General features: G+C 57.8%; 181 protein-coding genes, 5 tRNA genes and 3 pseudogenes (2 of these 189 running past the window's edge). 113 read left to right on the top strand and 76 right to left on the bottom strand.

Going from position 1 to position 230686, the window contains the following annotated elements; genetic code table 11:
• Positions 1 to 1324 carry the beginning of a calcium-translocating P-type ATPase, PMCA-type gene (locus tag CXU21_RS05835; RefSeq protein WP_102725376.1) on the bottom strand. Its footprint begins 1433 nt before the window's first position, so the window shows 1324 of its 2757 coding nt (coding positions 1–1324); it begins with the start codon at positions 1322 to 1324; its stop codon lies off the left edge, out of view.
• Between the two features lie 172 nt (positions 1325 to 1496).
• Between CXU21_RS05835 and CXU21_RS05830 the strand changes: the two genes are divergently transcribed.
• Positions 1497 to 2150 (top strand): hypothetical protein, encoded by a 654-nt coding sequence (locus tag CXU21_RS05830; protein ID WP_102725375.1) that lies wholly within the window; start codon positions 1497 to 1499, stop codon positions 2148 to 2150.
• A 70-nt stretch (positions 2151 to 2220) separates the two neighbouring features.
• Here CXU21_RS05830 and CXU21_RS05825 read toward each other — a convergent pair whose 3' ends face one another.
• Positions 2221 to 4758, bottom strand: coding sequence for a hypothetical protein (locus CXU21_RS05825; RefSeq protein WP_102725374.1), 2538 nt, complete (start codon positions 4756 to 4758; stop codon positions 2221 to 2223).
• A gap of 189 nt (positions 4759 to 4947) precedes the next feature.
• On the opposite strand from CXU21_RS05825, the gene CXU21_RS05820 reads away from it, so the two are divergent.
• Entirely contained in the window at positions 4948 to 6678 is a 1731-nt protein-coding gene (locus CXU21_RS05820; RefSeq protein ID WP_102725373.1) for a thiamine pyrophosphate-dependent enzyme, read from the top strand.
• An 86-nt stretch (positions 6679 to 6764) separates the two neighbouring features.
• Here CXU21_RS05820 and gatB read toward each other — a convergent pair whose 3' ends face one another.
• The 3 genes from gatB to CXU21_RS05805 all read right to left on the bottom strand — a co-directional run bounded on the left by gatB (position 6765) and on the right by CXU21_RS05805 (position 9526).
• Complete coding sequence (gene gatB / locus CXU21_RS05815) at positions 6765 to 8231, bottom strand: Asp-tRNA(Asn)/Glu-tRNA(Gln) amidotransferase subunit GatB (RefSeq protein ID WP_102725372.1); 1467 nt, start codon at positions 8229 to 8231, stop codon at positions 6765 to 6767.
• A 168-nt stretch (positions 8232 to 8399) separates the two neighbouring features.
• Positions 8400 to 8762 (bottom strand): four helix bundle protein, encoded by a 363-nt coding sequence (locus CXU21_RS05810; protein WP_102713835.1) that lies wholly within the window; start codon positions 8760 to 8762, stop codon positions 8400 to 8402.
• 32 nt (positions 8763 to 8794) lie between these two features.
• Complete coding sequence (locus tag CXU21_RS05805) at positions 8795 to 9526, bottom strand: uracil-DNA glycosylase family protein (protein WP_102725371.1); 732 nt, start codon at positions 9524 to 9526, stop codon at positions 8795 to 8797.
• A 128-nt stretch (positions 9527 to 9654) separates the two neighbouring features.
• On the opposite strand from CXU21_RS05805, the gene CXU21_RS05800 reads away from it, so the two are divergent.
• The 3 genes from CXU21_RS05800 to rfbA all read left to right on the top strand — a co-directional run bounded on the left by CXU21_RS05800 (position 9655) and on the right by rfbA (position 12657).
• A complete protein-coding gene (locus tag CXU21_RS05800) occupies positions 9655 to 10599 on the top strand; it encodes a 6-phosphofructokinase (protein ID WP_257996547.1) in 945 nt (314 codons plus the stop codon).
• A 132-nt stretch (positions 10600 to 10731) separates the two neighbouring features.
• Positions 10732 to 11784 carry a dTDP-glucose 4,6-dehydratase gene (gene rfbB / locus CXU21_RS05795; RefSeq protein WP_102725370.1) on the top strand — a complete coding sequence of 351 codons (1053 nt, stop codon included), beginning with the start codon at positions 10732 to 10734 and terminating at the stop codon, positions 11782 to 11784.
• A 9-nt stretch (positions 11785 to 11793) separates the two neighbouring features.
• Positions 11794 to 12657 carry a glucose-1-phosphate thymidylyltransferase RfbA gene (gene rfbA / locus CXU21_RS05790; protein ID WP_102725369.1) on the top strand — a complete coding sequence of 288 codons (864 nt, stop codon included), beginning with the start codon at positions 11794 to 11796 and terminating at the stop codon, positions 12655 to 12657.
• Between the two features lie 38 nt (positions 12658 to 12695).
• Here the strand turns inward: rfbA and CXU21_RS05785 are convergent, their stop codons facing one another.
• From CXU21_RS05785 to mce, 8 genes are all read right to left on the bottom strand, one after another.
• On the bottom strand, positions 12696 to 13397 hold the full coding sequence (locus CXU21_RS05785) for a hypothetical protein (protein WP_146016978.1): 702 nt from the start codon (positions 13395 to 13397) through the stop codon (positions 12696 to 12698).
• 122 nt (positions 13398 to 13519) lie between these two features.
• The gene (locus tag CXU21_RS05780; protein ID WP_102725367.1) at positions 13520 to 15016 is read right to left on the bottom strand and encodes an acetyl-CoA hydrolase/transferase family protein; all 1497 of its coding nucleotides are present in this window, start codon (positions 15014 to 15016) and stop codon (positions 13520 to 13522) included.
• Between the two features lie 53 nt (positions 15017 to 15069).
• Positions 15070 to 15843 (bottom strand): biotin--[acetyl-CoA-carboxylase] ligase, encoded by a 774-nt coding sequence (locus CXU21_RS05775; protein WP_102725366.1) that lies wholly within the window; start codon positions 15841 to 15843, stop codon positions 15070 to 15072.
• A 36-nt stretch (positions 15844 to 15879) separates the two neighbouring features.
• Positions 15880 to 17544 carry a sodium ion-translocating decarboxylase subunit beta gene (locus CXU21_RS05770; protein ID WP_102725365.1) on the bottom strand — a complete coding sequence of 555 codons (1665 nt, stop codon included), beginning with the start codon at positions 17542 to 17544 and terminating at the stop codon, positions 15880 to 15882.
• 83 nt (positions 17545 to 17627) lie between these two features.
• Positions 17628 to 18029: a biotin/lipoyl-containing protein gene (locus CXU21_RS05765; RefSeq protein WP_180972677.1), complete on the bottom strand. Its 402-nt coding sequence runs from the start codon at positions 18027 to 18029 to the stop codon at positions 17628 to 17630.
• 76 nt (positions 18030 to 18105) lie between these two features.
• Positions 18106 to 18564: an OadG family transporter subunit gene (locus CXU21_RS05760; protein WP_102713855.1), complete on the bottom strand. Its 459-nt coding sequence runs from the start codon at positions 18562 to 18564 to the stop codon at positions 18106 to 18108.
• A gap of 21 nt (positions 18565 to 18585) precedes the next feature.
• Positions 18586 to 20151, bottom strand: a complete 1566-nt coding sequence (locus CXU21_RS05755; RefSeq protein WP_102713857.1) for an acyl-CoA carboxylase subunit beta — start codon at positions 20149 to 20151, stop codon at positions 18586 to 18588.
• A gap of 33 nt (positions 20152 to 20184) precedes the next feature.
• Positions 20185 to 20607, bottom strand: coding sequence for a methylmalonyl-CoA epimerase (gene mce / locus CXU21_RS05750; protein ID WP_102725447.1), 423 nt, complete (start codon positions 20605 to 20607; stop codon positions 20185 to 20187).
• A gap of 167 nt (positions 20608 to 20774) precedes the next feature.
• Here mce and CXU21_RS05745 point away from each other — a divergent pair, with 167 nt between their 5' ends.
• Positions 20775 to 22313, top strand: a complete 1539-nt coding sequence (locus tag CXU21_RS05745) for a TIGR03790 family protein (protein ID WP_102725363.1) — start codon at positions 20775 to 20777, stop codon at positions 22311 to 22313.
• A gap of 110 nt (positions 22314 to 22423) precedes the next feature.
• A complete protein-coding gene (gene rplS, locus CXU21_RS05740; protein WP_102713861.1) occupies positions 22424 to 22771 on the top strand; it encodes a 50S ribosomal protein L19 in 348 nt (115 codons plus the stop codon).
• Between the two features lie 248 nt (positions 22772 to 23019).
• Here rplS and CXU21_RS05735 read toward each other — a convergent pair whose 3' ends face one another.
• The 12 genes from CXU21_RS05735 to CXU21_RS05680 all read right to left on the bottom strand — a co-directional run bounded on the left by CXU21_RS05735 (position 23020) and on the right by CXU21_RS05680 (position 38563).
• Positions 23020 to 23781, bottom strand: coding sequence for a DUF4328 domain-containing protein (locus CXU21_RS05735; RefSeq protein ID WP_102725362.1), 762 nt, complete (start codon positions 23779 to 23781; stop codon positions 23020 to 23022).
• Positions 23781 to 25454: a protein kinase domain-containing protein gene (locus tag CXU21_RS05730; RefSeq protein ID WP_102725361.1), complete on the bottom strand. Its 1674-nt coding sequence runs from the start codon at positions 25452 to 25454 to the stop codon at positions 23781 to 23783. Before CXU21_RS05730 ends, CXU21_RS05735 begins: the two co-directional genes overlap by 1 nt.
• Before the next feature lie 259 nt (positions 25455 to 25713).
• A complete protein-coding gene (locus CXU21_RS05725) occupies positions 25714 to 27447 on the bottom strand; it encodes an esterase/lipase family protein (protein WP_102725360.1) in 1734 nt (577 codons plus the stop codon).
• Positions 27448 to 27486: 39 nt separating this feature from the next.
• A complete protein-coding gene (locus CXU21_RS05720; protein ID WP_102725359.1) occupies positions 27487 to 28713 on the bottom strand; it encodes an aminotransferase class V-fold PLP-dependent enzyme in 1227 nt (408 codons plus the stop codon).
• 3 nt (positions 28714 to 28716) lie between these two features.
• Positions 28717 to 29199 carry a rhodanese-like domain-containing protein gene (locus CXU21_RS05715; protein WP_102725358.1) on the bottom strand — a complete coding sequence of 161 codons (483 nt, stop codon included), beginning with the start codon at positions 29197 to 29199 and terminating at the stop codon, positions 28717 to 28719.
• Between the two features lie 19 nt (positions 29200 to 29218).
• Positions 29219 to 29881, bottom strand: coding sequence for a DUF1573 domain-containing protein (locus tag CXU21_RS05710; protein WP_102725357.1), 663 nt, complete (start codon positions 29879 to 29881; stop codon positions 29219 to 29221).
• A gap of 7 nt (positions 29882 to 29888) precedes the next feature.
• On the bottom strand, positions 29889 to 30662 hold the full coding sequence (locus tag CXU21_RS05705) for a signal peptidase II (RefSeq protein WP_102725356.1): 774 nt from the start codon (positions 30660 to 30662) through the stop codon (positions 29889 to 29891).
• A gap of 30 nt (positions 30663 to 30692) precedes the next feature.
• Positions 30693 to 33422 carry an isoleucine--tRNA ligase gene (gene ileS, locus CXU21_RS05700; RefSeq protein WP_102725355.1) on the bottom strand — a complete coding sequence of 910 codons (2730 nt, stop codon included), beginning with the start codon at positions 33420 to 33422 and terminating at the stop codon, positions 30693 to 30695.
• 71 nt (positions 33423 to 33493) lie between these two features.
• Complete coding sequence (locus CXU21_RS05695; RefSeq protein WP_102725354.1) at positions 33494 to 34537, bottom strand: alpha/beta hydrolase; 1044 nt, start codon at positions 34535 to 34537, stop codon at positions 33494 to 33496.
• Positions 34534 to 35604: a M20/M25/M40 family metallo-hydrolase gene (locus CXU21_RS05690; RefSeq protein WP_102725353.1), complete on the bottom strand. Its 1071-nt coding sequence runs from the start codon at positions 35602 to 35604 to the stop codon at positions 34534 to 34536. Before CXU21_RS05690 ends, CXU21_RS05695 begins: the two co-directional genes overlap by 4 nt.
• A gap of 24 nt (positions 35605 to 35628) precedes the next feature.
• Positions 35629 to 37986, bottom strand: a complete 2358-nt coding sequence (locus CXU21_RS05685) for a glycosyl hydrolase family 95 catalytic domain-containing protein (protein WP_102725352.1) — start codon at positions 37984 to 37986, stop codon at positions 35629 to 35631.
• A gap of 73 nt (positions 37987 to 38059) precedes the next feature.
• Positions 38060 to 38563 (bottom strand): DUF456 domain-containing protein, encoded by a 504-nt coding sequence (locus CXU21_RS05680; protein WP_102725351.1) that lies wholly within the window; start codon positions 38561 to 38563, stop codon positions 38060 to 38062.
• Between the two features lie 128 nt (positions 38564 to 38691).
• On the opposite strand from CXU21_RS05680, the gene bla reads away from it, so the two are divergent.
• The 5 genes from bla to CXU21_RS05655 all read left to right on the top strand — a co-directional run bounded on the left by bla (position 38692) and on the right by CXU21_RS05655 (position 43748).
• Positions 38692 to 39612, top strand: a complete 921-nt coding sequence (bla, locus tag CXU21_RS05675) for a class A beta-lactamase (protein ID WP_180972676.1) — start codon at positions 38692 to 38694, stop codon at positions 39610 to 39612.
• A gap of 74 nt (positions 39613 to 39686) precedes the next feature.
• Complete coding sequence (locus CXU21_RS05670; RefSeq protein ID WP_102725349.1) at positions 39687 to 41312, top strand: FtsX-like permease family protein; 1626 nt, start codon at positions 39687 to 39689, stop codon at positions 41310 to 41312.
• Between the two features lie 13 nt (positions 41313 to 41325).
• The gene (locus CXU21_RS05665) at positions 41326 to 42195 is read left to right on the top strand and encodes an RDD family protein (RefSeq protein ID WP_102725348.1); all 870 of its coding nucleotides are present in this window, start codon (positions 41326 to 41328) and stop codon (positions 42193 to 42195) included.
• A 67-nt stretch (positions 42196 to 42262) separates the two neighbouring features.
• Positions 42263 to 43042 carry an acyl-ACP--UDP-N-acetylglucosamine O-acyltransferase gene (lpxA, locus tag CXU21_RS05660; RefSeq protein ID WP_102725347.1) on the top strand — a complete coding sequence of 260 codons (780 nt, stop codon included), beginning with the start codon at positions 42263 to 42265 and terminating at the stop codon, positions 43040 to 43042.
• A gap of 4 nt (positions 43043 to 43046) precedes the next feature.
• A complete protein-coding gene (locus CXU21_RS05655) occupies positions 43047 to 43748 on the top strand; it encodes an HAD family hydrolase (RefSeq protein WP_146016691.1) in 702 nt (233 codons plus the stop codon).
• A gap of 56 nt (positions 43749 to 43804) precedes the next feature.
• On the opposite strand, the gene CXU21_RS05650 is transcribed toward CXU21_RS05655, so the two are convergent.
• Positions 43805 to 45058, bottom strand: a complete 1254-nt coding sequence (locus CXU21_RS05650; RefSeq protein ID WP_102725346.1) for a DNA recombination protein RmuC — start codon at positions 45056 to 45058, stop codon at positions 43805 to 43807.
• A 16-nt stretch (positions 45059 to 45074) separates the two neighbouring features.
• The gene (locus CXU21_RS05645; protein WP_180972675.1) at positions 45075 to 47582 is read right to left on the bottom strand and encodes a transglycosylase domain-containing protein; all 2508 of its coding nucleotides are present in this window, start codon (positions 47580 to 47582) and stop codon (positions 45075 to 45077) included.
• 402 nt (positions 47583 to 47984) lie between these two features.
• On the opposite strand from CXU21_RS05645, the gene CXU21_RS05640 reads away from it, so the two are divergent.
• Complete coding sequence (locus CXU21_RS05640; RefSeq protein WP_180972396.1) at positions 47985 to 48905, top strand: S1C family serine protease; 921 nt, start codon at positions 47985 to 47987, stop codon at positions 48903 to 48905.
• A complete protein-coding gene (locus CXU21_RS05635) occupies positions 48902 to 50074 on the top strand; it encodes a PDZ domain-containing protein (protein ID WP_102713904.1) in 1173 nt (390 codons plus the stop codon). Before CXU21_RS05640 ends, CXU21_RS05635 begins: the two co-directional genes overlap by 4 nt.
• A gap of 370 nt (positions 50075 to 50444) precedes the next feature.
• Here CXU21_RS05635 and CXU21_RS05625 read toward each other — a convergent pair whose 3' ends face one another.
• Positions 50445 to 51257 (bottom strand): hypothetical protein, encoded by an 813-nt coding sequence (locus tag CXU21_RS05625; protein ID WP_102725343.1) that lies wholly within the window; start codon positions 51255 to 51257, stop codon positions 50445 to 50447.
• A gap of 173 nt (positions 51258 to 51430) precedes the next feature.
• On the opposite strand from CXU21_RS05625, the gene CXU21_RS05620 reads away from it, so the two are divergent.
• From CXU21_RS05620 to CXU21_RS05610, 3 genes are all read left to right on the top strand, one after another.
• Positions 51431 to 51964 (top strand): cytidylyltransferase domain-containing protein, encoded by a 534-nt coding sequence (locus CXU21_RS05620; RefSeq protein WP_343125737.1) that lies wholly within the window; start codon positions 51431 to 51433, stop codon positions 51962 to 51964.
• Between the two features lie 11 nt (positions 51965 to 51975).
• Positions 51976 to 53583, top strand: a complete 1608-nt coding sequence (locus CXU21_RS05615; RefSeq protein ID WP_102725342.1) for a CTP synthase — start codon at positions 51976 to 51978, stop codon at positions 53581 to 53583.
• Between the two features lie 65 nt (positions 53584 to 53648).
• A complete protein-coding gene (locus CXU21_RS05610) occupies positions 53649 to 55211 on the top strand; it encodes a sodium:solute symporter (RefSeq protein WP_102725341.1) in 1563 nt (520 codons plus the stop codon).
• Positions 55212 to 55982: 771 nt separating this feature from the next.
• Here the strand turns inward: CXU21_RS05610 and CXU21_RS05600 are convergent.
• A complete protein-coding gene (locus tag CXU21_RS05600; RefSeq protein ID WP_180972673.1) occupies positions 55983 to 56276 on the bottom strand; it encodes a hypothetical protein in 294 nt (97 codons plus the stop codon).
• A gap of 3434 nt (positions 56277 to 59710) precedes the next feature.
• Here CXU21_RS05600 and CXU21_RS05590 point away from each other — a divergent pair.
• The 3 genes from CXU21_RS05590 to CXU21_RS05580 all read left to right on the top strand — a co-directional run bounded on the left by CXU21_RS05590 (position 59711) and on the right by CXU21_RS05580 (position 62372).
• Positions 59711 to 60640, top strand: coding sequence for a hypothetical protein (locus tag CXU21_RS05590; RefSeq protein ID WP_180972670.1), 930 nt, complete (start codon positions 59711 to 59713; stop codon positions 60638 to 60640).
• A 115-nt stretch (positions 60641 to 60755) separates the two neighbouring features.
• The gene (gene pstB / locus CXU21_RS05585) at positions 60756 to 61538 is read left to right on the top strand and encodes a phosphate ABC transporter ATP-binding protein PstB (RefSeq protein ID WP_102713077.1); all 783 of its coding nucleotides are present in this window, start codon (positions 60756 to 60758) and stop codon (positions 61536 to 61538) included.
• Between the two features lie 186 nt (positions 61539 to 61724).
• On the top strand, positions 61725 to 62372 hold the full coding sequence (locus CXU21_RS05580) for a phosphate signaling complex PhoU family protein (RefSeq protein WP_180972669.1): 648 nt from the start codon (positions 61725 to 61727) through the stop codon (positions 62370 to 62372).
• 35 nt (positions 62373 to 62407) lie between these two features.
• Here CXU21_RS05580 and CXU21_RS05575 read toward each other — a convergent pair whose 3' ends face one another.
• The 3 genes from CXU21_RS05575 to CXU21_RS05565 form a co-directional block, all read right to left on the bottom strand.
• The gene (locus CXU21_RS05575; protein WP_102725338.1) at positions 62408 to 63367 is read right to left on the bottom strand and encodes an aldose epimerase family protein; all 960 of its coding nucleotides are present in this window, start codon (positions 63365 to 63367) and stop codon (positions 62408 to 62410) included.
• A gap of 34 nt (positions 63368 to 63401) precedes the next feature.
• Positions 63402 to 63881 carry a glycine zipper 2TM domain-containing protein gene (locus CXU21_RS05570; protein ID WP_102713083.1) on the bottom strand — a complete coding sequence of 160 codons (480 nt, stop codon included), beginning with the start codon at positions 63879 to 63881 and terminating at the stop codon, positions 63402 to 63404.
• A gap of 147 nt (positions 63882 to 64028) precedes the next feature.
• Complete coding sequence (locus CXU21_RS05565; protein WP_022396302.1) at positions 64029 to 64271, bottom strand: hypothetical protein; 243 nt, start codon at positions 64269 to 64271, stop codon at positions 64029 to 64031.
• Positions 64272 to 64508: 237 nt separating this feature from the next.
• Here CXU21_RS05565 and CXU21_RS05560 point away from each other — a divergent pair, with 237 nt between their 5' ends.
• Complete coding sequence (locus CXU21_RS05560) at positions 64509 to 67028, top strand: M16 family metallopeptidase (protein WP_102725337.1); 2520 nt, start codon at positions 64509 to 64511, stop codon at positions 67026 to 67028.
• A gap of 305 nt (positions 67029 to 67333) precedes the next feature.
• On the opposite strand, the gene CXU21_RS05555 is transcribed toward CXU21_RS05560, so the two are convergent.
• The 6 genes from CXU21_RS05555 to CXU21_RS05530 all read right to left on the bottom strand — a co-directional run bounded on the left by CXU21_RS05555 (position 67334) and on the right by CXU21_RS05530 (position 72021).
• The gene (locus tag CXU21_RS05555; protein WP_012420356.1) at positions 67334 to 67654 is read right to left on the bottom strand and encodes a bactofilin family protein; all 321 of its coding nucleotides are present in this window, start codon (positions 67652 to 67654) and stop codon (positions 67334 to 67336) included.
• A 34-nt stretch (positions 67655 to 67688) separates the two neighbouring features.
• Entirely contained in the window at positions 67689 to 68255 is a 567-nt protein-coding gene (gene frr, locus CXU21_RS05550; protein ID WP_102713087.1) for a ribosome recycling factor, read from the bottom strand.
• A 54-nt stretch (positions 68256 to 68309) separates the two neighbouring features.
• A complete protein-coding gene (gene pyrH, locus CXU21_RS05545) occupies positions 68310 to 69035 on the bottom strand; it encodes a UMP kinase (protein ID WP_102713089.1) in 726 nt (241 codons plus the stop codon).
• A 65-nt stretch (positions 69036 to 69100) separates the two neighbouring features.
• A complete protein-coding gene (locus tag CXU21_RS05540) occupies positions 69101 to 70009 on the bottom strand; it encodes a mechanosensitive ion channel family protein (RefSeq protein WP_102713091.1) in 909 nt (302 codons plus the stop codon).
• A gap of 228 nt (positions 70010 to 70237) precedes the next feature.
• A complete protein-coding gene (locus tag CXU21_RS12355; RefSeq protein ID WP_180972668.1) occupies positions 70238 to 71281 on the bottom strand; it encodes a hypothetical protein in 1044 nt (347 codons plus the stop codon).
• A gap of 116 nt (positions 71282 to 71397) precedes the next feature.
• Positions 71398 to 72021 (bottom strand): peroxiredoxin, encoded by a 624-nt coding sequence (locus CXU21_RS05530; RefSeq protein ID WP_102725335.1) that lies wholly within the window; start codon positions 72019 to 72021, stop codon positions 71398 to 71400.
• A gap of 135 nt (positions 72022 to 72156) precedes the next feature.
• Between CXU21_RS05530 and CXU21_RS05525 the strand changes: the two genes are divergently transcribed.
• From CXU21_RS05525 to CXU21_RS05515, 3 genes are all read left to right on the top strand, one after another.
• Complete coding sequence (locus CXU21_RS05525; RefSeq protein WP_180972353.1) at positions 72157 to 73866, top strand: sodium:calcium symporter; 1710 nt, start codon at positions 72157 to 72159, stop codon at positions 73864 to 73866.
• A gap of 100 nt (positions 73867 to 73966) precedes the next feature.
• Positions 73967 to 75526, top strand: coding sequence for a hypothetical protein (locus CXU21_RS05520; protein ID WP_102725334.1), 1560 nt, complete (start codon positions 73967 to 73969; stop codon positions 75524 to 75526).
• A gap of 13 nt (positions 75527 to 75539) precedes the next feature.
• Positions 75540 to 75764: a hypothetical protein gene (locus CXU21_RS05515; RefSeq protein WP_102725333.1), complete on the top strand. Its 225-nt coding sequence runs from the start codon at positions 75540 to 75542 to the stop codon at positions 75762 to 75764.
• Positions 75765 to 76048: 284 nt separating this feature from the next.
• Here CXU21_RS05515 and recR read toward each other — a convergent pair whose 3' ends face one another.
• From recR to CXU21_RS05480, 7 genes are all read right to left on the bottom strand, one after another.
• Positions 76049 to 76657, bottom strand: a complete 609-nt coding sequence (gene recR / locus CXU21_RS05510) for a recombination mediator RecR (RefSeq protein ID WP_102725332.1) — start codon at positions 76655 to 76657, stop codon at positions 76049 to 76051.
• Positions 76650 to 77090 (bottom strand): hypothetical protein, encoded by a 441-nt coding sequence (locus tag CXU21_RS05505; protein WP_146016976.1) that lies wholly within the window; start codon positions 77088 to 77090, stop codon positions 76650 to 76652. The genes recR and CXU21_RS05505 overlap by 8 nt, the downstream gene beginning before the upstream one ends.
• Positions 77091 to 77176: 86 nt before the next feature.
• Positions 77177 to 78424: a beta-ketoacyl-ACP synthase II gene (fabF, locus tag CXU21_RS05500; RefSeq protein WP_102713107.1), complete on the bottom strand. Its 1248-nt coding sequence runs from the start codon at positions 78422 to 78424 to the stop codon at positions 77177 to 77179.
• Positions 78425 to 78558: 134 nt separating this feature from the next.
• Positions 78559 to 80196, bottom strand: a complete 1638-nt coding sequence (locus CXU21_RS05495; protein WP_102725330.1) for an alpha/beta fold hydrolase — start codon at positions 80194 to 80196, stop codon at positions 78559 to 78561.
• A gap of 118 nt (positions 80197 to 80314) precedes the next feature.
• A complete protein-coding gene (locus tag CXU21_RS05490; protein ID WP_257997360.1) occupies positions 80315 to 80830 on the bottom strand; it encodes a peptide-methionine (R)-S-oxide reductase in 516 nt (171 codons plus the stop codon).
• 111 nt (positions 80831 to 80941) lie between these two features.
• A complete protein-coding gene (gene dinB / locus CXU21_RS05485; RefSeq protein WP_102725328.1) occupies positions 80942 to 82021 on the bottom strand; it encodes a DNA polymerase IV in 1080 nt (359 codons plus the stop codon).
• Between the two features lie 378 nt (positions 82022 to 82399).
• On the bottom strand, positions 82400 to 83353 hold the full coding sequence (locus tag CXU21_RS05480) for a bifunctional helix-turn-helix transcriptional regulator/GNAT family N-acetyltransferase (protein ID WP_102713117.1): 954 nt from the start codon (positions 83351 to 83353) through the stop codon (positions 82400 to 82402).
• A gap of 164 nt (positions 83354 to 83517) precedes the next feature.
• Between CXU21_RS05480 and CXU21_RS05475 the strand changes: the two genes are divergently transcribed.
• Both CXU21_RS05475 and CXU21_RS05470 read left to right on the top strand, forming a co-directional pair.
• Positions 83518 to 84987, top strand: a complete 1470-nt coding sequence (locus CXU21_RS05475; protein WP_102725446.1) for a DNA-3-methyladenine glycosylase 2 family protein — start codon at positions 83518 to 83520, stop codon at positions 84985 to 84987.
• Between the two features lie 7 nt (positions 84988 to 84994).
• Positions 84995 to 85534, top strand: coding sequence for a methylated-DNA--[protein]-cysteine S-methyltransferase (locus CXU21_RS05470; RefSeq protein WP_102725445.1), 540 nt, complete (start codon positions 84995 to 84997; stop codon positions 85532 to 85534).
• Between the two features lie 127 nt (positions 85535 to 85661).
• Here the strand turns inward: CXU21_RS05470 and CXU21_RS05465 are convergent.
• The 5 genes from CXU21_RS05465 to CXU21_RS05445 form a co-directional block, all read right to left on the bottom strand.
• A tRNA-Arg gene (locus CXU21_RS05465) sits at positions 85662 to 85736 on the bottom strand.
• A gap of 174 nt (positions 85737 to 85910) precedes the next feature.
• Positions 85911 to 87023: an ABC transporter permease gene (locus CXU21_RS05460; RefSeq protein WP_102725327.1), complete on the bottom strand. Its 1113-nt coding sequence runs from the start codon at positions 87021 to 87023 to the stop codon at positions 85911 to 85913.
• Positions 87024 to 87027: 4 nt separating this feature from the next.
• Positions 87028 to 88134: an ABC transporter permease gene (locus CXU21_RS05455; protein WP_102725326.1), complete on the bottom strand. Its 1107-nt coding sequence runs from the start codon at positions 88132 to 88134 to the stop codon at positions 87028 to 87030.
• Positions 88131 to 89894: an ATP-binding cassette domain-containing protein gene (locus CXU21_RS05450; protein WP_102725325.1), complete on the bottom strand. Its 1764-nt coding sequence runs from the start codon at positions 89892 to 89894 to the stop codon at positions 88131 to 88133. Before CXU21_RS05450 ends, CXU21_RS05455 begins: the two co-directional genes overlap by 4 nt.
• A complete protein-coding gene (locus CXU21_RS05445) occupies positions 89891 to 90913 on the bottom strand; it encodes an efflux RND transporter periplasmic adaptor subunit (protein ID WP_102725324.1) in 1023 nt (340 codons plus the stop codon). Before CXU21_RS05445 ends, CXU21_RS05450 begins: the two co-directional genes overlap by 4 nt.
• Before the next feature lie 132 nt (positions 90914 to 91045).
• Between CXU21_RS05445 and alaS the strand changes: the two genes are divergently transcribed.
• A complete protein-coding gene (alaS, locus tag CXU21_RS05440) occupies positions 91046 to 93874 on the top strand; it encodes an alanine--tRNA ligase (protein WP_102725323.1) in 2829 nt (942 codons plus the stop codon).
• A 33-nt stretch (positions 93875 to 93907) separates the two neighbouring features.
• A complete protein-coding gene (gene pssA / locus CXU21_RS05435; protein ID WP_102713129.1) occupies positions 93908 to 94732 on the top strand; it encodes a CDP-diacylglycerol--serine O-phosphatidyltransferase in 825 nt (274 codons plus the stop codon).
• 254 nt (positions 94733 to 94986) lie between these two features.
• Here pssA and CXU21_RS05430 read toward each other — a convergent pair whose 3' ends face one another.
• Entirely contained in the window at positions 94987 to 95502 is a 516-nt protein-coding gene (locus CXU21_RS05430) for a hypothetical protein (protein ID WP_146016647.1), read from the bottom strand.
• A gap of 64 nt (positions 95503 to 95566) precedes the next feature.
• Between CXU21_RS05430 and folP the strand changes: the two genes are divergently transcribed.
• The 5 genes from folP to CXU21_RS05400 all read left to right on the top strand — a co-directional run bounded on the left by folP (position 95567) and on the right by CXU21_RS05400 (position 103237).
• On the top strand, positions 95567 to 96406 hold the full coding sequence (gene folP / locus CXU21_RS05425) for a dihydropteroate synthase (RefSeq protein ID WP_102725322.1): 840 nt from the start codon (positions 95567 to 95569) through the stop codon (positions 96404 to 96406).
• A gap of 8 nt (positions 96407 to 96414) precedes the next feature.
• Positions 96415 to 99009 (top strand): YfhO family protein, encoded by a 2595-nt coding sequence (locus CXU21_RS05420; protein ID WP_102725321.1) that lies wholly within the window; start codon positions 96415 to 96417, stop codon positions 99007 to 99009.
• Positions 99010 to 99160: 151 nt separating this feature from the next.
• On the top strand, positions 99161 to 100921 hold the full coding sequence (ispG, locus tag CXU21_RS05415) for a (E)-4-hydroxy-3-methylbut-2-enyl-diphosphate synthase (protein WP_102725320.1): 1761 nt from the start codon (positions 99161 to 99163) through the stop codon (positions 100919 to 100921).
• A gap of 29 nt (positions 100922 to 100950) precedes the next feature.
• A complete protein-coding gene (locus CXU21_RS05410) occupies positions 100951 to 101601 on the top strand; it encodes an SDR family NAD(P)-dependent oxidoreductase (protein WP_102725319.1) in 651 nt (216 codons plus the stop codon).
• 451 nt (positions 101602 to 102052) lie between these two features.
• Complete coding sequence (locus CXU21_RS05400; RefSeq protein ID WP_102725317.1) at positions 102053 to 103237, top strand: acyltransferase; 1185 nt, start codon at positions 102053 to 102055, stop codon at positions 103235 to 103237.
• A gap of 75 nt (positions 103238 to 103312) precedes the next feature.
• Here the strand turns inward: CXU21_RS05400 and CXU21_RS05395 are convergent, their stop codons facing one another.
• Positions 103313 to 104590, bottom strand: a complete 1278-nt coding sequence (locus CXU21_RS05395; protein ID WP_102725316.1) for an alpha/beta hydrolase family protein — start codon at positions 104588 to 104590, stop codon at positions 103313 to 103315.
• A gap of 123 nt (positions 104591 to 104713) precedes the next feature.
• On the opposite strand from CXU21_RS05395, the gene CXU21_RS05390 reads away from it, so the two are divergent.
• The 6 genes from CXU21_RS05390 (at position 104714) to CXU21_RS05360 (ending at position 109471) form a co-directional block, all read left to right on the top strand.
• Positions 104714 to 105910, top strand: a complete 1197-nt coding sequence (locus tag CXU21_RS05390; RefSeq protein ID WP_102725315.1) for a beta-ketoacyl synthase N-terminal-like domain-containing protein — start codon at positions 104714 to 104716, stop codon at positions 105908 to 105910.
• Positions 105897 to 107060 carry an aminotransferase class I/II-fold pyridoxal phosphate-dependent enzyme gene (locus CXU21_RS05385; protein ID WP_102725314.1) on the top strand — a complete coding sequence of 388 codons (1164 nt, stop codon included), beginning with the start codon at positions 105897 to 105899 and terminating at the stop codon, positions 107058 to 107060. The genes CXU21_RS05390 and CXU21_RS05385 overlap by 14 nt, the downstream gene beginning before the upstream one ends.
• A 13-nt stretch (positions 107061 to 107073) precedes the next feature.
• Positions 107074 to 107610, top strand: coding sequence for a hypothetical protein (locus tag CXU21_RS05380; protein ID WP_180972665.1), 537 nt, complete (start codon positions 107074 to 107076; stop codon positions 107608 to 107610).
• A 128-nt stretch (positions 107611 to 107738) separates the two neighbouring features.
• Positions 107739 to 108197 (top strand): hypothetical protein, encoded by a 459-nt coding sequence (locus CXU21_RS05375; protein ID WP_102713153.1) that lies wholly within the window; start codon positions 107739 to 107741, stop codon positions 108195 to 108197.
• Between the two features lie 29 nt (positions 108198 to 108226).
• Positions 108227 to 108634, top strand: a complete 408-nt coding sequence (locus tag CXU21_RS05370; RefSeq protein WP_102725312.1) for a DUF2752 domain-containing protein — start codon at positions 108227 to 108229, stop codon at positions 108632 to 108634.
• Positions 108635 to 108919: 285 nt separating this feature from the next.
• Positions 108920 to 109471, top strand: coding sequence for a DUF4190 domain-containing protein (locus CXU21_RS05360; protein WP_102713169.1), 552 nt, complete (start codon positions 108920 to 108922; stop codon positions 109469 to 109471).
• A 101-nt stretch (positions 109472 to 109572) separates the two neighbouring features.
• On the opposite strand, the gene CXU21_RS12155 is transcribed toward CXU21_RS05360, so the two are convergent.
• The gene (locus CXU21_RS12155; protein WP_146016975.1) at positions 109573 to 109767 is read right to left on the bottom strand and encodes a hypothetical protein; all 195 of its coding nucleotides are present in this window, start codon (positions 109765 to 109767) and stop codon (positions 109573 to 109575) included.
• Between the two features lie 160 nt (positions 109768 to 109927).
• Between CXU21_RS12155 and CXU21_RS05355 the strand changes: the two genes are divergently transcribed.
• From CXU21_RS05355 to CXU21_RS05320, 12 genes are all read left to right on the top strand, one after another.
• Entirely contained in the window at positions 109928 to 110713 is a 786-nt protein-coding gene (locus tag CXU21_RS05355; protein WP_102725311.1) for a hypothetical protein, read from the top strand.
• 302 nt (positions 110714 to 111015) lie between these two features.
• Positions 111016 to 116538: an RHS repeat domain-containing protein gene (locus CXU21_RS05350; RefSeq protein ID WP_180972664.1), complete on the top strand. Its 5523-nt coding sequence runs from the start codon at positions 111016 to 111018 to the stop codon at positions 116536 to 116538.
• Complete coding sequence (locus CXU21_RS12150; protein ID WP_146016974.1) at positions 116535 to 117239, top strand: hypothetical protein; 705 nt, start codon at positions 116535 to 116537, stop codon at positions 117237 to 117239. The genes CXU21_RS05350 and CXU21_RS12150 overlap by 4 nt, the downstream gene beginning before the upstream one ends.
• 257 nt (positions 117240 to 117496) lie before the next feature.
• Positions 117497 to 117964 (top strand): hypothetical protein, encoded by a 468-nt coding sequence (locus CXU21_RS12145; protein ID WP_146016973.1) that lies wholly within the window; start codon positions 117497 to 117499, stop codon positions 117962 to 117964.
• Between the two features lie 530 nt (positions 117965 to 118494).
• Positions 118495 to 119178 carry a hypothetical protein gene (locus tag CXU21_RS12140; protein WP_146016972.1) on the top strand — a complete coding sequence of 228 codons (684 nt, stop codon included), beginning with the start codon at positions 118495 to 118497 and terminating at the stop codon, positions 119176 to 119178.
• Positions 119179 to 119537: 359 nt separating this feature from the next.
• The gene (locus CXU21_RS05345) at positions 119538 to 120386 is read left to right on the top strand and encodes a hypothetical protein (protein ID WP_146016971.1); all 849 of its coding nucleotides are present in this window, start codon (positions 119538 to 119540) and stop codon (positions 120384 to 120386) included.
• Between the two features lie 259 nt (positions 120387 to 120645).
• Entirely contained in the window at positions 120646 to 121392 is a 747-nt protein-coding gene (locus CXU21_RS05340; protein WP_102725308.1) for a hypothetical protein, read from the top strand.
• A 113-nt stretch (positions 121393 to 121505) separates the two neighbouring features.
• The gene (locus tag CXU21_RS12135; protein ID WP_146016970.1) at positions 121506 to 121988 is read left to right on the top strand and encodes a hypothetical protein; all 483 of its coding nucleotides are present in this window, start codon (positions 121506 to 121508) and stop codon (positions 121986 to 121988) included.
• Between the two features lie 262 nt (positions 121989 to 122250).
• Positions 122251 to 122787, top strand: coding sequence for a hypothetical protein (locus CXU21_RS05335; protein ID WP_180972663.1), 537 nt, complete (start codon positions 122251 to 122253; stop codon positions 122785 to 122787).
• Positions 122788 to 123172: 385 nt separating this feature from the next.
• Positions 123173 to 123724, top strand: coding sequence for a hypothetical protein (locus tag CXU21_RS05330; RefSeq protein WP_180972662.1), 552 nt, complete (start codon positions 123173 to 123175; stop codon positions 123722 to 123724).
• A 92-nt stretch (positions 123725 to 123816) separates the two neighbouring features.
• On the top strand, positions 123817 to 124389 hold the full coding sequence (locus CXU21_RS05325) for a SufE family protein (RefSeq protein WP_102725305.1): 573 nt from the start codon (positions 123817 to 123819) through the stop codon (positions 124387 to 124389).
• A 3-nt stretch (positions 124390 to 124392) separates the two neighbouring features.
• Positions 124393 to 125160, top strand: coding sequence for a hypothetical protein (locus tag CXU21_RS05320; RefSeq protein ID WP_102725304.1), 768 nt, complete (start codon positions 124393 to 124395; stop codon positions 125158 to 125160).
• 105 nt (positions 125161 to 125265) lie between these two features.
• On the opposite strand, the gene aspS is transcribed toward CXU21_RS05320, so the two are convergent.
• The 3 genes from aspS to CXU21_RS05305 form a co-directional block, all read right to left on the bottom strand.
• Positions 125266 to 127059 (bottom strand): aspartate--tRNA ligase, encoded by a 1794-nt coding sequence (aspS, locus tag CXU21_RS05315; RefSeq protein ID WP_102714722.1) that lies wholly within the window; start codon positions 127057 to 127059, stop codon positions 125266 to 125268.
• Positions 127060 to 127092: 33 nt separating this feature from the next.
• On the bottom strand, positions 127093 to 128367 hold the full coding sequence (gene hisS / locus CXU21_RS05310; protein ID WP_102714720.1) for a histidine--tRNA ligase: 1275 nt from the start codon (positions 128365 to 128367) through the stop codon (positions 127093 to 127095).
• A gap of 245 nt (positions 128368 to 128612) precedes the next feature.
• A complete protein-coding gene (locus tag CXU21_RS05305) occupies positions 128613 to 129032 on the bottom strand; it encodes a pyridoxamine 5'-phosphate oxidase family protein (RefSeq protein WP_102725303.1) in 420 nt (139 codons plus the stop codon).
• A 235-nt stretch (positions 129033 to 129267) separates the two neighbouring features.
• Between CXU21_RS05305 and hypB the strand changes: the two genes are divergently transcribed.
• The 5 genes from hypB to hypE are packed head-to-tail and all read left to right on the top strand — an operon-like array spanning position 129268 to position 134708.
• Positions 129268 to 130008, top strand: a complete 741-nt coding sequence (gene hypB, locus CXU21_RS05300) for a hydrogenase nickel incorporation protein HypB (RefSeq protein WP_102714716.1) — start codon at positions 129268 to 129270, stop codon at positions 130006 to 130008.
• The gene (gene hypF / locus CXU21_RS05295; protein ID WP_102725302.1) at positions 129989 to 132316 is read left to right on the top strand and encodes a carbamoyltransferase HypF; all 2328 of its coding nucleotides are present in this window, start codon (positions 129989 to 129991) and stop codon (positions 132314 to 132316) included. Before hypB ends, hypF begins: the two co-directional genes overlap by 20 nt.
• Positions 132317 to 132319: 3 nt before the next feature.
• Positions 132320 to 132562, top strand: a complete 243-nt coding sequence (locus tag CXU21_RS05290; protein ID WP_102725301.1) for a HypC/HybG/HupF family hydrogenase formation chaperone — start codon at positions 132320 to 132322, stop codon at positions 132560 to 132562.
• A gap of 39 nt (positions 132563 to 132601) precedes the next feature.
• Positions 132602 to 133669: a hydrogenase formation protein HypD gene (gene hypD / locus CXU21_RS05285; RefSeq protein WP_102725300.1), complete on the top strand. Its 1068-nt coding sequence runs from the start codon at positions 132602 to 132604 to the stop codon at positions 133667 to 133669.
• A 4-nt stretch (positions 133670 to 133673) separates the two neighbouring features.
• Positions 133674 to 134708, top strand: a complete 1035-nt coding sequence (gene hypE, locus CXU21_RS05280; RefSeq protein ID WP_102725299.1) for a hydrogenase expression/formation protein HypE — start codon at positions 133674 to 133676, stop codon at positions 134706 to 134708.
• A gap of 176 nt (positions 134709 to 134884) precedes the next feature.
• Here hypE and CXU21_RS05275 read toward each other — a convergent pair whose 3' ends face one another.
• Positions 134885 to 136000 (bottom strand): tetratricopeptide repeat protein, encoded by a 1116-nt coding sequence (locus tag CXU21_RS05275; RefSeq protein WP_102725298.1) that lies wholly within the window; start codon positions 135998 to 136000, stop codon positions 134885 to 134887.
• 850 nt (positions 136001 to 136850) lie between these two features.
• On the opposite strand from CXU21_RS05275, the gene CXU21_RS05270 reads away from it, so the two are divergent.
• From CXU21_RS05270 to CXU21_RS05250, 5 genes are all read left to right on the top strand, one after another.
• Positions 136851 to 138818, top strand: coding sequence for a glycosyltransferase (locus CXU21_RS05270; RefSeq protein WP_102725297.1), 1968 nt, complete (start codon positions 136851 to 136853; stop codon positions 138816 to 138818).
• 305 nt (positions 138819 to 139123) lie between these two features.
• Positions 139124 to 141055: a molecular chaperone DnaK gene (gene dnaK, locus CXU21_RS05265; protein ID WP_102714702.1), complete on the top strand. Its 1932-nt coding sequence runs from the start codon at positions 139124 to 139126 to the stop codon at positions 141053 to 141055.
• 87 nt (positions 141056 to 141142) lie between these two features.
• Positions 141143 to 141433: a co-chaperone GroES gene (gene groES, locus CXU21_RS05260; RefSeq protein WP_067571201.1), complete on the top strand. Its 291-nt coding sequence runs from the start codon at positions 141143 to 141145 to the stop codon at positions 141431 to 141433.
• A gap of 43 nt (positions 141434 to 141476) precedes the next feature.
• Entirely contained in the window at positions 141477 to 143132 is a 1656-nt protein-coding gene (groL, locus tag CXU21_RS05255) for a chaperonin GroEL (RefSeq protein WP_102714698.1), read from the top strand.
• A 291-nt stretch (positions 143133 to 143423) separates the two neighbouring features.
• Positions 143424 to 145655, top strand: a complete 2232-nt coding sequence (locus CXU21_RS05250) for an inorganic phosphate transporter (RefSeq protein WP_102725296.1) — start codon at positions 143424 to 143426, stop codon at positions 145653 to 145655.
• Between the two features lie 217 nt (positions 145656 to 145872).
• Here CXU21_RS05250 and CXU21_RS05245 read toward each other — a convergent pair.
• A tRNA-Gly gene (locus tag CXU21_RS05245) sits at positions 145873 to 145946 on the bottom strand.
• Between the two features lie 143 nt (positions 145947 to 146089).
• Between CXU21_RS05245 and CXU21_RS05240 the strand changes: the two genes are divergently transcribed.
• The 10 genes from CXU21_RS05240 (at position 146090) to CXU21_RS05195 (ending at position 156499) form a co-directional block, all read left to right on the top strand.
• Positions 146090 to 146163, top strand: a tRNA-Gly gene (locus CXU21_RS05240).
• Between the two features lie 35 nt (positions 146164 to 146198).
• Complete coding sequence (locus CXU21_RS05235) at positions 146199 to 146873, top strand: hypothetical protein (protein WP_146016967.1); 675 nt, start codon at positions 146199 to 146201, stop codon at positions 146871 to 146873.
• 20 nt (positions 146874 to 146893) lie between these two features.
• A complete protein-coding gene (locus CXU21_RS05230) occupies positions 146894 to 148108 on the top strand; it encodes an outer membrane beta-barrel protein (RefSeq protein ID WP_102714692.1) in 1215 nt (404 codons plus the stop codon).
• Positions 148109 to 148199: 91 nt separating this feature from the next.
• A complete protein-coding gene (locus CXU21_RS05225; RefSeq protein ID WP_102714690.1) occupies positions 148200 to 150407 on the top strand; it encodes a polysaccharide biosynthesis tyrosine autokinase in 2208 nt (735 codons plus the stop codon).
• Between the two features lie 12 nt (positions 150408 to 150419).
• Complete coding sequence (locus CXU21_RS05220) at positions 150420 to 151025, top strand: polysaccharide biosynthesis/export family protein (protein ID WP_102714688.1); 606 nt, start codon at positions 150420 to 150422, stop codon at positions 151023 to 151025.
• A gap of 493 nt (positions 151026 to 151518) precedes the next feature.
• Positions 151519 to 152052: a hypothetical protein gene (locus CXU21_RS05215; RefSeq protein ID WP_102714686.1), complete on the top strand. Its 534-nt coding sequence runs from the start codon at positions 151519 to 151521 to the stop codon at positions 152050 to 152052.
• Between the two features lie 67 nt (positions 152053 to 152119).
• A complete protein-coding gene (gene ruvA, locus CXU21_RS05210; protein ID WP_102714792.1) occupies positions 152120 to 152713 on the top strand; it encodes a Holliday junction branch migration protein RuvA in 594 nt (197 codons plus the stop codon).
• A gap of 220 nt (positions 152714 to 152933) precedes the next feature.
• Positions 152934 to 153959, top strand: coding sequence for a type I glyceraldehyde-3-phosphate dehydrogenase (gene gap / locus CXU21_RS05205; protein ID WP_102714684.1), 1026 nt, complete (start codon positions 152934 to 152936; stop codon positions 153957 to 153959).
• A 169-nt stretch (positions 153960 to 154128) separates the two neighbouring features.
• Positions 154129 to 155346: a phosphoglycerate kinase gene (locus tag CXU21_RS05200; protein WP_102725295.1), complete on the top strand. Its 1218-nt coding sequence runs from the start codon at positions 154129 to 154131 to the stop codon at positions 155344 to 155346.
• Positions 155347 to 155632: 286 nt separating this feature from the next.
• Positions 155633 to 156499, top strand: a complete 867-nt coding sequence (locus CXU21_RS05195; protein WP_102725294.1) for a hypothetical protein — start codon at positions 155633 to 155635, stop codon at positions 156497 to 156499.
• Positions 156500 to 156560: 61 nt separating this feature from the next.
• Here the strand turns inward: CXU21_RS05195 and CXU21_RS05190 are convergent, their stop codons facing one another.
• The 5 genes from CXU21_RS05190 to CXU21_RS05170 all read right to left on the bottom strand — a co-directional run bounded on the left by CXU21_RS05190 (position 156561) and on the right by CXU21_RS05170 (position 166558).
• Positions 156561 to 158492 (bottom strand): glycoside hydrolase family 97 protein, encoded by a 1932-nt coding sequence (locus CXU21_RS05190; protein WP_180972661.1) that lies wholly within the window; start codon positions 158490 to 158492, stop codon positions 156561 to 156563.
• A gap of 79 nt (positions 158493 to 158571) precedes the next feature.
• The gene (mfd, locus tag CXU21_RS05185) at positions 158572 to 161748 is read right to left on the bottom strand and encodes a transcription-repair coupling factor (protein ID WP_180972660.1); all 3177 of its coding nucleotides are present in this window, start codon (positions 161746 to 161748) and stop codon (positions 158572 to 158574) included.
• Between the two features lie 114 nt (positions 161749 to 161862).
• Positions 161863 to 163044: a hypothetical protein gene (locus CXU21_RS05180; RefSeq protein WP_102725291.1), complete on the bottom strand. Its 1182-nt coding sequence runs from the start codon at positions 163042 to 163044 to the stop codon at positions 161863 to 161865.
• 34 nt (positions 163045 to 163078) lie between these two features.
• Entirely contained in the window at positions 163079 to 165631 is a 2553-nt protein-coding gene (locus CXU21_RS05175) for an MFS transporter (RefSeq protein WP_102725290.1), read from the bottom strand.
• A gap of 36 nt (positions 165632 to 165667) precedes the next feature.
• A complete protein-coding gene (locus tag CXU21_RS05170; RefSeq protein WP_146016966.1) occupies positions 165668 to 166558 on the bottom strand; it encodes a hypothetical protein in 891 nt (296 codons plus the stop codon).
• A gap of 222 nt (positions 166559 to 166780) precedes the next feature.
• Between CXU21_RS05170 and CXU21_RS05165 the strand changes: the two genes are divergently transcribed.
• Positions 166781 to 167623: a hypothetical protein gene (locus CXU21_RS05165; RefSeq protein ID WP_180972659.1), complete on the top strand. Its 843-nt coding sequence runs from the start codon at positions 166781 to 166783 to the stop codon at positions 167621 to 167623.
• A 138-nt stretch (positions 167624 to 167761) separates the two neighbouring features.
• Here the strand turns inward: CXU21_RS05165 and CXU21_RS05160 are convergent, their stop codons facing one another.
• Positions 167762 to 168571: a histidinol-phosphatase gene (locus CXU21_RS05160; protein WP_102725287.1), complete on the bottom strand. Its 810-nt coding sequence runs from the start codon at positions 168569 to 168571 to the stop codon at positions 167762 to 167764.
• Positions 168572 to 168712: 141 nt separating this feature from the next.
• On the opposite strand from CXU21_RS05160, the gene CXU21_RS05155 reads away from it, so the two are divergent.
• On the top strand, positions 168713 to 169804 hold the full coding sequence (locus CXU21_RS05155; RefSeq protein WP_102714664.1) for a phosphate acyltransferase: 1092 nt from the start codon (positions 168713 to 168715) through the stop codon (positions 169802 to 169804).
• Here CXU21_RS05155 and tilS read toward each other — a convergent pair.
• Both tilS and CXU21_RS05145 read right to left on the bottom strand, forming a co-directional pair.
• Positions 169758 to 170762, bottom strand: coding sequence for a tRNA lysidine(34) synthetase TilS (tilS, locus tag CXU21_RS05150; RefSeq protein WP_102725286.1), 1005 nt, complete (start codon positions 170760 to 170762; stop codon positions 169758 to 169760). The two genes, CXU21_RS05155 and tilS, sit on opposite strands and share 47 nt — an antisense overlap.
• A gap of 103 nt (positions 170763 to 170865) precedes the next feature.
• Entirely contained in the window at positions 170866 to 171141 is a 276-nt protein-coding gene (locus CXU21_RS05145; protein WP_102714660.1) for a type B 50S ribosomal protein L31, read from the bottom strand.
• 135 nt (positions 171142 to 171276) lie between these two features.
• Between CXU21_RS05145 and CXU21_RS05140 the strand changes: the two genes are divergently transcribed.
• The 5 genes from CXU21_RS05140 (at position 171277) to CXU21_RS05115 (ending at position 175216) form a co-directional block, all read left to right on the top strand.
• A complete protein-coding gene (locus CXU21_RS05140) occupies positions 171277 to 172167 on the top strand; it encodes a hypothetical protein (RefSeq protein ID WP_146016738.1) in 891 nt (296 codons plus the stop codon).
• Positions 172168 to 172301: 134 nt separating this feature from the next.
• Positions 172302 to 172377, top strand: a tRNA-Phe gene (locus CXU21_RS05135).
• A gap of 37 nt (positions 172378 to 172414) precedes the next feature.
• A tRNA-Pro gene (locus tag CXU21_RS05130) sits at positions 172415 to 172491 on the top strand.
• A gap of 251 nt (positions 172492 to 172742) precedes the next feature.
• A complete protein-coding gene (locus CXU21_RS05125) occupies positions 172743 to 173729 on the top strand; it encodes an MrcB family domain-containing protein (protein WP_102725285.1) in 987 nt (328 codons plus the stop codon).
• A gap of 506 nt (positions 173730 to 174235) precedes the next feature.
• Complete coding sequence (locus CXU21_RS05115) at positions 174236 to 175216, top strand: Amuc_1434 family mucin 2-degrading aspartic protease (RefSeq protein ID WP_146016964.1); 981 nt, start codon at positions 174236 to 174238, stop codon at positions 175214 to 175216.
• Positions 175217 to 175314: 98 nt separating this feature from the next.
• Here CXU21_RS05115 and CXU21_RS05110 read toward each other — a convergent pair whose 3' ends face one another.
• Entirely contained in the window at positions 175315 to 176637 is a 1323-nt protein-coding gene (locus tag CXU21_RS05110; protein ID WP_102725283.1) for a UDP-glucose dehydrogenase family protein, read from the bottom strand.
• A 190-nt stretch (positions 176638 to 176827) separates the two neighbouring features.
• On the opposite strand from CXU21_RS05110, the gene CXU21_RS05105 reads away from it, so the two are divergent.
• The 5 genes from CXU21_RS05105 (at position 176828) to CXU21_RS05085 (ending at position 185403) form a co-directional block, all read left to right on the top strand.
• Complete coding sequence (locus tag CXU21_RS05105) at positions 176828 to 177817, top strand: malate dehydrogenase (RefSeq protein ID WP_102725282.1); 990 nt, start codon at positions 176828 to 176830, stop codon at positions 177815 to 177817.
• 144 nt (positions 177818 to 177961) lie between these two features.
• A complete protein-coding gene (locus CXU21_RS05100) occupies positions 177962 to 180112 on the top strand; it encodes a hypothetical protein (RefSeq protein WP_146016963.1) in 2151 nt (716 codons plus the stop codon).
• Positions 180113 to 180130: 18 nt separating this feature from the next.
• The gene (locus tag CXU21_RS05095; RefSeq protein WP_180972658.1) at positions 180131 to 182035 is read left to right on the top strand and encodes an NPCBM/NEW2 domain-containing protein; all 1905 of its coding nucleotides are present in this window, start codon (positions 180131 to 180133) and stop codon (positions 182033 to 182035) included.
• A gap of 86 nt (positions 182036 to 182121) precedes the next feature.
• Positions 182122 to 184503: an LPS-assembly protein LptD gene (locus tag CXU21_RS05090; RefSeq protein ID WP_102714640.1), complete on the top strand. Its 2382-nt coding sequence runs from the start codon at positions 182122 to 182124 to the stop codon at positions 184501 to 184503.
• Positions 184504 to 184761: 258 nt separating this feature from the next.
• Positions 184762 to 185403 (top strand): NAD(P)H-dependent oxidoreductase, encoded by a 642-nt coding sequence (locus tag CXU21_RS05085; protein ID WP_102714636.1) that lies wholly within the window; start codon positions 184762 to 184764, stop codon positions 185401 to 185403.
• Here CXU21_RS05085 and CXU21_RS05080 read toward each other — a convergent pair.
• On the bottom strand, positions 185396 to 186190 hold the full coding sequence (locus CXU21_RS05080; protein ID WP_102725279.1) for an RluA family pseudouridine synthase: 795 nt from the start codon (positions 186188 to 186190) through the stop codon (positions 185396 to 185398). The two genes, CXU21_RS05085 and CXU21_RS05080, sit on opposite strands and share 8 nt — an antisense overlap.
• A 15-nt stretch (positions 186191 to 186205) precedes the next feature.
• Entirely contained in the window at positions 186206 to 186898 is a 693-nt protein-coding gene (locus CXU21_RS05075) for a pseudouridine synthase (RefSeq protein WP_102725278.1), read from the bottom strand.
• Positions 186899 to 187035: 137 nt separating this feature from the next.
• Here CXU21_RS05075 and CXU21_RS05070 point away from each other — a divergent pair, with 137 nt between their 5' ends.
• The 9 genes and pseudogenes from CXU21_RS05070 (at position 187036) to CXU21_RS05030 (ending at position 195406) form a co-directional block, all read left to right on the top strand.
• Complete coding sequence (locus CXU21_RS05070) at positions 187036 to 188418, top strand: tetratricopeptide repeat protein (protein ID WP_146016734.1); 1383 nt, start codon at positions 187036 to 187038, stop codon at positions 188416 to 188418.
• Between the two features lie 309 nt (positions 188419 to 188727).
• Complete coding sequence (locus CXU21_RS05065) at positions 188728 to 189267, top strand: cysteine hydrolase family protein (protein ID WP_102725277.1); 540 nt, start codon at positions 188728 to 188730, stop codon at positions 189265 to 189267.
• Between the two features lie 33 nt (positions 189268 to 189300).
• Positions 189301 to 189815 (top strand): annotated as a pseudogene (locus tag CXU21_RS05060) (adenylate kinase).
• A gap of 128 nt (positions 189816 to 189943) precedes the next feature.
• Positions 189944 to 190786, top strand: a complete 843-nt coding sequence (locus CXU21_RS05055; protein WP_102725276.1) for a hypothetical protein — start codon at positions 189944 to 189946, stop codon at positions 190784 to 190786.
• Between the two features lie 2 nt (positions 190787 to 190788).
• Positions 190789 to 191697: a hypothetical protein gene (locus tag CXU21_RS05050; RefSeq protein WP_102725275.1), complete on the top strand. Its 909-nt coding sequence runs from the start codon at positions 190789 to 190791 to the stop codon at positions 191695 to 191697.
• Between the two features lie 100 nt (positions 191698 to 191797).
• Positions 191798 to 192664, top strand: coding sequence for a hypothetical protein (locus CXU21_RS05045; RefSeq protein WP_102725274.1), 867 nt, complete (start codon positions 191798 to 191800; stop codon positions 192662 to 192664).
• Between the two features lies 1 nt (position 192665).
• Positions 192666 to 193571 (top strand): hypothetical protein, encoded by a 906-nt coding sequence (locus CXU21_RS05040; RefSeq protein ID WP_102725273.1) that lies wholly within the window; start codon positions 192666 to 192668, stop codon positions 193569 to 193571.
• Between the two features lie 129 nt (positions 193572 to 193700).
• Positions 193701 to 194537 (top strand): hypothetical protein, encoded by an 837-nt coding sequence (locus CXU21_RS05035; protein ID WP_180972657.1) that lies wholly within the window; start codon positions 193701 to 193703, stop codon positions 194535 to 194537.
• A 107-nt stretch (positions 194538 to 194644) separates the two neighbouring features.
• Positions 194645 to 195406, top strand: coding sequence for a hypothetical protein (locus CXU21_RS05030; protein ID WP_102725271.1), 762 nt, complete (start codon positions 194645 to 194647; stop codon positions 195404 to 195406).
• A gap of 8 nt (positions 195407 to 195414) precedes the next feature.
• Here the strand turns inward: CXU21_RS05030 and CXU21_RS05025 are convergent, their stop codons facing one another.
• The 4 genes and pseudogenes from CXU21_RS05025 to CXU21_RS05015 form a co-directional block, all read right to left on the bottom strand.
• Positions 195415 to 196164 carry an amino acid ABC transporter ATP-binding protein gene (locus CXU21_RS05025; protein ID WP_102725270.1) on the bottom strand — a complete coding sequence of 250 codons (750 nt, stop codon included), beginning with the start codon at positions 196162 to 196164 and terminating at the stop codon, positions 195415 to 195417.
• A complete protein-coding gene (locus CXU21_RS12635) occupies positions 196157 to 196834 on the bottom strand; it encodes an amino acid ABC transporter permease (protein WP_343125740.1) in 678 nt (225 codons plus the stop codon). Before CXU21_RS12635 ends, CXU21_RS05025 begins: the two co-directional genes overlap by 8 nt.
• A gap of 90 nt (positions 196835 to 196924) precedes the next feature.
• A pseudogene (locus tag CXU21_RS12630) lies at positions 196925 to 197542 on the bottom strand (transporter substrate-binding domain-containing protein); the annotation flags it as partial.
• A gap of 253 nt (positions 197543 to 197795) precedes the next feature.
• Positions 197796 to 198866 (bottom strand): glycosyltransferase, encoded by a 1071-nt coding sequence (locus CXU21_RS05015; protein ID WP_180972656.1) that lies wholly within the window; start codon positions 198864 to 198866, stop codon positions 197796 to 197798.
• Positions 198867 to 199454: 588 nt separating this feature from the next.
• Here CXU21_RS05015 and CXU21_RS05010 point away from each other — a divergent pair.
• From CXU21_RS05010 to CXU21_RS04915, 21 genes and pseudogenes are all read left to right on the top strand, one after another.
• Complete coding sequence (locus tag CXU21_RS05010) at positions 199455 to 200432, top strand: EpsG family protein (RefSeq protein ID WP_180972655.1); 978 nt, start codon at positions 199455 to 199457, stop codon at positions 200430 to 200432.
• Positions 200429 to 201547 (top strand): glycosyltransferase family 4 protein, encoded by a 1119-nt coding sequence (locus tag CXU21_RS05005; RefSeq protein WP_102725266.1) that lies wholly within the window; start codon positions 200429 to 200431, stop codon positions 201545 to 201547. Before CXU21_RS05010 ends, CXU21_RS05005 begins: the two co-directional genes overlap by 4 nt.
• The gene (locus CXU21_RS05000; RefSeq protein WP_275539845.1) at positions 201544 to 202155 is read left to right on the top strand and encodes a sugar transferase; all 612 of its coding nucleotides are present in this window, start codon (positions 201544 to 201546) and stop codon (positions 202153 to 202155) included. The genes CXU21_RS05005 and CXU21_RS05000 overlap by 4 nt, the downstream gene beginning before the upstream one ends.
• A pseudogene (locus tag CXU21_RS12625) lies at positions 202152 to 202382 on the top strand (serine acetyltransferase); the annotation flags it as partial. The gene CXU21_RS05000 and the pseudogene CXU21_RS12625, both read left to right, overlap by 4 nt.
• A gap of 441 nt (positions 202383 to 202823) precedes the next feature.
• Positions 202824 to 203939, top strand: a complete 1116-nt coding sequence (locus CXU21_RS12620; RefSeq protein WP_343125739.1) for a DegT/DnrJ/EryC1/StrS family aminotransferase — start codon at positions 202824 to 202826, stop codon at positions 203937 to 203939.
• An 11-nt stretch (positions 203940 to 203950) separates the two neighbouring features.
• On the top strand, positions 203951 to 205933 hold the full coding sequence (locus CXU21_RS04990; protein WP_180972653.1) for a polysaccharide biosynthesis protein: 1983 nt from the start codon (positions 203951 to 203953) through the stop codon (positions 205931 to 205933).
• 19 nt (positions 205934 to 205952) lie between these two features.
• On the top strand, positions 205953 to 206738 hold the full coding sequence (locus CXU21_RS04985) for a polysaccharide biosynthesis/export family protein (protein ID WP_102714601.1): 786 nt from the start codon (positions 205953 to 205955) through the stop codon (positions 206736 to 206738).
• A 4-nt stretch (positions 206739 to 206742) separates the two neighbouring features.
• Positions 206743 to 209136: a GumC family protein gene (locus CXU21_RS04980; protein WP_102725264.1), complete on the top strand. Its 2394-nt coding sequence runs from the start codon at positions 206743 to 206745 to the stop codon at positions 209134 to 209136.
• Between the two features lie 10 nt (positions 209137 to 209146).
• The gene (locus CXU21_RS04975; RefSeq protein ID WP_102714597.1) at positions 209147 to 210283 is read left to right on the top strand and encodes a glycosyltransferase; all 1137 of its coding nucleotides are present in this window, start codon (positions 209147 to 209149) and stop codon (positions 210281 to 210283) included.
• The gene (locus CXU21_RS04970; RefSeq protein WP_102725263.1) at positions 210280 to 211428 is read left to right on the top strand and encodes a glycosyltransferase; all 1149 of its coding nucleotides are present in this window, start codon (positions 210280 to 210282) and stop codon (positions 211426 to 211428) included. The genes CXU21_RS04975 and CXU21_RS04970 overlap by 4 nt, the downstream gene beginning before the upstream one ends.
• 6 nt (positions 211429 to 211434) lie before the next feature.
• Entirely contained in the window at positions 211435 to 212442 is a 1008-nt protein-coding gene (locus tag CXU21_RS04965) for a glycosyltransferase family 2 protein (protein ID WP_102725262.1), read from the top strand.
• An 11-nt stretch (positions 212443 to 212453) separates the two neighbouring features.
• Positions 212454 to 213623 (top strand): polysaccharide pyruvyl transferase family protein, encoded by a 1170-nt coding sequence (locus tag CXU21_RS04960; RefSeq protein WP_102725261.1) that lies wholly within the window; start codon positions 212454 to 212456, stop codon positions 213621 to 213623.
• On the top strand, positions 213620 to 214810 hold the full coding sequence (locus CXU21_RS04955) for a glycoside hydrolase family 88 protein (protein ID WP_102714589.1): 1191 nt from the start codon (positions 213620 to 213622) through the stop codon (positions 214808 to 214810). The genes CXU21_RS04960 and CXU21_RS04955 overlap by 4 nt, the downstream gene beginning before the upstream one ends.
• Complete coding sequence (locus tag CXU21_RS04950; protein ID WP_102725260.1) at positions 214807 to 216321, top strand: lipopolysaccharide biosynthesis protein; 1515 nt, start codon at positions 214807 to 214809, stop codon at positions 216319 to 216321. Before CXU21_RS04955 ends, CXU21_RS04950 begins: the two co-directional genes overlap by 4 nt.
• Positions 216312 to 217505 (top strand): glycosyltransferase, encoded by a 1194-nt coding sequence (locus CXU21_RS04945; protein ID WP_102725259.1) that lies wholly within the window; start codon positions 216312 to 216314, stop codon positions 217503 to 217505. The genes CXU21_RS04950 and CXU21_RS04945 overlap by 10 nt, the downstream gene beginning before the upstream one ends.
• A gap of 1 nt (position 217506) precedes the next feature.
• Positions 217507 to 218622: a glycosyltransferase family 4 protein gene (locus tag CXU21_RS04940; RefSeq protein ID WP_102725258.1), complete on the top strand. Its 1116-nt coding sequence runs from the start codon at positions 217507 to 217509 to the stop codon at positions 218620 to 218622.
• The gene (locus CXU21_RS04935) at positions 218619 to 219659 is read left to right on the top strand and encodes a glycosyltransferase family 2 protein (RefSeq protein ID WP_102725257.1); all 1041 of its coding nucleotides are present in this window, start codon (positions 218619 to 218621) and stop codon (positions 219657 to 219659) included. The genes CXU21_RS04940 and CXU21_RS04935 overlap by 4 nt, the downstream gene beginning before the upstream one ends.
• Positions 219656 to 220774, top strand: coding sequence for a glycosyltransferase (locus CXU21_RS04930; protein ID WP_180972652.1), 1119 nt, complete (start codon positions 219656 to 219658; stop codon positions 220772 to 220774). The genes CXU21_RS04935 and CXU21_RS04930 overlap by 4 nt, the downstream gene beginning before the upstream one ends.
• On the top strand, positions 220771 to 221673 hold the full coding sequence (locus tag CXU21_RS04925; protein WP_102725256.1) for a glycosyltransferase family 2 protein: 903 nt from the start codon (positions 220771 to 220773) through the stop codon (positions 221671 to 221673). The genes CXU21_RS04930 and CXU21_RS04925 overlap by 4 nt, the downstream gene beginning before the upstream one ends.
• Positions 221670 to 222830 (top strand): glycosyltransferase family 4 protein, encoded by a 1161-nt coding sequence (locus CXU21_RS04920; RefSeq protein WP_102725255.1) that lies wholly within the window; start codon positions 221670 to 221672, stop codon positions 222828 to 222830. The genes CXU21_RS04925 and CXU21_RS04920 overlap by 4 nt, the downstream gene beginning before the upstream one ends.
• Before the next feature lie 13 nt (positions 222831 to 222843).
• Positions 222844 to 223911 carry a glycosyltransferase family 2 protein gene (locus CXU21_RS04915; protein WP_102725254.1) on the top strand — a complete coding sequence of 356 codons (1068 nt, stop codon included), beginning with the start codon at positions 222844 to 222846 and terminating at the stop codon, positions 223909 to 223911.
• Positions 223912 to 223930: 19 nt separating this feature from the next.
• On the opposite strand, the gene CXU21_RS04910 is transcribed toward CXU21_RS04915, so the two are convergent.
• The 3 genes from CXU21_RS04910 to CXU21_RS04900 form a co-directional block, all read right to left on the bottom strand.
• Positions 223931 to 224851, bottom strand: coding sequence for a retropepsin-like aspartic protease (locus CXU21_RS04910; RefSeq protein ID WP_180972651.1), 921 nt, complete (start codon positions 224849 to 224851; stop codon positions 223931 to 223933).
• A 248-nt stretch (positions 224852 to 225099) separates the two neighbouring features.
• Complete coding sequence (locus tag CXU21_RS04905) at positions 225100 to 228375, bottom strand: DEAD/DEAH box helicase (RefSeq protein WP_102725252.1); 3276 nt, start codon at positions 228373 to 228375, stop codon at positions 225100 to 225102.
• Between the two features lie 186 nt (positions 228376 to 228561).
• Positions 228562 to 230686 carry the final stretch of an ATP-binding protein gene (locus CXU21_RS04900; RefSeq protein WP_102725251.1) on the bottom strand. Its footprint extends 2471 nt past the window's final position, so the window shows 2125 of its 4596 coding nt (coding positions 2472–4596); its start codon lies off the right edge, out of view; its stop codon occupies positions 228562 to 228564.

Below are 230686 nucleotides of genomic sequence, written 5' to 3'. Positions count from 1 at the left end.
ATTCCACCACGGTAGCCATGTACTTGCGTTCCGTGGAAAAGGTGAGCTGTTCCAGCACGCGGGCGTTTTCCCGCAGGTCCAGGTAATTCACGCCCTGCCCATGCAGCCACAGCAGCAGCGCCCCTTCCGTGGGATTGCCCAAGGCCTTGATGTGGTCCGGATCCGCATAATCCAGAAAGGCGGTGGAGTTCACGGAAATGCCCTCCCGGATCAGGTCGCCCAGCTCGTTGTCCGCCGGGGCGGCATTCCCCAGGCCGTAGAAATCCGCCTTGTATACGTTCATCTGGTTGCGCGTCAGGGTGCCCGTCTTGTCCGTGCAGATGACGGTGGCGGCCCCCATGGTTTCGCAGGCGTGCATCTTGCGCACCAGGTTGTTGTTGGCCAGCATGCTCTTCATGCTCAGGGCCAGGCTCAGGGTGACGCTCATCGGCAGCCCTTCCGGGACCGTGACCACGATGACGGTCACGGCAATCATCAGCGTGTTCAGAATGTAGGTTCCCGCGCTCAGCCATTCCACGGGGCCGGACAGATGGGAGAAGTACAGGGTAAGGCGCCCGATGATGATGAGGGCAGCAATGGCGTAGCTGGCCCAGGTGATGAGGTCGCCCAGCCGGGAAAGCTGGCGGTTGAGGGGCGTCTGCACCTTGTTGTCAATCTGGGAGCCTTCATAAACCTTGCCGTATTCCGTCCTGTCCCCTACGGAAGTCACTTCCATGATGCCGTGGCCGTCCACCACGGTAGTTCCCTTCAGGACGTGGTTGGAGGGGTAGGTGGCGTCCTTCTTGAATTCCGCCTCCACCGTGGTTTTGCCGATGAGGGGTTCCCCCGTCAGCGTGGACTCGTTCACCTGGAGGGAAACGGCTTCCAGCAGCACACCGTCCGCCGGGACTTCCTCCCCGGTATTCAGGATGACGATGTCTCCCACCACCACGTCGCGGCGGGGCAGTTCGCAAATGTTGCCGCCGCGGATCACCTGGACCATGGTGTCGTCATTGACCTGGTTCAGGATTTCAAATTTTTTGTTGGCGCTCACCTCAAAGGCGAAGCCCACGCAGGTGGCCAGCAGGATGGCTACCAGAATGCCCACGGGTTCCAGAAAGACGCTGGCCGGTTCCGCTCCGGTGAGGAACTGGTAGCAGGCCACGCCTACGGACAGGAACAGGGCAACCAGCAGAATCTTGATGATGGGGTCTGAGAATTTTTCCAGGAACTGCTTCCACAGGGGTTCCTTTTCCGGGGGCGTCAGGATGTTGACTCCGTATTTGGTCCGGTTTTCCAGAACCTGCTGTTCAGAAAGTCCCTGGTGATGTGCTGCGCTCTTCATTGTTGAGATGTTTCTTTACCTGATTGGAGTCCGTGAGGAAAGTGCGGAGGGGGATTTGCGGGAATGATGACGGGAGTTTTTGGGAAAATTGAGCCGCCGCGCCCCCTCCGTACCGTGAAGGGCGGCATTGTTGCCTTGACTTTGACGGAGTTCCGGCGATTCTGAAGCACCTATGTGGAATGATCTTTCTCATGGCCTTTCCGTACTGGCGGATGCTCTTGCCTTCCTTTCCCGTTCCTGGGGATTCTGGGTCTGCGTGGGCAGTGTGGCCGGACTGGCCGCCGTGTATGCCTGGTGGAGAAAGAGGCTTGCTCTGTGGGCCTTTGTCCTGTCGTTCCTTTCCCTCCTGGCGGTGGTGGGCCTGGCGTGCCAGCGGATGATGCATAAAAATACCTTCCTGTGGATTCAGGAACCGGCGCTTCAGGCCGTATCCGGAACGTACGAGGTGGAATCCACACCCAGGGCGCGGCTGTTTTACCGGCCCCAGGAGCTGAGGCGCTTTTTCCAGATCAGCTCCTCCACGATTCTCCTGCATGAAGACGGCACGTGCGAGGTTTCCTCCTTCCCGCGCCCTGAAGCGTGGGGCTGGTGGATTTCCCATCCGGAGGACCGGGATGATCTCTCCGTGCTGGAGGAGGACCTCGTGTCCTCCTGCCGGGGCACCTGGTCCCTGGTGAAGAAAGAGGGGTATTACGGCGTCTCCATCGTCTATTCCGCCGGCGCCGGCCTGACCCTCTACCTGGGAGGGGAAAATATGGAGTGCCTGGTGATGCCCGTCAACCCTTCCGACCCGCTGGAAGCGGTGACGTTTGAGAAGAGGTTTTAAACCGGACCCGCGCCGGAGGTACGGGAGTTCAGGGAAGCCGGAAAACCGGCTTTCCCTGAAAAGGGGGGGATTATTTGACCTTGCCCCCTTCGTACACCAGTACTTCAAAGGGTTTCAGCGTGAAGGTCAGCTCCTTGTCAACGTCCACGGTCTTGCCGGAGAAACCGTCCAGGGGCCGCTGGTCGTCATAGGAATCCTTGAAAGTGATGGAACCCTTCACCGCCGCGGGAATATCAAGGATGCCGCGCAGGGTGCCGGTCAGGCTCTTTTCCTGGTCTGAGGAGTTGCGGAGGGCCAGGGTGGCCTTGTTTTTATTCCACGCGGCCCAGCCGTACACGGCGCCTTCATTGGTCTGCTTGTTCCACGGATTGCCGCCCACCCAGTGCACGTCGTCCAGCACGTCCGCATTGCGGCGGATCCACTTGATGCCCTTGGCCAGCTCGTCCCACAGCGCGCCGTCCTTGGCGTTCATGAGGTCTCTGTCCACGTAAAGCTCCTGGAGGGAGGTGCCGCAGGCCATGGCGCAGCGGAGTTCCTTCTTCACGTTTTCAGGATCGCGGGGCATGCACGCGGGCGGCCCGAACTTGGTGACCATCAGGCCGTGTGTCATCATGGAATTGATGGGCATCAGGGGTGACCCCTGTACAAAGACTTCATGCACCAGGCGGTCGCGGTAGGTAATCCACTTGTCGCGGTTGTCGCCCACGCCGATGGTGCCGAAGTCATTTTCCTGCCTCCATACGGAATCCGCATAACGGAACCAGAAAGGTGAGGCCCATGTACCCACGGTGCAATTGATGTAAAGGTCCCCCTTTTTCTGGCGCAGGGCGTTCAGTACGCGGATGATGCCTTCCGCATCCTCCTCATTGCCCGGGCCCTTGGCGTGGAAATGGGTGCTGATGCCGTCGAATTTGAAGTACTTCATGTTGTAATCCTTCACCATCTGGGAGCAGCGGCCCACAAAGGCGTCAAAGTACTCCTTGTTGGAAAGCTGGAAGTTGCCGATCTTGTTGTCCGGATGCTTCACATTCCAGTGAGCCAGGCGCTTGCCTTTGGAGGCTCCGTAGCCGCCCACCGGGCCCAGCCAGGTGCCGATGCCGGCCTTTTGTTTACCCGCGGCGGCGTCAATGCGCTTGAAGCCCTGCGGAAACATTTTGTGGAAATCCCACAGGCTGTTGAATTCATCCCAGCCGTCGTCCCAGACGAAGGCGTCAATGGTCATGCCGCGCTTCTGGAAAAACTGTTCCTGCCAGTCCTTCAGCACGGCCAGGCACTGCTCTTCCGTCATGCGCTTGGCGGGGTCTGAATCATTATTCCGGTTGATATTCAGTTCATACCAGGAATTGTAATGGATGAAGGGGCGGTAGGGCATCACGCGCTCCCTCTCCATATAGGCCAGGAAGGAGCGGCGCTGCTGGCCGGGGGCAAAGATGCCGAGAACGGAGGACACCTCCCACACCTCCCTGGGCTGCATGGTGGTTTTACGGCTCCAGACGCCCTGGGCGAGCTGGGAATCTTCCACCTGGGCGTCTTCCTTTTCCTCCAGCGTGCGCACGGGCACGGAGAAGGTGATTTCCCCCTTGCTGGCAATCGGTTCGCTCTTGGTCTGGGCCCAGTAGCGCAGCAGGTAGTTCCCCTTGGCGGGAACTTTCACGGTGTAGGCGTTGTTGGAATTGGCATCCCCGGTACTCCCGGCGTGGAAATCGGAGTCAAGGACGGCGCCCTTGGCGGAAAGGAGCTGCACGCCGGCGGTGTTCAGCTTGTTGTTCCCCTTGTCGCCCCCCTTGTACTGGAACGTGATGGTGCAGGGACCCTTGGCGTCAATGGTGACGGGGCCTTCTGCGCAGGCTACCTGCTCCCCGTACTGCTTTTTCAGCTCCTGCGGAATATTGAAATTGCCCGTCCATGAAGCCGTGGTCCATTTGTCCGCATTCCAGGCTGTGGACTCCCCGCCTGCCGCGTTTCCGGAGCCTCCCACGGTGTTGATGCCCATGGGCGTTTCCAGGGCGGTGAAAGCGAGGTCGTTCACGATGAGCGCGCCCCTGGCGTTTCCGGAGACGGAGGGGGAGCCCGCCTTTCCTTCCACCAGGTCATACTGCATGGCCACGATGCTCTTCATCTGGATGGGCTTCGTGCCCACCAGGCGGAGTTCCTGCCGCAGGTAATGGGAATTGTCCCGGAGCACGGCGCGCCAGGAGATATGCAGGGTTCCGTTCAGTGCCTGGAAGGTGGCTGTCACGGCTTTTCCGGGGAAGCGGTCCACCAGCTTGAACGCCTTGGGATTGGCCTGGAGGGAGATGAGCTTGACGTCTGCCGCCTTCAGGTCTGAGGATTTGATGCTCCGGCCGTCCTGAAGGTTGATGATAAACAGTTCCTCCCCGGCTTTGGCTACCGGTCCCAGTTTGGACGTCATGCCTCCAAAGGAAAGCTTGCCCCCGCGGTTGAGGAATTTGGCCGTCAGAATATTGTTGGAAAGTGTATACCCGGAAGCCGCCTGTTCCGCCTGGGCCGCGCCGGGCGTGGGGCCGGGAAAAACGACTGCTGCGGAAGCGGTGGCGAGGCTTCCCAGAACGGTGGCCATCAGGAGAGCTTTAGTGAGGAATTTCATGGTTTGGTATCAAGGAAAATGGAACTACCTTGCCAAGATAGACTCCAGCGCGGTTTCTTCAAGGAAAAAGCCTCCCGGCAGGCAAGGCGGCTGTTTGAAAATCCGTCATGGTTTTCCATGCGGAAGGAACTTCCGGTATCTATGACACAAAAGCATTGATTTTTTTCAACCGGTTTTGGTCTAATCTGCATGTATACGGTAGCTGATCAACTTGTTGAAATTTTGGAAAAAGCGGGAGTAAAGCGCATTTACGGCATTGTGGGAGATAGTTTGAACCCCATCACGGACGCCCTCCGCAGAAAGAAAACCATTGAATGGATTCACATGAGGCATGAGGAAGTGGGCGCCTTCGCCGCCAGTGCGGAAGCACAGCTTACCGGCAATCTGGCCGTATGCTGCGGCAGCAGCGGCCCCGGCAACCTTCATTTGATCAACGGCCTTTATGACGCCCACAGGAGCAGGGCCCGCGTGCTGGCGATCGCCTCCCACATCCCCCAGAGCCAGGTGGGGGTGGATTACTTCCAGGCCACCCATCCGGAGCAGCTGTTCAAGGAATGCAGCTCCTATGCGGAACTGGCTTCCACGGCGGAGCAGGCCCCCCGCGTGCTGATGTCCGCCATCCAGCATGCCTACTCCCTGAATGATGTGGGCGTCATCGTGCTGCCGGGGGACGTGGCGGATGCTCCCGCGGAGGCCAAAGACCTGGTGCATCCCCCCGCCTTCACCCGGGAAACCGTGGTGCCGGACCATGAATCCGTGGCGCGCCTGGCCCAGATGCTCGCTTCACACGGCCGCATCACTTTCTTCTGCGGAGGCGGCTGCGCCGGAGCGGAACGCAAGGTGGTGCAGATCGCCGCGCGGGTAAAGGCCCCGATTGCCTACACCTGGCGGGGAAAAGACTATTTTGAACATGACAACCCCCTGGGCGTGGGCATGACCGGCCTGCTGGGCTGGGGGGACGCCTACAAGGCCATGCATGAAAGCGACCTCATTGTGATGTGGGGGACGGACTTCCCCTACTTCAACTTCCTTCCCACCAGGCCCGCCATCGTCCAGATCGACCGCCGCGGGGAAGTGCTGGGGCGCCGCTGCCGCCTGGACCTGGGAATCTGCGGGGACGTGGGAGCCGTGGCTGACGCCCTGCTGGGAATGCTGGAGGAGAAAAAGGATTCGGAACATCTGGACGCCTCCCTGAAGCGCCATGCCAAGGATGTTAAGGACATGAACGCCTACATGGACGGGAGTGACAAGGAATCCCCCATCCGGCCCGAACAAGTGACCACCGCCCTGAACAAGTACGCGGCCCCGGACGCCGTATTTACCGTGGACACGGGCACCCCCTGCATCTGGAGCGCCCGGTTCCTGTGCTCCACGCTGGGAAGGCGGACGCTGGCCTCCTTCAATCACGGCTCCATGGCCAATGCCATGCCGATGGCGATCGGAGCCCAGAAGGCTTATCCCAGCCGGCAGGTAATCGCCCTCTGCGGGGACGGCGGCTTGTCCATGCTGCTGGGGGATCTGATTACGATTGCCCAGTACAGGCTTCCGGTGAAACTGGTGGTGTATAATAACGACTGCCTGGACTTCATCCAGTTGGAAATGCAGGCCGCTGGCCTGATTCCGTGGCAGATTGACCTGGACAATCCCTCCTTTGCCGCCGTGGCGGACGCCGTGGGCATCAAGGGCTTTGTGCTGGACAAGTCAAGCCAGGTGGACGAGATGGTACAGGCCTTCCTGAAATATCCGGGAGCGGCCCTGCTGGACGCCCGTGTGGACCGGGATGCCATCGCTCTGCCCCCGTATATCAGCCTGGGGCAGGCCGCGGACTTCTCCCTGGCGATGGTCAAGCAGACGCTGACCGGGGAAGTGAAGCAGGTGTGGAACACCCTGGCCGGGAACAGGAAATTGTTCAAGCCCTGAGGGCTTGAACAAAAATACTAAATAGGAAAGACCAAATACTAAAGCTCGTGCCGGAAAATATTTAGTCTTTCATCTTTAGTTTTTGGTCACTGTTCTGAAAGAGCTTTTTTCAGCGCTTCCGTCACAATCTTCGGGTTGGCCTTGCCCTTGGCGGCTTTCATCACCTGTCCGGTGAGCCAGTTCAGGAGCTTGTCGTTGCCTGCCTGGATTTCAGCCACCTTGGCCGGATTGGCGGAAATGACCTCCTGCACGATGGCGTCCAGGAAGGAGGAATCCGCCTTTTCAAAGCCGAGCAGCTTGGCTGCCTGAGCCGCGGTGAGGGACGGTTCCTCCCACATCCGGGTGAAGACGTCCTTGGCCTGGTTGTTGGAAACGGTGCCGTCGTCAATAATGGCGATCAGGTCCCGGATGGCTTCCGGTTTCACCGGGCATTCGGACGGGCGCATGCCTTTTTCATTCAGCACGGCGGAAATATTGTTGATGACCCAGTTGGCAATCTTCTTGCCGCTGGCCGTTCCCTGCGCGGCCTCTTCAAAGAAGCGGGCAAGTTCCAGGTCTCCCACCAGCACGTTGGCGTCATATTCGCTCAGGCCGTAGTCCTCCATGAACCTTTTCTGGCGTTCCTGGGGCAGTTCCGGAATCTGGCTGCGCACCTTCTCCACCAGCGGGGCGGTGTGTATGGGCACCAGGTCCGGGCAGGGGAAATAGCGGTAATCATGCGCGTCTTCCTTGGTGCGCATGATGGCGCTCTCCCCGCGTTCGTCGTCCCAGCGGCGGGTGGACTGGATCTGCGCCATGCCCATGTCCAGTTCTTCCGCCTGGCGCTGGATTTCATAATGAAGGGCCCGGCGTACGGCGGACATGGAATTGAGGTTCTTCATCTCCACCTTTGCGCCCAGTTCCTTCTGGCCGTGGGGACGCAGGGAAATATTCACGTCGCAGCGCATCTGGCCCTTCTCCATGTCAGCGTCGGAAATATCCCCGTAATTCAGAATCTGCTGGAGGGACTTAAGGTAGGCGTAGGCTTCCTCCGGAGTGTCGATATCCGGATCGGAGACAATCTCCATCAGGGCGGAACCGGCGCGGTTGTAGTCAATCAGGGAATAATTGGCGTGGTGGGTGATCTTTGCCGCATCCTCTTCCAAATGGATGCGGGTCAGCTTCACGGTGCGGAAGGGGGGCACGCCGGCCTTGATCACGTCATTCGGGTAGGACCAGGGATACAGGGGAACCTCCCCGCCCAGGCACAGCGGCAGATCCAGCTGGGAGGTCTGGTAATTCTTCGCCATGTCCGGGTAAAAGTAATTCTTGCGGTCCCACTGGGAAACCTCCGGGCTGGAGCATCCCAGCATCAGCCCGGTCAGCAGGGTGCGTTCAATGGCGAACTCATTCAGCACGGGCAAGGCGCCCGGCAGCCCCAGGCAAGTGGGGCACACGCGCGTATTGGGTTCAAAGCCAAAGCCGGTCTCGCAGGAGCAGAACATTTTGCTCTTCGTCTTGATCTGGCAGTGGACTTCCAGGCCAATGGTCACGATGTAATCTGAAATTGCCATAAAATTCGGAACGCTTGAATATCGCGGAAACTGTACGGAACCCTCTTCTTCCTGTCCAGTAAAAAGGCCTGAGGCGGGAGAGTGGAGAGTGGAGAGTGGAGAGTGGAGAGTGGAGAGTGGAGAGTGGAGAGTGGAGAGTGGAGAGTGGAGAGTGGAGAGTGATTTAGATTAAGAATTATTTTTAATTTGGAGGGAAACGGTTTTTGTGGTGGAGGTGAGGAGGCGTTTGAGTTCTTCTCCGTCACGGTAGATGCTGGCGTGCATTTCTTCCGTCAGGAAGGACGTGTCCCTGAGCAAATCAAGCCAGTAAAGGGTTTCCGAACATTCCTTCAAGGCGATGTAGATTTTGGAGAGGAAATCCTTCTTGCTGATGGCGCATTCCGCTTCCGCCAGGTTGGCCCCAATGCCGGTACCGCTTCTCAATAGTTGTTTTGAAAGCACGAACTCCTTCCTCTCATTACACAAAAACTGGTACAAATGAACGATCCGGACAGCAAATTTCCTGCTTTTTACTCTAGTAATTCCCTCCATCACTAAACTCTCCACTTTAAACTCTCAACCCTTCATAAAATGCCCAGCTCCTTAAGCTGCTGGATGGGGCGTTCCGGCCAGAGCTTGTTGGCCATGGGGCTGGCGGGGCTGGGATGGAGCAGGGTGCCGACGGTGAAGCTTTTTCCGGGGAGCCGGGCGGCGGCGTCCCGCAGCTTCTGCGTGGCGTACGCCCCCACGCCCACCAGGGTGTGCGGGTTCAGGATGGAGATGAGGGAAACCAGGTGTTCCATGCACACGGCATCCACGGCGGCGCGTTGGTCTGCGGGCAATTTGTCCGGCGTGATGTTGGCTCCGGTGGCGCCCATCCAGATCAGGGGGCAATAGTTGGCCACGTAGTTGTGCCGGAAGAAGTTTTCCGCCGTGCCGAAGGTTTCCGCAAAGAGCCCCCACAGGCGGCGTCCGCTGACTTCCGAACGGGGGCAGTTGAAGCCCTCCACCGGGCGTTTGGGATGGGTATGCTCCGGCCTGCCGACTTCTCCGCGGATGAGCAGCCAGTTGACGACCGCATCCACTTCCCCGAAGGGGACGCCCGTCTGGGCCATGCCGAAGGGGCCGGGATTCATGCCCAGGAAGAAGTGGCTCTTTTCCCCGTTCCCGTAGGTGCGCACGTACTGCTCATGCGGCGCCCAGGCGTAGGTGAGCGGATTGTAGGTAAAGTGGACCGGGTCTCCGAACTGGAGCCGCTCCGTGCCGTCCCGGAGGGCGGCTGTGGCCTTCAGAATGGCTGTTGCGGTGTCGTTCATGCCACTGCATCATGAAGCGTTGCCGTTTATTGCGCCAGTAAAAACTCCGCGCTTGCATTATTTGCCCGGCTCGGTACCATTCCGCCCCGGACAAGTTAACCTTATTACTTATGAGTGGAATAGCCATTATGACATCAGGCGGTGACGCCGCCGGAATGAATCCGGCGATCAGGGCGGCTGTGGATCATGCCCGCCAGCTTGGAATGAACCCGTACGTTGTCTATGACGGCCTGGAAGGCCTGATCGATGGAAAAATCAAGGAAGCCACCCGGGAACTGACCAGCGACATGATCTACAGGGGCGGCACTCTCCTCCGCTCCTCCCGGTCCAAGCGTTTCTTTGACTACGAATTCCGCAAGCAGGCCTACGAGCACCTGAAGGACCGCAACATTGACAAGCTCGTCATCATGGGCGGTGACGGCTCCTTCCGCGCCCTGAATGACTTTTTCAATGATTTTGAAGTGCCCTTCGCCGGCATTCCGGCCACGATTGACAACGACATCGCCGGCACGGACTACTGCCTGGGCGTGGACACCGCCCAGAACGTGATTCTGGACTGCATTGACTCCGTCCGCGACACGGCCCGCTCCCACCACCGCGCATTTGTGGTGGAAACCATGGGCCGCGACTGCGGCTACCTGGCGATGACCACCGCCCTTTGCAGTGCGGCGGACATTTGCATTGTCCCTGAAATCCCTTACGACCTGGAATCCATCTACAAGCGTTTGCAGCCCGTCATCAATGAAGAAGGGAGCTGCATCATCGCCGTGGTGGCGGAAGGCACCCGCGTGGCCCAGTACCTGACCCGCTGGCTGACGGAACGCGCCGGAATGGACACCCGCCTGACCGTGCTTGGCCATGTGCAGCGCGGCGGCTCACCCACCGCCCGTGACCGCCTGATGGGCACCCGCTTTGCCACGCGCGCCGTGGAAGCCCTGAATAACGGAGACATCAACCAGATCATGGTGTACCAGGACGGCCAGTACGGCTATGCCTCCCTGGATGCCGTGGCCGGGCAGCAGTATTCCGTAAATCCGGACATTATCAACCTCTGCCGGGAACTGAGCTGCTAGCCGGTTCCGCGGTAATGAGTGCCGCTTTTTCCCGCCCATGCCTCCCCGTTCCCGGCGGCATGGGCGGATTTGTTTTGTAAAACCATGCCGCTGCTGTATGATGGCGCCGCATCTTTCCCTGAAAACAGAGTTATGAAAGTTATCGTTACGGGCGGAGCCGGGTTCATCGGCTCCAATCTGGTCAGGCTGCTGCTGGAGCGCGGCCATGAAGTCCTGAACATTGACGCCCTGACCTATGCAGGCAACATCCGTTCCCTGGATGATGTGGCGGCTTCTCCCGCTTACCGTTTCCTGCACGCCGATGTGCGGGATGCCGACCTGATGCGGCGCACCCTGCGGCAGTACGGGCCGGACTGGGTGATGCACCTGGCGGCGGAATCCCACGTGGACCGGTCCATTGATGATCCCGGGGATTTCATGACGACCAACGTGATGGGCACCTTTTCCATGCTTCAGGCCGCACTGGAATATTACCGCTCCCTGGAAGGGGAGAAAAAGGCGGCCTTCCGCTTCCACCACATTTCCACGGACGAGGTATACGGCTCCCTGGGTAAGGACGGATTGTTTACGGAATCCACGCCGTACCGCCCCCATTCCCCGTATTCCGCCAGCAAGGCGTCCAGCGACCACCTGGTGCGCGCGTGGCATGATACGTACGGGCTCCCTTCCCTGATTACCAACTGTTCCAACAATTACGGCCCTTACCAGTTCCCGGAGAAGCTGATTCCCGTGGTTATCCTGAAGGCGCTTGCCGGAGAATCCATCCCCGTGTACGGCAAGGGGGAAAATGTAAGGGACTGGCTGTATGTGGGGGACCACTGCGAAGCCCTCCTTGCTGCCGTTTCTGCCGGAAAACCAGGAGAAACGTATAACATAGGCGGCAATAACGAGAAAACGAACCTGGAACTGGTGGAGCTGCTGTGCTCCCATCTGGATGAATTGCGGCCCCGTGCGGACGGACGCAGCTACCGGGAGCAGATCACCTTTGTACAGGACAGGCCGGGCCATGACCTGCGCTATGCGATTGACGCCTCCAAAATCCGTAGGGAACTGGGCTGGAGCCCGCGCCAGGACCATTCCTCCGGGTTCAGGAAGACCATCCAGTGGTATCTGGACCATGAAGACTGGTGGAGCGGCATCCTGTCCGGGGAATACCGTCTGGAACGCCTGGGAACCAATAGCTAGGAGATAGACATGAAAGGTATTGTTCTGGCAGGGGGAAGCGGTACGCGCCTGCATCCCGTCACGCTTTCCGTCAGCAAGCAACTGCTGCCCATTTATGACAAGCCGATGGTGTATTATCCCATTTCCGTGCTGATGCTGGCCGGAATCCGGGAGATTCTCATTATTTCCACCCCCCGGGACCTGCCCTTGTACAGGGATTTGCTGGGGGACGGAAGCAGGTTCGGCGTCTCCTTTGAATACCGGGAACAGCCCAGGCCGGAAGGGCTGGCGCAGGCCTTCATCATCGGTGAGGAATTCATCGGGAAGGATACGGTGGCCCTGGTGCTGGGGGACAATATTTTTTACGGGCGCGGCCTGACGGAAAAGCTGCGCCGCGCCGCGGAACTGACGCGCGGGGCGACCATCTTCGGCTACCAGGTGCATGACCCCCAGCGTTTCGGCGTGGTGGAATTTAATGAGGAGGGGAAGGCCGTCTCCATTGAGGAAAAGCCGCTCAGGCCCAAGTCCGACATGGCCGTAACCGGCCTGTATTTTTACGACAACCAGGTGGTGGAGATCGCCAAAAGGATTCCCAAATCTCCCCGGGGAGAGCTGGAAATCACGTCCGTGAACCAGGAATACCTGAAAATGGGCCTTCTGAATGTGGAAAAGCTGGCGCGCGGCTATACGTGGCTGGACACCGGCACGCATGACACCCTGCTGGAGGCCTCCATGTTCGTGCGCACCCTGGAGCATCACCAGGGCTTCAAGGTGGCCTGCCTGGAGGAGATTGCCTTTAACAACGGGTGGATTTCCCGGGAGACGCTTCAAGACCAGGCGGGAGCCATGAAAAATAACGGCTACGGCTGCTACCTGGATGAGCTGGTGAAATAACGCCGCCGCTTCATGCGGCTGGCGCAGAGTTTTTTTCTTTATTCCCGCGTTCCGGGCATTTCCGGGTCCTGAAGGTCCGGGAGGGAGGCTATTCCCGTTACATCCCGGAACAGGGTCAGGGCCAGCATGGCGGAAAGCGCGGCCAGGGCTATCTCCAGCCCGCAGGAAAGCAGGAGAACCGCGTAGGGAAGTGCGGCGGCTATGGACGGGGAAGGGCCGGACAGCACGTTCCACAAAAGGAGGAACAGGAAAAACAGGGCGCTCTGCAATCCGTTGCATGCGGCCAGGATAGCCCAGGCCAGAAATCTTTTTCTAGCGCGCGGCGGATAGCCGCGGGTATAGGGAAAGGCAAAGAAGGCGGTGGCGGCGGCCAGAAGAAGGAACATCTCCCAGGTTCTTTCCATCTCCGCATACTGGAAGGCGGCGGCCTGCCCGGTGAACGGAATGAGCAGGGCGTACAGGGCCGGAAGAACCGCCAGCATGCTCAGCACGCGGGTGACGCGGTTGCCGCGGGAGGCAAGCAGAACCCTGCTTCCCCACATGGAGATGCACGCCAGGGAAAGGATGCTGAGAAGGGCGGCCCAGGTTCCCGCTCCCAGCCATCCGGGCATCTGCTCCGGAGAAGCGGCCAGGACGGGGAGGGCCATGTGGATGAACGCCGTCAGGATGGACCCCGCGCCGAAGAGGAAGGCGCAGGCTTTGACCAATGCCTTGGCTGCGGGATAAATCATCCAGTTCATGGGAGAGGGGCGGGCAATGATGAAGGCCGGGAAAAAGGAAAAGGACCGCCCCTTGTGCGGGAGCGGTCCTTCAGGGTTAACGTGGAGTCATGGGCGTCAATGCGAATGACGGCAGGCAGGAGTTACTGGTATTGGGCCCAGTCGACATTCTTCATGTCTCCGCTCTTGGCCAGCTCGGCATGCATGCCCAGGGCGGCCCGGATAGACTGCGGAGTCTGGGCCTTGCCGCCGGACAGTTTCAGGTAATCCCAGAGGATGTTCTTGTAATCCGGATGGACGCAGTTCTCAATAATGGTCTGGGCCCGTTCTTTCGGGCTCTTGCCGCGAAGGTCCGCGACGCCCTGTTCGGTAATGATGATATTGACGTCATGTTCCGTATGGTCATGGTGGGAGACCATGGGGACGATGGCGCTGATCTTGCCGTCCTTGGCTACGGACGGGCAGGTGAAGATGGAAATATAAGCGTTGCGCGTGAAGTCGCCGGAACCGCCGATGCCGTTCATCATCTTCGTGCCGCCGATGTGCGTGGAGTTGACGTTCCCGTAAAGGTCGGCTTCAATGGCGGTGTTGATGGAGATGACGCCGAGGCGGCGGATCACTTCCGGGCTGTTGGATATTTCCGAGGGACGGAGCACCAGCTTGTCGCGGAAGAAGTCCATATCCCTGTAAATGCCTTCCAGGCAGTCATTCGTAACGGTCAGGGAACAGGCGCTCCCGAATTTCACGCGGCCCTCCCGGATCAGGCCGATGACGGAGTTCTGGATGACTTCCGTGTACATTTCAAAGGCGGGGATCGTCTTGTCGCGGCCCAGGGCGCCCAGCACGGCGTTTGCAATGTTGCCCACGCCGGACTGAAGCGGCAGGAAGGTGGAGGGGATAATGCCCCGCTTCATGTCGGCGGCCAGGAAGTCGGCCACGTTCTGCCCGATTTTATCGGTCAGGGGGTCAGCCGCGGCAAAGGAACGGGCTTCGTCCGGCCAGTTGGTTTCCACAATGCCCACGATCTTCTTCGGGTCAACCTGGATGTATGGTTTCCCGATACGGTCGCTGGGTTTGTAAATGGGGATTTCACGGCGGTTGGGAGGATCCAGGGGTTCGTAAACGTCATGCAGCCCCATGGCATTTTTGCTGTGGGCGGCGTTCAATTCCACGATGATCTTGTCGGCAAGGCGGCAAATGGTGGGAGCGATCCCTCCGGCGGCCGTCAGATAAATTTTACCGTCGGCCGTAACCTCGCAGGCTTCGATGATGGCCATGTCTACTTTGCCCATGAACCCGTAACGGATTTCCTGGGCCATCTGGGACAGGTGGATGTCGTTGTAGGCGATTTCCCCATTGTTCACCGCCTTGCGGAAGTCAACGTTGGTGGTGTAGGGGGCGCGGTAGCGAATAGCCTTGGCGCGGGAAAGAACCCCGTCGCAGGAATCGCCCGTGGAAGCGCCGGTGAAGACGCTCACCTGGAAGGGGTTCCCCTTCGCGTGTTCCGCTTCTGCAATTTTTGCCAATTCAGCCGTCACAGCCTTGGCCGTCCCTGCGGGAGTGAACCCGCTCAGGCCAATGTGGTGGCCGTGTTTAATCAGGCTTGCTGCTTCTTCTGGTGTTAGTTCCTTGTAACTCATGTCAGTGATTTTTGTTGGATGAAAGAGAAAGAAACTCCGTGTAAACGGAGCGGTCAGGCTTGTTCTTCAACAAGCCTGTTGATCAGATGTGCCGGGACGGTCCGGAGGGAACCGGCCGGAAGGGATACCACAGGATTGCCCTGATCGTCAATCCCCGTAAAGATTCCCCGGATGGTTTCGTCATCCGTAAGGATGGAAACCGGCCTTTTCCCGGCCCATGCTTGCGCCAGCCCCTCCTGAAGGGCGGGGATGCCGCCATGGGCAAAGGTAGAAAAAACCTGGTCCAAATGCCTGCCGAGGGAAGCCATGACGTCATGCGGTGAGGGACAGTCCTGAACAAGATCCGCGAGCCTTGCGGGAGGGTCCTTGATTTCTCCGGCTATAGAGGCCACGTCATTGAAAATGTTGATGCCCATGCCGATGACGGCCATGTGCGCGGAGGGGCGCTCCACAAGAATGCCCGCCAGTTTGGATTTTTCTATGAGGACGTCGTTGGGCCAGCGCAGGCGCGCGTTGGCAATGCCCATGCTGCGGAGCATGTTGAGCAGGGCCAGCCCTGCAACCAGGGGCAGATGGCCCCAGTGCACACCGGCTGCAGTATCCAGGGGAACGGTGAAGGAGGACCACAGGCCGCCTTCTTCCCCTACCCATTTGCGGTTGAACCTGCCGCGGCCGCTCTTCTGCACGCGGCAGACGGCAATGTGGCGGGGGGGCAGGGAACGGGCCAGGTCATTGGTGGAAGAAGCCTCGGCCCATTCATGATAGGTCCAGTCGCCGCATGGTCCTTCCTCCTCTGGAGGAGTGGGGGATGGGGCGGTGGAATTCATGGGATGGGCCGAGGCCTGGAATAATTTCAAATCAGGTTATCTCGCCAGGGTGGCGATGTAGTAGCCTGCGATGACTGCGGTGCCGATCACGCCCGCAACGTTCGGTCCCATGGCGTGCATGAGAAGGTAGTTGGAGGGATCGTACTTCTGGCCCACATTGTGGGAGACGCGCGCCGCCATCGGAACGGCGGAGACGCCAGCGGAACCGATCAGGGGATTGACCGGATTCTTGCGCCAGATGAGGTTCATGAGCTTGGCGGCAATCACGCCGCCCGCGGTGGCTACGCCGAAGGCGACAATGCCCAGCAGAATGATCAGCAGCGTTTCCTTCTGCAGGAAGCGGTCACCCTGCATCGTCAGACCCACGGAGGTGCCCAGGAAGATGGTGACGATGTTGATGATTTCATTCTGGGAGGCCTGCACCAGGCGTTCCGTCACCTTGCACTCGCGCAGGAAGTTGCCCAGCATCAGCATGCCGATCAGCGGAGAGGCGTCCGGAATCAGCAGGATGGTGACAATGGTTACCAGCACGGCGAAGAACAGTTTTTCACTCTTGCTGACCGTTCGCAGGGATTTCATGCGGATGACGCGCTCCTTCTTCGTGGTCAGCAGCGCCATGATGGGCGGCTGTATCAGCGGAACCAGTGCCATGTACGTGTACGCGGCCACGGCCACGGCACCCAGCAGGTGCGGAGCCAGCTTCATCGTCAGGAAGATGGAGGTGGGGCCGTCAGCGCCGCCGATGATGCCGATGGAGGCGGATTCATTGGGCGTGAAGCCCATGAACAGGGCCATGAAGAAGGTGGCTGCCACGCCCACCTGGGCCGCTGCGCCCAGAAGAAGGGTGCGCGGTGCGGCGAGCAGCGGGCCGAAGTCCGTCAGGGCCCCCACGCCCAGGAAGATGATGGGCGGGAAGATTTCAGCCTTGATGCCCAGCCCGATCCAGTCGTACAGGCCCCCATGGATGGAGGTGACCAGTAGTTCCTGGGTGTGCTGGCCTACGGCCACGTACTTGCCTGCGGCGGAGACCACCAGGGGTTCCAGCTTCTGCGTTTCCAGATTCACCGGAACCTGGTTGCCTTCCGTGTCAAAGTAGTTGACTCCCTTCTGGCGCAGAACGGTGGTGGCTCCACCGTTCGTGAGCAGGTAGACCGGATCGTTGGCGTCCGCTTCCGTCACGTTGTGGAAGTCCTTCAGGTTGGGGTCCACCGTCAGGCTGTCGTCCCCCAGAAGGGCGGCGTCAGCCTTGGCTTTTTCCTGGGATTCCCGCACGGGCTTGATCTGGGAGACGGTCAGCGGGCTGCCGGGGTAAACCTGCATGGGCTGTTCCATGTTTGCCAGATACTGGGCGCGCGCTTCAGGCGTGGTCAGGTTGGCCGGCACCTTGACGGGTGCCTGCTGGAGCGGAGCCACGTGAACGCGCAGGTAGCCCACGTTGTTCAGGGACGTGGCGGTCACTTCCCCCGCCTTATTGGAGGAGATGACCTGCTGGTTCAGCTGGGTGATGAGCATTCCGTTGTCCGGAATGTTGGCGATGAGAGCGCCAAAGGCAATCGGAACCATCAGCAGAGGTTCATATTGCTTGGCCACACCCAGGTACAGGAGAAGGACGGCAATGCCCCACATCCCTACCATTTGCCATGATAGGGAGAAGATGCCCATCCCCTGTAAAAAGGTGATTAATGAATCAAAAAGACTCATATGGAATAATTCTTGTAGCGGTTTTTAGTCTGAGTCGGAGTCCGGACACCTGTGTTAGGGGTTCCGGGCGGCTGCCGCCGGGATTAACCAATCTTGGCCAGAGCCTGTCCTTCCTGAACCGTGTCGCCTGCGCCTACGCAGAAAGCGGTGAGTGTGCCGGCGGAGGGAGCGTAAATGATGGTATTCATCTTCATGGCTTCCAGCGTCAGGATCTGGTCACCGGCCTTCACGGCGGTGCCGGGGGCAACGTCCAGGGAAACAACCTTGCCGGCAAGCGGGCTGGGAACGTCGCCTGCGCCTGCGGCGGCCGGAGCGGCGGCGGGTGCGGGAGCCGGAGCGGGCGCCGCGACAGGGGCGGAGGCTACGGGTGCGGGAGCCGGGGCTGCAACGGGGGCCGGAGCCGAGGTGGTGGAGGAGACTTGGTCCAGGAGTTCTACGGATACGTCAAATACCTTGCCGTCAACGGTGATGCGAAGTTTCTTCATAATAATGTATGGTATGGAATGTTAAGTTAATGGTTCCCGCCGGAGGGGCGGGGGTAGGGGTGAGTAATGGAGTGGTTCAATGGGATGGCCGGATGCGGTGGGAGGCGAAGATTTCCGCCCTGCCTGCGGCCGCATAGCCGGAGCCCGGAGATTGCTTGATTTCCACGATGCGGTGGCTCATGCCGTCCAGGCCTGCGTCCACGGCTGCGGAGATGACTGCCACCATTTCCGGCGTGAGCTCCGTCATGGCGGAGTCCACGGCTGCGGAGAGGATGGCGAGCATTTCCGGAGTCATCCCCGGCTTGCCCGCTGCCGCGGGAGCGGCGGCAGGCATGCCGGAGGGAGCAGCGGAAGCCGCTGCGGCCCTGGCTTTGGCCTTGTTCTGGATGGAGGCGGCAACGGAGCCGCTGATGGTCAGAATGACGGCCAGGCCACCCAGGCACATCATGACCACCAGGATGCCGACGATCTGGTAGTCCAGATTGTCCATGATGTTGGCCATGCCCTGTGCAAAGGCTAGTGCTGTGAGTAACATATGAATCCGTTAAGGTGGATGTTAGAGCGGAATGTTGCCGTGCTTCTTGGCCGGGCGCACTTCCTTCTTGTTCATCAGGGTGCGCAGGGCAAAGGCGATTTTGGCGCGGGTTTCTTCCGGATTGATGACTTCCGTGATCTGGCCCATGCCGGCCGCCACGTACGGGTTGTAGAAGGCGTCCCGGTATTCTTCCAGAAGCTCTCCCTGGCGCTTGGCCTTTTCCGCGGGGTCTTCCACGGCTTTCAGCTCGCGGCCGTAAAGCACCGGAACGGCGCCTTCCGCGCCCATCACGGCGATTTCCGCGCCGGGCCAGGCAAAGACGGCGTCAGCGCCCAGGTCCTTGCAGCACATGGCGATGTAGGCGCCGCCGTAGGCCTTGCGCATGATCAGGGTGACCTTGGGCACCGTGGCCTGGGAATAGGCGAAGATGAGCTTGGCCCCGTGGCGGATGATGCCGCCGCGTTCCTGGTTCTTGCCGGGCAGGAAGCCGGGCACGTCCACCAGGTTCACCAACGGAATGTTGAAGGCGTTGCAGAAGCGGATGAAGCGGGCGGCCTTGTCGGAGGAGTCAATGTCCAGGCAGCCGGCCTTCACGTTGGGCTGGTTGGCGATGATGCCGACCACCACGCCGCAGACGCGGCCGAAGCCGACGACGACGTTTTTGGCGAAGTCCTTGTGCACTTCCAGGAAGTCCCCGTCATCCACCAAGCGGCTGATGATGGGCTGCACGTCCAGGGGGGTGCGGTTGTCTGCGGGGATCAGGTCGCTCATGCCTTCGTCCGCGCTCAGGTCAAGCGGGGTGTCCAGCTTGTGGGGCGGTTCTTCCGCGTTGTTGGCGGGGAGGAAGGAAAGGAGCTTCTTCAGGATGTCCATGGCATGCGCGTCGCTGTCCGCCACAAAGTGGACGTTGCCGGACACGGAGGCGTGGATGGCCGCGGAGCCGATGTCATCCATCGTGCACTTTTCATACGTGACCTGCTCAATCACCTTGGGACCGGTGATGTACATGCCGGCGTTGCCGGAATTGCGCATGATGATGAAGTCCGTCAGGGCGGGGGAATACGCCGCGCCGCCTGCGCACGGGCCCAGGATCATGGAGATCTGCGGAACCACGCCGGAAGCCAGCACGTTGTTGTAGAACACCTGGGCATAGCCGGACAGGGCCGCCACGCCTTCCTGGAGGCGCGCGCCGCCGGAATCGTTCACCGTCACCATCGGGATGCCGGCCTTCAGGGCGTACTTCTGGGCGTCCGCGATCTTCATGGCGTGCATGTAGCCGAGGGAACCGCCCTGGGCCAGGAAGTCGGAAGCCGCGCAGGCGACCGGACGGCCGTTTACCAGGCCGAAGCCGGAAACGACGCCGTCGCCGGGGATTTCCTTCTTGCCCATGCCGAAGTTGTGGCAGTTGTGGCGCACGTGCATGCCGATTTCCGAGAAGGTGCCTTCTTCAAAGAGGTACCCCATGCGGTCACGGGCAGTCATCTCGCCCTTTTCATGTCTTTTGTCGATCTTTTCCTGACCGCCGCTGAGGATGACCTTCTTGCGGCGGCTGTTCAGATCGTCAATCAATTTGGGATCAATAGCCATTTGGTATAGTGGTATGGTGAATTCGGAAAATGCTTACTTGCCGCATCCGCAGGAGCCGGGGTGCTCGCAGAATTCGGTCAGAACGCCGAAGGTGCACTTGGGATGCAGGAAGGTGACCTGCGTGTTGTGCGCGCCGGGGACGGGCGGGTCGTTCAGCACGGTGAGGCCTGCGTCCTTGGCCTTGGAAATGTTGTCGGCAATGTCGTTGGTCTTGAAAGCGATGTGGTGGATGCCCTCCCCTTTTTTCTCAATGGCCTTGGCAATGGCGCTTTCCGGAGAGGTGGGTTCAAGCAGTTCAATGTGAACTCCGGCAACGTCAAACATGGCGACACGCACCTTTTGCGTGGGCACTTCCTCAATGTGGGGCTCTCCGAATCCGAGCGCATCACGGTAATAGGGAACGGTGGCGTCAAGGCTCTTGACGGCGATGCCGATATGGTCAATTTGTTGAATCATATGCGTATGATGGTTGTAGGGAATGCAGGTGAAAGCCTGCAATACATCAGGAGCCATTAAAGCGATTTTTTTTTAGAAGTGAAGCGAAAAGCGGAAAAATGGCGAAATCACGGATGCTCCGGTTCGCCTGCTTGATTGCCCCGCGGAATCAGGTATGGTAGGGGGGTATGCTGAAGAGGGGATTAGCCGTATTGTTCTTCCTGGCGGCGTGGTTTTCCGCCGTCTGGGCCTATGAACTCCAGCCCGCGCATGTGGCCGTGGTTTACAACGGGAAATCGGAGCTGAGCCGGCGCATGGCCGCGGAGTATGCGCGGGTGCGCGGCGTGCCGGAAAGGAACCTCATTTCCCTGGATTGTCCCGCGGCCAATGAGATTTCCCGGAAGGAGTATGAAGACCTCATCCGCACCCCCCTCCTGCGTACGGCACGGGAACAGCGCTGGTGGGTGCCCTCCGGCATTGCCTCCGCCCCCATGATGGACCGGAAGATTTTCGCGCTGGTGCTGATGGCGGACCTGCCGATGAAGATACGGCATGAAAATCCCGTGCCCCCTCCCGGGAAGGACGTCAACCAGATGCAGACGGACCGCGCCGCCGTGGATTCGGAACTGGCGCTGCTGGCCATGGACGGATATGAAAAAAAGTCCTGGCTTCCGAATCCCTATTATGATTCCAGGGAGGATTTTGTGGGCGCCGGCCTCCCCACGTTCCTGGTGTGCCGCCTGGACGGCCTGACGGCGGAGACCTGCATGCGGCTGGTGAAGGAACCCGCGGAGGTGGAGAAAAACGGCTTGTGGGGGTGGGCCGTGGTGGACCGCGGCGGCCCCTACGCCCAGGGGGATGCGTGGCTGGACGCCGTGTTCCGGAGCGTGCGGGAGGCTGGCATACCCGCCTACCTGGACGACTGGCCCCAGACTCTTCCGGAAAAGTTCCCGCTGAGCCGGGACACGGCGCTCTACTGCGGGTGGTACACGGGTACCGCGAACGGTCCGTTCACGGACCCCTCCTTCCGCTTCCGGCCCGGAGCGGTGGCCATGCACCTGCATTCCTTCAGCGCTTCGGATTTCAAGGTTCCCGGCACGGGGTGGAGTTCCGCCCTGCTGGAAAAGGGGGCGGACGTGACGGTGGGGAACGTGTATGAGCCGTTCCTGGGCGCGTGCCACCGCTTTGACATTTTTGTGGACCGGCTGCTGGACGGCTATTCCGTGGCGGAGGCCTCCTGGATGAGCATGCCCGTGCTGTCCTGGCAGGGGGTGGTGTTCGGTGACCCCCTGTACCGCCCGTATGCCCGCATGAAGGGCATGGACGTGAAGCCCGCGGAAGAAGACCGCTACTTCCAGGGCTGGTGGGCTTCCCGGGTGCAGTTCGGGGACCGCTGGCGGGAGCGCTCCGCCCGGCTGCTGGAGACCGCCCGGAAGGCCCCTTCCTCCTGCCTCTATGAAGCGCTGGCCCTGGAATACCTGTACCGGAAGGATCCGGTGCAGGCCGGAAAGCTGGTTTTCTCCGCGCTGGACGGCGCGCCGGACGCCCGCACCCGTGCCCGCCTTCTGCTGGAGTCCCTGCTGGTGGAGCGCGCCCAGGGCGGAGAAAAGGCGTGCCTGATGCGCATGGACAGCGTTCATGCGCTCATGTCTTCCTCCGCCTTTCTTCCGGCGCTGGAGGAATGGCGCGGCAGGATAGCCCCGCCTCCCGCCCCGGTAAAAAAATAAAATTGAGGCCGTACGGCAAATTTGGATTGCCTTTTAGGGGATTATGGCCCATATTCTGCGTCCCGTAAGTTTTCCTTTTACTGATATTCACCAGCAATAGATAACACAAGATGAACATTATCAACAAAATCGAGCAGGAGCAACTCAAGGCGGATGTGACCGCATTTAACGTAGGTGATACCATCAAGGTTCACACTCGTGTTATTGAAGGCGGCAAGGAACGTATTCAGATTTTCCAGGGCATCGTGATCGCCAAGCGCGGTTCCGGCGTCAATGAAGCTTTTACGGTGCGCAAGATTTCCTACGGTGAAGGCGTGGAACGCGTGTTCCCCCTGCACACCCCCCGCATCGCCAAGATTGAAGTCGTGAACCGCGGCAAAGTCCGCCGCGCCAAGCTTCATTATCTCCGTGGCCGCATCGGCAAGGACGCCATGACGGTGAAAGCCGCCAAGCGCTAACCGGAGGAATTGCTATTTTTGCTGGCCCGGCCCGCCGTGAGGCGCGGCCGGGTTTTTCATGCCCGGAAGGAGGTATTCCCGGATGGGGGAAAGGAACTGATGGGAAAGGCTCTCCGCTCCCTGCCTCAACAGGCTTTTCCGGAGAATTGCGGATAGCCGGATAAGGGGGAGGGAAGAGAAGATAAGCCAAACCTGTCCGTGCTTCCGGCGGATGTCTGCGGTAAAGGCATATTGCCCCGGCGGAAAGGTCAGCGGACTGCCAGCCGCCTTTGCAGGGAATGGAAGTGGAGCATCATCAGCACGGAAGCCAGCAGGCATGCAATAAAGGCCATGCCGTTGTACATGATGACGGGCCGCACCATGCCGTTCATCAGGGCTTCCAGCTCCCGGTCCAGTGCAAATGCGTTCCCCGGGTCTTCTTCAGCCCAGGCGCGGAAGGTCTGGAAGAAGCCGGCCAGAGGCTGGCACAGCGTATACAGGAAGATGAGCAGGGACCCCGGCACGCTAACGGCCCAGGCCGTCCATATCCAGCCCTTTCCGCGTGAAGGGCCGGGGGAGGAGAGGGCCTTGTTGATGTCCAGCATGGCTTGAAGGGGCATCCATATATTGCCCACGGGCAGGAAAAAGGAAAGGACGCAGAGAAGGGGCGTGCAGCGCAGGGCCCCCTTTTTCACCGTTTCCGCATTTTGCGCCAGGCGGTAAACCAGCATCAGCCAGCAAACGACCAGCCCGGCGGTGCACAGGTAGAACAGGCTGCCGTCCATGGTAAAGGGCGCTGTGGACCCTGCATTCACCTGGGTGAGGGAGGCGGCGGCGCTTCCTCCCTCCTGAAGCTCCTTCACTGACTGGGCCACTGTTTCCGCGATGGCCTGCTGAATCAGGGGAAGGTCATGAAAAACCAGGTACAGGGTGCCTCCTGCCAGCGCCAGCGCAAACAGGCACAGGAGGAAAAGGAGAACGCCGGTCTTCCGCAGGGGCGGCAGCCCGGCTGGAGGCGGTTCCTCAGTCATTATTCTTCCTCAGGGGCGGTAGCGGGCGCGTCCGGCTCTTCTTCAGGGCCGTAGGCCTCCACCTCCGTCAGCGCCAGCGGGCGGGCGGGATTGGTGGATTCCACGCGCAGGGCGCGCGCCTTGACCGGAGCGTCCAGCTTCCAGGTGGTGACGTTGGTGGATTTTTCCGAGGTGGTGGTGGTGAAGGTCTTTTCCGCCAGCACGTTCTTGTCATTGTCGTACAACAGCACCTTGAATTCCTCCATCGTTCCCAGCAGGGTCAGGTTGGCGGGAGTGTAAATGACTATTTTTTCCACGGTTCGGTTGGTCTCCTGGCCGAAGTCGATGCCGAACCAGGCGTTTTTCCCCTCCACCACGCCGGTGGCGCTGATGGAGACATCCGCAAGTTCGGAACTGGTATTGCCGTCAACGGCTTTTTCCGGACCGTAGGCGCCCAGCATGTTGCGGTTGGAGCTCTGGCGCACCTTCACGCCGGGCTGGAGGCTCCAGTTAACCTTGCCGGGTTCACCGGAAGGCCTGGGGGCTGCCGGTACGGGAGCGGGAGGCGCGGCCGGAGCCGGCACGGGAAGGACCGGGGCTGGGGCGGCGTTATCCGCAAGGGCCGGGGCGGCGGGCGCAGGAACTGCCGGGGCGTGGCGGCGCGCTTCACGGTTCGCCTTTCGCGCGGCGTCCGCCTTCGCGTTATTATCCTTCTGCACCTGCTCGTTGTAGTCATTGCGCATTCTGGCCACATCCTTCTTGTACAGGATGCAGGTGTAAGTCAGCACAATGCCCACGATCAGGGCCGGGATGAGGTAGTAGTAAATATTGGACTGCCCTTTCTGCGTATTCAGGGCCGGGACCGCCGGGGAGGCGCCCGTGACCGGAAGGGCGGCGGCGCTCCTGCCCGTGGGGTTGGCAATCGCCTTGTCCAGGTCCGTGATGAAATCCCCCAGGTTCCGGTAGCGTTCCTGGGTGTCCGGATTGATGGCGCGGGAAACCACCGCATCCACGGCGTCACTGCACTTGATCAGGGTGGAAGGCATGGCGAAGCCCGCTTCCATCGGCGTTTTGCGGGTCAGCAGGATATAGAGCGTCAGCCCCAGGGCGTAAATGTCCATACCCGGCGTGAAGGAGGCCTCCGCCCCGGTGACCCATTCCGGGGAAGCGTAATCCCCCATGTCCACGGGGGGCTGGGCCGGATAAATGTTGATGGGCAGCAGCAGGGCGTCTCCGCCGTCCGCCCTCAGGCAGATCAGCTTGGGCGTGATGCCTCCGTGAAAGATGCCCTTGCGGTGCAGCGTCAGCAGCCCTTCCGCCATGTTCCGGACCAGGTTGAGCGCCGCCTGGGGGGGGATTTGGGGGAGCTGGTCCAGGTCCGCCAGGCGCGGATAGGGGGAATGCTCGGAAATGATGAAGGTGAACGGCCCTGCCTGCCCCACTTCATAAACGCGCAGAAGGCCCTGGTGCGCCTGTTCCACGATGGTGAGGGAGCGGACGAGGAATTCCGGGTCCCAGCCGAAGACCCCGGCTTCTTCCGTGGGGACCACCCGCAGCATGACGGGCGCAAAGTTGGATTTCAGGGTAGCTGTGAAAATCTGCTGGGGGCCTTTGGTTCCGACAAGCTGGATGTTTTCCAGCTGGGGGAAGAGGGCGGAAATCTGGTCCATGGAATGGGAATCGTCGTCGGGCATGGAGGAGGGGGAAATAGTATTGGCAAATATTCTAGCTTGAATCCCCTGCCGGAAGCAACTCTATAAGGGGGCATATTGCAGGGTGGAGGAATATTTTTTCTTCTTCCCGGACCCGGCATGCCCGTTCCCGCCAGGAGGGGCGGAGTGTTTTTTCCGGCGGTGAGGGAGGCGGCGGAAAAGCCGCCCGGATGAATGGGGAACGGGGCTCCCGGGAAGAAACAAGCGTTGTCTCATGTTCCGGAGCCGGGGAATGCCCGCTTTACGGCCTCTTCAGGATGATGGGCGGCGCGGGATTGGTCTGCCACACCGGGGTGGCGGCCTTGGCGTCCGCTTCCTCCAGCGCCTGGCGGCCCTTGACCTTGGCCAGGTGCTCCCGGAGAATGCGCCGCAGCTCCACGGCGGCGGCGGGGTCGTCCTGCACGCTGTGTCCGGACGGGACGATCTTTTCACTCACGCTCCAGTCCAGATGGGAGGAACGGTACTTCACCACCCCGTCGGAGGAGTGGGGCGTGTCATTCCTGCCCCTGTCGCCGATGATGGAATGAACCGGAACGGAAGGGGAGCCGCGCAGCTCGGACATGTATTTGACCAAGGAGGAGTTCGGGGAAAGCTGGCGGATGCTGGTAAGCTCGTCCTTCAGCTGGAGGGGGTTCAGCAGGAACATGCCTCGGCTGAGGGTGGCGATGCGGGTGACCTCTTCCAGCATGTCCGCGGGGAGGTCTATCAGGCGCTGGCCCAGCCGCCCTATCCAGTTGTCCGCAAAGGTGGAGCCGCGGTGGGGCGTAGCCATGTACACGATGCGCGTGACGCCCCTGGCCGGGGAAAAGATGAAATTGGTCTGGAGCTGTTCCAGCGTGTGCTCGTCACAATGCAGGGGTTCCAGCCCGGTTTTCCAGTTTTCCAGCGTCATGTCCGCAAAGGTCTCCGGAGGCAGTTCAAACAGCCCCTTCATCAGCGTCCACGGCTTGGTGGAATTGTTGAACCGGGTGATGAGGCCGCCCATGGAGTGCCCAACCATGACGATGTTGTTCATCTCTTTGGAGGTTCCGCGCGGATTGTACTCCTTCATCAGTTCCTCCAGCGCTTCCCGCTGCCTGCTGGCCGGGATGGTCCAGGCCAGCCCGGACGGATAGCCGAAGAACCAGAACTGGTAGTTTTCCCTGATGACGGGGTCCACCAGAAGGCGGTTGGTCAGGTTGGCGAAGGTGGCGGGACCGGACATCAGGCCGTGGGTGAACAGCACGGGAATTTTCTTGGGATCGTACGGTTCGGAAAAATACAGCCCCATCGTATTGATGGCTTTTTTGGGGCGGAACGCGCCCAGCAGCTCCGTGCCGTCCGCGTCGGAAAGCTTCCAGAACAGGGCGATGGGTACGGAAAAGTTTGCCGCCAGAGGCTGCCGCACCTTGTTCTTGCCGATGAAGACGTGCTCATTCATCAGGCGCGGGATGGTGCGCAGCACCGGTTTGCCGTCCACCATGCGGTCAAAATCCAGAATGGCCGTCAGCGTGTGCACGTTGCCGTTGTCTTTCAATACATTGGCATGAGGCTGGGAAACGCCCTGGGGCGCCAGTCCCGCCAGGGGAATGCCCATGCCCTCCACGGTTACGCTCTCCCGCAGGCGGAAGGTGGGGTCCACCTCGTCAGACATGTAGATGGCTTCATAGAACCAGGGGTTGCTGTCCTTGGCGTAAGGGGCTTTTTCAATGATGAAGGGGAGGCTCCGGCGCGTCTTCTCATTCATGCCGCCCTCGCGTTTGGCCTCTTTCAGGTGCGCGGCCAGTTCCCGGATGCACGCGTTATATTTCTTTCTGGCTTCCGGCCATTCCCTGCTGCGGCGCGGGTCGGAAAGAATGAGCCATGCGGCGTGAGCCTCCCGGATGGCCGCAGCGTCATCCTGGTAATGGGTGTACGCCGTGCCCTGCTGCTGGTGCAGGGAACAGCCGGAAAAGCCCAGGACAAGGCCTAAAAGAAGGGCGGAAGCCGTTTTCATGATGGAAAAAAGGGAGGAAGGCCGCTGCGGGCGCGGAGGTCAGGAGAGCATCTCCAGAGACCTGTTCATGGATTTGAGGAAAGTCTGCACTTCCTCTTCCGTGTTGTACAGGGCGAAGGAGGCGCGGGTGGTCCCGGTGGTTCCCAGGGCGCACATGAGCGGCTGGCAGCAGTGGTGCCCGGTGCGTACGGCAATGCCCATCTGGTCCAGCAGGGTGCCCAGGTCATAGTGGTGGATGCCGTCCGCCAGGACGGAAACCACGGAGCTGTGCGGCACGTCCGGAGCCAGCACGATCAGGCGCGGCATGGCCTTGAGCCCCTCCACGGCCATATCCGTCAGCTTCTGTTCATGGGCGGCGATGTTGTCCATCCCCAGCCCGGAGACGTAGCGGATGGCGGCGGCCAGCCCGACGGCCCCCCCGACGTTGGGCGTTCCCGCCTCATACTTGAAGGGAATATCGTTGTAGACGGTTTTGCCAAAGGTGACTTCCTTGATCATCTCTCCGCCGCCCATCCACGGCGGCAGTTTTTCCAGCAGCTCCCGTTTTCCCCACAGAACCCCGGTGCCGGTGGGGGCGTACAGCTTGTGCCCCGAGAACGCGTACAGGTCACAGCCCAGCTCCTGCACGTCCACCTTCATGTGGGAGACGGCCTGCGCGCCGTCAATCAGCACGATGGTGTCAGGCCTGTTTTCCCTGGCAAGCGCGGTGATTTCCCGCACGGGGTTGACGGTGCCCAGCGTGTTGGAAACGTGCCCCACGGCCACGATGCGCGTGCGGGGGGAAAGCAGTTTTTGATAAGCCTCCATGTCCAGCGTCTGGCCCGGCGTCAGGGGGACGACCTTGAGGACGGCGCCCGTCCGCTCGCAGAGCATCTGCCAGGGGACGATGTTGGAGTGGTGCTCGGAGGCGGTCAGGATGACCTCGTCCCCCGGCTGGATCATGCCGGATTTGGCGATGGTGTCCGCCGCCAGGTTGATGCCCATGGTGCACCCGGAGGTGAACAGGACTTCCGCCGTTTCCGGAGCGTTGATGAACCGGGCCACCGTTTCCCGTGACTCTTCATGCGCTTCCGTAGCCAGCTGGCTCAGGTAGTGGGAGCCGCGGTGCACGTTGGCGTTCTGGGTCTCGTAATAATTCCGGGTGGCGTCCAGGACGGCCAGGGGCTTCTGCGTGGTGGCCGCGTTATCCAGGTAAATGAGCGGTTTGCCGTGCACGCTGGTCTCCAGGATGGGAAACTGCGGGCGGATGATTGCTGTGTCAAGCATGGCTTATGGTACGAGTGAGGGTTCTTTGCGCAGTTCGTCCCACCCGCCTTCCAGGATGAAGATGGGCGCGCGTATGCCGTATTCCGGCTTTTTCAGTTCATTGGCTACGGCTGCGCTGGAAGTGCAGTCCCTGCTGCAAAAAATAACGATGCAGCAGCCCCTGTCTTCCGCCGTCATCAGGGCTTCCATGGCGTTCGCCAGAAGCTCCTGGTAATTGGCGTCCGCTGGGCGCACGGGGTAAACGGGGGCCTGCGTTACGGTGTGGCGTTCAAAGTCGTCCTGCTTTCTGGCGTCTATCCAGATGACCTTTCCCGGCCATTCCTTCATCACCTGGGACAGGCATATGTGCCCTTCCTCCAGCGTCTCCGGGTTGCAGGGCGGCGTGCGGAACGGCTGAAAGACGCGCAGGTCCAGCGCGGCAATGCCCACCGCCAGCAGGAATACGGCCAGCAGGAGCTTCAGGGCGGTGGAAAGGGCGTCTCTCATGGCGGAACGGGGAGGGCGGTCAGTCTTCCTTGATGGTCAGGAACCCCATCTGGCGCTTGTAGCGCGGCACGGTGGAATCCGTGCGCACCCAGATGGTGTTGAAGGCGGGCTTGTCCGTAGACTTGGGCGTCACGATGATCTTGTATTCCCTGCCTTTTTTGACGGTGACGGGTTCATAGTTGAAGGCGTCCCCGGTCAGGTCCACCGTGGTCAGGTTGACGGGCAGTTCCCTGGAGATGGTGATCTTAATGGTCTTGGAGGAGGGGGCCTCCCCCCTGGTCCATTCCAGCTTGCGGGGCTCCATGCGGATGATGTCCGGGATTTGCGCCCGTATCACCAGCTTGTACGCGGAGCCGTTGGCGTGCACCGTCATGTCCTTGTCCACCGTGCCGGAAAAATTGCCGGTCTTCATCACGGCGCTGATGACGCCTGATTCCCCCGGGGCGTACGTCAGCTTGTCATCCTTCGCCCCGGCGGTCGTGCAGTCGCAGGAGACGTGGATTTTGCTGATCGTGACGGGAGCGGTGGAGGTGTTGGTGAAGGGGAAGGAGGCCGTGATGCTGTCCTGGTCCGGAGCCACTTTCACCGGAACCACCGTTTCCTTGAAGGACAGTTCATCCTTGCCGGAGGCAATGCCCCCGCACAACAGCAGCCCTGACAGAATGGCGGTCCGGATGGTCATGGTCGTTTCAGGATGGTTTTTCCTCTTTTTTTCTGGCGGAGAAGATGCTGGCGATGAAGAAGATGATCGCCGCCACGAAGATGCAGGAGTCCGCCACGTTGAAGGCGGGCCAGCGGTAATTGAAGACGGGGATGGTTACGTCAATGAAGTCCACCACGTAGCCGTTCATGAGCTTCGTGAAAAAGCCGTGCGTCTGTTCGTAGGGAATCAGGAAGCCCTGCATGAGGCGGTCCGTCAGGTTGCCCGCCACCCCGGCCAGCAGCAGCACGTAAGCCAGCTTGAGCCATACCGTATGGAAGAAGTTTTTCCGGTAGAGCACGATCAGGGCCACGATGGCGAGCACGGGAATGGCCAGGAACAGGTAGCTGGACCACACCGTTCCGTTCCCCATGCCGAAGGCCACGCCCGTGTTGTGCACGCGGGTGATGTTCACCGTTCCGTCCAGGAAGGAGATGGGTTCCAGCTCCCTCAGCTTGTTCAGGGCGTCCACCGTGTGCGGGTTCAGGTCCGGGAACTGCGCCAGGTCCGCCGCCGGAACGCGCGCGTTCGTGGCGAAGTCAAGCGTTCCGTCCGCGTTGACATGGTGGAAGCCCGGGAAGTCAGGCAGGTACGCGTACTTCTGGGCTTTTTCGTTCAGGTAGTTCAGCGGGAAGCGGTGGATGATCCACAGCTTGCTGGCCTGGTCCAGGGCATAAAGCCCCAGCCCCAGCAGGCTCCACCAGAGCCAGCCGGGAAGCGTTTTCTTATGGGGGGCGGGTTCCTTTTCCGTCTGGGTGTCCATATAAAGATCGGGGAGTGGAGTGGTTGCCGTTCAGGAGAGGACTTCCGCGCAGCGTCCGCACACCTCGCAGCCGTCTTCCACAGGTTCATACCGGCGGCAGCGCGGGCACATGGCGTGTTCCGTTTTGGCGGCGGTTGCCGCCAGTTCCGGTCCGCTCTTCACGTCCAGGTCTGCAATGATGAAGAACTCCGTGGCAAAGGCCCGGTCTTCCAGCAGCGCCACCACGTCCTCGCTTTCGTTGGCCGGGACGGTGAGGGAGATGGAAGCCTCGTTGTTCTTGGAGAATGCCTTGGCCTTCACCTGTTCTTCAATGGCTACCTGGATGACGGACTTGATTTCCTGAAGGCGGGAGATGGCGGAGGAAGCCTCCTGCGTGTCGTATTCCGGCATCGGGGCGGGGAAGTCCTGTTCATGCACGCTGCCTTCATACCCGGCGTATTCCCAGGCTTCATCCGCCGTGAAGGCCAGGATGGGGGCCAGCAGGCGGCACAGCGCCCGGAAGACGATGGTCATGGCCGTCTGCGTGGCGCGGCGGCGCACGGAGGTGACGGCGTCACAGTACAGGCGGTCCTTGGTGGTGTCCACGTACAGGGCGGAAAGGTCGCTGGAGCAGAACTGGTTGATGACGCTGAACGCCTTGCGGAAGTCGTAAGCTTCATACGCCTTCAGGGTTTCCCGGATGACGGCGTTCAGGCGTTCCAGAATCCAGCGGTCCAGGATGGGCATGTGTTCCGGGGCGACCGCCTGCGTGGCGAAGTCAAATCCGCTGATGTTGCCCAGCAGGATGCGCAGGGTGTTGCGCAGGCGGCGGTAGGGTTCCGTGACCTGCTTGAAGAGGTCTTCCCCGAAGGGGACTTCATTCTGCCAGTCCACGGAGGCGGCCCACAGGCGCACGATGTCCGCGCCGTACTTGTCATAATAATAGGCGGCGTCAATGGGCTTGCCGCTCTTGGCGTCCGACTTGGAGGTCTTTTTCCCGGTGTCCTTGTCCACCACGAAGCCGTGGGTCATCACGGCCTTGTACGGGGCCTTGCCGCGCCAGGCGACGGAGAGCATCAGGGAACTCTGGAACCAGCCGCGGTGCTGGTCCGTGGCTTCCAGGTACAGGTCCGCCGGGGCGTCCAGGCCGGGGCGGGCATCCATGACGGCCATGTGGGAGCAGCCGGAATCGATCCAGACGTCCAGCGTATCCTTGCCCTTCTTCCAGGTCTTCGGCAGGCCGAGGCGTTCGCACAGGTCTTCATCGGAAAGTTCAAACCAGATGTTGGAGCCGTGGGCCTCCACCATGTCCGCGATCTTGCGGACCACGGCGGCGTCCAGAACGGCCTTCCCGTTTTCATCAAAGAAGACGGGCAGGGGCACGCCCCAGGTGCGCTGGCGGGAGATGCACCAGTCCGGGCGCGCCTCCACGGTGCCGTAAATGCGGTTGCGGCCCCAGGCGGGGAGCCACTGCACCTTGTCGATCTCTTCCAGGGCCTGCGGACGCAGCTTGTCCATGGAGATGAAGAACTGTTCCACGGCGCGGAAAATGATGGGCGTCTTGGAACGCCAGCAGTGCGGATACTGGTGGCGGTATTCCTCCACGCCAAAGAGGTTGTTATCCTTCTCCAGCATGGCGATGACATCCTTGTTGGCGTCAAACACGTGCTTGCCTACAAGGGCCGGAACGCCCACTTCTTCCGTGTACTTGCCGTCGTCATCCACGGGGGAGAGAACGGGCAGGCCGTACTGGCGCCCCACGTTATAGTCGTCCGAGCCATGGCCGGGCGCGATGTGGACGGCCCCCGTGCCGGTGTCCGTGGTCACGAAGTCCGCCAGAATGATTTTTGACGTGCGGGAGAGGAAGGGGTGCTGCGCTTCGCAGTTTTCCAGTTCGGTGCCCTTGAACTCGCGGATGGTTTCCGCCAGGGCCCAGCCCGTCTTCTGCGCGAAGGCGTCCAGCAGGTCCTTCAGGATGATGAGGGTTTCCGTCTGGCCGTCCTTCATGAACTTGCCGGCCACGTACGTAAAGCGCGGATGGAGGGCAATGCCCACATTGGCGGGCAGCGTCCACGGGGTAGTGGTCCAGATCACCATGGAGGCTTTCAGTCCCAGCGGGTTGTCCAGCAGCGGGAAGCGCACGAACACAGAGGGGCTGACCTTCTCCTTGTAATCAATCTCCGCTTCCGCCAGCGCGGTGTAGGCCCCGTAGGACCACTGCACGGGCTTGCGGCTCTGGTAAACCGCGCCGTCTTCCACCAGCTTGGCGAACACGCGCAGGATGTTGGCTTCATACGCCGGCTTCATCGTCAGGTAGGGATGCTCCCAGTCACCGAAAACGCCCAGGCGGCGGAAGGAAGTCCGTTGAATGTCAATAAAGCCCTTGGCGAATTCCGCGCAGCGGCGGCGGATTTCAGCCGCATCCAGGTCACGGGCCTTCTGCACCACCTTGAATTCGATGGGGAGGCCGTGGCAGTCCCAGCCGGGAACGTAGGGCGCGGCGTAACCGGCCATGGTCTTGGACTTCAGGACCAGGTCCTTGAGAATCTTGTTCAGGGCCGTGCCCATGTGCACGTCGCCGTTGGCGAAGGGGGGGCCGTCATGAAGCAGGAACCGGGGTGCGCCCTGGTCAATCCTGCGGGACAAAATTCGTTCGTACAGTCCGGTGTCTTCCCACTTTTTCAGGCGTACGGGTTCGTTTTTTGTCAGATCCCCCCTCATGGGGAAGCCGGTCTCCGGCAACAGGATGGTGTCTTTATAATTCTTTTCGGGCGCACTCATGCCCGGAAAAGGTAGCACCGGGTCCGGGTGCGGTCAACCCTGCGATGCGGCACAATCAGGGCCTAGCGCGTTCATTCCCGCCGTGTTCCGGGTGCGGCGCCCGGGCCGGAGGGCGCATTCCCGCACGGGGCGCACCGGGAGGAGAGAATTCCCCGTTCAGAGAGCCATTCCTCCGCGGCCTCCGGCCATTTGTCCGTGGGCTGCCCGCGCTTCTCCATGCCGTACCCATGCCCTCCGGAAGGATAAAAATGCAGGCTGGCGGGAACGCCCTTTTCCCGGCAGGCCTGTTCCATCAGCCTGCTGTTGGCGCTGGCTACGCCGTCGTCCAGCGCATGGACGAGGAACACGGGCGGCGTCTGCGCCGTCACCTGCCGTTCCGTGGAACACAGCTCCGCCAGGTCCGCACCGTGGGCTGGCCCCAGAATCCTGCTGCGGGTGCCCCCGTGGGTGGTTTGTGGCTCCATGGTGACGACGGGATAGATGAGCATGGAGAAATCCGGCCGGGCGGAAACGCTTTTCAGCGGGTTTTCCGCTTCTTCCGGCAGGGGGCGGTTCCAGAGCGTGGAGGCCATGGCTGCCAGATGGCCCCCTGCGGAAAAGCCCATGACGCCGATGCGGTGCGGGTCAACCCCCAGAGCGGAGGCATGCCGGCGCGTTACGCGCAGAGCCTGCCGGGCGTCCAGCAGCGGGCCGGGAAACCTGCCGACGGCATCATTGCTCCCGGAAACGCGGTACTTCACGACGACGCCCACCATGCCGTGCTCCGCCGCCCAGCGGGCGATATGGCCGCCTTCCTTTTCAATGGCCTGGATGGCATAGCCCCCGCCCGGAAAAACGCACAGGGCCGCGCGCCTGTCCTGCGGCTTCCATCCGGCGGGAAAGTAGAGCCGCATCTGCGCTTCCCCCACGTCCGTAATATGTCCGGGGGATACTTGTTTTTCCTCCAGGTCCGCCGCCTTGAGCCCCAGGGAAATCCACCCGGAATGAAAGGTTCCGTGTCCCGCGGGCGGCTGGAGGGCCTCCAGCACGGACGGTTCAAATGGCGCGGCTCCGGCATCGCCGTGAGGGAAGGCAAGGAAAAGGGCGGGAAGGAGGAAGGCAAGCTTCATGCTCATGGTTTATTGGCGAGTGAGATGACGAGTTGGGAAAGGCCCTGCACGACTTCCGCAAACTGGGGATAATCCAGCTTTTCAGCCGTGTCGCTGGTTTCATGGTAGTCATCGCAGCGGAGGAAGGCCGTGTCCGTGGCGGCAAAGGAGGGAATGCCCTCCTTCATGTATCCCCAGTCATCTGACCAGGAAACGCCGCGGGTGTAATACGGGAATACGGCGGAACGTACCGGAAAGCGGCTCAAAGCGGCAAATTCCTCCGCGCAGGAACGGGCCAGCTTGCGGCCCGTGTTGGTGGACATGAAGGCCACGTAGTCGCAGCGGTCCGGCAGCCCGGCTAATTCGGCAGCCACGGCTGACTGGCGTTTTTTGTTCACCCGCGGGGAATAGCAGCCCAGCGTTTCCAGGGCAATCATGCCGATGATTCTGTCTTTGCCCGGATGGCGGGCGACGGATTTGGCGTGCACCACGCTGCCCATGGAGGGCGTCTGGTAAAAGGGCGGCTCCTCATTGGCATAAGCCACCAGGCACACGTCGTGCAGGGTGGGAGTTGCCGCCAGGGCGCGCGCCGTTTCCAGCAGGGCGGCCACGCCGGAAGCATTGTCATTGGCTCCCGGCGTTCCGGTGCGGGCTGGTCTGGCGGGACCGTGGTCGTGCCAGTTGTCCATGCCCACCTTGGTATCGTAATGCGCGCCTATGATGAGCGTTTTGGATCGCGGGGAAGTTCCCTTTTTGGTGGCAATGAGGTTGTACACCGTCCTGTCCTTCACGGCGCCGAATTCCTGGGAAACCGGAATGTCCACGGCCTGGCGCGTGACGGTATAGCCCATGTCCGCCAGGGTTTTTTCAATGTAGCGGGCGGAACGCTCCATAGTGCCGGGCTTGTAGGCGTTGCGCTCTCCGATAGTGTCCGCCAGATGGGTTACGTGCGCTTTCAGGAGTGTTTCCGTCTGCTCCGTCTCCGGAATTTCCCCGCTTCCGCAGGGTGGAAAGAGCTTGGAGCAGGAGCCCAGGGAAAGGCAGGCCGCGGCGGTGAGCAGCCCGCATTTGATCAGGGAGGAGGAGAGATTCATGAGGGAAGTTGGGGAAGGCCGGTTTTAGAGAGTACCGGCGGTGGAAGGAGGAAAATTGATCTTCTCTGTCTGGCCCTTTTTCATCACCAGGTCTTTCTTGCGGCCCCGGTGCATGAAACGGAATTTTCCGGGACGGCTGGCTGTAGCGGTGGCCTGAACCCGGCCGTTTTCCCAGCGCAGGTCCACCTTCAGCCCGCCCCGGGTGCACAGGCCCGTGGCGGAACCCTTCTTCCAGCCGTCCGCCAGGGCCGGAGCCAGAAGGATGACTTGAAACCCGTCCTGCATGATTTGGCTCTGGACCAGGCACTGGGCCACTCCGGAGGTAAAGCCGAAGTTGCCGTCAATCTGGAACGGGGGATGAAAGTCAAACAGGTTGGAATTGATGTAATGTTTCAGCATCGTGTACATGCGGTCCTCCGCGGCGTTCCCGTCCCCCAGAGTTGCGTAAAGGTTGATGAGCCAGGCGGTGCTCCAGCCGGTGCGGATGCCGTTGTTCCCCATGTCTGCGTATTTGCGCCGGAAATCCGCTGACTTGCGTACGGCCTCCGCATATTCCGGCGTGGTGAGCACGTTCCATTCCGTGCCGGGAAACAGGCCGTAAAGGTGGCTGATATGGCGGTGCCCCTTCTGCATTTCCTCAAAAGGCTTCTGCCACTCCTGCACGCGGCCGTCAGGGCCAATGGCAGGCTGGGGAATCTTCGGAAGAAAGTCCAGCGCCTTAACCAGGGTGGGGGTACGGACATTCAGCTCCCGGCAGGCGTAAATGTAGTTGCGGAGCGCCTCGCGCCCCAGAAGCTGGTCATGGGAATTGCCGAGGGAGACATAGGAAAGCGTTTTGGGGCCCGTGCCGTCCGGCGCGTAGAACCCGGTTTCAGGGGAGACGCCCGGGCCGGAAAGGTAGCGGCCCTGACCGTCGTCCTCAAACCAGGACATGACGAAGCGCGCACTGGATTCCAGGATGGGCATTGACTTTGCAAGGTCCCGCCTGTCTCCGGTGAAGCGGTAGCTGTCCACCAGGTGGGCGCTGGTCCACGCTCCGTTCATGAGGCTGGCCGCCCATTCCGGATTGTTGCCTGAAAAATAGGTATGCTTCCAGCAGTCCGTATAATGGCCGAAGCAGAAGCCGTCCCGGCGGATGAAGCGTGCGAATTCTTCCCCGTAGGGAAGCAGGCTCCGGACGAAATCAAGATAGGGCTGCTGGAATTCACCCAGCCCGGTGGCGTGGGACGGCCACTGGTTCATCTGGCTGTTGATGTTCAGGAAATAGCAGCCCATCCACGCCGCCCGCAGTTCCGGATTCCACAGTCCCTGCAACCCGCATGGAAGCTGGCCCGGCCTGGTATGGACAATCGTGCAGAAGCGGCCGAACTGAAAAAGCTGTTCCAGCAAGTCCGGGTCCTTCCCCCCCTGCTTGACGCGTTCCAGCCTTTGGGGGGTGGTCATGGCGGAAACCTCCGGCGGGGAGTCCCCCAGGTCCACCTGGCAGCGCAGCATGAGGCGGGAAAAATAATCTTCCGTTTCCCGGGCAAGTTTCTTCCACCCCATTTTTTCCGCCTTCTTCAGGAGACGGCCGTTCTTGTCTGCCAGGCTTCCCGTGAGCGGGGCCTCCGGTTTCCGCAGGTTGTAATCCGTGGAGGTGGAGGAAAGCACCAGCACCTCCCGGGCAGAATCCAGAATAATCTCCTTCTCCCGGCGGGAGATGGCGGCGCCGGGCGCCAGAATGACTACCCGGTTTTCAAACCGTGTTCCACCATTGCTCCCCTGTCCCTCCAGCACCCATCCGTCCGGCCGCGCGGTAATGCGGGCTGACGGGTCCGGATGCTGTAAATTCAGGGAAATGCGGCACCCGGACGGAATGGTGCAGGTAATGTGGTAGGCGGCGCAGTCCGCGGCCGGAGCCGCCAGAATTTCCGTGACCAGTTCTCCGGTGCCGAATTGAACGCGGGTGGAGGCCTTTCCCCGCTGCATGTCCAGCGTGCGCCGGAAGGAGGCGGGGGAGGGCAGCCCCTGGAACTCCGCCTGAAGCAGGCCGCCCTGCTGGTAATCTCCCGCAATGCTTCCGGAGGGCAGAATCTCCTTCCGGAACACCTGGTCCGCGCTCCGGTATTTTCCCTCCCGGCAAAGCTGGCGCGCCTTGTCCAGCGCCTGCGCGGCGCCTTCCTTCATCTGGAAATTCTTCTTTGCGAAGATGCTTCCTTCATTGAGAACGATGGTCTCCCTGGGAAACGTGCCGAAAGAGAGGATGCCCAGCCTGCCGTTGCCCGTGCCGTACCCTTGCGTCCATTGCCGTGCCGGTTCGGTGGAGGTGACCTGCATGGGAGCGGGAGATGCCTGGAGCGGAGCCGCGCCCAGGAGAAGGCAGAGGAAAGAAAGATGTTTCATGGTGATGCTGGCGGTTATTTCCTGAAGAGGGTGGCCGTCTTCAGGAAAGATACGTGCCTGAAACGTTTTTTTATCAGAACAGGAAGTAGCAGGAGCAGAACCAGGCGATGATGAGCAGGCCGCAGGTGAATTCCAGCAGCAGCCCGGTGAGCATTCCCAGCGCCGCTCCGGAACCGGCCTTGAACGCGGCCATGATGTCCTTTCTGGCAAAGATGAGTTCCGCCAGCAGCGCCCCCAGGAACGGCATGAACAGAAGCCCCACGATGGGGGTGAACAGGATGGCGCCCACCACGGCGCCGATGATGGCCCCCCAGATGCCCGCGGCGGTGCTGCCGAACTTTTTGGCCCCCATGCCCCCGGAAAGCTTGTCAATGACCAGGCCTCCCGCCACCAGCAGCGCCAGCACGGTCCAGCCCCACCACTCCAGGCGTCCGGCGCCCATCACGCCCTGCCAGATGCAGCCTGCCGCAATGATGATGATGCCGGGAAGCATGGGAATGAGCGTGCCGATCAGCCCCATGCCGAAGAGCAGCAGGGTGACGCACCAGACGAGGGTTTCCGAAAGGACGGGAGGCATGCCTCCTTTCTTATCAGGAAGAGCGCCTGGAGGCAAGGTTTCTGCCCGGCTTGCGGATGACGGAAAAAAGGGGGGAAGTGCATGGATTGCTGTTGCTGTTTTTACGGGCGTGGTATGGAATGGCGCCCATGACTCTTACCGGTTCTTTCCTGCGTAGTTGCATGGTGTGCTCCTGCGTTCTTTCTCTGGGCGTTATGCCCGCGCTGGCCGCGGCTCCCGCGGGTGATTCCGCTACCGTGCAGAAGCTGGCGCATTCCCTGGAAGCCCGCGTGGGCATGGCGGCGGTGATGCTGGACACGGGGGAAACCGTATCCATTGGAGATGAAGCGGCCTATCCCATGCAGAGCGTCTTTAAATTCATCCTTGCCCTGTCTGTGCTGAAGCAGGTGGATGAGGGAAAGCTGGACCTGGAGCAAATCATCCATATACGCCCGGAACAGTTGCTGAAAGACACGTGGAGCCCGTTGCGGGAGCGCTTTCCCCAGGGCGGTGACTTTTCTTTAAAGGAATTGCTGCGCGTGACCGTCCAGGAGAGCGACAACAACACCTGCGACCTTCTGTTTGCCCTCATCGGCGGGACGGGGACGGTGCAGAAAGATTTGAAGGAATGGGGAATCAGCGGCATCAACGTCCGCTTTACGGAAAACGAAATGCTGCGGAACCATGACTTGCAGTATGTCAATTCCAGCCGTCCGTCAGCCATGAATGCCCTGCTGCGCGCGTTTGACGAGGGTAAAATCCTGAACAAGGGCACGCAGCGCTTTCTCTGGGACATAATGGCCGGCTGCTCTACGGGCGCCACGCGCCTGAAAGGGAAGCTGCCGCAGGATTATGTGGTGGCGCATAAGACCGGATCGGGCTTCACCACTCCGGAGGGCGTGATCGCCGCCGTTAATGACGTAGGCATCATCGTTCTTCCCAATGGCCGGAAAATGGCCGTCTCCGTATTCGTCATGGATTCAAAGGATTCCCTCCCCGCCTGCGAGAAGGTGATCGCCTCCATGGCCCGCTGGCTGTGCACGGAGTGGCAGCCTGCCGCCGCCAAGTAGCGGGCGGCCTTCCCCGGAACATGTTTTAAGCTTGGAAAGGGGGCCGCGTTCAGGCAAGGTGTGCCGCGTTATTCATGAAGAACCTATTGAGCCGGTACATCAGCCTGAGCCTGGCGCTGCGGTATCTGAACCCGCTGCGGACTTTCTTTTCCATCATCACCCTGATCTGCCTGCTGGGCGTATCGCTGGGGGTGATGGTGCTCATTGTCGTGCTGTCCGTGATGGGCGGCCTCCAGAAGGAAATCCAGGGGAACTTGTTTGCGCATTCCCCGCACGTCCAGGTGTGTTACAGGAATGACTTCGGCGTGAGGGAGGTGATTCCGGACTGGATGGAGCTGAGCGAGAAGCTCAAACACGTTCCCGGCGTCCAGTCCACTTACGCCCTGATAGAAGACTACGCGCTGGTGGACGTGCAGGGACGGCAGAGGCCGTGTTTTTTCCGGGCCATTGATACGGAAAACGCCGCCCAGCTGGAAGATTTGAAGCACCTGGTGGTAGCGGGCAATGCGGACCTGGACATGGGGGAAAAGGCCGTGGTCTCCTCCATTGTGGCGGAAAACATGGGGCTGAACGTGGGGGATGTGGTCCGGGTGTACACCACCCGCAATTTCCAGGAGATTTCCCACGCCTACCAGCAGACGGAATTGCCCATACTGGCGGAGAAAAACGCCCGTGAACTCAACGATTTGAAGGAATGGGGCAAGTCCCTGAAAGCGGAGCAGGGGCGCGAAGTGGCCAAAAAGGCCTCCGTGGACCATGTGTTCAGCCTGCTCAATGGCCTGCTCTCCGTCCCCCGCAGGGATGCGGAGCGCTCCGGCCTGATGGATTTGCTGGCCGTTCTGAATGACGGGGAAGCCCTGGATGACGGCACCGTGGCCTTTCCGGAAGGCATCCGCAAGGAGTGGGAAACCATTCTGGGCGGCTTCAAGGCCGGACAGCGGAATGAGGCGGATATGGAGTGCTTCCGCAAGATCAGGGAACTGGTCATGCCGAAGGATCTGGAGGTGATCGGCATTTACCGGGCCTCCCAGCATACGCCCAGCCCGGACCTGTTTATTCCGCTGGTCATTGGCCAGGAACTGCTGGGTTATGAGGATGACGTGGTGCAGGCCGTGGCCCTGCGCGTAAATGATCCCTACCATGTGGAAACCATGCTGGCTCCCGTGATGCAGGCGCTGGAAAAGGAAAAGCCCTCTTCCGCGTGGACGCTGGAAACCTGGCATGACCGCTTTAACGCATGGTTTGAACTCATGCAGAAGGAGCGCATGATGATGAGCTTTGTGCTCTCCTTCATCTCCCTGATTTCCGCCTTCTGCATCATGGCGGTGATGTTTACCGTCTCCATCCAGCGGAAGAGGGAGATTGCCGTAATGAAGGCCCTGGGCGCTACGCCGTTCCAGGTAGTGCGCGTTTTCCTGTGGCAGGGGGTCATCATTGGCTTTGTGGGGGCTCTGCTGGGCGTGGGCCTGGGGCTGCTGGTGCTGGAATACCGCATGCAGATTCAGGGTTTTCTGGCGGGAATAGGCTTTGACCCGTTCCCCGTGGCGTTCCACGGCACGGCGAATATTCCGGTGGTGATTGACTGGGGGGAACTGGCATGGCAGGGCGTGAAGGCCTTTGTCATGGTCGTAGTAGCCTCCATCATTCCGGCCCTCATCACGGCGCGCCAGGACCCGGCCCGCTCCCTGCGCAGCATGTAACAGGAAACCGCCCATGGATATTTACTGGATTCAGGATCATGAAAAGAAGGGGCCCCTGCCGGAAGTGGAGGTCATCTCCATGCTGGAGGCGGGCCTCATTCCGGAAAACGCCCGGGCGTGGCACGCCGGCTGCGTGGAATGGGTGCGCATCCATGACCTCCCGGTGCTGAAGGAAATGTTCACCATCCGGGCGGAAGAGGAGGAACGGCGGAAGGCCGGGGAAGATGCTCTGGAGGATGAGGCCGCGGAAATCTCCGTAGCGGAACCCGTAGACGGGGAATCCGTGACGGAAGAAGAAGCGGAAAAGGACCAGGAGGAGGACGTGGTGATGGTGGTCCCGTACCCGTACGTGCGTTTTCTGGGAAGAATGGCGGATGTAATGATGCACATGACGCTGTATCTGGCCGTGCTCAGGATACTGGGCCTGGGCTTTAGCCCCGATTTTCTTCCCGGCTCCTATGAAGCCCTTCTTTACCTCTGTCTGCCGATGGTGCTCATTGAAACCGCCTTTCTGGGAACGCTGGGCACCACGCCGGGGAAAGCCATGCTGGGCGTCTCCGTCAGGGATTACCGCGGGAGCCGGCTCCCCTTCTCCACGGCGTTCAGGCGCTCCCTGTTCGTCATGGTGCTGGGACTGGGCTGTTTTGCCCCCTCCCTGATGGTGCTGGCCCTGTTCTTCTCCTGGTGGTGGGTGCGCCGCTTCGGCTTTACCCCATGGGACAGGAAACTGGGCACTACGGACGTTCTGAATGACTCCCTCACCCTCCGCAAGGTGGTAATGGCGCTGGTGCTCATCATCCTGTGTCTTCAGATCATGTACGTGCTGCTTATTCCGTGGCTTCCGGAGATGGAGGCGTACGTCAGCGCCTCCGGACAAATGTGACAAAAAGGCATTCCGAGCGGGATTTAGCCTTTTAATCACCTGAATTTGTTTCATACTTGCCCCAGCCATGTCAGAAATACACCCAACGGCAGTAGTGCATCCTACTGCGGAAATAGCGGATGATGTTAAAATCGGTCCCTTTTGCGTTGTCGGAGAACATGTAAAGCTGGGCCCCGGCTGCGTGCTGCACAGCCATGTGGTCATTGACGGTCCTTCCTCCTTCGGCAGCGGCAACGAGTTCTTTCCCTTTTCCGTCATCGGCCTGAAAAGCCAGGATTTGAAATACCAGGGGGAACCGACCTACCTGGAAGTGGGGAATAACAACGTCTTCCGTGAAAACGCCACCATCAACCGTGCCACGGACATTGGCGGCGCCACGCGGATTGGCAGCAACAACCTGTTTCTGGTATCCTGCCATGCCGGGCACGACTGCCAGATCGGCAATCATGTGATTTTCTCCGGCTTCGCCACCGCTGCCGGCCATGTCACGGTGGGGGATTACGCCATTCTGGCGGGATGCTGCGCCGTGCACCAGTTCGCCAGCATCGGTGAGCACTCCATGGTGGGAGCCATGGCCCGCGTATCCCAGGACGTGCTGCCGTACACTATTGTGGAAGGCCATCCGGCCGTGACGCGCTCCGTCAACTCCATCGGCATGCAGAGGCGCGGATTTTCCGAGGAAGACCTGCGGGCCGTCCGCATGTGCTACAAAAAGCTTTTCGTCAACAAGAAGCTGTCCGTTCAGGAAGCGATTGAGGAACTCCGGAATTCGGACTATGCGGAAAATCCCTGCCTGAAGAGAATCGTTGAGTTTGTGGAAACTTCCGAACGCGGATTCTGCCATTGAGGCCATGAAAACGGGTTTTGTCTTTGACCTGGACGGAACGCTGGTGGACTCCATTCCCGGCATCGCCCGCGGCCTGAACCTGGCCCTGAAGGCCCTGGGGTACCCGGAGCACTCCGTGGACGCCATCCGGGGAATGGTGGGCAGGGGCGCGCGGGAACTCTGCATGGCTTCCCTGAAAGGCTGTTTTAACGGAGACGTGCCGGAGGAAGCCTTTGAAGCGGTGCACAAGGGATTCATGAAGGAATACCCCCACACTTGGCAGGATGGCACGGCGCCGTACCCCGGCATCCGTGAAATGCTGCTGGAACTGGCCGCGGAAGGCCACCCCCTGGGTGTCCTGTCCAACAAGCCGCATGTGGTCACGGGACCGCTGGTGCGCCATATCCTGCCCGGGGTGCCTTTCCGTGAAGTGATGGGCTTTTCAGACCGTTTTCCGCGCAAGCCGGAGCCCGGTTCCCTGCTGTCCATTATCCATGGCTGGGGGATGGAACCTGGGCAGGCGTGCATGGTGGGGGATTCCGCCCATGATGGCAATACCGCCGTGAATGCCGGAACGCGCCTGGTTCTGGTAGGGTGGGGCTACAGTTCCCGCGCCGCGCTGGACGCCTTCCGCGTGCCGGTGTGCGCTACTGTGGCGGAACTGTCCGCCCGGCTGCGGGATGAAGACAGCCTGCCGTTTCCCGTTTCCGCCCGCCGGTTGTCCTGAAGGCTCTCCTTGCCGGAACCGCACAGAGCCATGGCTGCCGTGGTGTTGCAGCACTTTCAGGACGGAATGTCCGGAATGTCTGCGGATTTTGCCTGGAGGGTGATATCTTCCAGATTGGCGGGGAGGTCCTTCGTGGAGGTTACGCCCAGGTTCTTCAATTTCTGCGCCCGGGGAATGAACCGGTGCTCAAAGGAGGAAACGGTCTTGTTATACTGGGTCACTGCCTGGTTCAGGCTCTTGCCCAGGGAGGAAAAATGGCCGGTGAGGATGGAGCAGGTATTGAACAGGTCCGCCCCCGCTTCCGAGATTTTCTTGGCGTTGTCCGCCAGTTGCTCCTGCTTCCAGCCGTAGGCGACGGCTTTCAGCAGGGCGATTAGGGTGGAGGGCGTGGAAAGGATCACCTTGTTCTCCGCGCCGAATTCAATCAGGGAGGGGTCCGCTTCCAGGGCCGCCTGGAAAAAGGCTTCCCCCGGCAGGAACATGATGACGAATTCGGGGCACGGGGAAAACTGGGCAAAATAATTCTTGGCGCTCAGCTGCTGGAGGTGTCTTTTTACGTCCGCGGCGTGGCGGGACATCCACTGGCTGCGCTCCTCCAGCCTGTCCGTCTGCCCGGCATTCAGGTAGGAGGACATGGGGGCCTTCGCGTCAATGATGATGGAACGGCCTCCCGGCAGGTGGATGACCATGTCCGGGCGCACCCGGTCCTCTTCCCTGGAACGGGTCTCCTGCGTCGTGAAATCACAGTATTCCACCATTCCGGCCAGCTCCACCACGCGGCGCAGTTGGAGTTCCCCCCACTGGCCGCGCGAGCTGTTGTGGTGCAGGGCCTGGGAAAGCCTGGCGGTCTCATTCTTCAGGGCTTCATTCCCGGAAAGGATGTAGCGGATTTGCGTTTTCAGGTCCGTATAGGCGCCCACGCGCTCCTTTTCCATCTCTCCCAGCCGGGACTGCACGAGTTTCAGTGACTCGCTCACCGGCTTCAGCATGGACTCAATGGCCTGTTTGCGGGATTCCAGGTCATGGTTGGCCTGCTGGCGCTGGCTTTGCAGCCGCATTTCCGCCAGGTTCAGGAATTGTTTTTCCGAATTCCGGAGGACTTCCGCGCTGATGCCGGCGAAGGAATCCTTCAGCACCTCTTCCGCCCGGTGGAGCATCTGTGTTCTATCCTCCGCCCGTTCCTGCCAGGAGCGGGATTCCGCTTCAAGCCGGACGGAGCGGTCCCGGTAGCGCAGCAGCAGAATCAGCAGCGCCACGCAGGCGGCCAGCAGCAGAAGGGCGAGAAACCAGGGAATCAGGGGAGAAGTCATAAGAAGGGTAAGGCAATCAGATGGGGGTGGCGTAGGGGATGGCGTCCGTTTCTTCTACGGGTTCGGCCAGGGGAATATTGTCGTCGCTGCCGTCAAGCGGCTCCGCAAAGGGGATATTCTCTTCCGTATCCGGCTCCGCCATGGGAATGTGCTTTTCACACATCCTGGTGGGGGCCTGGTAGCCGGCGGAGGTTTCAAAATACGCCGTCTTGGCATACTGGCAGCCGGAATGGGCCAGCTGGTTGGACTCCCGGCAAACGAGCACGGCCTGCCCTTCCGAACCGGGGCTTGTGCGGATGGCGTTGGCGGGGTAGCCCTCCTTCTGGGCCGCCAGCATGATGTCTACCCAGACGGGCAGGGCCAGCGTGCCGCCGTACCCTTTTTCCAGAATCTTGGTGGAGGAGTCAAACCCTACCCATACGCTGCACGTGAGGTTGGAGGTATATCCGGCGAACCACGCGTTCGTGTAATTGTTCGTGGTCCCGGTCTTGCCGCCGCAGGGGGGCTTGAAGCCCAGGGTGGTGATTCTGCCTGCCGTGCCTCCGGGCTTGCAGACCTGCTGGAGGATGGAGGAAGTAATGTTGGCCGCGCGCTGGGTGTACACGGTGCGCTTGCTCTTGGTGATGGCGAAGCGCGGCTGCCCCTTGGAATCCGTAATGTGGTCAATGATATACGGCGTGGGGCGCACGCCGCCGTTGGCAAAAACGCTGTAGGCGCTGGCAATGTCCAGGGGAGAGGCTTCCCACGTGCCCAGGTACAGGGCCGGCGTGCGGGAAATGTTCCCGTGGAAGCCCGCCAGCTGGGCGGACTGGATGACGTTGGACAATCCGGCCCGGTTCCCGATGCGCACGGACATGGTGTTGCGGGAAAGGATGAGGCCGAAGGAGGCCGGCTTCATGCCCCGGTACGTGCCGTCCGAGTTGCGGGGGGACCAGTTGGCGGCTCCGCGTATCTCCCCATAGCCGATGCGGTCGTCTGAAATGCGGGTATCCGCGGAATTGCCCTGCTGGAAGAAGGTGGCGTAAATGAACGGCTTGAACAGGGAGCCGGTCTGCCTGCGTGACTGGATGGCGCGGTTCAGCTTGGATTCCTCCGCATCCCGGCCGCCGACGACGGCGAGAAGCGCCCCGGTGGCATTGTCCATGACCACGGCGGCGGACTGGATATAATTGGGCATGGGAGGCTGCGTTCCTTCCTTCCGTTCCGCGGGGAGCGCCTTCCAGGCGGCCAGGGCCGCTTCATATTCCGCCTTGGTGGTCAGCTTGTTCTTGACAATTCCCTTCTTCTCCCGCCTGGCTTGCAGGGAAGCCAGGTGCTTCCTGAAATCCTTGCGCGCTTCCAGGGCTTCCATGTGCTTGTTGATGGCGTCCAGCGTGGCGTTCTGCAGGTCAAGATCCAGCGTGGTGTGGACCACCAGGCCGCCCAGGCGGATGTCTTCTTCCTCCAGAATGGCGTCCAGCTCCCGGCGGACCAGGCCCATGGCGTAATTCTCCTCTGACCGGGACTGGGGCATCCGGGTAACGATCGGTTCCGCCAGCGCCGCCTCATACTGAACTTGGGTGATCTTGCCCTCCTTTTCCAGCAGGCCCAGGACGATGTCGCGCACCTTTTTGGCTTCCTCCGGATGCTTGATGGGGGAGAAATCGTTCGGGCCGTAAATGATGCCGGCCAGTGTGGCGCACTCTGACAGGGAAAGGTCCCGCGGCTCCTTGTCGTAATACCCCCGCGCCGCCGCCGCAATCCCCAGGAAAGTATGGCCCCAGAAAATGCGGTTGATATAGGTCTCCAGAATCTCGTCCTTCGTGTAAGTGGCTTCAATACGTTTTGCCAGAGCCACTTCCGTGAGCTTGGCGTGCAGGTTGCGCTCCTGGTGGTTGTACGTGATTTTGGCAAGCTGCATGGTGAGGGTGGAAGCCCCTTGTGTGGCCCTCTTGTGCTTGAGCACCTGCGCCACGGCGCGGCCTACGCCTATCCAGTCCACGCCGCCGTGGTCGTAAAAGCGGTTGTCTTCACGCAGGATCAGAGCGTCGATGAAAATGGGGGGAACCTCCTGGAGGGAGACGCGCTTGCGGTTTTCCCCGTGCAGGGTGCCGATGGTGCGGTTCTTGCGGTCCAGGATCACCGTGCGTTCCGGGATGTTGCTCTTGACCTCGGAAATGTCATAGCGGTTGGAAATGGTGCCGTACAGGAACACCAGGATGGAGCCGATCACGATGCCCGCGAAGCAACAGCCCAGCAGGATGCGCAGGGGCCATCTGACGAACCACTGGATGTTCCGCGTCAGGGAGCCGATGAAGCGGAACGGCATCAGCAGAACGAACAGCAGGGCGCCGAAAATCGTAAACCGCGGCTTGCGCGGTCTTCCCGGGCGTGCGGAGCGGAGGTCTTCCCCGGAGCCGTCGTAATCCTCATGCTCCTCCGGCGGAACGGGGCGGGAAATGCGGCGCGGGCGTGGCGGAGGCGCATCATTCCGGGAAGAACCGCCGCGGGATTTCCCGGTTCTGCGGGTGGGCCCCGGAATCACGGCCGGACCGGGATCATTCGGAGGCAGGCCGGGATAGGACGGGCGGGGCGCGGATCTCTTTCTGCGCTCCGTTTGGGGACGGGAAGCCGCTTCATCATCCTGGATGCGTTCCCGCCAGGACCCGGCATTTCGTTTCCGTGATTTGTCGTTTAAACCCATCCGTGGGAGAATTTTATCATAAACAATCGGGATGGTCTAAGCAAAAGATGGGGGGCCATGTCGCAATTGTTAGACAAATTTGTACCGGTCTGGACGTTTATCTAGTAGGATATGTCCTATCATACGGTTATCGGTAATTTCATGATATCAGCATTCAGGATGACGAGTTTTTATTACTTGGTCGTTGGGGGGCTTGTGTCCCTGTTTTTAGGAGGAATAGGTCTGGCGGGGAATGTCTCTTCCATGGCGGATCTGCAAAAGCATGTGCACGAGGTAGCCTCTACGGCCACAGCTGCAACGGTGGCCCTGGTGTCCGACGGAGGGGAGACGGGCAGTGGTGTGATCGTCACGCCGCAAGGTCTTATTTTAACGGCTGCCCATGTGGTGGGCGGTGATGAAATCATGCGCGTGGTCTTTGCGGACGGGCGCGTGGTCAAGGGCCGCGTGCTGGGCGCCAACTTTACGCGGGACGCCGCCATGGTGCAAATCATGGGCGGCGGGAACTATCCCCATGTGGAGCTGGGGGAATCCGACGGGCTGCGTGTTGGTGACTTTGTGGTGGCGCTGGGGCATTCCAAGGGCTTTGATCCGGAACGCCGCGCCCCCATCCGCATGGGAAGGCTGTGCACGGACGGGAAGCAGCGCTTCCTTATTTCGGAATGCACGCTGATCGGCGGGGACTCCGGCGGGCCTCTCTTTGACTTGTCCGGCAAACTGGTGGGCATTCATTCCTCTATCGGCCCCATGCTGAAAATCAACAATCATGTTCCCGTTTCCGTGTTCCGGAGGGACTGGGACAGCCTGCTTGCGGGGCGGCACTGGGGCCAGCTTGGCCTTCACCCCATGGCTGACCCGGAATCTCCCGTTCTGGGATTTGCCATGATGGACGTGCTGGGCGTGGACGGCGTGGTGGTGCAGGACGTAGTGGTGAACTCCCCGGCGGATACCGCGGGCATCAAGCCGGGAGACGTCATCACCCACATGGACAGCCGGAGCCTGCGTTCCGTCCGGGACATGCTCCGTGAACTGGGCAGGCACCGCCCCGGAGAAACCGTTCCGGTAGTGGTGGTGAGGAAAGGCACGGCCTACAAGGCGGACCTTACATTCGGCAGGCGCGGAGATTTAATGTCCGGCCTGAAACATGAAGAAGAGACTCAAGGATGATGATGAAATATTTATGGGCGGCTTTGGCGGCATCCGCCGCCTGTGGACAGGAAATAACTTCCCCGCTCCCCCCGGAACAGATGATCGCCCCGGAGGACAGGGCGGTGCTTGATAACCAGGCCAGGGAAATCTTCCGGGAATGGGACCAGGTGGCCGGTCCTGTGGGCCGGTCCGTAGTGGCGCTGGTGGCCGGCAATACGCAGGTAGCGCTGGGAACAGTGGTGGGGAAGGGAAAAGTGCTCACCAAGCTGAGCGACCTCCAGAAGGAGCGGCGCCCGGTCATGCTGGTGGACTTTTCCGGACGGGTTTACGACGCCAAGGTGCTCTTTGCCCTTCCGGAACACGACCTGCTGATGATGGACGTGCCGGGGCTTCCCGCCCCTCCCATTGACCTGGACTCCTATGTTCAGGCGCGGGAAGGGGATGTAATTGCAGCCGTATCCCCTACGGGGCATGTCAGTGACTTCGGCGTTGTCTCCGTGGCGCAGCGCAGCCTGCGGGCGGACGACCAGCCTTATCTGGGCATCGTTTCCGATCCCCGCTGGGATGGGGAAGGAGTGATGATCGGCGGTGTGGAAGCCGGAAGCGGCGCGCACCGGAGCGGCCTGCAGGCCGGTGACCTGCTGATGAAACTGAACGGAAAGCCGGTTGACGGCATGTACTCCATCCGCGCTGCCATGGTCGGGGTGCGTCCCGGTGAAACGGTTCCCGTGGAAGTAAGGCGGCAAAATCAGGTGATTGAAGGAAAGCTTCTCACCGGCCCCAGGCCCAAGGTGATGAAATTCCCCCAGAAACGCCTGGATATGATGAACTCCATGGGCAACCGCATGAGCCTGAAGCGGGATGAATTCCCGCTGGTTATCCAGTCGGACATGACCCTGTTCCCGGAGCGTGCCGGATGCCCGGTCATTGACGTCAACGGAAAATTTGTAGGGCTGGCCCTCAGCCGCGCCGGACGTACGGAAACCTACATTCTCCCCTCCTGGATATGCCGGGAACTGGTGGAAGGGGTGCTTCCGCAGGTTCAGCAGTACCAGGCCGGACGCGGAGAGAACATTCCGGAAGCACAGCCCGTGGATGATACCTATGACGCGCGGCGTCTGGAAGAAAACCGCCGCAAGGTGGAAGACAAGATGAGCCGCCAGGGATTGGTGCCGAAAGTCTATTAGGCTGGCATGGCCCCCTCTGGATGAAGATTCCGGGCGCTCCTGAGCTCCGGCTTCTTTTTACCGTCACCGTGCTGCAGGAAGGGCGCCCTCCTCCGTGCCGTGCTCCTGATTCCGCAGGAATAGGGCCGTTTTACCCGGAACGGAAAGTGGCCGTGCGGCTTTGCCGGAGGTTCATCAGTATTTTCTTCCAGCCGGGAAGCGTCCGGTTTTTACCTTCGGGTTCCGGGGGAAGAATTGAATGGATGCATAAAAAACGGGCGGCGACGCCCGTTTTCCGAGTGGCCCGGGGTGCTCCCGGACTTTTGAGAATGCCTTTCCATCCCTCCTTCCGCATCTTGCGAAAAAACGGGAGGGAAAAAGAGATGCCCCGTTACCTGGCGGGAGAGGCGGAAACCGGCTTTTCCTTGAAAATCATCAGCTCCGTCAGAACGACGGTGCGGCCGGAGGAATCCGGGGAAATGATCATGACCACTTTCCGTTCCGGATAGGTGGTCAGCATCATGCCCCTGTCCTTTACCTTGACGACTTTGCCGTTCTTTAAACGGGTCATGTACGTCAGGCTGGCGGGAGTGGTGCGGGAAACGTTGCTGTTCGTGGAATCCTTGCCGAAAATGTAGGTGGATTTGCTGGGCAGTTCAATGACGCTCTTTTCGCCCTGCGGCGGTTTGGGAAGCTCCAGGGTGAAGGTCCGTCCGGTCAGGTTCTGGATGAAAATGCAGTTCAGCGGCAATTCCGCCTCATTGATGAAATCCAGCGTAAACTCTCCGGTGCTGTTCTTCCCTACCAGCGCCAGGGTCTTGGGGCCGAGGTCGGTCGGCAGGGGCTTGCTGACGAGCTTGTTGGTCGGCATGCCCTTCTGGTCCAGGCCGCCGAACAGGGTGATGATCCTGCTTTTGGGGTACACGCTGCGGCGTCCGGGAAGGGCGGCGCGGATTTCCACCTTTTCCAGCCTCTTGGGATCAATGGGCATGTAAATGGGGGACGGCAGGGACATGGGCGTCTTAAGGACGAACCGGATGCCGTTGACGGAGGCGGGGGGAAGGGATTTGTCCACGGTATCGGCTGCCGGAGCGTTCGGGGCCGGTTTGGCGGGCTCCGGCTGGGCGGGGGTGCGGGTTTGTCCGTGGACGAAAGACACGCTTCCGAGAAGGCAGGTAAGGGTCAGGACAGGTAAAAGGCGCATATATTCGGGGAGTGAAAAATAAAAAGAGGGGGCTTTTGCCGGCTGCATGGATCCTTGACGCACAATCGTGCGGGAGAGTATGCGGCAGGCGGAATCCACCGGAAAGACCGGATGGGTTTTATATCCCTTGTGAAGTACAGGAATGAGGGAGGCCGTGCAAGCTCAAAGTAGGGATGTGGGAGATAAAAAATAGAAATTTCCAGCGGTTATTAGCCCACTTTCCCAGATGGGAAACCCATGAACTCAGCATCTCTGTTATCCGGGACCCATCTGCACAGGATAAAATTGATAACCTGACGGGTACCCGGGGAGCAGAAAGGCTGATGCGCAGGTATACGGGTGATAGGGGTAATGGGGGCCTCCCCTCTCACCCCTCTCACCCCTATAATCCCTATCTTGCTTTCCCTCCCCTGNCCCGCAACGGAGACGCCCTGTACTTTTCCCGCTCCGTCATCCCCTACGCCCGCCATCCCCGCGTCACCCCCCCCCTGCGCCATCTGGGCATTTACGCCTACCGCCGGGACTTCCTTGAAAACTACGTGCGCTGGGAACCCACACCCCTGGAACAAACGGAATCTCTGGAACAACTGCGCGCGCTGGAAAACGGCGCCCGAATCAGAGTCATCCTGACGGACCACGTCAGCGTGGGCGTGGATACGCCGGAACAGGCAGCCCAGGTGGAACAAATCTTATTAAACACACATTAGGAACCATAAACATGAAATACATCTTCGTCACAGGTGGTGTCGTCTCCTCTCTTGGCAAAGGGCTGGCAGCAGCATCCATCGGTACCCTGCTGGAGCGCTGCGGTCTCAAGGTCACCCTTCAAAAATTTGACCCCTACCTCAATGTGGACCCCGGCACCATGAGCCCGTTCCAGCACGGGGAAGTGTACGTCCTGAATGACGGGGCTGAAACGGACCTGGACCTGGGCCACTACGAACGCTTTGTCCATTGCAGCCTCTCCCGCCTCAACAACCTCACCTCCGGACAGGTCTTTGAAAGCGTGCTACGGAAGGAACGCCGCGGAGACTACCTGGGGAAAACGGTTCAATACATTCCGCACGTCACGGATGAAATCAAAAACCGTCTTTATGAAGTCACGGAAAAATCTGACGTGGACATCATCATCACGGAAATAGGCGGCACGGTGGGGGACATGGAAGGCCACATCTTCCTGGAAGCCCTGCGGCAATTCGCCCTGGAAGTGGGCCGTGACAATGTCTGCTTCATCCACGTCACCCTGCTCCCCTACATCAAGGCCGCCGGGGAAATGAAAACCAAGCCCACCCAGCAATCCGTCGCCAAGCTCCGGGAAATCGGCATCCAGCCGGACGTGATCATTTGCCGGACGGAATACGACATGAGCGAGGACGAACGGCGCAAAATCGCCATGTTCTGCAATGTGGAGGCCAAAAACGTCATCGCCTTCCGCGACGTTAAAAACACCATCTACGAATGCCCCCTGGACCTTAGCCAGGACAAAATAGACCGCATCGTCACCAAGCGCCTGGGCCTGGACGTTCCGGCGCCCAACCTGGCGGACTGGCAGCGTTACGTAGGCCGCGTCATCAGCCCCAGCCACTCCATAAAAATTGCTGTAGTGGGCAAATACATCGCCCTTCAGGACGCCTATAAATCCATCTATGAATCCTTCACCCATGCCGGCGCGGAAAATGACGCGCGCGTGGAAATCCTCCGGATAGACGCGGAAGAAATTGAGGAAAAAGGCGCTGAAGCGCTGATCGGCTCCGTGGACGGCATTCTAGTGCCGGGCGGCTTTGGAGACCGCGGCATTGAAGGGAAAATACAAACGGTGGAATACGCGCGCACCAAGGGCATCCCGTTCCTGGGCATCTGCCTGGGCATGCAGGTAGCCGTCATTGAATACGCGCGCCACATCTGCGGCATGGACGACGCAAACTCCACGGAATTCGATCAAAAATCCACCCACCCCGTCATCAGCCTCCAGGAAGAACAGAAGGGCATCAAGGCCATGGGCGCAACCATGCGCCTAGGCGCCTACAAGGCCCTGATCCAGCCCGGAACGCTGGCGCACAAACTGTACGGCAAGGACAGCGTCACAGAACGCCACCGCCACCGTTATGAATTCAACCCGGCCTACCGTGGTGAATTGGAAAACGCAGGCCTGGTCATCAGCGCCGTCAATGATGAACACGGGCTGGTGGAAGTTGTGGAACTGCCCTCCCACCCCTTCTTCATTGCCTGCCAGTACCACCCGGAATTCCAGTCCGCGCCCAACCGGGCCCACCCGCTCTTCTCCGGCCTGGTTTCCGCCGCGCTGGAACACAAAAGCCACTCCTGACCATTCATTGATCCCGGGGCCTTTTCCAGAATAACAATTCAGGAAAAGGCCTTCTCTCTCCAGGCATGTTCACGGATATCCTCGTCATCGCCGTCTACTTTCTCGCTATCTTCTGCATTGGCATCTATGCGGGACGAAAGCAGAACTCCCTGACGGACTATGCCCTGGGAAACCGTTCCCTGCCCTGGTGGGCCATTCTGGCCTCCATCCTGGCGGCGGAAATCAGCGCGGCCACCTTTCTGGGCGCTCCGGGAGAAGGCTACCATACGCGCAACTTCACGTACGCCCAGCTCTGTATCGGCACCATTCTGGGCCGCATCATCGTAGGCAAACTCTTCCTGAAACCCTACTATGATTACAAGGTAGTCTCCATCTATGAATACCTGGAGAAACGGTTCGGGCTCCTGACGCGCCGCACGGCCTCCATGGTCTTCCTGATCAGCCGGGTGCTGGCCAGCGGAACCAGGCTCTACTTTGCGGGCATTCTCCTGGTCATTGCCTACCAATTCATGACGGGCGCCACGGCGGACTCCGACCAGATTGTCCTGCTCTACATCGGGGCGCTGGTCGCCATCTCCGTTGCCACCACCATTTACACGGCCATAGGCGGTTTAAAAGCCGTCGTCTGGACGGACGTTCTCCAGGCGGTCGTGCTCGGCGTCTCCATGCTCTCCGCCCTGTGGGTCCTCTTCTCCCACATCCCCGGCGGGTGGGCCTCCATCTCCGCCTCCATGAACGGCGGTGGCGACTGGAAATTCTTTTCCTGGGGAACAAAGGAAGGTCTGGACTTCCTGCAGCAGTGCACCCACATCCTGGGCCAGGAATACACGGTATGGGCTGCGTTCCTGGGGGCCACCTTCATCACCATGGCTACGCATGGAACGGACCAGGACATGGTGCAGCGCATGCTGGCGGCAAAAACGGAAAAAGGCGGCACGCGGGCCGTCATCGTCTCCGGCTTGCTGGACTTCCCCATCGTCATTGTCTTCCTGTTCACGGGCATTCTCCTCTATGTCTTCTACCAAACCACACCAGCAGCCCTCCCTGCGGACACGCCCCAGCTTCACGTCTTCCCCTACTTCATCATCCATGAACTGCCCAACGGCATCCGCGGGCTGCTGATCGCCGGATTGCTGGCAACCGCCATGGGCTCCCTCTCCACGGCCCTCAACTCCCTGGCGACCACCGCCACCAAGGACTGGTACCAGGGGGTATTCAAACCGGAAGCCACGGAACGGGAACTCCTCCGGTGCGTGCGCTGGGGAACGGCCGGCTTCTCCCTGCTGCTCATTCTGGTGGGATCCATTACGGCGTGGTACGTGGTGCACCATCCGGACGTCCGCATCATTCAAATAGCCCTGGGCATCTTCGGCTACACCTACGGCTCCCTGCTCGGCATCTTCCTGCTGGGAATGCTGACGCGCACCAGGGGAAATGACAAGGGGAACATCATTGCCATGGCAGCTGGCTTCCTGGTCATCGCCTTCCTGACGGAGCTCATTCCCCTTCCCGGCGGCTGGAAACAATATATTCCGGAAATAGCGTTCCCCTGGCGCGTGACGATCGGCACCCTGGTTACCTTTGCCGTCGGTTTCGTCTTCAGAAGCCGCCACCTCTCCGCGCGCTGAACGGAATGACTTCCTGCGCGCACTTCCCTGCCCGCACCTGTCCCTAGTGGCCAATCTGCCCCTCCCCTATCACCCTTATAATCCCTATCTTGCTTTCCCTCCCCTGAACGCAAAAAGAGCCGCTCCCCCTCTAGCTGGGAAAGCGGCCCTGATAAAACCCTTCCGTCTTCTCTCTCCTACACCTCCTCGGGAGACAGCCAGCGGAAGGACACGATGTTGAACTTCCTCCCNTAAAATTGATAACCTGACGGGTACCCGGGGAGCAGAAAGGCTGATGCGCAGGTATACGGGTGATAGGGGTAATGGGGGCCTCCCCTCTCACCCCTCTCACCCCTATAATCCCTATCTTGCTTTCCCTCCCCTGAGCGCAAAAAGGGCCGCTTCCCCTCTAGCCGGGAAAGCGGCCCTGATAAAACCCTTCTGTCTTCTCTCTCCTACACCTCCTCGGGAGACAGCCAGCGGAAGGACACGATGTTGAACTTCCTCCCGAACGCCTTGTTCACCGCGCTCAGCTCCGTCTCCTCCAAGGCTCCGCTCTTCATGTTGATCTTCTTGACCGGCGTCTCGGGGCTGTTCACCGGATCCACGTAGTTGATCCCCCTCTGCANGGTAATGGGGGTAATGGGGGTAATGGGGGTAATGGGGGCCTCCCCTCTCACCCCTCTCACCCCTATAATCCCTATCTTGCTTTCCCTCCCCTGAGCGCAAAAAGGGCCGCTCCCCCTCTAGCTGGGAAAGCGGCCCTGATAAAACCCTTCTGTCTTCTCTCTCCTACACCTCCTCGGGAGACAGCCAGCGGAAGGACACGATGTAGAACTTCCTCCCGAACGCCTTGTTAACCGCGCTCAGCTCCGTCTCCTCCAAGGCTCCGCTCTTCATGTTGATCTTCTTGACCGGCGTCTCGGGGCTGTTCACCGGATCCACGTAGTTGATCCCCCTCTGCACCACCGCCTCGCACCACGCGCGCGACAGCACCACCCCCTCCCGGTTGGTCAGCTCCCCGTAGGCCCGGATCATAAACGTATCGTCGCGCGTCGTTAAAATGTTGCCCAGCACCGCCAGCACGTCAGACTGGATCAGGTAGCCGGGAGCCGCCGTATACACCGACCCCTTGGCCNGTTGAACTTCCTCCCGAACGCCTTGTTCACCGCGCTCAGCTCCGTCTCCTCCAAGGCTCCGCTCTTCATGTTGATCTTCTTGACCGGCGTCTCGGGGCTGTTCACCGGATCCACGTAGTTGATCCCCCTCTGCACCACCGCCTCGCACCACGCGCGCGACAGCACCACCCCTTCGCGGTTGGTCAGCTCCCCGTAGGCCCGGATCGTAAACGTATCGTCGCGCGTCGTTAAAATGTTGCCCAGCACCGCCAGCACGTCCGACTGGATCAGGTAGCCGGGAGCCGCCGTATACACCGACCCCTTGGCCGCGTCCTGGTTCGGGTACCCTCCCTTGGGCGTGATGACCATGTCGGAGAGTTCGTCAAACGTGCTGTTGATGGAGCTTTCGTCAATGGCCGCCTGAAGCGCCCCCTTCACCCCCATCTCCCCGCTCTGCAGGCGCCGGTTGACAAAGTCGGACATGTTCAGGAAGGGCCCCCTCTTCTTGACCTCCTTGACCATGTTCTGGGCCAGGGACTTGATCTGCGAGTCGCTGAGCGTTCTCAGGTCGGACCACGCCATGGCCTCCCCGTCCGGGATGCCCTGGGTCACCCCCACCGAGCCGTAGTCGTCCACGTGGGACTTGTCGCTGCTGGCCACCCCGAAGCGGGAGAAGGCCGCCTGGCTGTTGCTGAGTACGGAGGGCATCCCGCTCCTGGAGTAGAGGAGCTTTCNGCGAGTCGCTGAGCGTTCTCAGGTCGGACCACGCCATGGCCTCCCCGTCCGGGATGCCCTGGGTCACCCCCACCGAGCCGTAGTCGTCCACGTGGGACTTGTCGCTGCTGGCCACCCCGAAGCGGGAGAAGGCTGCCTGGCTGTTGCTGAGCACGGAGGGCATCCCGCTCCTGGAGTAGAGGAGCTTTCTCTTTTTAAGCCCGAGAAGCGTGGCTTCCCAGGCCCGCTGGGAGGTGGAGTTGACGTTGAAGCCTCCGGCCACGGTGAGGTACTTGCCGGCCTGCTTGTAGCCCTCGTCGGTTTTGGAAAGTTCGTCGATGACGGCTTCGGCGGGCTTGCCCTGGAGGTCCGGGACGAAGCGCCTGTTGGCGATGCCCGCGGCCTTGTTGGTGGAAGCGTCCGTGGAGAAGGCTTCCTTCAGGACGGTCTTAAGTTCCTCCTTGCCCGTGCCGCCGATGCTGGAGGGGCGCGAAGCCAGGGAGGAGGCGAACCAGGAGTCCCAGAGGGCGTCGTTAATCATCAGGCCGTGGTCCCAGAAGTCGCCCAGGGAGGCGTCCCCCATGATTTCATTGTGGGAGAAGACCTTGTCGGCGGGGAGCATGGGGTCGGCAAAGGCGTTGCCAATCCCCACGCCGGGAACGCCGGACTGGTAGGCGAAGCGCTTGGCGATGGCCGCCTTGGAGTCGGTCTTGTACCATCCCGGGGTGAGGCGGCATCCGGCAAAGCCCGCGAGGCTGGAGGGCTGCTGGAAGGGGAGTTCTGCGGCCACGATCTTGTTGACCTGCTCAGCGCCCGGTCCGCCGAAGGGGGAGAGCCTGGTGCCGTCGTTGGAGAGGATGTTGGAGATGGTGATGGGGAAGAAGTCGCTGTTGGCGTTTTTGACTTCAAACTGGTAGGGGCTGTAGAGGCGGCCGAGCTCGGAGGCGGTGGGCATCTGGCTCCCCCAGAAAAGGGGGCTGGAGTGCTGCCAAGTCTTGGCGCGGTAGTCCTTGCCCTCCGGGTAGGCTCCGATCACGGGCGGCTTGCCCCATTTGATTGATACGCCGTAGTAGGCCACGAATGTGGAGTCCTGGGCCGCACTGCCGTATTTGCCGCGGCGTTTCAGGTTGTCGTCCGGTCCTTCGTTGTCCAGGAACATGTCCGCAGGCAGCTTGACCTGGTCAAGCAGGGGCTTTTCCCACGCGCCCCAGTTGAGGTTCAGGATAGAGGGCATGGCTTTGGAGAAAACATTCAAGTCTGCTCCCGTCTTGGCGGTTAAATCCCCGGCCTTGCCGATTTGTTTGGGATCCATGATGCCGGAAACCATGACGATAGAGCCGAGTTTGTTGGAACTGGCATTGAATTCGTCCGTGTATTTGGTGCAGAGAACGACGTTGCGGGGAGTATAATTAAGGTCGTTCAGGGTTTCGGCAAATTTGATGGACATCATGGCCGTGCCCCTGTCTTCATATCCGCTTCCGGCAAGGTACTGGTACTGAATGCCGTCAGCCTGGTTGATGGCGTAGGAGCTGACTTGTCCGGGGCTCTGGTCCCAGCCTTCCTTGAAAGCAAAGTTGTCTACGCGCACGTCATTCTTGTTTGCCTTGGACTGCGTGACCATGTTGCCGTGTTCGATTTTCGAGACGACGGGATGGGCGTAAATGACAATTTCGCCTGCCTTGAGCGTGGATACCTCGCCGGCTTTTCCTGCACCTCCCGACGTGAGTTGCGACGTTTTCCGGAAGGAGGCCCCGAAGTCGGCCACCTGGCGGTTGTTATAGCCGTCATTGGGGGAGTAGGGGGAGAAGGGTGATTCTGAATAGGTGGCCGTAGAGGGATCCCAGTTTTGAACCAGGTTGCCTTGCATGAGGCCATAATTATTGGTCTGCATGAGCGGCATGTACCGGTGTTCCCCGAAGAAGGAACCCCAGGGGCCGCCTTCCGCTCCCTGGAATTTCATGTCCACGTTGTACGGGTTCCACCACACATATACCGGGATTACGGAAACGCGCACGTCAATATGGCCGCCGCGGGCTCCGTGCTGGGCCTCGCGTTTGACGTAGTTCAACCCTACGAAGGAATAGAAGCGCAGCAGGATGGGGTGGCGCATGTACGTGTAGCGGTTGTCCATCATTTCCATGTTTGCCGCGGCGTCAGCCGCTACCAGCGTGCTTGGCGTGCGGCCGTCCCACTGCAATGCCGCGGAAGCGTCCTGCCCATCTTTCTTGGAGGAGGAATCCCACACGTTGGCCCACAGGTAGAGCTGGTTCCAGGAGCCGATCGGGCGGTTCTGCTCGGTCGGGCTTCCGTCTTCCGACGTGTACGGGCGCAGGCCGATATCCGCGTTGTCTCCCCGGAAGTCTTCAGGCAGTTTTTCCTGGGAGAACATGATGTTCAAGTCCTTCTTCAATCCACCGAATTTAGAATCCGTTAATTTTTAATTGACTACTGAATTAAATGCGGGTGATCGCGGAAACACGCTTGGTCTTTTCTTTTTTGACATACATTTTTACTTGCAAAATGAGAACTATTTTTCTTGCCGGGAAAAAACTATTTTGTATGTTGGTACGACATGCCAGACAACCTCTTGGCAACGGCTTTACATCTCTCACTTTTAATAAATTCCAATAATTTTTAGATAAAATTTCAATGAAAAGGACAATTCCACAAAATCCAGGACCCAGGCATATGAGCAAGGGTTTTGCCCTGATTGCCACCATCACGCTGATGATGCTCCTGGCCCTCCTCAGCGTTGGCCTTCTGACCATTGCCTCCTCCCAGACCAGACTCTCTGAAAAACATCTTTTTGCAGCGGAGGCCAAATCCCTCGCCAGGTTTTCCCTGGAAGTGGCCCTGGGCCAGCTCCAGTGCGAACTGGGACCGGACCAGCGCGTTTCCGCCAACTCCGGCATCCTTTCCTCCGGAACCAGCGAAGGAAGCGCGCCATACATCCTGGGCGTCTGGAACAGCTGGGATACCTGGCTCAACAAAACCAGCTCCCAGGGCACCACCATTGCTTCCACCTATGATACGGGAAGAAAGGCCATGTTCCGCCGCTGGCTCATTTCCGACCCTGACCTGCGCAGGCTCAGTTCCCTGGAAGCCGGAAAGAACCTGCTGGGCAAGCGTTCTCTGACCAATCAGAACCTCCGTAGTATCCCCCTGGTGAATCATGGCACGGTGGGAACGCCCGTAGGCGCCAAGAACCAGGACAATAAGGAAATCTACGCCCGCCTGGTGCGCGTGGATGACTACTCCAAGGCCATGGGGCTGAAAAAGAACGCCAACATGCGCAAGTACATTGCCTGGTGGGTAACGGGAGAAAACCAGAAGGCGCGCATCAACCTGATGCCGCACGCCTCGGAAGAAAGCACGGATGCCCTGACGATACTGCGTTCTACATGGGACACGCCCGGCCCCGATCTGGAACCCCTCAACCTTTCTTCCGTGATGGCCTCAGGCTCCGGAAACGACATGTCCGCCGTCAGAAAACTCATTTCTTTTGACGCCATCCTGGCCAACAGTAAAAACGGCCGGCTAAAAGACTTGGGGGAAGTCTACCATGACATTTCCCTGGTTTCTTCCAGTCTGCTGACGGATTCTAAATCCGCTGCATGATTTTCTTTTTCTCAAAAAGCCACCTTAAGAAATTGTCACAAACTCGTAGTAGCCACGGAGGGGCGAATTTGGGATACCATGCGGGTAACGGCGCAAGATGCGCTTTTGAACGAAGATGACCCCGCACCCAGCAGCAGCCGATCAGACCGCCGTAGAAGTGGATTCCCTGGATTTTTGTTATGGGGACAAGCAGTCCCTGTTCAATGTCACCATGAGAATTCCGAGGAACCGGGTGACGGCGTTTATTGGCCCTTCCGGCTGCGGAAAGTCCACGCTGCTGCGCTGCATCAACCGGATGAACGACCGTATTCCGGAGGCCCGCGTCACGGGCGGCTCCATCCGCATTGACGGGGTGGACGTGACTTCTCCTACTCTGGACCCCATTCATCTGCGGCGGGAAGTGGGCATGGTGTTCCAGAAGTCCAATCCCTTCCCGTTGAGCATTTATGAGAACGTTTCCTACGGGTTGAAGCTGGCCGGGGTGAAAAACCGCGGCCTTCTGGATGAAGCGGTGGAGGAAAGCCTGCGCCATGCCGCTTTATGGGATGAAGTGAAGGACCGCCTCCATGCCTCCGCCAACGGCCTTTCCGGCGGCCAGCAGCAGCGCCTGTGCATTGCCCGCTCCATTGCCGTGAAGCCGCGCATTTTGCTGATGGATGAACCCTGTTCCGCCCTGGACCCCATCGCCACGGTGCGGGTGGAGGAACTGATGCACCGGCTCAAGGAGGATTTCACCATCATCGTGGTCACCCACAACATGCAGCAGGCTACGCGCGTTTCAGACCTGACCGGATTTTTCATGCTGGGCAGGCTGGTGGAGTTTGATTCCACGGAGAAAGTTTTTTCCAATCCCTCCATGAAGGAAACGGAGGATTACATTACGGGGAGATTCAGTTAATAGAAAGTTTGATTATGGTTTTATCAAAGTTTACTCCCAGGGGCGGAGCGGGCCGTTTTTCCTCTTCCTCCGGCGTTGTCCGGAGGAAGTCTTCATCCGCCGCCAACAAGGACAGCCGGCGCAGGCAGCATCTTTTTTACCATGCGGGCAGAACCACTGCCCGTCATCAAGCCAATATTCCGAATCATGAATCACGACGCCCATGCCCTGAGGGAGTTTGACGCCGCCCTTTCCTCCCTGAATACGCATTTAATGCAGATGGCCTACAAGGCGCAGAGCGCCCTGGACCTGGCCGCCGCAGGACTTTTGCAGCAGAATGAGTCCGCCGCCAACCAGGCGATTGCCGACGACGAGGAGCTGGACGAGCTGGAGATGACGGTGGACCGGGAAGGACTGCACCTGCTGGCTTTTTTCAGCCCGGTGGCTTCCGACCTCAAGGTGGTTCTGGCTTCCATACGCATGTCTTCCATGTATGAGCGGATCGGTGATGAGGCTGTCACGGTTGCCAAGAGGGCCAACAAGCTTAACAAGCGCCCCCGCATCCGGGAGGCTGCCCAGGCGGACCCCGTGTACCGGGAGATGGCGGAGCAGTTCAGGGCCGTGAACAAGGCCGTTTCCACCTGGAACGGGAAGGCTCTGGAGGAACTGGCGCCTGCGCTGGAGACGCTGGCGGAGCATGCGGCGTCCCTTACCGACATGTTTACCCGTCTGCCGGAACAGTATCAGGATAATCTGGTGTCCGTGGCGGATCTGATTTTTGTGGGCCGTTCCATGGAACGCATGGCGGAAGGCCTGCAAAAGGTGGTGGCGGAAGCCCTGTATGCGGCGGTATAGGGGCAGGGGGCGTTCAGGCGGTCCTCCCTGCTTCCTTACCTGACGGTCCAGGTGATATTGCGCGTGGCGGACTGGCCGGGGCGCAGGATGACGCTGGGGAAATGGGGCGTGTTGACGGCATTCGGGAACCCCTGGGCCTCCAGGGCAATTCCCTGGCGTGCCTGGGGCAGGTATTCCCCGGTATAAACCTGGAGGCCCGGCGCGTCCGTCGCCACCATCAGGCGGTGTCCGGATTCCGGATCAAGAAGGATGGCGGCAATCTTGTCGCCGGGTTCGGAATCCAGCACATAGTTGTGGTCCAGTCCGGCGGCTGTGTCCGGATGGGCGGCGGAATTGCGCTCGCCCAGCAGGGTTGCCTTCCGCAGGTCAAAGTCCGTCCCTTCCACGGGCAGGATGCGCCCGTCCGGGATGTTGGTTGCGTCCACCGGGGTGTAGGCGGAAGCCCGTACCTCCAGCGTCATGGAGTCAATGGTGGGCTTGCTGGAGAGGTTCCAGTAGGCGTGATTGGTAAGATTGACAATGGTGGCTGCGTCTGCGTACGCTTCCAGGCGCAGGTGCAGGGTTTCTTCCACCACGGTGTAGGTGGCCACCACTTCCAGGCTGCCCGGGTAGTTTTCCTCCCCGTCTGCGGAGTGCAGGGTAAGCACCAGGGTGCTGCGCGTGGCTTCCTGAACCTGCCAGATTTTACTGTCAAAGCCCTGGATGCCGCCATGCAGGTGGTTGGGGCCGTTATTGACGGCCACGGCGTGGGAGTCTCCGTCAATGGAGAACCTGCCTTTTGCGATGCGATTCGCGACACGGCCGCAAATCGCACCGCAATAACAGGTGTCTTTCAGCATGTCTTCAAAATGCTTGGGCCCTACGATCATGTCCATGCCGTCCTTGACGACGGAAATGATGCGCCCTCCATAGTTGCTGATGCGTACCGTCAACTTGTCGGAAGACAGTTCAAACAATTCTACTGGAGCGCCGCCGGGTAAGGTGCCGAAGATCATGCCGGTATGTAGCTGGTCAGGGGATGACGGCCGGTTAATAGGCCAGGACGCGGGAACCGTTGTTGCCGATGATCACGCGTACGCGCTGCCCAACCTGGATGGGATTGTTCTTGCTGGCCACCTGGACGACCGTGTAGCTGCGGGTGCCGTTTCTCTTCTGGTCCAGGCGCACGGTGATGCGCTGGCCCGTCGTGTTGTTCACGGCCTTGTCAATCTGGTTGCCGGCAATGCCGCCCAGAATGGCGCCGCCTGCTGCGGTAGCGTACTTGGCGTTGCCGCCGCCGAACATGGCGCCGGTCAGGCCGCCCGCCACGGCGCCGATGCCCGTGCCGGTATTGGCGTTATTAGCCTGGATTTTCACGTTTTCCACGCTGGTGACCGTACCGGTGTAGGTTTCCTGGGCGCCGCCGATTTCGTTCATGTTGTAGGTGTTCGGGGAGCCGAAGTTGGTGCAGGCGGTCATGGACAGGGCGATGGCTGCACAGCCGATGGTAAGAATGGAGGTCGTTTTCATGATGACAATTTATAAAATGGGTTGAAGGTTAAGATCAAGTAATTTCATGGTCAACGGGACGGATGTTTTTACTTCCTCCCGGTGGAGAAAACCCTTGCCGGAAGGTTCCGGCAAGGGCTGGTGTTTATTGTAATGGTTTCCGTGGGGTTAGGCCTTGGGAGCTTCTTCCTTTTTGGAGCAGTCGCAGGGCTTTTCACCCTTGCTGCAGGGCTTGTCGCACTTTTTGCCGCACTTGCCTTCCTTGTCGCATTTCTTGTCGCACTTTTTGTCTTTCTTGCAGCACTTCTGGGCGGCGGGAGCGGAGGAGTCCGCCGGGGCGGCGGCTTCCTGGGCATAGCCGTTGACACTGAAGGCGAAAGCAAAGGCTGCTACAGCGAGGATCTTTTTCATGTTATTGATGTATGAGGTTGGTGGTGTTGATAAGGAACGGCATGTGATCCGCCGTTCTACGACTGATAGAGTAACAGAGTTTAAGATTTGTTCAAAAAAATGTGTAGTCATCATGTTTTTTTGAGGAAGGTTTTTGGTTCAGTTGCGTTTTTGAAAACCGTAGTAAGTCTGACAGTGCCGCGGCGCGTACGGAGCGGCGGCTTGCATGGCCTCCCTTCTTGAGGCACGGTAAGTAACATGAGTTCAGCCAAGGAACCTGTGATGCGCCGTTTTGGAAACGGTTTGACGGTTTTGATCAAGGAGGACAAGTCCCATCCCGTAGTGTCCCTCCAGTACTGGGTGGGCACGGGGTCCATGAATGAAGGGCACTGGCAGGGCAGCGGCCTTTCCCATTTGCTGGAGCACCTGGTGTTCAAGGGGACGGAGAATTACTCCGGGCAGGACTTGGCCCGCAAGGTGCAGGAGCGCGGGGGCCACTGGAATGCGTATACCAGCGTGAACCGCACCGTCTATTATATAGACGGCCCTGCGGAGTCCTGGCAGATTTTCCTGAACCTCCTGACGGAGCTGGTGTTTTCCCCCACTTTCCCGGAAGAGGATATGGAACGGGAGAAGGAGGTGGTGCGCCGGGAGATGGCCATGTATGCGGATGATCCGGATTCCGTGGCCTACCAGCTTCTGATGCAGACGCTGTACTTGAAGCACCCGCGCCGCTGGCCCGTGCTGGGGGAACCGGCTTCCTTTGACGCCCTGACGCGCCAGGACGTGCTGGATTACCATGGCAGCCGCTATGTTCCGAACAATGTGGTGCTTTCCATCGCCGGGGATGTGGACGCCGAGGAGATTCTTGCCCACCTGGAGTTGCTGGTGGAGGATTTAAAATCCCGCCCGCTGAACCGGGAGCTTATTCCCCATGAGCCGCACCAGTTCGGCTCCCGCAGGGTGAGGAAGGAGTTTGCCGTGCCTTATTCCAAACTGAACCTTGCGTGGCGGCTCCCCTGTTCCGGCCATCCGGATACGCCGGCCCTTTCCGCCCTGGCCAGTATTCTGGGCGGAGGGCGTTCCGCTCGTTTTTATGAAAAGTTCCATGACCGGCTGGGCCTGGTGTATAGCATTGAGGTGCATTCCAACCAGTCCGAGTCCGACGAAGGAGCGTTCACCATCAGCATTGATGTGGACCGGGCCCAGCGTGACAAGGTGCGGGACCTGGTGCTTCAGGAGCTCCGGAATCTGGCGCAGGAGGATTTTACGGAAGACCTGAAGAGGGTCTGCAAGCAGACCCGGGTCAGCCGACTGCGCCGCAGGAGTTCCGCTGCCGGGATAGCCTCGGAAATGGGGGCTGATTGGTTCGGCGCGCGCAATTTGAACCTGTCTTCCGAATGGCAGGAAGCCATTGAACGGGTGACGACGGAAGACCTGCACCGCGTGTGTTCCACATGGCTGTCTTCCCCGAATGTCACGGAAGTCAGCCTGGACCCCCTGGGCAGCAACGCCACGGATGAAGACGGCTCCGCCGCCGGAGCGGAAACGGCCCTGAGCGAGCATGTGCTGGGCAACGGCATGAAGGTGGTGATCCGTGAAGACCACCGCCTCCCCCTGGCGTATGCCTGCCTGGCCTTCAAGGCCGGCTGCCGTGCGGAGAATGAACGGGACGCCGGGGTGACGGATTTGATGTCCGAGTGTCTGCTGAAAGGCACCGCCACGCGTTCCGCGGCGGACATCGCCCGTTTTCTGGAAGACATAGGAGGGGCCATCAATACCTCCACCGGCAATAATTCCCTGAGCGTGGGCTGCCAGATTCTGGCGGAAGACCTGGACGCCGGGCTGGAACTGATGGCGGATGTGGTGATGAACCCCTCTTTCCCGGAAGACGCCTTCCTGCGGGAAAAGGAATCTTTTGTGGCGGATGCGGAAGAAGACATGGAAGACCCCCTTTCCGTGGCGTTCAGGCAGGAGCGGAGGGTGGCTTATGGCCCTGTTTCCTACGGGAATTCCCCGTCCGGCACGCCGGAGAGCCTTTCTTCATTAACGGTTCAGGACGTGAAGAACCAGTATGAACGCATCATTTGCGCCTCCAATGCCGTGATCTGCATCTCCGGAGACGTCAGGAAGGAAGAAGTTCTGCCTCTTCTGGAAAAGCGTCTGGGAGGAATGAGGGAGGGCACGCCTCCGGTTCTGACTCCTACTCCCGCACTGCAAGCCGGGCGGGAAGTGGCTGTTCTGGACAAGCAGCAGGCTGTTCTGGTGGTGGGGATGCCCGGTGTGGACGTAGCTTCTCCGGAAATGGCCCAGGCGCTGGTATTCCAGGCCTGGTGCAGTGACATGGCAGGTCCCGTGTTCACCAACATCCGGGAGGAGGCGGGGCTGGCCTATTATGCCAGCTCCACCCTGTTTATCGGCATGGACGCCGGGGGCATCTGCTTTTATCTGGGGACCTCCCCGGAGCAACTGGATGAGGCCGGGGAGCGTCTGGAAAAGACGCTGGAAATGATTCATGAACGCGGCATGACGGAAGAGGAGCTGGAGCGCACCAAGGCTTCCGCCCTGTCTTCCCGCCTGCTGGCCATGCAGTCCAATGGGGCGCTGTGCCAGATGCTGGCTCTGGATATCCTGTTCGGGCTGCCTCTGGATGCGTTTGAATGGCAGACATCCGCCATCAGGGGCATGACCCTGGACCAGGTGAACGCCTTTATTAAAAAGGTGCTGGATCCCGCACAGCCCCGGTCCGTGTCCATCGTCCGTCCGCCGCTCCCCTGAGGAAACGCGCGGGGCGGTGGTGGCCCGTCTTGCTTGCCGGGGGCCTGTGCCGCACAAACGGGGTTAAACGGCCTATCCGGGAGCGACGCGGGGAGGCCCCACCAAGTATGGTGAAGGGAAAGAAGGCTGGAGCTTCCTCTGCGCTCCGGATGAGTAGGGATGTGAAAGGCTGGGGACTTTGTCTCCCAGCCGGATGTATTGTGTTCCCGGTCGCCTTTCCGGAGGGGAATCCGTGCTGTGCGCGGACGTAAAAAAGCCGTTCCCCTCTTGAGGAACGGCTTGGTAAAAATGGAGCGTATTTTTTCTTAACCGATTTCCGTGCGGCCCAGCAGATGGGCCCCTTCTTCCATGGCAAGACTGCGGGTCTTCATGTCTCCGACGACGCGGGCCTGCTGCTTGAGCTCGCAGCGGTCAGAGGTGACCTTGCCTTCCACGTTGCCGTAAATGCGCACGTCTCCGGCGGTGATGTCACCCTTGATCTGGGCGGTTTCTCCGATGGTGACCTTTCCCTTGTCGGAAATGATTTCACCTTCAATCTTGCCGTCGATGTGCATGTCATTCTGGAAACGGATGGTTCCCTTGATTTCAATGCCGGAGGCGAGGAAGTTTGTTACGTTGTCTGTCATTGTCGTAAAATGGTTGGGGATGGATGGTTCTGGCTCAGATGGTCATGATGTCCTTTTCCTTGGCGGCCACCAGCTCGTCAATTTCCTTGACGTATTTGTCCGTGAGCTTCTGGATTTGCGTTTCCAGGTCGCGCTGGCCGTCTTCCGTGACAAGGTTGTCCGCCTTGAGCTTTTTGGCGGAGTCAATGGCTGCCTTGCGGACGCCGCGCACGCGCACCCGGGCTTCTTCCGCCTGGGATTTGACCAGTTTCACCAGGTCCTTGCGGCGTTCTTCCGTGAGGGCGGGAATGGGCAGGCGGATGGAGCGGCCTTCCACAAGCGGATTGAGGTTCAGCTTGCTTTCATTAATGGCGCGGCCGATGTCATGAACGGTGCTGGGGTCAAACGGCTGGATGAGAATCAGGCGCGGTTCAGGCGTGCTGATCACGGCCAAGCCTTTCAGCTTCATGACGGAGCCGTAGCTGGAGACGTGCACGTCCAGGTTTTCCACGAGGCCGGGGGAGGCTTTTCCCGTGCGTACGCCGGAGAATTCCTGTTTGGCGAAGTCCACGGCCTTGAGCATGGATTCCTCCGTTTCCAATAGTAATGTTTCTGCGTCCATGATGATGGTGGGTGCTAAGTGTTTTTGTAGGTTGGAAAAGGGTGTGCGGGCGGATTAGCTGATAGTGGTGCCGATGGGCTCCCCGAGCAGGGCGCGCGTGATGTTGCCCGGCTCGTGCATATCGAATACGATGATGGGCTTCTTGTTGTCCATGCACAGGGTGAATGCGGTGGAGTCCATCACCTTGAGCTGGCGTTCCAGGCATTCCTGGTAGGAGATGGCGTCAAAGCGTTTGGCGCCGGAAACTTTCTTGGGGTCCGCATCGTACACGCCGTCCACGGAGGTGGCTTTCATCACTACTTCCGCATTGATCTCGCTGGCGCGCAGGGCCGCCGTGGTGTCCGTGGAAAAGAACGGGTTGCCCGTGCCCGCGGCGAAGATGACGATTTTATTGTTGTCCAGGTAGGAACGGGCCGTCAGGCGGATGAAGGGTTCCGCAACGTTTTTCATTTCAATGGCGGACTGGACCACGCAGGGGACTCCCGCGCGTTCCAGTGCGCTTTGGAGGGCCAGGGCGTTCATGACCGTGGCGAGCATGCCCACGTAATCCGCCGTGGCGCGGTCCATGCCGCGCACGCTGGCTTTTGCCCCGCGCCAGAAGTTGCCGCCGCCCACGACGAGGCCGATCTGAACGCCGGAACGGTGCGCCTGGGCGATTTCTTCAGCAATGCGGGCGACGATTTCCGGGGAAATATTGTCCATGCTGCCGGGGCTGCGCAGGGCTTCTCCGCTGAGTTTCAGGAGGATTCTTTGATAGGCGGGTGCGGATGTGTCAGACATAGTGCGGATTTTACGCAGACAAGATTGAAATTTCACGGGGCAAAAAGAAAGCAAAAAGAGAGCCCCTACTGATTTTTCTCCGGCGTACCGGATATTTCCACCTTGATGGGGGTTCTGCTCTCCAGGCTGCGGGTGGGGAAGGGGAAGGAAATACCCTCCGCCGCAAAGCGGTGCTTGATGTCATGGGCAAGCGTTTTCTGGCAGTCCAGGAAGTTGTCCTTAAGGCACCAGGCGCCTATCTTGAATCCCAGGGAGGAGTCCTGAAACCCCGTGAACATGATGACGGGCGCCGGATCATCCAGGCAGAGCCTGTTTTGCTTGACTACTTCCTCCAGCACGGTCACCACGTGCTCAATATCGCAGTTGTAGTCCACGCCCAGGTCCAGGTCACAGCGGCGCGTGGAGAAGCGGGTGATATTGCTCACCGGGTTTTTGATGATCATTTCATTGGGAATGCGGACCATGGTGTTGTTCGCCAGCCGGAGCTGGACGGACATGAGGTTGATGGAGTCCACATTGCCGGTGATGCCCCCCACTTCAATCATGTCCCCCAGGTTGATCTGCTTTTCCCCTACCAGGAAGAGGCCGCTGATGATGTTGGACAAGGAGGTCTGGGAGGCGAAGCCCACCGCCACGCCGATGATGCTGGCCGCGCCCAGCAGGGTAAGGATGTCAAACCCCATCAGGGCGAAGGCTTCCACGCCGATGATGATGTACCCTGCGTTTTTAACGATTTTTACCGTCAGGCGCGATGCCTGTGGTGACATTTTCAGGCTGGTTATTTTCCGCAGTACCTGGCAAAGGAGCTTCAAAAGGATCCAGCTTACCACCAGCCAGATGACCACGTGAAGGATTTTAGCGCCCACGGACTGCACCATTTCCAGTTTGAGCCAGTCCGGCATGTTCAGAAAATCCATGGTTCTTGTCCAGATATCTTCCCTGGAGGCTGCGGCTGCCATGAAATCCATATTCATGCCAAGGATGTAGCAAACACCCCTGTACGGCTCAAGGGGCGTGCGCGTATTCCTCCTGATTTATGACAGTTCCGGCTATTTGCCTGCAGGCGGCGCCAAAGTATTGACGCTCTCCCATGGAGAGAATAAAGGCGGAGCTGTGCAGACGGGGCTTCTTCCGCCGGGCTCCATGGATTGACGGGCGCGGGAAGGTTTTTTAATGCCGGGAATGTGCGTTTTGAAGAGGTGTCAGCTGCCGGATACGCGCGTTAAAATAGAGAAAAAGCGGGAAGGCCTGTTCGGAATGAGGTATACTTTTTCCCCGGCGGAAAAGAAAATGACTTCCATGCCTTTTTCGGTCCCCCGGTCCACACGAGCCATTTTCCATTCCCCCGCAGGGCTGGCGGACGTGTAAACCAGATAGAATTTCAGGGAACCGTCCGGGCTTTTCTTAGCCGCTTTTGATTTGCTGGAGAAGTCATACAGCTCTCCCGCCTGGTTTTTCCAGATTCCGTTTAGAAGCTGGTCCACCGGCCTGCCCTCGGAATTGAATGGCTTCATGTAGTTGTGGATGGCGATGGCCTCCTCCATGTTTCCCTGCTGGGCCAGCTGCTTCTGTCTTTTTTCCACAGCGGCCAGATATTTCTGGGTCAAGGGCTGGCACGCTTTGGAATATTCCGTCCGGAATTCCTGGTGCAGGTTCTCCAAGTCCGTTTCCGGTGACTTGGTGATGCCTTGCCTGCCGTCTTGGAGCGTGAGCCAGTCAATGCTGGCGTCCTTATAGATTTGAATGATGGTGGAGTCGTCTCTTTTAACCCAGATGCGCAGGGGTTCCTCCCTGAAGACAACTATTTCCCGGGAGGATTTGCCGGGGTCCGCCCATTGGTCCTGGGGCTGGAATGCCGGTTGTTTCACGTCTTTTGCGAACCGCCTCAGGCCGGAATCCAGGAACTGCGTGAATTCACTGCTGTCCCCGTTCTTTTTCCAGGCCTTTCCTATGAAAAACGGGTCGATGGTGGTTGGAGGTGGAGGGGAGAGGACATCTTTTTTGATGTTTTGAAGAAGGGACTGGATCTGTTTGGCTTTTTCAAAGTCGGATTGGTTGACCGCCTGCTGCTGAAGAGAGAGAAGTTTTTTTGAGAATGCCGGGAGAAGGGCTTCTCCGCGCCGGATGCAGAATTTTTGGTAGGCCGTCTCAAGGTCCCTGATGCTTCCTGGAGCTTGGGCATTTGTGGCGCAGACGGAATCTGTAAAGGAAGAAAACAATAGGAAAGCTGGAATGATATAGTTCATTGGGAGTAAATTAAAACGGGCGGTCCCGTTGTCAATATTTATATGTTAGGTGGAGGCGACGAAAAAGGCCGTTCCCCGGAAGGGGAAACGGCCTTGAAATATCGCCGGCGGGCAGCTTACTTGCTGAGGTAGGAAGCCACGCCTTCGTGGGACGGGGTCATGGCTGCGTCACCCTTGTGCCAGCCAAGGGGGCAGACTTCTCCGTACAGTTCGAAGTGCTGGAGGGCGTCTACCACGCGGATGGCTTCATCAATGGAGCGTCCCAGCGGGAAGTCGTTGATGAGCTGGTGGCGGACGATGCCGTCCTTGTCAATCAGGAAGAGGCCGCGGTAGGCGATCAGTTCCCCGTTGACTTCCACGTTGCCGTCTTCGTCAATTTCCTCGTCTCCGGCCAGCACGCCGTAGTCGGCGGAAATGGTCTTGTTGATGTCGGAAACGATGGGATAGGTCACGCCCTGGATGCCGCCCTGGTCGCGGGGGGTGTTCACCCAGGCCCAGTGGGAGAACTCGCTGTCCGTGGAGCAGCCTATGACGGCCACGTCACGCTTGTCGAATTCGCCCAGGGCTTCCTGGAAGCCGATCAGTTCGGTGGGGCATACGAATGTGAAGTCCTTCGGGTAGAAGAACAGGATCACGTACTTTTTGCCCTTGAACTGGTCAAGACTGAAATCCGGTACGATGGTACCGTTTACAACTGCGTTTGCACTAAAATGAGGTGCCGGTTTTCCAATGAGGAGCATGGTCGGTTTTTTGGTTTAGTTCTAAAAGAATGATTCCAAAAAACAAGAGGAAGTCAAGAGGCAATGATGCCTTCTTCATGAGAAAGGAGCCTGTTTTCACTTGAAAGGAAGGCTTTTTTTGTCAGTATGGCCTGCATGTCATCCTCAAAGCCGCAACAAGACGAGTGGTCTGGAAAAATCGGCGTGATTCTTGCTGTGGCCGGAAGCGCCGTGGGGCTGGGTAATTTTCTGCGCTTTCCGGGGCTGGCGGCCCAATATGGCGGGGGAGCCTTCATGGTGGCATACGGCATCATGCTGGTGCTGGTGGGCCTCCCCGTGGCCTGGGCGGAATGGTCCATCGGGCGCCGCGGCGGCCAGCTGGGCGCCCATTGCGCCCCCGGCGTGTTCTGGTACCTGACCAAGGGGTCCAGGTTGTGGAAGTTCCTGGGAGTGCTGGCGGTGCTGGGGCCTTCCTCCGTGGCGTTTTACTACATGGTGGTGGAGGCGTGGTGCTGCGGCTATTTCTGGAAAATGCTGACGCAGCCGGAAGTGTTCTCCACAGCTGAGGGCACGGCGCATACCTTCTTCAGTTTTACAGGCATGTACGGAGACGGGAGCGCCCTCTTGTCAGATAACGGGCTGCTCTGGATCGTCATAGGGGTCATCCTGCTGAACCTGGGAATCATTTACCGGGGTATCAGCAAGGGGATTGAGATGTTTTCACGCTGGTTCATGCCGTTGCTCCTGCTGATTTCCCTGGTGCTGCTGGTGCGCATTTTATGTATTGGAACGCCGGATCCGTCCCAGCCGGACCGCAGCATTGAGCAGGGGCTGGGGTACATGTGGAATCCCAGCAAGGTGCTGGTGGAGGAGCAGGACCCGCACAGCGGAGAGTGGAAGACGGTCTCCATGGTGTCCGCTTCCCATGAGGGGGCCATGGATGAAGCCGTGCGGCAGGTGGAAATGTCCGCAGGGGCCCGGAGGCTTACCAAGGTGACCTTGTGGGACGGGCTGAAAAACATTGAACTCTGGGTGGCCGCGGCCGGACAGGTGTTCCTGAGCCTTTCCGTGGGAACGGGGCTGATCCTGACGTATGCCAGCTATGTCAGGAAGAAGGAGGATATTGCACTGAGCGGCCTTTCCGCGGCCGCCTCCAACGAGGTGTGCGAGGTGGGCATTGCCGGCATGATGACGGTTCCCGCCGCCGTGGCGTTCCTGGGGGTGGCCGGAGCCGCCGGGCAGGGAACCTTTGCGCTGGGCTTCATGGTGCTTCCCCAGGCTTTTGCCAAGATGGGGTCCAGCGTGATCTTCGGCAGCCTGTTTTTCCTGCTCCTGACTGTAGCGGCGGTGACCAGCTCCATTTCCATGATGCAGGTGGGGCTGTCCTTCATTGAGGAATTCATGGGGCTGAAACGCAAGATGGCCGTGGTAGTACAGGGCTTTTTCACGGCCACGGGCACCCTGATCGTCGCCTGGTACAGCGGGAACCTGCTGGCGATGGATACGTATGATTTCTTTCTGGGCACCCTGTGCTTCTTTGTAAGCGCAATGGTCATGATGATTCTGTTTTCCTGGAAGCTGGGGGTGGACAAGGGGCTGACGGACCTGGAGGACGGCTCCGTGATCCGCATTCCCAGGATTTACCGTTTCATCATGAAGTTTGTGACGCCCACGCTCCTGCTGACCATTTTCCTGACCTGGCTGGCTCAGAACATCTGGGTGAAGCAGGCCGCCCCCATCCAGGCGCTGGGGCGCGGAGAACACGGGGCCGTGATTCCGGTGGGCTTTCTGGTGGCTTACACACTGTTTTTGCTCTTCATCACCATGGCGTCCGGAAGGCACAAGGTGTACCACGGGCCGCAGTAGGCGCGGAAAACCTGCGGTATGCCCGTTTATCCGTGGTTTGCGGCAGTTGGGGGCTCATCCGGAGGCTTGACCCCCGGCGGATTTGATATAGGCTGGTACCATGTCCAGAATGAGGAGGATACGCCGTAAAAAGCCCCGTCCCGGCGGCGTTTGGAAAAAGCTGCTGCTGTGGAGCGTCCTGGGGGTGCTTGTGCTGGCCGTGGCGGCTGTAACCGGCTCCTACCTGTATGTGCGCGCCTATTTGAAGAGTGATGATTTTTTAACCATGCTGGGCCAGTCCGCTGTGGATGACATGAATGTGGATACCGCCAGAATAGCGCCTCTGGACTGGGACGGTTCCGGCATCCGGTGCGACAGCGTGACGATGGAAGGGCATGAATTTCTGACCTCCCTCCAGGCAAAATCCATTGAGACGGAATTCAACCGCTGGGATTTGCTGAAACGCGCTTTTGTCATCACTTCCGTGAACATTGCGGAAGTGAAGCTTCAGCTGGCCCCGGCGCCCTTCCGCTTCAAGGAAAGGGAGGAAGGGCCCAAGAGCTGGGTGGAAAAGAATATTCTGCCGGATACGTTCCGCCTGGAAAAGGGGAACATTGATTCCCTGTCCGTGTCCTACGGGGTGCCCGGCAGGATGTATGCCCTGAATGGAACCCGCGTGGAAAGCACCCATGACGCCGGATCCAGCCAGTACAGGTTTGACATCCAGGGGGGCAGGCTGCTGATCCCCTTCAAGGGCTGTCCGGAATTTTCCCTGATGTCCGGCACGGCGCAGTTCAATCATTCCAGCAGGAGGGTGAACGTGCCCTCCTGCCGCCTGACGACGGATGCGGGAGGCTATCTGGACATCAAGGGAGACTGGGACGGCCTTTCCTCCTCCTGGACGGCGAACATGGTAGTCAACAGCATTCCCGCCTCAGCCATTCTGGAAAATGACTGGAAAAAGCATGTCCTGGGGAGCGTGAGCGGCGGGGTGGACCTGCGCGGCGGCCGGGATGGCCTGACCCATGTGGCGGGCCTGGTGAGGTTGCAGGACGGCATGCTGACCGGGCTTCCCGTTCTGGACAGGCTGGCCCTGTTCTGCGGTTCCTCCAGATTCCGCCAGCTGCCCCTGCACAAGGCGTCCGCCCAATTCCGTTACAGCGGGAACGCCTGGCACATTTCCGACATCCTGGTGGAAAGTGAAAATCTGGTGAGGGTGGAAGGCTGGCTGGAAATAGGTAAGGGAGGCGAGCTGAACGGAAGGCTCCAGGTGGGGCTGCGGGCGGATGGCCTGTGGAGCGCCCTGCCGGGCTTTTCCGATGTGTTTTCCGCTTCCCGCCAGGAAGTAAGCGGCAATCTGGTGTGGGCCAATGTGAACATTGGCGGCACGCTGGACAACCCGTCGGAAGACTTGTCCGCCCGGCTCATCAAGGCGGCGGGAGACCGGTTGACGCAGATTGGAATGGGCAAGGTGACGGAAGTGGCGGACGTAGCGTCCCGCCTGCTGAACAAGGGAGCCGGGGAAGGGAATGGCAAGGACGGCACGGAAAAGGATAGCGGCGGGTTCAGGATTCCTGCCGCAGACAAGGTTCCTGTTCCGGTAGTGCCCAATCTTCAGGATGCCGCGGAAAAGGGGCTTAAGACCGGAAGCGACCTGATGAATGGACTGATGAATTTGTAACCTGGTTTTTCAGATGAAACTTTACCCTTATCAGATGGTGCAGGCGGTGGCTGTGATTGTGGAGCGCATCGCGGATACGGCTTTTCAAGCCACCCTGCCGAACGGCAAGACCACGGTGGCTTTTGTAGAAAAAAAGAATGCCCCCTTGAGGGACCTGCTCAAGCCGGGCGACCGGGTAAACGTGACCATTTGCCCGGCGGATTTTGACCGAGCCCGTGTAGACGGCCTGGCGGAATAAGGAAATGGGGTGGGAGTTTTTCCCCCGCTCTTTCTCCGCTGTTGGAATAAAAGGGCTCGCATGCGGTGCAGGAAAAGCCTCTGTGAAAACGGGAATCTTCCATGACCTGGATGATACAGAAGATACTTCCTGTGGACTGGAACAAGAAGCGCAGGCAATCCTATGCTCCAACCGGACAATACTTGAGCATCTCCAAGCAGAGATGAGAAAGAAACGGTTCCTGGCCGCCTGTTCATTCAGAAACCGCAGAGGTTTGTGTACATTCCTTCTGTGCGAAGCCTTTGTCAAAGACGGGTGCGGCCTTCCAGGGCCTTCATCAGCGTCAGCGTGTCCGCATGGCTGAGGCCGGAGCCGGCGGGCAGCCCCTGGGCGGGGCGGGAAACCCTGCAGTCCAGGTCTTTGAGCAGGTGGTGCAGGTAGGTGGCCGTGGCTTCTCCCTCCACATCTGACCCGGTCGCCAGGATGACTTCACAGCCCGGCTGACGGGTGACGCGTTCCACCAGGGCGTGGATGTTGAGGTCTTCCGGTTCCACATCATCCAAAGGGGAGAGCTTCCCGCCCAGGCAGTGGTACAGTCCGCGGTAAGCGCTGCTGCGTTCAATGGGAATGACGTCCGTAGCCTGTTCCACCACGCAGATGAGGGAGCTGTCCCGCTCCTCATCCCGGCAGGCGGTGCAGGGTTCGCCGGCGGTGCTGAAAAAGCCGCATACGGGGCACGGCGTGACGTGTTCCGCCGCCTGACCGATGGTGCGGGCAATTGCTTCCGCTTCTCCCATGTGCCCCTGAAGCATCCACAGGGCCATGCGTTCCGCGCCCCGGGTGCCGATGCCCGGAAGCTGTTTCAGGGCGGCTACCAGTTCAAGTACGGGAAGGGGATAGTCCAGGTTATTCATGGGCGGGGGGAGGTTCAGAATGAGGGGGCGGCTGTGGCCACAGGATGGCGAGGATTCCCGCGCACCCTGCGGAGAGCAGGCACGGAACGGGGTTGAAGAAGACGCCCCACAGTCCCAGCACGGGAGTGAAGCAGGCCAGCAGGAGCAGGAAGGCGGCCAGAACGGCGGTTTTACGGAAGGTCCCGCGGATCAGCAGCAGATCGTAAACCAGGGCCAGAGTCAGGGCAATGCACAGCAGGAAGCCCATGCCGGGAGAAAGGGCCGGAGCTTCCGGGCCCAGCAGGAACGGTGCGGGAGCCATGGCTTCTTTAAGGCCCTGCGCCCAGGCAGGAGTGACGCCCACGGAATACAGCACCACGATCAGGATAATCCCCGTGACGGAGAATAGGGCCCAGCGCATGAGCAGAATGTCCTGATGTTTGTGAGAATGCATGGCTGTAAATGAAGAAGGCGGAAGCGTGATGGCTGCGGTGGACACAAACATCAGCGCTTCCGCCGGGAAGAGGGAGCCTGAGGGAATCAGGAAAATCTCTTGACGATGACGGAGGAGTTATGTCCGCCGAAGCCGAAGGAGTTGCTCAGGGCGGCGTCCACCTTGGCCTTCCGGGCCGTGTTGGGCACGCAGTCCAGATCGCATTCCGGGTCCTGGTTGTCCACGTTGATGGTGGGCGGGATGATGCCGTCCTGCATGGCCATGAGGCAGGCTGCCAGTTCCACGCCGCCGGCGGCGCCCAGAAGGTGGCCCGTCATGGATTTGGTGGAGCTGATGAGCAGACCGTTTTTGGCGTGATCGCCGAAGACGGCCTTGATGGCCTTCGTTTCACAGATGTCGCCCAGCGGGGTGGAGGTGCCGTGGGTGTTGATGTAGTCGATGTCTTCCGGCTTCATGCCGGCGTGTTCCAGGGCCATCTGCATGCAGCGGGCGGCGCCGCGGCCTTCCGGATCCGGAGCCGTCAGGTGGTAGGCGTCCGCGGAGATGCCGTAGCCCACAAGTTCCGCATAGATTTTTGCGCCGCGTTTCTGGGCGTGTTCCAGCGTTTCCAGAATGACGACGCCGGCGCCTTCACCCATGACGAAGCCGTCGCGGTCCACATCATACGGGCGGGAGGCGCGCTGGGGTTCGTCATTGCGGGAGCTGAGGGCTTTCATGTTGCTGAAGCCGGATACGCCCGTGGGCAGGATGGTGGCTTCCGCGCCGCCGCAGACCATGACGTCCGCATCACCGAATTTCATGATGCGCCAGGCTTCCCCGATGTTGTGGTTGGAGGTGGCGCAGGCCGTAACGATGGACATGTTTGGTCCGCCGAGGCCGTATTCCATGGAGATGAGGCCGGAGGCGATGTTGCTGATCATGTATGGGATCATGAAGGGAGACACGCGGGTCGGTCCCTTGGAGAGAAGCGTGGCGTGCTGGGTTTCCAGCGTGCCGAGGCCGCCGATGCCGCTGCCCACCATGACGCCGATGCGGGTTTTGTCTTCCGCGTCCAGGTCCATGCCGGAATCCTTGAGAGCCATTCCGGCCGCGCCCATGGCAAAGTGCGTGAAGCGGTCCACGCGGCGCGCGTCCTTGGGCGTCTTGAAATAAGGGGCCGGATCGAAATCCTTGACTTCACCGGCGATTTTTGTGGAGTAGTCGGTGACATCCATGGACTTGATGGTGTCAATGCCGCTGCGGCCAGCCTTCATGGCTTCCCAGGTAGATGCAAGATCATTGCCCAGGGGGCTGATCACTCCGATGCCGGTGATAACAATTCTGCGGTCGGTCATAATAAGTGTGAGTGGTTGCAAATAATGCTTGAGCCAGAATAGGCGTCATTACAGGAAAGTCAAGCTAATCCCCCTGTTCCCCGGTGCGGCGGGAACGCGGCGCCGGGAAGAGGCTTTCCGCCGCCGGAGCAGGGCTATCCGGAGACTTGCGTTTCCCGTTCCGCCGCGGGGGTTCCGGTTTTGCGAACGGATTTCAGGATAAAATCCACAATCGGCGCCGGGTCCGGGAGGCTGTGCGGATGATGGCCCATGCCCGGTTTATGGATCACCCGGATGCTGCCGCCCATGGCGCGGTACTTCCGTTCCACTACGGCCATGTTTTCCTCCACGGGCACCACGTCGTCGGCGTCCCCCACCACGGCAAGCACCGGAATGCGCGCTTCAGCCAGCGGAGCCAGCCTGTTGACGGGACTCAGCTTTCCGGATAAGGCTTCCTGTTCCGTTACGCCATAGGCGTCCAGCAGGCGGCGCCAGTCCTCCGGGGAGCCTTTGCCCTTGCCTTTGCCGCCGGGCCAGCTTGCAACGTCGCAGACGGGGGCGTCCACATACATGGCTGCTACCCGGTCCGGGTGCAGGGCTGCCCAGTTAAAGGAAAAGAGCCCCCCACGGCTGAACCCTTCCAGGACCGTTTTCGGGGAAAGCCCGTAGTCCCTGACCAGGGTGTGATAAAACTGGTCCATGATCTTCATGGCCGTGGGCGCGCCGTACATGTTCTGCACATCCACATAAGCCACGTGGAAGCCTTCCTTTAGCAGGGCTACGTCCGCCTGGGGCTCATGGCCGAAGAATTCCTGCCGCCAGATCCACGGCCTGGTTTCCGCCGGGGTTCCGGGAAGAACAAGGGTGGCGTTTCTGCCCGCTACTTTGAACCGCAGGGAGGGGAAGCCCTGCCATTCCGAGACGCTCACCCCTTCCCGGAGGCAGGGAAGCACGGAAACGGGAACCCCCTTCGGGATGCCGGGGCGCTGGTGGCCCGTTTCCGTCAGCCATGCCAGTTTATAAAGGTTGTGCCGGTCCAGGATTTTTTTGAAATCATCCCCTTCCGGAAAACGGACGCGGGAGGGCAGGCGGAGGATGGAGGCAAGCGGAGGCCAGACGGCCCCGGCAATCATGAAGTGTCCTTCCCGGCCGGGGTGGACGCCGTCCCCGGCATAAATGAATTTGGGATTCTTTTTCTTCGCCTCCCGGATTTGCCTGGCAAGTTCCGGGCGCATGTCCACCACCTTCCAGCCGTCTTTTTTCCGGCTGACCAGCCATGCGGCATAGGTATCCAGCACCTGGTTGTAACGGGCCGCATCCTTTTCCGGAGCATCCGCCATGTACAGGGGCGGCGTGATGGCGATGAATTGGGCCCCGGCGGCTTCCACCCTCCGCTTCAGCCGTTCCATGCCTTTTTTAAAGGCATGGAAGCCGGTTTCTGAAAAAGGCTTCATCATGCCGTCATTCATGCCGTAGCAGGCAATGACAAGGGTGGGCCTGTATTTGGAGAGGATGGAATCCAGGCGGTCATGGAGGCAGGGGCGGGGAAAGGCGCCCCCGGCGTGACCCGGTTCCGACAGGCCGGAGACTGTTTCACTGGGAAGGGCCATGCTGACTATTTCCGCGTCCCGGTAGGCCGGCGTCTGCCGCAGGGCTGATTCCACCAGGGCAGGCCACTGGCCCGAATACGGGATACTGTCCCCCAAAAAGGCAATTCTGGGTTCAGCACCCGTGGCATACGCCAGAAGCAGGGCCAGCAGTACCGGGATGATGCGCAGGGCGGTCATTCTCATGATACCACATTACGCAGTCACGGGAATGAATGTTTCAGCAAGGCATTGTTCCAGGAAAATAGAATTTTCCGGGAGATTTTGCCCTGCTTCCGGCTGGCTCTTTTCCGTGCCGCGCTCCTCAATGGGCGCTCTCTGCCATGGCAGGCTGCGGTTCCGCCTGGAATTCCAGGGAAAGGGAGTTGACGCAGTAGCGGGTATCCTTCAGCGTCAGGTGTTCCCCGGTGAAGATGTGGCCCAGATGGGCGCCGCAATGGGAGCACGTGATCTCCGTGCGCCGTCCGGAACCCGAGTGGATGCTCCTGACAGCGTCCGGCAGGGAGTCGTCAAAGCAGGGCCAGCCGCATCCGGCGTCAAATTTATCTTCCGACCGGAACAGGGCTTCCCCGCACTTGCGACAGGAATAGGTCCCCTGCTCAAAGCAATTAACGAACTCCCCGGAAAAGGGCGGTTCCGTACCCTGGTGTTCGATGATGCGCTTCTCCGTTTCCGTGAGGGGCCGGCGCGTCCGGGAAGGGCCGGGGTCAGGCACGTCCTGGGAGGCGGGAATCCCCCCGTCCACGGCCATGACGCCTGCCACGCCTTCAGCGATCGTCCCTATCCATGATCTCCATTGTTTCCGTTCTTCCTGATTCATACGTACCTATGACCAGGTCAGAGCGGATTTTGCTCATTCATACGCCAATATCTTGTGGATAAGGTTGATTTTAAGGGAAGAAACCTAAAAATATGGGAGTCTGTGGAAGGATTAGTACTCCAGGTCCAGCCACAACTGTTCCCAGATTCCCCCGGAGTGCTCTTCCCTGGGATGGGAAACGGACAGGCCCAGCAGGCGGAAGGTGCGGTCTCCGGAATCCAGGTCTTCCATCAGGGTGCGGGCGAGGGGAAGGATGTCCTCTATCTCCGTCAGGCAATCCGGAACGGTAATGCTCCGGGACTTTTGGACGAAGTCCGGGAATTTGACTTTCAGCGTCAGCGTATTGCCCTGGAATCCGGAGCGCGCCAGGCGCCCCGCGAGCTCTTCAGACAGGAGGGGAAGGTGCGTTTCCAGAGCCTGGGCTTTGGTGGCGTCTTCCCGGTAGGTCTCCTCGCACCCTACGGATTTGCGGATGCGGAAGGGTTCCACGGGGCGTTCGTCAATGCCGCGGGCGAAGTTATAGAAAACGCCGCCTATCTTGCCGAAATGGCGGACCAGGAATTCCATGTCCCGTTCCCGGAGCTGGGCTCCGTTGGTGATGGAGAGGGCGCGCATGCGTTCGGCGGTGGCGTGGCCTACCCCCCAGAAAGCCTCAATGGGAAGCCGCGCGATGAATTCCTCTGCGCGTGAGGGGTGAATGGTGAACAGGCCGTCCGGCTTGCGGTAGTCGGAAGCGATCTTTGCCAGGAATTTATTGTAGGAAACGCCTGCGGAGGCCGTGAGATGAAGCTCCTGCCGGATTTCCCTTTTGATGCGCCGTGCAATATCTACAGCCAGCGGAATGCCCGGCTTGTTCTCCGTGACGTCCAGAAAAGCCTCATCCAGGGAAAGGGGTTCCACCAGGTCCGTGTAACGGTGGAAGATGGAGCGTATCTGCGCTGAAACGGATTTGTACACGTCCATGCGGTTGCTGGTGAAAATCAGCTTGGGGCAGAGTTTCATCGCCTTCATGGAAGGCATGGCGGAACGCACGCCGAAGCGGCGCGCCTCATAACTGGCCGCCGCCACCACGCCGCGCATCTCCGGCCTGCCTACGGCAATGGGTTTGCCGCGGTATTCCGGATGGTCGCGCTGTTCAATGGATGCGTAAAAGGCATCCATATCCACATGGATGATTTTTCTCTGTTTCATGGGTGCGCTTCATGATCCCGGTGAAGCGGAAATCATGAGAAAAAGGGCGCCCCCATCATAACGCAATTTGTCCGTCAAGTCCAGTTGGACGGGGTAAAGAACGGCTTGAAAATGAAAGAAAGGGAGGTTTCTGGGAAACGCGGCGATTTTGAATGAAACGGTTTGGAGGAAGGTGGTTGAACACCGGAATTTCCAGAGGAAAATGGAGCGCCGTCAGGCTGGGCGCGAATATAAGGGATGTGTTCCTTTCCCGGTTGCGCTGTGCAGGAAGGAACTGGACTGCCGGAAAAACAACAGGCCGTTTACCCTCTGCACGGAGGAAAAGACAGTGACCTTCCTCCGGAATTATCCGGGACGGGACGCGCAAGGAGCTGCGCGTTACTGGAGCGCCAGTTCCATCTGTATATCCACCCGCTCATAGGACGGGTGATAGATGGCAACTTCCTTGAATCCCGCCTTCCTGTACAGCTGGATGGCCGGGCGGAGCAGGGTATTGCTTTCCAGAAAGATTTTTTTGCAGCCCAGTTCCTTCGCCTTGGCGATGACGGTCCGGCACAACAGCATGCCGATGCCTTTGCCCTGCGCGCTGGGGCTGACGGCTAGCTTGGCCAGCTCGTACTGATGAACGGGGTCATCCTTCTTGCACAGGGCGCACACGCCGACCGGCTTTTCCTTGTAAAGTGCCACGAAAATGTGGCCGCCCTTGTCCAGAATGTGCTCCTGCGGGTGGTCCAGCGCGTGATGGTCCGGTTCTTCCATCTGCCAGTGCGCCGTAATCCATTCTTCATTGAGCGTCTTGAAGGCGTCCCGGTAGCGGGGCTCGTAGGGAACAATGGCCACGTCCCGGCCTTCCCGTTCCCTTTTTGCTTCCTTCACCCGTTCCAGCAGCGTTTTTTCCGCCAGCAGCCCTTCCCATTCTTCAATGGCGCGCCACAGGTCGTTCCGGGTTTGGCGGGAAATTTGTTCCACGGCGGCTTCTACGTCGGGATATTGTTCCTCCATGATATCGGACATTTTCTTTCCCTTGGGGGACAGCATGATAAGGTTTCTCCGTCCGTCCGTTTTGTCCTTTTTTTCTTTCACCAGCCCCCTGGCGCCCATCTCCTTGACAATGTTGCTGACGGACGGGTGGGAATGCCCTATTTCCCTGGCAATGGAGGTGATGGTTTTGGCCTCCCCCCGTGACAGGACAAAGAATACGGGAAACCATTTGGGGCGGATGTCCACGCCGTACATCCGGAAGATCAGGGCGGCGTCATTCGTTATTTTGTCCGTCAGCATGCGCAGCCTGCTTCCAATGGCCATTTTCCCTGTCTGGTTGAAGAAATCCATGTTTCCTGCTCCTTTTGTGTTGTTAAAAACGTAACTGATTACGTAATTGGTTATATAATTGTTCCCGCAATGTCAAAATAATTTTTTGGATGCATGTCCGAAAATGGCGGGAATCATTTCCGCGGTTTGCTATCATGGGCATCAACCGTGGAGTTTGCAGAACCATGAAAGGAAATGAAAAGGCCTGGTATGCCGCGTTTAAATCCAAGGATGCCCGTTTTGACGGCCATTTCTTTGTGGGGGTTGCGTCTACGGGCATTTATTGCCGCCCCGTATGCCGGGCAAAGCTGCCCAGGGCCGGGAACTGCACCTATTATGCCACGGCGGCGGAAGCGGAACGGGCCGGATTCCGGCCTTGCCTGCAATGCCGCCCGGAGCTTGCGCCCGGGACCGCTCCGGTGGACGCCTCCGCTTCCCTGGCGCGCCGGGCTGCCAGTTTCCTGGAGGAGAATTGCGGAGACATGGAAAGCCTGGAAGAGCTTGCCGCCCACCTTGGCTGCACCGGACGGCATTTGCGCCGGGCTTTTGCCGCAGAGTTCAATGTTTCCCCCATCCAGTATTTGCAGACTCTCCGTCTGCTGCTGGCGAAGAACCTCCTGACAAGCACGAGGCTCTCGGTTCTTGACGTTGCCATGAGCGCGGGGTTCGGCAGTTTGCGGCGGTTCAATGAATTGTTTAAAAAAGAATACAGGCTCTCCCCGGCGGCATTGCGGAAGCTGGGGAAGGGGGAAAAAGAGGAGGACGGTTCCGGAATAACGCTGACGCTGCCTTACCGCCCTCCCTACCAGTGGGAGAGGCTGCTTGAGTTCCTCGCGCTGCGGGCCATTCCCGGCGTGGAGGCCGTACGCGGCGGGGAGTATGGCCGCACCGTGCGTCTTGCAACCAGAAGGCGGAAAGATGTTTATGGCTGGATACGGGTGGGCCATTGCCCTGTGAAAAATGCGCTGGCCGTGGTGATCGCGAGGTCCCTGCTTCCCGCCTTGTCCCAGGTGCTTGCAAGGGTGCGGCATTTGTTTGACTTGTATTGTGACCCGGCCGCGGTGGATGAAACGCTGGCCTCCATGAACAGCCTGTCTCCGGGGCTGTATGTTCCGGGGACCCGTTTGCCCGGCTGCTTTGATCCTTACGAGCTGGCGGTACGGGCAGCGCTGGGACGGCAAATTTCCGTGAAAGACGCGAATGCTCTGGCGGGGAGGCTGGCGCGGAGTCATGGCGAGCCCGTGCGGACGGGGATGGAGGGGCTGACGCATGCGTTTCCTGCACCGGGGAAGATTCTTTCCCTGAGCGGTCCGGGAAGCGCCGGACAGGGCATTCCCGGAATAACCGCGTCCAAGGGCAGGACGGTTGTTGAGCTGGCGCGCGCGTTTGAAGAAGGGAGCATTGATTTCAGTTTCAGGGCTGATTCTGAGGCGGAGATGAAAAAGCTGGCGGGGCTCCCCGGCATTGGAGCATGGACGGCGCAGTATATCGCCATGCGGGCCTTGGGATGGACGGATGCCTTTCCTTCAACCGACCACGGCATTAGAGAGGCGCTTGCCCCGCGCACGCAAAAGGAAATTCTTGTCCTGGCGGAAGGCTGGAGGCCGTGGCGCGGGTATGCCGCCGTCAATTTATGGAATTCACTGAAACACTAGAAAGATGATGTATTATTCAACACACTATTCGTCACCCCTCGGGCCGCTCACGCTGGCGAGCGACGGGGAGCATCTCGCAGGCTTGTGGCTGGAGGGCCAGAAGTATTTTGGAGATACTATCAGCGGAGACATGGAGGAAAGGGACGGCCTGCCGGTATTTGCCGCGGCAAAAGACTGGCTGGACAGGTATTTTGCACGCGCCCGGCCTCCGATAGCCGAATTGCCGCTGGCTCCCGTGGGGGGAGAGTTCCGCCAGGCCGTATGGAAGATTCTCTGCGGCATTCCCTACGGAGAAGTTACCACGTACGGAGAGATTGCCCGGAAGATGGCTGCGCGCGGGAACAGAAGGAGCATGTCTGCACAGGCGGTCGGGGGAGCGGTGGGGCATAACCCCATTTCCATCATCATCCCGTGCCACCGGGTGGTGGGCACAGGCGGGAGCCTGACGGGCTATGCCGGCGGAATTGCCGCGAAAATCAGGCTTCTGGAGCTTGAGGGGGTGGATATGTCCCGCCTTTTCATGCCGAAGAAGGGGACGGCTCTTTAAGGGAGGCGGAGGATGCCTTGCGGTTAATGTTTCCTGGAGGCTATCAGAAGCCGTTCCGATTTCTTGCAGTTTCAAGGAAACAAAGACCGCAAGCGCTGATAAACAGTAGCTTGCGGTATGATAGGTCTGGTAGGCCCGGTAGGAATCGAACCTACATCGTCGGTACCGGAAACCGATGTCCTATCCATTGAACGACGAGCCCATGTTCTCAAGGAGAACGAAGGAGATAGAATAGAAAAACCGGGCCGGATGCAAGTATTTTTATGCGGGTGACGGGATTGGCGTGATGAAAATATTAAAGAGGAAGGGCTAATGGTATAAGGGCGCCGGGATGTTCCGGGAGCCGGGAAGGGAGATTTTCCCGTGGAGTTTTCCGTCAGGAAATCTTGTGGTGGAAGGAGAAGATGGCGGCGAATACGGAGACCGCCGTTACGATGAGAATGGCCCCGAAGAGCGGCCAGAGGTCCAGGAATCCGGCCCCTTCCAGGAAGATGCGCTGGATGAGTTCCAGCCCGTATCTCATGGGGTTGAGCAGGGTAAGGTCCTGGAAGATGTCCGGCATGCTGGAGATGGGTGTGGCAAAGCCGGAGAGCATGACCATGGGAACCAGCAGCAGGAAGGTTCCCACAATGGCCTGCTGGAGGGATTGGGCGAAGGATGAGATGCACAGCCCGATGGCCGCCGCAGTGATGATGAAGAGCAGAATGGCTGCGGCAAGCAGCCAGATGGAGCCCTGGAAGGGGATGCGGAACCAGAACATGGCCACCAGCACCACAAAGACGGCCTGCATGGAGCCGGTGATGACCGTGGCGATGCCTTTGCCCAGCAGGATTTCCCCCGGGTTGTACGGGGCCACCAGGAGCTGGTCAAAGGTGCCTTCCTCCCGTTCCCGGGCGATGGAGAGCGCCCCGGAGAGGATGGAGTTGATCAGGGCCAGGACGGCAATGAGGCCGGGTACGATGAACCAGCGGGTGATGAGGTTGGGGTTGAACCAGGAGCGGGCTTCTATTTCCACCGGGGAGGCGCCGCCGTTTCTGGCGGTCAGGTCCGCGCCGAAGCTGGAGGCGATTTGCTGGGCGTAGCCGAGGGCGATGGCTGCCGTGTTTGCGTTGCGCCCGTCCGCAATGAGCTGGAGGGAGGCGGGGCGGCCCGTCTGGAGATTGCGGGAGAAGTCCGGCGGAATGGTGAGCCCTACGACGATTTCCCGGTTGTCGATCATGCGGTCGATGTCCTTTTCCGTGGCTGCCGCGGCCTGCCGCCGGAAGATGCCGGTTCCTTCCAGGTCCGCGATGTACTGGGCGGCCGTTTCCCCTCCGTCCTTGTCCAGCACGGCGTAAGGCACGCGCGTGACGTTCATGGTGGCCGCGTATCCGAAGATGCATATCTGGATGACGGGCGGAATGATCAGGGCCATGCGGCTTTTTTTGTCCCTGAGCACGGCCAGCAGTTCCTTTTTTACGAGGGAGGCTATTCTGACGAAGAAGTCCATGGCGCTATTCGAGGGATTTGGGGGCTTTCAGCCGGGCGATGCCCATGAGGACGACGGCGAAGACGCCCAGCGTGATGCAGCACGGGATGATGACGGAGGGGATGTCCCCTGCCAGGAAGAGGGTCTGGAGCAGGGTGACGTAGTAGCGCGCCGGGATCATGTAGGTGAGGGCGCGCACGGCGGGGGGCATGTTCAGGATGTCGTACAGGAAGCCGGAGAGCATGAGGGCCGGCATGAAGGTGCCCATGATGGCGAACTGGCAGGCCAGGAACTGGTTTTTCGTGGCGGTGGAGATGACGAGCCCCAGCCCCAGGGCCACGATCAGGAACAGGGCGGAGACCGCCAGCAGCAGGGTGAGGGAGCCGCGGATGGGGATGTCAAAGACGAAGGCGGCGAAGATCATGGAGATGGCCAGGCTGACCATGCCCAGCAAGAAGTTGGTGGCCGCCTTGGCGGTGAGGATTTCCCCGCTGCCCACGGGGGTGACAAAGAGGCTTTCCAGCGTGCCCCGTTCATATTCCCGCGCCATGACCAGGGAGGTGAGGAGCGCCCCGATCATGGTCATGATGGTGACGATGACGCCGGGAACCAGGTAGTAGTGGCTGTCGTTGGCTTCATTGAAGCGGGTGCGCGTCTGCACGTCCAGCACGGGGGCGGCCTGGCCGTTCAGGGAGGCCGCCCAGGAACCGACGACGGCCTGGAGGTAGTTGCGGATGAGGGTGGCCTGGTTGGCGTTGACTCCGTTGACGACGATCTGGACTTTCGTGACGCCGCCGGTTAGCGTGTCCGGCGCGTTGCTTTGCAGGGCGATGAAGGCGTCCGCCTGATGGGTGCGCAGCTTTTCCTCCGCCTCGCGTGAGGAGAAAACGCGGGTGGTCTGGAAGTACTTGGAGAGGGTGAGGCGCGTTTCCAGGTTGGTGGATTCGCTGGAGGCCGGAACGGCCAGGTACGCGATGCGCACGTTTTTGATGTCCATGCTCATGCCGTAGCCGAAGAGGAGCAGGAGCACGGCGGGGAGAATGACGGCGATGCCGATGTTGCCGGGGTCCCGGACCACCTGGTGGAGTTCCTTGACGATGAGGGCGCCGATGCGTTTGAGGGAGGCCTTCATGACTCTTCCCCTCCCTTCCGCATGTGTTCCTCCGTGATGGCCAGGAAGGCGTCTTCCAGGGAGGCCGGGGCGCCGTCCTCGCGGGACGGGGCATATTGGCGTATTTCATCCGGAGAGCCTTCCGCCAGCGTGGTTCCGTCCATCATGATGAGCATATTGTCGCAGAATTCCGCTTCTCCCAGAAAATGCGTGGTGATGATGATGGTGACGCCTTTTTCCGCCAGGGAGTTGATGCGCAGCCAGAAGTCGCGCCGGGCCAGGGGGTCCGCGCCGGAGGTGGGTTCGTCCAGGAAGAGGATGTCCGGGGAGTGGAGCAGGCCGCACGCCATGCTCAGGCGCTGCTTGTAGCCGCCGGGCAGGTGCGCGGCGGGGGCGTTCATGTACGGGGTGAGGTGGAATTCCTCTTCCATGGAACGGACGGCGTCCCGCCGCTCCTTGCCGGCCATGCCGTAGGCCCCGGCAAAGAATTCCAGGTTCTGCCGCGTGGTGAGCATGCCGTACATGGAGAATTTCTGGGCTACGTAACCTACTCTTCTCCGTGCGCGGGCGGCGGCGGTTCTCAGGTCCGCTCCGGCCACGTTAAGGGTGCCTCCGGTTGCCGGGAGGAGGCCGCAAAGCATGCGGAACGTAGTGCTTTTTCCGGCCCCGTTCGGCCCCAGCAGGCCGAAGACCTGCCCCCTGCTGACGGAGAAGCTGACGTGGTTGACGGCGGTGAAGCTGCCGAATTTGCGTACAAGGTCCGTTACCCGGATGATGGTTTCTCCGCTTGTTCCCTGGCCGGGGGGAGGCGTTTCTGCGGGAACGGGGATGTCCTGCGGGGTGAGGTCCGCCTGCCCGGCCAGCAGGGTCATGAAGCCGTCTGAAAAGTCCGGCTGCCCCGGCTGCGGGTGGTATTCCTCCAGCTTCCGCCGCGTGGGGTGGTCCTGCGGCAGGATGATGCGCACGGTGCCTCCCTGGGGAGTGGCGTTGATGATTCCCGGCAGGGCGGCCAGCCTGCTCTGGAACTGGCGCGCATGAATGCCTTCCGGCGTGCGCACGGTGATGCACATGCCTTCCGCGCGGGCGATGACGTCCGCAGGCGGAGCATCCATCAGCAGGCCCCCTTTGTACATGATAAGGGTACGGTTGCAGTAGGCGGATTCATCCATGTAGGAGGTGCTGACCAGCACGCCCACGCCTTCCTCATGGGAGAACTGTCCCAGGATGTTCCACAGTTCCCGGCGGGAGAGCGGGTCCACCCCCACGGTGGGTTCATCCAGCAGAATCAGGGGAGGGGAGGAGACCAGGGAACAGCACAGCCCCAGTTTTTGCTTCATGCCGCCGGAGAGCTTGCCCGCCAGGCGCGTGGTGAAGCGTTCCAGGCTGGTCATGGAGAGCAGGCTGCGGAAGCGTTTTTCCCGGTCCTGGCCGGAGACGCCGTGCATGCGGGCGTAGAGCTCCATGTTTTCCCTCACGGTAAGGTCTTCGTAAAGGCCGAATTTCTGCGGCATGTACCCAATGGAGGCCTGAATGGCCCGCGCCTTTTTGACGGAGTCCAGATTTAATACGGAAATGGAGCCTTCATGCGGCTTCATCAGGCCGGTGATCAGGCGGATGAGCGTGGTTTTCCCCGCGCCGTCCGGCCCCAGCAGCCCCACGATTTCCCCGGCGGAAAGGCGGAAGGAGACGCCGTCCACCGCCGCAAAGGGAACGCCCGCCGGGTCCGGAAACATTTTGCGGACGTTCCGGCAGTCAATCAGGGGCTGGGAGTCCGTATTCATGGCCTGGGCTGTTCCGGAGCCCGCTGCCCGGCGGCCTGGTCCAGCGGGATGGTGACCGTGGCGGGGGCGCCCAGGCGCAGCCGGTTGTCCGGGTCGTCCACGATGATGCGCACTTCATATACCAGGGCTGTCCGGAGATCCGGCGTTTCCACGTTCTTGGGCGTGAATTCCGCCACGGAGGAGATGAAGCCTACCGTTCCCTTGAAGTCCGTATCCGGGAAGCTGTCGTTGTGCACGGTGGCGGAGAAGCCGGGTTTTACCTTTCCCAGCTGGGATTCCGTGAGGTAGGCCCGCACCCATTTGGTGTGGTTCAGGGAGAGGTTGTAAACGGGTTTCTGCGGGGAGGCCATGTCCCCTTTTTCCAGAATCCGGTTGCGCACCACGGCGTTGCCCGGCGCGTAAAGCACGGCGTCCTTCAGGTTCTGTTCCCTGATGACCAGATTGGCCTTCGCCTGGTTGTACTGGGCCAGGGACTGGGCAATGTCTTCCACGCGGGAGCCCGCCAGCAGCAGTTCCAGCTGCTTTCTGGCTACGTCCAGATTGGCTGCCGCCACTTGCTGGGAGGCTACGGCGTCGTCCGCCTCCTGGCGGGAGATGGATTTGGTGTCGGCCAGCGCTACCAGCCTCTTGCTGCGCACCGCGGCGTTGTTCAGCGTGGCTTCCGCCGCCTGCACGTTTGACCGTGCCTGGGCTATTTCCTCCGCGCGCGGGCCGTTTTTAACGCGCAGGTAGTTCTGCCGCGCGGCCTCCGTTGTCTGCCGCGCCTCATCCACAGCCTGCTGCAGGCGCACCGTTTCCAGCGTGGCGAGTTTCTGCCCGGGGACCACGGTATCCCCCTCGTCCACCAGCACGGAGTCAATCCGTTCGGAGATCAGGAAGGCCAGGTCCACCTGGCGCAGGTCCACGTTGCCGTAAAGGACGGCTTTATCCTCAGGCCCGGACGGAGCTTCCCGGTAGATGAACCAGGCTGCCGCTCCTGCCGCACAAAGAAGAATCAGGAGTATCACCAGCTTTTTCATGTCTTTATTTATACATGTGTATAATTTTTTACAAGTAAAAATACAGCCGTCATGACGGAGAAGGAATTAGCGGTTTACTAACGGGGGCGGAACAGGCATAATCCGGCGACTTTTACTTTTCCTATTATTGATATGATGACCGCCACCGAGATACGCCAAAGCTTCCTGGACTTTTTCCGCGAGAAACAGCACACGGTCGTGCCCTCAGCTTCTTTGATGCCCCAGAGCCCGGGATTGTTGTTCACTAATGCCGGCATGAACCAGTTTGTTCCGTATTTCCTGGGAGTATGGACCCCGCCGTGGACGCCCGCCCGCGCCACGGACACCCAGAAGTGCATCCGCGCCGGCGGCAAGCACAACGACCTGGAGGATGTGGGTTATGATTCCTACCACCACACGTTTTTTGAAATGCTGGGGAACTGGTCCTTCGGGGATTATTTCAAGAAAGAAGCCATCCACTGGGCCTGGGAACTGGTGGTGGAACGGTGGGGGTTCCCGGCGGAACGGCTGTACGCCACCGTATACGCGCCGGACAAGAGCAAGGGCGATCCCGGAGAGTTTGACCAGGAGGCCTGGGATTACTGGGCGGAGCTGTTCCGTTCCCGCGGGCTGGACCCGGACGTGCAGATCGTGCACGGGAACGTGAAGGATAATTTCTGGATGATGGGTGAAACCGGCCCCTGCGGCCCCTGTTCCGAGCTGCACGTGGACCTGACCCCGGAAGGGGATACGAAGGGCAGCCTGGTGAACAAGGATTCCGACCAGTGCATAGAAATCTGGAACCTGGTGTTCATCCAGTATAATGCGGAGAGCGACGGCTCCATGCGCAATCTTCCGGCGTGCCATGTGGATACGGGCATGGGTTTTGAACGCGCGTGCTCCATCATGCAGTGCACGGACGGGTTCAAGGATTTTTCCCGCAAGCCGTCCAATTACGCCACGGACGTGTTCCGCCCCCTGTTCGACCGCCTGGAGGTGCTGAGCGGACGGAAGTACGTGGACGTGTATCCGGCGCCCGGTTCCAAGAAGGTGGGCGCGCAGGATGATGCTCTTCAGGAGGCGATTGCCTTCCGCGTGATTGCGGACCATCTGCGTACGCTCAGTTTTTCCATAGCGGACGGTATTCTGCCGGGCAACAACGGCCGTAATTACGTGCTGCGCCGCATTTTGCGCCGTGCCGTGCGCTACGGCCGCCGCCTGGGCTTTACCCAGCCGTTCCTGGCAGAGCTGGTGGATACGCTGGTGGAATCCTTCGGGCAGGTGTTCCCTGAGCTGGCCGCCCGCGCCGCCACCGTGAAGGAGGTACTGAACCGTGAAGAGGCCAGCTTTAATGAAACGCTGGACCGCGGCCTGGAATTGTTTGATGCGGAAACGGCTTCCGCCGGAAAGGTGGGCGGCGAGTTTGCGTTCAGGCTTTATGATACGTACGGTTTCCCGATTGACCTGACGGCTCTGCTTGCGGAGGAACGCGGGCTGGAAATTGACATGGACGGGTTCAACAGGCTGATGGATGAGCAGCGGGAACGCGCCCGCGCCGCCCGCAAGAGCGAGGTGGTCCGTGCCCTGGATTTGAAGACGGACGCCGTGACGGAGTTCACGGGGTACGATGTGGACGAATGCGCCGCCACCGTGCTGGAAGTAAGCCGCCAGGGGGATTCCCTGTTCATCATTACGGACAAGACTCCGTTTTACGCGGAGATGGGAGGCCAGGTTTCCGATGCCGGGTTGATTGAAATAGGCGGGGACAGCTACCATGTGGTTGCCGTACAGCAGATCGGGAATGCCCGCGCCCATGTGGTGGAAGCCCGCGAAGGGCTGGACGTGAAACCCGGTGACCGCGTGCATCTGGGCATTGACGCGGAGCGCCGCCGCCGCGTGGAGGCGCACCATACCGCCACCCACCTTCTTCACTGCGCCCTGCACCAGGTGGTCAGCCCGGATGCGGCCCAGCAGGGTTCCTTTGTATCGGAAGACCGACTGCGCTTTGACTTTAACAGCGGCGCCGTCACGCCGGACCAGCTCCGCCGGATTGAAGAGAAGGTGAACGGCTGGATTGAGGAGGCGCTGCCGGTGCACTGCACGGAACGCGCCTATGCGGACGTGAAGGGAAATTCCGCGATTGCCCAGTTCTTCGGCGACAAGTACGGGGACGTGGTGCGCGTGGTCCAGGTGGGCGGCTGCCGGAATGAACTGGACGGCGTTTCCATGGAGTTCTGCGGCGGAACGCACATTGCCAATACGAAGGATATAGGCCTGTTCAAGATTAAGAGCGAGGGGGCCATCGCCTCCGGCGTGCGCCGTATTGAGGCCATGACGGGAGACGCCGCCCTGGAAATGATCCGCCAGCACGTCGTCGCCAGGAGCTTGGAAATCGCCAGGGCGGTGGAAAAGATCAAGGAAGTCAATTATGAGCTGGCGGACATGGGGCTGGAACAAGTACCCGTTCCCACGATTGAAGACAAGCCGGGCCTGTCCGCCCTGGGAGCCTCCGACATCCGGACGGTGAATGATTCCCTGGCGCGTTTTGACGCCTCCGTGGAGCATTTCAAGCAGACGGCCCTGGATGCGGAAAAGAAGCTTAAGAAGGCCCGTGCCGGGCAGTCCGCCGCCAGGGCTGACGCCCTGCTGAATGAATGGCTTTCCGATGACCCCGCTTCCCTGATCCAGGTGGCGGAAGGAGCCGGGGAATTGCTCCAGGAATTGCTGAACGGCCTGAAAAAGCGCCAGTATGCGGGCGCCGCCTTCCTGCTGTGCGTGGACAGTTCTTCCTTGCTCCTGGGCGCTTATTGTGGCAAAGATGCCATTGCGGACGGATTGTCCGCCGGGGATATGGTCCGCGAGGTTTCCGCTCTTGCCGGAGGCAAGGGGGGCGGCCGTCCGGACCAGGCCCGCGGTTCCGCTCCGCAGGATGCCGATCCCCAGGCCCTGGCTGCGGCGGCCCGCAACATCATTAACGGATAAGCCCTTCACGGGGCGCCCTACTGGACACCGATCATGGACAAGAAGATTTTTCCGGACGAACCTGAGATTCCCATTCTGCCGAACCTGTTTACGGCAGGGAACCTGGTGTGCGGGTTTTTCGCCATTCTGACGATTTTTGAAGGGATCAACCAGGCGGACAGCGACGCCGTGGCGGCCTTCTCCTATTACCAGAATGCCACGTTCCTGATTTTTGCGGCGTGCCTGTTTGATTTGTTTGACGGCCGCATTGCCCGCATGCGCGGGCAGGACGGCCCCTTTGGCCGGGAATTTGATTCCCTGGCGGACATCGTCTCCTTCGGCATTGCCCCGGCGCTGCTGGTGGCCAAGGCGGTCCTGTTCCAACTTTCTCCGCCGGAGGTAGGCTGGGGCATCGGCATCCTGTACCTGCTGTGCGCCGCCCTGCGCCTGGCGCGGTTCAACTGCATGGCCGCCGCTCCCCGGAAGGAGGGGCAGAGCAGTGATTTTGTGGGGCTGCCCGTTCCGATGGCGGCGGGCGCCGTGGTTTCCACCATGTACCTGGTGATGTATTTGGCGGGCAGGGCTCCGGACGGGGCCATGGACCTGGGCGTGTTCAAGTACGTGATTGCCCTGGCGATGGCGGGGGTGTCCGTCCTGATGATGAGCCGGGTGGTTTATCCCAGCTTCAAGCACATCAACATGCGCACGCGGGGAACGATGTACGCGATCGTGCTCATTGTGCTGGCGGTCATCTGCATCTTCAAATTCCCGTGGGTGATGCCCGCGGTTATTTTCTCCATTTACCTGCTTTACGGGCTGGTGCGTCCCTGGGTGGCCCGCCGCTGGCGGAACAGACTGGAAGCCAGCGATGAAGAATAAGGCGCCCTTTTAATGGGGCGCTACTGAATCCCGTCTCCGTTCCCGTATTAGGGCGGATTAAAGGAAGTTGACGAGGGAGAGGCGTGTTTTGCCTGGAACAGGACATTCGTGCGCATTCCTCTCTTGTTGGAAGAGGTACGCAGCCTTCCGGTCTGCTTCACGCGGCATGAAAGATAAAACTGGCCGTCATCACAGGGGACGGCGGCTGGTGGAAAGGAGGCAATGAGGAACGGTTCTTCCCGGTATTCCGGAGCCTACTTGTTCTTCTTTTCAAAGTCGGCGGCAAAGGGATCTTTTTCCGGAGCGGTTTCCTTGCCGTATTTTTCCACGTTTTTGTTGTCTTTAACCAGGGTGATGCACACGGGCTTGCTGCGGTTGCCCATGGCGTCATACCTGTAAAGGAAGCGGCGCACGAGTTCCTTGGTCTTGGAGTCGAACATCCGTTCTTCCACCAGCTCTGCGTTCTGGTTGTAGCCGTAGCTTACATAGAACAGCTCATTTTTCTGTCCGTCAAAGATGAGGCAGGAGAGAAGCTGGTTGTATTTCCCCCGGGTGTACAGGGTTACGGAAACAAGCACGTTATGGGTATTGTAAGTCGTCTTTTTCATCCCCTTGCCTTCGTTGGTCTTTTCAAAATAGCTGCGTGAACCGTCTTCATGCTTGACCAGGCGGGAGGAGGAAGTCTGGACATTGAAATCGTCCTGGCTGGCAGCCAGGGCTCCAGATGTCATGGCCAGGGGAACGATGAGAAGCAGGGGCGATATTTTCATGATGAAAAAAGTGTTTCTGACTTATTAAAGTGATGTATAGTGCCTTTGACAAGAACGTAATTAGATGAACTGGCTTGTAAGGCGAGACCTATTGAATGTGGAGCGCGGAGGCGTGCTGATGGGAATAGTGAACGTTACCCCGGATTCCTTTTCCGACGGAGGGCGGTTCCATACGCTGGAACGTGCCGTCTCCCATGCGCGGGAGCTTGAACGGCAGGGGGCTCTGATTCTGGATATAGGAGGGGAATCCACCAGGCCGGGGGCTGCGGAGGTTTCCGTGGAGGAGGAGCTGGACCGGGTGCTTCCCGTGGTGCGGGAACTGCGCCCGTGCACGGAGGCCGTGATTTCCGTGGATACGCGCCATGCCGCGGTGGCTGACGCCGTGCTGGAAGCCGGAGCGGATGTGATCAATGATATTTCCGGATTGCGGGAGGAGGGAATGGCGGAACTGTGTGCCGCGGCGCGCTGCGGCGTAGTGGTAATGCACATGCAGGGAACGCCGGAGACGATGCAGAAAGCGCCTTCCTATGGGGACGTGGTGCGGGAGGTGCGCGGCTATTTTGAGGAGCGTTATGATTTTCTGCTGGCGCGCGGGCTTGCTCCGGAACAGATTTGCTGGGATCCCGGCATTGGCTTCGGCAAGACGGTGGAACACAATCTGGCCCTGCTGTCCAATATGGACAAGCTTCAGGTAGCGGACCGTCCGGTGCTGCTGGGCCTTTCCCGCAAGCGCATGCTGGGTTCCATTCTGGGGGGGGCGGAGCAGGGGCGCGCCCCGCTGAGCACCGCCGTGATGACAGTGTGGGGCCATTTGCACGGCGCCGGCATCCACCGTGTCCATGACGTGGAGGAGTGCGCCCGCGCCCTGCGGCTTGTGCAGGCCGCTGAACCGTTTGTCCGCTGACCGCTCCCATGGAACCCGCTTCATCCCGTCCGGTATTGACGTCCCTGGCATCCATGGCGTTCGCCCTGGCGGCGCTGTTCCTGTTTCTGGCGGTGCGGGGTATCTGGCCGCTTGGGGGCCATTTTCTGGAGTACATGGATAACGGGCAGCTCGTCTATCCCACATTGAAGTATTACGCGTCCGCCCTGATGTCCGGCGTGTGCGACGGCTCCTTTTTTTATGATGTCAATTCCGGTGCGGGCATTCGCGTAAGTCCCACGCTGCCGCACCAGCTGCTGGTTCCATCCACCTGGATTGCCGTGGCGCTGGGGGATTCCTTCCTGTTGAAGGACATGGTCTGGGTGATGCTTGCGGATGTAATGTGCGCCTGCCTGACGGCCTCCTGGTTCCTGAGGCGCGTGTTCCCCTCCCTGTCCGTGTGCTGGACCGTGCTCCTGACGGCGGGATATGCGCTTGGGGGATTTTTCCAGACCAAGTACGGATTCATGCAGTTTCTGGACCATGCGGCCATGTTCCCCCTGTTTGCCCTGGGCCTTTACCGGCTGGTAAACGGAGGAAAGGGATGGCTGTACGCCGTGGGGCTTTTTCTGCTGGCTACCTCCCTGTACAGCGCGTTCATGGCCGTCGTGCTCGGCTGGCTGTTCGCGTGGGCCTTCACGCTGCCCCTGAAGGGGACGGAGGAACGCCGCGTACGGCTGGCCCGCGTGTTCTGGTACACGGCGGCGGTGACGCTGGCGACTTGCTATTACTGGCTGCCGATGATGGACATGAGCCGGGATTCCATGCGCTCCCTGTTCATGACTGCGCCCACGTTTTTTGAGCTGACGTGGCCGTTTGACCCTCCCAAGTTCCTGGAACGCCTTTATGCGTGCCTGCCGGGAATGGCGTGTGCCTCCCTGGTGGCCGTCTATCTGGCTTACGGGAGGAAGGATGCCCCGGCATCGGACCAGGGGAGGCGGTTGTTCCTTCTCCTGCTGGGAGCGTCCGTGCTGCCTGCGTTCATTGAACCCCTTCACCGGGCCGCCCATTTGTGGAGCTATGTGGATTTCCCCGTCCGGTTCGGGTTCATCCCCAATCTGGTGGGGGTCTCCTTCTGCGCCTGGATTTTGTCCGGCGGCAGGTTGCCTGAACCGGTGGGGCGCGGTTGGGGGTGGGGGCTGTGTCTGGGTCTTCCTGCGGCGGCTTTTGCCGTTTCCCTGCTTGTCCTTTCTGTGACGGAGATAGACTTGGCGGTGCGTCTGCTGCCTTTACTGTTTTTTATGTGCGCGTGGCTATGCTGGCGGCATGTGAAAGGCGGGAAGCTGGCATGGTCCATCGCCGCCGTGATGATGCTGGGCCTGCCCGTGGGGGCTGCCGCATTCTGGAAACGGGGAGAAGAGGAAAAAGCCGCTGTCCAAACTCTCCATGCGGAATGGCTGGCGCGCCGCATGGACGGATGTGCCGGGCTGCTGCGCGTGAAGGACAGGGACCGCCTGCTGGTGGACAATTCCGCCTGTCTGGGTCCGGTGCCGAGCATCAGCAATTTCCGGCATACCACGAGTATAGCCCACTTCCGTTTTCTGAAAAACCTGGGGTACCGGGATGAGTTCACGCGGACGTACGGACAGGGCGGAACCCTGTTTTCAGATCTGCTGCTGGGGAATGGATTCGTGCTGGCGTCCCGCCCCGTGGAAGGAATGGAGAATGTGCTTTCCGGGCAGGGGATGTACTTATACAGGCTTCCGGGCGCCCGGTGGGGTATGGTGGTTCCCCAAAACGCCCTGGGACTGCGGCTTGATGCGGAAGCTGATGTATTCACCAACCTTAATGCCCTGCATGCGGCTCTTTGTCCGTCTGCGGAAGGTCCCCTGTATGTCCCCGTGGAAGTGCGGGCGGAGAAGGATGGGAATGGGTATAAGGGGAGGATTCCGGAATGCCCCGGCGCTGTGTACGGATTTCCGCAGACGGATATAGATGACTTCCTGGTCAATGGGCTGGCCGTCCCTATTATGGCGGTGGCGCAGAAAAAGCCGGGCTGGACGGGGCGCACCTATAACGGAGTTTTGGAATTGAAGCAGGCGGGCAGAGCCGGGGAAACTATAGTGGAGGGAACCATGCGCCGTCCGGTGGAGATTCCTCTTCTGGCGGCTACTGCGCGAGTGCCGGAGCAGGAAGTTCCTGTGCTGGGCAGGGAACAGGATAAGCACGGCCTGGAGGTACGGGGCCAGGGGGGGCATGTGGAAGCGGTTCTGTCTGCCGGAAAGGGAGAAGCTTTGATGATTCCAGTGGTTTATGACCGGGGATGGAAAGCCGAATGCAACGGAGTGGAAGCGCCCATTGAAAAAGTGGGAGAATTGATGGCGGTGCGTCTGGACGAGGGGCGTAACCGGGTGGTGTTTGATTATTATCCCCCCCTGTTAAAGGTTGCCCTGCTTGTGTCTGCGGGGGCGGTTGTGTTCTTTTTACTGTATGCATGGCGGGTGCGGCGGCATCCGGAGTCTCTCTTGGGAAAACTGGCTGTAGCCGCCGGATACCGTTTGTTCCTGTGCTGTTCCGCGCTTGTGCTGGGGGCGGTGTATATAGGGTCCGTTGTTTTGTTTATCGTGCAGTCCCTGGGAATGTGAGGAAAGCTTTTCCCGGACGGAATACCTTGGGCGGGAAAGAAGGTATTCAGCGTATGCGCCGCCGGTTTTTCCGCTTTTACCGGGCGTGGTGAAGAGGCGCTCTGTTTTGAAGGATGGTTGACAGCGCGGCGCGGCGCGGTAGAGTGTTTGCATGCAGTCTTCCTATTGTCCGAGTCCTTATCGATATACGCGCCGCGTGACCCGGGAGGTCATGGTGGGGAATGTGGGGGTGGGCGGTTCCAATCCCATCCGGGTCCAGTCCATGCTGACGTCTGATACGCGGGATACGGACGCCTGCGTGAAGGAGGCTCTGGAACTGGCCGCCGCCGGGTGCGAGATTATCCGCCTGACGGCCCAGACCAAGGCGTATGCCGCCAATCTGGAAAATATTTCCCGTGAATTGCGCGCCGCGGGGTGCCATGTGCCGCTGGTGGCTGATATTCATTTCAAGCCGGATGCCGCGATGGAGGCCGCCAAATGGGTAGAGAAGATACGCATTAATCCCGGCAATTTCATCGACAAGAAGAAGTTTGAAGTGCGGGAGTATTCGGACGCGGAATATAACGAGGAGCTGGAACGCCTGCGGGAGGAGTTTACTCCCCTGGTGCTGTTTTGCCGGGAACATGGGCGGGCCATGCGCATCGGGTCCAACCACGGTTCCCTGTCCGACCGCATTTTGAATCGCTTTGGAGATACCCCGGAGGGGATGGTGGAGAGCGCAATTGAGTTTGCCCGGATTGCCCGTGACCTGGATTACCATTCCCTGGTGTTTTCCATGAAGGCCTCCAACGTGAAGGTGATGGTGGCTGCCTACCGCCTGCTGGTGGAGCGCCTGAATGCGCTGGGCCCGGACTGGAATTATCCCATTCATCTTGGGGTGACGGAAGCCGGCGGTGGGGAAGATGGCCGCATCAAGAGTGCGGTGGGCATCGGCTCCCTGCTGATGGACGGGATTGGGGATACCCTGCGCGTCTCCCTGACGGAGGACGCCGTGCGGGAAGTTCCAGTGGCTTACCGCCTGTCCAATCCGTTCCAGCCGTCGGAACGTTCCGATGATCCCGTTTCTTCTTTTCCTGAACCTGAACTGGGGTACGATCCCCTGAAGTTTTCCAAAAGGCAGGGGGGACTGGCGATGTGCTACGGCGTGCGCCTGGGCTGGGACCAGCCCGTGCGGGTGGTTGTGCCGGATGCCGGGTTTTACGCCCTCCAGACGGAACGGGAGGCGATGGGGGACATGATGCCGGAACTGGCTTATGGCCAGTTGGATGCCATTGAGGTGGACCCCCGGTGCGACGATGACCTTGAGCCTCTGAAAGAATTGGCGGAGCCGTCCATTGTCACCGTAAAGAACGGCCTGGATATGGAACCCGTGCATGCCTTCCGCTTGCTGGCGTCCCGCATGGAAGACAGGCATCTGATTCTGCTGAAGGATACGCTTGTTCCCGGTTCCGTTTCCGATGAAGATGTGCCGCTGGTGGCTGCGCGCAATATCGGCTCCCTGCTGAGCGACGGCGTTGGGGATGCGTTGCTGATTCAGGGAGAATCTGATCCGCGTCTGGCTTCCTTCCTGGGATTCAATATTTTACAGGCTACCGGAACGCGCCTGACCCGGGCGGATTATGTTTCCTGCCCGTCCTGCGGGCGCACCCTTTACGATATTCAGGAGGCTACCGCCCGCATCCGGAAGGCCACGGAGCATTTGAAGGGCGTGAAGATTGCCGTGATGGGGTGCATTGTGAACGGTCCCGGTGAAATGGCGGATGCCGATTTCGGTTATGTGGGCGGCGCGCCGAACAAGATTAACCTGTACGTGAAGCACACGCCCGTCAAGTTTAACATTCCCCAGGAGGAGGCCGTGGAGCAGCTGGTGGACCTGATCAAGGAATACGGACGGTGGGTGGACCCCAAGTGATGCTCTGATGGTTCTGGAAAGATTCCGGTATGAGAAGAGTGTTCATCAGCGGCGGTCACGGCGGTTTGGCGCGGGCTGCCGTGGAATGTTTTACCGCCGCCGGCTGGGAGGCGGATGCTCCGTCCCATGCGGAGATGGACGTGGAGGACCGCTCTGCCGTGCACCGCTGGTTTGACCGGCATCCCGCCTATGATTTGGTAGTCTGTGCCGCCGGAATCACCAGGGACAGGCCATTCCTGAAACAGACGGAGAAGGAATGGGACGGGGTGATGAACGTGAACGTGACGGGTGCGGCCTGGTGCGCCCGCTGTGCCGCCGCGGCTATGATACGGGAGAACCGGGCAGGGCAGGTGGTGATGATCGGTTCCTATGCGGCGCTTCGTCCGGCACCCTCCCAGGCGGCCTATGCCGCTTCCAAGTCCGCCCTGGAAGGGTTGGTGAAGAGCCTGGCGCAGGAGTGGGGAAGGGAAGGAATCCGCGTTAACCTGGTGCTGCCGGGTTTCATGCTGACGGAGATGACGGCGGGGCTGAGGGAGAGCGTGAAGAAGGAGGCTTTATCCAGGCATGTGCTGGGCAGGTTTAATACGCCGGAGAAGGCAGCGGCGTTCCTGCTGTTTTTACAGGAGATTCTCACGGCGGCTTCCGGCCAGGTGTTTGATCTGGACAGCCGGATTGTCTGATAATGAGTTGCGGATTTCTTATCCGCCGCATGTCCGGAAGCTGAGAAAATGCCCGCAGGATACGGAGAAGGGTGAATGTTCTCCTGCGCTTCAGGGGGCGTTTAACCATGAAGGCCGGGAGGTCTTCATTCCAGGCTGGATGTTTCCTGCCGGACTGCCCTTCCTGTGGTCTCTTGATGGCTGCTGGGGCTGGGAATAAGGAGCAAATTCATTTGTCTTTCAGACGGGGCGCCTTTCAGGCATCCCGCTGCGTATTCCACCTGGCCGCCAAGCAATTTCCGGCCCTTGCAATATCTTATCTTTTGGCTGTGGAGAAGAGCATGCATGAATGCTGAAAGGTCCTCTTTTCCGGACGTACCGCAATACAGAAACAGCAGGGGAAATTTACATTAAACGTTTTTTCTTAAATTTATAGCTTTTCTTCGGATAAGAAATCCGGTGAAATGCTCCCATGAGCTTGCCTCCGGCTGATAATCAGGGAAAAGAAACCCCTGCTTCCTATGTTGGTTTGGATATTCCCCTGTCGAGAAATTATGGAATAGACGCTTTGCGCATTGCCGCCATGATGCTGGTTTTAATTCTTCATCTTTTGATCGCTACTCATGTTTTGCCGCTGGAGAATTATGATTCCGCCTCTTACAGAGTGGGATGGCTACTGGAGATCGCGGCTTATTGCGGGGTGAATTGCTATGCGCTGATTACGGGGTATGTGTGCTGTGAGGGATCGTTCAAGTATGAACGCGTAGCCACGTTATGGTTCCAGGTTATTTTTTATACGGTAGGCGGCCTGGTGCTGGCGCTGGTTTTTCTTCCCCAGGCAGTTAATCTTGAAAGTATATTGAACTCATTTTTCCCTGTTTTGACGGGTCAGTACTGGTATGTGACGGCGTATGTGGGGCTGTTTTTCTTTATTCCGTTCCTTAATGCCCTGGGGCGCCAGCTTACCAAATTGCAGTTTCAATATCTCCTTGTCACCGTACTGGTTTTATTTTCCGTGATTCCTACCCTGGTTCACAGGGATGTGTTCCCTGTGAACGGAGGATATTCCGTTTGGTGGCTGGGCATTCTCTATATGCTGGGTATGTACATCAAGAAGTATGGCTTGTTTACGGGGATGAAGACGGGCACGTTATGGGCGCTTTACGCCGGATGCGTCTGTTTTGTCTGGTCGTTTAAGATGATTCTTGATTTGGTATCCCCCTTCCTGATCGGACAGGTGAGGGGAGGCGGAACGTTTATTGCTTATAATTCTCCATTCATTGTAGGCACGGCGGTTTCCCTGCTCCTGATTTTTTCCCGCATGCGCTTTTCATCCCGCAGGGTGATTGCCTGCATCTCATGGCTGGCGGCCGCCTCGTTCAGTGTTTATGTGATCCATTGCAACGTCTTGCTGGGCAAGTTGTTTTTGTGGAATCTGTTTGGCAAATGCGCCTCTCCCTCCCCTGTGATGATGGTTGTGAAGGTGCTCATGATGGCTGCAGCGGTTTATCTGGCCTGTTCCCTTGTGGATTCCGTACGGCGCTATCTGTTTAAGGCCGCGGATGTCAACAGGGGGAGCCGTGCGGTCGTGGACTTTTTCGGGAAACTGGGCCGGCTCTGCCTGAAAATGTGCCGCAGAATGTTCCTGCATCCGTAACGTGAGGGGAAGCCGGGAACGCCGTTTCCGGGCTGCTCCGGACCGTACGGCGTTCAGGTCGGAATGGCTTTTCTCTTATTTATGTTCCTGGTTCAAAAGGCTCTTGATCCAGGGAATGACGAGGTCTTTTTTAAAGAAGTGGTTGCGGGTATCCACATTGGCGAGGCGGAAAAAGGCGTTCCGGTCCAGCCCTGACGGCAAGCGGGCGCCCTGCCAGCGTTGGGCCGCATCCGCAAATTTGGGCTGGTGGCGGTATTGGAAATTCTCCGCCGCCCCGGCTATACGGTAGGCGCTGGAGATGAGTTTGAAATCCCTGTCCAGCCCTCCTTCCGTGCAGATGACGGGGCGGGGGGCGAGAGCGGCCACAATGTCCGGAAAGTCAAATTGCTGCCAGAAGCCCGGTATGAGGTGGCGAATGGAGTTGGGCGCGGAGCGCACGCCCCTGTTGTCCGGCATGGTCATGACTTTGGCTCGTTCCAGGGTACGGCACAGGAAGTCATTATACACAAATGCAAAGATGTCCGGATTCAGGATGCCAAGCACCATCATGGGTTCCGTGCCCAGGGAGAAGCCGCTCAGGATGATGCGGTTTTTCTGTACCCAGGGGCGTGTTTTTACCCAGTCCAGAATGCATTGGTCCGTGTAGGAGGTATAGCCCAGCCAGCTCCAGTCCATTTCCAGCAGGAAACGGGCCAGGTTTTCATAATCGTGGGAGGAACGGCCTGCGGCGCGTTCGGCGTCTCCCTCCTCTCCCGTCCCGGCATTGTCCACGACGATGGCCGCCCAGCCCTGCTTCACATAGTGGTACGCCATGGCGTTGCTTCCCGGCTGCTCCACGGGAGGCTGAGAGAGGCCTGTGGATGTTTCCGCGGCCAGTTCTTCCTTGGTTTGATCGGAACCGGGGATGCAGAAAACCACGGGAACCGGGTTTTCTGCTGAAGCTGCGTCCGGGATGAGTACCAGAAACGGTACGGCTGCGCCCGGGAAAGGGTAGGCTTCCCATTTTTCTGCCCGGTAGTGTTCCCTCTGTGCGGTTTCAACAAGAACAGGCGCCGGGAGGTGGGCATGAGGGGGAAATTTCATCAGTTTTTTCATGGCTTCCCGCAATTTGGCCTGCCAGGCGGGGAAAGCTTCCGGGGCCATCTCCGGGGAAAAACCGCATGCCGGGCGGATGTCCTCCAGCATTGTTTGCACAATGCCCCGGGAGGAGACGTGCCGCTGGTCGTTCCGGGGAGAGTGAAGCACCGCCCAGTCTGCCGCGCGGAATTCCGGCGGCGCGGCGGAGGCGGAGAAAGCGGAGAGGCAAAGAACTGGGAAGAGAAGGGAGAAGAGTCCGGAAGCCTGAAGGGTCATGAAGCCAGATTGCCACAGAAGGAGGCTTTGTGGCAAGGCGCCAGCGGTGCCGTACTTCCGTTCTGTTCCTGACATACCGCAGGCTTGAGTTTGCCCCGGTGCAGGCGTAGCCTGACCCCTGACATGATTGAGGGGGGTAAAAGTCTCGGGAGTCCGGAGCCGCGGGTTTGCGGCCTGGGGCTGGCTTCCGGGTTTGGCATGGGGGCGGCAGCCCATCTGGACGGGGTGAGGAAGGGGCGCAGGGTGTTGAGACCGTTGAGGGAATTATGGGGAGAAGGGCATCCCTGGGCGGAGGTGTTGAGCGGATGGATTCCGGACAGGAAGCTTTTATGCAGCCGCAGGAACGGTCCTGCATCCCAACTGGCATTGCTGCTGGCGCGGCAGGCTGTGGAGGAAGCCGGGTGGGGTGAGGATGAACTGAAGGACGCGGCCCTGATTGTGGGGAGCTCCCGCGGGAATGCCTCCGGCTGGCTGAGCCCGTGGCCCGGGCGGCGGTCCATGAAGATTCTGGCGGTTCCCAATTCCCTGCACAGCGAGCTTGCTTCCTGCGTCAGCATAGAAATGGGCATTCACGGTCCTTATCACGTGCTGGCGAGCGGATGCGCAGCCGGGCTGGATGCTGTGGGCATGGCCGCCATGCTGATGCGGCAGGGGCTTGCCGTCCGGGCTCTGGCGATCGGCCTGGATTTGCCCCTGTGCCGGGAATTGCTGGGGACGTACTGGGCCTCCGGCATGCTTTCCCGCAATGGAGTGAATGATCCTTATGGCCCCGGCGCAGACGGCATGTGCATTTCCGAGGGGGGAGCGGCCGTGGCACTGGAGATGTCTGCCGAACCCGGCATATACGTAAAGGATTATCTGGTGAATTCCGATGCTTACAGCCCTTTGGGGATGCCGGAGGACGGAAAGGGCATGGGCGCCCTGCTGGAGGGCGTCCTGCGGAATTGGGATGGGAGCGTACCCCTGACCGTGTGTCCCCATGCCAGCGGGACGGCAGGTAATGCCGCTTCCGAACGTGCTGCGCTGAAACGGGTTTTTGGAGGCTGTTTACCGGATTTGAGGATGATGAAGCCATGGACGGGCCATGCCATTGGCGGCAGCGGTATTCTGGAACTGGCCCTGATGCTGGCTTTTATCAGGGAGGGCGTCTTGCCACCCAATCCGGAATGGGTTAGTTCCCCGGACGGAGGGGTTTCCTCCGCGGAGGAGTTGCCTTTGCAGGGAAGACGGCTGCTGGTTAAATCCGCCGCGTCCATGGGCGGCCATAATGTGGTGCTGAGCCTGGCCGTGGACGGGCATTCCTATTATGAAGAATCCTGAACAGTTTTTATCAGAGTTGAAGTCCGCGGGGCTGCTGCGCGTTCTGAGGAATGTGGAGTGCCTGCCCGGCGGCATGGCCCGCATTGAGGATGGGCGCGAGGTGGTCAACCTGGCGAGCAACGACTATCTGGGTCTGGCCCGTCATCCGGCGCTGGTGGAGGCGTTTTCACGCGCGGCGCGTGATGGCGGTGCGGGGGCCATGGCGTCCCGCCTGGTGACGGGGACGCGCCGGGCGCATTCCGGGCTGGAGGATGCGCTGGCTGCGTTGAAGGGAACGGAAGCCGCCCTAAGCTTCTCCTCCGGCTATGCCACCTCCCTGGGGGTGATTACCTCCATTGTGGACCGGGAGGATACGGTGCTGATGGACAAGCTGTCCCATGCCAGCCTCATTGACGGCGCGCGCTTGTCCGGAGCCCGCCTGTCCACGTTCCTGCATAATGACATGGAGTCACTGAGGAAGAAGCTGGAGCGCCTGCGAGAAACGAACCCTTCCGGCGGAATTCTGGTGGTGACGGAATCCGTCTTCAGCATGGACGGGGACCGGGCCCCCCTCCGGAAGATGGTGAGATTGAAGGATGAATTCGGCGCCCTGCTGCTGGTGGATGAAGCGCATGGATTTGGCGTACTGGGGGAACACGGGGCCGGACTGGGGGAGGAGCTGGGAGTTTCCTCCCGGATAGATTTCCAGATGGGAACTCTCAGCAAGGCTGCCGGATTGAGCGGCGGCTATGTGGCCTGTTCCCGCGCCTGGGCGGATGTGATGGTCAATTCCGCGCGGTCCCTGATTTATTCTACGGCACCACCTCCCGCTCTGGCGGCGGCCGCCCTGGCCGCAGTGGAGGTGATCCGAAGCGCGGAGGGAAAGGAGTTGCGCCGCCATGTTTCCGTGCTGGCGGATATGCTGTCTGCCACGCTGGGAATGCCCGGCAGGCCTGTTTCTTCCATCTTTCCGGTGGTGATCGGTGAAAACGGGGCTGCCCTGGAGGCGGCTGCGGCTTTACTGGAAAGGGGTTTTCTGGCTCCTGCCATACGGTACCCCACGGTGCCCCGTGGAACTGCCCGGTTGCGCATCACAGTGACGGCGGCGCACCGGACCGGGCAAATTGAGCAGCTGGGCCGCGAGCTGGCGGAACTGCTGCACGGATCATGAAACAATTACTGAAATGACGATGAAAACACTGTCTTCCCACTCCCTCCACTTGGTCCTGAGCCTGTTTTTCCTGCCGATGATCATGGTGTATGCCGTGACTGGCCTGTTGTACATGGGCGGCGTGGACCAGCATTTTACCTCCCGCGTAGCGGTATATGAGCTGAATGCCTCCGACCAGGCGCCCTATGCGGATTCCTGCAGGGAGCTGGAACGCCGTGGAGTGGTATTGCCGGAAGGGAAGATGAGGCCGTTCAAGGGGAACCACATTCTGGGGCCCATGACGGATACGCATGTTTTATTTCTCAGGAAAGGCGCCTCCCTCCGGGCGGAGGTGGTGGAGCCCGGCATTTACCCCAAGCTGATGCTGGCCCACAAGGGAAAGGCGGGATGGTTGTTTACTGCGCTGGGGTATGGTGCCGCCCTTACCCTGGTGGTGCTTTATGTGACCGGAATCCTGCTGATGTGGAGAAACCGGAGGAAGAGGAAACTGATGCTGCTCAGCGCCGCGCTGGGAACCGCCGCCGTGGCGGCGGGGTACCTGATGCTTTAAGACGCGTGGAATGACAGCCGGATGTCCGGAATGGCAGAGCTTGCACCTTGACAGGAAAGCTGTCTTCCAGTAATGGGAAAGGATGAAGGTTCCAAAGGGGAATCTTCAGTGAACTCCATAAGAATAATATGATGAATGCTCCTGATTCTTCCTCCCCGCCGCCCTGCTGCAGCGGTTCCCCCTCCTGCACGGCGGCCCTGGTCCTTGGCATTATTGCCCTGGTACTGGCGTTGATCGGATTTTTCCCCTGCCTGGGCTGGATTGCCCTGGTTCCTGCGGTTCTGCTTGCCATTATTGCGCTGATCATGAGTATTGTGGCTGTGAGCAAAGGCTCTCCCAAGGGGGCCCTTGTCGTTGCCATTATTGCTTTGGCGTTATCCGCCGGAGCCGGTATTGTGCAGGCCTGGATGGCCAGTACCGCCGCCGTTTATGTGGAAAAGCACCAGGACTATATGGAAAAGAAAGCGCAGGAAATTCAGAAGGATTTTCAGCAGATGGAACAGCAGAACCAGGAGCAATTAAAGAGGCTCCGGGATGCGGAAAACTCCCCCACAGTGGATGAGGAAAACGTTTCCCAGGATCTGTAGGAGCGGGAGGCTTTCAAGAAAGTACGGTGATGAATGACGTGCGGCCTGCGTGGCGTTCATTCCGTGATAAGTGGATAGTCAGGAAAGTAGGGCTGCCTGTGTGGGCTATCCTGTCCTGCCTGTTGCTGGTGCCGTCCGTCCTGGCCCTGGTGGTCAGCCCGGGCGGCATGAATTCCTTGGCGCATTCCGTTGCCGTGCCGCACCGGGAATGCCCCCTGTGCGGCATGACGCGCGGTTATGTGGAAATGGCCCGCGGAGATGTGCGTGCCGCATGGGAATGGAACCGGGGCGCTCCGCTCTGGTTCATCTTCGGGCTGCTGAATGGCGGAGCGGCTGTAGTTTATCTGGCATGGTGCTGGCGGAGAAGGGCCGGGCATTTGAGAAAGAGGAACCGGTATTCCGGAGTGGGAAATCCGCAGGAAGAAAAGAGGAAATAACTTTCTGGCGGCTGGGGACAGCCAGTTGTGTCATGGCGTTTTTTGTCATAAAGCCAATATTCACTGAAAGGTGAGCAGGTGAGGAAACGGCATGATGGACTGTGCAATCATGGTATTTATTTTTAGCACATTGAAAGATATCAGGCCGTCGTTGTGACACATGGAAGAGATGTTCTGGCGGAAAGGAGGGAAAGAGGGCAACAGGGAGGTGCCTTGACAGATTTTGTGCGCTTTCTTTAACATTGGAATGTTTCCGTGTCTGGAAATCCAATGAAAAAATGAAAGATGAACAAAATAAACTATTCGGATACCCGCCGTTCCGTTCCCGATACCGTTTCAGCCATCCTTGCATTGATTCTGGGTATTGTGGGACTGCTTTTAGCGTTGCTTGCCTTCTTGCCATGTCTGGGGTGGGTGGCTATTGTTCCCGGTCTTCTTTGTGCCATCCTGGCGATTATTCTGGGAGCGGTGGCAGTAAAGCGGAGTGATGACAGAACCTACGGTTCCGCCAGGGGTGCGCTGGCATGCGGTTGCATTGCCCTGGTGGTTATTATTGGCGCCATCATTTACCAGGGCATGATTTTGGCTCCCGTCATGAAGCAGGCGGACGCCCATACGGAGGAATTCAAGTGGACGGCGTGCAGCGCCGTGAGAGAGGCCAGGGAAGAAATGCATCCGGAAGCTTGTGAGGCGGTGGATCGTGTGATCTCCTTGATTGACCATCCGGAGAACGGGCACGAGACGGGGAAGGAGAGATTCCTTGAGGTGGCGCCTCCGGCCAGGCGGGGCGCGACTGCCGTGCTGGAGGGACCCGTTCCGGCGGATTCCGGTAAGTGAAGCGGTAAAACTTACAGCAGGATTGGAAGATTTACTGCCCGGCGCCCTCCGGGATGAACATCCTGCTGACAGGCCGGTTTAAATGGCGTGATGACTGTCATTTAAACCGGCCTTGTATTTTTAATAGGAGCGGGGACTCGGTCCGGGGTGAGGCTCATTGGGGCGGGAATGCCTGCTTTATGGCTGTTTAACATGATGAAGGGGTGGCTGGTGCCGGAAAAAGGGGAAGAGGAAATCATCCTCTTTCCTGTTGCAGGAAGGATTTGAAAAAACATGGATGGCGGGAAGGTGTTCATGAGTGGGAGAACAGGGGCATTCCTGCCACCGCGGATATTGCTCAATAATCTTGAAATCAACGCTCAAGGCCCATTGAAATAACGTGTGTTCATTCAGGGCGGTAATGAAGAATAGCGCCGATGCAAAGCATCATTTCATTACAACTCAACCATTATCTGTATGAATGAATCCATATTAAATTCTCCGCAGCCTGTTCCTGCGGAGCAGCCGGGGATTGTTTTTTTCATTCCCTGCAAGGCAAACAACGCGCCTCTGCTGGTGGAAGCCGTGCAGGGTATCCGCCGTGCCGTTCCGGAAGCGTCCGTCATTGTTCTGGACGATGAACGGGCACGGTGCCCGGAAACTGTGAAGGAAGTGCTGCGGAATATGTCCGTAGAGTGGAAGGTACTGAAAAAGACCGGCACGTCCTCCGAACATGCGGCTGCCATTCTGGCGCTGATGGCTCAGGCTGTGCGCCATGAACATGATGTGCTGGTGCGCACCAAGCCGGACAACCTCATTCTGAATGCCGCTTTCCTGAGGGAATTTGCCCGTTCCGGTGCGGGGCTGTGCGGGACCTGTCTGCGGTCCGGCCTGCTGTGCAATGAACTTTACGCCCTGAAGCCTGCCGTGCTGCGGGCCATTCTCCAGCATCTGGAACAATCTTCCTCCGTGATGAAATGTCCGGAAGGCGCCGTTATCCTGGGGGCGTTTACCGCCCTGTTTCCGGATGGCGCGCCGCTGCTTGCCAGAGCTTGGACGCGTGGCGCGGGAGGCCCTCTGTGGGGACATTACAACTGGACGTCTTTTCCGTCTGCGCAATCCCTGGCGGACATGGACATGGTATCCATGAGCCGGAGGTATCAGGACAAGGTGGCGCGTTCCGTCCGCCTTTCCGTCATGAGATGCCTGCGGAACGCCATCTGCAACCGTCCTGTCTCCGTGGACTGCCAGCCTGCCGCCTGAACTTAACCCAAAGCATCTGGCGGGAATGAAGCCGGGGAAAATCCATGGCGGCGTTTTCCCTCATTTCCGGCAGATGCGTCAATGATAATAAAACAATGAAAGAAATTAATGATCAGTTATCCGTTCCGGAACAATCCGGAGAAATACCCAGCCACCCCGTGACATTTGTCTCCAACGATGAACCGTCTCCGATGCCGTGGCCCAATACCTGGTACCCCGTTACTCCCATAGGGCCGGAAACGGAATACCCGTGCCCGTGTTCCGAAGGTGACTCCGGTACGGGAAGTACGGACAACAACAGCGTGGACTTCTCCATTGAATTCGGCCGTTTTCCCAAATGGCCGGAATTGAGTGGCGGCCGCCTGATGCTGAACCTGAACATGATGGATGCCGGGTTATGCTGGGGGACCGCATTTCAGTACGAGCACATTTCCCAGCGCCGTCTGGAAGTGACTGAATCCGCCCATGCGTCCATCAGCCGTCCGGAAGAACCGGAAGATGTTTCCCGGGCGGTGGTGAAGACGGAAAAAGGGTTTCCGCGCTATTACAGCTTTGCCTCTCCAAATGTTTCCGGGGCAGAGGCGCTTGGCGGTACCCAGATGTTCCAGGACAGGATGCGGCGCGTTGTGGTGGATGGCGTTTCCTATCTGGAAGAAGTTCAGGAAAGCGGCATGACCATGCGTTTCCGTCCTAATTCCTCCGTATTTGACCATATCGTAACGCCGCTCGGCGTGAAAATCACCTTTGCTGAACTGGCTGCGGAGCTCCAGGTGGTCAGGCAGGACGCCTATGACGAGCCCAATATGACAATAGAAGCTTTCAATGCCCTTTCCCTGTTCAGGCTGAAGCAAGTATGGAACAAGACGGACGGCTTGCTGGACCTGAGCAATGTGCAGAACATCAAATGGTATGCTCCCGCAGACGTGGCGGAACGGAGTAACGACGGCACGTATACGGTCCGCGATGGCGCCGTTCCCATCAAGACGTGGAAGCTGTCTTGGACGTTCACGGATACGGAGACGATGATCGCCCGTGCCGTGGATGAAGAAAATCCGGAGGTGACCCAGATGATGCTGAAGACATTGCGCATTGAAGAACCGGGCGGTTTTATCAGTGAATGGCGCGCAGGCCTTTACCCGGACGACCTGACCCTGGTGAAAGGAGAGGGGGAAAACGCCATCAGCATCGTCACCAGATGCCGTCCTGCGAACGGCCATGAAAACATGATAGCGAAGGACGTTAACGGACAGTCCATGGTGGCGGGAGGCTACTACACGGACAAGAAGGAAAAATTCAAGTATGTATACAGCGGAGTGGCCGGAACCGAGAATGCCGTGTTGTGCTCCGCAGAAAAGGAAGTGTACCAGCGCCGTTTGTACGGAGACGTCCTTGTATCCCGCACGGAAGGATATGAAACCCCGCTGGAAAGGACATGGACGTACGGATACGGCAGCGATCCTTCTTCCCCCAATTATGGCAAACGCATCAGGGAAACGCGCCCGGACGGGGCCGTGGTGGAGATGGAATATGATTCCAACGGGAACGTGATTCAACGGACGGAGCCGTGGTATGGGGACATTCAGAAGAAAATTACGTATGAATATATAACTGACAAGTTTAATGACCGCCGCGTGAAGCAGGAGACTGTAATGTTGGTAAGTCCTGTAAGCAGTTATGACCTACAGAGAACATCGTACTCTTATACTGAAGATTCAGGAGTATATTCCGAGGAACGGCAACGTTATTTTTTAGGAAACTGGTATGGTCTTAATTTGAATCGTTCGTGGTATAGGGATCATGCAACTTGTTGTTATGCCAAGGGACGGCTTAAAAAGGAATCCCGGGAGGACGGAGTTGTGGTTAATTATGACTATGCCCTCTGTTCTGATTATGGAGCCGTGTGGAAATGTATGGAGACTCTTCAAAATTCCGATGGGCCCGTAGCGGGTAAATCTGCTCGTTTAGTGCATTATTATGGGGAAAATGGGGATGAAGTAGCTGTAGATCATCAGGTTCATGTGGAGAAAGAAGGCTTTGTCTCTGTGGATTTTCAACAAATGACATACGACGCATCCCATCGGGTGATCCGAACAGACTACGCCAACGGCCTGTATTCCATGGCTGAATGGAGTTGTGCCGGTCCCTTGTGGAAAACGGATATACGCGGCTTGCAGACCCGTTATACCTATGATGGTGCCAAGCGTGTGGTGTGTGTGGAACAGGATGCCGCCATTCCGGTGACAGACTGGAACGGCCCGGAAATGACAGAAATCTGCCCCAATACTATTACAAAAATGAAGTATGGCGGTACTGGCCGTACGACTTCCATTGAAACTCTAGTTGGGGATAAAAAAACGTCTGTTTCCATGCAATATGACATGGTGGGACGTATCATTCTAAGTACGGATGAACAGGACAGAAAAACCTCCTACACCTATTCCGAGGATGGATTAACGACGACGGAAACTCTTCCTTCGGGAACGACTTTAATTTCCCGGTATTTTCCTTCAGGGTTGATCCGGGAGGAATCAGGAACAGCCCGTGAGGCCAGGTACTATACTTACAGTGTAGAGAGCGAAGGTGTATTGAAATCTACGCGGTTGGGCTCTTCTTTGGGAACAATTGTAGAAGACCGTTTGGAAAAAGGGAATGGAAATGTGACTCGTATCAGGCGCCGTTCCGCTTCAAATGGTAGTTCCCTCTCAATGGAAATAGTGTATGAGGCTGCCTATGATACTCATGAAAGGGTCATTACGGCTCGGGAAGGAGGAAGCAATAAAATGATATACGGATATGATTTATTGTCAGGCGAGTTATCACACAAGGTCCGTGATCGAGTCAGTGAGGTAAGTACCAGAGCAGGTATTCAACAATGGGAAAATTCCTACAAAAGGTTAGGAGAAAATATTCCGGGAATACCTGTAGGTACAGGATCGTCGGTATACAGGGAAAAACATTTTACGGTATACATATCAGATGAACATATAATTCATGCATATACCTATGAACTTGTTTCTAAAAAGAATGCTTCTTTGTCCAACCTTGTTTCTTTGATTCTTCATCAAGATGAGTATGGACGCTGGTCTTGGGAAAAGATTTATAATGAAAGAGGGAATACGCGCTTTCTGAAAGGCCGTGAAGGCTGTTCTGTTGAAGTGGAAGAAGTTAGCTTAAACGGAGATATAGTGAGGCACACGGGAGAGGATGGTAAGGTAACCAGGTACAAACGTATTTATCATGTTAATGGTGATACGCTTACAGTCCGGGATGCCCGTGGCGGGGACATGGTCATTATCAATGATGTTGCTGGACGTGAAATTACCCGTGCAGACCAGGACGGCAACGCAACTACCACGGTATATGATTCTGTTACGGGAAAGCCAAAATGTATCACAACGCCGGATGGCAAGCAAACGTGGTTTTCCTATGATTCCCGCGGGCGTTTGACCAGCCGGTACGGTACAGCTGTCCAGCCCATGAAATGGGAATATGATACGATGGATCGAATGGTGGCACTGCACACATATCGTTCCTCTGGTTCTATTCTGGATACGGTTCCTTCCTCCGGTTCGGATGTGACACGCTGGAACTATGATCCAATTAAAGGCGTGTTACTGGATAAAACCTACGCGGATGGCTCCAAGACCTCCTATACTTATGATAGTTGGGGACGCCCTTTAACACGTAAACAGGACAGAGGAGTGGTAACTACCTATGGATACGACGTAGTAACCGGTCAATTAACCAACATCAGGCATAGTGACGGGACTCCTTCCGTTTCCATCACGTATGATGTTATGGAACGTATTTCCACGATACAGGATGCTTCTGGTTCCCGCATCGTGGAATACAACGGTCTTGGCGATGTGAGTTCGGAAACTACCTCCGGATTGACGGAAAGCGTGCTTACCTACGCGTATGATTCCTTGGGACGTCCATCAGGCTATACGCTGTCCTTGAACGGAACAAAGGTACAGCAGACAACCTTGGCGTATGATTCAATGGAGCGGATTTCTTCGGTATCACTCAATGGGAACTCTTTCTCATACGGTTATGATGAAACTTCCGGATGGCTTAACCATTTGGAATATCCGAACGGAATGATCAGGAAAACGGTTTTTCATGCCACTTTGCCGTTGGTATCATCTTTGGATTATTCGAACGGAACTTCTTCGGAGCTTCTTCTCAAGCATACCTATACCTGGGACAATATGCAGCGGCCTTCTATGCGGGAGGACTATGTGGACTCCTCTGCCATGCTTTCGCGTCGTCATACATATGGCTATAATGCACGTGGAGAGCTAATAGAAGATATGATGAATACAGGCGGTTCCTTCAGCTATGCCTACGATAACATCGGTAACCGCCAGACTGCAGTCAGACGTGGAGTTTCCAGTTCTTATGATAGCAACAAACTGAGTCCGTATAAGAACGTGGCACGTTCCGGTGCCATCTTCACACCCACATATGACACCGACGGCAATCAGACTAGTGTGAAGACAGCCACAGGAGTCTGGGCTGTCCAGTATAACGCGGATAACCGTCCAGTGGTCTTTACACAAGGCATCAAAAAGGTGGAATGTGTGTATGACTATCTTGGACGGCGTGTGGAAAAAGTGGAATATGATGGAAACACCTTGACCAAACGCACCAGATTCGTGTATAGGGGATACTTAATGGTAGCAAGCATGGACTGCACGCAAAATACCTCCACCCCTTCCTTGCTGGGTACGTGGTTCTGGGATCCTGTGGAACCGGAGGCAACGCGTGTGTTGGCCATGTGCACACATAACGCGGACAAGAGTGTGTCCTCTACCCGATATGTGGCGCATGACCTGCTCAAAAACGTGAGTGCTTTGTTTGACTCTTCGGGAACTCAGCAGGCGAAGTTTGAATACACGCCCTATGGAGAAATTCTGACTGTAGAGGGAGCTTGGTCTCCGACAATGCCGTTCCGCCATTCTAGCGAATACTGTGACGAAGATTTGGGGCTAATCTATTATAACTACCGTCACTACAATCCGCAGGATGGAAGGTGGATTTCCAGAGATCCGATTGGAGAATCTGCCGGAGAGAATGGATATCATTTCGTTTACAATAGTGTGTCCTGTATGGTTGACTTGATGGGGTTGGATTCATGGAATCTAGATAAGGATTCATGTATATTAACTTACAAAGTGAAGGTACAGGTGAGGTTTAAAAATGAGACGAAGAAATGGATGGCTGACGATGAGCGTGATTATATGAGTGGAATGAAAACGTCTATAGAAAATGTATTCAACAATAATAGTTATAAATTAGCCCCTGAGGTTCAAAACGAGGAGCAATGTCCATGTTGCAATGGGTTTACGCCTAAGGTAGAATTAGAGATTGTCAAAGAGCCTTCCCGTTTTTCGGGTGACTATGACTGGTTTATTAAAGCTTATGCTGATGACACAGGAAACCGGAGAGCTTCATCTACAGTTGGATTCAATAATGGTTTATTTATGGGAGGAAGAGGGAAATTGTATCCTAAATCGTTGGAGACCTCTTTGTCCTATTGGGAACAAAATAGTAATGGTGAAATTGAAAAAATTTATCAGAATCCTGCGGCGCATGAATTTGGACATGCCCTTGGGCTTAATCATCCAGGAAAGGGAATAAGGGGAAATAAACCCAACGAAAAGCCTGAGTACATGCACCATGGAAAGGATATATATGGAAATGAGGTGGATGGAAAAACTGATTTGATGGGGGTAGGAAATGGGTTACGGCCATTCTACTTTGATAAGTGGAATCAATATCTCAATAAAACTTATAAGAATTGCAATTATAAACAATCATGAAGCTCCAATATCAGATAAGAAATTTATTAGCTATGGTTGGAGCAGGAGCTTTAAGCTCCTGCTCCCAATGGATTCAGCAAACTGAAGGCTATGGACCACTTACTCCTGGAAATTGGTGCCACAAAAATGCTGTATATAATAACGAGTCTTTTGAAGTCATCAATCATCTTGAATATTGTGATCTGAAGGATGTTGCCCCATATAAGGATTATATAAAACGTCCTGTTATTTTACAGCGTGAACTATTTGTGTTTAATTGCCGGACTCTATATGATCCGGATTCGTACGGATTAATGGAAACAAAAGGGGATGCAGTAGAAGGAAGATTCTCATCCCTTCCGAAAGGTTGCCCTGTTATAATTCATTGCGTACAAGGACAGTATAAATATGTCGTAAATAAGAAAACAGGGGATATAAAGAAATTATCTAATGATGTAGTGGCACTTGTCGAATTTGTAGAACCGTGGACTCATAAGATCGTATATGGTAAATATAAATGGAGTTCTCAGGAAGGAGCTAAAGGTGAAAAAATCGATGTATTGCACCGATATTTGAAAAGGGCTCCTTGGGAACCCTCCAGTGTTCCAAGATTAAGAGCTATTCAAGGACCAGGGTATCTCGTTTCAAAGAACGAAAATGATATTAACCTCCACCCTTCCACTCAGAAGGATGAAGATTTTATGCCAAAGGGGAGTGTATAAAAAATTACGAATTCTTTTCAATAATTTTTCTGTCTGATTGACAAAGTTGATATTTTATAGATTCGCGGTAGGTATCAACTTGCTGCGAATCTTATATTATTGTGAACGAAGAATCTTCCGAAAGCTATAGGGGGGACAAACAAAAAATGATTTTTCTGAGAACTTTGATACCTCTATTAGGGAAATTATTTTTAGTCATATAAACCTCGGCATTTAGAAAGAATATTGGAATTATCAAAATTAAATAAGATAGAAACATGCAAATTAAAAATATCATAGCATTAGGTGTCTTTGCAACAATTGCAAATGTATCATGCACAAGTATGTGGTCTGACGAACAAGAAATAGATATTTATCATTGCAAAGGAGGTGTATATTCAGGATCATCAAAATATTATTATGTTTTCCGAATAGATGGAGATAAAGTAAAAATAACAAAAAAGATCCCTGATTTTTATGCCTATACTCCACAGGATAAACAGGAATATATTGTCGAAGGCAATTCTGACAATTTTGTTTCAAAATTAGATGGCTTGATCAAAAATGTAAAATGCTCTGAAGCGGACTTACGAGAGAAAAAAGAAGTCGTAATACATATTCCAGGAAAAAGTTTCACCTATTATGCAAAATCTGAATCATCAGAAAAATATATTGATGCAGTAATTAATGTGGTGCTTGATATGTACAAAGATAAAAGTAAAATTACTGTTAACAAAAGAAATTGAAATATTATATCCTTATCTAGACTTTTAATGTAAAATTAACTGTAACCCGAGGCTCATACGGGCCTCGGGTTTTGTTCATGGATGAGCAGACATGGACTGCACGCAAAATACCTCCCCCCCCTGCCTTGCTGGGTACATGGTTCTGGAATCCTGTGGAACCGGAGGCAATGCGTGTGTTGGCCATGTGTACAACATAATGCGGACAAAAGTGTGTCCTCTACCCAGTATGTGGCGCATGACCTGCTCAAAAGCGTAAGCGCTCTGTTTGACTCTTTGGGAACTCGGCAGGTGAAGTTTGAATATATTCCCTATGGAGAAACTCTGACTGTAGAGGGAGCTTGGGCTCCGACAATGCCATTCCGCTATTCCTGCGAATACTGTGACGAAGATATGAGGTTAATCTATTTAGCAACAACGCATGATGAATTACATAGAGAATTACCTTGAGAAAATAGGAATGATACCAGATATGTTGGATGGGCTCTTTATATTAAAGATTTTGAATAAATATATTATTCACTGATTTTTATATGAAAAGATTTTTGATTTTTGCAATTCTTATTTTAGTAAGTGTGGCAGGAGTATTATTCGTAGCTCTAAAATTGAGAGAACCCTCCGAAGTTCCCACACCCTTTATAGGTTTCACTAATTTTGAAAAGAGGGGAGGATCTACCCATGCGTATGTTGTTTATGCAAGACATTCCTTAGGGAATGGCGAGAAACGCCGAACGGTTACATTACCTGAAAATGCGACAACAAAAGATTTTTATGATGTTGTAGCACAGTCGGCTCTTAATAACGAATGTGTGGAATTAGATTTTGTACACACAGGAAGCGAAGGGAGTATTTATTTTGTTAATTATGCTGTAGGAAGCAACCTGATTGTTGACACTGCCATGGATTATTTATCCGAACCAGCTTATACAGAAAAAGATAATTCCGGATTAGAAATTTATAGACTGAATTGTTATGGTGATCATTATATAGCTAATGATGAGATGAAAAATTACGATGATATTTTAAAAGATTTGAAGAAATTACATAGGAGGCATGTGCCGTTTTGCGCTTTGGTATCATTTGAAGAGGTCATTCCATTGAAAAAAATATGGAATTTGTTGTGCGCTGTCTATAGGTATTCCGATAGCCGTGTTTATTTGTTATTGCCTCAATATGGAAGTAAAGAGAATAGTGTGAAAGTAGAAATTGGAGAATAAATATATTATTTAAATAAACTAGGCCATCTTCATCCTATGGTGCAGATGGCCTTATTTTTACTTAGATGTTTGGCTGATACATGAATTACTTAATGATAGCAAGTGTGATAGGGGTGATACTATGGTAGCGTATACTCATATACATACGGATCACGATCCAAATTTTAGTTATCCGGATGAAAGAACTGCTAGATAGGGAATCAGACATTCGAATCCTCAAGTAGTCATGCTTGGCGGTATTATTATGGTAACAGTTGAAAGGAGCGATGGCAGTATTCTATCATATGAATATAATGCAGGGGGTAACAGTAGGGATACATATGAGAATTATATAAAAAGAAAGAAAGGATAAATTGATTGTGAACAGACTATATCTATTAATTGTTGGTGTTTTTTTTCAATATGCTTCTGCTGCGTCTACTGCAGAATTTGAAGCAGCATGCCTCCAGGTATTTGAAGACAGGGCAAAATTATTAAATGATAATATGAGTGTATTGAAAAAATCAGTGTACTCCTACATACCCTATTCTGATGATATGGCTTTGGAGACAGGAAGCCTTCCTTTAAATATTTATCAAGAAATATTGAGAAAATGTGATGGGCAGTATGACGTTTTCTATGCGAGCATACATACTGAAATATCATACGTTTTTTTAGTTATTAAGAACAATAGAATTTTTGTTTGGAAACCTTACTTGAAAGTTCCTGGTTCATCGGAAAAATGGTATTCTGAATTGGCCGTCCGAGGGAAAATCAAATGTTTGGAGGAGAAACTGCTTGAAGAGAAAAATTCCGAGGTTCTCATGGAGCTTGTGAAAGAGTGGAAGAATCTGAAATTAGCTTCATGGGAAATAGAGGAATATTCAAATCCAATTTCAACGGGAGTTTTAAATTCAATTTATAGGGTCCTAACGAGTTTCTGGAAATTACAAGTGCACTCCAAAGGTATTGATAGCACTGGATTTTTCCTTTTAAGTGAATTTTTCATGTCGTCGGGATACTTTTCTTACTATGGAATGAATTCAAGAATATTTGGCGTTTCTTTTAGAGACTATATGGTACCAGGCACACCCGCGAGGGAAGTGATAGGACTAATGGATGATCTGATCAATTATGGCTGTGATACAACCGTTCAGGAAAATGATCCCAAAACTCATTTTGATATAGGAAGCTTGGAATACGATCCATTTATCAAACAAAGCTGGTAGTTGATTTTTTAATATAATTAATTTCATTAATAATATTATGATTTTTTTGAGTAATAATAAATTTTTAGAGAACCAGTAAATGGAGGAGATTGAATATTCCAATCTTGGGTGTAGAATGGAATTTAGATATGATTATCTGTTTGTCGTGCGGAAAAGGGATATGATGGAAGTAACTTAATAAGCGTGCCAGATTCTCGTATATGAATATCTGAATGGGGATAAATATAGCTCCTATGATAAGTATGCAGACGCATGCTGTATGAATATAGACCTTAGCATGATTATGGAAAAAGATAGATATTGGAATTACCTTCCCGGAATGAGTATTAAATTTGGATACAAAATAGGATGTTCGGAATTTGAAATACAACTAATCCTGGGTAAAGATTCACCTGTTCAAAAAGCCCTTCTTGAAGGGCTTGAACAAATAATAGCGAAAGATAAGGAGTTCAAGAAATTATATGCAATTGACTCAGTATTTTCCATTTATTTGATTAAAGTTGATCCGAAACAGTATGGGTTAAGTTCTAACTGGTGTTTTTCTGGTACTGTCTATTTGTTGGAAAATGAAGAAAATATTGAGTCAGGAAGGCTAGTATATATTTTGATGCTTACAGAAGACAGCGCGGGAAAATTAAAAAATGTAATTGAGAATTTACTGCCTCAAATTAAAAAAAGGAAATCTTTCCTGTCTTCCGAAAAACGCTCAACACATTTCTTTTTGAAATTTGATCATGTTACACAATACTCGTTAGGTCTTCAAGGAGACATATGCCATCCTGTAAAACTATATCCATCCTGGCGTCATTTCAATCGAAATAACGGAGGAAGAGAGTATGATTATTGGGATTATTATTTACCACTGAGAGAACGTTTGTTGAAAGAGATAGGGAACCGATGTATCTGTCATGAGGAAATGGACTATTTGAATTATCTTCCTGATGCTTTTCTGAATGAATTTGGTAATTTACATTATTATGAAGATATGGCTTTGGAAGAAGAATGATTGGAAATGTGAATACTCTTAAATAAAATAAGCTATAACCGAGGTTCATAATTAAGTAAGAATGGACGATCTTACAATGATACAGTGTTTAGTTTAGAATGTAAAAATATAAAATGATCAATATATATATTATAATTTTTATTTGTTTAGCTGCTATTAATAATTCGCCGGGAAGCGACATTACCTTACATGAGTTATATGATCCTCAAAAAATAGATTCTCTAGCAGAAGATAAGGATATATGCTTTTATAGAAAAACGGCTATTCCTGTGTATGCTTCCGCATATGATTTTTTTGAAGCATATACACATAATGAAAAGTATCCGGAAATATGGTTTGGCTTGAATTCGCATATGATTCTTATTTCATGTCCATCAGGTTATGATATCGGATTGTTTCAAATTGATATGGATCTAGATGGATCTATCTGTGTATTCAATTATATAAAAAAGAGTGGGACATACGAAAAATTAGGATATACTTATTTTTACAATAAACCCTTGTATGATTTTTTTAAGGTATTTATCGTCCAATCAAGGATGAATATGTATTTTCCATGGATGTATGTTCCTAGGAGATTGTTGTACCGTAATTGATATTACCTTCAAGTAGAAAATTTGAATCAGATGGATAAATTTTAATGCTATAAAATTAAATGTAGATGGAATGTATGACCGTCATTTTTCATGGATTCATAAACATTTTTTATTGTTGTTCCAACAAGTTTTATATTATCTCAGTATAAGAATGCATGTGGAAAGAAATTGCCCTTTATTTAAAGGATAGTATTGGTTGTGATTTATTGTGTACAAGGACTGCAGTACGATATTAGTGTAGTTGTTGTTATGGAATTTTAACTTGTACAAGGGCAGTCAGAATGCCTGCCGCAATCTGAATGGGGAGAAACCGTATTGTGATTATGTGAAGCGTCCATTGGAATTGCAATGTGATATGCATGTGCGTTATTACCGGGTGAGCTATAACCCGGATATGCGTGAATTGTATGGGGACGATTTCAAGCAATACTTGGGGTTTCAGGGATTGTGGGGCCAGAGAGATGAGGAGAGCTGGAGAGAAGGAGCCCGTCTTCCGGTCGTGCCGAGGGGATCAACGGTTGTGGTGCATTGCGTCAAAGGCTTCTATCAATATGCCGTGGATAAAAGGACCGGTATTCTTAAACACCCTTCGAGTGATGTTGTGGCATTGGTGGAGTTTTTTGACCCACGGACCAACCGAACGGTATACGGAGAATATGCATGGACATCCGTGGAAGGCATCCGGAAGGAAGATACTTTTGTATTGCACCGGTATTTGAAGCGCGCTCCCTGGGAGTCATCCCGCGTACCGAGGCTGAGAGGCATTCAGGGTGCAGGTTATCCGGTTCCGGAAAAGTGAAGAGGCTTTTCCGGCCTGTTGTGTGGAATGATCTGGGCCATTTCTGTCTGTTAGACGGAAATGGCCTTTTTGCGTATCCGTAAATGGTGTAAAGCTGCTTGACGAGCCGTCCCCGGTTGGTTATGTGGGATTTTTACAGAAGCTTGCCGTAAGGATATGTGCAAGGATGTTCTGTTTTCCAGCTACCGGGAGGGATAAAAATTGAGCAGAATATTCCTTCATGCAGCCCCCAAAACGTCCAATACGTTGAATATCTTTATTTTTCTTCACGACATAGTTTTCTGATATTGTTGCATTTACTTATGTTACGTTGTTTTCTAACATTTTTCTTCTAGGCCCGTTTGATTTTATATATATAGTTTTTGGATATTGTATGAATATTTGCATGTCCATCTATAGATCAATCGAATTGAGGAAGAATACATCGGGAAGTTATAAGGTCAGGCTAACCATTGACCGGGGCAGCAAGTTTTGTGGAGCCAGAAAGTCGCTCGGCCTCGGTACCCACCAGGAGGATTGTGCGTTGAGGCGCGCCTCCCTGATGCGTTATTTGTTGTTTCACATGGGATGGTTTCCCGGAGGAAAGATTACCGTGAAGGGCTCTGCCGAGTGCGGGATGAAGGAGATTTTCTGGGAAAGCATGGAGTATCCGGTGAATTCGCGGATGTTCCGCCTCACCGGCAAGGGCTGCCGCATGGCCAGGGATGAGACGATGTTCATCTGGTTCCAGAGGAATGGGGATGAGAAGGTCCGGTGTCTCCGTCTGCTTATTTCCGGATGGAGGCTGAATGACCGGGAGGGTGACCTGAGGGTGTTGATTCAGGGATTGCAGCATTGCGCCTCGGAGCAGCGCCAGCATCCCTGCCGGATTTTGAATATTGAAATCGGGTCCGGTTCCATCATGGCCTCCCGGAACGAGTGCGTGCTGAAAGGGTAGGCGCACAGGGCCGTCACAGATATCGTTTGGATTGATTTTCAAGTGGTTCCGGAACGGCCCGAGCTGGTTTAACAGATAATGGATAGAAATATATGGATTGTTTTGAAGGAAGGCGGAATGCCCTGCTGAAGGAGCTGGACGCTCTGCCGGGAGAAGGCGCCCTGTATGGTTTTTTGATGCGCCAGGGGGAGCAGTTGCCCCCTTTTGCGGAAGAATGGAAGACGGAAGCCTGTCTTCTGCGGGGGTGCCAGTACCGGGTATGGCTGCGCCTCTCCCTGGAAAATGGCCTGCTGAGGATTGATGCAGATAGTGATTCCCGCATCAGCCGTGGATTGATGGCACTGTGGGTGAGGCTGTTTTCCGGCCTGACGCCGGGTGAGGTGCTTGCGGCGGATGCGGATTTCTTCCATCAGGGCATTCTTGGGAGGTGGCTGATTCCTTCCCGGGCGAATGCCCTGGGCAATATGGCTTCCAGAATCAAGCTGGGCGCGTTGAGGCTGAGGCAGGAGGCGCGCAGGGGTAATGGAGCGTCCGTCTCTCCTTCTTCGTTGCCGGGGCCACTTCCGGAATCTCTGGAACAAGGCCCGCTGCAGCAGCTGGAGGCAGCAGGCGATTCCTGCCATGATGGATGCAGGCAGGAAAGGAATTCCAGCAATAGAGTTTAGATAATGATGAAGAAGGCAAATATCCACGTTCATTTGTTCGTGTATTCGGGAGATGCCGCCCTGGTCGGCGAGAACCTGCTGTGTGTCCGTCATGCCCTTCCGGAAGCACGGCTGGTCGTGATTGACGATGGGGCTCATCCCTGTCCGGAGGAGGTAAGGAAGCAGGCAGAGGAGTCAGGGGCGGAATGGCGCGTGTCTTCCTGGGAGAGGGGCGGCAATTTGCGGGGGAAGGCCTGCATTGAAGGGATGCTGGATGAAATGCTCCAGAGCGTATGTGCTGAGGGGGACACGCTGGTGAAGATAGATGCGGATACGGTGATGGTATCCGGCGATGACCTGCGGAGTTTTGCAAAGCGCAGGGATATGGTGTTCTGGGGAAGCGGATCCGTGGAGCAGCGCGTTTACGGCTGCCTGTATGCCATGAAGGCGTATGCGGCCGTAAAAATACGTGAGTATATCCGCGGACTGGAGCTGCTGCCGGACGCGCCGGAGGATATTGTGATCGGTACCAGCGCCTTTAATCTGTATCCGGGGGAGGAACGGCACATGATTTATCCTCCTTTTGGCCCGGACGCCCCGGACAGCGGGTGGACGGCGTATTACTGGGGGCGTTATCCGGAGGTGAAGGGGTACCAGCGTTTTACCATGGTGACGACGGGCAATCCTCCTCCGCCGCCGCTGGACAAGCGCCACCGTTTGCCCGTGATGAAGAATTTGCGGCAGATTGCGGATATCCGCCGCCGTCTGACGGGCGGCAGCCAAGGTTCATAGGCAGGGCCTGCCATATATAATTACAGGCATGGTTCCGGCTGCCCCTGCATGAAAAACGCCCGGATGGAAGTTCTCCATCCGGGCGTTTTGGTTTAAAGAATCCGGTTATTTTTTAGCGGGCAGCTTTACCTGGATGTGAATGTCGCGCAGCTGGCGTTCTTCCGCCGCAGCGGGGGAGTCGCTCATCAGGTCCGCTCCACGGTTGTTTTTCGGGAAAGCGATGACTTCACGGATGGATTCCGCATTGCAGATCATCATGACTAGGCGGTCCAGACCCAGGGCAAGGCCGCCGTGGGGCGGAGCGCCAAAGCTGAATGCGTCCAGGATATGGCCGAATTGTTCGCGGGCCTGTTCTTCCGTGATGCCGAGCGCCTTGAACATGGCGGACTGGAGGTCGCGTTCATGGATACGGATGGAGCCGCCGCCCAGTTCCGTGCCGTTAAGCACCACGTCGTACGCCTGGGCGCGCAGGTCTGCGGAGAGTTCTCCCTTAAGCAGTTTTTCCTCGTCTTCCTTGACAGGGCGGGTGAAGGGGTGATGTATGGCCACCCAGCGCTGTTCTTCCTCATCCCAGCCCACCAGCGGGAATTCAATGACCCACAGGAAGTCGCGTTCCGTGTTGTCCTTAAGCAGTTCCATGAATTCGGCGCATTGCAGGCGCACGCGGCCCAGGATATCGCAGGAGGGTTCCCACGGGCCGGCCGCAAAGAGAACGAGGTCTCCGGTTTCAATGTTGAGGGCTTCCGTGAGTTTCTGCTTTTCTTCGTCGGAAAGGAATTTGGAGATGGGGCTTCTCCAGTCTTCCTCGCGCACCTTGATGTAGGCCAGGCCCTTGGCCCCGGCTTCCACGGCGGTTTTCGTCAGAGCGTCGATTTGTCCGACGGAGGCGGAGCCGAACCCCTTGGCGTTGATGGCCTTGACCACGCCTCCATTGCTTACGGCGGAGGCGAATACCTTGAACCCGCTGTTTTCAAAGATAGAGGAGACGTCCGTCAGCTTCATGCCGAAGCGGCGTTCCGGCTTGTCGGAGCCGTACTGGTCCATGGCCTCCCTCCACGTCATGCGGGGGAAGGGAGTGGGGATGTCCACGTCCAGGGATTCCTTGTACACGCGCTTGAGCAGGCCTTCCACCAGGTTGTAGATGTCTTCCGGCGTGATGAAGGAGGCTTCAATGTCCACCTGGGTGAATTCCAGCTGACGGTCCGCACGCAGGTCTTCGTCACGGAAGCAGCGGGCGATCTGGAAGTAGCGTTCCATGCCGGCTACCATGAGCAATTGCTTGTACTGCTGCGGGGCCTGGGGGAGGGCATAGAATTTGCCGGGTGCCAGGCGGGAGGGGACCAGGAAGTCGCGCGCGCCTTCAGGCGTGGATTTGGAGAGGATGGGCGTTTCAATTTCCAGGAAGCCGTGTTCATCCAGATAGTCGCGCGTGGTCTTGGTCACGCGATGGCGTATCTGCATGTTGCGGACCATGGACGGGCGGCGCAGGTCCAGAAAGCGGTACTTGAGGCGCAGGTCTTCATTGGAGAGGGCCCGGTCCAGCTGGAAGGGGAGCACGTCCGCCTTGTTGATGACGTTCAGGGTGTCCGCGGAGACTTCAATTTCCCCGGTCGGAAGGTCCGCATTGGTGGTGTCTACCGTGTCCGTTTTCAGGCGCGCAGCCACGGTGCCGGATATCTGGATCATGTCTTCGGAGCGGAGCTGCTGGGAGGCCTTCGCCACGTCCTGGTTGACTTCCGGGTGAAAGACTACCTGCGTGATGCCGGAGCGGTCGCGCAAGTCGATAAATATGACGCCGCCGTGGTCACGGACGGAATCTACCCAGCCGATGAGTGTGGTCGGCTTGCCAATGTTCGCAGCGCGCAATTCGCTGCAGGTATGAGTGCGGTATGAGTTCATCTTTGTTGAAAATGGAAGGAGGGGAGGGAAATATCAGTCGCGGCCCGTCATGGAGGCCAGCGCGTCAAACAGGTCGTCCATGACGACGGAGGATGAGGTGCGCGCGCCCAGGTCGCGCAGTTCCAGGGAAGGGAAGTCGTCCCCTACGATCAGGGCCGCGCGCGCGCCGGATTTAACGGCTTTCTGCAATTGGCCGTTGACCTTGGTGAGGGTAAGGGGAAGGTCCACGCTGTACCCCTGGTCCCGGAGGGCGGAGGCGATGGAGAGTATTTCCGCGCGGCGGTTTTCGGAGGCCTGCACCATGAAGACGTCGCAGCCCGCGGCGGCCAGGGCCGCGTCTTTCAGCGCCTTGGCGTGCGGGGTCTGGTCAATGAGGTGGGTAATGACGGCGTCTCCCATGGCAAAGCCGGTGGCAGGCATGTCCACCGCGTTGTTGGAGAGGGCGCTTACCAGCGTATCATAGCGGCCTCCGCCGGCCACGGCGCGCAGGCTGCGCTGCGTATCAAAGATTTCAAAGACGAGCCCGGTGTAGTAGGCCAGTCCGCGCACCACGGAGAGGTCCAGCTTCACATAGCCGTCCAGTCCGCGGGCTTCCAGGTCTTTCAGCAGGATGTCATAGCGTTCGGAAGCTCCGGCGGGCGGGTTCTCAATGAAGGCCACCAGGTCGCCGCGGCTGATCTGGAAGGCGTCCAGCTTGCGCTGGCATTCTTCCGGGCGGTCGCGTTCAAATTTGTCCACAATGCCCAGGAAGGCGGGAATGTCCTGCTCCTGCACGCCGTGTTCCGCGGCAAACCTGATCCAGGCTTCGCGGTCGGAGACGCGCACGATGAAGTCTTGCTGCGTAAAGCCCAGCTCCCTCATGCAGTCAATGGCCAGGGCAATCAGTTCGGAGTCCGCCCAGGCGGAACCTTCCCCCAGAATGTCCGCGTTGAACTGGTAGAATTCGCGCAGGCGTCCTTTCTGGGGTTTTTCGTAACGGAAGCAGGAGCCTATTTCAAACCACTTGAGCGGCTTGGTGTATTCCCGCTGGTAGGCGGCGGCAATGCGTCCCAGGGAGGCGGTGAGTTCCGGGCGGATGGTGATGTCCCTGTCGCCCTGGTCCGTAAAGCGGAAAAGCTGGGTGGGCAGTTCGCCTCCGCTCTTTTTAAGATAGAGCTCCGTGGCTTCCACGGTGGGGCCTTCCCATTCCAGGAATCCATAGCGGTGCGCCACCCTCTTCCATGCGTTAAAGAGGTAGTTGCGCACGGCGCAGTCCGCCGGGGCAAAATCACGGAATCCGGGAAGTGGTTGAAAGCGAGCGTCTGGCATAACCTGGGAAAAAGGATGTTGTCTGAGGACGGAACAGTTTACAGAATTCCCATGCCTTGGCAAGTCCACATGCTTACGATGAAGGAATTTCAACGGAAGGCCGTCTATAGAAATATCCCTCTTTAATGTCCCTGATTGATTTAATCTTTCTCTCTTCCAGAGGAGAATTTTTTCCGGAAGGCCCGGCTTTTTGCCTCCCCAACCGGAATCCTTTGCAGGACGTTGGCCATGTGGCGTGGAAGGCTTTATATGATATTAAAGTTTTCAGAGCTGAAGTTGCTGTAGAATCTGCCCTGCGTGGCGGTAAACCGCAGGACGCAATAATCCGGGTCGGTTACTCCCTCCGGATAGTACATGGTGTCTCCCTCCCTCCAAATCATCTCTTTATAGATCCTGTCCTCCAGCACTTCCATGGAGCCGAGAAGCATGACTCCTCTGAAAAATCTCCGGTCACAAAAGTAAACGCAGGCTTTCGGATTGTCTTGATATTGCCCTGTACGCATGGAGGAGGTGTTGGTGGTGAAGTAGAATACCTTAATGCCCTCCCTTTTCCGGGGCGGTAGCATGGCCTTCGTATTCGGATAGCCCTGCCCATCAATAGAGCTGATGAATGCCACCTTCTGGTGGTCAATGAGGTTCCCGATTGTTGCTTCTGCGTCTTTCATGGCTGTTCTCCTGATTGGGATAGTAAGACAGAAGGAATGCGTTGTAAACTGGTCTTGCTTATTCAGGCCGCTTCTTTAAAGGGATTTTCCGGAAATTGTTTTATAGCGTATTTTTCTCCCGGAAGTCCGTTCCCGAAATGCGGATCAGGGGGAGTTTGACCTTGCCGCGCCTGAGATATGACGTAGGATAAATGAGGTTTTTTCTCTTTTTTGGAATCTAATATCAGTATTGATTATGTGTAAAGAATGCGGATGCGGAGGTGAGCACACCCATGAAAGTCACGGCCACGGCATGGACGTCCATGTTCCTGTGTTGGACGCCAATGACCGGCTGGCAGAGCGCAACAGAGGTTTTTTTGCGGCAAAAAACCTTTTGGTTATCAATGTTTTTTCTTCTCCCGGATCAGGCAAGACTTCTCTGCTGCAAAAGACGGCGGAGATGCTTCGCAACCGTGTGCGCATGGGGGTGATCGTAGGGGATTTGGCGACGGATAATGATGCGGAACGCCTGAGCCGTGCAGATATTCCCGTGGTGCAGATTACCACGGGCACCATGTGCCATCTGGACGCCCGCATGATTGCAGAAGCCATGAAGAAGATGCCTCTGGATGAGCTTGACGTTTTGATTATTGAGAATGTGGGCAACCTGGTTTGCCCGGCTTCCTATGACCTGGGGGAAGGCATGCGCGTGGTTTTGCTTTCCGTGACGGAAGGGGAGGACAAGCCGCTGAAGTACCCGCCCATGTTCCATTCCGCGGATGTAGCCCTGGTGACCAAGTCGGATCTGGCGGATGCCGTGGATTTTGACCGTGACGCCGCTTTGGCTGCCCTGAACAAGGTGGCCCATCATGCGCACGTGATTGAGTTGTCTTCCAAGACCGGAGAAGGCATGGACGCTTGGTGTGACGAGATTGTGGACCGCGCGCGCCGCGTCCGGGAAGGCAGGATTCAGAATCATGGCCATCACCACCATTGAACAGGCCGCTGCGGCATTGAAGTTTGAGATAGCCGGCATGGTCCAGGGGGTCGGTTTCCGGCCCCATGTGTACCGTTTGGCATCGCAGCTGGGGCTGAAGGGGTTTGTCCGCAATACGGAGTCCGGCGTGGATATCCATGTGGAGGGGAAGCCGGGCGTTCCAGAACGTTTTCTTGCCGCTCTGATGAAGAGCCTGCCGGAGCATGCCCGTGTGTACGGCGTGGAGCGGACCGTGTGCGAGCCTGCCGGGTTTGAAGAGTTCCGCATCGTGGAGAGCGATTCCTCCCCCCGCGGCGTTCCGATGATGCTGCCGGACCTGGCTCCGTGCCCGGAGTGCCTGAAGGAGATGCGTGACCCTTCCTCCCGCCGGTATCATTATCCCTTTACCAATTGCACGCATTGCGGCCCCCGTTATTCCATCATTGAGAAGCTGCCGTATGACCGTGCGGGCACCAGCATGAAGAAATTCCGGATGTGCCCGGAGTGCCTGAAGGAGTACGGGGACGTGGAGGACAGGCGTTTCCATGCCCAGCCTATTGCGTGCCCGTCCTGCGGCCCTTCCATGAAGGTGCTGTTTTCGGATGGTGCGGAACTGGGCTTCGGCCACGGGTTTGATACTCCTGCGGAGCAGGTGGCGTGGGTGCTGGCGGACGGGCTGATTGTGGCCCTGCTGGGCGTGGGGGGATTCCAGTTGCTGGCGGACGCTTCTTCTGAAGCCGCCGTCCGGCGTCTCCGGCGGCTGAAGGGGCGGGACGCCAAGCCTTTTGCCGTGATGGTGCCGGATGTGGCCGCGGCGGAAAAGCTGTGCCGGTTGTCGGAGGAGGAGAAACGCCTGCTGGTTTCTCCGGCGGCTCCCATTGTGCTGGCTCCCGGAAGGAAGGATGTGGATTTGGCTCCCTCCGTATGCATGTTCAGCCGTTTTGTGGGCGTGATGCTGCCGTCCTCCCCCCTTCATGCCCTGCTGATGGACGTATGGGACAAGCCTCTGGTGGTAACCAGCGGGAACCTGAGCGGGGAGCCCCTGTGCATTTCCGTGGAGGAGGGCTTGCAGAAGCTGGGCCATGTGGCGGATGTTTTTTTTGTGCATGACCGTCCGGTCGTGCGGCCCGTGGATGATTCCGTGGTCCGCGTGGCGGACGGAAGGGCCGTGATGGTGCGCCGTGCCCGCGGATACGCTCCGCGGCCCGTATGGCGTACGTCTCCGGATACTCCGCATGTGCTCGCGCTGGGTTCCGGGCTGAAGAATACCGTTTGCTGGCTGAAGGACGGCGTGGCTGTCATGAGCCAGCATCTGGGGGATCTGGACAGCGCGGCTTCCCTGAACGCTTTTGAACGGACGGTGGAAACCCTGAGCCGTACGCTGGGTGGAGTGCCGCAGGTGATTGCCGTGGACGCCCACCCGGACGGCCCTTCTTCCGCCCTGGGCAGGCGGCTGGCCAGGGAATGGAATGTGGAAGTGGTTCCCGTGCAGCACCACCAGGCCCATGTGCTGGCCTGCGCCGCGGAGAATGAGACTCCGTTTCCCGCTTTGGGGGCGGCCTGGGACGGAACGGGCTTCGGCACGGACGGAACGGTATGGGGCGGAGAGTTTTTTGTCATGGAGGGGGAGGGAGAGCCCCGGAGAGTGGCGCGGCTCAGGCCGTTTCTGCTGCCCGGCGGTGATGAAGCGGTGCGGGAGCCTGCCCGGTGCGCCTGTTCCCTGGCGCGGCAGATGTCCCCCTGGCGGACGGATGGGCTTGACCGTCGCCTGGAGAGCGGTATGACCCGTCAGAAGCGGGAAGCGCTGGAGGCCATGATGGGGCGGAATATCCACGCTCCGGCCACTTCTTCCATGGGGCGCCTGTTTGACGCCATGGCCTTCTGGTGCGGCTTTGACGGTATGGCGGGGTGTGAAGGACATGCCGCCATGTTGCTGGAATCATGGGCCGCGGCTGCTGTCGTGGAAGAGGTTCAGGGAGATCCGTATGAATGGATCATGCATGAGAGTGAAGGCCTGCTGGAGCTGGACTGGCGCCCGTTGCTGAAAGCCGTGGATGATGACCTGCTGGCCGGCGTTTCCCGCGGCTGCATCGCCCGGAAGTTTCATGACAGCCTGGTGAACCTGGCCTTTGACGTGGCGGAGCATTTCTGCCTGGACAGGCTGGTGCTGGGCGGCGGATGTTTCCAGAATGCCTTTTTGCTTGAAGGCCTGGCGGGAATGGCCCAGTCTAGAAGGTGCCGGTTGTCCCTGCCGCAGCGCGTTCCCTGCAATGACGGGGGAATTTCCCTGGGGCAGGCGGCGGCGGTCGTGCGCCAATGGAAAGGATAAAATATGTGTCTGGCTGTTCCCGGAAAGATTGTGAGCGTTAATGAAACGGACCCCCTGTTCAGGCTGGGCGTGGTGGACTTCGGCGGCGTGACCCGTGAGGTGAACCTGGCCTGCGTGCCGGAGGCCTCCCTGGGGGATTACGTCATTGTGCACGTGGGCATGGCCCTGAGCGTGCTGGATGAGGAGACCGCACTTCAAACCCGCCGGGAAATGCGGGAGATTGTGGAGAATACCGATCCCGTGTAAAGGGGCTGCCGTTTGCCGGATTAAACGTTTTGATGGTTTATGCAGGAGGAAGTTCAGCGGTTGCTTGAAGAGCTGCGCCATGCCGTGACGCGCCCGTGGGCGGTGATGGAGGTGTGCGGCGGCCAGACGCACGCCATCGCGTCCCTGGGGCTGGAGGAACTTCTTCCTCCGGCCTTGCGCCTGATTCACGGTCCCGGGTGCCCGGTCTGCGTTACCGCTGTGGAGTTGATTGACCAGGCCGTGGAGTTGAGCCTGAGGCCCGGCGTGGCCTTGTGCAGTTACGGGGATATGATGCGGGTGCCGGGTTCCGGCGGCGACTTGTTTTCCGCCAAGGCGCGGGGAGGGGATGTGCGGCTGATGTATTCTCCGCTGGAAGCCGTAGCCCTGGCCGGGAGCCATCCTGAGCTGGAAGTAGTGTTTTTCGCCGTGGGGTTTGAGACCACGGCTCCGGCTACAGCCCTGGCCATGCAGCAGGCCCGCGCGCTGGGATATGCCAATTTTTCCGTGCTCTGCGCCCATGTGCAGGTTCCTCCGGCCCTGGAATGGCTGATGGACCAGGATGAGGGGAGGCCGGACGCCTTTCTGGCTCCCGGCCATGTCTGCGCCATTACGGGGGAGGGGGATTACGGCCGTCTGGCCGCTCGTTACCAAGTGCCGATGGCGGTGACGGGGTTTGAAGCTCCGGATTTGCTCCGCGGCATTCTGATGTGCGTCCGCCAGCTGGAGGCCGGGGAGTGCACGGTGCAGAATGCCTATGCGCGCTATGTAAAGCCGGAGGGGAACAAGACGGCGCGGGAAAGGATGGAGGAAGTTTTTGAACCGGAAGACCGCCACTGGCGCGGTCTGGGGCTGATCCCCTCCGGCGGCATGAAGGTGCGCCGGGCGTGGGAGGAGATGGACGCCGCCCTGCGTTTCCGCTGCCGGAAGGGCGCCCATGGCGTGGATGAAGCTTCCGGCTGTCTGGCGGGCCAGGTGCTGCGGGGGCTGATCCGTCCGGGAGAATGCCCCTTTTTCGGCACCTCCTGCACGCCGCTGGCTCCGCTGGGGGCGCCCATGGTGTCCGGGGAAGGGGCCTGCGCGGCCTATTACCGTTATAAAAGAAGTTGATCCCATGTTTGAATGTCCTGTTCCTGAACCTGTTTCCGACCGTATCCAGATGGCCCACGGCGGTGGGGGACGCCTGATGAATGACCTGATCCGTTCCGTGTTCCTGGAGGCCTTTGGTTCTCCGGCGGGAGGCGTGCAGAATGATGCTGCCGTGCTGGATTTCCCGCCGGGACGGCTGGCGGTGACGACGGACAGCTTTGTGGTGGAGCCGCTGGAGTTCCCGGGGGGAACGATCGGTTCCCTGGCTGTGCACGGCACGGTGAATGATCTCGCCATGAGCGGGTCGGACCCCCTGTACCTGACAGCCGGCTTTATTCTGGAAGAGGGCCTGCCGTTGGAGGTGCTGGTCCGCGTGGTGCAGGACATGGCGGCGGCGGCGCGCGCCGCCGGCGTCCGCATCGTGACGGGGGATACGAAGGTGGTGGAACGCGGCAGGGGTGACGGCATTTACATCAATACGGCCGGCGTGGGCGTGGTCCGCCATGGGTTGGAGATCAGCCCTTCTTCCGTGCGCCCGGGAGATTCCGTCCTCCTCAGCGGCGACCTGGGCAGGCATGGCATGACGATCATGAGCCTGCGGGCAGGATTGTCCTTCGGGGAAGGCCTGGCGAGCGATTCAGCCGCTCTGCATGAATCCGTGGCGGTTCTCGTCCGGGCGGGGATTCCCATACATTGCCTGCGTGACGTGACCCGTGGCGGCCTGACCGCCACCCTCTCGGAAATTGCGGAGTCTTCCGGCCTGACGGTGCAGCTGAATGAAATGTCCATTCCCGTGCGGGAGGATGTCCGCGCGGCTTGCGGCCTGCTGGGTCTGGATCCTCTCCAGGTGGCTTGTGAAGGCCGTTATCTGGCTATTCTGCCCCGGGAGTATGAGGAAGAGGCCCTGCGCCTGATGCGCGGCTGCGGCGTCTCCGCCGGGGCATGCTCCATAGGCCGTGTGGAAGAGTTTAGAACGGCTCCTCTCCTGATGACGGGGCGTCTGGGCGTGGAACGGGTGCTGGGCATGCCTTCCGGGATGCAGCTCCCGCGCATTTGCTGATGCTGCCCGCCGCTTCCTCCACGCGGTTGAAGGAGTTCCGGCTTTTTGGCAGGGAAGCGGTTGGGCCGCTTCCCTGCCGGTTTGGCATTTCATAGGGAATTGCCGGAGCGGCTGCTTATGCTTCCGGGGAAGCGGCAGCCGGCTTGGTTTGGGGGAGTTGGTTGTCGGGAGATTGGTCAGGAAAGTTCGGAGTTTCCGCTTTCCGGAAGCGTTTTTAACGCCGCTTTTGCCTGGGAGTGATCCTGGGAGGCCGCTTTTTCCAGCCATTCCCTGGCGGTAGACAGATTTTTTTCCACGCCGAAGCCGTGCTGGTAAATGATGCCCAGGTTATATTGCTCGGAGGCGTAGCCGGCTCTGGCGGCGCGGAGGTTCCTGTCATGCCATTCCTTTGCCTCCGCTTCCGTGAAATCCTGTTTTTTGCAGAATTCCTCCCAGTTTTTCCCAATTTTCATGGCAGCGCGTGCAAAGCCCATCAGGGCCGCTTTTCTGGTATATTCATCTGCCAGGCCTGCGTTTTTTTCCACGCCGGCGGGGCCCAGGCGGTACAGGTGGGCTAACCCCCAGTAGCCGTTGGGGCTGCCCAGGTCTGCGGCCTTCTGGAAAAGCTGGAGGGCATCCGGATATTTTTTATGGGACATGGCAAACACTGCGTTGGCAAGGAAGCGTTCCGCCTTTGTGAACTCGTAGAATTCGGGCATGGCCGCCCATTCGGATTTGAGCTTGTCCCTGTCCTTCTTGGACTTGGCAGGCATTCCGGCAGGCGGGGAGATGCGGAACACGGGCATGTAACCGGAGGCGCCAGCGTTGGCCAGGCCGGCCATCAGGAAGCAGCCGGGCTGAATGCGCCACATGTGCATGTACAGGACGCGGTCCGGAGGCAGTGAATCCTTTTCAATCCAGTCCGGCAGGTTCATGGGAGGCCCGTAAAGGCCCGTCAGGCCGTTGAGCATGCGCTTGTACAGGGATTTCAGACGGGTATCGTATTCCTCTTTGCCTGCTTTGGTCATGGAGTAGAAGGAGACGGCTCTCAGGCCTCCGTCCTTGTTGTATTCAAAATGGAGGGAAAAGAAGAGGCCGCCGATGGGCTTTTTCGTCTTGTACGCGCCATTCAGCCCGGTGCGGCTCAGGTAAGCGTCCGTTCCTGGACCTTCCAGGGATTTACAGGATTTCAGGGAGCTTAAAAGCTGGGATTCCTGCAATCCTGTCTCCAGGGGGCCGTACAGCGGTGACGCAGTACAGCAGGCGGATGCATAAAGCATAGCCGCATAGCGGTAGCAATCTATGAATTTCATGGGATATTGGGGTAGGGTTGGGGGGTCAGTTGTTTCAATAGCGAATTAGGAATCCGGATGAAATAGCCGACAGCGCTAAAATAAGATGAACCATCATTATATTCAAGAAATTATGCATCGTACTAACAAATATATTTTATTAGGGCTCCAATCCGGGAAAATACTGGATGGAATTGGAGAAAAGCACTCGATATGAAAAACTAGTATTGACGCCGGATTCCTAATCCGGGGCTGTTAAAGCGTTTTGAAAGACAGTAGGTAAGAGTATCCGGACCCATGAAGGAGGGCTCCGTTTGAGGTTGCGCACAGGAGAAAGTCCGGAAAAAAATCCCGGTTTTTCCGGTCTGTTTTTATGGTATTAACACATGGGAATCATTCTTGTTTTTATTAAAAATCTTCCTGAATATGCTTTCATTTACGTTTCACATGTTCTGTATGCCTCCATATTGGCGGATTATAAATCCGGCTCCCATCGGGAAGATAATGATGTTAGTTATATATAGCTTAATATAAATTATTAGTGATATTTTTGAGAGGCGGGGGCATCGGAATAAGTGATGATTTTCTCCTCCGCAAATACGATGAAAATCATTTTTTCTCAAAAAATTTGGTTGACTGCGGATTTATAATGCGCGGATGGAGGAAGATGATTTTGGAAGGGCTGATATTCAATGAATCATCAGTTTTTTGCAGGGGCGCACAGCGTTAAAAGCGGGGATTCATGTAAAGGCAGCGGAGAGGCGGCCGTTTCTCCGGTTCTGGCCTTGGAGCAGGAGAAGGGCGCTCGGTGACGGTTTCGTTTCCTTCCGCGGCTTGTTTGAAGGGGCCTTCCGGTTCATGGTTCCGGCGCATGAGAATTGACGTGGCAACGGATACGTATGAGCCTGATGTGAATGGAGTGGCCCTGACTCTGGGGCGCCTGGTCCGGGGGCTCAGGGCGCGGGGGCATCTGGTGCATGTGTTGCGGGCGTCCGAACGGGACGGGGCTTCCTTTCCAGGGGAGACGGCCATGCCGTCCCTCTCCCTTCCCATGTACCATGAAGTAAAGATAGGGCTGCCTTCCGCAGACAGGTTCCGCGCCAGATGGATGAAGAAGAGGCCGGATGTGGTTTATGTGGCCACGGAAAGCCCCATGGGGGCGTCTGCCGTCAAGGCCGCCCGCGCTCTGGAGATTCCCGTGGTGATGGGATTCCACACCAATTTCCACCAGTACATGAAGGATTACCATTTTTCCGGGCTGGAAACCGCCGCCGTGAATTACCTGCGCAAGCTGCACAACCAGGCCGGGATGACGGTGGTGCCTACGGAAGAGATGCGCCGCACGCTGGAGGGGCTGGGGTTTGAACGCCTTTCCGTGATGGGGCGCGGGGTGGATGCCGCCTTGTTTGATCCTGCCCGGAGGGATGCCGCCCTCCGTCAATCCTGGGGAGTGTGGAGGGATGAAGTGGTGTTTGGCGTGGTGGGGCGCCTGGCCCGGGAAAAGAACCTGGTGACGGTGCTGGGCCTGTATACGCGCCTTCAGCGGGAATTTCCGGACTGCGGCATGAAAATGGTGGTTGTGGGTGACGGCCCCATGATGAGCAGCCTGCGCAGTGAATTTCCCGACGCCGTTTTTTGCGGAATGCGCAGCGGAGAAGACCTGGCGCGCCATTACGCCGGGATGGATGTGCTGCTGTTCCCGAGTGAGACGGAGACTTTCGGGAATGTGCTGCTGGAGGGCATGGCCAGCGGACTGGCTACGGTCAGCTACCGGTACGCCGCCTCCGCGGACGTGGTGCTGGACGGCATCAACGGCTTTCAGGCGGAGAAGGGGGATGCGGAGGGGTTTTATTCCTGCATGCGCCGCCTGCTTGCGGACAGGGAGTTGGGCCGGAGGCTCGGAGAGCAGGCCCGCAGAACCGTGCGGGCCAGGACGTGGGATGCCATCCATGACAGGTTTGAAGAGTTGCTGGCCTCCGTGGCGCGGGAGGAAAACGGAACGGGTTATGCCCGCCCTCCGCGGGACGCCGTTCTGGAATGCCGCACGGTTTTTCTGTCAGACCTCCATCTGGGAACGAAGGACTGCAAGGCGGACGAATGCCGGAGGTTCCTGAAGCATGTGCGGCCGGAGAAAATAGTTCTGGTGGGGGATGTGGTGGATGCGTGGGCGCTGTCCCGCGGCAGCCGCTGGCGCAGGCGGCATACGCGCCTGATCCGTACCCTGCTGAAAAAAATGGAGCAGGAGGATGTGGAGATCATGTACCTGCGCGGAAACCATGACGATGTTCTGGAGAAATTCCTCCCCTTTCATCTGGGCGGGTTGAAGATTGCGAAGGAATGCGTGCACCGGGCGGCGGACGGCAGGCGCTACCTGTGCGTGCACGGGGACGGTTTTGATTCCATTTCCACCAATCACCGGTGGCTGGCGGTGCTCGGCTCCCTGGGGTACGACGTCCTGCTGATGGTCAACCGCTTTTATAACAAGTACCGCGCGTGGCGGGGCAAGGAATACTATTCTGTTTCCCGCGCCATCAAGGGGCGGGTGAAATCCGCCGTCAATTTCATCGGGAAATATGAGGAGCAGCTTCAGGGCCTGGCCGTCAGGAAGCAGTGTGACGGCATCATCGCCGGGCATGTGCACCATCCGGCGGATACCATGGTGGGGGAGGTGCGCTACCTGAATTGCGGGGACTGGGTGGAAACCATGAGCGCCGTGGTGGAACACGCGGACGGCCGCATGGAAACGCTGCTGTACAAGGATTTCATGAAACGCCTGGCTTACGGCACATGCGGAACCGGAGCGCGTCCGGTGCCTTCCTCCGGCGGGGAGGCTTCGTGACGATTCTGTTGGTATTTGGACCAGGCATTAACTGGGACAAAATGACCGTGTGTGACATTTTGTCTCTTTTTGGTGTGACAAGATGTCCCGTTATTCGTGCCATTTAAAAAAGTGAATATGGAATAATTAATTCTTTAATACGCTGATCGATAATTATTTATCATATGTTTTCCTGGAGCCCTCCACAGGATGGCACGCCATTTGCAACAAGGGAGGCAAGAACATGGGTTCGCCTGCATGACACATCAGGTCATGAGGAAATCAAATCTCAACGAAAACCATTCAAAACAATCTAAGATAACAATATGGCTAAAATACTAGGAATCGACTTGGGCACGACCAACTCGTGCATGGCTGTAATGGAAGGCGGTCAGGGTACCGTACTTGAAAACAGCGAAGGTGCGCGCACCACTCCCTCCATTGTTGCCTTCACCAAGAGCGGTGAACGCCTCGTGGGGCAGGCCGCCAAACGTCAGGCGGTAACCAACCCGAAAAACACCGTGTTTTCCTCCAAGCGCCTCATTGGCCGCAAGTATAGCGAGCTGACGGAAGAAGATAAGAAAGTGCCTTATGAAATCGTGGAAGCTCCCAACGGGGATGCCTACATCCGCGTGGATGTGGGCGGTGAGAAGAAGACCTTCTCCCCGCAGGAAATCGCGTCCATGGTCCTTGCCAAGCTGAAGGCTGATGCGGAATCCAAGCTGGGTGAAACGATTTCGGAAGCCGTAATTACCGTTCCGGCCTATTTCAATGACGCCCAGCGCAACGCGACCAAGGCCGCCGGAGAAATCGCCGGCCTGAAGGTGCGCCGCATCATCAATGAACCGACGGCGGCTGCCCTGGCCTACGGCCTGGACAAGAAGTCCAATGAAAACATCGCCGTGTATGACCTCGGCGGCGGCACCTTTGATATTTCCGTGCTGGAAATCGGTGACGGCGTGTTTGAAGTGAAAGCCTCCGACGGTGACACCCACCTGGGCGGCGACGACTGGGACAACGCGATCATCACCTGGATCATGGAGGAATTCAAGAAGGACTCCGGCATGGACCTTTCCAACCAGCCTGACGCCATCCAGCGCATCAAGGAAGAAGCTGAAAAGGCCAAGATTGCCCTTTCCTCCACCCAGAGCTATGACATCAGCCTGCCGTTCATCACGGCGGACTCCTCCGGCCCCAAGCACATTCAGCTTACGCTGAGCCGTTCCAAGCTGGAACAGCTCACGGGAGACCTGCTGGACCGCACCCGCAAGCCCGTGCTGGACTGCATTGCCGCTTCCGGCCTGAAAACCGGTGACATTGACGAGCTGGTGCTGGTGGGCGGCATGACCCGCATGCCCGCCGTGCAGGAAGAAGCCCATACGCTGGCCGGAAAGGAACCCCACAAGGGCGTGAACCCGGATGAAGTGGTAGCCGTGGGCGCCGCCATCCAGGGGGGCGTGCTCCAGGGGGACGTGAACGACGTGCTTCTGCTGGACGTGACTCCGCTGACCCTGTCCATTGAAACGATGGGCGGCATCGCCACGCCGATGATCGAACGCAATACGACCATCCCGGTGCGCAAGAGCCAGGTGTTCTCCACCGCCGCGGACAACCAGCCCGCCGTGGACATCCGCGTGTGCCAGGGGGAACGCAAGATGTTTGACGACAACAAGCTTCTGGGCAACTTCAAACTGGACGGCATCTCCCCGGCCCGCCGCGGCGAACCGCAGATTGAAGTGACCTTTGATATTGACGCCAACGGCATTCTGCACGTCTCCGCCAAGGACAAGGGCACCGGCAAGGAACAGAAGATTTCCATCCAGGGCTCCAGCGGCCTTTCCAAGGATGAAATCGAACGTGCCAAGCGTGATGCGGAAGCCCATGCGGAAGAAGACAAGAAGCGCGCCGAGGAAATTGACACCGTCAACCAGGCGGACACCCTCTGCTTCTCCGTGGAACGCCAGCTCAAGGACATGGGAGACAAGATTCCCGCCGACCTCAAGCGTGAGATTGAAGACAAGGTGATGCACCTGAAGGAAGCTATCTCCAAGAAGGAATACACGGCCATCAAGGCAGGCAAGGAAGACCTTGAATCCCGCCTGGAAGCCCTGTACAAGGCAGCGGAAGCCGCCCAGCAGCAGTCTGCCGGAGCAGCGGGCCCCATGCCGGGCGCCGCTCCTGAGGAAGAACCTTCCGACGGCCCCCGCAAGGCCAAGGGCCGCGTGGTGGACGCCGAAATCGTCGACGACGAGAAATAAACCCTTCCCGGAGGAGGGGAAGCAATTCCCCTCCTCCGGAACATTACATCCATATATTCATCTATAACAACACAAAAACAACATACTATGGCAAACATCAAACCCCTAGGACAACGTGTGCTGGTCAAGCGCATTGAAGCTGAAACCAAGACGGCCGGCGGCCTGTTCCTGCCGGACACCGCCAAGGAAAAACCCCAGGAAGCCGAAGTGATCTCCGTAGGCACCGGCGGCCGGGATGACAAGGGCGCCTTGATTGAATTTACCGTGAAGCCGGGCGACCGCGTTCTCATTTCCAAATACGGCGGTACGGAAATCAAGCTGGACGGAGAAGACTACCTCATCCTGTCTGAAAACGACATTCTGGCCATCATTGGCTAACTCGCACAACACTCACTCAACAACATTTTTTAAATAACCTGATATTATGGCTAAACAAATCCAATTTGACGAAACCGCCCGCCAGGCTCTCCTCCGCGGCGTGGAACAGATTGCCAAGGCTGTCAAGAGCACGCTGGGCCCTGCCGGCCGCAACGTGGTGATCGACAAGAAATTCGGTTCCCCCCTCATCACCAAGGACGGCGTAACCGTCGCCAAGGAAATCGAACTGGAAGACCCGTTTGAAAACATGGGCGCCCAGCTTGTCCGTGAAGTCTCCTCCAAGACCAACGACGTGGCCGGCGACGGCACCACCACCGCCACCGTGCTGGCTGAAAGCATTTACCGCGAAGGCCTCCGCAACGTCACCGCCGGCGCCAACCCCATCTCCCTGCAGAGGGGCATCATGAAGGCCGCGGACGCCGTGGTTGCGGAACTCAAGAAGATCAGCAAGCCCGTTGACTCCAGCAAGGAAGTGGCCCAGGTTGCCACTGTTTCCGCCAACTGGGACGCTGAAATCGGCCACATCATCGCGGAAGCCATGGACAAGGTCGGCAAGGACGGTACCATCACCGTGGAAGAAGCCAAGGGCATTGAAACCACGCTGGACGTGGTGGAAGGCATGCAGTTTGACAAGGGCTACCTGTCCCCCTACTTCGTGACCAACGCGGAAACGATGGAAGCGGTGCTGGAAAACCCCTACATCCTGATTCACGAAAAGAAGATCAACAACCTGAAGGACTTCCTCCCGCTGCTTGAAAAAGTGGCCAAGACGGGCCGTCCCTTCCTGGTTATTGCGGAAGACATTGAAGGCGAAGCCCTCGCCACCCTAGTGGTCAACCGCCTGCGCGGCGTGCTGAACATCTGCGCGGTGAAGGCCCCCGGCTTCGGCGACCGCCGCAAGGCCATGATGGAAGACATTGCCATCCTGACCGGCGGCAAGTGCATCACGGAAGACCTGGGCATCAAGCTGGAAAACGTGGGCATTGAAGACCTCGGCCAGGCCAAGCGCGTGGTGGTCTCCAAGGATGAAACCGTCATCGTGGAAGGCGCCGGCAAGTCCGCCGACATTGAAGCCCGCATTTCCCAGATCCGCCACCAGATCAAGGACACCACGTCCGACTACGACCGTGAAAAGCTCCAGGAACGCCTGGCGAAGCTGGCCGGCGGCGTGGCCGTCATCCATGTGGGTGCCGCTACGGAAACGGAAATGAAGGAAAAGAAGGCCCGTGTGGACGACGCCCTGCACGCCACCCGCGCTGCGGTGGAAGAAGGCATTGTTCCCGGCGGCGGCGTGGCCCTCATCCGCGCCCAGAAATCCATTGACACCCTTAAACTGGAAGGCGACGAGGAAACCGGCGCCCAGATCGTCTACCGTGCGGTGGAAGCCCCGCTCCGCCAGCTTGCCAGCAATGCGGGCCGCGAAGGCGCCCTCATCGTTGCCAAGGTGAAAGGCATGAAGAAAGCGGCTGACGGCTACAACGTGGCCACGGACAAATATGAAGACCTGCTTACCGCCGGTGTGGTGGACCCCACCAAGGTGACCCGTTCCGCCCTGCAGAACGCGGCTTCCATCGCCGGCCTGCTGCTCACCACGGAATGCGTCATTGCCGACAAGCCCGAGAAGAAGGGCTGCGGATGCGGCTCCGGTGCTCCCGACATGGGCGGCATGGGAGGAATGGGCGGCATGGGCATGATGTAAGCCCCGTCCGTTTCTGCGAGACACAGCAATCGACTTCAAGGCTCCCCGGTTTTCCGGGGAGCCTTTTTGTTTGTAGGGATTTCAGGAAAATGGGCCCTGGCTGCCGGAGAATCGGAGGAAAATCAGGCTCCGGAAATGGCCCGGAAGAAACGGAAGCATCCGCGGGAATCAGGCGCGTAATATAGTATTTTATTTAAAATCATACTGTTTCATCAATGTGACGGAATAGTCACGTTTTAAAACGGGCGTGCGGAAGCTGCCTCCTGTAATAGAGGGCCGTTTATTACGCATATGGACCCAATCTATTACTTCATCATAGGACTGATTCTGGTACTCTCCTGCTTTGACCTCGTGGTAGGGGTCTCCAATGACGCCGCCAACTTCCTGAACTCTGCCGTCGGTTCCAAGGCTGCGCCGCGCAAGACGATCCTGCTGGTAGCGGCGCTGGGCATCATCATCGGTTCCCTGTTCTCCAGCGGCATGATGGAAATTGCCCGGAGCGGCGTATTCATGCCGGCCCAGTTCACCTTCCATGACATCATGCTGATCTTCCTGGCGGTGATGCTGACGGACGTGATTCTGCTGGATGTCTTCAACACCTTCGGTCTTCCCACCTCCACCACGGTTTCCATTGTCTTTGAACTGCTGGGCGGCGCCGTGGCGGTGGCCCTGTTTAAAATCTGGTACGGAGAGCCGGGTGCGGCGCAGGAACTGTCCAGCTATATCAACTCCTCCAAGGCGCTGGCAATCATCTCCGGCATCTTTTCCTCCGTCTTCGTCGCCTTCATCTGCGGGATAACGGTCATGTGGATATCCCGCCTCATCTTCTCCTTCAACTACAGGAAATCCTTCAAATACCTGGGGGCCGCCTGGTGCGGCGCGGCCCTGACGGCCATCACGTACTTTGCCATCTTCAAGGGGTTGAAAGGCAGTACGCTGGTCACCAAGGACATGGTCCGGCACCTGGACGCCCACATCTGGCTGTACGTGTGCTACAGCCTGGTATTCTGGACCGTCCTGATGGCCGTGCTCCAGAACCTCTGCAAGGTGAACATCCTGAAAATAGCCGTTCTGGCGGGTACCATGGCCCTGGCCCTCTCCTTTGCCGGGAATGACCTGGTCAACTTCATCGGCGTCTTCATGGCGGGCCAGTCCTCCATGGAGATAGCCTCCGCCGCGGCGGCTCAGGGCGCGGACCTCTCCACGCTGACCATGGGCGGCCTGATGGCCCCCGTCACGGCGGACTGGCGCTACCTGCTGGGCGCGGGCGCCATCATGGTGCTCGCCCTCATCTTCTCCAAAAAGGCGCGGACCGTAACTGACACGGAGGTCAATCTGGCGAGGCAGGGCGGGGGCGTGGAACGGTTCGGCTCCGTTCCCCCGGCCCGCATGGCCGTGCGCTATGCGCTGCATGCCTCCCGCGCGGTGGAAAAAATCATGCCCGCCTGCGTGGGGAAATTCATTGAAAAACGCTTCCGGCCCGTGGCGGAAGGGCCGGATGACGGGGCCTCCTTTGACCTGATCCGCGCCTCCGTGAATTTGACGGTGGCGGCCCTGCTCATCTCCCTGGCTACCTCCCTGCGGCTTCCCCTCTCCACCACGTATGTGACGTTCATGGTGGCGATGGGCTCCTCCCTGGCGGACAAGGCCTGGGGGCGTGACAGCGCGGTGTACCGCATCACGGGGGTGATTACGGTAATCTCCGGATGGTTCTTCACGGCCTTTGCCGCATTCACCATGTGCTGCATGGTGGCGGCATGCATCGTATACGGCGGCCTCTTCGGCATCATTGCCATGTGCGGGCTGGCGGCCTTCCTGCTGCTGAAAAGCGCCAGGCTTCACAGAAAGAGAACCCAGGCCGCGGCTCTGGCCCAGGGCGCCAATTACCGGGATCCCGCCGCTGCCGCCCGCTACAATGAAGAAATCATTGAGCTGATGAAGCGCATGGCGGAAATCTATGAAATGAACCTGGAAGCCCTGAATGTGGAGGACCGGAAGCGGCTGAAAAAGCTCCGGAAGGAGGCGCGCGGCATCCGCCGCTCCCTGAGCGACAGGATGGCCATGGAAGTCATGCCCGTTGTGCGGGAACTCCCGGATGAGGAGGCGGACCGCGGCAAGCGCTACGTGCAGATGGTGGAATACGCCACCTCCGTCTTTGAATCCCTCTCCAACATCACTACGGCCAGCTACGCCTACATTGACAACAACCATGAAGGCCTGGACCTGGGCAGGATAGAACACCTGCGGGGGATGAATAACCGCGTCTCCTCCCTGTACCCGCGCTTCCGGGACATGATGGAAAGCAATGACTATGCCGGGCTGGACGAATGCCTGGCCGGCATGGATGCCCTGGATGAGGAATTCGCGGAGGCGGTCAAGCAGCAGATCATCCTGCGGGCGGAAGACGTGTCCGACATGAGGAGGGCACTTCTCTACCTTAACCTGCTCAATGAAACCCGCACGATGATCCGCAAGGTGCTTCTGCTGGCGAAAATTCAGCGGAAATTTGTGCTTGGCTGGTAAACGCCTGTGTTTGGAGTCCACGCCGGAAGCGTGCGTGCCTCCGGCGGGGGTGGAAAAGCCGCGGCGCGCCCTGTTCTCCGGGAGCCTTTCCCGGAAGAACGGGAAACGGAAGGGAACCGGGGCTTTTTCCGGAAGGCGGGGGGCGGCGGAACCCGCGGGATGGAAGGGTGAATAAAAAACCGCAGGCGTTGAAAGACAACTGCCTGCGGTATAAAACTGGTACGGGCGATGGGGATCGAACCCACGTCTCAAGCTTGGGAAGCTCGCGTCCTACCATTGAACGACGCCCGCATGGAATGCGGGTGCTTATTTAGCGGTAGAAACCCGGTATGTCAAGACCACAGAAAAATCGTGTCTTCTTTTTTGTTATTTTGACGCGGAAATGAAAAAAAACTTGTCTTATCCCCAAGGCATGAACATAATGCCTCCGTTGTGCGGGTATAGCTTAATGGTAAAGCTCCAGCCTTCCAAGCTGATCACACGGGTTCGATTCCCGTTACCCGCTCCATTTTTTATTAAATTCACCTGCTAGATAGTTTCCTTATGAAAGCCAGGTTCATGACAAAGACGGCGCTCAGTGCGCTGGCACTTGCGTTTGCGGGCACCCTCCCCGGTGTGGCTCAGCAAGCTGCTTCTCCGGCAGCCGCTCCGGCTGTTAACAAGGTTAAAGCCTCCGCTTCCGACAAGGCTTTTATGAAGAAAATGGCAGGTGTCGTCCAAGCTGGCCTGAAGGCCGGCGCCCTGGATATGAACGCCATGGCCGAAGTACTGAACGCCGCTGCCAAGGCAGGCGTGTCTGACTCCGCCATGGGCTCCATGGTGTCCATGGCCGCAGGCGCTTTCCCGGCAGACTCCCCGGCTATTGCCGCCCTCGCCGTCAAGAGCTACGGAACGCAGGTGACGGAAGCCCAAGTGCGCAACATTGTGGCTTCCTCCGTTGCCGTCCAGCCCCATCCGTATGCGTCCGTCTCCCCTATTTGTGAAGCGGTTACTAAAGCTCTCGGCAACTCCATGGTGGCCAATACCGTTCCCTCCATTGCGGTGAGCGTGGCGGCCGCTACTCCGGACAACCCTCTTCAGGGCGTAACTACTCAGTCCAGTGGCCTGGTGAAGCCTGGTGAAGAAGCTTCCGGAGGCGCCCTGGTTCTGCCGGGCGGTCTTCCTGTGGGCGGCACTCCTACCAGCCCCTCCCCTGTGTCCAATCCTGCTGGAAATTAACCCGATCATTTATCAATCGCATGAAGAGTCTTTTTTACCTCTCCCTGATGGCTGCCGGCATGCTTGCCGTTCACGCCAACGGGCAGTCCCTGTACACGCTGGCAGGACCGGTTGGCCTGGAAGAATCCATTCCTCTGAAATGGTCGTTCAACCTGGCCGGCGGTTATGACGACAACGTCAACGCCTCCAACTACGACCAGCAGGAATCTGCTTTCATCAGCACGGACATCGGCGCCTCCCTGGCCAATTACGACTCCGTGACGCAGTACTCCTTCTCTGCCAAGCTTGGCGGCATTTTCTACCTGAAGGATCTTGAGGGGAACACGAACGAATCCCTTTCCAACTCCACGCTGTCGGCCAACCTTTCCCACAGCTTTGACCAGACCCTCCGCTACAACGGCAGCGTGTCCTTTGCGTGGCAGCCGGAACCGAACTATGCCAATGGCATTGCCAACTCCCGCCGGGACGGCGACTACATTTACGTGTACGTCTCCAGCTCCGTGAGCAAGGCATGGACTTCCCGCTACTCCACGACGCTGGGCGCCAACTTCTCCATGATCGACTATCAGGAGGATTCCGCCAAGACGGACAACCGTGACTATGTGGGCATGGATTTCACCAACCGTTACAAGTGGACGGAACGCCTGGCCCTCTCCCTGAGCTGGAACGGTTCCTACTGCCACCGTGAATACGGCAATAATGAATTCTCCAACTTCGTCATGGCCGGCGCTGAATACGCCGTGGCTGAAAACACGTCCGCCACGCTGCGCGTAGGTCCCCAGTTCAAATATGTGGACGGCTACGGCACCAAGACGTATCCTTCCGCTGAATTCGGCTTGAACCACCGCATGAGCGATCGTTTCATGATTGGCATGTTCGTCCGTTACTCCAACGAAGCGACGAATACGTACATTCCCAACAGCGGCGCCAGCTACTACTCCAATGAAACGTGGCGCTTCGGTGTAAACAGCACCCTGAAACTGACGCACCGCGTCAGCCTGGATGCCGGCGTGAACCTGATTTCCAGCGACTACACGAACCCGAGCACCAGCGGCAACACGGACACGACGACGCTGACCTTCAACGCTACGGCCGGCGTCAAGCTGATGCTGACCAACGCCCTGGCCCTCACGGCCCAGTATTCCTACACCAACGGTACCTACAGCGGCTACAACTATCCCATGCCCGCCTACAACCGTAACGTGTTCTCCTTCGGAATGAATTACAGCTTCTAGTCTTGACCGACCATTAATGCTTACACTCCTCTAATTGCGAATTTGCGTTCACAATTAGAGGAGTTTTTATCTTACTACCTATCTATCTTTCATGAATTCCCAGGATCAGCAGAACAGCGATCGGATTGTACGCAATATTGATTATTTGCAGGTTTTAAAAAATCGCTGGAAGGAGGTCTTCCTGGTTTTCCTTCTGGTTTTGGTCATTTCCGTGGTGGTGACTTTCCTGATGCCCCCGGCTTACCAGACGAGGTGCCAGTTCCAGATCAAGCTGCCCAAGCCCGTCATGGAAATCGGCCAGGGAGGGGACGTGGTCGCCACCTCCAACGTCACGGCCAACTACATCCCCATGCAGTACTCCGTGCTGACTTCAACGGAAGTGCTGAAGATAGTATCCAAGAAACTGAACCTTGCCGCGGAGTGGGGGATGACGGATGAAAAAGCCGCCTCCAACCTGGCCGGCATGATCAAGGTGGCTCCCGTGCGCGCGACGGACCTGGTGGATGTGATTGTCTCCGGTCCGGATCCCAAACTGGTGCAGAACATCGCCAAAACGGTTCCGGAAGCCTACAAGCAGGACCGTGAAATGCGTGAAAACCGTCTGGTTGAAACCGCTATTAAAAGTTTGAAGGACGTCCTCCGGGAACAGGAAGACACCGTTAATGAAAAAATGATGGCTCTCAAGAAGCTGATTGCGGAGAGCTCCTACCTGCCCACTACCTGGAGGAACGGTGAAAACCGGAACACATTGACTGCCGGGATGGAAGAGGAAGACTTCCGGAATGCCAAATCCCAGGCCATGGCCTTTGAAAAGGATGAAAAGGAACTGGCTTCCTACGTGCAGGAACTTCAGCGCCTGCCTGATGACAAGCTGCTGGATTACGTGATCAGCTCTGACCTGCTGAATGCTGAATCCGTGGGCGCCAAGGCCCTGCGTGAAACCTATGCGGAATTTTCCGAAAAGCTCAAGGAGAAGGAAAACCTGAAAGCCCAGAACATCGGCCCCAAGCACCCCAAAATGCTGGCGCTGGTGGAGACGGAAAGAATCCTGTCCGACAAGCTGAACAAGGAGCTGATCGGGCTGCGTTCCTCGCTTAAAAGCAAGCTTGAAATGGTTTCCGCAAGCCGGAAGCACTGGGAGGAGACCGTGGCGCTTAAGGAAAAAGCCCTCCAGGACCATGTCTTGAAGGTGCCCATGTATGAGCAGGCCAGCCGTGATTATGACGCCGCCCTGGACCAGCTCAAGGACCTGTCTTCCCGCTACACGGATGAAATTGCCCGGCTGCGCGTTCCCCGTGACGCGGTTGAAATGTATGACCTGCCGGAATATCCCGCCGTTGCCTATAAGCCGAGCATCACCATCAATCTGGCGGTGGGTGCGAGCGTAGGGCTGCTGCTGGGCATCGGCCTGGCCCTCTTTCTGGAATTCATGGACACCTCCGTCAAGACGATGGAGGATGTGGAACGGGCTCTTCAGGTTCCCGTGCTGGGTATCATTCCCAAGAATGTCCCCATCCTCCATTCTTCCGATGTGCTGGGGCCGGATGCGGAAGCCTACCGGATACTGCGCACAAACATAGAATTCAACAAGAAGGGGCTGGAGGAAATTTCCCTGACGTTCGTTTCCGGCAGCGCCGGGGAAGGCAAGACCACCACCCTGTGCAACCTGGCCTACATCTGCGCCCAGGGCGGTTATGCCACCCTGATGATTGACGCTGACCTGCGCCGCTCAAAGCTTCACCGGTACTATGAACTGGATAATGAAGTGGGGCTTACCTCCTACCTGCTGGAAGACTACCCGCTGGAGGAAGTGATTTTCCAGACACCCATTGAAAACCTGTACGTGATGCCTGCGGGCCCCACTCCCTTTGACCCGTCCGGAACGCTGAACTCCCGCAAATTCAGCGAACTTCTCCAGGAGGTGAAACAGCGCTTCGACATGGTGCTGGTGGACTCCCCGCCCATCCTGGGCGTCAGTGACTCCGCCGTCATCGTGAGCGAGGTGGACATGACCCTCATGGTGGTGCAGCCGCGCAAACTGCCGCTGAAAGCCCTGCTGAGGCAAAAGCAGGTGATTGAATCCGTAGGCGGCAACTTGGCCGGGGTGGTCATGAATAATGTGGACATTACGTCTGATCATCAGTATCAATACTACACGACTTACTATTCCTATTATTCCGCGGATGGCGGTTCCTCCGGCGGGAACGTGGATGCCTCTTCCATGAAGAAGGCGGAACGTTCCGGCAAGGCCAAGGAGCTGGCCGCCAACCAGTCCCATGATAGTGAAGATCTGTACTAACTCCATCGCTCCATGAAAAAAGTTATCTGTTCCATCCTCTGTCTCCTGCTGGGTGCGGCGGGGCTGGCCTCCGCCCAGTCTCCGGATGCCGTGCCTGCCCACGGGACCATTGAAATCCAGGTGCGCGGCATTCCCAATGATGACGCTACCGCCATCTCCGGACAGTATCTGCTGGACGGTAACGGGACGATACGCATGCCCCAGCTTCCGGCGGGGCAGGACGTGCTGCGCGTGGTGGGCAAGACAGCCCGCCAGATAGAAGACATGCTGATGGCTGCCTATAAAAAGGCGGAACTGTATACGGCCCCCACCTTTCTGGTGAAAGTGCAGAGTTCCGACATGCACCTGACGGAGCACATCGTGCTGGTGAGCGGCGGCGTGGCCATGAAGAAAAACGTTCTGTGGCGGCGAGGCATGACTTTGCTGGAAGCGATTGTAGGCGCGGGAGACATTACGGACTTCGGTTCCCGGTACATCCAGGTGACGCGCGGCGGAAAAACCGTGACGTATGACTACTTCTCCATCCGGGACAGGGGTATCCCCATCCAGCCCAATGACCGTATTTTCGTTCCCCAGCGCGGGATTTTTGAAGGACGGCCCGCAAAACTCCTGCCCTGAAACATTCTTTCAGACCCGGCTTCCCGCAAGGAAGCCGGGTTTTTTATTGCCCTGGTTCTAGGGAATTCCCGTTGAACTCCGGACCCTGCTTTGGAAATGGACCGTGCATGGCTGGAGGGATATGGTAGGATCATAGCCGGAAAAAGCTTTTCGCAGGACCGTACGGCATCAGTGAAAACGCCGTTGGAAAGATTTTTCCCGTGCCTGGGAGGCTCCGTGTTCACCGGAATGAACGGGCTGCCGGGCGGAAAGAATTGACGGCCATGTACTTTCCGCCAGAGGCGTAGGCCCTTTTCAAGTGGTTGGATCATCCGGCTTCCGGGCATATATTGCGATGAAATGAGTTCAGTATGAATGTGAAAAACAGAAAAACGAAGAAAAATGTTGAACATTCGTGAGCTCAATGCATTTTTGGAATCTTCCAAAAATGTTAGAGTTTCATGCGGACTATCTGCGTGGAGCTTTGTATTTCCAATGTGAAATCCCATAAACCATGATATACCATTTTAAGAAAACGTTCATCGGAGTAGGAGGCCGCGAATACATTAACAACCCCAAGCTGAGCTTCCCGGCACATGTGAAAACCCGCCGCAAGGGAACGAACCCCAAATCCGGCCTGCCCTATGCGGAATGCGGCGGCGCGTTTGTGGAAACTTCCGCCATTGCGTCACAGCTCTGCTGCAGCGCGTCTGCCGCGCGCCAGTACCTGCACCGCCACGGCGCCCGTTTCCGCGTGGTCCGGAAGGGCACAGGCTCCCTGGCGCTGTACTGGCGGCGGCTGGATGTGGACCGTATTCTCGCCAGGCGGGAGCCCGTGCGCCGCCGCGTTCCTCCGTGCCATGTGGACATGGCTACGGCCGTCAGCATGCTGGGAGTGGTGCGGAGCTATATTTACAGGCTCGTGAAAAAGGGCCTGCTGCGGGAATACAGGTGCCGGATGAAGACAACCCGCGGATTCCGCGTGCGCTGTTTTTATAACCGGGAGGACCTGGAGCATATCCGGCTGCACGTGCTCCGGAAAAGATGATGGCGGAGCATGCCGGGCAGATGCGTTTTTGGCTTGAGCGCGGGCGGGATTGTGTCACGTTATGGGCATGATAGCTTTTCTGCGCGGCACGGTGGCGGAATCCTACCCCCAGCGGTTGATTCTGGATGTTCACGGCGTGGGGTATGAGGTGATTGTGCCCCTGTCCACCTTTGACAGGCTGAACCCTCTGCCCGGCAGGGAGCTGACGCTGAAAACCTACCTGCATGTCCGAGAGAACATGCAGGTGCTGTACGGCTTTGCCACGGATGCGGAGCGGGATATTTTCCTGCTGCTGATCGACCGCGTTTCCGGCATCGGCCCGGCCACGGCCATCGCCATCCTGGGTTCCCTGTCCGTGGAGCAGTTCAAGCAGGCGGTAGTCAGCGGGGACGTCTCCGGCATTGCCCGTGCCAAGGGCGTGGGCAAGAAAACGGCGGAACGCATCGTTCTGGAACTGAAGGACAAGGTAGGTCTGGCCGCCACGTGGGAGGCCCAGGCCCAGGGGGCCACCTCCCAGGCCGCCGGGGACGCGGAGCTGGCGCTGATTGCGCTGGGGTTCAAGCAGGTGGAGTCCCGCAAGGCGATTGCCGCCCATTTGAAGGACCATCCGGACGCGGATGCGGACGAGCTGATTCGCGCCGCCCTGCGTTCCATGAACTGACCGTACCGGCGGAGGGCTGCTTCCGCAAGCATTTGAATTCCATGGAGGAGCATTGTCCGCCTGGGGCGGCTCCCCTGCCTGCATGGGTGCGGGCACATACTGCCATGATGGGGGAACAATAGTGTTGACGGCTGGTTGAATCGTTTTTAAACTTACGGCGTCCATGGTGCTTAAATAAGCCCAGGACTAATAATTAATCAAATCTGAAGCCCTCAATCTTATGGCCAAATATGCTATTAACGGTTTTGGACGTATTGGTCGCAACGTACTGCGCGCCATGTCCAAGGAAGAACGCAACAAGGTTGTTGCCATCAATGACTTGACCCCCATTGAAATGATCGCCCACCTGCTCAAGTATGACTCCACGCAGGGCAAGTTTGACGGCGAAATCTCCATCGACGGCGAATATCTGGTTGTTGACGGTCACAAGATCCTCATCACCGTGGAACGTGACCCCGCCAACCTTCCCTGGAAGGACCTGGGCGTGGACGTCGTTCTGGAATCCACCGGCCTGTTCACCAAGCGTGACGCCGCCAAGAAGCACCTGGCCGCCGGCGCCAAGAAGGTGCTCATTTCCGCTCCCTCCCCGGATCCCGACCTGACCTTCGTTCTGGGCATCAATGACAGCGAATACGATCCCGCCAAGCATGACATCGTTTCCAACGCTTCCTGCACCACCAACTGCCTTGCTCCGATGGTGAAGGTGCTGGACGACAAGTTCGGCATTGAAAAGGGCATGATGAGCACCATTCACTCCTACACGAATGACCAGCGCATCCTGGACCTTCCGCACTCTGACCCCCGCCGCGCCCGCGCCGCCGCGATCAACATCATCCCCACCACCACCGGCGCCGCCAAGGCCATCGGTGAAGTGATGCCGAACCTGAAGGGTTCCCTGAACGGCGCCTCCTTCCGCGTTCCTACCCCGACCGGTTCCCTGACCGACTTCGTGGCCGTTCTCAAGAAGAACGTGACTGTGGAAGAAGTGAACGCCGCCATGAAGGAAGCCGCTGAAGGCCCGCTGAAAGGCATTCTGGACTACTCCGAGGAAGCCCTGGTTCTCCAGGACATCGTTTCCGACCCCCACTCCTGCATCTTTGACTCCGGCTTCACGTATGTGGTCGGCGGCAACCTGGTGAAGGTCTGCGGCTGGTACGACAACGAATGGGGTTACTCCAACCGCGCCGCTGAAGCCATGAAGAAGCTGGGCGACAGCCTGGGCTGCGGCTGCTCCTGCGGCAAGTAAGTTCCTCCGGAACAACGCTTGCTCTTCAGTTGCACGACAAGTCTTGCCGGTTGCCTGCATCAACCCTCCGGTTCATGAACCGGGTTTGTCCAGGCGGCCGGGGATTTATCCGGGAGGGCAGAAATGCCCTCCCTTTTTTATTCCATTGAACCAAACAATATAGACCGATATGGCTAAACTTACTGTACGTGACCTTGATGCCAAGGGCAAGGAAGTCCTGATGCGCGTTGACTTCAACGTTCCCCTCAAGGATGGGGAAATCACCAATGACGCCCGCATCGTTGCGGCTCTTCCCACCATCAAGTTCCTGCTGGACCAGGGCGCCCGCGTCGTCCTGACCTCCCATCTGGGCCGTCCCAAAAATGAACCTGATGCCGCTTTCTCCCTGAAGCCCGTTGCGGCCCGTCTTTCCGAACTGCTCGGCAAGGAAGTGAAATTCGTTCCCGCCGCCATCGGCCCGGAAGCGGAAGCCGCCCGCGCCGCCATGAAGGACGGTGACGTGGTCCTGCTGGAAAACGTCCGCTTCTACCCCGGTGAAAAGAAAAACGATCCGGAATTCGCCAAGGCCCTCCTGGGCAACGCCACGCTGTTCGTGAACGACGCGTTCGGCACCGCGCACCGCGCCCACGCTTCCACGGAAGGCGTGACGCATTTTGCGGAAAAGAGCGCCATGGGCTTCCTGATCGAACGCGAGCTGGAATACCTGGAAGGCAAGCTGGAAAACCCGGAAAAACCCTTCGTGGTGATCATGGGCGGCGCCAAGGTGTCCGACAAGATTGAAGTGCTTTCCAAGCTGATGGAAAAGGCTGATACGTTCCTCATTGGCGGAGCCATGGCCAATACGTTCCTGGCGGCTGAAGGCTATGACCTGGGCGCTTCCAAGATTGAAGGCGACAAGCTGGACCTGGCCCGTGAAATCCTGGCGGAAGCCAAGGCCAAGGGCGTGAAGTTCCTGCTTCCGGCTGACGTGCGCGTAGCCATGAAGTTTGAAGACGGCGCGGAAACTTTCTGCACGGCTCCCTTCGCGGAAGGCGGCAAGGTGCCGGAAGGCGGCATGGCCATCGACATTGGCGACAAGGCCATTGAAGAATTCTCCGCCATCATCAAGGGCGCCAAGACCGTTCTGTGGAACGGCCCGATGGGCGTGTTTGAAATGGACTGCTTCGCCAAGGGCACCAAGGAAATCGCGGAAGCCCTGGCGGATTCCTCCGCCATCTCCATCGTGGGCGGCGGCGACTCCGTGACGGCGGCCAAGAAATTCAAGGTCCAGGACAAGCTTTCCTTCTGCTCCACGGGCGGCGGCGCCTCCCTGGAACTGCTGGAAGGCAAGGTGCTCCCCGGTGTGGGCGCCCTGACGGACAAGTGCGGCTGCTGCTGCCAGAAGTAGCCCGTTAACAGGCTGCGGAGCGTTTTTCCGCCCGGCAGCTTGGGTCAATCCCTTCATTCCCCGTTCCCGTCTCCGGGTGCGGGGAATTTTTTTGCCTGCCGGCTGCCGCGGGTAAAGGCACGGCAGTCCCTTTTTGGGCTTGCTCTGCGTGCGGCTCCGGCTAGGCTGATGATGTATGAAGATGCTGCGTTGCCTTCCGGCTGTTTTTCTGTGGTGCTCTCCCGTGCTTGCGGCGCACTCCCCCGGTGCGGAAAAAGAGGATCGGGGAGCGTACCCCGCAAAGTACATGCTGCTGGAATCATCCTCCCGCGACCGGCAGAGCCTGTCCACGCCCGTGGCCTCCTATGTGGACGGGGAAGGCAGGGAAGTGGCGCTCATCGGAGCCATTCATGTGGCGGAGGCGGCCTATTATGCGCGCCTGAACAAGCTGTTCAGCGGGTATGATGTGGTGCTGTTTGAAATGATTGGCGGAGAGGGGTTGCAGCGGGAGCAGGAACTGCGCCGCAAGCTGGACCGCAGCAAGCCGCTGGGCGGCCTGACGCTGGAAGAGGCGCGTGAATGGAACCGGATTGTGGAATGGAGGAGAAAAAGCGCTGAGGAGGAAAAATCCTTCCTGCTGGGGCTGCTGGGCAGCGCTTATCAGAAATTGAGTGACGCGGTGGGCTTGCAGACCCAGTACCAGGGCATTGACTATTCCGCGCCCCGTTTTGTCCATGCGGACATGACGCTGGAGGAGTTCCGGCAGGCGCAGGCCAGGAAGGGGGAAAGCTTTGCCGGGCTGATGCTTAAATCCTTTTTGTCTTCCCTGGTGGAGAAGCCCCGCGCGTACCAGCCGAATGAATTCGGCCTGATGCTGGATTTGCTTTCCGGAAATAAAAAGGGGCTGAAAAATGAACTGATGCGCATTTTTGCCAATGCACCGGAGGACCTGGAAAATACCGTGATTCTGGAAGGGCGGAATGCCAAATGCATGGAAGTGTTTGACCAGTGGGGCGGCAGGAACGTGCGCAAAATAGGCATTTTTTACGGGGCGGCCCACCTCCCCGGCCTGCATCAGGAACTGGTGAAGCGCGGCTACCGCCTCCGGGACGTCCAGTGGCTCCCGGCGTGGAGCACCACGGAGGAAGCGGCCGGGGAACGCGGCAGGAGCTGACTTTTTCCGCTTTTCCGTGGTTTCCGGCTGGCGTGAATTAGCGTTCCGGGAGGCAGGAATACTACTTGCCCGCGGGAACCAGGCGGGCAATGCCGCCGCCCTTCACGCGCATGGTGAAGGGAAGGGTGTCTCCGGAAGAAAATTCCCCGGTTTCCACCTTCCAGCCGTCGTTCCGTTCAGGCAGGTCGCGGAGGATGGTGGCCCGGTACGCCGTCTTCCGGTCCAGGAAGTCCAGGGGAATGGAGACCGTGCGTTCCCGCCCGTCCCCGTTCATCAGGGCAATGTACCACTGGTTCCCGGAGCGCCGGGCGAAGGCGGCGCATTCCCCGATGGCGGACGGCGGCAGAACGATGGTTTCATCCCATGCGGAGGGAATATTCCGGACGGCTTCGCGTTCCGGGGAGCCCTTCGGAAAGGCGGCTTCCATGTCCGCGGGGCTGGAAACCCAGTGGAGGATGGGGGATGTGTAAATGATGTTGGCCGCCATCTGGAGGGGCCAGGAGGAGCCGCGCAGTTTCTCTCCGTGGCCGAAGTAGCCGCCCGTGAAATCGGCATGCCCGGAGATGAGGCGCGTGAAGGGCAGCGCGCAGTAATGCCGGCCGTCTATGGCCGCCCAGATATTCTGTTCTCCGCCGTAGATGCCTTCCCGGCTCATTTCATGCGGCCAGGCGCGTTCCTCCCCGGTGGGGGTATTGGCTCCGTGGAAGTTGACCATGAGCTTGTTCTTTGCCAGGTTTTCCGCCACGGCGTCATAAAAAGCCAGGCGTTCCTGTGAGGCGGAATCCATGAAGTCTATCTTGATTCCCTTGATGCCCGTTTGGGCAAGGGCGCTGAAAAAACTGCGCATGCTTTCCCAGTTGTTGGCGGGATTGTTGACGTCTGACCAGCGCACCCATACCCAGATTCCTACCTTTTTACCTGCGGCGTAGCGGACCAGCCGGGCGATCTTTTCCATGCTTTCCGGCAGGGTCTTGCCCCATTTCTTCCATCCTTCATCCACCAGGTGGTATTCCCAGCCGAAGCCGGAGGCCATATCCACAAAGGCGTACTGGTCTTCTTCCAGAACCTTCCCCCGGTCCCACCAGGTCCAGGTGGAGCGGCCCGGCTTGATCCAGGGCGTTTTGGCTCCGTCAGGGAAAAGGTTTTTGTCCGGCTCCGGAGCCAGGGAGGGAATGATGTCGTTCCGGACCAGGCCGTTGAGATCGTCATTCACTAGAACGACCCGCCAGGGCATTTCCACGGAGGAGGGGACGGAAAAGCCGTGCGGGTCCTGGAAATGCACCGCCTGGCAGGCGCCGTCCTGAAGGGAAAATTTAATGCCGCTCCACTGCTTGTTGAAGTTGGCGGCTTCCTGGATCAGGGCGAAGCCTCCGTCCGGCAGTTCCGCCGTAACCGGCATGGTGCGGACATGGCTGCGGGGATTGCCGGGGTCCTTCTTGAAATCTGCTATCCTGGCCGGGGACCACACTCCCTCGCAGGGGCCCAGCGCGGAATGGGCGTCCTGGGTCCACAGGACGGCCTGCTCCGGGAAAGTGAAGGAAGTCTTTTCCTCCCCGATGCGGAGAGCAGGCTTTTTCTTCATGTCCTCCGTCCATTCATAGCGGAAGGCTACGCCGTTATTGAAGACGCGGGCGCGGAGGCGCAGGGCGGAGTTGTCCCCGGAAGCCACGTATTCGTTAAAATGGACGGAGGCGGAGGGGTACTTGCCGCGCGTTTCAAAGGTCTCGTGAACATTTTCCCTCACCTTTTCCACGCTCCATCCCGTGATGCCGTCCGCAACGCCGGAGCCGTTCACGGCGATGCCGAGCGCGGAAGGTTCCAGAATAACCCGGTCTTTTTTATTCAGGGAATGTCCGGCCTTTCCGTCCCGGGCCGTCAGGTTCCAGGTGACCAGGCCGTCCGGGGATGCCAGGGCGGCGGAGGGTTCCCCGGCCCGGACGGTTCCGGATATGGCCAGTATGGCGATGCTGCTGAGGGTGATCAGGTTCTTCATAACGTCTCCTTTCATGGAATACGTCCCGGCGCGCCGTTTCATTACAAGGAAAGCGTCCGGAGGAAAAAGCGGCCCCGTGTCAAATGTTCTTCAGCATTTCCAGCGCCTCCCGGAGCTTGTCTGCGGGGGCGGTGCCGGCCAGCCGCGGGAATTTGTTGGACAGCAGAATAAAATCCCCGTTCCTGGTGAGCATCAGGCGCTGCCCGCTGATCTCCACCATGGAGATGTTGGCCATGGAAGCCAGTATCTTGATTTTATGGGAATCCAGCAGGTAATGCACCGTTTCCGGTGCGGGGCCGAAGCGGTCTTCCCACGCGCGGAGCAGGGCGTCCGCCTCCTTCAGGGTGCGGACTGCCGCCAGGTCCTTGTACGCGGCGATGCGCAGGGCGGCATCGCTGATGTAGTCACGGGGCAGGAAGGCGCCCAGATAATCCTTGCGGGATTTGGCGGCGAACTGCGTCTCGCTGTTCACGATGAAATCTGTTCTCAGCGCCGCGTCCGGCCGCGGTGCCGTGTGCTTGCCCTGCATGTGGGAGATGGACTGCTGGAGAAGCTGGCAGTACAGGTCAAAGCCGATGGCGGCAATGTGGCCGCTCTGCTGGGTGCCCAGCAGGTTGCCCGCGCCGCGGATTTCCAGGTCCCGCATGGCTATCTTGAAGCCGGAACCCAGTTCCGTGTACTGCTTAATGGCGGAGACGCGCTTGCGGGCGTCTCCCGTGGTGGCGGCGGACCGGGGAAGCATGAGGTACGCGTAGGCGCGGTGCCCGGCGCGGCCCACGCGGCCCCGGAGCTGGTACAGGTCCGCCAGGCCGAAGCGGTCCGCACGGTCAATGATGATGGTGTTGGCGTTCGGGATGTCGATGCCGGATTCAATGATGGTGGTCGCCAGCAGGATATCCGCCTCCCCGTTCACGAAGGTGCGCATGACCTTTTCCAGCTCGTCCTTGGGCATCTGCCCGTGGCCGATGACGATGCGGGCCTTGGGAACCAGGGCCTGGATGCGGTCCCGGAACAATTCGATGGTCTTGACCCGGTTGTGCAGCAGGAAAATCTGGCCTCCGCGTTCCAGTTCACGCTCCATGGCCTTCTTCATGATGCGTTCGTCATAGGGGCATACGCTCGTCTGCACGGGCTGCCGGTTGACGGGCGGCGTCTCAATGGAGCTCATGTCCCGCGCGCCCATTAGGGCAATATACAGCGTGCGTGGAATGGGCGTGGCGGACAGCGTGAGCACGTCGATGCCCTTGAAGCGTTCCTTGAACTTTTCCTTGTGCCGGACGCCGAAGCGCTGCTCCTCGTCAATCACCACCAGGCCCAGGTTCTTGATGGAAACGTCGTCCGAGATGAGGCGGTGCGTGCCGATGACGATGTCCACGGCACCCGTCCTCAGCCCTTCCAGCGTGGAGCGGACGTTCGCCGCGCTGCTGAAGCGGCTGAGCATTTCAATCCGCACGGGATATTCGCTCATGCGTGACTTGAATGTCCGGAAATGCTGTTCCGCCAGCACGGTGGTGGGCACCAGCACGGCTACCTGCCGTCCGCCCGTCACGCACTTGAAGGCGGCGCGGATGGCCACCTCCGTCTTGCCGAAGCCCACGTCCCCGCAGATCAGGCGGTCCATGGGGCGGGGGCCTTCCATGTCCGCCTTCGTCTGGGCGATGGCGCGGAGCTGGTCCTGCGTCTCCCGGAAGGGGAAGGAGCTTTCAAACTCCCACATCCATTTGCTGTCCGGCGGGTGGCTGTAGCCCTTTCCGGTCTGGCGCTCCGCCTGTACGTTCAGGAGCTGGGCGGCGTAATCCGCCACGGAGCGTTCCGCGGACTTCTTGGCGCGCTGCCATTTGGCGTCCCCCAGCTTGTTGAGTTCCGGCGTCTTGCTCCCCAGGCCGATGTACCGTGAAACCAGGTGTGCCTGGCTGAGGGGGACGTGCAGGATGGTGTTGTCCCGGTAAAGGATGTTCATTTCCTCGTCTCCGGAATCCGGGGAAGTGGAAATATTGATGAACTTGCCGATGCCGTAGCTGGTGTGAACCACCAGGTCCCCGGGGTTGATGTCCTTCAGGGAGGCCTGCGCACGGGCCTTGCGCGCCTTGTCTTCCCGGCTGGCGCGGCGGCGCGCGGTGGCGGACTGGTACCTCCCGAACAGTTCCGAGGAAGAAAGCACAGCCGTTTTTGCGCCCGGAATGCTGAAGCCCGCGGGCAGGTCCCCGCGCAGGGCGGTAATGGAAAGCAGGGCGGGCGTTCCGGCGCAGATGTCCCGGAAGCGCTCCTCCTCCCCTTCATTGGGAAAAAACATGCTGACGTTCCATTTACGGTCCAGCCATTCGCGGATCTGGCGTTCCGCCAGCTCCCGGCGCATCTCCTGCATCACGAAGTCCCCGGCGTCAAAGCTTCCCAGGGGATTCTCATGGATGGCCAGGGAAAAGTCCTCCTCTCCTTCCGCATTCTCCGGCGGGGCGGTGAGGATGCATGCGTTTCCACGTTCCTTGCAGAAGGGGGCGGTGATCACCATGTCTCCCGGTTTGATCCAGTCCCGGAGGGTCTCCACGCCCGCCGCCTCCGCCAGCACCAGGTTGACGTGCTCCACCTTCCGGAAGGAAATCTGGGAATCTACGTCAAATTCCCGGATGGATTCAATCTCGTCATCAAAAAACTCCAGGCGCACGGGGTGGGAGGACTGGAGCGGAAAAATGTCCAGAATGCCGCCGCGGCGCGACCACTGCCCGCGGGAAATGACCTGCGGAACCCCTTCAAAGCCTGCCTCCGCAAACAGCTTGATCAACTCGTCCGGAGCGTGGGTTTCTCCCGTTTTCAGGGTCATCCCCTGGTTCTGCATGCCGTTGACGGAGGGTACCTCGTCATTCAGGCTGCCTTCCGCCACCACGATGGTCTGCCTGCCCGGGTGCCCGGAAGCAATGCGGTGAAGGACATTCAGTCGTTCTGCGGCGAGTTCCGGATCGCCTACTTCCTCCCCAAGCGCCACTTCTTTTTCCGGGACGAACAGGATGTTTCTTACTCCCCATGTTTCCAGCTGCGCGGCAATGGATTCCTGCGCCCGCAGGTGGGGCGCGACCACCCAGGCGCGGGCGGCGTCCGGAATGGCGCGGATGCACAGGGCAGCCACAAACGGGACGCCCGGCAGGGAAGTGTGGTCGAAAACCGCCTGTTCCTCCGTGCCCAGTTTGGCCAGCTCCCGGTGGAAGGGTGCGGTCCGGGCCACCCTGTCCATCAGGGCGGATATGGAAACGTCTTCTGCCATGCGTGTCTGATAACCCCTGCTGTCAGGGAGTGTGCCGCCTTTCCCTGCCATGTCAACGGTTTTTCAGGGCACAGACTGTCCGCAGCATTCCCTCCGGGGCACACGGAGCGCGGTTCAGGAAGAAGCGCGGAAGCGGATTTTAATGCCCGCCTTGCGCCATTTCTGTTCAATCTCCTTGGCCAGCTCCTCATAGCTGCGGCCGTCAAGGAGGAGTTTCTGAGCTTCCTTCTCCCTGGCGCCGGACTGGATGGCCTTCATGTAATCCTTGATGCGCTGGCCGTCCCCCTTGCCGTCCATGTGGTAAAAATAATACGCCATCAGGGCGGCCAGCCCGTAATTCAGGTTGGCGTTCGCCCCCGTGAACTGGTCGTAAGGCATATTCATGTAGGACTCCAGGCCGGGAGCCTCAAAGTCATCCCCCAGGGCGCGGCCCCCGGTGTTCTTCTTGCCGTATTCCGTCACGCGGGCAACGATGTGGGACCGGTTGGCGCCAAAGTTGAAACGGCCTCCGGAATACGGGGTCATTCCCATGTATTCCGCGGAGCCTTCACAGAACCAGCTTGCCTGCTTGGCCTCCGGGGACATGAGCTGGTGCGTCAGTTCATGGATGAGGGTGGAGGAATCCTTGTCACGGTCAATGATGTACGTGCTTCCCATGGTCTTGACGCCCAGGGAATCGAACGGAACCAGGATTTTGCCGCGGTCTCCGGGGCGCGTCGTCCCCAGGAAAATGCCTGCCGTGCCTTCACGTCCCCCGTTTTCCAGATAGGTGCTGAATTTCTCGTACAGGTAGGCGGGGAATTTGGCGGAATCGTCATGCGGGGGAATGTTGCCGATGGGCAGGGACTTGTTCGCCAGGTGGGTAGCTTCAAACAAAAGCCCCAGCCGCTTGATCATGCCCGCTCCCAGCCTGGCGTCACAAATAAAGCGGAAGTGGGGCGTTTCATAAATATACTCCCCTTTTTCCTCCTTGATGGTTTCCACCTTGAAATTGTCCGGGCATTTGACGGTCCGGGGCCATGGCAGGTGGTAATTGTCCGCGGGATTGGCGGAGGAATTCCCCTTTCCCTGTTCCGCAATGAAATCCCGGTCTCCCTGGGAAAGCTGGGCCAGGGGGATGGAGACGGTCTGGCCGCCGGAACGTTTCAGCACGGCCTTCTGGCCGTCCAGCTTGACGAACTCGGCTTCCAGGCTTTTTCCCTGGACGCTGGTCCAGGTGCGGCCCTGGGCCGTGGGAAGGAGGGAGAGGGAGCACAGGGCTCCCGCCACCAGGCAGAGGCATGCGGTATTCTTCATCAGGCGGGGTGGGGTGTTGGGAGAGTTGCAGCGGTCAGTGTCGGGGACGCGGAAGCGTCAGGAGCAGCAGGCCGCAGAACAGCATCAGGCACCCTGACGCCGCCAGCGTGGTGGTCAGCGGAACGCCCTGGTCCTTGAACCATCCCCCGAAGAAGGAGATAAGGGCGCCCACGCCCGCGGACGTGAGGTTGAGGAGGCCGTAGCCGGTTGCGGAATAACGCTCGTCAATATGGGAGCGTAGCACAGGCATGAGGGTGGCGTCCAGCGATCCTTGCGCCAGCCCCTGCGTAGCGACCAGCCCCAGCATGAGCACGAGGGGTACCGCAATGTCCCAGCCGAAGATGCCGGGCAGCAGCGCCAGCACCACCAGTGGGCCGGAGATGGTGAAGGTGATGCCCGGCACCAGGGCGCGGGCGCGCTTATTGCGCTTGTACCACATGTCCGCCAGGATGGCGCCGCCCAGCACGGCCACGTACTTGGCTACGGAGCTCCACAGGGTGGCGGCGGGGCCGGCCTCCGCGGAGGAAAGCTGGTATTTATCCTGCAGCAGGGTGGGGTACCAGGTGAGCAGGAACCAGTTCCCGGCGCCTGCAAAGGCCACCACGGCCAGGAGCATCCACATGGGGCGTCCGCTCAGCAGGCTGGAGAGGACGGCTCCGGTGGAAAGATTGGAGGCGGGTTCCTTGATAACCTGCTCGTCATTGTCCACATTGATCAGCACAGTCTTTTCCTCCGGTTTGGAGGGCTTCCGCGCCAGGGCCGTATCCGCCGGAGCCTTGCCGGGGTCTTTCAGGAACAGGATGAGGACGATGGCGTACGCCACGCCGATCAGGCCGAACAGGGCGAAGGTCATGCGCCAGCCCGTCCATGAAGCCATGGTGGCGCCGAAGCCGGCTACGGCCATGCCTACGTAAATGCCGCTCATGTGCAGGCCCGTGGCGATGGAGCGCGTGCTGCCCCGGTGGTAATCCGTAATCAGGGCCAGGGCGGCGGGAATGTAAAAGGCCTCACTGATGCCCATGGCGCCGCGCGCAATGAGCAGGGACGTGTAATCCTCCGCATGGCCGGTCCACCACGTGACCACGGACCAGACGACGAGGGAGCACAGGATCATCAGGCGGCGGCTGTAACGGTCCGCCAGAAAGCCCCCCACGGGGCTGAGCAGGGCGTAAATCAGCAGGAAGACGGAGGTAACCATGCCGAACTGGGCCTCCGTCTGCGGAATGTCCCGGACGATGGGTTCATGCAGGGCGGAAAGAAGCTGGCGGTCAAAGTAGTTCAGCATCACCACGAACCACAGGACGATCACGGCCACCCAGGCCCACAGGCCGGGCCTGGTATTGGGGTCCGTAACGGCGGAGACGTTTTTAACGCCGTGGCGCATGGCGGAAACGATGATGATGGCCATCACGATGATGGTCAGGATAAGGACGGCGTAATCAACCATGCTCATTTCAAAATGGTAGCCCGCGGTGGCGGAGGCGTTCACGGCGGTCCGCACCCCCGGAGCGGTTTCCCCGCTGATGGTCATGATTCCGGTACCCTTGACGACTGCGGGCGCCGTGGCGATGCCTACGGGCCATTCCCCTTCATGCGTCCAGGTGTTCTTGATGACGTCATAAGCCAGGATGTCCCTGGACTGGACCACGGGCCTGGACGCGTCCGGCGTGTTGCCGCGCTTGTCCCCGCCAATCAGGAGGATGGCGTTTTCACGTACCGGGGCCGGGCCTGCGGCGGCGGCCACGGGCGTTCCCGGTCCGGCGAGGGGCTGCTTGCTCATGGCGCCCCACTCGGAGGGATTGTTGGACGTCATGTTATAATCAATCAGGTCGGAAAGGTACGTTCTGGCGGTTTCTCCGGAGGGGTCTTTGGAAAGGGTGCAGCCGCCCACGATGAAGAGCGTGCCGTCACAAATGGCGGCGGTGGAAAGAATGCGGCCCGGACCATGGAAGGGCGGCAGCTGCTGCCACTTCATCCTGGCCGTATCCGGCGTGGTATCCAGCATGTAAACGGTATTGAGGGCGGCTTCCGGCTGTTCCGCGTTCCGTCCGCCGATGACGAACAGCTTGTTCCCGTGGAAGGCGCAGGCGGCTTCAGTAATGGGAACGGGGAGGGGGGGCAGTTTCTCCACGGAACCGTCAGCCTTGATCAGCAGGGCGTCCGCCAGGATGCCTTCCGCGTTATGGCCGCCGGCTACCGCCAGCCCCTTGCCTACGCTGCCGAAGGCGGCATAACCCAGGGGAACGGGAAGTGTTCCGGCCTTGCTCCATTGGCCGTTGCGGAGCTTGAAAATATCCTGGTGGTACACCTTGGGGCCGCGTTCCTCCGGAGTGGCGGCTCCCGGCGCGGCCTGGGGAAAGTTGGCCCCGCCCGCGGCAATGATGGACTGGGTGCCGTCATGTTCCGTAACGGTTCCGGCCACCATTCCGGCGCGGCCGACCGGGTCCGGCAGGTCCGGTATGGTGCCGGCGGGCTGAACCTCCACGGAAAAAGAGGCATTGGCGGCGGGGGACGCAATCAGCACCAGGGCGGCGAGAGCGGAGCCCCATGCGCTGGAGAAGCGGGCAAGGTAACGTGAAAGGTGCATAGGCTGGAAAATATTGCTTGGGATCAGAAAGAAAAATCAGGAAAGGGTGATTCCCCACACTTCATGGGAACGCCTGCCGGGTTTGAGTTCCCCGTTTATTGCGGCAAAACCGCCCTGCCACGCACAGCACGGAAGGACCGCCCTGGGCGCCGCGATGGAGCCGCCGTCGTGCCAGGTCATGGACGCCGTATCCAGGCACAGGGACTGGTTGTTGAACCCGGGATTGGTCTGCGGGGTGTACTTTTTCCCGGAGCCGTCATCCCCGCCCAGCAGGTAAATAACTCCGGTCCGGGAAACCGGGGCCGGGGTGGGGGCGGCGGCAATGGCGTAAGGCATCTCCGGCAGGCGGGACCAGCCGTGTTCCGGGGTGAAGCGCCAGGCCTCCGTCAGCAGTTCCCTGACCTGCCTGCCGTCCTGCTCCTTCAGGCCGATGCCGCCCAGTACATAAAGAACTCCGTCCGCTGCGGCCATCTGGTGCAGGAAGCGTCCGCGGCCCGGCAGGGGTGCCAGCTCCTGCCAGCCCCGGTCCGGCTGGCGCGCATCCAGCATGAACATCCGGTTGGTGCAGTCCTGTTCCCCCGGGCGTTCACAGCCCCCCGTCAGGTAAACCTTTCCGTCCAGAACGGCGGCGGCCGTGTAAGCCAGGGCTATGGGAAGGGGAGGGAAGGGAGTCACGGTCACGGCGCCTTCTGCCGCGCTCAGCAGGTAAACGTCTTTCCGGTGGCCTTCCTTGTCACAGCCGCCGATGCACAGCAGCCCTTCTTCAATGCTGGCGGAGGAGCCGTACGCGTAGGGAGAGGGGAGCGTTCCGGCCTCCGTCCATGCGGCGGCCTCCGGCGCCAGCGTAAAAACGCGGTCCGTCCACGTTTTGGCGCCGCCTTCAAGCATGGGTTTATCCGGGAAATTGGTGCCTCCGGCACAAATCATTGTTTCTCCGTGGGTTCCTGCATACATGCCGGCGAAACCTTCCGGATCCGGAAGAGAGGGTAGGGGGCTCCAGGATGAAGAATAAAGACTCATACAAATATAAAGGATTCGCGTAATGCTAACGAAAAGCGGGCCGCTGCGCCAGAATTAACCTCTGGTCCTATTTTTTTTGAATAAATTCCTTCCCCTGCGCCTCTTACCAACGTAGAAGAGGAGAATCACATGAAGCATGGAACCTGTTTTTTAATATTGTGCGCCCTGTTGCCCGCCGCCCTGGCGGAAAACATGACCCTGAGGTCCGGAAGGGTGCTTAAGGATGCCAGCGTGGTATCTTCCGGTGATGACTTTGTCAGCGTCCAGTATACGGACGGCGTAGCCAAGGTTCCTTACAAGGAGCTGACGGACGAACAGCAAAAGGATTACAGGATGACGCCGGAGGAGGTGGAGGCCAGGCTGGGCCAGCGGCGCCTGGAGGATGCGGCGCGGAGAAAGAAGGCGGAAGAGGCCAGGAAGGCGGCGGATGAGGAAGCCAGGAAAATCCGGGAATCCCTGTCTGAGGCGGAACGGCACCCCCGCTATCTGGAAGGGGCGGACATCGCCCGCATGTTTTTACTGATGGGGGAACTCACCAAGGTGGAAGCTGAAGTCATGGCCCTGCAATGGAATGCCCTGGAAGCGGACCGTGTGGGGCTGTCGGAGGAAGCCCGCGTATTCCGCGCGAGGGCCGGAACGTACCAGGACCAGGTAAGCGCCATCCGCAAAAAAAGGGAATCCGCGGAACAATACTGGCAGGACCTGGAAAAGAAATACCTGGCACTGAAAGACGGAACCCAGAAAAAGATTGCGGACCTGAACAAGCAGGTCTCCCAGTTGCAGGGGGAAGTGCGGGACGTAGCCAGCCAGCCGAGAACGGAGCGCATCATCGTCCCCCCGATCATCCGGACATGGAACTATCCTCCCCCTCCCGTGATTATCCGGCCCCTTCCTCCCCGGCCGCCCAGGCCTTACCCCGTCCCGCCGCGTCCCGTTCCCATCCCCACCAAGCCCAACATGCGCGTGGGGTAGGGGCTGTTTGCCGGGATTTCTCTTCTTTTCTTACGGTAGCCGTGTGGCGGATTCCGGCACGGACGGGCAAGCCTGCGGCTGTTCATGGAACTGACGCGGCAGACTGCGGAAAAGCCTTCTTTCCTGCAAAGGGGAAGGTCAGGCCCCGGGCAGGGGGAACAACTCCATGCGGCCAGCGTTAAAGGCGGCCAGATGGCGGAACCCGGCCTGGCGGGCCAGTTCCGCGGCGCGCTCAAAATCCCGGCCAACATCCTCCGGCTTGTGGGCGTCTGAACTGATGGTGAGGGGAATGCCCATCTCCGCCGCCATTTTCAGGAACTGTGCGTCCGGATACTGCTCGGCGCACTTGTTGCGCCATCCGGCGGTATTAAGTTCCAGGCACGCGCCGGATTCCCGGATGGCTTCCAGCGCGGGTTCATAATAAGGGCGCAGGTCTCCGGCAGGGCGGAACCCGAATTTCTTGATCAGGTCCGCATGGCCCATGATCTGGAACAGGCCGGAGGCCGCCATGTCCCGGTAGCGTTCCCAGTACTGCGCCCAGGCGTCCTCCACGGCCGTCCGGTTCCAGAAATCCATCTTGTAGGGATTGTCAAACTCCTCCTTCTCTCCCAGGTAATGGACGGAGCCGATCAGGTAATCCCACCCGTGCAGGCTCCGCAAATGCTCTATCCACGGCTCAATGCCGGGGAACCAGTCGCATTCCAGCGCGGTGCGGACCGCCAGGCCGTGCGGCGCGGCAAGCTCCCGGGCCTCCGTGAGCCAGTCCAGATAGGCCGGCATGTCCGCCTGCTTCATGCGCCAGTCGTCAAAAGGCTCGCCGGGCATGGGGGCGTGGTCTGAAATGCCGTATTCCCGCAGTCCGGCGCGCACGGCTGACTGCACATATTCCTGCGGAGTGCCGGAGGCGTGCAGGCACAGGGGGGTATGGGTATGGTAATCGCAGTACATGGGGAAAAGCCCATGCTAGCACGGCGGCGCGGGCGGTTCAATACGGAGGACGTATTTGCCGATTATTTGCCGTCTTTGACTTTATGGGTTGATTTTATGGACGGGATTTTCTAGAGTCGCGTTGAATAGGACACGTGACATATGAGTGATTGGCAAGGCTTTTCCCCGCTGAATGATTTCACAGGACCGCTCCTGGACAACCTGAAGCGTCATCCCAAGCGCATTGTTTTTCCGGAAGGGGAGGACGTGCGCGTATTGCGCGTGTCTGAACGCTTCGTGGCGGAGAAGGCCGGGGTGCCCATCCTGCTGGGCCGGAAGGAAGTCATCCGGAGAATGGCGGAAATGAACGGAATTTCCCTGAAATTCGTCCGAATCATTGAACCGGAAAAAAGCTCAGACCTTCAAATGTTCTGCGACCGCTATGAACGCGCGGAGCAAATGTTCGGCAACGGACTGCCCATGAACACGCGTGAAATCGTCTCCGAACCGGTCCACTTTGCCGCCATGATGGTTCTTTACGGCCAGGCGGACGCCATTGTGGCGGGGAACATGAAAAGGGTGGCCTCCGTCTTCCGCGCCGTGAACAAATACCGGCAGGACCCCGTTCCCACCAAGCCCCTTTTTGCCATCTCCATTGTATTGGTTCCCGAATTTGCCAAAAAATTCGGCGGCCGCGGCATCTACTTCCTGGCGGATACGGGCGTGACGCCTGATCCTACGGTGGAAAACATGGCCTACTTTGCCGTGGAAACGGCCAAAATGGCCCGGCACATGCTTGGCAAGAGCGTCCGCGTCGCCATGTTGAGCGCGTCCACGGACGGCTCTGTGCCGGAACTGGCCGCGGACCGCACCAGGGCCGCTACGGCGCTGGCACGCAGCATGGTGCAGAAGGATTGCCTGAATAATGAAATCTCCGTGGAAGGGGAAATCCAGATTGACGCCGCCCTGTCTCCGGACTCCTACAGCGTGCGCGTGCACCGCAACTCCATGCTGCAGCCCAGTGACGTATGGGTCTTCCCGACCCTGGATGCGGCTGACATTTCCAAAAAGCTGATCTGCATGATGCCCTCCGTATACAACTACGGCCTCATTCTGGGCGGACTGCTCTTCCCGATCGCCCAGCTTCCGCGATTGACGGATGAAGACCGGATGTTCGGCACTGCGCTGGTGGTGGGGAATGAAGCCATTAAATTCCACCTGCTGTATCCGCAGGGGGTTGCTCCCCTTTATTGATCGGCGGCGCATCCTTGACCAGAAGGCGCTTCTCCTTGCGCACGGCCAGCTTGCCTCCGGGCAGGGAAGTGCGGGAAGGGCCGCCTGTATCCAGGATATTCATGACCCGGAGCACGGCCTCTTCCGTCAGATCGGGAACATTCCGGCGGCGCAGGTAATCATGAACGGCGCATTGCCTCAGTTCCGCGGGGAGCTGGTTCACCTTCGGCAGGAACAGGCGTCCCTGCGGATCCGTCAGGTTCATGGAATCCAGGGCCTGGGAAAGCGCCGTGCGGATTTGGTTCTCCACCCGGCAGGCGCGTGAAAAGGAAAGGCTGGTATCCCGCCGGAACAGAGCATCCAGCCTGGGGATAACCTCATGGCGCAGGGCATTCCTGGTGTACTCCGTGGACTGGTTGCTGGCGTCCTCCCTCCATGGAATGCGGTGATGGGCCAGGTATGCGGTGATCTCCTCCTGGGAAAAATCCAGCAAGGGACGTACAACGGTCAGTCCGTTGGCCCACGTGGAAACGGGAGACATGCCGTGAATTCCGGAAGCGCCGCGGCACAGGTGAAGCAGGGCCGTCTCCTGCTGGTCGTTCCGGTGGTGGGCCAGCGCTACGAGCGCGCCCGGATGGGCTGCGGACCACTTCAGGAAAAGCTCCTGCCGTGCATGCCGTGCCGCTTCCTCAAGGGACATGCCCCCGGCACGGGCCATGGTGCGGACGTCCGCCCGTTCCCAAACGCAGGGAATCCCCAGGGAGGAGGCATGCTGGCGTACGAACTGCGCCTCCTCGTCCGCCTCCGGCCGCAAGCCGTGGTGCACGTGGCAGGCAACCAGGTTGCAGCCCGGCATGCCGGACAAGAGGGAAAGAAGGGCCATGGAATCCCGTCCGCCGCTGATGCCGGCCAGGACGGGACGTCCGGAACGCAGAAGCTCCGCAGACTGGCTGTCAAAATGGTCCGGTGTCAACATCATGCCGCCGCCAGTGAAACAGGAAAAAGGGACAAAGAGAAGCCTTCAAATAAAAAACCCCGTTTTCCGTAAAGGAAACGGGGTTGGAAAACTGTTGGAACAAGCCTTACTTGTTGAGCTTGGGCTTGCCGCCGCTGCGCCGGACGGAGCCGAAGCGCTTCTGGAACTTGTCGATGCGGCCTTCGGTGTCCACGAACTGGTTCTTGCCGGTGAAGAACGGGTGGGAATCGGAGGTGATACCGCAGGAAACCACGAAATGTTCAACCCCGTCAATAACTTCCGTCTTGGGGGAACGAACGGTGGAATGGGTGATGAAGCGGCGTCCGGTGGTGATGTCAACGAAGACGACCGGATTATACTGGGGATGAATGTCTTTCTTCATGGTGATGTATTGCGTTTCCGACGCAAGGGGAGCACCAGTATAGGCGCGTTTTATTGCATGTCAAGCATCCCCGTATAAAAATGCGGAAGTCTGTGAATGACGGTGGATGGACTTGCCCGGAGAGCCGTTATGGGGATGATGAAACGGAAAATGGAGCAGGTGCTGAAGAGACCCCCCTGGTGGGCGTGGTTTTCCCTGATGGGACTGGAGATTCCTTCTGCAGCCATTGCGTGGGCTTTTGCCGTCAGCCAGTCCCATCTGGTGGTGGTCTCCTCTCCCTGGCTGTACCAGTTTCTATTTGTGGCCGTCTGGTGTGTCAACATGCTGGACCGGGTCATGAAGGTATTCCGTGGAGGCCCCGCGGTATACTCTGATGAATGCCTGCTGTTTGCCAAAAAACACTGCTTCATCATCTCCCTGCTCATTGTGGTGGCCGCCATCACGGGTCTGTGGATCATGTTCTTCCAGTTGGGTGTGGTCATCTTCCAATTCGCCCTGCTGCCGGGAATATGCAGCCTGCTGTTCCTGTACTTCTCCACCAATCCGCATAAAAAGGGAATCCTGTCTTCCGCGTTCGTCATGGGAGCGTTCTTTGCCTCCGTCTCCTTTGCCACCGGAGCCGGAATCCCGGCCTACTTTTACGGCACCATGGGCGGAGGGTGGAGCGGCCAGTTATCCACCCCCACCTGGTATCTGGTGGCCCTGGTTATGCTGAGCATGTTCAGCCGGAGGCGGTGGATAGAAGAAGATGATGAAGAGGCGCAGGAATCCGCCGCCCGCGACATGGTATCCCTGGTCTGGATGGGAGTGATTGTCATTTACGTGGTTTTCTGCCTTGCCGCTGCGGCGCGGGAATACACCGGTGATGCGTGGATTTACTACGGGCTGGCCATGGCGGGAGTATTCATGTTCGTGCTGGACAGGTTGAAGAGGAACATGCCTCCTCTCCTGCTGTACACCCTCTCCTGGGTGGCGCTGATCTTTCCGCTGGTGCTGAGCGGCATTCTGGCGCAGGCTTCTTCCTGATTGACTGGAAAGGACTTCCTGCTGCCGGACACGGCAAAACGCAGGAAAATTGAAAAAATGATATTTTGTGGTTGCAATACCGGAGCTGTGGTGCTAGATTCTGCCCCGCAAACACGTTCTGCGTGCAAGCAAGTGGCTCGGTAGCTCAGTCGGTAGAGCAGGGGATTGAAAATCCCCGTGTCGGCGGTTCGATCCCGTCCCGAGCCACCATTTTTTTCTCCCAATTTTTTAATCCCCCCCTTTTATACGGGAAGTAGCTCAGCCTGGTGGAGCGCCTGCTTTGGGAGCAGGATGTCGCAGGTTCGAATCCTGTCTTCCCGACCATTCTCTTTAATGATGTTAGTGAATGATGGAGCTCTTTTAGTTAAAGAGAACAGCTATCAAAAATGAGGTGTTGCTATTCCTAATTCTACCGCTAACTGATTGGTTTTTTTTAAATATTGAAGAGATTAAATGAATTGAGAACAGGGGGATTTCTTCAATAAAAGAAATATGTAATATTTTAAAAATTATGAATTGATTTTTTCATAAGATAAGATATGATTTGATGTAATAAATAAAAATAATTCACATTAATGAGAAATTTTTTGGAACTTATAGATATCTGGGTACAAGATTATTTTAAATCTTCAACTAGCAGCCCAATAACAAATCATCCTATCGGTGATTTAGTACGTTCAAAGATACCAGAGCAAATGAAGGAATCTCTTCCTGTGGTTTATAGAAATTTTATTTTTCTTGGAAGTATTGGTCAAGGAAGATGGGCAGATATTCCTTGGGTTGCAATACTAAACCCTATAGCAACAAAAAGTCCCCAAGATGGTATTTATGTTGTTTACTTGTTAGATTCTCAAACAAAAAAATTATATTTATCTCTCAATCAAGGTGTAACTTCTTTTGAAGATAAAAATAAATCCCAAAAACTTTTCCGACGTTCGAATGCTTTACGTGAATTATTAACTCAAAAAGAACTAGTAGGTTTGAGAAATGAACCTCTATCTTTAGCTATTAGATCTAGCTCAAAAAAGCCTAATTATTATGCTAATGCGTCAATAACAGCAAAAGAATATAGCTTGCAAGAGATTAATAATCTAAAAGATGAAGATTTTTTACAGGATTTAATTAGATTTCTTCGACTATATGACAAGTTGTTAATTGAAATGGCTGATAATAACATCTCTTATAGATCTGGCAGTGTGGTTAGTGATGAAGAAGTAGAAGCCTACTCTGAAACAGCACCTCAATCAATGATTGAAAACTTAAAGTTTAGAATGCATATTTCTCGAGAAAGAAATGCTAAAATTAGTAACTGGATAAAGCAACAAAGAGGGTATATATGTGAAGTTTGTGGAATAAAACTAGAGGAATATTATGGAAATATCGGCAAAGACTACATAGAAGCACACCATCTTAAACCTGTGGCAGAAAGAAAGAATTCTAGTGTAGAAGTTACAAAAGAAGATTTTGTTGTGTTGTGCCCTAACTGTCATAGAATGATACATAAATCCCCCGAGTTTATATACAATTTTGAGAAATTCAAAAAAAATTATATTCATCATTAGTAGTTATCCATCTTTCAGAATGAGAATAAATTTTGTTAGTGATTAACTCGATATAAATAGAATTATTGATTTAATGTATTATAGGAAAATGAATTATAAATATCAAGTGTGTAAGATTCTCTGCTTTTTAGCTTGAGATTCGAGAGTTGCAGGGCAGAGTGGGTGCATGAGTGAGAATCGGCAGAAGGCGACAGGCTTTTCCTGGCTGGCAGGGTTGAGATGGTCGTTTGCCGGGTATGTGATAGGGACGCTTCTTGCGGCGGGGGCAGGGGCGCTGGATTTTCCCATGCTGGCGCGGGTTATGCTTTTGGCGGCGGCGGTTTGTTTTGTCGTGTCTCTTGTTTGTGCGGGTGCGTGCATACGGAGCAGCAAAGCGGCCCGGTGGTACCTGCTTCTTGTACTCGTGATGATGTTGGTTGCGGTTCTGTTCGGGAGCGGTAGCAATTAATTGGTCATTTGTATATCTTTTGATTGACCGGGCGTGATCGTATGTATACTTTCCCGGCATGACCCTTCGATTTTTGTCGAGTCTCTCTCTTGCGGCCGGCATGGCCGTGGTCGCCCAGGCGAACACCCAGCCATATCCGGATTCCGATTCCTCAGACGGTTATGATACCGGCTATTATGCAGAAGCCTATTCCGGAGGGTACAATAGCGCTCCGGCTCCGGTAGGGGATTCCGCCTCCAAGCCCGTTTTCCCCACGCAGTCCTATTTTGAGCTGCTCGGCCCCATGGATTCCAGAAACGGACATGGGAGTGTGGATATTCAGAATTGGATGACGGACCTGAATCTGTGCCGGATGTCCAGCGGTTCCTGGGGCTTTTCCGCCACGACGGCCCTTCGTTTGAGCTGGTTCAACGGAAAGGGAGCGGATGTGATGGATGTGGACCGCCTGTACACGGTCTGGCTGAATGTGAATGCCTCCTACAAGCTTAGTGGGAAAACGCGCCTGGTTTTCGGCATAACGCCGCAGATTTCCACGGACTTCGATACATGGACAAGCCATAATATCTTTTTCGGCGGCCATGCTCTCCTTGCCGGTCCTCTGAATGATCGGTTCAGCTACGGCATCGGCATCGGGTGTTATCCGCAGCTGGGGGATTACCCTCTCCTGCCTCTTATCCAGTTCAAGTGGCAGGCAACGCGCAACTGGACCCTTCAGCTGGAAGGCGCCCGCCTTTCCTATACCAGCAAGGTCAGCGACGGTCTGACGTGGGGGCCTTTCGTTTCCGTGGTGTCCGGCACCTGGACGATTCACCATGACCGCCGCGTCCGCCAGTTTGAGTGGATTTCCGGCGTGGCCGGCATAGGAGCGGACATAGGGCTGGGCCGTTGGGGGAGCGTGCGCCCCCGCATCGTGACGGATGTTGGCTTTTCCTTCGGGAACTCCGGCACCATCAAGACCAGCAACGGGAGCCATGAACTGGAGAAGTACCATTACGATCCCGGTTTTTACCTTCGGGCGGGATTGCAGTTTGATTTTTGATCGGGCAACAGGATTAGCGAATAAATGACAAAGGCCTCCGGAGCATTCAACGCTCCGGAGGCCTTTTTGCGGGGATGCTGCTTGAGACCGGGCGGGGATTATGCCTCTTCAATGGAGGGGCGCCCCACGGAGTGGTATTCAAAGCCCATGGCTTTGATATTGGCCGGAGAAAGGATGTTCCTTCCGTCAAAGATGATGCGGTTGCGCATGACGTCCGCCAGTTTCTGGAGGTCCGCATTGGCGTATTCGCTCCATTCCGTGGCGATGATCAGCACTTCCGCATCCCGGGCGCATTCATACATGTCTTCCACCAGCGTGACGCCCAGCGGTTCCAGGATGGGTGCGGCGGTATGCATGGCCTTGGGGTCCGTGGCGGTGACCACGGCTCCCTCCTTGCGGAGTTTTTCACAGAGTTTCAGGGCAATGGATTCCCGGATGTCGTCCGTGTTCTGCTTGAACGCCAGGCCCCAGACGGCAATTTTTTTATCCTTGAGCACCCAGAGGCGCTCCCGTATCTGGTCCAGGAAGTGGACGTGCTGGGTGTTATTGATGTGTTCCACTTCCTCCAGCAGGGTGAAGGGGATGCCCAGCGTGCGGCTGATGTTGATGAAGGCCTTGACGTCTTTCGGGAAGCAGGAGCCTCCGTATCCCAGCCCCGCGTTGAGGAAGTGGCGTGAGATGCGCTTGTCCATGCCGATGCCTTCCGCCACCAGCCCCACGTCCGCGCCCGTTTTTTCACAGACCTTGGCGACGGCGTTGATGTAGGAGATTTTCAGGGCCAGGAAGGAGTTGGCCGCATGCTTGATGAGTTCCGCGGAGCTGACGTCCGTTTCCAGAATGGGGGCCAGAATGGGCTGGTAAACGCGCTTGATGACGTTCATGGCGCGTTCCGAGTTGGCGCCGATGACGATGCGGTCCGGGTGCAGCAGGTCGTCCACCGCGCAGCCTTCCCTCAGGAATTCCGGGTTGGAGACGATGTCAAATTCCACGCCGGGGCCTGCATAGCGCTTGATGGTCTGGCGCACTTTCTCCCCGGTTTTAACCGGAACGGTGGATTTGTCCACAATGACCTTGTAGCCCATTTCCGGTTTCAGCACCTGGGCGATTTCCCGCGCCACTTTTTCAATGTAGGTCAGGTCTACGGAGCCGTCCGTATTGGGAGGGGTGGGCACGGCAATGAAGATGACTTCACTTTCCGCGATGGAATCAGCAATGGAGGGGGAAAATTCCAGGCGTCCCACGGCCACGTTTTTTTTCACGAGTTCTTCCAGCTTGGGCTCGTAAATGGGAATGGACCCGGATTGGAGTGTGCGTATTTTTTCCGCGTTATTGTCCACACAGATGACGTGGTGGCCCATTTCCGCAAAACAGGTGCCCGTGGTAAGTCCCACGTAGCCACTGCCGATGATCGTTAAATTCATGGTGTCAGTGCAAATATATGGTAAAAACTTGGTTGATTTAAAGGATAAGGGCTGCGGGGCTGATGTTCAAGCATAATGGGGAAGAGGATTTTTTCTGTCAAAATAAAAAGTTCCTGATTGAGCGCCTCTCTTCCGTGTGCTATAACCACGACCAGACAGAAAAGATCTGTTTATTTTTAATTTGAACGTTATGAAAACACCTATCACCGTTACCGTTACAGGAGCCGCTGGCCAAATCGCCTATTCCCTGCTGTTCCGTATTGCTTCCGGCAGCATGCTGGGACCGGACCAGCCGATCAACCTGCGCCTGCTGGAAATTCCCCCGGCCATGAATGCTTTGGAAGGGGTGGTAATGGAACTGCGTGATGCTGCGTTCCCGCTGGTCAATGAAATCGTTCCCACTTCAGATCCGGATGAAGCCTTTGCCGGCGCAGACTGGTGCCTCCTGGTAGGCTCCGTTCCCCGCAAGGCCGGTATGGAACGCAAGGATCTGCTGGACATCAACGGCAAGGTGTTCATCGGCCAGGGCCAGGCCATCGCCCGCAGCGCCGCCAAGGACGTGCGCGTGCTGGTTGTAGGCAACCCCTGCAATACGAATGCCCTGATCGCCATGCACAACGCGAGCGGCGTTCCCGCCGACCGTTTCTTCGCCATGACCCGCCTGGATGAAAACCGCGCCAAGAGCCAGCTTGCCGAAAAGGCCGGCGTCCATGTGACGGAAGTGACCAACATGACCATCTGGGGCAACCACTCCTCCACCCAGTATCCGGACTTCACCAACGCCAAGATCGGCGGCAAGCCCGTGACGGAAGTCATCAAGGATACGGAATGGCTCAAGGGTGATTTCATCACCACCGTGCAGCAGCGCGGCGCCGCCATCATCAAGGCCCGCGGCGCTTCCTCCGCCGCTTCCGCCGCCTCCGCCGCCGTGGACACCGTCCGCAGCCTGGCTACCCAGACCCCGGAAGGCGACTGGTACTCCGTGGCCGTCTGTTCCGATGGCTCCTATGGCATTGAAAAGGGCCTTATCTGCTCCTTCCCGGTCCGCACCACCAAGGACGGCGGCTGGGAAATCGTGCAGGGCCTCCCGATCGACGCGTTCTCCCAGGAAAAGATTGACGCCACCGTCAATGAACTGAAGGAAGAACGTGACGCCGTTTCCTCTCTGTTGAAGCATTAAAGTTGATTTGCTCTTGCGCCGGGCTTCCCTTTTCCGGGAAGCCCGGTTTTTTTGTGCCCGGGAACCTCCGTAAGCCTCATTTTCTGCGGGACAGAAGTTTCCCGCCATGTTAAGAAGAAAGATGGACGCAGCGTCCGTTTATTTATGGATCAAGACCGTATATTATACCGGGGGGAGGCTTTTACGCTGACCGGGAATTCCGTGCGCCAGGATGCCGCGCACTGGGTGGAGGTGCAGCCGGACGGGCAGGTGAAGACGATGAAAAACGGACGTTATTCAGAATGGCGCATCCTGCCGGAGGCCGGAAACGCCCCGCATTACCGGGGAAGCTTTGAAGTGCTTAACAAGGCTTACAGCCTGGCGTTGAATGAGGCCTCCTCCCTGCTCAACGGGGAGGGGACGTTCCGTACAGGAGCCAATTGGCCCACCGTGTGGACGCGGGATATTTCCTATGCCACCCACCTGGGGCTGGGACTGTGGAACGTTCATGCCTGCATGAAGAGCCTGAATGCACGGGTGCGGAACGGGGAGGTGGAGCAGGATACGGGAACGGGAGGTTCCTGGCCCATTTCTTCAGACCGCGTGGTGTGGGGAATGGCCGCGTGGGAGGTTTACTGCCTGACTGGGGATGCCGGCTGGTTGTCCCGCTCCTGCCGCGTGCTGGAAAAAACGTGCCGGAGGGATGAGGAGGTGCTTGCGGCCACGGGAGGCCTGATGAAGGGTGAGTCTTCCTTCCTGGACTGGCGGGAACAGAGTTATCCCGCGTGGATGACTTCCGCGGACATCGGGGATTCATGCAGTCTTTCCACCATGGTTCTCCATGTGGAGGCCCGGAGGGGGCTGGCCCGCATGTTCCGGGAGCTGGGTCGGGAAGAGAAGGCGCGGGAGTGGGAGGAAAAAAGTGCGGGTCTTTCCGCCGTGATTGAGCGGTTTTTCCGGATTCCGGAGCATGCCCTGTACGGGCAGTACCTGTATGGGCGCGGGTATCCCGTGTTGTCGGAAAAGGTGGATTCCCTGGGTAATTTGCTTTGCGTCCTTCTGGGGCAGGCGCATGGTTCCCATGCCGCCGGAATGGTGGCCGTCCTCCCCCACTGCGTTTACGGCATTCCCTGTTTCCATCCCCAGATGCCGGACGGGGTTCCCCCTTACCATAACCGCGCCATGTGGCCGTTTCTGGAAGGGTATTATGCGCAGGCCGCCGCCGCGGTGGAGAATGAGGCCGCCCTGTCCCTGGCGTTCGCCTGCATGGTGCGCGCCGCCCTCCTGTGCGGCACGAACAAGGAGAATATTCTTCTGGAAACGGGGCTGGATGAAGGCCTGCTGCTCAGTTCGGACAGCCAGCTCTGGAGCATTGCCGGAATGCTGGGCAGTTTTTACAAGGGGCTGTTCGGCATCCGGCTCCTGCCGGATTCCCTGGAATTCCGCCCCTGCGTCCCCGCGTCCTTTGAGGGAGTCCATGAATTGTCCGGGCTGGAATACCGCGGCATGACGGTGGACGTCCGCCTGAGGGGCAGCGGACACCGGGTAGCGCGCTGCCTGGTTAACGGGCGGGAGGGGCGCCCGGCGCTTTCCGCAGACATGAAGGGCCGTGTGCTGGTAGAGCTGGAGCTGGTTCCCGGAGAGGAAGGGGAGGGGCGGGTGAACCTGGCCCACATGGGCGGCAGCCTGGCGGCTCCGGAATGGAAGGCCGGCCGCCACGGCATTGCGTGGGAGGCCGTGAATGGAGCGGATTACTACCGCGTTTACAGGAACGGCATTCCGGTGTCCCAGACGGAGCATTGCCATTATATGCCTTCTCCCAGCCGGGGGGACGTGTATTTCCAGGTGATGGCGGTTGCGCTGGACGGCAGGGAGTCCTACCTTAATGAACCCAATGATTATCCTTCCGCGGATTCCCGCATGGAGACGCGCCCCTGCGGGCTGAGCGGAGATGAGGTCTGGTTCTCCCGCGTTACGGAGTCTCCGGATGCCCTGTGCTATAATGTGAACATAGACCGGCCCGGCGTGTACCGGGTGGACGCCTTTTTTGCCAACGGCACGTATGACGTTTCAGACGGTAACACCTGCGCCCTGCGCAGCCTGTACCTGAACGGGCGGCGCGCCGGCACGCTGGCTTTCCCCCATACGTCCCGCTCCGGGAACTGGGAGTATTTCATTTATTCCACGGCGGTGGAGGTGGTGATGACGCCGGGCCCCTGCCGCGTGGAGGTGGTGTACGACGCTTTTTCCGAGAATATGAACCGCCTGGTGAACGATATGGTGATAAAACACCTGCGCTTTACCCGTATATCCTGACATTGGTTCATGGATCTTATGTCAAAACGCTTTTTTGTCTTGTTGCTGGCCATGGGGGCCGGCATGTGGAATGCTCCTGCGCAGGAGAAGGAGGGGGCGGCCGCTTCACAGCCTCCGGCCTCCGTTCCTGCGGAGGGGGCGGATTTTACCCGCCTGCCCGTGAGCTGGACGGTGAATCCCGGTGATGCCGCCACAGCCCGCGCCGCTTGGAAGACGCTGGAAGCCTTTCATCAGGGCAAGCCCAGGTCCTCCAGAAAATTGCACGTGGTTTATGTAACGTTCAAGGACAGGCCGGCGCTGGACGGGTACCGGGAACGGTATGACCACATCCTGAAGAACATCCAGGCTTATTATGCGGACCAGATGCGGGCCAATGGTTTTCCCCCGCTTACTTTCCAGCTTGACCTGGATGACCGGGGAAAGCTGGTCATTCATGATGCCTATGTGGATAAGCCCATGAGCGAGATGAATGTGCAGAGTTCCGGCCCCGTCTCCCGTGAAGCCGCCAAGAAGGTGCTGGCGTCCAAGGGAATCGACATGGAAAAGGAGCACGTGCTGATCGTGTGCCAGCTTCCGGATGGCGTGGGGCCTTATTACGGCGGCGGCTTCAGCCACCAGGGAACGGGCTGGACCTGTGACCAGGAAGGTTTGGACCCCGCCAGTTTTCTGGATACGGAGATGATGCAGGGCGGCCGCTTCAAGGTGACCAAGGGAAAGAACGCTACCATTTACATCGGCGGCACGGCCCATGAACTGGGGCACTCCTTCGGCCTTCCCCATACGGGCAACGGCTGGGATTACCCTAATGCGGGGGATTCCCTGATGGGCCACGGCAATTCCTCATACGGGAATGAGCTGCGTCATGAGGGGAAGGGCGCTTACCTGGCGCCTACGGACGCCCTGAAGCTGGCCAGCGTGCCGCTGTTCAACGGGGTGGAGACGGAGCTTCCTGCTGACGCCTCCTACGGGCGCATGATCGGCAAATACGTTCCGGGTTCTTATGAACGGCTGGAAGCTATTCCGGTCAAGGACGGCCTGCGGCTGAAGGGGCGGGTGCGCCTGACGCGGCCCGCTTACGGCATCGTGGTTCATCTGGACCCTCCCGGCGGTTCGGATTATGATTCCAATGCCGTGGGGGCTTCCCTGAATGAAAAGGGAGAGTTTGACCTCACCATCTGCCGGCCCGGCTATAAGGGCGGCTTTATTGAGATGCGGGTGGCGGTATTGAACTGTGACAGCACCCGCAGCATGATTACGCTGCCCGTGTGGATGGATGCGCAGGGCGCCAAGGCTCCGTCCCTGGCCCAGGCCGTTTACTTCGGAGACGTTCAGAACCTGTGGATACGCGGTAATATGAAGGAGGCCGGAAAAGCCCTGGCGGAAGTGGAGCGCAAGCATGGCTCCCGTCCGGAGGTGAAGGAATGGCTCCCCATCTGGAAGCGTGCCCTGGAGCGCCAGGACCCCTCCCTGGAGGCCACCCCTGCCCAGATTCCGGCAGAGACCGCAAGCGTCAGCCTGAATGACTGCAAGCCCTCCGTGGCGCAGGTGGGCTGGGCCGTCCCCCTGTGGGACGCCCTCTTCCCGTCCGACCTGGGGCCCGTGCCCTTTTTCCGGACGATCGGAAAACCGGACCATTTCATCCTGGCGCATGCCCCGGCCGTCTTTTCCTATGACCTGGATGGCCGCTGGAAGGAATTCCGCGCTGATGTGGGGCTGCCCTTCGGCTCCCGCGGCAGCGTCAGGTTCAGCGTTTATCTGGACGGTAAAAAGCTGGTTGAATCCCCTGTTCTCAAGGACGGTTCCTCCATTCCCGTGAAGGCGGCGGTGGAGGGCGGCAAGAAGCTGGAAATCCGCGTAGATGACGCCGGAGACGGCAATAGCGCTGACTGGGGCATCATTGCCAACGGAGTTCTGACCCGGTAAATTTCTGCTCCACTGGCGGAGAAATATGACATTAGGCTTGTCTTTTGTCCTTTCTCATAGTGTTCTGTGGACTAGCCATGATTGGGATGAATGCAAAGCTATGGGGTGCGGCGGCTCTGATTGCCGGAGCTCCCCTGTTTGCAGAAACGCCCGCAGAGCAGTCCCCCGTTCCCCCACCCGCCAAAACCGGGGAAGAGAAACCCCGGGAGGAGATGGTGGGAAATCTGCTTTCCGGCACTCTCATGCCGCAGATTCCATCCAATATCTCCATCACCAATGACGGCCCCATCAGGGTGGAAAAATCCAGGAAGGTCATTTTTGAAGGTCCGCGCGTGCACATGGTCGCGGATACGGGAGTGGAAGTGTTTGCGGATTACGCCCAGGCGGACCTGGACCAGAACAAGGTCTTTCTGAAAGGAAACCTGGCCATTTACCAGAGTGACAGCAGGACGCGGACCAACAGCCTGATACGCGCCAATACCGCGGAATTCGACTGGAAGAACGAGGTGCTTCTCACGGATGCCATCAAGGCTAAAATGGAAGGCCTGATCCTGCGCAGCGGGAAGTTTGAATCCCGGAAGGACGCCGCGGGCAATACCTATCTGGAAGCCCTGGACGCATCCGTTACGGCGGAGGACGTCAGCGATCCCCTCACCTGGATTTCCGCGGACAGGATACGCGTTTATCCGGAAGACAGGTTTTCCTTCAAGAACCTGACCCTGTATTACGGGGGCGTTCCCTTCTTTTACTTCCCCTACCTCAGCCATTCCCTGAACCCGGAGGTGGGCTACCTCCCGCTGCCCGGCATGCGGTCCATCTGGGGGCCTTACCTCCTGAATGAATACGGGTTCCTGCTGGGTAAAAAATGGTCGGACAACGGCATGCCTTCCGCGGATTACCTGGGCACCCTGCATCTGGATTACCGTACCCGGCGCGGCTTTGCCTACGGGCTGGACATTCGTGACGTGCTGCTGGAAAAGGATTGTCCGGACATGACGGGGCTGTCCTTTTACAAGACCCGTGACAAGGGGGTGAAGATTAACGCCGGGGACGATGAATCCCGGGAAGGGCTGGACCCGGACCGCTGGCGGTTCGCGCTCCAGCAAATGTGGTCCCACCGGGTAAACGGACGCACGGACTGGAGGCTGAAGGCCAACGTCAACATGCTGAGCGACGAGTACATGCTCCGTGACTTCTATCCGGAAATCTACCAGCGCAATTCTTCCCCGGACAATACGGTGCTTCTCTCCCGCACGGATGACACCAATGATTTTTCCCTGCTGCAGCGTTTTGTTCCCAACAACTTTTACATGGCGGACCAGAGGACGGAGTTCAGTTATGAACGCATCAAGTCCCCCGTCTTCCGTTCCCCCGTCATGTATGAAAGCCGCACCAGCTTCGCCTTCCTCAAGCAATATGTCCCCCCCTTCATGAGGACGGAAATCCGGGACATGCTGGATGACCTGGAGCCCGGAACCACCTCCTATGATTACTGGGCCCGCATGTTGATGACGGACAGTTTCAGCCGGTTCCACTCCTACCATGAGCTTTCCGCTTCCCAGAAAATCATGGGCTTCCTGAACGTGACGCCCAAGCTGGGCGGGGGCTACACGGGGTATTACGGCGTGGATGACTACAAGCCGCTCAACCAGGGGATTTTTTATGCGGGCACGGACGCGGATTTCAAATTTTCCCGCCGTTATTCCTCTGTGTACAGTGATTCCATGGGGCTGAACGGCATGAACCACATCGTGCAGCCCCACTTTACGCTGGCGTACGTAAAGACCAACCGCCTGAATGAGCTTTACCCCCAGATAGACGGAGACACCCCCACCACCAATCCGACGTCCCTGAGCCTGGGACGGTACACGGAAATTGATTCCCTGCCCACGGGGCTGGTATTCCGTTACGGTCTGCGCAACATGCTGATGACCAGCCGTGACGCCAACTCCCACCGTTGGTTCTCCTGGGACGTGTTCATGGATGCGTACCTGTATGACCCGGTTAACCAGCGGGATTTTTCCAACCTCTTTTCCTTCATGCGCTGGAATCCCGTCCCGTGGATGGAATACCGGTCGGAAATGCAGGCCCCCATCCTGGGCAAGGATAAGATTTCCGGCTGCCATGAATATAACAACTCCCTGCGCTTCATGCCGTGGCGTTCCACGGAAATCGTGGTGGGGCACCGTTATCTGAACCAGCACTCTCTGCTGGAAGACAGCAGCCAGCTGGATTTGCGCCTCCTCCAGCGCTTTTCGGAAGCCTGGGCATTCAGCGGCAAGTGGCGTTTCTCCCTGCTGGACGGCAAACTGGACATTCAGGAATACAACGTATACCATAACATGGGGTCCTGGTATCTGGGCGTGGGCGCGTTCGTGCGCAAGAACGGTAATAAAAATGAATTCGGCCTGGGCATCAGCTTCACGATCCAGCAGACCGGAGACTATATGCCGGTCAAGTTCCTCTGATTTCCGTAAGAGGGTGTTTTTCCCGTACTGAAGCGCCCCAAGCCGCTGAGGCGCTTCTCCCTGTGTGCCGGGCAGGAAGCAGCTTTTTCCGCAGGAGGGATGCCGCCGCTCTTGTGCCGGAACCTTGGCTTGCATTCCGGAGGGGAAAGAAGGAAGATGCGACGATATGGGACCAACCATGGCGGATGCCATCACGGGAGCGTCGTACGGCGCCGGGTATCCGCAGGAAGCCCTGCACCATTAAGCCTTATAACAAAGATGAACGCTCAGGAATTAATCAAGACGCTGGAATGGCGTTACGCCACCAAGATATTCAACCCGGACCGCCGCATTCCGGCGGATGACTGGGAGGCCCTCCTGGAAGCCCTGCATTTAAGCCCTTCCTCCCTTGGGCTTCAAATGTGGAAGTTCCTTGACGTGCAGGATCCCGCTGTGCGGGCCGAGCTCCGCAAGGCGTCCTGGAACCAGTCCCAGGTTACGGATGCCTCCCACCTAGTGGTCTTCTGCGCCCGCAGGGATTTCAAGCCGGAAGACGTACAGCGTTATCTGGAACGCATCGTGGAAGTGCGCGGCGTTACCATGGAATCCCTGGACCAGTACCGCGCCCGCATTTTTGAACTGGTGAACTCCAAGTCTCCGGAGGTGCTGAAAGCCTGGCTTGAACGGCAGGTATACATCGCCCTGGGCTTCATGATGAGCAGCGCCGCTGATCTCCGGGTGGATACCTGCGCGCTGGAGGGGATGGACCCCGCGGCTTATGACCGCATTCTGAAGCTGGAGGGCACCCCGTATTACGCGCTCTGCGCCCTGGCCCTGGGTTACCGGGATGAAGAGGCGGACAAGTACGCCCGCCTGGCAAAGGTCCGCTTTGACCGGGACGAGGTCATTCCGGTTATCTGACGGAATCTTCCTGGCCCCCCGCATCAAGCAGTCTGCGCATGTCTTCCGGCAGAGGCGCTTCCGCAGTGAACATCTGTTCATCAAAGGGGAACCCCAGCCGGCAGGCGTGCAGCGCATGGCGCGGCAGAATGAGTTTTTCTTCCAGCTCCCAGCTCCAGCCGTGCTGGATGTAGTCCAGGTAGCATTCCTCGGAAGGGCCGTAAATCTTGTCTCCCAGGATGGGGTGGCCCAGGTGCGCCAGATGCACGCGTATCTGGTGCATGCGCCCCGTCTCCGGGATGCAACGGACCAGCGCCAGCGGCCCGTGGGAAGTACTCCATGCCTGTTCCACCCGGAAAACGGTGCAGCATTCCTTCCCGGCAGGGTGTACCGCCTGCTTCACCCAGATGCGGCTTTCCGCCACGTCTCCCTGCCTCAGAACAGGGGCGGTGCAGGTGGTCTCCGTCCATTCCGGCCATCCCCGGACAATGGCCAGGTATTCCTTGTGCATCAGGCGCCGCTGCATGGCCCTGCCCAGTTGGCGCGCCGCCGCCTTGTTCTTGGCGACCAGCGTCAGGCCGCTGGTTTCCCGGTCCAGCCTGTTGACCAGGGAAAGCGCGGCTCCATTGGTGATTTCATAGCTGAGCAGGGCTTCCACGCCTTCCAGCAGGTTGGGTTCCTTCTTCCCGTTGGAGGGATGGACGATGAGGGGGGCCCCCTTGTCCACTACGATCCAGTCCCCGGACTCCGCCGCCACCTCAAAGTGGGGAAAGCAGGCAATCGGAGCGTCGGAAATGGGTATCCACATGGCGCGGGGTGGGGCTTACAGCGCGTCCGGGCGGATGGGCGTCCATTCCCCCGGCTCCAGGTTTAGCTCGTCCAGGCGCAGGGAGCCGATGGAAATGCGGCACAGGGAAGCCACGGGAGCGCCCATGGCCGCCAGCATGCGGCGCGCCTGGTGGTACTTCCCTTCCGTCAGCGTCAGCCGGGCGCGGCGCGGTTCCAGGATTTCCAGGGCGGCAGGGGCGCAGGGACGGTCCTCCCCGGCCAGCGTGAAGGCGCCGGAGGCAAACAGCTCCACAGCCTCCGCCGGAATATCCTCTTCCGTAACGGCTTCATAAACCTTGGGAACATGGTGTTTGGGAGATGTCATCCGGTGAATGAACTTCCCGTCATCCGTGATGAGAAGCAGGCCGGACGTTTCCTTGTCCAGCCGCCCTACGGAAGAAACTGCGGGATTCCTGTGCCTCCACTGGAAGGGCAGCAGGTCATAAATCACGTCCCCCTCCTCGCTGTCATGGCTGCATGTGTATCCCAGCGGCTTGTAAAGGGCCGCATACAGGCCGTCCGGAAATTCCACCGGGGCCCCGTCCAGCAGAATGCCGTCCGGCTGCACCTTGTCCGTGGGGGCGGTGCATGGTTCCCCCTTGAAGGTGATGGAGTGGCGTTTGATCCAGCCCGGCGCCTCCCGCCTGGAACAGTACCCGTAGCGGGATAAAAGAGCATCCAGTCTCATACGGCGTATTTTTTCCTAACGGGAACAAAAAACAAGGTTGAAGTATGCCTCCCCTGCTGATAGCATTAAACTATTACATGCGGGGGCTCCCTGTTTGGGGCGTCTCCGTTGCTCACCATTTACGCTTATACAGTTCCATGATTGAAACGATTAAAGAAGATCAGTTGACCCCGCAGCAGGCCGAATTTTGGGTGCGCGCCCGCCAGGCGGTGGACATGAACAATTACCCTTATGCCGTCAGCCTGCTCAAGGCCCTGGTGAAGCAGCTCCCCGGCTTTCTGGAAGGCCGCAAGGCCCTGCGCGCCTGTGAAATCAAGCTGAATCCGTCAGCCAAGAAGGCCGGCCTGTTCAGCGGCATGAAAATGAGCACCAGCAAGCTCACCTCCTCCAAGAAGGATGCGGCCACCCAGCTCTCCTCCCTGGAAGATGAACTGGAAAATGATCCGTACAGCATTCCCGTGAATGAGGCCCTGTTCACTGCCGCCATGGACGTGGACTTCCCGGATTTGGCCGCCTTTGCGCTGGAAACCGTCCGCCAGGGCCATCCCGGCAACAAGAAAATGCTCCACATGCTGGCCTCCCATTACGTTTCCCGTGATATGCCGGCTGAAGCGGCTGAGGTGTACCATGACATCGTGAAGCTGGACCCCACGGACAGCCTGGCCGTGAAGAGTGAAAAGGACTGCATGGCGCGCGCTACCATGCAGCAGCAGAAGTGGGAGGAAGCCAAAAGCTTCAAGGATGTGATGAAGAACTCCGCGGAAACGAACGCCCTGGACAAGAGCGACAAGAAGGGCCTCACCCGCGCTGAACTGGAAGAACGCCTGGGGCTCCTTTCCGCCCGTTATGCCCAGAACCAGCAGGATCTGGCCGTCGTGCGCGACATTGCCGGCGTCTATGAACAGATGGAAGACTGGGCAAATGCCTATTCCTTCTACAACTATGCGTTCAGCCTCAGCAACAATGACATTTCCCTGGAAAACAAGGCTTCGGAAATGAACGAGCGCTACCGCAAGGCCCAGGTGGAGGAAATCCGCAAACGCGCCGCCGCGGAACCTGACAACAAGGAACTTCAGGAACAGCTGGCCCAGTTCAGCAAGGACGCCGCTGAACAGCAGGTGGCCCTGTACCGCCAGCGCGTGGAAAACAACCCCACGGACCCGCAGACGCGTTTTGAACTCGGCCAGGCCCTCTTTGACTGCGGCAGCTATACGGAAGCCATTCCGGAGCTCCAGCGCGCGCGCAACAACCCCCATATCCGCATCCGCGCCATGCTGCTGCTTGGCAAGTGCTATGATGCCAAGAACATGCATGATATGGCCCTGCGCCAGCTGGAGGAAGCCAACAAGGAGCTGATTGAAATGAATGACACCAAGAAGGAAATCCTTTACATGATCGGCCTGCTTGATGAAAAGCTGGGCCGGAAGGAAGAATCCCTGGCGGCGTTCCAGCAGATTTACGACGCCGAATACGGCTACCGCGACGTAGCGGCGCGCGTGGAATCCTCCTACAGCAAGTAAAGGCTGCCTTATTCCTTGCCCGCAAGGGCGCCTCCGAAAGCCTCTGCCGGGAACGGCAGAGGCTTTTTGCCAATAGACCAGGCGCTCCGGTGGATGTGCCTTTGAATGGACACAATCCTGAAACCGTTGTTTTGAAGACAGGGAATGTACCGAATGATCCAGCCGCGCGGTATTTTTTCTTTCCGGAATGAGCCGGGGCGGGGAGAGACTGGAGCGTGGGGCCGCGCCCGCCCGTATTTGACAACGGAGGGGTTCAGTAATAGACTGGAGAAGCGCCGGGAGGCAAAATAATGGCGGAGGCAGAAACTTATGCGTGCATTACTGATTATTGACGTTCAAAATGATTACTTTCCGGGGGGGCGTTGTGAACTGGTTGGCTCCGTTCAGGCCCTTGAACGGGTCAGGGCTGTGTTGAACCGGTTCCGGGAAAAGGAATGCCCGGTTATCTTTGTCCGGCATATCAATACCCGGCCCGGCGCCGCCTTTTTCATTCCGGGTACCTCCGGCTCTGAAATCCATCCGGATATTGCCCCCATGGAAGGGGAACCGGTTGTGGTCAAGCACGCCCCCAACAGCTTTTTCCAGACGAACCTTCAGGAGCTTTTACAGGCGGTGGGAGTGAGTGAACTGGTGGTTTGCGGAATGATGACCCATATGTGCATTGATACCACGGTGCGCGCCGCGAAGGATTACGGCATTCCGGTAACGCTGCTTTATGACGCCTGCGCTGCTAGGGACCTGGAGATCATGGGAAATTGCATCCCGGCGAACACCGTGCATGATGCCTATATGGCCGGATTGAACGGCATGTTTGCCGACGTCAAGCTTGCGGAGCAACTGGAATTTTAGGCGCTCCGGGCGCCTGTCATGGAGGGCTTTCCGATGATTTTACTGATTGGCGGCAGCTCGCATACGGGGAAAACGCTTGCGGCGCAGCGGGTGCTGGAAAAGTACTCGTATCCCTATTTATCCATTGACCATTTAAAAATGGGGTTGATACGCAGCGGAATGTGTTCCCTCACGCCTGAAAGTTCCGATGAAGAGCTGACGCCCTTCCTCTGGAACATCATCCGGGAAATCGTAAAAACCGCGATTGAGAACAGGCAGAATCTGGTGGTGGAAGGCTGCTACATCCCGTTTGACTGGAAAAAGGATTTTGACTCCGCTGGCCTGAAGCAGATTCGTTATGTGTGCCTGGTTTTTTCAGAGGACTATATTCGCCGGCATTACCATGACATCATGAACCATGCAAACGTGATGGAGCGGCGGCTGGAAGACGCCTCCTGCACGCGGGGAGGCTGCTGCGGGAAAACAGGGATAACCTGGAACAGTGCAGGCGGCACGGGTGTGATTATGTGCTGATCGACGGTGCCTACAGCGTGGATATTGCGCTGTAAAAGATGACGGAGCCCACGGTTCCGCTGTTCCCGGAGGCATGGAACGGCGGTGAATTCCTGCCGTCTTCATTTTGCCCTTGCTCCTTGAAAAAGAAATGTTAGCGTGAAGTATTGTGAGAACTGCCCTGATGAAACTTATTTCCGTCTTCTCCGCGGCGTGCCTGTCGGCAAACGTTCCCGCGCGGAGTGGTGAAGTTCCTCCGGAAAAGATGGTTTCCGCGTCTCTTCTGTCGGCTGCGAGTGAAACCTCATGGGAGCCGGGAATCAAAAAAACTCGGAAAAAGTTCATCGTGGTTTTGGGCTTCTCCATTCCTGCTCCCGGTAAAATCATAGGCTGCCGGAAGGATGGCATCCATCTGAAGATAGGTGATTCCAGCGGCGCGGGCAGCGCTTCGTCCGATTACCGGGATTCTCTGGGTTCCAGTGATCCGGAACTGGTGATGGAAACGGAACATTGGGTTCCATCCCCGGCCGCCCGCTGGGTGAGCGTGAAAGGAAATGTTTCTCTTGTCACCGGGGAGAAAGAAGCGCTGTCTGAAGGGGCGCTTTTCTCCATGAAGGAGAAAAAGGAGGAACGGCCTCTCGTTCTGAAAGGCGGCGGTTTGATGGATGACGGGCGGCCGGGGGATGTCAAGACAACCCTGAACCTGAAATGGTCCCTCAACAAGGGTTCCGGGAAGATAGACCTGAATGTGAAATTGAGCTCTCCACGCCTTCTTGGCGTGGAAGGCGTGACGCTGATGAAGCCGGACGGGACTCCCGTTATGGGAAGAAACTGGTGCACCAGCCAATCTCCCGGTTCCGGCGGCCTCTCTTTATGGGTGTGGGAGTGGGATTACGGGCTGGATCCCGGGGAACAAGGGGAAATACAGGTTTTTGTGAACTACATGACCGGACTGCATCAGGTAGACGTACCTGTGGATATGAAATTCGGCCTGTCCGGAATAGCCGGAGAAACTTCAGGCAAGTAAGGATGATGAATGCAATGCGTTATTTATGGTGCGGCGTCTTTGCCTGCCTGGCGGCCTGGCAGCCGTGCCGGGGCTCCGGCAGTGATAAGAGGGAGGAGAAGGTGGAAATAGCCTTCACGAAGGCGGGCCTGGAGCGGAGTTCGGAAAATGGGAAAAGAACAGGAGATTTGCAGTGGAAGTGCCAGGCGGTTCTTTTTATTCCTGAACCCTGGGACTTTGGAAACCGCTCCGTTGCGGAAAGGCAATCCGTAAAGATGTGTGATATGGACGGCAGGGAGTTGGCTGCTGTGGAATTTTATACGGGCTGGCTGAACGGACGAGAGCAGAAAGGGGTGAGTTATGTGGAAATTCAGGGTACGGCTGCCTGCCTGCCGCCCGCCGGCTGTACGCAGGTCCGGATGAAGGGGCGCCTGAGGGTTCCGGTGGTGCGCATGTTGAAAAGTCCCGTTTATGAACTCCCCTTAAGGCCCGGGGCCTCCTCCCTTATTCCTCTGCCGGGCAGTGAGGAGGGGTACGTCAGGAATGCGGATGATGTGGTGAAGTCAAATGAGCTGCCCATGGGAGAGCTTTACGTAGGCAAGTGCGAGTGGAAGAAGGGCGATGGAGAAAAGCAGCTCTCCCTGGACATTTGCCTGGATGCCAATCATCGGTTCGAGCCGGAAAAAATCGAGCTTCTCGACGGGAAGGGAGAGGTAATGAAGTACAGGAGACCCAATAGGTCCGACATTGATGAACAGTCAAGAAGCTGGTCCGCTGATTTTACCTTTTCTTCCCCGGAAAAGATGGATAGGGACAAATGCAGGGTCCGGTTGATTTACAAGACAGTGCCGGAGTATGTTACCGTTCCTGTGGACGCCAGGTTTGGAATGGGAGGGGAAATACGGGAGGAAGCGGGAAAGAAAGCCAGGTAGCGTTTTGTTGGAATTGGGGCCGGTTCTTTGATGGAGTGCCGTTTTCAACTTGTCCTGTCCGGTAAACCTGCTATGGTGGGAAAGTTCCAACCCCCTGCTTATGTGTCATTATTGCCTGCCCGCCCTGGCCGTGTTCTGCCTGGTAGCCCTTTCCGGCCCCGCTGCCGGAAAGGAAAGCCCTGAAGAACCTGCCGTAACCGTTTCCCTGGATGGTTGGAGAACGAACCTCCAGGAGGCCGGGCCGTTTTCAAAAGCCAGCCGGTCGTTTTCCATGGATTTGAAGGTCAGGGAAACGTCTTCTTCATGGAAGGTGGCTTATGGCGGGGAGTCCGGCTCCGAGCTGGCCCTGACGGATTCCGAAGGAAGTTCTCCTGCCAAAACGAATTGCCGTTACAGTGATTCCCGTTCCTACCAGCAGAGCAACATAGCCGGAACAATTTTTTTAAGTACGCCGTCCTGGCTGCCTTCGGAAAAAGCCAGGTGGGTGGAAGTCAAAGGGGAGGTTCCCTTGGTGATATATAGCAGCCCCGCCGTTTCGGAGAGCGTGACGCTCAAGATGACGGTCAAGGATTTCTCCGTTCCTCTGGTGCTCAAGAACGCCGGACTGGACGGCGGGGACGTGAAGGTCAAACTGAAAGGCCATTATGATGAGGGCGGAGACGACACGAAGGGGTATATGCTGAGGGTGGAAGTCTATTCTTCCACTCCGCTTGGCTTTCTGGATTTTGAACTGCATTCCCCGGATGGCGCTCCGCTGGTGACGGAAAATTACGGTTCCAGCTCCGGACGCTCCCTGAAGAGTTATGACTGGGGCCGGTACTTCCGGATGCAGGGGAAGAAGCAGGAGGAACTGAAGGTGGCCGTTCAATATGCGGAGGGATTAAGGAAAATCATGGTGCCCGTCTGTATCCGGTGCGGCCTGTCCGGCGTCGTGGAACAACAGGATACCCCGAACAAGGAGAACTAGGATGAATAGGCAGAGCATTATTGTTGCCCGGTTTTTGCTGTGCGCCGCTGCGGCTTTGGGAGCGGCGGCGTGGGGCGGCGGCAAGCCGGAGGAAAAAAATCCGGTGAAGGTCGTTTTTGTTTCCGTCGGCATGGAAAAAAACAGCATGTGGATTAACGGAGCGCCCCAGGAATCCCCTCTGCAGCTGAAGTTCGGAGTGAATTTCAGCGTCAAGTCCCCATTGGGCTTTGGGTCGCGATACAATGACGGTATCCAGTATCTGGAGGCGACCGATTCCACCGGCAGGAAGCTGGCTCCGGCAGAGTTTAGGATGGGCAGCATGTACCCGCGGAGTGAAGGCGGAATAGTACAGGCAACCGTCAATGGAGTTGCCGGAGAACTGCCTTCTCCGGACGCTTCCTGGGTACGGCTGAAAGGGGTGTTCCGCGTTCCCGTCTCCCGTTCCGTGGAGAGCCCTGTTTACGAACTTCCCCTGGCAGAAGAGGCGGAAGAGCATGTGCCGCTGCCGGGGGCCAATGACCGGGAGGAAGCGGGAGGCGGAGACATCGTCCTGTCTGAAAGCGTGCCTACAGGCAGGCTTTTCCTGAAAGAGTGCAGTACGTTTGAAAGGAACGGAAAAAAGATGAGGAAAATGATTCTGGGGCTGGGGGTGGAAAGCTCCTTCGACCTGGACCGTTTTGAAATTCTCAATGAGAAGGACGAAGTTCTGGAAACCGAATCCCGGGGCGGGGGGAGCAGCATGAACTCCTCCTACCGTGAATGGACAAATCGCTTGCAGTTTGAAGAGCCGGAGAATATGCAAAAACTCAGGTTCCGGATGATTTACAAGGTTCCTGTGGAGCCGGTCTCTGTCCCCGTGGACGTCAAGCTGGGCATGAGGGGGGAGATCAGGGATAAGAAAAAGTAACGGGAAGGCCTCCCATGTTTATTTATAGTTCTATTTGCTTGCGTTAGCGGTTAAGCGGCTTACATGGAACCAACCCTCTGACTTGTTGTGATGCTGCGTTTATTATTGACCATACTGCCGGCGGCATGCATGACGGGAATGCTGCATGCGGAAGTTTCTTCCCCGCCCCGGGTGCAGGCGCGGTTTGATAGTCTCCAGTTCCAGTATGGAGAGCTTGGCGATTCCGGGCCTTCCCCCAGGCTCCGTATCCAGTGGAATCTGAGGCTTCAATGTAACCCTCCCTGGCGGGTGGCGTATGTGCGCCAGGACGGAGAGAAGCCGGAAATAGCGGATTCCCGCGGCACCCGCATGGCGAATGCTCCGCTGTCTTTCTGCACGGCGGATAACCGTGACAAGTCTGCCGCTTTCCGGGCAAACCTCCATATCTGGGGGGAGAAATGGAGGCCCGCCCCGCACTCCACGTGGATGTCTGTGCAGGGCTGCATGCCTGTAGCCGTGTCCCGGTCGGTAAAGCTTTCGGAAAAAATAACGCTCTCCCTGAAAGATGGAGAAAAGGCGTCCATCTTATTGAAAGGCGCCGCCCTGGGGAAGGAAAGCGACGTGCGTGCTGCCGTCACGGTGGAGTGGTGCCGCCCGGGCCGCAGGAAGGGCAGGGAAGGAGTTTCAGCCGTGATCCGGGTGAAGACCGCCGTACCCTGCGGAATCAAGGAGCTGGAGTTTTTTACGGAGGACGGGCAGCCGGGCGATGTTTCCAAATCCTGTGAAGCATTTCATGGCAGTTATGGCCAGTACTACTGGCTGCAAAATATTTGGATGAGCACGGAGAGCAAGGACCGGTTCAAGATGGCCGTAAAATATGCCTCCAGCTTGCAGGAGGTGATGGTGCCCGTGTCTTTCAAGGCGGGCATGGGCGGCATGGTGGCGCCCGTCCGTCAGGGGGAAGAAAAGAAGGAGGAGGAAAAATGATGAAACCTGCCGGGTTGGTTTGCTGGATGTTGTGCTGCGCCCCCGGGGCCTTTGCCGGTGACGATGGCCTCACTCAGAAGATTCCTGTGGAGTCGGGGTTAAGGAGCATGGAAATCCGCTGCAAGGAATCCGCGGAGGCGGATGAACAGGCGCCCCCGGCCGTTAAATTGTCTTTTGAGCTGAACTTTGGCGTGTTTGAGCCCTTTAATCTGATCCGGAGCGGCGATGTGGGGGACCAGAGCCTGGAAGCGGAGGATTCCACAGGCAGGAAACTGGGCGCCGTGGCCTTTGACGTGGGAAATTTGCATACCTGGAAAAGGGGAAAGAGAAGGGTAACCGTGTTCAAGGGGGAATGCCCGGAGCTTCCGTCTCCGGAAGCTGAGTGGATTCGGCTGCATGGCGCGTTCCACCTTCCTGTAACGCGTGATGTGCCCAGCCCGGTTTATGATTTTTCCCTCAGTGAAGGGGCAGTCTCGTTCCCTGTGGCCATGGCCGGGCCGGAGGAGGAGCAGGAGTGTGCCGGAGATATGGCGGTGGCGGGAGACGCGGGAGTGGAGGAACTGTCCGTGAAGGTTTCACGCCGCCTGGGAGAGAAGTGGGTGCTGGAAGTCATGCTCTGGAATGACAAGGGTTACCGTATTGCTTCCTGGGAGTTGATGGACGGGGATGGAAAACCATTGAAGACAGACTTTGTCAACGGTATCATCTCCCGTGATTCCAGCCGCCCCGGAATCGGCCAATACATGGCGGTGGATGGCGGGACGGACCTCAGCAAGCTGAAAATCAGGCTATACCGCAAGGAGGACATGGGGACGGTCTCCCTCCCGGTGGATATGAAGATGGGGCTGCACGGAACGGTCCCGGAGTAGAGGGCGCATCAGAGCACCTTGGAGAAGAATTCCTTCAGCCTGGGGTTGGAGGGATGGTCAATGAGCTGGGCCGGAGGCCCCTCCTCCACGATTTTTCCCTTGTCCATGAACAGGATGCGGGAGGCCACCTCGCGCGCGAAGCCTATTTCATGGGTGACCACCACCATGGTCAGGCCTCCCTGGGCCAGGTCCTTCATCAGGGAAAGCACTTCCCCCACCATTTCCGGATCCAGGGCGGACGTCGGTTCATCAAAAAGGATGGCGTCCGGATTCATGACCAGCGCGCGCACGATGGCGATGCGCTGCTTCTGCCCCCCGGAAAGCTGGAGGGGATAGGAGTTCCGCTTGTCGTACAGGCCGATGCGCCGGAGCAGGGTTTCCGCCTGTTCCACGGCTTCCTTCCTGGTGGAGCGTCCCGTTTTAACGGGGGCGATGGTGATGTTTTCCAGAATGGTCAGGTGCGGAAACAGGTTGAAGTGCTGGAAGACCATGCCCACGTGCTGGCGGAATTTGTTGACGTCCGCATGGGGGGCCGTAATCAGTTCCCCCTTAAAGCGGATTTCTCCGGAAGTAGGTTCCTCCAGCAGGTTCAGGCAGCGCAGGAAGGTGCTTTTTCCGGAGCCGGAGGGCCCCACGATGAAGACCACCTCCCCCTGGCGGATCTGCGTGGTAACGTCATTCACCGCGTGCACGGTGTTGAATTCCTTCACCAGATGGCTGATCTGGAACATGGGCGCGTTTCCGGGCTCTTCATTCATTGTTTTTCAGTCTCCTTTCCAGTTTGCCGAGCAGCCAGCTGAACAGCATGACCACGGAGAGGTAAATCAGGGCTACGGCCGTCAGGGGCATGAAGGCGGTGTAAGTCTGGCTGCGGATGATGTCCCCGCCCTTGGTCAGGTCCTGGAGGGCGATGTAGCCGGAGACGCTGGTTTCCTTCAGCAGCACGATGAACTCGTTCCCCAGCGCGGGAAGCACGTTTTTAAAGGCCTGGGGCAGGATGATGAAAACCATGGTCTGGGAGTAGCCCAGGCCCAGGCTGCGCCCGGCTTCAAACTGTCCCTTGTCAATGGACATGATGCCGCCGCGGATGATTTCCGCCACGTAGGCTCCGGAGTTGAAGCCGAAGGCCACCACGGCCACCAGCACCTTGCTGACGTCCACCGTGCCGAAGATCACAAAGTAGATGATCAGCAATTGCACCACCACCGGGGTGCCGCGGATGACCGTCAGGTACAGCTTGCAGAGGGCGTTCAGGAAGCGCAGGCCGCCCGTCTTGTCATGCGTGGCGCGGATAACGGCCACCACAAAGCCCATCAGGATGCCCAGAAGGACGGAGAAGAAGGAGACCTCCAGCGTCACCAGGAAGCCGTTGGCCAGGTATCTCCAGCGCCCTTCCTGCATGAAGTTGACGTCAAAGGAGTCCTTCATGTCCAGCCACGCGTTTTCCAGCCAGTTTCCGCCCGCGGCGTGTTTTCCGGCCCCCGCGGCGGATTTTACCTGCATGGCCGCGTATTTGGCCCGTATTTCCTCCAGCGTGCCGGAGGCTTTCATGTCCGCTATGGAGCTGTTGATGTCCCGGAGAAGTTCCGGATTCCCTTTGCGCACGGCAATGGCGTAGCTCTCGGAGGTGAGGGGTTCCGGCAGGATTTCCAGCCGGTCGTTGCCGGCCACGTACATTCTGGCGGGGTCCTGGTCAATCACGGCTGCGTCCACCTTGCCGGCTGCTACGGCCGCTACGGCAAGCGCTCCGTTGGGGAAGCGTTCCGGCTGCTGGATGTTCCGGGTGACGTAGGTGTCTCCGGTGGCTCCGTGCTGCACGCCTATTCTTCTGCCGCGGATGTCGTTCCTGCTCCGGATGGGGGAGCCTTTGGGAACAATGATGACCTGCGCCGCTTCCATGTAGGGGATGGAAAAATCCACCTTTCCCTGGCGTTCCGGAGTGACCGTGATGCCGGAGGCCGCCACGTCCGCCTTTCCGGAGACTACCGCCGTAATCACGGAGTCAAAGCTCATGTCCTCAATAACCAGCTCCCTGCCGGTGCGCCGGGCCACTTCCCGCATGATTTCCGGGTCAATGCCCATGATGGCGTTCCCCTCCCAGAATTCGTAGGGCGGGAAAGTCGCTTCCGTGACCATCAGGATTTTACCGTTTTCCGCCGCTCCCGCGCTGGAGCACAGGAGGAGCCAGCCCGTCAGAAGGGCTCCGAGGTATTTCAGGAAAGGAGGGAAAGCCATGGCATGTAAAAGGGAGGAACCGGCAGCGGTTGAATCGGTGGGATATATGATTTACCTGCCCGGAACGCAATAAAAAATTGTCTTTCCCGGGTGCAGCTTTCCCTTCCATGGATGGCGGGAAGAGCAGGGGAAGACCCCCTCCATGGAAGCGGGTTCAGCGCACCAGCTTCAGGATGGCCCTGCGCAGCCGGTAGGCGGTTTTTTTCAGGATGGTATGGCGGCTGAGCTCCCCATAGGCCGCAGCGGCGTCATTCCGGCGCATGGCGGAGAAAAAGGGGTCATTGAGGGACGGATGGACCTCAAGCGCCTGGCGCCAGATGGCGCTGCCGTTCAGTTTTTCAAGCGCCTCCGGCATGCTGCGGGCCGTCAGCTCTCCGGAAACCGCCAGAGTAGCCAGAAAACTGCGGACGTTGTTCAGGAAGGCTCCCAGCTCGCTTTTTTTCCAGTCTTCCCGGTCCGTCATGGTCAGTTTTGTGGAATGAAGGAGCAGCATGTCGTCAAACAGGGAGAGGGACAGGTTGCCCGTCACTCCTCCGAATTTATAGATATACACCTCCCTTGCCAGCACGGCTATCCGTTCCGCAGCGGGAAAGACCTGAAGGTTGAACAGCTGGTCTTCCGCATACCTCAGCCCGCTTGGGGCCGGGCGGTTGTCCAGCAGGAATTCCCTTCTGTAAAGCTTGATGCACATTTTCCCGTACGTGTAGAAGAGGCCATGGCGGTCCATGCCGAAGAAGCCGGAATAGTAGGAGGAAAGGAACTCCTCCCTTTCCACCACCCGGCTATGCGGTATATGGCCGTCTTTCCGGCGGAAAAGGCCGAAGCGGTCCAGGTGGCGCACGTAGTCCCCGATGACGATGTCCGCCCGTTCCCGGACGGCCATTTGAACCATGGCCTCTACGCTGTCCGGAAAAATGGCGTCATCCCCGTCCACGAACATGACATATTCCCCCGTGGCCGCGTCCATGCCGGCATAACGGGCGGCGTCCACCCCCGCGTTGGCCTGGGTGATGACCCTGATGCCGGGGTGCCGTTCCGCGTAAGCGTTCAGGATGCGCGCCGTCCCGTCCGTGGAACCGTCATTGACCAGAATAATTTCCAGCGGCAGCCAGGTCTGGGCCAGCAGGCTGTCCAGGCAGGCGGAAACGCACGTTTCCAGGTTGTACACGGGGACGATGATGCTGACGAGGGGAGTTTCCGGCGCGGGGTGAAGGTGGGGCTGCATGGGTGCCGATGGGCCTGATGGTTGTAAAGGCTCCGCCGCCATGAATAGAATGCCTGTCTGGCACGAAGGTGAGGAACATGGCCCGGACCGGAAGGAACGATAGGTCATCCGGAGGCATCAAACAATGCTGAAAAGCTGTTTTTTGCATTGTCGGATAATTAGTGTCATTTGCTATTTTCTTCATATTCAATATGTAATGATATATGAAAGAAAAAAGCGTTTTTTAGAAGCAGAATATGAAACCGGATTATCAGTCCGCAGTCAATCGAAGATTCTGACAATATAAAACTTAAGGTGTTTTTGGATTTTACCCAAACAAACGGGGCGTTTTCAACCATCTGCCTAAAAGATTGAATTTAATGGCTTTCCCGGGCTCATATTCTGAAACGGACTGATAATCCGTTAGAGTACGCCCGCGTCCTTTTTTGCCTTGGCATGTGTTTTGATTTTGTTCCCATTTCCCTATACACAGCATTGTTTAACTGGACTGTTCTTTTTTTTATACTGGGTGCAGTGTATCAGGCGGGAACGGCAGGAATTTATTCTCCTGCCACGACCCGGCTGGACAGCCTTGCCGGGATTTTGTTCGTGCTCGCCCTGATCCTGTACATGGGCGCGCGGCCCGTAAGCGGTGAGTTTGGAGACACCATTAATTACGCCGCGGAATTCCAGACCCTTCAGGAAGGGGAGGCCGGGAACTGGAAAGCCCAGCTGACGGGCATGAAGGGGGAATGGCTGTTTGCCGTCATCCTGCATGCCTGGGTGCAGCATGGTAACGTGCATGACTACTTCCTGACCTGCGCCGCGGTGTACGTGGGGGCGCTGGCGTTGGCCAGCTACAGGATTTTCGGCGCCAGGTGGTTCATTCCGTTCCTGGTTGCGTGCGCCATGTTCACCTTCTGGGTGTATGGCGTCAACGGCATCCGCAACGGCATGGCCGCTTCCGTGATGATTCTGGGCCTTACATTCCGGAAAAACCTCAAGATGCTGCTGCTGTTCACCGTGCTTGCCGTCAGCCTGCACAAGTCCATGATGCTGCTGGCCGCCGCAGGCGCGCTGGCCTGGTTTGTGACGGATACGCGGTATTACGTGGCGGCGTGGCTGTGCTGCATCCTCGCCGTCATTCTGGCCGGGCCCGCCATTGGGGAAATGATCGCCTCCTCCGGCTTTTTCGATGATCCGCGCCTGACCCTTTACATCAACCAGGCTGATGAACTGAAGGCTTCCTCCGCCTTGTTCAGCAGTGTCGGTTTCCGCTGGGATTTCCTGATTTACAGCGCTCTGCCCATCATCTCGGGCTGTTACTTCCTGTTCAGGGAGGAGTACCGGGACGTGATGTACACGTGGCTGCTGAACATTTACATTGCGGCCAATGCGTTCTGGATTCTCTGCATGTACGCGGCATTCAGCAACAGGTTCGCGCAGCTCTCCTGGTTCCTGATGGGCTTTGTCTTCATCTATCCCTTTTTCAAGCAAAGGTTCTGGGCTGACCAGGAAAAGAAACTGGCCTGCTTTATCCCGGCGATCTACGTCTTCACCTTTTACATGAATATTTACAACGCATGAAAAAGAAGATCATCAGGGTTGCGGCGGCCTCCATCTCCCTGGACCTGCTGCTCAAGGGGCAGTTGAATTACCTGAACGGTTTCTTTGACGTTCTCGCCGTGGCTTCCCCCGGTGAGGAGCATGAACGCATCCGCCGCCGTGAGGGCGTGCCTACCGTGGAGCTTGAGATAGAACGGTCCATTTCCCTGTGGAAGGATTTGAAGAGCCTGTGGCGCCTGTTCCTGCTGTTCCGCAGGGAACGCCCGTGGGGGGTACACTCCCTTACGCCCAAGGCCGGGCTGCTGAGCATGACGGCGGCGGCTTTTGCCCGTGTTCCAGTCCGGGTCCATACTTTCACCGGCCTGATATTCCCGTACCGGAAGGGTGCCTTCAAATGCCTGCTGAAGCAGATGGACCGCCTGATCTGCCTGTTTGCCACACATGTTATTCCGGAGGGGGAGGGCGTCAAAAAGCTCCTGATGGAGGAGAAAGTGACGGGCAAGCCGCTGGAAATCCTGGCCCATGGCAATATCAACGGCATAGACACGGACTATTTCCGCTGTTCCGGCTGCCGGGAGGAAGTGAGGGCGCGCCTGGAATTGCCGGAGGACGCCGTGCTGTACGTTTTTGTGGGGAGGATTACGGAAGACAAGGGAATCCGCGAGTTGCTTGCCGCATTTGCCGCCCTGCGCGCGGAGGGGACGGGGGCGCCCGTTTTTCTGGCGCTCGTGGGCTGGACGGAGGATTACGCCGGAAAAGAACTGGAGGTGCCCGGAGTGTTCCGCCCCGGTTTCCAGGAGGACATCCGCCCCTGGCTGGAAGCCGCGGACGTGTTTGTGCTGCCCAGCTACCGGGAGGGATTCCCCAATTCACTGCTGCAGGCTGGAGCCATGGAGCTGCCCGTCATCGCCACGGACATATGCGGGTGTAATGAGATTGTGAAGGACGGCGTGAACGGCCTGCTGGTCCCGGCCCGGGATGAAGAGGCGCTGCGCTGCGCCATGGCCTCCCTCAGGGATGATCCGGAACGGCGCAGGAAGATGGGCGCGGAAGCGGCCCGGCAGGTGGAAGGCAGGTTTACCTGCCGGATCGTGTGGGAAGCGCTGCTCAATTTTTACGGGAGGGTATCGGCATGATTTACGGAAATTGCATTAAGAGGGTGGTGGATTTTTTCATCGCCCTGGCCGTTCTGGCGGTTTTGCTGGTTCCCTTTCTTGCGCTGATGGCGCTTCTGGCCCTGGCGAACCGCGGCACGCCGTTTTTCCGTCAAACGCGGCCCGGTCGCCACGGCAAGCTGTTCCGGATCGTCAAATTCAAGACGATGACGGATGAAAGGGATGCCCGCGGGGAACTGCTGCCGGACGAACGGCGCCTGACGCGCGCAGGGCGGCTGGTGCGCTCCCTGTCCCTGGATGAACTGCCCCAGTTGTTCAATGTTCTGGCGGGGCAGATGAGCTTCATCGGCCCCCGGCCCCTGCTGCCGGAATATCTGCCCCTGTACACGGCGGAACAGGCGCGCCGCCATGACGTGAGGCCCGGCATCACGGGCTGGGCCCAGGTGAACGGGCGCAACTCCATCAGTTGGGAACGCAAGTTTGAACTGGATGTCTGGTATGTGGACCACCTGGGCTTTCTGCTGGATGCCCGCATCATCTTTTTAACGCTGGTGAAGGTTGTTCAACGCCAGGGAATCAGCGCTGAGGGCAGCGCCACCATGGAAAAATTCACAGGTTCCGGAAAATGAAGAAAAATATAGCGATTATAGGCGCCGGGGGCTTCGGCAGGGAAACGGCCTGCTGCCTCAGGGCAATCAACGGGGAGTCCCCCTCCTGGAATTTGATCGGCTTCTTTGATGACGGAGTTCCCGCCGGAACGGAAAACGAGTACGGGCGCGTGCTGGGCGCAGTGGAAGAGCTGAACGCCTGGAAGGAGCCCCTTTCCGTCGTGATCGCCATTGCTTCCCCCCGGGCCCTGGAACGCATTTCCGGCCTGCTGGATAATCCGCTGCTGGATTTTCCCAACATCATCGCCCCGGACGTGAAATTCTACGACCGTGACCGGGTAGCCATGGGGAAGGGGAACGTCATCAGCTTTGGCCACATCTTCAGCTGCCACGTGGACATGGGGGATTTCAACCTGTTCAGCTGCGGCTCCCTGATCGGCCATGACGTGACGCTGGGGAACTGGAATGTGGTGGCCAACGGCTGCAAGGTGTCCGGAGGCGTGACGCTGGGGAATGCCAATTTCCTGGGCGCTGCGTCCGTGGTGCTTCCGTGCCGTACGGTGAAGGAAAACGTGGTTCTGGGCGCCAACTCCACGCTGGTGCGTGACGCCCTGGAGGGCGGAACGTATGCGGGATGTCCCGCGGTGCTGAAGAAGAAGCCGTCTCCGGCTCCGGAAAAGAAATCCGCCATCTGGCTTTCCCTGGCCAGCACGGGTGAGGCTGAAGAAAAGTTCGTGCGTGAAGCTTTTGAATCAAAATGGGTGACTACGGTGGGCCCGAATGTGGACGCTTTTGAACGGGAGCTGGAGGACTACCTGGGGGAAACCCACGTAGTGGCCCTGGCGTCCGGCACTTCCGCCCTTCATCTGGGGCTGGTGATGCTGGGAGTGGGGCCGGGGGATGAAGTCCTCTGCCAGTCCATGACGTTTGCTGCCTCCGCCAATCCCATCATTTACCAGGGGGCTTCCCCCGTGTTTGTGGACAGTGAGGAAAGCACGTGGAACATGTCCCCGGAACTGCTGGAGGAAGCTATCAGGGACCGCATCAGGCAGACGGGGCGCACTCCCCGGGCCATCATTCCGGTGGACCTGTACGGAATGCCCGCCCGCATGGAGGAGATCATGGAAATTGCCGGGAAATACGGCATTCCCGTGCTGGAAGACGCCGCGGAAGCGCTCGGTTCCGAGTACCGGGGGCGCAAGTGCGGGGTGTTCGGGACTTACGGCGCGTTTTCCTTTAACGGGAACAAGATCATCACTACCTCCGGAGGCGGCGCGCTGTGCTGCCCGGATGAGGAATCCCGGAACAGGGTCAAATTTTACGCCACCCAGGCCAGGGACCAGGCGCCGCATTATGAACATACGCATATTGGCTACAATTACCGCCTCAGCAACGTGTGCGCGGGCATAGGCCGCGGACAGATGCTCTCCCTGCCTGCCTTTCTGGAAAAAAGGCGCGGCATTCATGAGGAATACCGCCGCCGCCTTTCCGGCGTGCCGGGGCTGTCCCTGCTGGAAAATCCGGACGCCCGCTACCATTCCAACCACTGGCTGACCTGCGTGCAGATCAATCCGGAAGAGGCACGGTTTGACCGGGAAACGCTGAGGCTGGAGCTCCAGAAAGCCGGCGTGGAAAGCCGCCCCCTCTGGAAGCCCATGCATTTGCAGCCCGTATTCCGTTCCTGTCCGTTTTACGGGTCAGGCGTGTCGGACCGCCTGTTTGAACAGGGCCTGTGCCTGCCTTCGGGCGCTTCCCTGACCGGGAGAGATATGGACCGTGTCATTGACGTCATGCTGAATCTTTAATGTTTGTTTTTATGACTGAGACTCATAGCCCGATTTCAAAATTCCTCTATTACGCCCGGCATTATCTGCTGAATGCCAGCGGGAAATTCATCTTCCTGCTGGATTTGGGGCTCTCCTCCCTGGTCACGATGCTGGCCTGCTACTACGGGGAATGGATCTACAAGGGGGACTGGGTGGACAAGCACGTAGGCGCGGCCCTTCTCTTCGATTTCTTCGTCACGGGCATCATGCTTTGGCGGTCCGGCGTTTACAAGACCCTGGTCCGGTTCACGACCATGAAGGACTTGCAGAAGCTGATGGCGGCCATTCTGCTGGCCAGCGTACTGCTGTGCCTCTTCAACATTGTTCTCTGGCCTACGTATTACAAGGGGCATGTCGTTTGCGCCATCTTTAATTTCGTCTTCACCTTCCTGGTTCTGATTGGGTGCCGCATGGCGTGCATCGGCGGAAGAAGATGGCTGGAACACCTCAATTCCACCGAATCGGTTTCTTCCATCACGACGACCGGGCGCAAGAGAATCGCGCTGGTGGGCAAGCTGGACGCCTGCCTTCTGAAAGCCTCCCTCATCAGAAGCCTGAAAAGTGAGGAATATGAAGTGGTGGGCATCCTGACTTCCGCTCCTGAGGCGGACGGCAAGGAAATCAGGGGGATTCCGATACGGCTGATCAAGGAGGCCGCGGAGGTGGAGACGGCCTTGAATGTGTTTCAGGCCTCAGGAGTTATTTTTGTGGGAAAGGGCGAAATTCTGGGAGAAAAGAAATTGGCGGACGTCTGTCTGGAAAAGGGAATTGAGCTGATGGTTTCCCACGACCTGTTCCAGTCGTTTCACGAGTATTCCGGCGTTGCCGTGGATGAAGTGCAGATTGAGGATTTGATGGAGCGGGAGGAAATCAGCATTGATACGGAAAAGATTTCCGGCGGCATCAGGGACAAGGTGGTGATGGTGACGGGCGCGGCGGGGTCCATAGGCAGCGAGCTGGTCAGGCAGTTGTGCCGGTTTGCCCCGCGCCGGATCGTGCTGCTGGACCATGCGGAAACGCCCCTGTGGCTGGTGCGCCAGGAGGTGGAGAAGCTATACCCCCGGGTTTCCGTTGCCACTTCCATCACGAACGTCTGCCACCGCCGCCAGCTGGAGGAGAGCATGAAGCTGTACCGTCCGGAGTTGATTTTCCATGCCGCCGCCTACAAGCACGTTCCTCTGATGGAGGAGAACCCGTGTACGGCCGTGGTCAATAACGTGAAGGGCGTCATGCATCTGGCGTCCCTGGCCGCCAAGTACGGGGTGCAGCGCTTCGTCATGGTCTCCACGGACAAGGCGGTGAACCCAACCAGCGTCATGGGGGCCACCAAGCGCCTGGCTGAAATGTACGTGCAGAGCCTGGGGGAACACCTGGCTCAGAAGTACGGGAAGGGCTCTACCGTGTTTATTACCACGCGGTTCGGCAATGTGCTGGGGAGCGCCGGGTCCGTGATTCCGCTGTTCAAGGAACAAATCAAAAAGGGCGGCCCGGTGACCGTCACCCATCCTGAAATGATCCGCTATTTCATGACCATTCCGGAAGCCTGCCATTTGATTTTGCAGGCTAACGCGATGGGGAAGGGCGGGGAGATTTTCGTCTTTGACATGGGAGAGCAGGTCAAAATCGTGGAGCTGGCCAAAAAGATGATCCGCCTGGCCGGGCTTTCCCCGCTGAAGGATATCCGCATTGTCTTTACCGGACTGCGGCCCGGCGAGAAACTCTATGAAGAACTTCTGACGGACTATGAACATACGCTGGAGACCCCGCACCAGCGCATCCGTATTTTCGAGACCCGGAAATATGACATGTCCGAGCTGAAGGAAGCCTTTGAAGAACTGGTGCGCCATGCGGAATCCAACAACCTGGAGGAAACCATCCGCGCCATGAAGCAATTAATACCCGAATACAAGAGCAATAACTCCCCTTACCAGAAGTACGACTATCTGGACCTGAAGAAACCCCTCTCCATCTAACTCCTACTCAATCCATCCAATGAAATACCTTAATTTGTTCCGTCATCCCGTCCTCTGGAGCCGCCTGCTCGCAGCGGGCCTCCTGCTGGGCGCGCTTCCCGCCTGCGTCAAGCCTGAAGAAGTCAACTACGTCCAGGACCTGGTGCTGGACCAGAAAGCGGCCATCGGGAAGGAGTATAAGATCGTCATCAAGAAGGACGACCGCCTGTTCATTTCCGTCAGCAGCAAGAATCCTACGCTCGCGCAGATGTTCAACAAGGACAGCGGCAGCGTTTCCAGCCCCCGTGATGACGAGCGCGGCTACTTCGTGAATACGGACGGGGACATCGTGTTCCCCGTTCTGGGGAGAATCAAGGCTGCGGGCAAGACCTGCATCCAGCTGGCGACGGATATTGAAAATGAGATTCTCAAGGAAGGGTATATCAAGGACCCGGCAGTCAGCGTGCGCCTGATGAATTTCAAATTCTCCGTTCTTGGGGAAGTGTCCAAGCCGGGCAGCTATGAAATCAAGGGGGAGCGCCTGACCCTGCTGGAGGCTCTGAGCAAGGCCGGGGACCTGAACATGGACGGCAACCGTGACATTTACATCATCCGTGAGGCGAACGGAGAACGCATCGCGTCCAAGGTGGACCTGCGGAGCAGTGACCTGTTCCATTCCCCCTATTATTACATCCAGCAGAATGACGTCATTTACGTCACTCCTTCAGACAGGAAGGTGAATACCCGCAGCGAGCAGCTCCAGATTTATCCCTACCTGATTTCCGGCACCTCCATTGCCATGGTCATTCTGGCCTTCTGCATTTAATCCCATGAAAGCCCTCTCCCAAAAAACGGAACCCCTGGACGGCGGCGGCAGTGCGCCGCCATCCCTGCTCCCCAGCCCGAAGGCCATCATGGGCCGGATTGTCCGGAACTGGTACTGGTGCGTGCTCTCCCTGGCCATCTGCCTGCCCCTGGCCTATCTGTATGCGGCCAGGCAGCCCCAGGTTTACGGGAAGGCCACCACCATCCTCGTGAAGGAGGACTACCCCAAGGAATCCGTGGCCGCCACGGTGCTGGCCTCCACCAATGGGATAGTGAATACGGCCACCACCAATCTGGACAATGAAATCTTCCTCCTTTCCTCCCACTCCCTGCTGGAAACCGTGGTCCGGAACCTGAAACTGGACGTTACTTACTGGAAGAAGAACAAATTCCGCAAGGTGGAGATCTACCAGGATTCCCCCATTGCGGTACGGTTCACGCGGGAGGGGGCGGCGGCTGACGCCAAGTTCCAGGTGGTTCCTGTGTCCAGGGAGGAATTCCGGGTGGAGAAAAATATGGACGATTCCGGGCGTGATGAAAAAACCGGAACCTTCGGCAAAGAGATTCAATTTGACTCCCAGACATTCATCGTGAAGAAAACGCCCCGGTTTAATGACGGCAGCCTGGACGTCCCCGTGATTGTCAGAAAAACTTCAGTCAGGCAGGCGGCGCTGGGGCTGGCGGGCGGCCTGACCGTCAAAAAGGCGAGCGGAAAGAACAACCTGATTAATATTTCCATGCGCTGCAATAATCCGGTGAAGGCGGAGCAGATTCTGCACAGCATCGTCCATTTTTACAATGAGGCCTCCCTGGAGGAGAAAAACAGGCGCGGAATGAAAACGAACCAGTTCATTGAGGAGCGCCTGGACGTCATCAGCGATGAAATGCAGAAGAACGACTTGTCCATTGAGGACCTGAAAAGGGAGACCAATGTACTGACGGACCTGTCCACCGCCCTTACGGAGGAATATGAGAACAGCATCAATGACAAGAAGGATCTGAGGGAGCTTGAGCTTGAGATCAAGTCCATTGAATACCTGAAGGAGTATCTGGAGCAGGAGGCGGCGCATGATTCCAGGCTGGTGCCGATCAATGCGAAGATAGCTGACATGGGCATCCGGGACCAGATAGGCGTTTTTAATGACACCCTGCTGAAAAGAACAAGCCTGAAGGTGAACGCCGGGGACAACAACCCGATTGTCCGCGAGCTGGAAGCCAACTTGAACTCCCTGAAGGATGCGCTGAGGCGCTCCGTGAATAATTACTATACGTCCCTGCTGGTCAAGAAGAAGAACGTGGAGGACCAGCATGAAATGACGCGGGAGCATATCAGGACCGTTTCCAGCCGGGAAAGGGACGTCAACCATATTGAACGGGAGCAGCGCGTCCGGGAATCCCTGTACGTCTTCCTGCTGAACAAGAGGGAGGAAAATTCCCTGGCCCTGGCCGCTACGGAGGATAATGCCCGGATGGTGGACGCCGTGCGCGGCGGGAACGGGCCCCTGGAACCGAACGTGGCCAAAATCCTGATGGTGGGTTTTCTGGCGGGGATGGCTATTCCCGTGCTCCTGTGCGTGATCGCGGCGGTGCTGGATTCCAACGTGAAGCGCCGGAAGGAGATAGAAACCCTGACTTCCATTCCCGTTTACGGGGAACTGCCGCGCAAGCCGCGGAAGCTGAAAAACCAGGAGATCGTGGTGAACCTGGAAGAGCCTTCCGAATTGTCCGAATGCTTCCCCCTGCTGGCGGAACGCATGGTCTCCCTTTCCGACGAGAACGGTGGAGAGCCCCTCAGCGTCCTGGTTACCTCCTCCTGTTCCGGGGAAGGGAAAACCTACCTCTCCGTAAATCTGGCCGTGTCTCTTGCCGTGGCTGGAAAGAAGGTGCTGCTGATGGATATGGATTTAAGGAAGGGCACGCTCAGCTCCCTGCTGGGCGGGGCCGGGAAGCCGGGCATCGGCGATCTGGAACAGGCGGGGGAAGGCGGCTGGCGTTCCCTGGTGGAAAAGTCCTCCGTTTCCGACCATCTGGACTATCTGTTTGCCGGAACCCTGCCGGACCATCCCTCCCGGCTGCTGCTGCATGACCGCATCCGGAAGCTGATGGAGGAATTGAAGGAACAGTATGATTTCATTTTCATGGACTGCGTCCCCTATTCCTCCCTGGCGGATGCCCGCATTGTGGCCCGGCTGGCTGACGCCACGCTGTACGTCATGCGGGCCGGCTGCGTGAAGAAGCGTGATCTGGCCGGACTCCAGAAGATATGGAAAAACGGGGAGCTGAAGCGCATGGGCATCGTCCTGTGCGACGTGGAGCCCCAGGGCCGTTCTTCCCGGAAGGCTGCCGTGTACAGGAGCCTGGATACTTCCTCCCCATGCGGGGAAAATAATTCTCTTTAGAAGACCGTTCATGCCGCGCGCCCGTTTAAAAGTCCTGTTTCTCGTGGAATCCCTGGCCGGGGGAGGGGCGGAGAAAATTCTCTCCGGACTGGTGCGCGGCCTGGACCGGGACCGGTTTGACGTGACGGTGTGCACGGTGGTGGACTGCGGTCCGTACCGGGAGGAAGTGAGGAAGTATGCGCGTTACCGCACCATTGTGGGCGGACGGGGATTGCTTTACCGGATCAGGTACGCGCTGGTGTACCGCTTTCTTCCGGCGGCCTGGATTTATAAATGGAACATAGCCGGAGATTACGATGTGGAGGTGGCTTTCACGGAAGGGCTGCCTACGCGCCTTCTGGCGGCCGCTCCGGAGGGAAATTCCCGGAAAATCGCCTGGGTTCATGTGGACCTGGAAGCGCGGCCCTGGACGCAGGGGCTGGTGTTCCGGTCGCTGGAGGAGGAAAAGAAGGCGTATGCCCGTTTTCAAACCGTGGTGCATGTGTCGCAAACTGTCCGGGAGGCGTTTGAGCGGCGCTTTGGGGCGCATGCCGGGTCTGTGGTCCTGCACAATCCGGTGGACGGGGACGCCGTGCGTTCCGGAGCCGCCTCTTCCGCGGAAGAAGTGCCGGAGAAGAAGCATTTCCGCTTTATTTCCGTGGGGCGTCTGGAAGATCAGAAGGGCTTTGACCGTCTGATTGCCGCGCTGGCCCGCTTGAAGGAGCGGGGATGGCAGGCGGAACTGGTGATCCTGGGAGAAGGGAGCCGGAGGCGGGAACTGGAAGGCCGGGCTGCCGCCCTGGGAGTGGCGGATTCCGTGCTGATGCCCGGTTTCCTGGGAAATCCCTACCCATGGATGGCCTCGGCTGATTTATTTGTATGCAGTTCCCGCAGTGAGGGGATGAGCACCGTGGTTACGGAGGCGCTGATGCTGGGCGTGCCCGTGCTGGCCGTGGAGTGTTCCGGCGTGCGGGAACAGCTTGGCATGGGGAGGTTCGGGCGCATCGTGGAGAATCATGAAGAGGCGCTGGCTTGCGGCATGGAGGACTTTTTGTCCGGCAGGGAATCCTGCGAAGTCTGGCGGGAAAGGGCCGCGCTGGGAGGAGATGCGTTTGTTTACGGGAAAGCCGTGCGGAAGGTGGAACATTTGCTGGAGGGGATGGAATGAAGAAAGTAGCGTTTTTTGTCAACAGCCTGTCCGGCGGCGGCGCGGAGAAAATTCTGCAAACCCTGCTGAACCGCTGGAACGGGGACCAGTGGGAGGTAGTCATTTATTCCATTAAGAAGGAAGATGTTCCGTCCGGCTACCCCCGGAATGTCTCCGTCCGTTTTTTATTTGATGCCCTCCGGGATGGGGACGGCCCCTGGGGGCGCCTGTGGGTCAAGGTCAGGAATGGACTGAAATTGCTGGTTTACAGGCATTTCCCCCCCTCCGTTTTCCACCGCCTGTTCATCCGCGGAACCTATGATGTGGAAGCGGCTTTCATTGAAGGCTATGCCACGCGGATAGCGGGAGGCTCCACCCATGCCGGGACCCGGAAACTGGCCTGGGTCCATATTGACCTGGCCGCCAACCACTGGACTCTTCCCGCCTACCGGAACGCTGAGGAGGAAAAAGCCGTTTACCGCTGTTTTGACACGGTGGCCTGCGTGTCCCGGAATGTCCGGGAATCCCTGCTGGAACTGATGGGGCCTTTGCAGGACGCACGGGTGGTTTATAATCCCGTGGATGTTCCGCGCATCAGGGATAAAGCCGTGGAATACGTTCCGGAACGTCCGGACGGGAAGGTGCTTTTCTGCGCCTCGGGGCGGCTTGTTCCGCAGAAGGGCTTTGACCGGCTGGTGACGGCCTGCCGCTATCTGGCACAGGAGGGCTTCTCCTTCCATCTCTGGATTCTGGGAGAGGGACCGGAGAGGGAAACGCTGGAAGCCATGATTAAAGAGGGAAATTTGCAGGACAGGATTACCCTGCTGGGGCACCGGGAAAACCCGTATCCCTACGTGAAGGCGGCGGACTGGCTGGTCTGTTCTTCCCGCAGCGAGGGGTATTCCACCGTGATTTCCGAGAGCCTGATTCTTGGCACGCCCGTAACGGCCACGCTGTGTTCCGGAGTCCCGGAGCAGCTGAGGGACGGGGAATTCGGGCTGATTGCGGAAAACCATGTGCTGGGGCTTTACCGCGCCCTGGAAGACATTCTGACGGGAAAGGTTGATTACCGGGACTACTGCGGGCGGGCGCTCCGCGGGGGAAGCCGGTTTGACCTGGATGGGCAGATGAGTGCCGTGAAACGGCTTTTTGAAGAAACGCGCTGAATAGCCATGCCTTCCGTATCCGTCATTATTCCCGTGTTCAACGCCGCGCGTTTTCTTGAAAAATGCGTGGGCTCCGTGCTGGGGCAGACCTTCACGGATTTTGACGTTTGCCTGGTGGATGACGGTTCCACGGACGGAAGCGGTCCGCTGTGCGACAGGCTGGCTTCCGGGGACAGGCGCGTCCGGGTCATCCATCTGGACAGGAACATGGGAGTTTCCGCCGCCAGAAACCGCGGCATGAAGGAAACGGACGGGCGCTGGCTGTGCTTCATTGACGGGGATGACTGGGTAACGCCCACCTACCTTCAGGAACTGGTTTCCGCCGTGGAGGACGGGGCTTGCGACCTGGTGGTGGAAGGGCTGCGCTCCGTCCGCGCCGGGAAAAAGGATGAAGTGACGGTGCCGCAGCCTGTGGAACTGGATGCCAGGCCCGGAGAGGAGGAAGCCTGGGTACGGCTGTTCCGCTCCTTCCTGCTCTTTGGCCCGGTGGTGAAGCTGTACAGGCGCACCCTGCTGGCCCGGCATTCCATCCGTTTTCCGGAAGACGTCTCCTACGGGGAAGACCTGATGTTCAACATGGCATACCTGAAATACATCAGGCGTTTGAGAACGGTGGACAAGGCCGGCTATTTCTACCGCCGGGCGGAGGAAGGAACCTTGTCCACACGGTTTGTCCCGGAAAAATTCATCTGGATTGTCCGGCAGTTCCGCCTGGAACGGAAATATTTCCACACCCGGAGGCTGGAGGGAGAGAAGGTGGAGAGGTACCTGGCGTTCCGCTGGTGGGGGCTGGTGTACAATTCCCTGTTTGAGATATACCGTTTCCGGGAGCACTATGGCCTTATGGGACGCCTGCGGGCGGTGCGGTCCATTGTAGGAACGCCGGAAAACAACCTGCTGCGCGCTTATCCCGATGTGTTCCACTGCCCCAAGTGGATGAGCGTTTGTTTATTCAACCGCTGGCCCTTCAGCCTGTTCCTGCTGATGGAAGGAGCCCGGACCCGGAAAAAATAGATAGGATAGGCATGAACAAGATTCTTTTATATCCCCATGGAGGAAGCGGCAATCACGGCTGTGAGGCGATTGTCAGGTCCACGATGCTGCTGCTCCGGCCTGAAGAAGGTGTTCTGTTCTCCTCCGCGTGCGGGGAAGACAGGCGCTATGGCCTGGACCGGACGGTGCGCGTGCTGCCGGAACAGAGGCCCATCCGGAGATGCTCCGCCGGGTATGCGGCAGCGTGGATGCGGCGGCATGTGCTGGGCGTCCGGGACGCTTTTGACCGGCTTGCCTTCGGCGGCATTGCAGAGGAGGGGAGGGGCGCTTCCGTGGCCCTGTGCAGCGGAGGGGACAATTACTGTTACGGGGAGCCCGTGCATATTTATTTGCAGAATGACCTGCTGCGCCGTGCGGGGGTGCCGGCCGTCCTGTGGGGGTGTTCCCTGGAACGGGAGGACATGAAGGGCGCCATGCTGGAGGATCTTAAGGCTTTTGACCTGATTGTGGCGCGGGAATCCCTGACCTGTGACGCCCTGCGGGAATGCGGATGTTCCCGCACCGTGCTGTATCCGGACCCTGCGTTCGCGCTCCCGGCAAGGGAGGCCGGGCTTCCGGAAGGCTGGAAGGAGGGGAGCATGGTGGGCGTGAATGTGAGCCCCCTGGTCATCGGCCATGAAGGGAGGGCCGGGGCCGTGATGGAAAATTACGCGCGGCTCATGGAATATGTGCTGGACGCTACGGACATGAATGTGGCCCTGATTCCCCATGTGGTGTGGCCCGGCAATGATGACCGGAAGCCGCTGGAGGAACTGTACGGCCGTTTCCGGCATACGGGCCGCGTCGTGATGGTCGGGGACGCTCCCTGCGAGGAATTGAAGGGATACATTGCCCGATGCCGTTTTCTGGTGGCCGCACGCACGCACGCCTCCATTGCCGCCTATTCCACGGGCGTTCCGGCGCTGGTAGTGGGCTATTCCGTGAAGGCCCGGGGGATTGCCCGCGATTTGTTCGGAACGGAAGACGGCCACGTGCTGCCCGTGCAGGCCCTGGACGCTCCTGATGAACTGCGGACGGCATTTGTCCGGATGATGGGCCGGGAGGATGAGTTGAAATCCATTTATGCAGAGAAGCTTCCCGAGTACCGGGAACGCCTGGGCCGTCTTCCGGAGGAACTGGCAACCCTGTTGAAACGGTCATGACTTTTTATGTTTCCATGTTGTCCCTTCTGCTCCTGCTGGCCCTGGCTGTGGCCTGCGTGGACGCCTGGCGCTTCATGGGAATGCTGGCGGGCCGCATCCGCATCGGGCGCTGGCAGGACCGCCGCGCATGGCAGGAGGCTCTGGCCCGGACGGCCTCCTCATGGACGCGGCGCATGCCCGCCGTACCCAGGAAGGACCAGGGCAGGCGCATCCTGTGGGAAATGGTGCGGGGAACCTATGCGGATACCGCTATCCAGGGCTGGCAGGCGGCGGGACTTTTCCTGGGCCTGAATGCCTATGCGGCGGACAGGAAGGATGAGGCGCTGAAGGAAAAGCTGTGCCGCAGGCTGGAAGAACATGAACTGGTGAAAAATTATCTGGCCGTTCCTCACCCGGAACAGTGGGAGGTGGACCGCCTGCTGCTGGATTACGCCGTTCTGGAAACCGGCTGCCGCGGGGCGGAGCGGGTGGCGGAGGCTTCCTCCGCGCTGCTGGAATCCCTCCGGACGGAGGCGGGAACCCTGGCCTACAGGCGCAGGCAGCCCGGCATGCGTTACGTGGATACCATCGGCCTGGCGTGTCCGCTGGCCGCCGCCTGCGCGGTGCGTACGGGGAAGGAAGAATACTGGAATCTGGCGGTGAAGCAGGTGGAGGAATATGATGTGGCCCTGCTGCCGGGCTCCTCCTTCCCGGCCCACGGGTTTGAGATGGAGCGCGGTTACCCGCTGGGGCTGCATGACTGGTCCCGCGGCATCGGCTGGTACGCGCTGGGCCTGTGTGAGCTGTACCGCCTGATGTCCCTGCATGGCAGGCCGGAGGCGGATGGAATGGCGCGGCGCATTCTGGCGCTGGCGGAAGAACTGCTGCCCCTGCAGAAAAAAAATGGCGGCTTCGGCTGGATGGTTGCCAGGCCGGAGTCCGTGTTTGAATCCTCCGGAACGGCCCTGCTGGGCCTGCTGCTGCTGGCCGCCTTCCGCATCTCCGGAGAAGATCGTTTCCTGGAAGCCGCGTTCCGTGCGGAAAAAGCGCTGATGGGGGTGACGCGCCGCAATGGCGTGCTGGATATGTGCCAGGGAGACACCAAGGGAATCGGCATGTATTCCGATGTGTGGAATCTGATGCCCTTTGCCCAGGGAATGGCCCTGCGGCTGGGCGTGGAACTGAACCGGGAGGAGAGCAGGGCATGAGGACGCTGAACTCCGGAAAGAATTTTCTGGTGACCATCAGCCTGATGGTCACCATGACCCTGCTGGGTTTTGTGACGCGCAAGCTGTTCGTCAATGAGATAGGGGTGGAGTACCTGGGTCTCAACGGCTTGCTGACCAACATCCTGGCCGCTGTCACGCTGCTGGAGTCCGGTTTTGGAACCAGCGTGGTTTTCCACCTTTACAAGCCGCTGGCGGAGAATGACCAGCCGCGGATTCTGGCCCTGCTGCAATTTTACCGCAAGGTGTACCGCATCATTGCCGCCGCCGTGTTCATCCTGTGCCTGGGCCTGTATCCCTTCCTGGGCTGCTTCATCAAGGACGAGGGGCATCTGGACTACCTGACGCTGGTGTATTTCATCTTCGTCTTCAACTCCATCCTTCCGTACCTGACGGCATACAAGAATTCCCTCATCAATGCGGACCAGAAGAACTACAGGCTGGGGACCATCAACTTCGTCTACCAGGTGGGGCTGAACCTGTCCAAGCTGGCCATCCTGTATTATACGGCCAACTACGTAATGTACCTGGTGGTGGAATCCCTGTTCCTGGCGGGGTTCAATGTGGCCATGGTGCGCAAGGTGGATGCCCTGTACCCCTATGTGAAGAGCAGGGTGGCGCATGCGCTGGACGCCGTGACGAAAAGCCAGATTGTGGTCAACGTCAAGGCGCTGTTCCTGCACAGCGTGGGCGGGTACTTCATGCACTCCACCAGCAACATCGTCATCTCCAGCTTTGTGGGGCTGGCGGCGGTGGGCTTCTATTCCAACTACATGCTGGTGGTGGGAACCATCTCCACCTTCATCATGCAGGTGATCAACAGCATGGCTGAAAGCGTGGGGAACCTGATTGCCAGTGAGGACAGGAGCCATGTGTACGAGATTTTCAGGAGGGTCTTCCTGATTAACTTCCTGATTTGCGGGGTGGCCTCCATCGTCCTGCTGAACACGCTGAACCCGTTCATCTCCTGGTGGCTGGGGGCGGATTACACCCTGTCCGGCGCGTGCTCGTTCGTCATCATCCTGAACTTCTTCGTGGTGGGCATGCGGCGCTCCGCCATGGTGTTCAAGACCAAGGCGGGGATCTTCCACCAGGACCGCTACTCCCCCCTGCTCCAGGGCGTGATCAACGTCATCCTGTCCGTTACGCTGGTGCAGTGGTGGGGCATTGCGGGCGTGCTGCTGGCGGCGACGCTCAGCCTTCTTTCCATAGGCGTCTGGCAATTCCCCCGGCTGGTGTACAAGCATGTGTTCCACCAGCCGCTGAGGCGGTACTTCATGACGTACGGATGGTACCTGCTGCTGGCGGCGGCGGGGTACATGCTGACGTACCCGCTCTGTTCCCGTTCCTATTTTTCCTCTCCCCTGGCTGACTTGTTCATGTGGGGGGGCATTTCCGTTGTCATTCCGCTGGGTCTGTATGTCCTCGTCCTGTTCCGGACGGGGCCTTTCCGCGGACTGATGGGCCACATGCGCACGCTGGTATGCAGATGAAACGTATCTTTATAGCTATTCAGTACATGGAGCTGGGGGGCGCGGAACGCGCTCTCCTGGGGTTGCTGGATGCGCTGGACGCCGCCCGCTTCCAGGTGGACCTGTTCGTTTACCGCCATTCCGGGGAGCTGATGCCGCTGATCCCGTCCAAGGTGAACCTGCTGCCGGAGCTGCCCGCCTACCGCGCCATTTCCCGGCCGCTGAAAGACATTCTGCTGGAAGGGAAGCTGGGCATAGCCGGAGCGCGCCTGTGGGCCAAATGGCGCTCCGCAAGGTTTGGAAAAAGGCTGGACGGCTTGGAGAACTACGCCGTTTTTGACGATGCGGCGGCGGCGGTCTCCCCCTTCCTTCCCTCCCTGAAGAAGCTGGGTATGTACGATCTTGCCATCAGCTTCCTGACTCCCCACCGCATCGTGCGGGACAAGGTGCGGGCCCGCAGGAAAATAGCGTGGATTCATACGGACTATTCCTCCATAGGCATTAATGTGGAACGTGAACTTCCGGTATGGCGCGGTTATGACCATATCATTTCCATCTCCCCGCAGGCGGGCAAGGGCTTTCTGTCCCGCTTCCCGGAGCTGGAAGACAGGCTGGTGCAGATGGAAAACATCGTGTCCCCGGAAGTGGTGCGGGAGCAGGCGGCGCTGGAGGACGTTTCCGGCGTGATGGGCGGTTCCCCCTGCCTGTGCACGGTGGGAAGATTTTCCCATGCCAAGGGGATGGACCGCGCCGTCAGGCTGGCCGCGCGGCTTGTGGGCCTGGGCATGGAGCAGCTCCGCTGGTATCTCATCGGGTACGGGGATGAAGCGTCCCTGCGGCGGGAAATAAGAGACTGCGGCATGGAGGAACACGTGATTATTCTGGGAAAGAAGGCCAATCCCTACCCCTACATGGCTGCCTGTGGCCTGTACGTCCAGCCGTCCCGGTATGAAGGGAAGGCCGTGGCGGTGAGGGAGGCCCAGATTCTGGGGCGCCCCGTAGCGGTCACCCGGTTCCCGACCTCTGCCGGACATGTGGAAGACGGGGTGGACGGCATGATTATTCCGAATGAAGAGGAAGGCGCCGCCGTAGAGCTGTTCCGCCTGCTGAATGACGCCGGACGTTTGGAAAGCCTCTCTGCGGAATGCCGCAGAAGGGACTATGGCAACCGTGATGAAATCCTGAAACTGGAGGAATTGATCTGACATGGGGAGACGCCTGCTGTACATCACCAATGGAATCACCGGAGCGGGAGGGCTGGAGCGCGTGCTCTCCGTCCGCACCCGCCTGCTTGCGGAAAAATACGGGGATGAAATTCATGTGCTGACGCTGAATGAAGAGGGCGCGGAGCCCTTTTACGGCTTTTCCCCCGGCATCCACCTTCATGATGTACGCATGCGGGGCGGACCAGCCGCCCGTTTCCTGGCCTGGGCGCGTGGAATCAGGAAGGCGGTGCGCGAGGCGGCCCCGGATGTGATTGCCGTCTGTGACGACGGATTCAAGGGGTTCTGGATTCCACTCCTGGTGAAGGACTTCCGGCGTCCGGTGGTTTATGAGCGCCATGTGTCCCGGCTGATTCAGGCGGAGGGTAGGAAATTCCCGGCCCTCATGAGCATGGAATTTGCCGCCATGCGTCTGCTGGGGGGGATGTTCTCCCGTTTTGTGGTGCTCACCCCCGGAAACAGGAAGGAATGGCCCATGGACAATGTGGAAGTGATTCCCAATCCGTTGCCGTTTTATCCGGACGTTCCTTCTTCCGGACAGGAAAAACGGGTGATCGCCGTCGGCAAGATTTCTCCCCAGAAAAATTATGGCGCGCTGCTCCGCGCATGGAAGGACGTGCACGGAAAATTTCCGGGCTGGAAACTGGACTTGTTCGGAGCGGAAAAGGACGGAGGGGCGTTGAGAAAAGAGATACGGGCCGCAGGGCTGGAGGAGAGCTTCCTGCTGCATCCGCCCACGCGGGAAATCATGCGGGAGTATCTGGCCTCTTCCATCTGTGCGATGTCTTCCCGCTATGAAGGATTCGGCATGATGCTGGCGGAGGCGATGGCGTGCGGCGTGCCGTGCGTGGCCTTTGACTGCCCCTGCGGTCCCGGGGACATCATCCGCCACGGGGAGGACGGCCTGCTGGCGGAAGCGGGGAACATTCCGGAACTGGCTGCCGCGCTGGAACGCCTGATGGAGAATGACGCGTTGCGCGCCTCCATGGCCGAGAAGGCCCGGGAGAATGTGAAGCGTTACGCGGCGGAAACAGTGGCGGCCCGGTGGGACGCCCTGTTCAGCCGTGTGCTGGAAGAAGAGAAAGGAGGCCGTGCATGATTTCCGTCATTGTTCCCGTCTATAATGCGGAGGCCTACCTGTCCCGCTGCATGGAAAGTATTCTGAACCAGACGTACCGGGACATCCGGGTGATCTGCGTGAATGACGGTTCCACGGACGGCACGGGGGGGATGCTGGAAGAATTTGCCCGCAGGGATGGCCGTGTGAAGGTAATTTGCCGCACGAACTCCGGGCTTTCCGCCTCCCGCAATGCCGGGCTGGAACTGGCGGAGGGGGAATACGTGATGTTTGTGGATGCGGACGACTGGCTGGACGGGCATGCGTGCGCAGACGCCGTGGAAGCCATGGAACGGCGGGATGCGGACATCGTCTTCTGGAGTTATGCCAGGGAATATGAAACGGCTTCCTCCCCGGTGCGGTTCTGGCCGGGGGAACGGGTGTTTGATGGAAAATCCATGATCTGGCTGAGGAACCGGCTTCTGGGGCCGGACGGTTCCGAGTTGGCACGCCCGGAACGGCTGGATTCCTACGGAACGGCCTGGGGCAAGCTTTACAGGAGCTCCCTGTTCCGGGAGGGGAGGGCGTCCTTTGTGGATACGGCCCTCATCGGCTCCGCGGAAGACGTGCTCTGCAATCTCTCTCTGTTCGGCGCGGCCCGCAGGGCGGTGTACATTCCCTCCACCTTCTACCATTACAGGAAAACGGCGGCGGGAGCCCTGACCAAGAGGTACAAGCCTGACTTGACCGCCCAGTGGGAGGAGCTTTTCCGGAGGATGGCCCGGCATGTGCAGGAAAACGGAGCCTCTCCGGAGGCTGAACGCGCATTGCGGAACCGCATGGCCGTTTCCCTCATTTTCCTGGGCCTGAACGTCTGCGACGCTCCGGGGTCTGCCTACGTGAAATGCGGCATGCTCCGTACCCTGCTGAAGCGGGACTGGTGCCGGGCGGCGGTAAAAAAACTGCCCCTGGCCCCCCTGCCGCCGCACTGGAAGGTGTTTTTCCTGAACGCGAAACTGGGCTTTGTGCCCGGTTTGTACCTGCTGCTCAAAGCCATTAAACGAATCCTGGCAAGATGAATCCTCAACGTGTGCTCATGGTATTCACCATTATGAACCGCGGCGGCGCGGAAACGATGGTGATGAATTATTACCGCCATATCGACCGCGGCAGGCTCCAGTTTGACTTTCTGGTGCACCGGGAGACCCCCGGCATTTATGAAGAGGAAATACGGAGCCTGGGCGGGAGGATTTACAGGCTGCCCCCCATTACCCTGTCCGGCCTGGCGGAATACCGGAAAAAGGTGGCGGAATTTTTTGACGCGCATCCGGAATACAGGCTGGTGCACGGGCATTGTTCCGAGCTGGGCTACTGGGTGTACCGGGAAGCGGCGGCGCGGAAGCTCCCCTTCATTGCGGCGCACGCCCACAGCTCCCCCCTGGGGGTGGACAGGAATTCCCTGCAGCGGTTCCTGCTGAAGCACCTCATGCGCCCGTACCTGACGCACCGATTCACATGCAATGAACTTTGCGGACGCTGGCTGTTCGGGCGGCGGGGTATGCGGAACGCCATCGTGGTGCGGAATGCCATTGATGCGGAAAAATTCAGGTACTCTCCGGAAATCCGGGAACAGGTGAGGAAGGAAATGAAGTGGGATGGAAAGCTGGTGGTGGGCCATACCGGCAATTTCTCCTGGCCCAAGAATCATGAATTCCTGCTGCGCGTGTTCCGCGCCCTGCTGGCGGTTCAGCCGGAATGCCTGCTGGTGCTGGTGGGAAGCGGCGGGGAAGGGGAGGAAAAGATACGGGCTGAAGCGCAGAACCCGGAGTGGGGCGGGAAAATCCGCCTGTTGGGCGGCAGGGATGACGTTGCGGCCCTGTTGCAGGGGATGGACGTCTTTGCATTCCCCTCCTGGTTTGAAGGCTTCGGCATTGCCATGCTGGAGGCGCAGGCCGCCGGACTGCCCGTAGTGGCTTCCGACCGGGTGCCGGAGGACGGCGCGGTGGCGCCGGGCCATGTGAACTTTCTTTCCCTCAGGGAATCCCCCGGTGCATGGGTGGAAAAAATACTGGAAATAACGGACGGCTGGCGCCGTACGGACACCTCGGCGGCCATTCGGGCGGCCGGGCTGGACGTCGTCCATAATGCGGAAAGGCTTCAGCAAATTTATCTGGAACAGGGAGGTGGGGAATGAAGCTGCTGCTGACCGTTTTTACCCCCGCATTCAACCGGGCGGACTGCCTGCGCCATTGTTATGAAAGCCTGCGGAAACAGACGTGCCGTGATTTCATCTGGCTGGTGGTGGATGACGGCTCCTCAGACGGGACCGGGGACCTGGTGAAGGAGTGGATGCGGGCCGGAGAGCTGGAAATACAGTATCACTACCAGGAAAATGGAGGCATGCATACCGCTCATAATGCCGCCTATGAACTGGTGTCTACGGAACTGAACGTCTGCCTGGATTCCGATGACCGGATGCCGGAGGACGCCGTGGCCTCCATCCTGGAATTCTGGGCGCGGCACGGAAGTGACCGGGTGGCAGGAATGGCGGGGCTGGATGCGGACGCCGCCACGGGGGAACTCATCGGCACGCCGTTTGAGGAAGACGCCGGTGAAACGACGCTGAACGGATTTTACGCGGCGGGAGGGCGCGGGGACAAAAAGCTGGTATACCGCACGGCTCTGATGAAACAGCTGCCGCCTTACCCCGTCTTCCCTGGTGAAAAATACGTGGGGCTGGGCTACAAGTACATGCTGGCGGACCGCCTGGCCCCCCTGCTGACCATGAACAAGGTGCTGTGCCTGGTGGAATACCGGGAAGACGGCTCCTCCAGAAACATGTTCAGGCAATACGTGCTGAATCCCAGGGGGTTCGCCTTCCTGCGGAAGGAGGGCATGCGGTACCAGCCTGCCCGGCGCAGGCGTTTCATGGAGGCCGTGCACTACGTGTCCGCCTCCCTGCTGGCCCGGAATCCCCGTTTTCTGCGGGAATCCCCCCGGCCTTTCCTGACGCTGGCTGCCATTCCGTTCGGTGTGGCGCTGATGTGCCTGATTCTCGTGAAAAACAGGAAAGGGAAGGGGGGCGGAAAATGAAAATTGCCTATGTGCTGGATGATCTGGACGCGGCGGGCGGCATTCAGGCCGTAACGCGCGCCAAGGCGGCGGCATTGGCCGCCATCCCCGGCAATGAGGTGGTACTGGTCACGGCCAACGATTCCCGGCAGACCGCTTCCTCCCTCCCGCAGGGTGTCAAGGTGGTTCATCTGGGCGTGAATTATTATGAGGACGACTGGAAGGGCTTCCTCTACGTCCTGAAAGGCATTCTGGTCAGGCGCAGAAGGCATGCCAGGGCCTTGCGCAGCGTGTTGGACGAATTGGAGCCCGACATTGTTATCTCTGTGGGGCAGTCGGAAAAATTCATGATTCCGCGGCTTTCCCGCAACAGGTCCTGGAAAACAGTGCGTGAATTTCATTACTCCGGAACATACCGGAAGGATTATGCCCGCCTTCAGGGCGGACTGCGCGCCCGGCTGGTGGCCGCAGTCTCCGACTTCTATGAATTCGGCCTCGGCAAGGGGAGCTATGACGCCACGGTGGTGCTCACCCGGCAGGACCGGGAGGAAAACTGGTGCGGAAAGAATGGCGTGCATGTCATCCCTAATCCATGCATTCTCCGTCCGGAACGGACCTCCGCCCTGGAATGCCGCCGTGTGGTAGCCGTGGGAAGGCTCGTTCCCGTGAAGGGCTTTGACCTGCTGGTCCAGGCCTGGGAAAAAGTGGCCGCGGTTCATCCGGACTGGGAACTGGAAATATGGGGGGATGGCCCGGAACGCAATGCCCTGGAACGGCTGATACGGGAAAAAGGATTGCAAGGCAAGGTGTTCCTGCGCGGCGTGACCGGTGATGTGCAGGGCAGGCTGCTGCAATCCTCCATGCTTGTCTTTTCCTCCCTGTTTGAAGGCTTCGGCATGGTGCTGGTGGAGGCCATGGCGTGCGGCGTGCCGTGCGTGGCCTTTGAATGCCCGTGCGGTCCCCGAGATGTGATTTCCACGGAGGAAGACGGGCTTCTGGTTCCCCCCGGAGATACGGAACAGCTCTCCCTGGCTATCATCCGGCTGATGGAACAGCCGGAGCTGAGGCGCAGAATGGGGGCCGCCGCCCGTGGGAAAGCGGCGCAATATGCCCTGGATGCCATTGCCGCGCGCTGGATGGACCTGTTCCGCGAACTAACTTCCAATCAACAACGTTAACCTTTTTAAAACCATGCCACTCGTCTCCATTATCATTCCCTGCTACAACGTGGCCGGATTCATGAAAAAATGCCTGGATACCGTCTGCGCCCAGACGCTCCGGGACATAGAAATCATCTGCATCAATGACGGTTCCGGGGATGGAACGCTGGATATTCTGCGGGAATATGAAGCGGCGGATGGCAGGTTCATCATCATTGACCAGCCCAATGCGGGCGTAGCGGCGGCGCGCAATGCCGGGCTGGATGCGGTTTCCGGAACGTACATCGGTTTTGTGGACCCGGATGACTACATTTCACCCGTCATGTTCCAGCGGCTTTACCTGGCGGCGGAACAGTACGGAGCGGACCTGGCCTGCATGGGCGCCACGGTGGCCGGGGACATGCCCCTCTCCGTACGGTGGAGCATGCTCAACGGCCTGCAATGCCCGGAATGGCACTGTGACCACTACGACTTTGCCGCCATGGGACCGTTCAGCGAACTGTGCTGGGACAAGCTCTACCGTGCGGAATTCCTGAAAAAGACGGGTCTGCGCTTCAGGGCGGGGATGCGGCAGGGGAGCGACGCCCTGTTCAACAACCTGCTCCAGCCTTATGTGCGGAATATCGTGAAAATACCGGACTGCCTGTACATCTACCGGCCTACGCGTCCGGATTCCCTGGTGAACGTGTACAAGGCTCCGGACAAAAAAGGTTCCGGATTCTATCCGGCGCTGGAACGCATTGACCTGATTGCGGCGGCCTACCGGGAACAGGGGTGTCTGGAAAAAGCCGGAATCACGGTGCTGAACTGGCTGAACGGCAGTATTCAGCTCTTCTCCTCCAATCTGCTGAACCAGACGGCGGCGGAAAAAAAGAAGGCTCTGGATGCCGTGCGCGCGTTGCTGGACAAATATGAATGGCGGGATTTTGTCAAATCTCCGGAATCCCCCTTCCGCCTGCTGAAACACATTGCCAGGGGGAATGATCTCCGCGTGCGTTGCGCCCTCTTCGGCATCTACCGGGTCCTGCATTCCCGCATGGGGAACAGGCTGGTGGACCTCTGCACGCGCATCATCAACCTGCGCGGAAGCGCACGGTAGGGGAGGGGGCCGGAAGGCCTTATTTCCCGGAAGAAAAAGCCGGGTCCGGCTGCGGGCGGAGCAGGCAGTCGTAAAACGGGGTGTAAAGCAGATTGTTGGGGATCAGGTAAATATACCCTTCCCGGGAGTCATAGACCATATTGAACCGTTTCAGCAGGTTGTTGCCCATGACGCCGTCCATTTCCGCACTGCTCTGGGTTCCTGCCGTAACGGTGGAAAAAGCTCCGGGGATGAGGGGAAGCTTGCAGCCGCCTAGCTGGACGCTGTCGAAAATGACGTTTTCCAGAACTCCGGTATGGGAATCCGAGCTGGAAATGCGTGAAATGCAAAACGGCTTCTGGCTGCCCAGCAAATGATGTTTTTTAACGAAAGGGGTGTTGAGGTCCAGAACGCGGTCGGACCCGGTATCCACGGACAGGCGGAGCTGGTGGGTTTTTCCGTTGACCGTCACCTGGCCGGGAACGACTGGAATGCCCATCACATATTCAATCTTGAGGCGGATGGCGTTGGGCGGCGGCGTATAGGAACCGTGCGGATACAGGTAAATCTTCCGGTCTGTGTAATTTACCTCCGTCACCTGCTGATTAATGAACCAAAGGCCCAGCACGCCGTCCCACTGGTCCGGTGAATAGGGAATAGCAATAAAGGGAACGTGCTCCAGGCTTCGTCCTCCGATGGTGAATTTGTTCTCCGTGCTTCCGCGTACTTCATCGGACCCCGTGGCGCCATGGTTGACAACGGTCTCGTTAAATTCCATGGGAACGCCTTTCAGGGAATTGGTACTGATGACCATGGAGGTGGCCCCGGTATCAAAAAGAAAGCGCAGGGGCCGGCTGCCATTGACGCTCCCCTTCACGTAAATGCGGCTGGCAGTGCCCAGCTCAAAGGGGATGCTTGCAGCAGGCGTATTTCCGGCTGATGCCGAAAGAGTGCACGCCATTAAAACGCTAAAAAACGACAGGATTTTTCCCATGTATTTCATTTTTCCGAATGGGCAGTTGTTCAATTTTCCGGGGGAACATGCAAAACGCCATTCCGTGATGCCGATATGCTTTCCAGTACGCACCACTTATAGCAAATACTCTATGAGGCAACAATGTAAAATCATTTAAACGCCAAAAACTTCAGAAGGATGTTCCTATCTGGTCGGGATGCTTTAGATAAGGCAAGTTGATCAAAAGAAGCATATCAGCTATTAGAGGAATATAGTTTTTGATGGAGAATCTTGAACACCCCACTATTTCTCCATGCCTTTGCATTGCCGATGACATAAATGACTTCTTTGGCCCGGGTTGCAGCCACATTTAAAAGGTTGGGGGTTTTTCCTGCCCAGAAACGCGCTCCGGCCTGCTCCATTTCAGGAGCTCCGAGAACAAAAATGACTGCCTCAGCTTCTCTTCCTTGAACAGTATGAACTGTTCCTACGTGTTCCTGGGACCACTGATAGGAATTGTGAATCCATCCTTTCAGGACGGAAGAGTTCTCCAATAAGGAGCGTAACCCATTCTGCACGTCGACAAAGGGCGTGATGATATATAAATCCGGTGAGCATCCTCCATTTCTTATGGTTTGCAAAAGGCGAATGACATGTTGTCCTTCCTCTCTGGACCATTTGCCGTCGGCAGTCCCTTCCACATGAATCCAGCGTGAAGGGCCTGCCGCCTGAATGATGGAGGAAGGTCCGGGAACTTTGCCTTGTACCATCATATTGTCGTAGGCGACTGCATTGGAGATGGAGAACATGGGTTCGGCACATCTGCGATGGACGAGAAGAGGTACTCCGACTTCTCTCGTTCCATCAGGTGTTTCAAAGCGTCCGATATAAGTTGTCGTCCGGTCCGCTAGAGTTTGAGCAGAAGCTTCCGGAGCATTGTAAATTTCGGCGTTAACGCCGAAATGATTGCATATGGTTTTAGTCAGGTGATCAGGTAATACGACAATCGGTTCAATTTGCATCGGATCCCCAACGATGACGGCTCGTTTGGAACGCAGGAGCGCTCCTACAGCCGCCTGTGGGAGGGCCTGCCCAGCTTCATCAATGAGAAGCCATCCAAGTTCTTTTTTTGCTACCCCGGCAAACATGGCGCTAAAGGAAGCGAACGTTGTGGAGACCACGGGGACAATGAGAAATAAAGTCGCCCATAAATCGTTGATGAGAGCATCCTCTTCAGGGGTTCCAAGAGATTTGTTGCCGGAATTGTTAAAAAATACACAGCAATTGTGGCGTATTTGTTTTGCGGCTCCGTCAATGAAGGCTTTATGAAGCATCATGGAGGCTTCATAAAGGTCTCCCCGCAGACGTGTTATCCGGGAGTCTAACCAGGGGACACTTGTCTGGCGTTGTTCATGAGACTGGGAGAAGTAATCTGCATCAATAAAAGTTCCGGTATGTTTCCGGGTACACTCGGAGTAACGGCGGATCTTATCGTTTTTTTGATCGGAAAGGTATTGCAGCGTTTCTTCTTCTTCCAATATCCTTTTTTTCAGAGCAGTTCGTTGTTCTTTCAGATGAAGAAGTTGCTCGTTCGCCTGGTTAAGATCCTTTTCCGCAGATTGAAATGTCTTTTCCCCTATAGAGTTTGCATGCAACCATTCCCGATAAATGGAACGGAAAAACAAACGGCGGAAAAATCCCGGTTTCCTTGCTTTAAGTTCATTTTGTTTCAACGTTAAATCATGCAAGGAAAGCTGCTTCCGGGTAATATCCTGTTCTTTCTGTTTAAGTGTTTCTTCCAGTTGTTGATGTTCTTCTGTTAATGGAAACAAGGTTTTTTCATGTTCCTTTATTTCCTCAACATGCCAGCAAATTTCACTGTACAGGTCGTGAATAGTTTGCAACCGGGAGAGTTCTTGACCCACTTCCTTGTGGATTTCAAGAAAATGCTGTCTGGCCTTATGCCACCGTTTCAGCGCTTCTTCATGATCTTTGGGTGCATCTTCTTGCTCAATAATAGGAGCAACACATGTTGTGTCTGTGCCATTGGTATTGGAAAGACCACCTATGTACCTGAGATATGCCTGTAATCCGTAGTTTTTATCCCACCAAAATTGCTCCCGGAAATGAAAGCGATTGGACGATTTTCCAAGCGCGGCGCTAATGAGACCCCATGTTTTTCTGGAAAACAGAGCATCGGATATTGTGGAAAAGTATCCTTTTGGAAAACATTCTTCCGCTACTGCATCGCGTCCCGGCAGTTCCTGGCTGATATTCTCCACCGCCTTGTTATTGGAAGAGGCGACGACGATTTCGAACCCCTTCAATTTGGGTGAAAGAGAGTATAGGTTGAGGAAAGCACTGCCTCTTCTCACCTTTTCACCAGAATGTTTGAAGGCGTCTTCAGGATCGTTAAAGTCAGCCATCACCTTTGCTCTTTCAAAGACGATGCCTGCGACGATGTCCCTGAGCAAGGTGGTTTTTCCTGTTCCCGGTGGACCATTTACGGCGAGGATACCTCCATTTTGTAATTCAGAGAGAGCGATATTGACAGCACATTGTTGAAGCGGCGCCAGGGAATGCCGTCCCTGGCCGGGCCATGCAGCCAATGGGAATCGAAATGGAGAAAGGATTTGCCTGACGGCGGGATGGTCGTGCAGGAGATCCCAACGCTCAAGAGGCAGCAGCATTCCAAGATAGCGTCTCAGATTATCCGGCAGCCTTTTTTTCTGTGACAACCGTTTGGCCCAGTCGAGATCCTTAAGAAAAAATGAGTTGAGTAAAGGAGGTTCCGGGGCTTCTTTGAGTTGGTTCCATTGGTACATGCGCAGGATGAAGGATGGTTCCTTCACTAAAGCCTTATCCAGGCCCAGGATGTTGACCAGCCACCTGTAAGCGCCCGTGATATCAGATGAATGAAGAGGCAGCAGATTCCCGTCCTCATCTCTTCTGCTTAATCTGGCCGTAAGCTTGTTGATAAGATCCTCCTCGGCCAGAGGCCACTGCTCCAGACAGCGTAAATCACCTTGTAATGCGATGGGAACACCCCATCCAAAGCTGGAAATGGCGATGGAATTCTGTCCTGCAATTTTTCCTGTTGCGTCCACAATGACGCTGGCCAGTACTGCTTCTCCCGAAGAGGACGGCCGTTGTTCCCGGGAGTCTGAATAAACGTTAAGCAATTCTTTTACAGCTCCCTCCATGGAGATGGAGCCGAGAATAATTTGATAATAAATCCGGTAGCCCTTTCGGAAATTGTTATCTTCATATTCCCAGGGTAGGAACCAGTCGTTAAGCTGGATAACATTTTTAGAGTTTCCGTCACATAAATTCTCCGGTTTACGGAAAGTCATGGGGGATAAAACCTCCATGGCGATCCAGGAATTGAGTACAGCTTCTGAAGGAGAAAATTCGCGATCAGCATCTGTGAGCGGGGTTCTTTCCAACGTCATGGTGTTGACGTGGGGATGGTCAGGTCTGGAATTTTTTTCTTCCACGTGCTCTTCCTTGTTTACTTGTTGAACCTCCATTATTTTTTCCTTTAAAGACGGGGTAGTGTTCTGCTTTGATTCTATTCCCTGAAAATTAAAAAAAGAAGTCTGGGCCGTGTTTTTCTCTTCCAGTCTGCCGGTAGGTTTGTTTCATGACTGCACGTGCTGGATATTTGATGATAGATGATTTATTGTAAATCAAATAACTTTGTTGATGGCGTCATTTCATGTCCGTTCAAAGTTATTGTACCAGTCATCCAGATTTACATGCTTTTTCTGTAAGCGTTCAATGATGGCAAGAGAACGGCGCAAAAACTGTCCCTGATCAGATATTTCTCTGCTTTCTCCCTCCTTGAAAAGTTCCGTAATAACAGTAAGGATTTCAGAACCATAAAAGTACTTCCAATCTTCAGCAACTGTATTTTGGGATAAAGTTTCCATCATTTCCAGGATATCATCTATATGATTGGGCGCTGCTTTTGCCATCCATGAAAAAAAGGAAAAATCCTTAATGCAAATAGAAGGTTTTTTCTCCAGGATTATTTTTACTAATTGGATGATGGTGTAATCTTGAATTTCGGGTGAATAAAATGTATGGATAAAATCTATTTCTCCAGTGAACAGATCTTGTTTTAAATAAAAAATAAATCGAATTTCTTCCAGACATTTCCTGATGGTGTTTTTACTTTCAGCATCGTTCGTATCTTTTAAATTGGAAAGATATACATTTAAAGCGCCTTTCCATGAGGTTTCTGTTCGGGCAGACACGATCTCTTCTTCAAAAACATCTTTGGTAATTTGATTATCCAGATAACATAAGGCCTCCAATTGTCCCCAGCTTTTTCCGATGGAGTCAATTTGAGATGTATGCATAGTCTTCAGATGAGGTATTACTAAATCAATTTCCCTGTGATAACAGTAATAGAGAAAACGGTAAACTTCATCTGTACCGTATAGTTGTTCATCTGTAACCATTTCATTGAATAATTCCCATGCTATTTTCCGGTTATTATTCAATAACGGAAGCATTCTATCTATGTAGAATGCTTTGATGGAGGGATTTTCCATCAAAGCAAAATCTCTGAGCAGTTGCATGTGCTCTGGAGAGATGTCTTTCCCTCGTTTTTTCTCAAAAAGAATGAAAGCTGCCTGGATTGCCGATCCGATGGGCGAATTTAAAACACGCCCTATGTTTATTCCTTCTACCTCTTCCACATATGGATCAATATAATTGATTAATCTTTTCAAGTAATTAATGATTTCCTGATACAATTTTTCGTCTTCAAAAACGATCAAGGAACTGGCTTCCAACGCTGAGGCAATAGTTCTTTCGCTGAAATCCTCCGTTTTTTTGATCAGGGATAAAATTTCATTTGCTATTTCCTGTGCCTCTGGTTTTTCTCTGGCTTTCCACTTGTCTGCTCTTATATGACCATATAGGTAATGAAGATGGTCTGCAAGACCTCCTAAAACAGCGTTATGAATTTGATCATCCAGTTCCGTCCAATGCTTTTTCCATAGGTAATCAAATTGTGTGGGAGCCATGCTAATAGCTTTCTGCAATTGATATTGAATGTGGGGATCTTCATGATCTAAGGGGTATGTTTGATAATTTATGTCATGAAAATGTTTCAGTACTCGTAAAACTTCGTTTTCAGAAAAACACAGGAAACGTTCAGTAGGGACGGCTGAAGGAACATACCCTCCCAATATTCGGTCTGCATCGGCAGGAAGGCAGAGGTGTGGGGAGATACCTCCCCGTTTAGCTATGTCGATGAAGGTAATAATTTTTTGTGTTTTCCATGGTTGGGGTATGATGTCGAGAAATGTAAGAACTCTTTCTTTTTGCCATGGATCATCACTATTTTGATAAGTGTCGAAAAGTGGATCAATAATGGAATATTGTTCTGCTTCATCGAGATATGGAACGATTTGTTTTAATAATTGACTGGATTCATGAAGGAAGAAAAAATGTTTTTGGGTAATAAAATATCTGATGATTTGCTTGCTTTCCGTCAAATACTTTTCTGGATTAATTAGTAATGAGGAAATTACAATAAACATGAGAGCCGGATTTTTATCAACTTCCTGCATGAGAGTTGGAAGTTTTTTTGTCCACCATTCCTTTTCTTGCGCACTCTGCTCCATGCACGCTTTTCTGACTAGTATGATAAAAACGGAAAAGTTTTTTTCGTGGCTCATAAGAGTCAGATCTCCATATTCTGAAAGGCAATAATCAATAGATTCCTTGTCATCTTTTTCAGAACCATATAAATGATTGACCCATTGAATAATATGGTCCAGACATTTTCCTAGTAAGTAGGAAGATGATTTGATGGCGTTTTCCAGA

The sequence above is a fragment of the Akkermansia muciniphila genome (assembly GCF_002884975.1).
Taxonomy (GTDB): domain Bacteria; phylum Verrucomicrobiota; class Verrucomicrobiia; order Verrucomicrobiales; family Akkermansiaceae; genus Akkermansia; species Akkermansia muciniphila_C.
This window is presented reverse-complemented; position numbering and strand designations above follow the sequence as displayed.

Bases quoted from the DNA above. Each gene is read 5' to 3' on its own strand.
- CXU21_RS05830 (WP_102725375.1), top strand. From the start codon at position 1,497: ATGTGGAATGATCTTTCTCATGGCCTTTCCGTACTGGCGGATGCTCTT.
- CXU21_RS05825 (WP_102725374.1), bottom strand. From the start codon at position 4,758: ATGAAATTCCTCACTAAAGCTCTCCTGATGGCCACCGTTCTGGGAAGC.
- CXU21_RS05820 (WP_102725373.1), top strand. From the start codon at position 4,948: ATGTATACGGTAGCTGATCAACTTGTTGAAATTTTGGAAAAAGCGGGA.
- gatB (WP_102725372.1), bottom strand. From the start codon at position 8,231: ATGGCAATTTCAGATTACATCGTGACCATTGGCCTGGAAGTCCACTGC.
- CXU21_RS05810 (WP_102713835.1), bottom strand. From the start codon at position 8,762: ATGGAGGGAATTACTAGAGTAAAAAGCAGGAAATTTGCTGTCCGGATC.
- CXU21_RS05805 (WP_102725371.1), bottom strand. From the start codon at position 9,526: ATGAACGACACCGCAACAGCCATTCTGAAGGCCACAGCCGCCCTCCGG.
- CXU21_RS05800 (WP_257996547.1), top strand. From the start codon at position 9,655: ATGACATCAGGCGGTGACGCCGCCGGAATGAATCCGGCGATCAGGGCG.
- rfbB (WP_102725370.1), top strand. From the start codon at position 10,732: ATGAAAGTTATCGTTACGGGCGGAGCCGGGTTCATCGGCTCCAATCTG.
- rfbA (WP_102725369.1), top strand. From the start codon at position 11,794: ATGAAAGGTATTGTTCTGGCAGGGGGAAGCGGTACGCGCCTGCATCCC.
- CXU21_RS05785 (WP_146016978.1), bottom strand. From the start codon at position 13,397: ATGAACTGGATGATTTATCCCGCAGCCAAGGCATTGGTCAAAGCCTGC.
- CXU21_RS05780 (WP_102725367.1), bottom strand. From the start codon at position 15,016: ATGAGTTACAAGGAACTAACACCAGAAGAAGCAGCAAGCCTGATTAAA.
- CXU21_RS05775 (WP_102725366.1), bottom strand. From the start codon at position 15,843: ATGAATTCCACCGCCCCATCCCCCACTCCTCCAGAGGAGGAAGGACCA.
- CXU21_RS05770 (WP_102725365.1), bottom strand. From the start codon at position 17,544: ATGAGTCTTTTTGATTCATTAATCACCTTTTTACAGGGGATGGGCATC.
- CXU21_RS05765 (WP_180972677.1), bottom strand. From the start codon at position 18,029: ATGAAGAAACTTCGCATCACCGTTGACGGCAAGGTATTTGACGTATCC.
- CXU21_RS05760 (WP_102713855.1), bottom strand. From the start codon at position 18,564: ATGTTACTCACAGCACTAGCCTTTGCACAGGGCATGGCCAACATCATG.
- CXU21_RS05755 (WP_102713857.1), bottom strand. From the start codon at position 20,151: ATGGCTATTGATCCCAAATTGATTGACGATCTGAACAGCCGCCGCAAG.
- mce (WP_102725447.1), bottom strand. From the start codon at position 20,607: ATGATTCAACAAATTGACCATATCGGCATCGCCGTCAAGAGCCTTGAC.
- CXU21_RS05745 (WP_102725363.1), top strand. From the start codon at position 20,775: ATGCTGAAGAGGGGATTAGCCGTATTGTTCTTCCTGGCGGCGTGGTTT.
- rplS (WP_102713861.1), top strand. From the start codon at position 22,424: ATGAACATTATCAACAAAATCGAGCAGGAGCAACTCAAGGCGGATGTG.
- CXU21_RS05735 (WP_102725362.1), bottom strand. From the start codon at position 23,781: ATGACTGAGGAACCGCCTCCAGCCGGGCTGCCGCCCCTGCGGAAGACC.
- CXU21_RS05730 (WP_102725361.1), bottom strand. From the start codon at position 25,454: ATGCCCGACGACGATTCCCATTCCATGGACCAGATTTCCGCCCTCTTC.
- CXU21_RS05725 (WP_102725360.1), bottom strand. From the start codon at position 27,447: ATGAAAACGGCTTCCGCCCTTCTTTTAGGCCTTGTCCTGGGCTTTTCC.
- CXU21_RS05720 (WP_102725359.1), bottom strand. From the start codon at position 28,713: ATGCTTGACACAGCAATCATCCGCCCGCAGTTTCCCATCCTGGAGACC.
- CXU21_RS05715 (WP_102725358.1), bottom strand. From the start codon at position 29,199: ATGAGAGACGCCCTTTCCACCGCCCTGAAGCTCCTGCTGGCCGTATTC.
- CXU21_RS05710 (WP_102725357.1), bottom strand. From the start codon at position 29,881: ATGACCATCCGGACCGCCATTCTGTCAGGGCTGCTGTTGTGCGGGGGC.
- CXU21_RS05705 (WP_102725356.1), bottom strand. From the start codon at position 30,662: ATGGACACCCAGACGGAAAAGGAACCCGCCCCCCATAAGAAAACGCTT.
- ileS (WP_102725355.1), bottom strand. From the start codon at position 33,422: ATGAGTGCGCCCGAAAAGAATTATAAAGACACCATCCTGTTGCCGGAG.
- CXU21_RS05695 (WP_102725354.1), bottom strand. From the start codon at position 34,537: ATGAGCATGAAGCTTGCCTTCCTCCTTCCCGCCCTTTTCCTTGCCTTC.
- CXU21_RS05690 (WP_102725353.1), bottom strand. From the start codon at position 35,604: ATGAATCTCTCCTCCTCCCTGATCAAATGCGGGCTGCTCACCGCCGCG.
- CXU21_RS05685 (WP_102725352.1), bottom strand. From the start codon at position 37,986: ATGAAACATCTTTCTTTCCTCTGCCTTCTCCTGGGCGCGGCTCCGCTC.
- CXU21_RS05680 (WP_102725351.1), bottom strand. From the start codon at position 38,563: ATGCCTCCCGTCCTTTCGGAAACCCTCGTCTGGTGCGTCACCCTGCTG.
- bla (WP_180972676.1), top strand. From the start codon at position 38,692: ATGACTCTTACCGGTTCTTTCCTGCGTAGTTGCATGGTGTGCTCCTGC.
- CXU21_RS05670 (WP_102725349.1), top strand. From the start codon at position 39,687: ATGAAGAACCTATTGAGCCGGTACATCAGCCTGAGCCTGGCGCTGCGG.
- CXU21_RS05665 (WP_102725348.1), top strand. From the start codon at position 41,326: ATGGATATTTACTGGATTCAGGATCATGAAAAGAAGGGGCCCCTGCCG.
- lpxA (WP_102725347.1), top strand. From the start codon at position 42,263: ATGTCAGAAATACACCCAACGGCAGTAGTGCATCCTACTGCGGAAATA.
- CXU21_RS05655 (WP_146016691.1), top strand. From the start codon at position 43,047: ATGAAAACGGGTTTTGTCTTTGACCTGGACGGAACGCTGGTGGACTCC.
- CXU21_RS05650 (WP_102725346.1), bottom strand. From the start codon at position 45,058: ATGACTTCTCCCCTGATTCCCTGGTTTCTCGCCCTTCTGCTGCTGGCC.
- CXU21_RS05640 (WP_180972396.1), top strand. From the start codon at position 47,985: ATGGCGGATCTGCAAAAGCATGTGCACGAGGTAGCCTCTACGGCCACA.
- CXU21_RS05635 (WP_102713904.1), top strand. From the start codon at position 48,902: ATGATGATGAAATATTTATGGGCGGCTTTGGCGGCATCCGCCGCCTGT.
- CXU21_RS05625 (WP_102725343.1), bottom strand. From the start codon at position 51,257: ATGCGCCTTTTACCTGTCCTGACCCTTACCTGCCTTCTCGGAAGCGTG.
- CXU21_RS05615 (WP_102725342.1), top strand. From the start codon at position 51,976: ATGAAATACATCTTCGTCACAGGTGGTGTCGTCTCCTCTCTTGGCAAA.
- CXU21_RS05610 (WP_102725341.1), top strand. From the start codon at position 53,649: ATGTTCACGGATATCCTCGTCATCGCCGTCTACTTTCTCGCTATCTTC.
- CXU21_RS05590 (WP_180972670.1), top strand. From the start codon at position 59,711: ATGAGCAAGGGTTTTGCCCTGATTGCCACCATCACGCTGATGATGCTC.
- pstB (WP_102713077.1), top strand. From the start codon at position 60,756: ATGACCCCGCACCCAGCAGCAGCCGATCAGACCGCCGTAGAAGTGGAT.
- CXU21_RS05580 (WP_180972669.1), top strand. From the start codon at position 61,725: ATGAATCACGACGCCCATGCCCTGAGGGAGTTTGACGCCGCCCTTTCC.
- CXU21_RS05575 (WP_102725338.1), bottom strand. From the start codon at position 63,367: ATGATCTTCGGCACCTTACCCGGCGGCGCTCCAGTAGAATTGTTTGAA.
- CXU21_RS05570 (WP_102713083.1), bottom strand. From the start codon at position 63,881: ATGAAAACGACCTCCATTCTTACCATCGGCTGTGCAGCCATCGCCCTG.
- CXU21_RS05565 (WP_022396302.1), bottom strand. From the start codon at position 64,271: ATGAAAAAGATCCTCGCTGTAGCAGCCTTTGCTTTCGCCTTCAGTGTC.
- CXU21_RS05560 (WP_102725337.1), top strand. From the start codon at position 64,509: ATGAGTTCAGCCAAGGAACCTGTGATGCGCCGTTTTGGAAACGGTTTG.
- CXU21_RS05555 (WP_012420356.1), bottom strand. From the start codon at position 67,654: ATGACAGACAACGTAACAAACTTCCTCGCCTCCGGCATTGAAATCAAG.
- frr (WP_102713087.1), bottom strand. From the start codon at position 68,255: ATGGACGCAGAAACATTACTATTGGAAACGGAGGAATCCATGCTCAAG.
- pyrH (WP_102713089.1), bottom strand. From the start codon at position 69,035: ATGTCTGACACATCCGCACCCGCCTATCAAAGAATCCTCCTGAAACTC.
- CXU21_RS05540 (WP_102713091.1), bottom strand. From the start codon at position 70,009: ATGAATATGGATTTCATGGCAGCCGCAGCCTCCAGGGAAGATATCTGG.
- CXU21_RS12355 (WP_180972668.1), bottom strand. From the start codon at position 71,281: ATGAACTATATCATTCCAGCTTTCCTATTGTTTTCTTCCTTTACAGAT.
- CXU21_RS05530 (WP_102725335.1), bottom strand. From the start codon at position 72,021: ATGCTCCTCATTGGAAAACCGGCACCTCATTTTAGTGCAAACGCAGTT.
- CXU21_RS05525 (WP_180972353.1), top strand. From the start codon at position 72,157: ATGTCATCCTCAAAGCCGCAACAAGACGAGTGGTCTGGAAAAATCGGC.
- CXU21_RS05520 (WP_102725334.1), top strand. From the start codon at position 73,967: ATGTCCAGAATGAGGAGGATACGCCGTAAAAAGCCCCGTCCCGGCGGC.
- CXU21_RS05515 (WP_102725333.1), top strand. From the start codon at position 75,540: ATGAAACTTTACCCTTATCAGATGGTGCAGGCGGTGGCTGTGATTGTG.
- recR (WP_102725332.1), bottom strand. From the start codon at position 76,657: ATGAATAACCTGGACTATCCCCTTCCCGTACTTGAACTGGTAGCCGCC.
- CXU21_RS05505 (WP_146016976.1), bottom strand. From the start codon at position 77,090: ATGCATTCTCACAAACATCAGGACATTCTGCTCATGCGCTGGGCCCTA.
- fabF (WP_102713107.1), bottom strand. From the start codon at position 78,424: ATGACCGACCGCAGAATTGTTATCACCGGCATCGGAGTGATCAGCCCC.
- CXU21_RS05495 (WP_102725330.1), bottom strand. From the start codon at position 80,196: ATGAGAATGACCGCCCTGCGCATCATCCCGGTACTGCTGGCCCTGCTT.
- CXU21_RS05490 (WP_257997360.1), bottom strand. From the start codon at position 80,830: ATGAATCAGGAAGAACGGAAACAATGGAGATCATGGATAGGGACGATC.
- dinB (WP_102725328.1), bottom strand. From the start codon at position 82,021: ATGAAACAGAGAAAAATCATCCATGTGGATATGGATGCCTTTTACGCA.
- CXU21_RS05480 (WP_102713117.1), bottom strand. From the start codon at position 83,353: ATGGATTTCTTCAACCAGACAGGGAAAATGGCCATTGGAAGCAGGCTG.
- CXU21_RS05475 (WP_102725446.1), top strand. From the start codon at position 83,518: ATGAAAGGAAATGAAAAGGCCTGGTATGCCGCGTTTAAATCCAAGGAT.
- CXU21_RS05470 (WP_102725445.1), top strand. From the start codon at position 84,995: ATGTATTATTCAACACACTATTCGTCACCCCTCGGGCCGCTCACGCTG.
- CXU21_RS05460 (WP_102725327.1), bottom strand. From the start codon at position 87,023: ATGGACTTCTTCGTCAGAATAGCCTCCCTCGTAAAAAAGGAACTGCTG.
- CXU21_RS05455 (WP_102725326.1), bottom strand. From the start codon at position 88,134: ATGAAGGCCTCCCTCAAACGCATCGGCGCCCTCATCGTCAAGGAACTC.
- CXU21_RS05450 (WP_102725325.1), bottom strand. From the start codon at position 89,894: ATGAATACGGACTCCCAGCCCCTGATTGACTGCCGGAACGTCCGCAAA.
- CXU21_RS05445 (WP_102725324.1), bottom strand. From the start codon at position 90,913: ATGAAAAAGCTGGTGATACTCCTGATTCTTCTTTGTGCGGCAGGAGCG.
- alaS (WP_102725323.1), top strand. From the start codon at position 91,046: ATGATGACCGCCACCGAGATACGCCAAAGCTTCCTGGACTTTTTCCGC.
- pssA (WP_102713129.1), top strand. From the start codon at position 93,908: ATGGACAAGAAGATTTTTCCGGACGAACCTGAGATTCCCATTCTGCCG.
- CXU21_RS05430 (WP_146016647.1), bottom strand. From the start codon at position 95,502: ATGAAAATATCGCCCCTGCTTCTCATCGTTCCCCTGGCCATGACATCT.
- folP (WP_102725322.1), top strand. From the start codon at position 95,567: ATGAACTGGCTTGTAAGGCGAGACCTATTGAATGTGGAGCGCGGAGGC.
- CXU21_RS05420 (WP_102725321.1), top strand. From the start codon at position 96,415: ATGGAACCCGCTTCATCCCGTCCGGTATTGACGTCCCTGGCATCCATG.
- ispG (WP_102725320.1), top strand. From the start codon at position 99,161: ATGCAGTCTTCCTATTGTCCGAGTCCTTATCGATATACGCGCCGCGTG.
- CXU21_RS05410 (WP_102725319.1), top strand. From the start codon at position 100,951: ATGAGAAGAGTGTTCATCAGCGGCGGTCACGGCGGTTTGGCGCGGGCT.
- CXU21_RS05400 (WP_102725317.1), top strand. From the start codon at position 102,053: ATGAGCTTGCCTCCGGCTGATAATCAGGGAAAAGAAACCCCTGCTTCC.
- CXU21_RS05395 (WP_102725316.1), bottom strand. From the start codon at position 104,590: ATGACCCTTCAGGCTTCCGGACTCTTCTCCCTTCTCTTCCCAGTTCTT.
- CXU21_RS05390 (WP_102725315.1), top strand. From the start codon at position 104,714: ATGATTGAGGGGGGTAAAAGTCTCGGGAGTCCGGAGCCGCGGGTTTGC.
- CXU21_RS05385 (WP_102725314.1), top strand. From the start codon at position 105,897: ATGAAGAATCCTGAACAGTTTTTATCAGAGTTGAAGTCCGCGGGGCTG.
- CXU21_RS05380 (WP_180972665.1), top strand. From the start codon at position 107,074: ATGACGATGAAAACACTGTCTTCCCACTCCCTCCACTTGGTCCTGAGC.
- CXU21_RS05375 (WP_102713153.1), top strand. From the start codon at position 107,739: ATGATGAATGCTCCTGATTCTTCCTCCCCGCCGCCCTGCTGCAGCGGT.
- CXU21_RS05370 (WP_102725312.1), top strand. From the start codon at position 108,227: ATGAATGACGTGCGGCCTGCGTGGCGTTCATTCCGTGATAAGTGGATA.
- CXU21_RS05360 (WP_102713169.1), top strand. From the start codon at position 108,920: ATGAACAAAATAAACTATTCGGATACCCGCCGTTCCGTTCCCGATACC.
- CXU21_RS12155 (WP_146016975.1), bottom strand. From the start codon at position 109,767: ATGAACACCTTCCCGCCATCCATGTTTTTTCAAATCCTTCCTGCAACA.
- CXU21_RS05355 (WP_102725311.1), top strand. From the start codon at position 109,928: ATGAATGAATCCATATTAAATTCTCCGCAGCCTGTTCCTGCGGAGCAG.
- CXU21_RS12150 (WP_146016974.1), top strand. From the start codon at position 116,535: ATGAAGCTCCAATATCAGATAAGAAATTTATTAGCTATGGTTGGAGCA.
- CXU21_RS12145 (WP_146016973.1), top strand. From the start codon at position 117,497: ATGCAAATTAAAAATATCATAGCATTAGGTGTCTTTGCAACAATTGCA.
- CXU21_RS12140 (WP_146016972.1), top strand. From the start codon at position 118,495: ATGAAAAGATTTTTGATTTTTGCAATTCTTATTTTAGTAAGTGTGGCA.
- CXU21_RS05340 (WP_102725308.1), top strand. From the start codon at position 120,646: ATGAATATAGACCTTAGCATGATTATGGAAAAAGATAGATATTGGAAT.
- CXU21_RS12135 (WP_146016970.1), top strand. From the start codon at position 121,506: ATGATCAATATATATATTATAATTTTTATTTGTTTAGCTGCTATTAAT.
- CXU21_RS05330 (WP_180972662.1), top strand. From the start codon at position 123,173: ATGTCCATCTATAGATCAATCGAATTGAGGAAGAATACATCGGGAAGT.
- CXU21_RS05325 (WP_102725305.1), top strand. From the start codon at position 123,817: ATGGATTGTTTTGAAGGAAGGCGGAATGCCCTGCTGAAGGAGCTGGAC.
- CXU21_RS05320 (WP_102725304.1), top strand. From the start codon at position 124,393: ATGATGAAGAAGGCAAATATCCACGTTCATTTGTTCGTGTATTCGGGA.
- aspS (WP_102714722.1), bottom strand. From the start codon at position 127,059: ATGAACTCATACCGCACTCATACCTGCAGCGAATTGCGCGCTGCGAAC.
- hisS (WP_102714720.1), bottom strand. From the start codon at position 128,367: ATGCCAGACGCTCGCTTTCAACCACTTCCCGGATTCCGTGATTTTGCC.
- CXU21_RS05305 (WP_102725303.1), bottom strand. From the start codon at position 129,032: ATGAAAGACGCAGAAGCAACAATCGGGAACCTCATTGACCACCAGAAG.
- hypB (WP_102714716.1), top strand. From the start codon at position 129,268: ATGTGTAAAGAATGCGGATGCGGAGGTGAGCACACCCATGAAAGTCAC.
- hypF (WP_102725302.1), top strand. From the start codon at position 129,989: ATGGCCATCACCACCATTGAACAGGCCGCTGCGGCATTGAAGTTTGAG.
- CXU21_RS05290 (WP_102725301.1), top strand. From the start codon at position 132,320: ATGTGTCTGGCTGTTCCCGGAAAGATTGTGAGCGTTAATGAAACGGAC.
- hypD (WP_102725300.1), top strand. From the start codon at position 132,602: ATGCAGGAGGAAGTTCAGCGGTTGCTTGAAGAGCTGCGCCATGCCGTG.
- hypE (WP_102725299.1), top strand. From the start codon at position 133,674: ATGTTTGAATGTCCTGTTCCTGAACCTGTTTCCGACCGTATCCAGATG.
- CXU21_RS05275 (WP_102725298.1), bottom strand. From the start codon at position 136,000: ATGAAATTCATAGATTGCTACCGCTATGCGGCTATGCTTTATGCATCC.
- CXU21_RS05270 (WP_102725297.1), top strand. From the start codon at position 136,851: ATGAGAATTGACGTGGCAACGGATACGTATGAGCCTGATGTGAATGGA.
- dnaK (WP_102714702.1), top strand. From the start codon at position 139,124: ATGGCTAAAATACTAGGAATCGACTTGGGCACGACCAACTCGTGCATG.
- groES (WP_067571201.1), top strand. From the start codon at position 141,143: ATGGCAAACATCAAACCCCTAGGACAACGTGTGCTGGTCAAGCGCATT.
- CXU21_RS05250 (WP_102725296.1), top strand. From the start codon at position 143,424: ATGGACCCAATCTATTACTTCATCATAGGACTGATTCTGGTACTCTCC.
- CXU21_RS05235 (WP_146016967.1), top strand. From the start codon at position 146,199: ATGAAAGCCAGGTTCATGACAAAGACGGCGCTCAGTGCGCTGGCACTT.
- CXU21_RS05230 (WP_102714692.1), top strand. From the start codon at position 146,894: ATGAAGAGTCTTTTTTACCTCTCCCTGATGGCTGCCGGCATGCTTGCC.
- CXU21_RS05225 (WP_102714690.1), top strand. From the start codon at position 148,200: ATGAATTCCCAGGATCAGCAGAACAGCGATCGGATTGTACGCAATATT.
- CXU21_RS05220 (WP_102714688.1), top strand. From the start codon at position 150,420: ATGAAAAAAGTTATCTGTTCCATCCTCTGTCTCCTGCTGGGTGCGGCG.
- CXU21_RS05215 (WP_102714686.1), top strand. From the start codon at position 151,519: ATGATATACCATTTTAAGAAAACGTTCATCGGAGTAGGAGGCCGCGAA.
- ruvA (WP_102714792.1), top strand. From the start codon at position 152,120: ATGATAGCTTTTCTGCGCGGCACGGTGGCGGAATCCTACCCCCAGCGG.
- gap (WP_102714684.1), top strand. From the start codon at position 152,934: ATGGCCAAATATGCTATTAACGGTTTTGGACGTATTGGTCGCAACGTA.
- CXU21_RS05200 (WP_102725295.1), top strand. From the start codon at position 154,129: ATGGCTAAACTTACTGTACGTGACCTTGATGCCAAGGGCAAGGAAGTC.
- CXU21_RS05195 (WP_102725294.1), top strand. From the start codon at position 155,633: ATGCTGCTGGAATCATCCTCCCGCGACCGGCAGAGCCTGTCCACGCCC.
- CXU21_RS05190 (WP_180972661.1), bottom strand. From the start codon at position 158,492: ATGAAGAACCTGATCACCCTCAGCAGCATCGCCATACTGGCCATATCC.
- mfd (WP_180972660.1), bottom strand. From the start codon at position 161,748: ATGGCAGAAGACGTTTCCATATCCGCCCTGATGGACAGGGTGGCCCGG.
- CXU21_RS05180 (WP_102725291.1), bottom strand. From the start codon at position 163,044: ATGAAGAATACCGCATGCCTCTGCCTGGTGGCGGGAGCCCTGTGCTCC.
- CXU21_RS05175 (WP_102725290.1), bottom strand. From the start codon at position 165,631: ATGCACCTTTCACGTTACCTTGCCCGCTTCTCCAGCGCATGGGGCTCC.
- CXU21_RS05170 (WP_146016966.1), bottom strand. From the start codon at position 166,558: ATGATTTGTGCCGGAGGCACCAATTTCCCGGATAAACCCATGCTTGAA.
- CXU21_RS05165 (WP_180972659.1), top strand. From the start codon at position 166,781: ATGAAGCATGGAACCTGTTTTTTAATATTGTGCGCCCTGTTGCCCGCC.
- CXU21_RS05160 (WP_102725287.1), bottom strand. From the start codon at position 168,571: ATGTACTGCGATTACCATACCCATACCCCCCTGTGCCTGCACGCCTCC.
- CXU21_RS05155 (WP_102714664.1), top strand. From the start codon at position 168,713: ATGAGTGATTGGCAAGGCTTTTCCCCGCTGAATGATTTCACAGGACCG.
- tilS (WP_102725286.1), bottom strand. From the start codon at position 170,762: ATGATGTTGACACCGGACCATTTTGACAGCCAGTCTGCGGAGCTTCTG.
- CXU21_RS05145 (WP_102714660.1), bottom strand. From the start codon at position 171,141: ATGAAGAAAGACATTCATCCCCAGTATAATCCGGTCGTCTTCGTTGAC.
- CXU21_RS05140 (WP_146016738.1), top strand. From the start codon at position 171,277: ATGATGAAACGGAAAATGGAGCAGGTGCTGAAGAGACCCCCCTGGTGG.
- CXU21_RS05125 (WP_102725285.1), top strand. From the start codon at position 172,743: ATGAGAAATTTTTTGGAACTTATAGATATCTGGGTACAAGATTATTTT.
- CXU21_RS05115 (WP_146016964.1), top strand. From the start codon at position 174,236: ATGACCCTTCGATTTTTGTCGAGTCTCTCTCTTGCGGCCGGCATGGCC.
- CXU21_RS05110 (WP_102725283.1), bottom strand. From the start codon at position 176,637: ATGAATTTAACGATCATCGGCAGTGGCTACGTGGGACTTACCACGGGC.
- CXU21_RS05105 (WP_102725282.1), top strand. From the start codon at position 176,828: ATGAAAACACCTATCACCGTTACCGTTACAGGAGCCGCTGGCCAAATC.
- CXU21_RS05100 (WP_146016963.1), top strand. From the start codon at position 177,962: ATGGATCAAGACCGTATATTATACCGGGGGGAGGCTTTTACGCTGACC.
- CXU21_RS05095 (WP_180972658.1), top strand. From the start codon at position 180,131: ATGTCAAAACGCTTTTTTGTCTTGTTGCTGGCCATGGGGGCCGGCATG.
- CXU21_RS05090 (WP_102714640.1), top strand. From the start codon at position 182,122: ATGAATGCAAAGCTATGGGGTGCGGCGGCTCTGATTGCCGGAGCTCCC.
- CXU21_RS05085 (WP_102714636.1), top strand. From the start codon at position 184,762: ATGAACGCTCAGGAATTAATCAAGACGCTGGAATGGCGTTACGCCACC.
- CXU21_RS05080 (WP_102725279.1), bottom strand. From the start codon at position 186,190: ATGTGGATACCCATTTCCGACGCTCCGATTGCCTGCTTTCCCCACTTT.
- CXU21_RS05075 (WP_102725278.1), bottom strand. From the start codon at position 186,898: ATGAGACTGGATGCTCTTTTATCCCGCTACGGGTACTGTTCCAGGCGG.
- CXU21_RS05070 (WP_146016734.1), top strand. From the start codon at position 187,036: ATGATTGAAACGATTAAAGAAGATCAGTTGACCCCGCAGCAGGCCGAA.
- CXU21_RS05065 (WP_102725277.1), top strand. From the start codon at position 188,728: ATGCGTGCATTACTGATTATTGACGTTCAAAATGATTACTTTCCGGGG.
- CXU21_RS05055 (WP_102725276.1), top strand. From the start codon at position 189,944: ATGAAACTTATTTCCGTCTTCTCCGCGGCGTGCCTGTCGGCAAACGTT.
- CXU21_RS05050 (WP_102725275.1), top strand. From the start codon at position 190,789: ATGATGAATGCAATGCGTTATTTATGGTGCGGCGTCTTTGCCTGCCTG.
- CXU21_RS05045 (WP_102725274.1), top strand. From the start codon at position 191,798: ATGTGTCATTATTGCCTGCCCGCCCTGGCCGTGTTCTGCCTGGTAGCC.
- CXU21_RS05040 (WP_102725273.1), top strand. From the start codon at position 192,666: ATGAATAGGCAGAGCATTATTGTTGCCCGGTTTTTGCTGTGCGCCGCT.
- CXU21_RS05035 (WP_180972657.1), top strand. From the start codon at position 193,701: ATGACGGGAATGCTGCATGCGGAAGTTTCTTCCCCGCCCCGGGTGCAG.
- CXU21_RS05030 (WP_102725271.1), top strand. From the start codon at position 194,645: ATGGAAATCCGCTGCAAGGAATCCGCGGAGGCGGATGAACAGGCGCCC.
- CXU21_RS05025 (WP_102725270.1), bottom strand. From the start codon at position 196,164: ATGAATGAAGAGCCCGGAAACGCGCCCATGTTCCAGATCAGCCATCTG.
- CXU21_RS12635 (WP_343125740.1), bottom strand. From the start codon at position 196,834: ATGAAGGACTCCTTTGACGTCAACTTCATGCAGGAAGGGCGCTGGAGA.
- CXU21_RS05015 (WP_180972656.1), bottom strand. From the start codon at position 198,866: ATGCAGCCCCACCTTCACCCCGCGCCGGAAACTCCCCTCGTCAGCATC.
- CXU21_RS05005 (WP_102725266.1), top strand. From the start codon at position 200,429: ATGAAAAAGAAGATCATCAGGGTTGCGGCGGCCTCCATCTCCCTGGAC.
- CXU21_RS05000 (WP_275539845.1), top strand. From the start codon at position 201,544: ATGATTTACGGAAATTGCATTAAGAGGGTGGTGGATTTTTTCATCGCC.
- CXU21_RS04990 (WP_180972653.1), top strand. From the start codon at position 203,951: ATGACTGAGACTCATAGCCCGATTTCAAAATTCCTCTATTACGCCCGG.
- CXU21_RS04985 (WP_102714601.1), top strand. From the start codon at position 205,953: ATGAAATACCTTAATTTGTTCCGTCATCCCGTCCTCTGGAGCCGCCTG.
- CXU21_RS04980 (WP_102725264.1), top strand. From the start codon at position 206,743: ATGAAAGCCCTCTCCCAAAAAACGGAACCCCTGGACGGCGGCGGCAGT.
- CXU21_RS04975 (WP_102714597.1), top strand. From the start codon at position 209,147: ATGCCGCGCGCCCGTTTAAAAGTCCTGTTTCTCGTGGAATCCCTGGCC.
- CXU21_RS04970 (WP_102725263.1), top strand. From the start codon at position 210,280: ATGAAGAAAGTAGCGTTTTTTGTCAACAGCCTGTCCGGCGGCGGCGCG.
- CXU21_RS04965 (WP_102725262.1), top strand. From the start codon at position 211,435: ATGCCTTCCGTATCCGTCATTATTCCCGTGTTCAACGCCGCGCGTTTT.
- CXU21_RS04960 (WP_102725261.1), top strand. From the start codon at position 212,454: ATGAACAAGATTCTTTTATATCCCCATGGAGGAAGCGGCAATCACGGC.
- CXU21_RS04955 (WP_102714589.1), top strand. From the start codon at position 213,620: ATGACTTTTTATGTTTCCATGTTGTCCCTTCTGCTCCTGCTGGCCCTG.
- CXU21_RS04950 (WP_102725260.1), top strand. From the start codon at position 214,807: ATGAGGACGCTGAACTCCGGAAAGAATTTTCTGGTGACCATCAGCCTG.
- CXU21_RS04945 (WP_102725259.1), top strand. From the start codon at position 216,312: ATGCAGATGAAACGTATCTTTATAGCTATTCAGTACATGGAGCTGGGG.
- CXU21_RS04940 (WP_102725258.1), top strand. From the start codon at position 217,507: ATGGGGAGACGCCTGCTGTACATCACCAATGGAATCACCGGAGCGGGA.
- CXU21_RS04935 (WP_102725257.1), top strand. From the start codon at position 218,619: ATGATTTCCGTCATTGTTCCCGTCTATAATGCGGAGGCCTACCTGTCC.
- CXU21_RS04930 (WP_180972652.1), top strand. From the start codon at position 219,656: ATGAATCCTCAACGTGTGCTCATGGTATTCACCATTATGAACCGCGGC.
- CXU21_RS04925 (WP_102725256.1), top strand. From the start codon at position 220,771: ATGAAGCTGCTGCTGACCGTTTTTACCCCCGCATTCAACCGGGCGGAC.
- CXU21_RS04920 (WP_102725255.1), top strand. From the start codon at position 221,670: ATGAAAATTGCCTATGTGCTGGATGATCTGGACGCGGCGGGCGGCATT.
- CXU21_RS04915 (WP_102725254.1), top strand. From the start codon at position 222,844: ATGCCACTCGTCTCCATTATCATTCCCTGCTACAACGTGGCCGGATTC.
- CXU21_RS04910 (WP_180972651.1), bottom strand. From the start codon at position 224,851: ATGGCGTGCACTCTTTCGGCATCAGCCGGAAATACGCCTGCTGCAAGC.
- CXU21_RS04905 (WP_102725252.1), bottom strand. From the start codon at position 228,375: ATGGAGGTTCAACAAGTAAACAAGGAAGAGCACGTGGAAGAAAAAAAT.